Below are 220,490 nucleotides of genomic sequence, written 5' to 3'. Positions count from 1 at the left end.
GGCCGAACCACTGCTTGATTTGCATCTCAGCACGGGCTCTGGCCCATTTTCCCATAGCGCCCTGCGGCTTCCCCTCTTCGCACTGGCCTATTATGCGGCGTCCCTTGCGGCTGTTCTCTACGACCGTCCAAAGGAAGCCAATGCTCGCGTGCACCAGATGGGCGTGCTCCTCATTGTGGAGCGGTGAGGCCGGATCAAGGAATGTCGTCCGCACCCATTCTGGCAAGTCTTCGGCCGGGTCGAAGGCCGGCGAGTGGATGTCCTTGTGGAGCGAAATCGGCGGTTGCGGGCGTATGATCGATCCGGCTCCTTTTTGTGGGCTCCTGTCCACCTCTTGCCACCTCGCGCCAACTTTGATTTCTTTTGATTTGTTTCAACCGGGGAAGCCGAATGGCCGAAATCTATACAAGCCTCATTTCCAGCCAAGGCGGCCATGCTGCCGCGGGCAAACTCCTCGGGGTGGGACGGTGCCCCCATTGTTCTGTCGCAAGCCCAAACCTTAATAGACTGTGGAGCGATACGTTCAAGGCAATAGGCACACAGGGATGGGCTACCTATAGGTGCAACTCCTGTAACGCTGTCGTTTGCGGTGAGTTCATTTGGGAACAGGGCGGGCTGCTAAAGGCGATTAGCATTTGGCCTGACGCCAAGGCAGCGCATGAAGATGTACCCCAGCCGGCCCGCACGTTCCTGCAGCAAGCATTTGAAACCCTGCACGCGCCGGACGCTGCCGCCGTCATGGCAGGCAGCGCAGTAGACGCCATGCTAAAACATCATGGTTACACTGAAGGCTCACTCTACAAGCGGATAGATCAAGCGCTAGAAGACAACCTCCTGACGAAAGGTATGGCTGACTGGGCGCATGAAGTCCGCCTCGGCTCGAACAGACCCAGGCACGCGGATGCCGACAAACCCCACGTCTCCTCAGACGAAGCGAAGCAATCGGTCGAATTCGCAGAAGCCTTGGGTAATTTCCTCTTTGTGCTCACGGCAAAGATCGATCGTGGCATCGCGGCTGCGAAAGCGGCGGAAGCATAATCTAGGCGCATACCGCGCTTTTCAGAGGACGGAAGCTATGGCTACTGGCAAATGCCCCAAGTGCGAAAAGACTGTGACGAGACTAAAGCTGGAGGGCGTAGACGCCACTGAAGGGTTCTCCACCGGCGGATGGAAAGCCGTTACTCTTCTCTGCCCGAGCTGTTCGACCGTTCTGGGCGCTGCCATAGACCCCATCGCCATCAAGACAGACATCATCAACAGCCTAAAGCGGACGTGAGGCCGAGAACCGGGCATGGGGCCCGGCTCTCCATTTCAGGCAAGCGGGATTACGGTCGTATTCGACCGGCGGCGAGACTGAGACCGTGCGTCTCGTAGCTCTCGCGGTAGACTGGCTTGAGAGAGCCGACGAGGCGATAGGCCGCGAGGCTGAAGCCCTGTAGCGAATGCCAGGTGACACTGGCGCCGTAGCGGACGACGGCGAGCGCGAGGGAAGCGACGACGACCGCAACCGCGGCGACGAGGTCGGCGATCACGAACAGGCGGCTGTAATGGATTGCGAAGCTATGCATGCGCATGCTGGTTCCTTTCGGCTGATGGAAACGAGGAAGGCGATGAGCCCAGCAGCCAGTGTCACGCCGGGACTGCGAAGAACGGCAGGCGATAGAAATAGCCTGGTGCTCCGAGCTTGATCTTCTTCGCATTGAGGAGATCGATGAAGCGGGTCTGCTCTTCGTCGCTCAGATGCGAGGTGGAACGGATGGTGAATTGATCAGGATCAAGACCGTTGCGGAAACGTTCCGTCGCGTTTGATGAGAGCTTCTAAGCCCGGCATACCCTTAGGGCCGGAATCATATTCAACGACGCGGTACGGACTCATTTGTTCGCCCCTCTGCTATACTTGCGCGAGCAGTTGAACCGTCGAAAGGAAGCAAGCCATGTGGCTCGAACTGCACGACAATAATGGCCCGATCTTCGTCAACATGGACAATGTCATCCACTTCCAGCGGGTTGAAGGGCAGCGACGTACCACTCTCATCGCCTTCGCGGCCAACCACGGGGCCGGCGTGACGCTTCAGGTTCACGAAACGCCCAACGAGATCATGGAAATGCTATGGGAGGAGCAAACCGCGGACTAAGACGTGCTGCCTCCGCCTGAAGTAGCTATGAACATATCGGGAACGTTGTGGCGGCGGATTGCGCCGTACCACCTGTAGTCTCAGGCAATGTGCTCACCAGCATGGTATGATGCTAGTGTGTTGAAACTTCTCAACCTTTGTTACCCAGGTTCCACATCGGCGCAGGGTTTTCTGCATCGTTGGCACGTTCTCTCTGTGTCTAGAGAGTGGAGTACGTTCGAAATGAGCGGACGGCATTATCAAGAACCGGAACACCACGCCTCGGCGGCACTTCCGGTAAGCATTTTGCTACTCGTGGTCCTCGGAATATCAGCCTACCTGTTGATCGGAGGTTCACTGAATAATGGAGAGCGGGTCGGATCCAAGGTGTACCTGCCCGCCGAGCAAATACAGGATCGCTGAGAAAAACACCCGACCGACCCTGGGCGGAATGGAGGCGACCACCCGCCCGCATAGACGGCGGTCAGAGAGTGGTCGCGGCGACGCTTTGGTTGCAGGCCCGGGAATCGAACCCGGTCTTACAATAGGTACCGAGCGCACCATAATCGGCCCCGAAGGGTGGCAGCCTACCTGGGATTTCGTCTGCCGTTTAACCGACTAACCATGACCTGGCGTCGTCCTGCCATGGCTCGACCGACGCAGCCGCCGCCCGATCTCGCGAAAAAAGGCAGGCACCCTACCGCATAGACGGCGGTCATTGGGTGGCCGCACTTCAACCAAACTGCGTCAATAGTACGGGGAAATGCACTGCTCCCGCGGCCCATAGTAGGGCTGAAACGAATTGTCGTAGGCACTATACGAACGATATCGCGAGTAGCACCACTCAACGTGGGCCGAGTTTGAGTTCGAGTAGGCCGGACGCGGTGGCGAGGCAATCGCTCCGCCGATGACCAGTCCGGCTCCAAACGCCGCTAGGGGATACCACCAACCATCGCTGTGACGATGGTAGCCACGTCGACTATAGCGATATCCCCGGTAGCCATTGTAGTAGCCATAGCGCGGACCGGCGCTGTAACGCGGGCCGCTGTACCTTCCGTATCCACGCGCGTGCTTGGGGCCACGGTAGTGACCGGGCTTGTGGTGGACCAAGTCCACGCCCTGAGCGCTCAAATCCGGCACCGTAACCATCGAAACAGGCATCGCCTGCGTGGGGACCGCGCCACCAAATGCCGTAGCAACCGAGATTAGCAATGCACAAATTTTTTTCATCAGATCACCCAACTTTTGCGTCGGGCGATTTTCCGGTGTTTGCGATGAACCTAGGATGAACAGAGCCACTTATTGGCAGGCGCATTTCTCCTGTGCGCCGAGCGTGAACTTTCGGCAGCGGTCCGGCGAGTGTTCCCTACGAGAGGTCCGCAACTGTACAACCGCAAATCACTGCAGAAAATCTATACGGCCTCCTGGAGATTTTCAACATCAACATCGCTGGTGAGCGCGTTCAATTCACTGATTATATTCTGCACACGCTCTTTGATTTGCGGGCTCAGTGAATCTATAGCCCTCTCGGCCTGTTCGACCATCGAGGCGCGCGCTTTCCTGCCCTTCGGCAGTATTTTTCGGAGCTGGCCCCGGAGGTGCTCGACGCGCCCCCGACGCTCGTTCTCTTTCCGGCAATACTGCTCATAGAGGAAGGTCTGCCGACGCTCATGCTCGGCGAAGTACAGCGCCTCGATGATGCCGTTGGGGAATTCGAGAGGACCATGGCCGATGCTGCCCCTGAGGAAGCACACCACACCATCGACGCGGCGGAGCTCCTCGAAATTCAATCTCGGAAGGTCGACGAAGGCATAACCGACCAGGAAGGGAAAGCGCTTCTGGATGATCTTGTTCGTCCGATGGTGCTTAAGCTCGGCGTAGAACGACGGCATGAAGATGTCGAAGCCATCCTTGCGGCAGTTCCGCTCGATGATCGACTCCATGCGCCGGCTTTCCGGCAGCCGATCGTCTGCGGCGGCCATGCGCTGATAACCGGGGGCAACCCTGATTGCGTACCAACGTGATCTCTTCATGCTCATCCCTCGTTATGCTCTGGCCTGATGGTTGCTGCAGTAGCGTCCCGTCGTTTCCGCCGCACAGAACAGGTACGGGCCGCCAGCGTTTAGGGGCCAGCAGCATTGGCCGGCCGTCAGTTCGTAAAGGAGCTTTGCGGATGGGAGGCGCTCGGCGTCGTAGGCCGTCGCCGGGATGTCGACCTCTGGCGTTGGCGCCGGCGCCGAGAGAGATTTGCGCACGCGCGGCGCTGCCACCTTCTTTCCGGGTGTCTTGCGCTCCTCACGCTTGGGGAAGCGGTCACGGTTGCGGAAGGCTAGGCCAACGATGACGTGCCGGGTGACGCCGAAGCGCTTGGCAATCTGCGAAGCTGAGAAATCATCCTTCCATAGCTTCGAGGCGGCCTCGATGTCGACGGTGCGGTGCTGGATGGTCATGCCGCGCGCTCCTCTTCGACCGGCTCGGCGGCTTCGATGTCCTTTTCGACCTTGCGGCGGTAGGCCATCTGCTCGGAGCTGACTTCGCGAGCGTCTGGTAGCGCCAGCATCCGCACGAGCTCGTCGGCACGCTCCGGTGAGATTGACGTTTCTTGAACCTTCAGGCGCGTGTGCATGGCGCTCCGGTTCACACGGACCGCGATCGGCGACCAGACCTCATCGATGGCCCACAGGAGGATTGAGCCGGTCGGCAGTTCCCTCGACCTGGCGAGCGTGGCGAACTCCTGATGGTCGACGCCCTGGGCGACCAGATAGAACCCTTTAGCCGCCAGTTCGTTGGCGCGCTCGCGCTGGGTGACGCGCAAGTCCATCAGACCATGAGCGCTCGGCAACGTCCTGCTTACGCTGTCCTCGATCGCGCGAAGCGTCTCCTGCTTGCGGATCCGGTCCTCACGCAGGATGCGGCATTCGGCATTCGCCATCGCCGCCAGCTCCGCCGGCAAGGGGATGAAGGCCAGGTTGATGTTTTCGTATTCGCCTCGCTTGAGCTTCACGTAGGCTCTGCGCAGGCCGTAGACCGGGACGTTCCGCAGCGAGAGGCGGTATTCCTCGACGGGGTTCGCCGCGGTGATGCTCTCGGACACCCTCATGCCGCCGCTCATGAGGCCTTCGATGCACTGGCCGATCTCGTCGGCACTGGCCGGCCCGAGCTTCTCAGTGAGAGCGGAAATCTCCTGCTGCAAGGTCGACAGTCGTGCCGGCAAATTCGTCATCTGGTTCACCGTAGAGTTCTCGTTTCAGCCTTGAGTGGATTTCGTGGTGGCGCTGCATAGAGGGGCTTTGCGGGCGTGGTGGCGCTTGAGCCTGCGGTTGGTGGCGACCGCCGCCGCGGTCCTGGTCGCGAGACAGCCAGGAAACGACGAAGCGCTTCATGCCCTTCGGCGTCTTGCGGTTCTTGGGATTGGCGTTTAGCCACGAACGCATCGCCGCCAGCTGCTGGCGAACGTTCACGGCCGGGAAGGCATCCGACCACTCGGCTACATCCGCCTCGCTTATCGAGACCATCTCGCCATTGACGGCCGGAAGCTCGATCGCAGTCGGAGAGGCCGGAGCGGATTTTTCCGGCTCCGGGCAAACATCTGAACGTAGTGAAGATGTATTATCTCTGGTTATGGTATCTGGAGAATGCTGCGGCAAAACGCTAGCATTTGCTAGACGTGCTTCTTTATCTTTCAATGCCTTAGCACTTCCACCCTTTGCCCCCGCGTCGGCTCTCGATTGAGATTTTCTCTCGCTTTTTTGGATCTCTTTCGTCAGGCGATTATGGGTAATTTCACCGCCTTCGACGTCGAAGAATCCAAGCAGATCAGCTTCGATAGATTTCCATTTCTTCACGCTCATCCTGACGACGCGTGCCAACTTCGCGTCATCGTTCGGCAGCCGGCCGCCGGCATTCCACATCGCCATGAGCAGCAGCATGTAAGCCCCGATCTGCTCGGTGCTGAGATGCAAGGTGTCACCGATGAAATCGGAGACGTAGAGCTGCATGAAGGGGCGTTCGCTCACTCAGCCGCCCTTCCCTACATGGCGTGCAGCGTGCAGGGTCCGGCACACGGCGTCTTCGCCGCAGGAGAGGACCTGGGCGATGTCGTATGTGTCAAAATGCCCTGAATTCCAGAGGATGATAGCGGCGAGCGCCTGACGATCATCCAGCTTGCCGCTCATGGCGGCCGAGCGAGAGAGGCGCTTGTCAGCGTGGCCGAGCGGGATCATGCAGCCACCTCGCTATAACCGGCGTAGTCCTCGGCGCGTTCAAGCTGCTTCCGGCAGGGCGGTATCCAAACCAGCTTCGTGCTGGAGACACCCTTCAGCCACACGAGCCAGCAGTAGGAGGTGGCCGTCGAGCCTGTCGCGGTCAGTCGGCCTCTGACCATGGGAACGCGCTCGGAGAATTGCGCGACGATGTTCGGCGGCCTCTTGCTGTACAGGTTCTCGTAGCGTCCGACGCCTTCAAGGAATGAGGTGCGGACGATCATCGCGACGCCTTCGGTGGCTACTTCCAACGCGCGGGCGATGAACTGCTCTGCGAGCCGGAACGGCGGGTTCGCAACAATCCAGTCCGGACCATGGCCGCACCACTGAAAGACGCGCGGCACGAACGGCATCAGAAAGTCGTGCTGGAACGCGCCTTCTAAGCCATAGTCGTGGATGTCAGACGCCCAGACGGCGGAGAAGAATTCCCCTAGAGGATCGACCATGTGGCCGCGATTGCACGTCGGCTCCCAGACGGTCTTGCTTTTGAGGTGGCATCCGGCGAGGACATGGGTGCACAGCGCGCGTGTGCCCCATGGCTGCGTCGGGAAGTCATCTAGGCTGTCGTGTGGCTCGGCGCGTTGCTGCATGACGGCGGATGAGGTGTTCTGGCTCATGCCGCCCTCCCCCTTGCAAGCCGGATCACCTCGTCGAGCATGGCGATATCGCGCAGCTTGGTGTCGCTCTCATTTTCTGGACGAGGACGCTTAGAACTCGGGCCGTGGCATTCGAGCCAGGTGCGCTTTTGCGCTATCTGGCGTTCTGCCCATTCAACGATTTCGGGGGTGGAGATGCTCATGCAGCCACCTCCTGCACCGCCAGGTGCCCGCAATTGGCTGCGACGAGCGCGCAGGCGACCGGCGGCGAGACGGAATTGCCGACGCAGGAGACCTGCACCGATTTCGAGAATTCGCGCCAGACCGGTCCGGTGCCTTCGCCCTGGTAATCCCAAGCGCCATCAATCCTGTAATCCGACGGGAAGCCTTGCGCGTTGTAGAGCTCGCGCGGTGTCAGCATCCGCATGCCGATGTCGACGATGACGAAGGTATCCGCCCCGATCTCCACGGTGACGAACTCGCGATCGTCCCAGAAACCGTGCGCGCGCATGAAGTCGGCGACCTGCCGCGCGCGATCGGCCTGCGCATCGGTGAAGGGCGGCGCGCCGACGGTAGCCTCGACATGGCCGTGGCGATCCTTCGTCGTGACTGTCCGCATCGGCTCGGTCTCATGCTGGCCGTCGCCGGTTCCGTAGTAGGCCTGCAGGTACGGCACGACGAGCTGCGACTTGCCGCCGCCATCCGCCATAACCGTCGCGGCCGGTTCGTCGATCGCGTGCCCCGTCGAGGTGCCGAACTGGCGAGCAACGAAGGCACTGACGAGGTTCTGCTGGCTTCCTGATTGGGTGATGGTAGCCAAAGGCTCGTCAGCTGCGCGGCCGGGGTTGACGCCACCGATGCGTCGACTGTCGTTGTTGTGCTGCGCCATAAAAGCGACGGCTACGCAGCCGTCTGCCTTCGAAGTGATCGTTCCCGTCGGCTCATCGCCACCGCGCGGCCGGCTCTGCCCTGCCCTGCCGCCGCAACCGACAAGCGTCGGGACGATGACTGAGTTCTGATCCTTACTGCTGGCGGTAATTGTGTGATGCGGATCTTCGACAGACCGAACTGAGCCGCCCTGTTGCGCGGCAGTTAGAACGGGCGCGACAAGCGTCAGCCCTGCGCCGCCGGCAGTGATCGTGTGCGTCGGCTCATCCGCACCGTTGAACGGCTTGCCGGCGTTCCGCATCGTCATCAGATGCGGGGCGACGAGAGCGTGACGGTTTTCTGTAGGAATGACCGCTAGCGGGTCGTTTAGTTCTGAGGTGCGCTCCGAGCGACCGTCGGTGTGGCTGTAGTAAGAGGCGACGTAGGGAGAAACGACAGCCTTCTCCCCGCGATGGGCCCCGGTGATGACGTTGAAAGGCTGCTCCATTCCCTCGAGCCGGACGCCGTGCGTCAGGTTGACGAGGAACGGCTTCTGCGCATCCAGCACGTAGCGCTTCATGCCGCGCGCCACTCTTGCCATCGTCGCGTCTGCTAGCGGTCGCACAGCGCGCAGCGCATGCTTTTCCCAGATCTCTGCCGACGTGTCGAAGATCGACGGGCAAGGCAGAGACCAGTCGATGCACTCCGCGGCAGTCCGCCACGGAAGTTTCTTGCCGGAGATCACGTCGGGATCGGTCGGGCTGCCATGCGTCGGCTCTGGCCAGACGATCGGCAACCGGTCGAATCGGATGATGACGAACAGCCGCTTGCGGATCGTCGGGGCGCCATAGTCGCAGGCTCGCAGCTCGCGATGTTCGATCCGGCCGCCCAGCCGGCGCAACTGCTTGCACCACTTCTGAAAGCTTTCGCCCTTGCGCTCCGGATCGGGCATTAGGCCGCGATCGGTCTCGACGAGCGGCCCGTAATCCTTGAACTCCTCGACGTTCTCCATGATGACCACATCGACGCGCCCGCCGCTTTGCTGGATGCGTTTGATCCAGCCGGGAATGATCCAGCAGAGATCGCGGATGTTGCGCTCTACCGGCTTGCCCCCCTTGGCCTTGGAGAAGTGCTTACAGTCCGGTGAGAACCAGGCGAGGCCGACATGCTTGCCCTTGAGATGATCGAGCGGGTCGACGCGATAGACGTTCTCGGAAAGGTGATGCGTCTCCGGATGGTTCGCCGCATGCAGCGCCAGCGCCTCCGGATTGTGGTTGATGGCGATGTCGGGAGAGCGGCCGAGCGCCATCTCTATGCCCGTCGAGGCCCCGCCGCCGCCGGCGAAGCTGTCGATGATCAGAGGCGTTCCGACATAGGCGGAAGCCATCAAAGCATTGGCGCTGGTTTCTGCGAAAAGATCAGTTCGGAACATCTCTGTCGCCCTCCTCTTCCCGCAGCTCAGGCGCGATGGCGTATGCCAAGCGCCGCGCGAACCGCAGCAACGATCGAGCGAACGAGATGCGTATCCTCGCCACCAAGGAGGGCTGTGGCCCTTGCGATTGCATCGTCATTCTTTCGGAGCTCCTGTCGTGCCTGATAGAGAAGCCCGCTGACCGCTTCGACGCGGAACAGCTCTTCAGGCTTGATTGAAATGCGGGGATCCGCGTACCAAGCGTCTTTGGTGCGCGTGTAAGACCAGCCTAGCTGGCGAGCGGCGTGAGAAATGCGTTCCTTGACGCTGCCGATCGATGGAGGGGCAATCTCCCTCCTCAGAGCATCTTTGCAAAAAACTAAAGTAGACATTTCTGACTTCTCCGATGCGTTTTCGGACATTTCCGAAACTCCCTGTGCGATCGTTCTCGTGTCGAAGGAGAAGCGTGATGCGCACAGGCATTACTTCCGATGGAGAGGACCGGACCGCGCCAACGGCTTCCGGTCCCTCCCAAGTCTTTCCGTTTCGTAGGGGCTCCGCCGCAACGTCCGCCCCTACTGCCGGCGACGTGACCTCGTCGCCGGCTCCCATTCCCTTGGGTGTCGCTGTTCGAGCCGTGGTCATGAACCTGGCGAACAAGCGCATCAGGTTGAGAGTTGCTGGCCCCGATCGGGAGGAGGAGGACCGGGACCAGCGTTGAGCGCCTCGGGAGGAGGTGAAAGCGCTCAATCCTTTGCCGTGTATCCGCGGCGGCGGAATTCATGGGCGATGAACCGGGACAGAAAAGGCATCAGCAACAGCAGAAGCCAGATCGTCGCGCCGGTGGTGGCAATGGTGACCGAAAGAGAACTAGACATGGGAGACCCCCTTCTTGATCCGCTCGTCGTTGCCGAAATCGAGCGCATTCATTGCCTCGACGCCCGCATGTCTTCCCAAACCGCCAGCACGGCGACGAACGGGAACATTGGGAACACCGGTAACAGGAAGAACATCAGTGGCATTACGCGGCCCTCCTGAGCGGCTCGCGTCCTTCGGAGACGCGCAGCTGGTCGACGAAGTCGAGGACGCTGTCCCAATCCATGCTCTTCGCGCGGCCGCCCGTTCCGACCTTCTTCAGTTCGAACTTGTGGACGCGGCGGCGCAGCTCGTAGCCGCGGGACAGCAGGAAACTCTGCACGCCGTCGTAGGAGCCGGATTCGCCTTGATCGAACCGGCGCACGCCTTTCTTGGCGGTGAAGTCGGCGACCATCTGCGAAAGCTCCGTGCGAGACACCTGGGCGCGATCGAGACCGACGCCCTTTTCAATCGCGCGCTGCGCCATGGCGCCTTCAGCTTTGGAGAGGCGGACAAAGGCGTTGAACATTTAGGCGACTTCCTCTTGCTGGCGCTTCGCAACGGTGCAGGCATGGCAGTGACGGTCGCCATAGCCGGCGCATGCTTCAGGGTTCCGGCAGTTCGGCCGGAGTGCGCTTCTGGGCTTGGCGGTGAAAGCGGATGCCGGAGTGACGGTGGCATCCGCTTCGTTACGTGCGGCGGTGGCGCGCTCCGCGCTGCGGTCTACATCGGGTCCTCCTGCGTTGGCGCCGGCGTGAGTGTCCGCCGCCTCGCGGTCGGTTTCGCGCTCGTCGATGGGGATCTCGGAACTGGTGGGGAGGCCTTGTGCATTCGCGGCGGCCTCCCCTGCATGGTCGGCGCCCGCAGGCACTCCGTCTTGCCCTCCATGCCTGGCCCCATCAGTCTGCCGGGAATAGACGTGCTGATGGTCACGCGATCCATTGCCCCGCGATTGCTCGCGCTCGGGAACTTGATTGTCGTCGAGGATTTCGCCGGTCTCGGCGTCAAATTTCTCAATGTTTTCTCGTGTGCGCGCAGGCGCAGGCGCATGAGAGCCGTTGCCCTCGTAAGCAGCCAGGTACAGGTCGAAGATGGCGCCCTGCTCGGCGACGGTGTCATGGCCCTTCTTGGAGACTTTGCGGAGATGCGCCACGACGTTGCCCATGGCGGTCTTGTCGAAGCCCATTCCCTTTGCTTCCGCGTAGATGTCGCGGATGTCCTCGCCGATCGTGTCCTGCTCTTCCTTCAGTCGAAGGATGCGGTCGATGAACGCTCTGATCTGGGCGTCGGAGGTCATCGCGCCGCCCTCGCATTCATCTCGTCGATCGAAGCGCGCCGAGCACGCCAACCAATAGAGGGGGAACCAGCATGAAGCAGACGGTCGGCAAAACCCGGTTCAAGGGAGGGCCGGACGGGATCGCACCGATCTACGACCACGGCGCTCCGGCGCTCTTCAGCGACATCGTTACCGAGATCGAGGAAGTCGACGGCATCATCCGATTGACGTTCGCCACACTCTCCCGAAACGGCGATGGCGTGGAGAAGGCGGTTATCGCGGTTCGCCTGAGGATGCCGAAGGACGTTGCATGGCAGCTCTGCCGAGACATGCGGGCGCTTGAGGAGAAGTGACGTCATGCCGCATTCTCCTGTTCCGAAGCTTCCATCGCCTGCAGGATGCGCTCGCGCGTCTGCGTCCTCGGTTCGCGCCCGTCTCTCAGCTGGAAGACGAAAAGCGGATCGCCTGCGAACTGCTTGCCGAACTGCGTCGGCGTCATGTTCCGATCGGCGATGAAGGTTTCCACCGTGGTCTTGAAAGCTTCGAGTTCGGACACCGCCCAATTCCTAATAGGACTATCACTATAATGATAGGTACATTCCTATTCGCTTCCTGTCAATTCCTATGCCAGTGATTTTTTCATGGACCAGGTGAGACGAACGATTCTGAAGCGGATGCAGGAGCGAGGCCTGAATTACAAAGAGGTCTCGCTGGAGCTTGGGAAGAACGCGGCCTACATGCAGCAGTTCATGGAGAGGAACATTCCGGCCAAGCTCAAAGAGGATGTCCGCTCACGCCTCTCGGAAATCCTGGACTTGCCGGAAGGCGATTTGGGAGCTCCTGAACGGACCGACAGCCGGTCTGCCGATGACAAGAGCAAGGACATTCCCGAGATTGACCTGGTCGCAGGCCTCGGCGCCGGCGGTTTCAGTGCTCTCGAGCAAACCAGCCGGAACGGCATCACCTTCGCGAAAGAAGTTGTCCGCGATCACTGGCGCCTTCCCGAGTGGATGCTGGCGAGGATGGGCGTCAAAGCCCTGCACGTCGCGGCGTTCCCTGCCCAGGGGGACTCCATGTCGCCGACGATCGCAGACGGCGATGTCGTCTTCATCGATACGCGCCACCGAGTGCCGTCACCGGATGGCATCTACGCTCTTGCGGATGAATTCGGCGGCGTCGTCGTGAAGCGGCTCGAGGTGACATCGCGCCCGGGCGCCGAGACGGTGACCGTGAAGATAATCTCCGATAACCCGCGCCATTCGGAGCGCGAGTTCACTCTCGACGAAATCCACATCGTTGGCCGGTACATCGGGCGCTTCACCGTCTAGCCGGCGAGAAACCGCTCGTTTCGAACCTTGATGTCAGCCACGACGATCCCGACAACCCTTTCGTTGAAATCCTCCCTGCCGATCGTCTTCGATCCGTAGCGCGGGTTTTCCCTGGACAGACGAAGGGCGCCGCCTTTCTCCAGCGTGTTGGTCACGCGGTATAGGTCGAGCGAAAGGCCGTCGTCGATGAGATAAGTCCCCTCTCCCTGGTATGCAGTCACCGGTGCGAGAAGCGCATAATCGCGCCCTCCGCGGAGCGCCGGCTCCATCGCGTCGGATTTCACCGCATGGATGCGGAAGCGACCAGACAGGAGAGCTTCGGGCGGAAGGTTCGGATTAAATAGCTCATGCATTTTGCGCCTCGCTGCAACAGCTTACCGATTTTGGGTACGCCCTGCACGTTAACGCAGCAGTTGCATGTTCCGACAGAAGTATTTCTTTAAGTGAACATTTGTGGGTTGTCACAGAACTGTCATACTTTCCGCGACCGAGCGCCGAGCGCCTCAACCTTTAAGACAGTTTTCTAACAATCCACTGCTTATTCGCCGGCACTTTTCTGGGGTTCTCTGGATCGTAGTTTAGGGAATACTCAAGTTTCCGGCGATTTCGGCTCATCGCGGCACAGCTTTTGTGCCTGAATCGAACGGTCACTTTTTCCGTACTTGGATAACATTTCGTTATTTGGATAGTCCGCCTCGGAAACGTTCACGCCAGGCCTCTTCCAGAGAAAAACCTATCGCGTATAGGCTAATTCCTATTTTTCCTATTGACATACAAATAGGCTTTTTCCTATAGTCCTCCTATCGACACGGCAACTTCCTGCCGAAGGGGTTTGGACATGGGCACGATGGTTACCCGCTACCGCATTGAAGACGAGGTCGGCCGCGTCCTGACCGATGAGGGTTTCTTCTCCTACGAGCGCGATGACGCGGCGGAGTTCCGCTGCGAGCAGGACGCTATCGAAGAGTGCGCCTACCTGCCCGGCACGACCGTCGAGCAGTTCCAGCGCTACGCCGAATACCCCGACTTCGACGCGCTGGCCTCTTTCAAGGAAAGGGCTGCAGCGTGACGCTCACCTCCTCGAACATGCGCACCATCATTGCCGAGCTCTGCTGCATCGATCGGCACGAGATCGAGGTGGCCGGCCCGCTCTCTGAGAAGCGCTGGCGCGATTTCCAACAGGACCCGCACGGCACGTTCATGAAGCTCAACGACGAGCAGCAGGACGCTGTCACGGCCATCGTGAACCGGAGGCTCGCGTGATGGTCGGAAAGACCTCTTCCATCGCCTACGCATGCGACCCGCCCAATCGCTACTGCGAGTGCGGAACCTGCGCACTCCCGCCGGCCCGCAACATCGACCTGGACGCGCTGAAGCAATCCAACCGGGCCTATTACACCGCCGCCATGTTCCTGATCTTCCTCGCGGCCTTCTGCGGCGTGCTCGCGGCCGGCCTCTGGAATGCCAACCGGGTTCAGGAACTCGTCGCCCACGAAAGGAACGTCTGATGACCACTTCCGATATCGCATTCAACGTTGTCCGGCAGACAGAAGCGGCGAAGACGCTTCTGTCAAGCCTGCGCAATCAAGGCGTCGACGACGACGCCGAGCTGGTCGCCGACGCGATCGAGGGCGAAACCAACCTCGTCGAGGCTATCGAAGCCGCCATCGCGGAGCTCGACGAGTGCGACGTCCTCGTTACCGGCCTGAAGGCGAAGGAAGAGGAATTCGAGACCCGGCGCAAGATGATAGAGCGCCGCGCTGATCGCGTCCGGGCCCTCATCGAGCAGGCAATGCTCGCCACTGATCAGACCTCAATGAAGTTGCCGACGGCAACGCTGTCGCTGACGAAGCGCGCGCCGGCCCTGATCGTCGTTGATGAAGCCGACATCCCGGCCAAGTACTGGGTCGAGCAGCCGCGCCCCGCCCCGAAGCTCGACAAGAAAGCCCTCACCGCCGATCTGCGCGAAGCGAACGCCACCATTCCCGGCGCCACGCTCGACAACGGCTCGTTCTCTCTCACGGTCCGGAGGAAGTGACCATGAATGCTATCACCACGTTCGACCTGACGTCCAAGCAGATCGCTTTGGTCAAGCAGACCATTGCGAAGGACTGCAATGACGAAGAATTCAACCTCTACATGGAAGTCGCGAAGGCCAAGCGCCTCGACCCGTTCCTGAAACAGATCATCCCGATGGTCTTCTCGAAGAACAATGCCGAGAAGCGCAACATGACCATCATCATCAGCCGCGACGGCCAGCGCGTTATCGCGCAGCGCTGCGGCGATTACCGGCCGGCGAGCAAGCCCCCGTCCTATGAGTTCGATCCGGGGCTGAAAGGGCCGCTGAACCCGCACGGCATCGTTTCCGCGACTGTCTTCCTGTGGAAGCAGGATCCGAAGTCTGGCGAATGGTACGAAGTCGCCGGGCAGTCCTTCTGGGACGAGTTCGCTCCGATCAAGGAGGAGTGGGCGAAGAACGAGCAGACCGGCAAGAACTACAAGACCGGCAATCAGACACTCGACGACAGTGGCAACTGGGCACGTATGCCACGCCTGATGATCGCCAAGTGCGCCGAGATGCAAGCGCTGCGCGCCGGCTGGCCGGAGCAGTTCACCGGCCTCTATGACGAAGCCGAACTGGATCGCGCCAAGGTTATCGACCTCACCGCCTCCGAAGTCGTCGAAAAGGAGCGTGAGAACCACCGCATGCGCGCGATCGGCGCCGACAACTCGATCACGGTTACCTGGGGCGACAACTGGGCGCTCGAAAAAGATCCGGTCGGGAAGTTCGCCGACGAGGTGATGCGCTTCATCAAGGAATCGACGCCTGAGACCGTGGCGAAGTGGCAGGACGCGAACCGCGAACCGCTGAAACGCTTCTGGGCTTTGCAGCCGGGCGACGCGCTCGCACTCAAGAAGGAAATCGAGGCGGCAATCGCGCGTAAGCCGAGCAGGCCAGCCAATGACGAGCTCCGCAACCATCCCATGATGGCAGGCTGACTATGGGCGGCCCCGTGCTTCTGCAGTGGAACGGTGAGGCCTTCGAGCCGGCAAATCGGCACTGGGCCCGCGAATGCGACAAGCGTTTCGTGGTCGGCGAGTTCTATACGCTCGCCGAGCACAACGACCGGAGCATGAACAGCCACCGGCATTATTTCGCTGCCGTGAATGATGCCTGGCGCAATCTGCCAGAGCACTATTCCGGTCTGCCCTTCGCCGAATCCGCTGAGCACTTGCGCGCCTATGCGCTGATCAGGACCGGCTACTGCGACGCTCACACGATCGCCTGCAGTTCGAAAGCCGAGGCGGCGCGGATGGCGGCGTTCATCCGGCCGATCGACGCCTTCTCGGTCGTCGACGTCAAAGAGGCGACGGTCACCCGGTACGTGGCGAAAAGCCAGTCCATGAAGGCCATGGGCAAGCAGGAATTTCAGGAAAGCAAAACGGCCGTCCTCGACTTCCTCGACGATCTGATCGGCGTCGAGCGCGGCGCAACTCAACGAAATGCGGGAGCCGCAGCATGAAGAACCCGTTCCCTGTCAACCTTCAGATATCCGAAGATGTGCGCAAGGCTGGATGGCAGGCGGAAACCCGCGATGCTGACGGCCACCTTTGCCGAACCCATGCGCCGTTCGAGACCGACGAGGACATAGTCTGGATGGTTCGCGAAGCGCTTGAACACGGCGAGACCGTAACAATCTGGCCAGCAAAGACGAGCCCGGCCGCCTTCTTACCCGAAACCACCAACAAGCAGCTCGACGCCTTGCAGCGACGCGCAAATTGACGGGGAGAGCATGACGAATTCAGCTCTCTCAAGTCTGATCGGGCGCCTTTTCACCTTTTCGGTTGCTACCGACGTTCGCGCCCTCACCGGAAGATGTTTTCGACTTGTCGGTCTGCTTAATCGCCGACCGGTTACGGAGATACGGAGGATTTTCCGTTCCGCAAGGGCCGATCCGTGCATGGATGTGCATCATCATTTTGAAGTCCATCGTAGCGCTCCTTCGCGCCTGTTGAATGCTCAACGGCGATTGACCAACAAGGTTCCTGCGTCGATCGCAAGTTCGAGCATTCATTGCTGGGGGCGTGCGTGATGGCCCGCTCGGTGGAAGAATGGATCGGCAAGCACGACGATCAGAAGGTCCCGCCGCGCGTCCGGCTGCGCGTCTTCGAACGCGAGGGAGGCATCTGCTATTTGACAGGCCGGAAGATCGATCCGGTGCGCGACGAGTGGGAGCTCGAGCACAAGATTGCTCTGATCCTCGGCGGCGAGCACCGGGAGAGCAACCTCTTCCCGGCTTTGCGCGAGCCGCATCGCCGTAAGACGGCCGTCGAGATGAAGGTGAAATCCAAAATCGCCAAAGTGCGGAAGAAGCACTTGGGTATCAAGAAGCCGAAATCGAGCCTATCGAACCCGCGCTTCAAGCGCTGCATGGACGGAACGGTCGTTGACCGCCGCACGGGGGAGGTCGTCAGCCGATGAGCCTTCCCTACTCTAACAGCACGTCCGGCCGATCGGCGATGGACGATATCCGCAAGACCATTCAGGCGTTCGGCTGCTCGAAATTTGCCCCGATGGAAGACTTCGCCGAGGGCAAGGTCATCATCCAGTTCGAGTACCGCGGACGGATGGTGCAGGTCGAAGCCAGCGCGAAGGGGTATGCCTCCGCCTGGCTGAAGGAGAACCCGTATTCAAACCGGATGCGGATGACGCGTGTCGAGCACGAGCGGCGGGCGCTGGAGAAAGGTCAGATCGCCGTCTGGTCGATCCTTCGCGATTGGATCAAGGGGCAGTTGACAGCGATCGAGACCGGCATCCTATCATTCGACGCCGCCTTCCTCGGACAAATCCTGCTTCCGACCGGCGAGACCATTTACGAGCGCACCACGTCGCAAGGCCTTCTGCCCGCTCCTGAGAAGGATGCCAAGCCATGACCTACACCAAGGCTACCCTCCAATTTTACGAGCTGCCGGCGGACATCCGCGCGCGCGTAGAAGAACTCGTCGGCCCGACCATGACCCGCATGGAAACGATGGCGTTGGTCGGGAAACTGATCAACGCTCTGACGATCGCCAAGGACCATGCCGAGTTTGAAGACGAAGTTCTCGACTTGATCGACGATGCCATTGCCCCGCCAGATGGCACTATTGGAAATTGGGGATAAGATGACCAAGCACGCTGTCATTCCCCCAGGATGCTGGCCGGCCGTCTTACGCGACGAGCTCGCCGCCGCTTATGCTGGCGAGAAGACAGTTGACGCCTTCATGAGCCGGGTCGGGACCATTTGGCCCCTGCCCTTTATCGACGTTGGCACGGGCAAGGGCAAGTTCCGGGCATGGCGGAAGACCGATCTGGACAAGGTGATCAACCCAGAAGCAGCAGAGGCCGCCGTCGGAGACCTGGAGGTGTTCTGATGGTGCCGGTGTCGATGCCCCGCTATACCTCGTTCAAGAGGAAGCAGAACGGCTCCATTTCCTATTTCTGGACATGCCCGACTGCTTTCCGCAAGGCCGGCGCACCGTACACCTCCGCCACGCTCGGGCATGATCTCTCGCAGAAGGAACTGAACGAGGCGGCGGCGGTCTGGAATGACCGCCTCGACGGCTGGCGCAAAGAGCGAAGCCCTTTCGAAGAGCCAGACCTGACCAGGTACGGCACGATCGAGTGGCTCGTGAACGCCTATCTCAAGCACGACAGTTTTCTCGAGCGCGTCGCAGAATTCAGCCGGCCGGATTATCGGCGCGTCTTCGATCGCGTTTGCGAGACAGAGATCCAGCGCGAATCCACGAAGCAGAAGGTGCGCGTCGGCGATATGAAAGTCTCCAACATGGGCGTGAGCACTGCGGAGAAGGTTTATCATGCCTTCCATCGCGACGGAGCGGCCCGGACTTCGGAGAAGGTAGTCACCTACTGCAAGGCTATGTGGAAGCGCATGCAGCCGCACCATCCGACCCTGTTCAGACCGGACACGCCTAACCCCTGGGAAGGCGTCACGGTGAAGAAGCGGGAAAGGGCCGTGAAGGGCCATGTCGACCGTGAGACGGTCTACCAGTTTGCCAGAGGAGCAATCAAGGAAGGACGGGGAGAGTTGGCGGCCGCCGCGGTGCTCGCCTTCGAGTGGCTGATGCGCCCCTCGTCGATCGGCGCCGGCTATGCCGCCTGGAGCGGCTATCGTGGCCCCTCGGATCCGGACAAGATCCAGATCAAGCACAGGAAGAACGGTGTATCCGCCTCGCACCCGCTCGAATTCACGGAAGAGGACGGCACGAGGGTGCTGCTCTACCAAGACGCGGAAGAGGTCCTCTCGCAGACGCCACGCTACGGCACGTCGATCGTCTGCAAGAAGAACGGGCAGCTCTTCGGCGACGGCACGTACCTGGCGCACGAGGTCAGGGAGATGGGAGATAAACTCGGGATCGAAGGCTTCAGCCTGGACAAGTGCCGACATGGCGGCATGACCGAGTTGGAAGAGATGGGCCTGACCGAAGGCCAAGGCCGGGTGCTGTCGAAGCACAAGACGGCGAAGGCCTATCGAGGCTATGCCAAGGAGACGGAAAAGCGCGTTCTGGAAGCCACGAAAAAGCGCATGGGCGCGACTTCCGGCAAGGCTGTGGAAGAACAGTCGGAAAACGCAATTTCAGAAATGGCCAAGGACGTTTTTCAGAAATCGGCTATTGCAAAATCGGATCGGAAGGGCTAAACGCCCGCCATCGCTCGATTTTCCGAGCACGAGAGGCCTCGTGGCGGAGTGGTGACGCAGAGGACTGCAAATCCTTGTACCCCGGTTCAATTCCGGGCGAGGCCTCCATTACACATCTAATTGCCGATTCTACGTCACGAGATCAGGTGCTCGATCCGGTGCCACGCCCTTGGCTGGTAGCAATCTGCTCCAGGGTTTTCCCACAGCTCAGGTCGATGTTTATAGCCCGTCGATCGGCGACCCAAAGTTGTATCGAGGCATTTTTCGCCTGCCGAGCCATATAAGCTTGGCGCGAACCTGCCCCGGAGCTTTAGCTGTTGAGGCGATTAGACCGGTACGCTCGACAAGACCGCCGCCAAGAGCGCCGGATGCGGCGAGGCAGTTGACAAGCGCAGATAGCGGCCGGTCGGCTTTGAATGCCGCATCAGTGCGGCGTGGACAGATTGTTCTCCGTCTATCGCGGCTGGATGCTCCAATATTCTCGCCAGCTTCGTCAGCAGCTTCGAACGCATCCGTCTGAGCTTGATGTCGTTCGCACGGCGACAGAGAGCGAAAATGCGTAAGAAACTCTTCTCTCCCGTCCCATCGACGCAGATGAGTTCATCGTAACCGCGGCGATCGGTAACGACGAAATTGCCGGGATTTACATCCATCATGACGATGTGCAGGCGGCGAAACCGTTCGAAGATTTCGTCGATCATCGTGAGATGCCTGGCGGTGAGCTGCCCCGAAAACGCCAACTGAGCGAGGGTGGGCGCGAGCTTCCCATCGCGTCTGGTTATTTTTTCCACCACGAGCCCCAGGCCGTACTCGGTCTGGGCGAAGCCGAATATCTTCGGTATCGGCAGTTCGATGGCGTCCGCGAGGGAGAACTTTCTCGCCTGCTCAAGGAATTCGTCGACTTCACGCCGAAACGTTCGATAGGCCCCGAAACGTTTGAATTGGTTGAGGAATGCAAACGCCCTCTTTGACTGGCGTGTGCCGCTTGCTTCTCTGGATCCCAGCTTCAGAACCTTGATGAGAACACTCGGATGGAGACGATTCTCGAAAATGCTGCGCTGATGGCCGGCAGCGCATTCACGCCAGTCGGAAAGTTCGATCCTGTCGTCGAACATTTTCTGAACCCCGGATTGTGACAGTTTTGTAAAAAAACTGTGTCTGGGGGAAAAGTTCAAGAGCGGCGTGCTTGGCGGCGCTATCTCTACCGTACATAGTATGCGGTAGTTGCAGTCTTGCCACTGTGACAGGGAGCGACGGGTGAAAGCAACCTTCCGGCCGTCCTCCCCGTGGGAGGAACTGCAGGCCTGTGCCCGGCCTACTTCCCGGAGTTCTCAGTGCCGCGCCGACGCGCCCACCAGACGGCGAGCTTCCGGCGGGCGCGGCGCACTGCAGGGATGTCATGCGACAATACGAGCAGGCCGAGCGGGACCATCCAGAAACCGAGAACCGGCAGAAAACCGAGCAGGCCACAGACGACGAGCAGCGACCCGATCAAGATGCGCAGGGCCGGCGAGTCGGGCAGCCGAATTCGCCAGTTGCCGAGCACGATTTGACGTGTTTGCGGATCGATGCCGAAATATCTCTTCTTGCCGCCGTTCGCCATTATGCCTCTTTAATCCAACTCCCCAACAGTTGGTGCCTTCTCCACAGGGTGACAACCGCGGCCCAAGATTTTTTTTGAAAAATCGCTTGGCAAATCGGAAAAGCATTTGTATTAGCAGCCTCACTTCTGCGGCGCAGATGATCCCTGGTAGCTCAGCGGTAGAGCACTCGACTGTTAATCGATAGGTCGCCGGTTCGAATCCGGCCCGGGGAGCCAGTTTCGAAAGAGCCATTCGCGGCGTGCGCCCGAATGGCTCTTTTCATTTGTCGTCCTTACTCGACCTTACATGAAGGTGCTTCATGCGCTTGGCGTGGCTTTTCCTGGCGCTCGCGATTGCGACCGAAGTGGTCGGTCTCACCGTCATGAAGGCCTCCTCGGCCTCGTGCGCCTATATCGGCCACGCGGTCATGTATGCCTCGATCGCCCTCTCCTACGTGTTTCTCGCAAGGGCCGTGAAGACAGTACCGGTCGGCGTGGCCTATGCCATCTGGGAAGGCTCGGGCGTGGCGCTCATCACCCTCGTCTCTGTCTTCATCTTCGGCCATGTACTGAGCGGCCGCGAAGTGGTCGGGCTTTCCATGGCAGTGCTCGGCATCCTGCTTGTCAATGCGGGCAAGGCTCACGACGACGACATCGGCGAGGAAGCCGCGCCGTGACGGCCTCCGGTCTCTCCTTCGCCTTCGCGTTCATGGCCGGCCTGCTCGATGTCGCGGCAAATCTCGCTTCGTCGAAGTCGGATGGCTTCGTCAAACGCGGATGGGGCGTGCTTTCGATCCTGCTGGTGCTCGCCGCGTTCGCCTTGCTCGCCGAGGCGGTGAAAGGCATGGAGCTTGCGATCGCCTATGCCGTGCTGGGCGGCACCGGAATTTTCGGCACGGCGATCTCCGGCCGCCTCTTCTTCGGAGAGAAGCTCAAGCCGATCGGCTGGGTTGGCCTGATCCTCGTCTTCGGCGCAGTGCTCGTGCTTCACACCGCCTGACGCGGCCGCTTGTCGGATGCCGACTGCTTGTGCTTCGGAGCTGTACCATGCGGGCCGGGCCCGGACACGAGCCAGTCGACAAGCGCGAAATAGGCGCCGTAGGGCAGGAGCCGCAGCAACTTGACGGCATAGGTGAAGCGTTTCGGGAAGGTGATCTCGAAATGTCTCGACTTCAGACCCGTGCAAATCCATTCCGCCGCCTCGTCGGCGCTGACAAGGGCCGGGCGCGACAGGTTGTTCTTCACCGAGCCACGCGTCGCGATGAAGCCTGGACAGATCAGTTGCAGCCTGATGCCGATCCGGTCGAGGTCGAATTTCAGGCTCTCGGTCATGTTGATGAGGGCCGCCTTGGTGGCGCCATAGGCGGCGCTCATCGGCAGTCCGCCATAGCCGGCCACCGACGACATGATGGCGATCTGGCCATGGCCGTTCGCCTTCATGTGCTCGACCAGGGGCACGAGACAGTTGACGACGCCGTGCAGATTGACCGCGAAGCTCTTGTCGAATGCCTCGAGATGGAGGTCGTCTCCGCGCACGGGTATGGCTACGCCGGCATTGAGGATCGCCAATGCCACCCGGCCATGCTCATATTCGATCGCCGTCAGCAACCGCTCCATGTCGCGCGGGTCGGTGACGTCGCCGTCGAGAACGACGATCTTGCCCGGTCCGTCGACCTCATGCTGAAGAGCGACGAGCTTCTCGTGACTGCGCGCCGTGACGACGACCGAATAGCCTTCCCCCACCAGTCGAAGCGCAACGGCGCGCCCTATTCCGGAACTTGCCCCGGTTACCCATGCCCATCCATGCTCGGGGCGGGCGGTAAATGCAGTCATCATTTCGTCCTCGCACGTCGTTCGGGAAGCTTTCCTTCCCGGAAGGCTCGGAAGGTCCGAACCCTGTTGCCTCTCCGACGGCAGATCCTGTCCCCGTTCTCCGCTTCCCGCCCGTCAAATTGACTGCGGAGACGATTTTTGCCCGCGACAGGAAAGCGGCGAAACGCTTTTTCTTGCCTGTTGAACAGCCTGAGCCGAAAACACGCCAATATTTCGGCGATTCTGCTCCAAATGTTTGCTGCTTGCCGTTCGTCGAGGTTAATGCTTGGCTGAGGCCCGGCCATTGTTCCGTCCAGCGTGAGGTTTTCCAAGATGAGTGTCCATCCGTCCGTGCTCGAAGCCATCGGCAATACGCCGTTGATCCGGCTCAATGCCGTTTCCGAAGCTACCGGCTGCTCCATCCTCGGCAAGGCGGAGTTCCTCAATCCCGGTCAATCGGTGAAGGACCGGGCAGCGCTGTGGATCATCCGCGAGGCCGAGAAGGCGGGCCAGTTGCGCCCCGGCGGCGTGATCGTCGAGGGCACGGCAGGCAATACCGGCATAGGACTGGCGGTCGTCGGCAGCGCGCTCGGATATCGCACCGTCATCGTCATCCCGGAAACCCAGAGCCAGGAGAAGAAGGACGCGTTGCGGCTTCTCGGCGCCGAACTGGTCGAGGTTCCGGCGGTACCCTACAAGAACCCCAACAACTACGTGAAGGTCTCCGGGCGGCTGGCGGCCGAACTCGCCAAGACCGAACCGAACGGTGCCATCTGGGCGAACCAGTTCGACAACGTCGCGAACCGGGAGGCGCATGTCCAGACGACCGCACCGGAGATCTGGCGCGACACCGACGGCAAGGTCGACGGCTTCATCTGCGCCGTCGGCTCCGGCGGGACGCTCGCCGGCGTCGCACAGGGCTTGCGCGCCAAGAGCCCCGCCGTCAAGATCGGCATTGCCGACCCGGAAGGCGCGGCACTTTTCAACTACTATGCCCATGGCGAGCTGAAGGCGAGCGGGAGCTCGATCACCGAGGGCATCGGCCAGGGCCGTGTCACCGCCAATCTCGACGGCTTTACGCCGGATTTCGCCTATCAGATTCCCGATTCCGAAGCGGTGCCCTACGTCTTCGACCTCATCGAGAGGGAAGGCCTCTGCGTCGGCGGCTCCAGCGGCATCAATATTGCCGGTGCGGTTCGACTGGCCCGCGAGCTCGGCCCCGGACATACGATCGTGACGATCCTCTGCGACTATGGTAACCGCTATCAGTCGAAGCTCTTCAATCCGGACTTCCTTGCCTCAAAGGGCCTGCCGGTCCCGGCTTGGCTGAATAGAAGTTCGAACATTACCGTTCCATACGAACCCGTCGGATAGTCTCTCGATGACCAGGACCGTGACCGCCCTCTTCCGCGAGGATTTCTACCTCTCGACCTGCGAAGCAAGCGTCACGGCGGTCCTGGAAGACGGCGGGATCGAACTCGACCAGACCTGTTTCTATGCCACGTCCGGCGGCCAGCCTGGCGACACGGGCTTCTTCGAGCGCGAGGACGGCAGCCGGATCCCGATCGTCGAGACCCGGCATGGCGCAACCAAGGATGTCATCGTGCATGTTCCCGCCGAGGGACACCCCCGGCCGACAGTCGGCGAAAAGCTCGTACTCCATATCGACTGGCCGCGCCGCTACCGGCTGATGCGCATGCACACGGCATGCCACTTGCTTTCGGTCGTCTGTCCCTTCCCTGTCACCGGCGCCGCCGTCGGCGAGGAGGAGAGCCGTGTCGATTTCGACATGAGCGAATCGATCGACAAGGACGAAGTGACGGCGGCGCTGATGAAGCTCGTCGATGCGAACCATTCGGTCTATGTGCAATGGATCACCGACGACGAACTCGCCGCCAATCCGGACCTCGTCAAATCCAAGAATGTCCGGCCGCCCGTCGGCATGGGACGCGTCAGCCTCGTCTGCATCGGCGAAGAGTCCTGCGTCGACAGCCAGCCCTGCGGCGGCACGCATGTTTCGGAGACGCAGGAAGTCGGCGCCATTTACATCGCCAAGATCGAGAAGAAGGGTAAGGAAAACCGGCGGTTCCGGATCCGCTTCGGAACGCCCGAAGACCGTGCCGCCTCTTAAAGTCCACGGAGGAAACGACAATGAGCAACGAGAACAACAAAAGAAGCGCCTTCATCGTTTCCCCGGACTGGCTGGAGCAGCGGCTTGACGATCCCAGCGTCAAGATCGTCGATGCCGCCTGGTACCTGCCGGCCCAGAAGCGCGACCCCAAGGCTGAATACCAGGCAGCACATATCCCGGGGGCTGTCTTCTTCGACCAGGATGCGATCGCCGACCAGGCGAGCGGCCTGCCGCATACGCTGCCCTCGCCGGAAGCCTTTGCCGAAGCCGTCGGAGCCATGGGCATCGGCGAGACCGACACGATCGTCATTTATGACGGACCGGGCATCTTCACGGCGCCGCGGGTCTGGTGGATGTTCCGCATTATGGGCGCGAAGAACGTCTTTGTCCTTGATGGCGGCATGGACGGCTGGAAGGCCGAGGGACGCCCCACGACCGCCGAGATTTCGAGCCCCGCACCGCGTTCATTCCATGCAAGCTTCGACGCCAAGGCCATCACCTCCTTCGAGCGCATGAAGGACATCGTCGAAAACCGTCTCGCCCAGGTCGCCGATGCCCGTAGCGCCGGGCGCTTTAGCGGAGAGGAAGCGGAGCCTCGCGCCGGCATGCGGTCGGGCCACATGCCCGGCGCTCGAAGCCTTCCCTCCGGGACCTTCTCAGAAGCGGGCAAACTCAAGGATCTTGACGAATTGCGCCAGAGCTTCGCGGAGGCCGGCATCGACCTGACGAAGCCGGTCGTCACGACCTGCGGATCGGGTGTGACGGCGGCAATCATCACGCTTGCGCTTCAATCATTGGGACATACAGACAATACGCTCTATGATGGCTCCTGGTCGGAATGGGGTAGCCGCCCCGACACCCCGGTTGCCATCGGTAGAGAGTGAAAACCATGCAAGGATCGAAGCCTGCTGCGATCACGGCCCACGTGACTGAGCTCGAGATGACGGCGCCGCCGAAGCAAAGCCTGCCGGTGCCCGTCAACATCCACACCGCGATCCTGCGGGTGTCCGACATTCCGCTTCCCTATTACCGCTTCCTCTATCTGCGTGTCGGCAAGCGCTGGCACTGGGCGGAGCGGCTGCGGATGAGCGATGAAGACCTGGCGGCGGTACTCCACGACAAGAGGACGAACCTGACGGTCCTCTATGTCAACGGTGCGCCCGCCGGCTTCTTCGAACTGCAGCAGCGCGATGGCGACATCATGGAGCTTACCCATTTCGGGCTCATGGAACACGCGCTTGGCCTCGGCCTCGGGAAATGGTTCCTGCTGCAGACCCTGTTCGCCGCCTGGGCGATGGACCCGCGCAAAGTCAAGGTAACGACAAACAGCTTAGACCACCCTCGGGCATTGCAGCTCTACCAGCAGTTCGGCTTTTCCCCGGTCGCGACGCGGGATGCGATCGTTCGGCCCTTAAGCGACGACGAGCTGCTCAGCTTCGCGAAGAAGCTCTGACCGGACCTCTCCGGCAAGTTTCGGGTGTCGCAACCGGGCGCAATGGACCAATCTCCTCGTCGACAAGAACAGGAGAGATCGATGACACTGCGATATGTCGCGATGCCCGACAAAGATGCGCAACGGCTATGGCAGGGCGGCCGGGATGCCTATGGCAACCTGCCCGAACGGCACATCTCGGACGGCGACGGCGTTCCGTGCCGGCATTGCCTGCGAAACGTCGAAGAGGGTGAGCCTTACCTGATCCTTGCCTATCGGCCGTTTTCGTCAGCCCAGCCTTACGCTGAAACGGGACCGATCTTCATGCATGCCGATGCGTGTCCTGCGCCGGACGGAGCGTTGCGGCCGCCGATCCTGACCTCCAGCAAGGACTACCTGCTTCGCGGATACGGTAGCGACGAGCGCATCGTCTATGGGAGTGGCGGCGTGGTACCCGTGGAGATGCTCGAGCGGCGTGCAGAAGAACTGCTGGCACGGACGGACATCGCCTATGTGCATGTGCGCTCCGCCAAGTACAATTGCTATCAGTGCCGCATAGAGGCGGTCTGAGGACCGGTCCGGCAGTACAGCGCCGGACCGGTTTGAGCTTCACCGCTCAGGCGACGTTGAGGACGCTTTCCGGCGCGTAGGAATCATAGCCGAGTGCCTCGGCGACGGGCGCATTGGTCACCCGGCCCCGATGGACGTTGAGGCCCGCCCGCAAATGCCGGTCCTCGGCAATCGCCTTGAGCCCGCGATCGGCAAGCTGAAGGCCGTAATAGAGCGTCGCGTTGTTGAGCGCGTGAGCCGACGTGATCGGCACGGCGCCCGGCATGTTCGCGACGCAGTAATGCACGATGCCGTCCACCTCATAGGTCGGCTCGGAATGGGTCGTCGCATGCGAGGTCTCGAAGCAGCCGCCCTGGTCGATTGCGACGTCGACGATCACCGCGCCCTTCTTCATGCCTGACAGCATTTCGCGCGTGACGAGCCTGGGTGCGGCAGCGCCGGGGATCAGCACGGCGCCGATTACCAGGTCGGCGGAAAACACTTCTTCCTCCAGGGCGTCGATCGTCGAATAGCGCGTATGGACGCGGCCGTTGAAGATGTCGTCGAGCTGGCGCAGGCGCGGAATCGAGCGGTCAAGGATCGAAACGTCGGCGCCGAGGCCGACCGCCATTTTCGCGGCGTGCAGGCCGACGACGCCGCCGCCGATGATCGCCACCTTGGCGGGAAGCACGCCGGGAACGCCGCCGAGCAGGATGCCACGGCCGCCATTGGCCCTTTGAAGCGAGGTGGCGCCAGCCTGGATGGCGAGCCGCCCGGCCACTTCGGACATGGGAGCAAGCAGCGGAAGGCCGCCGCGCTCATCCGTCACCGTCTCATAGGCAACGGCGGTGACGCCCGAATTCAAGAGGCCCCTCGTCTGCTCCGGATCCGGCGCCAGATGAAGATAGGTATAGAGGATCTGGCCCTCGCGCAGTTGCGTCCATTCGGACGGCTGCGGCTCCTTGACCTTGACCACCATGTCCGCCTTTTCGAACACGTCCTTGGCCGTCGGAACGATCCGCGCGCCGGCGGCGCGATAGGCGTCGTCATCCGCCCCGATCCCTGCCCCGGCCTTGGTCTCGACGATCACCTCGTGGCCGTGGGCGACATATTCCCGCACCGATCCCGGCGTCAGGCCGACCCTGTATTCATGATTTTTGATTTCCTTCGGGCAACCGACACGCATCTTCGCGTTCCTCTCCTGTCTGTGCGCTTTCGCGGCATTGGCGATCAGACAAGGAAAACAGATGCTGGCGAGAATGTCCTTGCAAAGGCGCGCCCCTCAGCGCATTGCTTTCGACTTTTGTTGCGTACGAAACGTTTTTATTGAAGGAAAACTCGAATGAGTGAACTGGACGCCATCGATCGTTCGATTTTGAGGATCCTGCAGCAAGAGGGCAGAATCTCCAATGCCGATCTCGCCGCCAAGGTGGGCCTGTCGCCTTCCGCCTGTTCGCGGCGCGTCGATATCCTCGAGAAAACCGGCACGATCGCCGGCTACCACGCCCGTATCGCGCATAAGGCGCTCGACTACAAGATCATGGTGATCGTGCATATTTCGCTCTCCGGCCAGTTCGCCAAGACGCTCGCCGAATTCGAAGCAGCGGTCAAACTCTGCCCGAATGTTCTCGTCTGCTATCTGATGTCCGGGGAATACGACTACATCCTGCGTGTCGCGGCACGGGATCTCGAAGACTACGAGCGCATTCACCGCGACTGGCTGTCGGCGCTTCCGCATGTGGTGAAGATCAATTCGAGCTTCTCGCTTCGCGAAATCATTGACCGCCCGAATGTCGGGATCTGACACTCGCGCGGCTTAACGGCCGACCACCCGGTTGCGGCCTGTATTCTTGGCGGCATAGAGGCGAATATCGGCCTGCGCCAGCAATTCGTTGATCCCGGCGCCATCGGCAAGCGTCGACGACACGCCGATGCTGGTGGTCACCGGGTCCCCATTCGGCGTCTTTACTCCCGAGGAGACCGCCAGCCGTATGTCCTCGGCCCGCGAATGGACACCCGCATAGGGGAGCCCCGGGCAAAGCACGACGAATTCCTCGCCGCCATAGCGGAACAGGCGATCCTCGGGCTGAAGCTTTGCGTTGACCGCTTCTGCCAGTTTCTTCAGCACGCGATCGCCTTCCATGTGGCCGAACTGATCGTTGACGCTCTTGAAGCGGTCGACATCGATGAGCATCAGGCTGAGCGGAGCGCCGTCGGCTGCCGCCTCGCGTATCATCTGCTTCCCTTCCGCTTCGAAACGGCCACGGTCCAGGGCACCGGTCAGGGTATCGTGACCGGAACGCGACAAGAGATCCTCGTAGCGCTCGCGAAAGGTGAGGTCGTTGAACACGTCGCCGAGCGGCCGGTCCGAAATCGCGAGGAAGGCATGACGCGAAGATCTCAGATAGAATCCGATGGCGACGGCATAGAAGGGGGCGGCCAGCATCTTCGCCATCCACCCGCCCCAGAACACGTCCCAGGGCGCACCGTTCACGAAGCGGAGCGCCGCATAGAAGCCGAGCTGGTCGAATGTCAGCACGACGACGCCGCAGATCAGGAAGCGCATCGTGACGAAGCGGCGAAACCACCGGCCAAGCTTCTCGTAAATCAGGATGATGATCAGCGAATCGAAATATAGTAGCGTCGTGCCCCAGACCATCAGCCAGCCCATTTCGTCGATGAAGGCGATGTCGGCGACACGGCCGGCGACGACCGAGACGGTATCATGCCGCCGCAACAGCAGGCTGAGCGCCACAGTCAAAAAATTGCCGGCAAGCAAGCCGTAGATCGGCTGCCGGACTGTCGCGGCGTCCTCCTTCACGTAAAGGAGAAGGATCATCATGAGCTTGCCGGAAAAGAACACGGCAGAGCCCGGAGAGATCACCCCGAACGGCAGCTGAACGTAAAAGACGGCGGCAAGATAGGTCTCGATGAAATGCATGACGCCGAGGGCTGCCACGAAGACGCCGAGCCCCAGGCGGGCACGCAGGTGAAGAAGCCCGATCATCGACGCGACGTAAACCAAGGCCTCGGCAAGCAGGAGCATGAGATTGGCGTTTGGCATGCGCGCAGGAGACTTCCGTTTCACTCGCCCGTTCCTTAAAGCTAGAAATTGAACAAAGCTTTACCGGCCTACGAGGCGGCGAAAAACAGGCGAGATTCTGCCGCTTGCCGTTCCGCTCCAGTCGGTCATAGTCGCGCGGAAAGGTTGCGCTGCCGACGCGACATTGCCGGCGCCTTGCACGTTCTTGACGTGCCCGAACGGAGCTTGAATACGGAGACCGCCATGACTTCGAAGATCGCACTGCATCCCATTTCCCGCCGCGCCCTGCTCGGCGCGCTGGCCGCCTCCTCCGCCCTCGCCGTGCTGCATCCCTTCTCCGTCAGAGCTGCCGCTAACCAGGCCCACCTCCGAATCATGGAAACGACCGACCTGCACGTGCATGTGTTCCCCTACGACTATTACGCCGACAAGCCGAACGACACGCTCGGCCTGGCGCGCACCGCCTCGATCATCGACGCGATCCGCGCCGAGGCAACCAATGCCATCCTCGTCGACAACGGCGACTTCCTGCAGGGCAACCCGATGGGCGACTACATCGCCTACAAGCGCGGCATGAAGGCGGGCGACATTCACCCGATCATCGCCGCCATGAACGTCCTCGGCTATGACTGCGGCACGCTTGGCAACCACGAGTTCAACTACGGCCTGGACTTCATGTTCAATGTGTTGAACGGCGCGAATTTTCCGATCGTCTGCGCCAACCTGACCAAGGGCGCGCTCGCCGCCGGCCCCCGCCAGGACGAACTTTTCCTCAAGCCCTACGTCATCCTCGATCGGAAGGTGAAGGACGGCGCCGGGGAGGAACACCCGATTCGTATCGGCCTGATCGGATTCGTGCCGCCGCAGATCATGACCTGGGACGCCAAGAACCTCGAAGGCAAGGCGAATGCCCGCGACATCGTCAAGGCCGCGGAAGCCTGGGTGCCGCAGATCCGGGAGGAAGGCGCCGATATTGTCATCGCCCTCTCCCACTCCGGCATCGGACAGCAGGCGTATGCCGAAAATCTCGAAAACGCCTCCGTGCCCCTGGCGGCGATCGACGGCATCGACGCCATCGTCACCGGCCATAGCCATCTCGATTTCCCGGGGCCGAAGTTCGATGCCGTCGCAGGCGTCGACAACAAGACCGGACTCATCTCCGGCAAACCCGGCGTGATGGGTGGCTTCTGGGGCTCCCATCTCGGCCTGATCGATCTCCTCCTCGAGCGCGACGGCGGAGCCTGGCGGGTGATCGGTTCGACGAGCGAAGCGCGGCCGATCTACCGGCGGGAGGAGAAGAAGGTCATCGCCGAGGTCGGCGACAAGCCGGAAGTTCTGGCGGCGGCACAGAAGGACCACGAGGCGACGCTCGCCTATGTCCGCACCCCGGTCGGCAAGACCTCCGCGCCGCTCTATTCCTACTTCGCCCTCGTTGCCGACGATCCTTCGGTGCAGATCGTCAGCCAGGCGCAGACCTGGTACATCCGCGACATGCTGAAGGATACCGAGCACAAGAACCTGCCGGTGCTCTCGGCAGCGGCCCCCTTCAAGGCCGGCGGACGCGGCGGTGCCGACTATTATACCGACGTTCCGGCCGGCGACATCGCCATCAAGAACGTCGCCGACCTCTACCTCTATCCAAATACGGTCCAGGCTGTCGTCATCACCGGCGAACAGGTCCGAAACTGGCTCGAAATGTCTTCCGGGATCTTCAACCAGATCGCGCCGGGCTCGACCGACGCGAACCTCATCAACGGCGACTTCCCGTCCTATAATTTCGACGTGATCGACGGCGTCACCTACCAGATCGATCTTTCGCAACCGGCCAAATACGACAAGGACGGCAATCTCGTAAACGCCTCGGCAAGCCGCATCCGCGACCTGCAGTTTGACGGCAAGCCGATCGACCCGGACCAAAGATTCGTCGTGGCGACCAACAACTACCGCGCCGGCGGCGGCGGGCACTTCCCGGAAATCGCGGCCGACAAAGTCGTCTTCGTCGCCCCCGATACCAACCGCGACGTGATCGTGCGCTACATCGTGGAGCAAGGGACGATCAATCCGTCGGCCGACGCCAATTGGAAATTTGCACCGCTCAAGGACACCAGCGTCGTCTTCGACAGCGGCCCGAAGGCAAGACAATTTATTGCTCAGGTCAAGGCCGTCGACGTCGAAGACGCCGGCGACGGCGCCGACGGCTTTGCGCGCTTTCGCATCAGGTTATAGCGGGAGCAAGTGGCCTCTGGCGTGCCGGCCCCCGTCGGTAGGCCAGAGGGGCGAGCGCCCCCAAGAACTTGACTTACATGTTAAGAAAACACTGCAACCGATTGCTGCAGAACAAGATTGTCCTGCTTACACCGAGCGCGACTGTGCCTCGTCGGCAAAGAGCGCCGCGCGCTGCTCGTCGACGATCTGCCGCCCCTTGCGGAGCGCCGAATCGATGGCGTCCTGCTCGGAGGTGAAGAGATCGGCGCGGATGAAATTACGCACTTTCGTGCCGCCCTCGGGCATCGTCTTTTCGATGCTGCCGGCAAGCCGGAACTGCGCGCCCTCGCGCATCGGCGTCGCGCGGATCAGGCAATCCGCATAGGTCTCGGTCTTGCCCGAAGCGGGCTGAACCGGCTTTTCGGAGCCACCGGAGAGGCCGAACAATTTCGAGAAAAACGATGCCATGGCTCATGGTTAGCCGTGGCTGCGGCCCCTGTCAAAGCCAAAATTGGTTCGCTTGCGCTGCCCGGCGGCAAAGCGCGTCAGATGACCAGATTGGCGAGAATCTCGTTCTCGGTGATGTCCTGGTATCGCAGCCCGGCCGCGTCGAAACGCTGCTTCAGCAGCGGGAAGTTCTCCGCGTGCTTGGTCTCGATGCCGATCAGCACGGAGCCGAAATTGCGCGCCGACTTCTTCAGATATTCGAACCGGGCGATGTCATCCTCTTCGCCCAGCAGATTGAGGAAATCGCGCAAGGCGCCCGGTCGCTGCGCCATGCGCAAAATGAAGTATTTCTTCAAGCCCGCATGGCGCATGGCGCGCTCCTTGACGTCCGGCAGGCGCTCGAAGTCGAAATTGCCGCCGGAAACGACCGCGACCACCGTCTTGCCTACCAGCCGCTCGCGACCGAGTACTTCCAGCGCAGTAATCGACAGCGCGCCGGCCGGCTCGAGCACCACGCCTTCGACATTCAGCATCTCGATGATCGTCAGACAGATGGCGTTTTCGGCGAGAAGCATCACCTGCTCGGGCGCGAAATCGCGGAGCGCCGAGAAATTGAGATCGCCGATGCGCCCCACCGCCGCGCCGTCGACGAAATTATCCACCTGATCGAGCGTCACGACGCTGCCCGCCTCCAGGCTGCGCCGCAAGCTCGGCGCGCCCTCCGGCTCGCAGAACATGAACCGGTCGGGCATCAAGGCATCACGGAAATAGCCGGTCACGCCGGCCGCCAGTCCGCCGCCGCCGACGGGCAGCACGACGAGATCGGGAAGCAGCCCCTCCGGCAATTGCGCGACGATCTCCGCCGCGACCGTCGCCTGCCCTTCGATGATATCTGCATGATCGAAGGGCGGCACCATGACGCCCGCAATCGCCTCGACATGGTCGCGGGCGGCCTGGTAGCACTGGTCGAAGATATCGCCGACGAGGCGGATGGTGATGTATTCGCCGCCGAAGATGCGGGTCTTGTCGATCTTCTGCTGCGGCGTCGTCACCGGCATGAAGACGACACCCGGAACGCCGAAGTGCCGGCAAACGAAGGCGAAGCCCTGCGCATGGTTTCCGGCCGAGGCGCAGACGAAGGTCTTGCCGGAAGCACCGGCCGCAAGTGCCTTGCGGAAGAAGTTGAAGGCACCGCGGATTTTGTAGGAGCGTACCGGCGAAAGATCCTCGCGCTTCAGATAGACGGTGGCGCCGTAGCGCGCGCTCAGGTGATCGTTGGGCTGCAGCGGCGTCGCCGGAAAGATTTCGCGCATCGCCGCGGCCGCCTGTTCAACATCCTGCTTCATCTCGTGCCATCACCCGTTCCATCTTGATCGCTGTCGCTATCGCACATTGCTGCGACTGAAACCACCGATTTGACTTGCTGCGCGCTTGGCCTGGCAAAGACTCGCGAACCATCACTCTACGCCGATCGGCTGCGGTCACGGCAGTCTCCTTCGGCTTGACTTGCGCATGCCAAATGCCGACAGTTTTCAGCAATCGGGATGCTGGGAAACTGAGATGGCGAACTATCTCTCCATGCTAGCGATGCTGGCTCTGGCCGCCCCTGTCCTGGCCGTTTCCGGAGCCGAAGCGGGGCCGCTTTCCGATGCCGCGGTGAAAGCGGAGAAGCAGGCAAGCGACGGCGACGCGGCAGGAGCACGAGAAACGCTGCGCCAGGCCGTCAGCGCGTTCTCGCAGACCCTTCCCTTCGCGATCGGCAAGGCGCTTTTCGTCACGGCCGAACCGGCAGGCTACGCCATGTACGAGCCGAAGCAGGATTCGGTCTTCAAGCCCGGCGAGACGCTGCTCTCCTATGTCGAGCCGGTCGGCCTCACCTGGAAGGACGCAAGCGCCAAGGGCAAGCTCGAAACGCGCTTCACCGTCGATCTCGACATCGTCAGCCCCAAGGGCGAGGTGCTTGCGACCCGCAAGGCATTCGGCGACTTCACCTTCACCGGCTATCTTCGCAACCAGGAGATCTATGCGACGCTGACCGTCGACGTCAGCGGCGCGCCTGCCGGCGACTACGTCCTGCGCTTCCGCTTCAACGACATCAACAGCGGCAAGAGCGCAACCGTCGACCAGCCGTTCAAGATTGCGGCGGAGTGATTGAGAGGCAGCAGCATTTCGGTGGTGGTGCGGACGACGGGGATCGAACCCGTACAGCCTAAGGCCGAGGGATTTTAAGTCCCTTGCGTCTACCAGTTTCGCCACGTCCGCATACCGCGTTTGGAATACTTTGCGATTCAAGCGATGGGAAGGGCCGCCAGCGCATTTTTTGATGTGCGTCTCCGCGAACATGCTCAAGCCGCATCTTGCACCGAGAGTCGCGCAAAAAATTCGCATCAACCCCTGATTCGCCAGGGGTTCAAACCTTGCGTGTTGCTGGCAATATTCGATCCAAAGACTGTCCTGGCATCGATGGCAGAGGGGATCGGCGTGCGTCCGTTGCGAGCGTCTAGCAGCACACCTTTGTGGCCGGAAGACCTTGACGCGCTTCAGCGCGTGTTCGACCGGCTGTGTAACGAGTATCGGTGGCCGCGCAAGAGTGCCCAGGCGCAGCGATATGGGCGGATGCTGATCGAAGAGTATCAGGCCGGCACCAGGGACGAGCGCCTGCTGCTGGCGGCAGGCCGCTCGTTTATCGACCGCTCTCTCGCCCAAAAGAGGCCGGCATGACGCAGCAGGTTTCGATCGACAGCGAGGATCTCGCCGAAAAACGACGCGTCATCGACGCGATGAAGGACGACTTCGCCAGCGCCATCGAGGCGCGGCAGGCGGAACTGCGCGCCCGCGACCTGCCCGGACAGCGGACGGGCTGGATTGGCATGCTTGTGCAAAACCGCGCTGAGAGGCGTCCTGTGGCGTGAAACCGCGGCGCGTGGCTCGCGCCTGAAATTCCGTGCACGAAAACAACGCCTGCAGCGCCGTGCACCTTTCAGGACGCACGCTGCAAGTCTTTGAAACTAAGCATCGTTTCTTCCGACAATCGCGTCCGATTTTCGGGCCGATGCGCCAGACGCAGCTCAGTGATAAAAGAAACAGTCGCAATCGGCCTTCTGGGCGTCTTCGCCGCGCCAGACCCGGACTGCCAGTTTCGACGACTCGCCATTGTCCTCGAGCCGTAACCCGAGCAGCGATACTGCGGCTGCCTTCGGGTTGGGTGCATCGACTTCGATGACCGATCCGACCTGGTGAACGCCCTCCCGAGCGGTCCAGGTGAAGATCTGAACGCTGTAGTGCATAGATATCCTCCGTCGCGCTGTCGCTCGCGCCAGGGGCGGGCAGGATTTTAGGGGTCCGCAGGCAAAGCCCCTATCTCAGCCGTCCTCGACGGTTGCTTCAGGTCGATCTCCTCCATCAGCGTGTTCGAAATGCCAGTTTCCCTGCTCATCCTGGAAGCTGATTTCCTCGTCGTCGCCGCCAACTTGCTGTTCCGCGGCGGCAGCCTTTGCGGCCGCCAGCGCCATCTCGCGACTGGGAAAGGGCTCTGAATACGCTTCGGCGGCCTTGTAGGCCCAGCCTCCGTCGTGTTGAACGATCGAATAGGTGATCCGCGCCATTCTTCACTCCCATGGATGTCCAGGGACATTCCTGCCCACGGTTGGACCGTTGCCGCACGGCCGCACTGCTCCTCCTTGCCTGTGGCAGTCCACCTCGGACGGGGCGATGTTAACACAAATTGGCTAGCGTTGTGCCTTTTTTGAAGGAGGGTGCGCCCACCTCCTACCATTTTAGAATTAAACAGCGATATCAACGACAAGCGCGGCCACTTGATGCGGCAGCGCTCGCTCAGACGTGGCTAATTCTACTTTGATCAGTCCGCGCGCATGGCGAGCATGCTCGCCACATGAGCGCCCTGCTTGCCGACCAATTTACCCTCGTTGCGGGATAACCGAAGAAAAACGCCTTCGATGCCCGGCAATTCCGCTTGATCGCCGCCGCCGGCAAGTTTTATCAACGCGCATGCTGCCATCAGAACGGGCTAGCAGTAAGATCGTGTCGAACGATCCGAACCATTCCGGAGCGCAAATGACCAGTGCCAGTATTGTCACCGCTGCCATGCTCGCCATTGGCGACGAGCTTCTCTCCGGCCGGACCAAGGACAAGAACATCGGCCACCTGGCCGACATGCTGACGATGGTCGGGATCGATCTGCGCGAAGTTCGTATCGTCGCCGACGACGAGGAGGCGATCGTCGAGGCCGTCAATGCGCTGCGCGGACGCTACGACCATGTCTTTACCTCTGGCGGCATCGGCCCCACGCATGACGACATCACCGCCGACGCGATCTCGAAGGCGTTCGGGGTCGAATGCGTCCACGATCCGAAGGCGATGGAACTGCTCGGCGCGTTGTATGAGCGGCGCGGCATGGAATTCACGGAGGCGCGCAAGCGGATGGCGCGCATGCCGCTCGGCGCAGCCCACATCGCCAATCCGGTATCGACCGCTCCCGGCTTCAAGATAGGCAATGTCTACGTCATGGCCGGGGTGCCGCAGGTGTTTCAGGCGATGCTCGATAGCCTGCTTCCCAGCCTTCCGACCGGTACGCCGGTTCTGTCGCGTACGGTCCGGTCGCCCTTCGGTGAAGGAGATATCGGGACTCTTTTGACCGAGGTGCAGAAGCACCATCCCGAAACGAGCATCGGTTCCTATCCGAAATTCGACGGCAAGAGCTTCTCGACCGATATCGTCATCCGCGGCCGTGACGAGTCGGCCATTGCAGCAGCCGAAGCCGATGTGGCGGCGATGATCGAGGCGATCTCGCGCTCGCGCCAGGGCACCTAGGCTCGCCCCGCACCGCGGCCAAATCCTGCCCATACAAGCCCTTGCGCTGCGGGCTTCCTTGCCGGTATTGCATTCGCTAACGGGAAGCGCCGCAGGAGCGACTCCCAACCTATTCGATCAGATATCGGAGCGCCTCATATGTCTCTTCCCGAAAAAGCCTTTCCCGTATCCTGGGATCAGTTTCACCGCGACGCGCGCGCGCTCGCCTGGCGGCTGGCCGATAACGGGCAGGAATGGCGGGCCATGGTCTGCATCACCCGCGGCGGTCTCGTGCCGGCGGCGATCATCTCCCGGGAACTCAACATCCGCATGATCGAAACCGTCTGCATCGCCTCCTATCATGATTACGACATGCAGGGGCAGATGAAGGTGCTCAAGGGCATCTCGCCGGAAATCGCCAAGGGCGGCGGCGAAGGCGTTCTCATCGTCGACGACCTGACCGATACCGGCAAGACCGCCGCCGAAGTGCGCGCCATGCTGCCCAAGGCGCATTTTGCCGCGGTGTATGCCAAACCGAAGGGCCGGCCGCTGGTCGACACCTTCGTCACCGAGGTCAGCCAGGACACCTGGATCTACTTCCCCTGGGACATGGGCTTCACCTATCAGGAGCCGATCGCCAAGGGCAGCCGCGGCTGACCCCCTCGCTCCTTCAGGGGCGCGGCGGAATGTTTTCAACCAGCGTCTCGGCCGTCAAGGCGCGGCCGGCACGGATGCCCGCCACGCCGTGGCGCCAGACCGCGGCGGCGGCCGCTTCGAAAGCCGGAAAGCCCTGCGCCAGATGTGCGCCGATGATGCCGGCCAGTACATCGCCCGATCCGGCGGTGGCAAGCCAGGGCGGCGCATTCCCGTTCACCACCGCTAGGCCGGACGGCGCCGCCACGACGGTGTCCGACCCCTTGTAGACGATCACCGCATGGCTGAGCCTTGCCGCGGCTTGCGCCTTTTCGATCTTGGAGAGCGTGGTATCGGCCGCGACGTCCGGGAACAGGCGCGCGAACTCACCCTCGTGCGGCGTCATGACCACTTGGCCGCCGCATTCGGCGATCTTATCGAACAGCTTTTCCCTTTCCTGCTGAAAGGAACTCATGCCGTCGGCATCGAGGACCAGACCGCGGTCGCAGAGCATCAGGGCGAAGTCCCTCGCCTTCTTGCCGACGCCAAAACCCGGGCCGAGCACGAAGGTGTTGAGCCGCTTGTCGCGCAGCCATTCGGCCAGATCGGCGGCGCTGCCTATTTCCTTGAGCATGACGGCAGTCAGGTGCGAAGCGTTGGTGGCAAGTGCCTCCGGCGGCGAGCCGAGCGTCACCAGCCCCGCCCCCGCGACGAGGCCCGCTGCGGCGGAGAGCCGCGCCGCACCGGTAGAGATCGGCCCGCCGGAAAGGACGGCAAGGTGGCCGCGCTTGAATTTATGCGTGCCGGCGTCGAGACCGCCGGCATAGTGTCTCCAGACGGCCGGGCCATTGATCCGCAGGGCGCCCGCCCTTGCGGCGACGAGCCGAGCGGGAATGCCGATATCGAAAACCTCGAGCGTACCGCATAATTGACGCCCCGGCATCAGCACATGTCCCGGCTTCGCCGCCATGAAAGTGACCGTGTGGGTGGCGGTGAAGCTTGCGCCGCGCACTTCGCCGCTGCGTCCATCAATTCCGGAAGGCAGATCGACCGCCAGAACCGGTATCCTGTTCGCACTGACACGATTGATGACCGCTTCCGCAGCATCCGGCAGGTTGCGAGCGAGCCCCGCCCCGAACAGCGCGTCGACGACGATATCGCCCGCCTGCGGCTCGTAAGCCTCGAGGGGTAGTCCTGCGAGCCGACAGCCCTTGCGCGCCCTGGCTGCGTCGCCCCGCAATTTATCGGCGTCGCCGAGGATATATAACGCGACCTGCGCACCGCTCTCCGCCAAGACTTCTGCGGCGACATAGCCATCGCCGCCATTGTTGCCCGGGCCGCAGAGTACGACGAAGCGCAGGGCGGCCGGGAACAGCCGCAGCGCGGCAGCGCACACCGCTAGCCCTGCCGAGCGCATCAGCGAGAAACTGTCGATGCCGGAATCGGCTGCGTCCTTGTCGATCGCCGCCATTTCAACCGGCGTCACCAGCATATCTTCGAGCGCGTCATCCATGACGCGATCTAAGCGCGGCCGCGCGCACTAGACAAGAGCCCGCAGGACAACGCAGCCTGAGCATTTTTCATGCATTTGCCTATAATTGGTGCTCAAATATGAGGCTTATCGCATTAAACGGCAGCGAACGCCTTGCGATCACCCGTGGCGGGGAGTGAATCTTCATAAAAAATAGGCAGGTGCGAATGAGAGAGACAAGCCGGTGGCAGCCGACTCGACCTGAGCGGGTGAAAAGTCCCTCATCTCGCATCATGCCTCTATAAAATTGGCACGCTACATGCATACTGGAAGGCGAGCGGGTGAGACCCAGCTTTACAGGGAGAAGCGGAGAGACATTTTCTCATGAAAAAGATCGAAGCGATCATTAAGCCCTTCAAGCTCGACGAAGTGAAGGAAGCCCTTCAAGAAGTCGGCCTGCAAGGCATAACCGTCACGGAAGCCAAAGGCTTCGGGCGGCAGAAGGGACACACGGAGCTCTACCGGGGGGCCGAATACGTCGTCGATTTCCTGCCGAAGGTAAAGGTGGAAGTCGTGCTGGCGGACGAGAATGCGGAAGCCGTCATTGAGGCCATCCGCAACGCCGCCCAGACAGGCCGCATCGGCGACGGCAAGATTTTCGTGTCCAATGTGGAGGAAGTGATCCGAATCCGCACCGGTGAGACCGGCCTCGACGCCATCTGACTGACTGACCGTCCAAATACCCCCATCCGATCCTGGGGGCCGCCCGGCCCCGATTTTCCAACTGCGTCATCTCACACAGGGAATTGCAAACCATGACGACTGCCAGTGAAATTCTGAAGCAGATCAAGGACAACGACATCAAGTTCGTCGACCTGCGCTTTACCGACCCGAAGGGCAAGCTGCAGCATGTGACGATGGATGTTGCCGTGGTCGATGAGGATATGTTCGCCGACGGCGTGATGTTCGACGGCTCCTCGATTGCCGGCTGGAAGGCGATCAACGAGTCCGACATGGTGCTGATGCCCGACACGGAAACGGCCCATATGGACCCGTTCTTCGCCCAGTCCACCATGGTCATCGTCTGCGACATTCTCGACCCGGTTTCCGGTGAAGCCTATAACCGCGATCCGCGCGGCACGGCAAAGAAGGCCGAGGCCTATCTCAAGGCATCCGGCATCGGTGACACGGTGTTCGTCGGTCCCGAAGCCGAGTTCTTCGTCTTCGACGACGTCAAGTACAAGGCCGACCCGTACAATACCGGCTTCAAGCTCGACAGTTCCGAATTGCCCTCCAACGACGACACGGATTATGAGACCGGCAACCTCGGTCACCGTCCGCGCATCAAGGGCGGCTATTTCCCGGTGCCGCCGGTCGACAGCTGCCAGGACATGCGCTCCGAAATGCTGACGGTGCTTGCCGAAATGGGCGTCACTGTCGAAAAGCATCACCACGAAGTGGCCGCCGCCCAGCACGAACTCGGCGTCAAGTTCGACGCGCTCGTGCGCAACGCCGACAAGATGCAGATCTACAAATATGTGGTGCACCAGGTTGCCAACGCCTATGGCAAGACCGCGACCTTCATGCCGAAGCCTGTTTTCGGCGACAACGGCTCGGGCATGCACGTTCATCTTTCCATCTGGAAGGACGGCAAGCCGACCTTCGCCGGCGACGAATATGCCGGACTGTCCGAAACTTGCCTCTACTTCATCGGCGGCATCATCAAGCACGCCAAGGCACTGAACGCGTTCACCAACCCGTCAACGAACTCCTACAAGCGTCTCGTCCCGGGCTATGAGGCACCGGTTCTGCTTGCCTATTCGGCCCGCAACCGCTCGGCCTCCTGCCGCATTCCGTTCGGCAGCAACCCGAAGGCAAAGCGCGTCGAGGTCCGCTTCCCGGATCCGAGCGCCAACCCCTATCTCGCCTTCGCCGCCATGCTGATGGCCGGCCTCGACGGCATCAAGAACAAGCTGCATCCGGGCAAGGCGATGGACAAGGACCTCTACGACCTGCCGCCGAAGGAACTGAAGAAGATCCCGACGGTTTGCGGCAGTCTGCGCGAAGCGCTGGAAAGCCTCGACAAGGACCGCAAGTTCCTCACCGCCGGCGGCGTCTTCGACGACGACCAGATCGACTCGTTCATCGAGCTCAAGATGCAGGAAGTCATGCGCTTCGAAATGACCCCGCATCCGGTCGAATACGACATGTACTATTCCGTCTGATGACGGGATTGTCGGCGCATCAGATGCGGCTGGTCCAATCGACATGAAAGCGAAAGGCGGGTTTCGATCGAAGCCCGCCTTTTCTCAAATGCGACAGAAGCGATGCATTTCCGCGAGGTTCATGGGGCTATTGATGTTCCACATGCGACACCCCAAATAATCGTCTGAAAGGATGTGTTGCGTCATGAAACAAAGAAACGCGAAATTCGAAATCGGCCAGATCGTTCGCCACCGGTTCTTTCCGTTTCGGGGCGTCATCTTCGACGTCGATCCGGAATATGCAAACACCGAGGAATGGTGGAACTCCATTCCCCAGGAAATCCGCCCGAGCAAGGACCAGCCCTTCTATCATCTGTTCGCCGAAAACGACGAAAGCGAATATGTCGCCTATGTCTCCGAACAGAACCTCGTCTCCGACGAGAGTGACCAGCCGATCCGCCATGCTCAGGTAGACGCCTTGTTCGAGAAGGCGGATGTGGGGCATTATAGGCCGAAGTCCAACTATCGCCATTGAGCTTATGGTACGGCTCGTCCACGGCCAAGGTCAGACCGGCTCATGGATACGCAAGGTGCGACGGGAAACCGTTCGCACCTTTTTACTGCGGCTTCCAAATAGAAAAGCGCCCGGCGGATAGCCGGGCGCTTTTTCAATTTTAGAAGTGAAGCGATTACTGCTTCTTGGCAGCCTTCTGCGCCTCTTCCAGCTTCTTGCGCGCGTCTTCCGCCTTCTTCTGCATTTCTTCCTGCAGCAGGCGCTGACGCTCTTCGAGCTGCGACTGTTCGATCGGCTCGCCGTCGAAGACGCCGGTGAACCCTTCCAGCGTCATCTTGATCGGGTTGGGCGCGCGCTGGAAATTGACCGACGTGAAGACGACTTCATTGCCCTTCTTCAGGTTGGCGATCAGCGCGTCGGAGAGCGGCGCCTCGGCAACGCACTTGTCGGGCATGCAGATGGCGTAGTCGAGCTTGACGCCCTTGCCACCGTCGATCTGCATCTGAACGCCCGGCGGGATCATGCGCGCGGAGGGGACGGAAACCTGCACGACCTTGCGGTTCACCTTGCCGGAGACCGTGATAAGTCCGACCGCGGTGATAAGCTGACCATTGTTGGCGGTGAGCAGGTTCTGAACGATGCAAACGTCGTTGTCCTCCTGCTTCGTGCAAACCTTGAACCAACCCTGCGGCGGCTTGCCCTGCTGTGCAGAGGCGATGCCCGGCGCGCCGGCTGCTGCTACGGAGAGCGCCAGCGCTGCCATACCCGCGCGTTTGGTGAAGTTCGACTTGAAGATCATTGTGATTCCGTCTCCTGAAAACCGGCCACGGAACAATTGTTCCGCTGGTGAGTATCGTCAGCCCGCCGTCCTGTTGGCCAAATGAGGCTTTTGAATGGCCCCGATTCCGGAAACACCTGTTACATTGGCTCGTGCCGTTTATCCAGTGTTTCGTTGCATTTTTTGCAACTCGGCGACAGCGGACACCGTCTGCCAGGCGCACTATGACATCGTCGGTCCATGCGGACGGCGCGCGGACGTCTTGCCGCTGCCGTGTTGGAAATATCCCTGCGCATTGGTAACGTGCCGGGAATCGGACCGTCTGTTCCTACGGGAGGTGAAGTTGCGCGCAGTTCTATCCGGCCTGGTCATGCTTCTGGCGACCAGCCTATCGGCCAATGAAGCCGCCGCCGCACCGGTGCACGCCATCTCCATGCACGGCGAGCCGGCCCTCCCGGCTGATTTCAAGCATTTCCCCTACGTCAAGCCGGACGTCAAGAAGGGCGGAAAGGTCTCCTACGGCGTGGTCGGCACCTTCGACAGCCTCAACCCCTTCATCCTGAAGAGCATGCGCACCACCGCGCGGGGAATGTGGGATCCGGGCTTCGGAAACCTGGTCTACGAATCGCTGATGCAGCGCTCCCAGGACGAGCCTTTCACCATGTATGGGCTGCTTGCGGAATCGGTCGAGTGGGACGACGACCGAACCTTCATCCAGTTCAATCTCAATCCCAAGGCGCGCTGGGCCGACGGCGAGCCGGTGACCGTCGAGGACGTGATCTTCACCTTCGAACTGCTGCGCGACAAAGGACGCGCGCCCTTCAGCAACCGGCTGGCGAAAGTCGAGAAGATGGAGAAGGTCGGCGAGCGCAGCGTGCGCTTCGCCCTGAAGGAAGATGCCGACCGCGAGTTCCCGCTGTTGCTGGCGCTTTCGCCGGTGCTGCCGAAACATGCCATCAATGTCGAAGCCTTCGACAGGACGACGCTCGAGCCGCCGCTCGGTTCCGGCCCCTATCGCGTCGCCGAGGTGAGACCGGGCGAACGGATCGTCTATCGCCGCAATCCCGACTATTGGGGCAAGGATCTGCCCTCGAAGACCGGCGTCGACAATTATGATGAGATCTCGGTCGAATATTTCCTCCAGGACAACACGTTGTTCGAAGCCTTCAAGAAGGGCGAGATCGACCTCTATCCGGAAGGCAGCGCCACCAAATGGGCGCGCGCCTATGATTTCCCCGCCGTTCGCTCGGGCGACGTGATCAAGGAGAGCTTCAAGCCGAAAACGCCCTCCGGCATGCTCGGCTTCGTCTTCAACACCCGCAGGCCGATGTTCAACAACGTCAAGCTGCGGCAGGGCCTTGCCCTGGTGTTCGACTTCGAATGGGTTAACAAGAACCTGTTCGACGGCGCCTATACGCGGACACAGAGCTACTGGCAGAATTCGTCGCTCTCCTTCCTTGGTGTCGCGGCCGACGATCGTGAGCTCGGCCTGATGGGCGACGTCCGGGAGAAAATCAACCCGGCCATCCTCGACGGGACCTATCGGCTGCCGGTCACCGACGGCTCCGGTCGCGACCGCAACGTCTTGCGCGAGGCGGTGACGTTGCTTCGCGAGGCAGGCTACTCGATCAAGGACGGCAAGATGGTCGATGCCAAGGGCGCGCCCCTTGCCTTCGAGATCATGAGCCAGAATGCCGGCCAGGAGAAGATCGCGCTCGCCTACCAGCGCTTCCTTGCGCCGCTCGGGATTGCGGCAACGGTCCGAACGGTCGACGATTCCCAATACCAGCTGCGCAGCCAATCCTTCGACTATGACGTGATCATCAAGTCCTATCCTTCCTCGCTGTCGCCCGGCGTGGAACAGGTCGGCCGCTGGGGCTCGCAGGCGCGGGACAGGCAGGGCAGCGAAAACTTCGCAGGCGTTGCCGACAAGGATGTCGACAAGCTGATCAACAACATCCTTCAAGCGCGCACACCGGAGGATTTCACCGCCGCCGTCCGGGCGCATGACCGGCTGCTGGTCAACAACGCCTATGTCGTGCCGCTATACCATCTGGATGAACAATGGATTGCCCGCTGGAAACACATCGGCCGCCCCTCGGCGGTACCGCTCTACGGCTATCAACTGCCGACCTGGTGGGACGAGCGGGTGCAGTAGGTAGCCTGGTTCCCTTTTGGTAACGCATTGAAAGACGTGCCCGGCCGGCCTATGTCGCTGCTTCGGAGCATTTTGCGGTCAGTTGGCATCACCCGACGCCGCACGAATGCGGCAGAAAACAAGCAGAGGGCAGCGCGAACGGAGCGCATCCCGCTCTGTCGAACAGAAAGGCCGCCACCATGGAAACCGTCAATATCGATATCGTCTCGGACGTCGTCTGCCCGTGGTGCTATCTCGGCAAGAACCGCCTCGACCAGGCGATCGCCAATGTCGCAGGCGAAATCGATGTCGTGATCCAGTGGCGCCCTTATCAGCTCAACCCCGACCTGCCGCCGGAAGGTGTCGATCACAAGCGCCATCTTGCGGCAAAGCTCGGCGGTCAGGACGCGGTCGACCGGGCGCATCAGACGCTCGACGGCTTAGGGCGGGAAGCCGGAATCGCCTTTGACTTCGATGCCGTGAAGATCAGCCCCAACACGCTCGATGCCCATCGCCTCATTCGCTGGGCGTCCACCAGCGGCACCGCTGCCCAGGCCGAGACCGTGCGACTGCTTTTCAAGGCGAATTTCGAGGAAGGCAAGAATGTCGGCGATCACGCCGTTCTGCTCGACATCGCCGAACAGGCGGGCCTGGACCGGCCCGTCATCGCCGCGCTTTTCTCCTCCGATGCCGACAAGGATGCCGTCAAGCAGGAGATCGACATGGCCCGGGAGATCGGCGTGACGGGCGTTCCCTGCTTCATCATCGAACAGCAATATGCGGTGATGGGGGCGCAATCCGTCGAAGTGCTGACAAATGCGCTTCGCGAAATCGCCCAGATGAAGGCGGCCCGCCCGGCCAACTGATCGTCAATAGCGGCGCCGGCCTGCGGCGCCAATTTCCTTTCACGCTGGCTTGGCGAGCGTCGCGAGCTGGGTCATCACCATGGCCGCGCCCGAGAGGCGCTTGTCCGGCGTGACGAGTTCGCGCTGGAAGAAGATGCTCTGGTCCGGCCTGATCTTGGCGAGCGTTCCCTGCTTGGCGATATGCCCGACAAGGGCTGCCGGATTGGGAAACTCCTTGTTGCGGAACTGCACCACGACGCCCTTCGGCCCGGCGTCGAGCTTTTCGACATTCGCCGTGCGGCAGAGCGCCTTGATGTAGACGATCTTCAAGAGGTGCTGGACCTCGATGGGCAGCGGGCCAAAGCGGTCGATCAGTTCGGCGCCGAAGCCGTCGATCTCCTTGAGATCGGTCAGTTCACCGAGGCGGCGATAGAGGCCGAGCCTCAAATTGAGATCGGGAACATAGTCCTCCGGGATCATCACCGGCGTGCCGACGGAAATCTGCGGCGACCAGCCGGTGTCGTGGATTTCCTCTTCACCCTTGAGCTCGGCGACCGCCTCCTCCAGCATCTGCTGGTAGAGCTCGAAACCGACCTCCTTTATGTGTCCGGATTGCTCCTCGCCGAGCAGGTTGCCGGCGCCGCGAATGTCGAGGTCGTGGCTGGCAAGCTGGAAACCGGCGCCGAGCGTGTCGAGCGACTGCAGCACCTTGAGACGGCGTTCCGCCGGGCCGGTCAGCGTCTTGTTGACCGGAAGCGTGAAGAGCGCGAAGGCGCGCACCTTGGAGCGCCCGACCCGCCCGCGAAGCTGATAGAGCTGCGCCAGGCCGAACATGTCGGCGCGGTGCACGATCAGCGTGTTGGCCGTCGGCACGTCGAGCCCCGACTCGACGATCGTCGTCGACAGAAGCACGTCAAAGCGGCCTTCGTAGAAGGCGTTCATGATGTCTTCGAGCTCGGTTGCCGGCATCTGGCCGTGCGCCACCGCGACCTTCAGTTCCGGCACGTCGGATCTCAGGAAGTCGTGGATCTCGGAAAGGTCGCTCAGCCGGGGGCAGACATAGAAGCTCTGGCCGCCCCGATAGTGCTCGCGCATCAGCGTCTCGCGGATCACCAGCGCGTCGAAAGGCGAGATGAAGGTTCTGACTGCCATGCGGTCCACCGGCGGCGTGGTGATCAGCGACAATTCGCGGACGCCGGTCAGCGCAAGCTGCAGCGTGCGCGGAATGGGGGTCGCCGAGAGCGTCAGCACATGGACGTCGGTCTTCAGCTCCTTCAAGCGTTCTTTGTGCTTGACGCCGAAGTGCTGCTCCTCGTCGATGATCAGCAGGCCGAGATTGGCGAACTTGATCGAGGAGCCGAGCAGCGCGTGGGTGCCGACGACGATATCCGTCTTGCCGTCGGCGACTTCCTTCTTCGTCAGCGCCAGATCCTTCGAGCCGACGAGGCGCGAGGCCTGCTGAATGCGGATCGGCAGCCCGCGGAAGCGATCGGAAAAGGTCTTGAAATGCTGCCGCGCCAGCAAGGTCGTCGGCACGACGACGGCAACCTGCACGCCGTTCATCGCCGCTATGAAGGCGGCACGCAGCGCCACCTCGGTCTTGCCGAAGCCGACGTCGCCGCAGACGAGGCGATCCATCGGCCGGCCGCCGCCGAGATCGTCGCGGACCGCCTCGATCGAGTTCAGCTGATCCTCGGTCTCGTCATAGGGGAAGCGGGCTGCGAACTCGTCATAGACGCCGTCCTGCGCAACGAGGACCGGGGCGTGCCGCGTGTGCCGCTCGGCAGCGATGCGAATGAGCCCGCCGGCCATGTCAAGCAGCCGCTTCTTGAGCTTCGCCTTGCGCGCCTGCCAGGCGACACCGCCAAGCTTGTCGAGGATCGCATCGGTCCCCTCGGAGCCGTAGCGCGACAGAAGCTCGATGTTCTCCACCGGCAGAAACAGCTTCGCATCGTCGGCATAGACGAGCTCCAGGCAATCATGCGGTGCGCCGGCGGCCTCGATCGTGCGCAGGCCGACGAAGCGGCCGATGCCGTGTTCGGCATGCACGACGTAGCTGCCCTCGTCGAGCCCCGTCACTTCGGCGATGAAGTCGGCGCCGCGCTTGCGGCGCTTCGAGCGCCGCACCATCCGGTCGCCGAGAATGTCCTGCTCGCCAATGACGACGAGATCGCCGGTCTCGAATCCGGATTCGAGGCTCAAAACCGCTGATGCGGCCTCGCCCGCCTTCAGCGAGCGCAGATCGGCGAGCGCCTTCACCGGACGGATATTGGCGAGACCGTGCTCGGCGAGCACCTGAAGCAGGCGGTCGAGCGAACCTTCCGACCAGCCGGAAATGACGACCTTCGAGCCCTTCGCCCGCTTCTCGGCTATGTGTTTGACGGCCTGATCGAAGACATTGGCGCGAGCGCGGTCACTCTCCTCTGCTTCCCCTGCGGCCTTCGCCCAGCGCACCCCCTGCCGCGCCTCGATGGTGACGACCTGACGGGCTTCGCCCTCATGTTCGGAAAACGGCGACAGGCGCACGGCATTGCGCTCGGCTAGGCCGGCCCCGAAACCTTTCCCGCTGAGATAGAGCAGGTCCGGCGGCACCGGCTTGTAGGGCGTGCCCTGCGATATCTGCGACTTGCCGGGAGATGCGGAGGACTGGCGCGCCTCGTAATAGTCGAGAATGAGCTTCGACCGCTCCGCCGCCGCTTCGCGCGCCAGGTGGTCCGTGACAATGCGGAAGCCATCGAGATAGTCGAAGATCGTTTCCAGGCGATCGTAGAAGAGCGGCAGCCAATGCTCCATGCCGGCATAGCGGCGTCCTTCGGAGACCGCCTGATAAAGCGCATCGTCGCGCGTCGCGGCGCCGAAAAGCGACAGATACCGCGTGCGGAAATGGCTGATCGTCTCCGGCGTCAGCGACACTTCGCTCATCGGATTGAGAGTGAGCGACCGCACCTGCCCGGTGGTTCGCTGGCTCGCCGGATCGAAGGAGCGGATCGTTTCCAGAGTGTCGCCGAAGAAATCAAGCCTGAGCGGCTCGCCGCTGCCAGGCACATAGACGTCGAGGATACCACCGCGCACGGCAAACTCCCCGACCTCGCGCACGGTCGGCACGCGCTCGAAGCCGTTTCGCTCCAGCCGCGCGGCGAGATCGTCCATCTGTACTTGATTTCCGGGTCGCGCCGAAAAGGCGAGACTCTCGATCACGTTCTGCGGCGAGGTCTTTTGCAGGGCCGCATTGACCGTCACCAGCAGGATTGCCGGGTGCGGCTTGTGCCGATTTGCAATTAGGGCGCTGAGCGCCGCGAGCCTTCTCGCCGAAGTGTCGGCGCTCGGGGAAACGCGGTCATAGGGCAGACAGTCCCAACCCGGCAAAGTGAGAACCGGGATGTCGGGCGCCACGAAACCGAGCACCTGCTCGAGATCCCCGATCCGCTGGCCGTCGGACAGAAAATAGGCTACCGGCGCGCCGGAGCGTGCCAGATCGGCAAGGATCAGCGCTTCGGCGCCGGAGGGTACCGGCCCGATCGTCACTTCCCGCGCGGCAGAAAGAATTCTCTTCGCGTCAAGGCCAGGGATCATCGTCGAATTCATTCCGCCTCTTGCTGAACGGGGTCGAAGTCCGGCCGGTAGGCGGCTATGCGCGCAAACAGCGCCGTTGCGAAGCGCTCGGGCAGCGGCATTTCTCCGGTGATCCAGCGAACGAGATCGTTGTCTTCCTCGCGCATGATCGTTTCGAGCTCATCCAGTTCCTGTTCGGAAAGGGTGGCAAGCTCCACTTCCGCGAATTGCCCGAGTATCAGGTCCATCTCGCGAATGCCGCGATGCCAGGCGCGGAAGAGGATCCTGCGCCGACGCGGATCAAGATCGGCGCTCGTGCGCGAAATGCCGGTCATGGAACGTCCTTCCTGTCACCCGCCGCAGCAGCGGATCCTGTCACGGGCTCTATAAACGCTGGAAAGCGGCTTGTCAGCCTTGCCAAGGCCGGATTTCTTGTCGCAATTTCATGGTCATGCGCCCTGCCCTGCTTGATCCGCTGTTTTCTCCGCTCGATAGCCTGCCCGGCATCGGCCCCAGGACCGGCGAGCTCTACGCGCGCCTGCTCGGACGCGAGTCGATCGACGACTGCCGCGTCATCGATCTCCTCTTCCACGCGCCCCACTCGCTGATCGACCGGCGCCGGCAGCCCGGCATCGCGTATGCGCCACAGGGATCGATCGTCACCATAACCGGCCGCGTGGACCGGCACCAGCCATCCCCGCGCGGCCGGCCGAACGTCCCCTATCGCGTCTTCCTTCACGACGATACGGGCGAACTGGCTCTCACCTTCTTCCGGGTCAAGGGAAACTGGCTGGAAAAAGCCCTGCCGGTCGACGAGACTGTGATCGTCAGCGGCAAGGTGGACTGGTTCAATGGACGCGCTTCGATGGTGCACCCGGACTACATGGTCCGCGCGGCCGAAGCCGAAAGCCTGCCGCTCGTCGAACCGGTTTACGGATTGACCGCCGGCCTCACGCCGCGGCCGTTGCGAAAATCGATCGAAGCGGCGCTGGCGCGCGTTCCCGATCTTCCGGAATGGCTGGACGACACCTTGCTGCGCCAGCAAGGCTTTGCGAGCGCAAGGGATTGCTTCCATCGCCTGCACGAGCCGCGCGACGAAACCGACATCGCCCCGCAGGCACCGGCCCGCCGCCGGCTTGCCTATGACGAATTTCTCGCCGGACAGCTGTCGCTCTCCTTGGTGCGCCAACGCTTACGCAAGGTTGCCGGAACGCCGGTGCGTGCCACGGGCAAGCTGAGCGGACCGGTCATCGCCGCCCTGCCCTTCTCCTTGACGGCCAGCCAGTCGGCCGCCGTCGGCGACATCCTTGCCGACATGTCCGGAGCCGAGCGCATGCTGCGTCTGCTGCAGGGCGATGTCGGCTCCGGCAAGACGGCCGTCGCGCTGATGGCGATGCTTGCCGCTGTCGAATCCGGCGGCCAGGCGGTGCTGATGGCCCCGACGGAGATCCTCGCCCGCCAGCACCATGCAACGCTCCAGAAGATGGCGGCGCCGGCGGGCATCACGATCGACGTCCTGACCGGCAGGACGAAGGGCAAGGAGCGCGACGCGATCCTCGAGCGCATCGCTTCCGGCAAGACGCAGATGGTCATCGGCACGCATGCGCTGTTCCAGGATGCAGTGAACTATCGGCAGCTGGTGCTCGCCGTGGTAGACGAGCAGCATCGTTTCGGCGTCCACCAGCGGCTGCGGCTCACCGCCAAAGGCATCTCCCCGCATATGCTGGTGATGACGGCGACACCGATCCCGCGCACGCTGGTGCTGGCCGCCTTCGGCGACATGGACGTCTCGAAGCTGACGGAGAAGCCGGCGGGGCGAAAGCCGATCCAGACCGTCACCATTCCGGCCGAACGCACCGACGAAATCGTCGAGCGGCTCGATTCGGCGCTTCGCCAGGGCAAGAAGGCCTACTGGATCTGCCCGCTGGTCGAGGAATCCGAAGAGACCGACACGATGTCCGCCGACGAGCGCTATCAAGGCCTCGTGCAGCGTTTCGGCAAGGACGTTGGCCTCGTCCATGGCCGCATGGCCGGGCCGGACAAGGACGCCGTCATGCTCGCCTTCAAGAACGGCGAGATTCGCGTGCTGGTGGCGACGACGGTGGTCGAGGTCGGCGTCGATGTTCCGGATGCGACGATCATGGTGATCGAGCATGCGGAGCGCTTCGGGCTTGCGCAGCTGCATCAATTGCGCGGCCGCGTCGGGCGCGGCGACGAGGCTTCGACCTGCATCCTGCTCTACAAGGGACCGCTGAGCGAAGCCGGGCACGCCCGCCTGTCTATCCTGCGCGAGACTGAAGACGGTTTCGTGATTGCCGAAGAGGACCTGAAACTACGCGGCGAAGGTGAACTGCTCGGCACGCGGCAATCCGGCACGCCGGGATTTCGCATCGCCAGCCTCGAGGCGCATGCGGATCTTCTGGAAATTGCCCGGAAGGACGCCGGCTATATGATCGAGCGCGACCCGGAGCTGACGACGAAGCGCGGCGAGGCGTTGCGAACACTGCTCTACCTCCACCGGCGAGACGAAGCGATCCGCTTCCTGCGGGCCGGTTGAGGGCGCCGCTAGCGCTTGACCCGAGGCTGACGTTACGCCCTTTTCTGCTGGGTGATTGTCCGCGGCGGGGCGTTGGCGAGCGGCTTGTGATCCGGCGTGACCAGGCCGCCGGAAATCAACAGCTTGGCCGCATCCTCGGCGCTCATCTGCAGCGGCACAATCTTATCGCGAGGCACGAACAACAGGAAGCCGGCGGTCGGCAGCGGCGTCGGCGGCAGGAAAACGGCCACCATATCCATGCCGCGCTCGTCAAACTTGGAAGCGATCTCGCCCTTCACGTCGGTCGCGATGAACACCAGCGACCAAAGCCCGGGGCTTGGATATTCGATCAGCCCGGCCTTCTTGAAGGAGGAGGATTGGTCCTGCAGCACCGTCTGGAAAATCTGCTTCAGCGACTTGTAGATCGTCCGGACGAGCGGCGTGCGATTGAGCAGCGACTCGCCGAAATGGATGATCGAACGCCCTATGATGTTCGCCGTCAGGAAACCGACGAGGGTGATGACGACCATCGCGACGAGCAGGCCGAAGCCGGGGATGGCCACCGGAGAATAGGTGTCCGGATTGTAGAAGCTCGGCAAATAGGGTTTCACCCAACTGTCCGCCCATTCGATGAACGAGCGCACTAGCCAAACGGTGATGGCCACGGGCGCGCAGATGATAAGGCCCGTGAGAAAATAGTTGCGCAGCCGGGCTGCGATGATGCCGCTTTTGGAACCGTCCGTCATGCCGTTGCCATCGATCTCGTCAAACCGACCCGAAGGCCGGATGATAACTGACCGTGCCGGAAACGTGTGTTTCCGCCAAGGGTAGAACCATGAAATATTGCGGCGCACAACCGGGAAAGACAAGAGCCGGATCGTTGCGGAACCCGAACCTGCCATAAAAAGCCGGATTGCCCGCCAAGACACAGCCGGATGCGCCCAAAGTCCGCATTCTATCAAGCGCTTGCCGGACGAGCGCACTGCCCGTGCCGCGACCCTGCCGGTCCGGCCGCACGGACAGGGGACCGAGTCCATACCAATCCGCCGCAAAGGGCATGATCGTCACCGGCGAGAAAGCGATGTGGCCAATCACCTCACGATCGTCCTCGGCGACCAGCGACAGCGTCAGGGCACCCTCGGCGCGAAGACGTTCGATGATCCGCGCCTCGGTCTGATCGCTATAGGGCTGACCGGCAAAGGCAGCCTCCGTCACGCGCTGGATCGACTCGATGTCCCCTTGCGTCTCCGGCCGGATGATCATTCGACGGTGACCGATTTTGCGAGATTGCGCGGCTGGTCGACGTCGGTGCCCATGAAGACCGCCGTGTGGTAGGCGAGCAGTTGGACGGGTAGCGAGAAGATCATCGGCGCGATGATCTCGTCGACATTCGGAAGCACGATCGTATGCATCGTGTCGAGCTTCGAAGCGGCAGCACCCCGCTCGTCGGTGATCAGGATGATCCGTCCGCCGCGCGCGGCCACTTCCTGCATGTTGGAGACGGTCTTGTCGAAGAAGCGGTCATGCGGCGCAATCACGATCACCGGCATGTTCTCGTCAATCAGCGCGATCGGTCCGTGTTTCAGTTCGCCGGCGGCATAGCCTTCCGCGTGAATGTAGGAGATCTCCTTGAGCTTCAGGGCGCCTTCCATGGCAAGGGGGAAGCTCGTGCCGCGGCCGAGATAGAGCACGTCGCGACACTTCGACAATTCGCGGGACAGAAATTCGATCTTCGGCTGGATGCTGTTGAGCACCTGGCCCATGAGGCGCGGCATCTCGGCCAGGCTTCGCACCAGCGCCTGCTCCTCCAGCTCGCCGACAGTGCCGCGCGCTCGACCCGCAGCAATCGCGAGCGAAGCCAGAACCGCAAGCTGGCAGGTGAAGGCCTTGGTCGACGCCACGCCGATCTCCGGCCCGGCGAGGATCGGGAAGACGGCGTCGGACTCGCGCGCGATCGTCGATTCGCGCGTGTTGACGACCGCGCCGATCTTCAGGCCGTGTTCCTTGCAGTAGCGCAGCGAGGCAAGCGTGTCGGCAGTCTCGCCCGATTGCGAGATGAAGAGAGCGGCAGACTCTGGCGAAAGCGGAATTTCGCGGTAGCGGAATTCCGAAGCGACATCGATTTCGACCGGCAGGCGCGCATAGCGCTCGAACCAATATTTGCCGATCAGCCCGGCCAGATAGGCAGTGCCGCAGGCGGAGATCGCCAGGCTCGGCACCTTGGCGAAGTCGATCGCCTCCGAAACCGGCAGCACCCGATGGTCGATGAAGTTGACATAGTGGCTGAGCGCGTGGGAGATGACCTCCGGCTGCTCGTAGATTTCCTTCTCCATGAAATGGCGATGGTTGCCCTTGTCGACCATATAGGCGGCCGCCGAGGATACCTGGCGCGGGCGGGTGACGGGGTTGCCATCCATGTCGAAGATATGGACGCCGGTCTTGCCGATCACCGCCCAGTCGCCGTCGATCAGATAGGTGATTTCGTTGGTGAAGGGCGCTAGCGCGATGGCATCGGAGCCCAGGAACATCTCGCCGTTGCCATGGCCGATCGCCAGCGGCGGGCCGTTGCGGGCCGCCATGATCGTCGAGGGATCGTCCTGGAAAAGAACGGCAAGGGCATAGGCGCCCTTCACCCGTTTCAGCATCGCATGCATCGCCTCGCGCCGCCCAAGGCCGTCGCGGCAAAATCTTGCCAGCAGCTGCGCGACGACTTCGGTGTCGGTCTCGGTCTGGAATTCGGCACCCGCCTCGGACAGCTCGTCCTTCAGCTCGGCAAAATTCTCGATGATGCCGTTGTGCACGACAGCGACGCCGTCGGTGAAATGCGGATGGGCATTGCGCTCGGTCGGCGCCCCGTGGGTCGCCCAGCGCGTGTGCGCGATCCCGATGCTGCCGGCGAGCGGCTCTTCTTTCAGTCTCGCCTCGAGATTGGCGAGCTTGCCCTCGGCGCGCCGGCGATCCAGCGCTCCACCCTCGATCGTTGCAACGCCGGCTGAATCGTATCCCCGGTATTCAAGGCGTTTCAACGCATCGACCAGCCGCTCCGAGACCGGCTGGTGCCCGACGATACCCACAATCCCGCACATATTGCTCTCCGCGTTTCGTCGCACGCCGGTCAGCGTGTCAGCTCAAATGCGGCGACCCCCGTCGCCAATGTCGCAGCCTTGGTAGCGAAATTATCGCGGGAAACAATCCGCTGCGATTTCACTTTCAGTTTCAATGATTAACGAGACTATTCGGCAGCCTTGACCTTCTTCCTGGCTGCTTTTTCCGCCTCGTAGCGCTGACGCAACAGGGGAGCCCGACCGGGCTTGATTTCCTGCCGCGCCCGGCCGAAAGCAACCGCATCGGCCGGGACGTCCCCGGTTATCACGCTGCCGGAGGCGACAAGGGCGCCGTCGCCGATCGCCACCGGAGCGACGAGCGACGAGTTGGAGCCGATGAAGGTATTCTCTCCGATGCGCGTGAGGTGCTTGTTCACGCCGTCATAGTTGCACGTGATGGTGCCAGCGCCGATATTCGATCCGGCGCCGACGACGGCATCGCCGATGTAGGTGAGGTGATTCACCTTGGCGCCGGCGCCGATCTCCGCCTTCTTCACCTCGCAGAAGTTGCCGACTTTGGATTTGGGACCGAGATCGGCGCCAGGACGGAGACGGGCGAAGGGACCGACCGTCGCACCTGCGCGGACATGCGCACCTTCGACATGCGAGAAAGCGTGGATGACAGCGCCGCTATCGACCCGCACCCCGGGGCCGAAAACCACATTTGGCTCCACCAGGACGTCCTGGGCCAATTCGGTGTCCCAAGCGAGGAACACGGTCTCCGGGGCGATCATTGAAACCCCGGCAAGCATCAGCTCGTGGCGGCGGCGTTGCTGCCAAAGGCGTTCGATATAGGCGAGTTCGGCCCGCGTATTGCACCCGGTGAGTTCCTCCTCCGGTGCCTCGACGGCAATCGCCCGGCCGCCGATGGAACGGACGATCTCGACAAGGTCGGTCAGGTAGTATTCGCCCTTGACATTGGCATTGCCGATGCGTGCAAGCAGGTCGAGCGCTTTACCGCCGCTGATCGCCATCAGGCCGCCATTGCAATAGGTGATGCGCCGTTCCTCTTCGGTGGCGTCCTTGTGCTCCCGGATCGCCAGCAGTTCCCCATTCTCGACGATCAGGCGGCCATAGCCGGTCGGATCGGCGGTTTCGAAGCCGATGACGACCACATCATTGCCTTGCGCCAAGCGTTCGCGCGCTGCCTTGAGCGGTGCGGCGGTGATGAGCGGCGTATCGCCGAAGACGACCAGGACGTCGTCATAGCCCTTCTCGATCGTCTCACGCGCCGCAAGAACGGCGTGCGCCGTACCGAGCCGTTCCTTCTGCAGGAAGGAGGAAACCTGGACCGCACCGGTGCTTGCGGCAGCCGAAACGGCTTCCGCGTCGCGGCCGACGACCAGGGCAACGTCGGAAATGGAAGCGCTTGCCAGACCGTCGACCACATGGGCGATCATCGGCCGGCCGGCCACCGGATGCAGCACCTTCGACATGGCGGATTTCATCCGCGTGCTTTCCCCCGCCGCCAGGATGATCGCCAGGCAAGTGCGTTCCATTCTCTGATCTCCTTCGTATGCTTCGGGTATTCCGCGGCCTGCCCGTCGCCCGATTCTACGCGTGCTGTCAGCAAAATATTGCGAAATGCATATATCGCACAATCACATCGCATTAACCCCGGTCAAGGGGCGATGCTTCTCCGTCTCGGGAAAACTCCTCGGCGCAGTCCGCTTTGCGCCGGGCGGCGACATCATGCCTGCGGCCGCAGCCGGCTTTCCGTCAATAGCCCGCTCTCTTCGACGATCGGGTAGGCGACGGAGGCGATGTGCGCATTGACGCGCTTCAGGTCCCGCAGCATGTCGAGATGCAGCGAGCTCGTCTGCAGGCTTTCGAGCAGGCCGTCACGCAGGCGCTCCAGATGCCGTTCGGCCGAGCGTTTTTCCATATGGCGGACATCGACCTTGACCTCGATAAGGTGACGGGCGAGGTCCGCATTGCGCGAGACGAAGATCGTCTGGGCGATCCGCAAGTTGTCGAGCGTCAGGTCGAACAGGTTCTTCAGTTCCTGATAGCCGTCGTCGGAAAATTTCAGACCGTTGATGACCTTCTTGCGGATCTGCTCGCAAAGGCCCTTCTCGATGATGTCGCCCATGTGCTCGAGGTTGATCGCATAGTCGATGATCACGATCGAGCGACGCCCGTCTTCTTCATTGAGCCCGTGGCGGCCCAGCCGCGACAGGAAGATCTTCACCTCCTGCTGCAGCAGATCGACCTGCTTCTCCATCTTTCCGATATCGCCGAGTTCGCCGAGGTCGTTCTTGTTGAACGCGGCCGATGCGCGCAGCAGCATGCCCTCGATCACGTCTCCGACCCTGAGCACCTCCCGCGTCGCGCCGGAGAGCGCCATCACAGGCGTATCGAGCGCCGCGTCGTCAAGATAGCGTGGGCCCGTCTCGCTCACCTCTTCGTCCGGGACCAGACGGCTCATCATCCGCGACAGCAAGCCTGCGAAGGGCCAGGCGATCAGCGCGACGACCAGGTTGAAAAGCAGGTGGACATCGACCGGCAGGTTCTGTCGCGGCAAAGGCAGGCCCTGCAGAATGTCGGCGTTGAGACCAGCCAGCGGGAGTGCGATCAGACAGCCGATTCCGCGGACGATCAGGTTGCCGATCGCGACCCGGCGGGCACCGGGCGCCGAGCCAAGCGTGGCGATCACCGGTGGGATTGCGCCACCCAGATTGGCGCCGAGCACCAGCGCCACGGTCAGCCCCGGTGAAAGCACCCCTGCGGAGGACAGCGACAGGACCAGCATGACCATGGCGAGGCTCGAAGACGAGGCGAAGGCGAGCCCCGCCGAAATGAGCAGGGCGACCGGCCAGGCATTGTCCAGCATGCCCAGAAAGGCCGCCAAGGCGTGTGACTCCCGCATCGGCTCAGTAGCCGTGCCGAGCAGTTCGAGCGACAGAAGCATCAGGCCGATACCGACCAGCGCAAAGCCTGCACCCTGGCGTGCGCTCGATCGGCTCATCCGGTACATCATGACACCGGCGAGGATGAACAAGGGGGCCAGCCAGCCGATGCCGATCGCAACGATCCAGGCCGTCATGGCCGTGCCGATATTGGCGCCGAGCAGCACGATCTGCGCCATCCGCGACCGCACGAGGCCCTTCTCCACGAAGGATGCCGTCATCAGGGCCGTGGCCGTGGAGCTTTGCAAGGCAAGCGTGGCGATCAGCCCGGTCACGAATGCGCGCAGGGAACCATTCGTTCCTCGAGCCAGGCCGGCGCGCAGACGTGATCCGAAGGCGCGTGTCACACCCTCCTTCACCAGTGAAAGACCGAACAGGAGCAGTGCGACGGCACCGAAGAGATTGACCATTACGATGGTGGATTGCATGGCATGGAAATTCCGCAACGGCCGTCGGGCTTCAAGTTTCCAACAATATCGAAGACACGATTCCCTCTCGTTGACCATAGAGAGACCAGCCTGAAACCGACAATTTTGCATACTGATTTCAATTGCCGGCTAACGAATCCGACATCGGCTTTTCCGTTCGCGGCGATCCCCAATTTGTGTAGACAGCGATGCCCCTGCGAAGGTGCCGATTAGTGCCGCGGAATCTCCGGAGCAACGGGTCTGTCGGTCCACTCGCCAAAGCAACGCGATTTACGACGGATCGGCCTTCAATTCCCATTTGGATTGTTCTAAGGAACGAAATCATTCGGCGTAAGGCCGCTGCACTGAACGAGGTTTCTGCCCCCCATGCTCGACTCCCTGAGAAACGCCGCCCAGACGCGGATCGTCAAAGGCCTCCTGGCCATTCTCATCCTCTCATTCATGGTGTGGGGCGGACAGACCTTGATGGTTACCGGCACGCCCGATGCGGTGGTAACGGTCGGAGACGTGAAGGTCACCGCCAGCGACTATCGGCTTGCCTATGAGCGTCAATTGAGCCTGCTTTCGCGGCAGCTTGGAACGCCTCTCACACGCCAGCAGGCCCGCGCATTCGGCGTTGAGGCGCAGGTCTACTCGCAGCTCGTCGCGGGCGCCGCTCTCGACCAGCTCGCCGAAGACATGAATCTCGGCCTCTCCGAAGACCGGCTCGCGAGACTCATCGGCGAGGACCCCGCCTTTCATGGGGCGAACGGCCAATTCGACCGACTGACCTTCTCGAGCGTGCTACGCAACGCCGGCCTGACGGAGCAGGACTACATCAAGAATCGCAGCCAGGTGGCGGTCCGCTCGCAGATCGTCGATGCGCTCTCGGACGGGTTCGCGGCCCCCGCGGTCTTGGTGGACGCCGTCGGCAAATACAGGCATGAAACCCGCACGATCGACTATCTGCTGCTCTCGAACGCGAATATCGATCCGGTCAAGGCGCCGGGCGACGATGTGCTCGCTCCCTGGTTCGAGAGCCACAAGGCGAACTATCGCGCGCCAGAATATCGGAAGTTCAGCTACATCAAACTCGAGCCGGAGGATCTGGTCGCCGCCGACGCGGTCACCGAGGAAGAGGTGCGCGCCGACTACGAAAAGCGCAAGGAAAGCTTCCGCACACCGGCGACGCGAACGATCGAGCAGCTCGCCTTCCCGTCCCGCGAAGCCGCCGTGGCCGGTGCCGCCAAGCTCGCCGCCGGCACCTCCTTCGACGATCTCGTCAAGGCCGAAGGCAAGAGTGCGGCGGACGTCCTCCTCGGGGACTTCACCAAGGAGCAGATGCCCGACCAGAAAGTCGCCGAAGCAGCCTTCGCTGTCGCGGCGGACGGCGGCGTGACACCGGTCGTTGAAGGCGCTTTCGGCCCCGTCATCCTGCGGATTACCAATATTCGCCAGGAAGCCGTGCGCAGCTTCGATGAGGTCAAGGAGGAGTTGCGCAAGGAGATCGCTCTTTCGGTGGCACGCGATCAGCTTGTCGGACTGCACGACAAGGTCGAGGACGAAAGGGCCGCCGGTGCGACCGTCAAGGAAGTCGCCGACGGGCTGAAGCTCAAGCTCGCGACCGTCGACGCAATCGATGCCACCGGCAAGGACCAGAATGGCGACGACGTGACGGGGCTGCCGGAGCAACGCACGCTTCTCCAGGACGTGTTCAAGGCCGAAGTCGGCCTCGAGACGCTGGCCGTCCATATCGGCCGCGACGGCTATGCCTGGTTCGACCTCGAAGAGGTGATCCCTGCCCGCGACCGCACCCTCGACGAGGTTCGCGACGAGGTGGCTGCCGATTGGACGGCCGAACAGCAGCGAGTGGCGCTGGCCGCCAAGGCGACCGAATTGAAGGATCGGGTCAAGAAGGGCGCGAAGCTCGCGGACATTGCGAGCGAACTCGGCCTCGTCGTCGAAACGAAGACCGGGTTGAGCCGGTCCACCCAGGACGCCGCTCTGAGCCAGGCCGCCATTGCGGCGGCCTTTGCCGGGCCTAATGGACATGTCGCCAATGCAGCCGGCATGGGCGGCGAAGGCCAGATCCTCATGCAAGTGATGGCCGTCGACGACAGTGCTCCCGCCAACGCGCTCGACAATGACAGCCGCCAGATCGAAGCGATGGCCCGTGCCAGCGGCGACGACATACTCGATCAGATGGTCTCGACGCTGCAGTCGGTCTATGGCGTATCGATCAACCAGGCGCTTGCCGAGCAGGCATTGGCGCAGCGCTGACGGACGAGGAATCGAAGCATGACTGATTTGAAGCCGTTCGTCGCAAAAGTCGCAGCGCGCGAGGCCCTCAGCCGCGAAGACGCCCGCGCGGCCTTCGAGATCATCATGTCCGGAGCGGCCACCCCGTCGCAGATCGGCGGCTTCCTCATGGCGCTCAGGGTACGCGGCGAGACGGTCGACGAGATCGTCGGCGCCGTCGGCGCGATGCGGGCGCGCATGCTCCCGGTCGAGGCGCCCGAGGACGCGATCGACATCGTCGGAACGGGAGGCGACGGTGCCGGGACCTACAACATATCGACACTGGCGTCGCTGATCGTCGCCGGTGCCGGCGTGCCGGTCGCCAAGCACGGCAATCGGGCCTTGAGTTCGAAATCCGGAACAGCCGACGCGCTCTCCTGCCTCGGCGTCAAGCTCGACATCGGCCCCGAAGCGATTGCCCGCTGCATACGCGAAGCGGGCGTCGGCTTCATGTTCGCCCAGCAGCACCATTCGGCGATGCGCCATGTGGGACCGACCCGCGTCGAGCTCGGCACGAGAACGATCTTCAATCTCTTAGGCCCGCTCTCCAACCCGGCCGGGGTCAAACACCAACTCGTCGGCGTCTACGCGCCGCAATGGGTTGATCCGCTGGCGGAAGTGCTGCGCGACCTCGGATCCGAGAGCGTCTGGGTCGTGCACGGCGAAGGTCTGGACGAAGTCACCACGACCGGGGTCACCAAGGTTGCCGAGCTGAAGGACGGCAAGATTCGCAGCTTCGAGCTGACGCCGGACGACTTCGGCCTGGCGCGCACCACTCTCGATGCCCTGAAGGGCGGCGACGGAGCCCATAACGCGGCAGCATTGCAGGCGGTGCTCGATGGCGAAGAGAATGCTTATCGGGACATTTCCCTTGCGAACGCCGCCGCATCGTTGATGATAGCCGGGCGCGCCAAGAATCTCGCAGAAGGCATGGCGATCGCCCGCGATGCGCTTGCGAGCGGCGGCGCCAAGACTGCCCTGCAGCGGCTGATCACCGTCTCGAACGCCGCTTGAGGAGAGGACATGACGGATATTCTGCGCAGGATCGAGGCCTACAAGCGTGACGAGATCGCTGCCGCGAAGGCGCGGGTGCCGCTCGACGAGCTAAGGGCGCGGATCGCCGACCAGTCGCCGCCGCGCGGCTTTCACGCCGCGCTTGCGGCGCGCCGCCAGAAAGGCGAGTTTGGACTGATCGCCGAGATCAAGAAGGCCAGCCCGTCGAAGGGCCTGATTCGCCCGGACTTCGATCCGCCGGCGCTGGCGAAAGCCTATGCTGCGGGCGGTGCTGCCTGCCTCTCGGTCCTGACGGACACGCCGAGCTTTCAGGGCGCCCCGGAATTTCTGGAGGCGGCGCGGGCCGCCTGTTCGCTGCCGGCGCTGCGCAAGGACTTCATGTTCGACACCTACCAGGTCTTCGAGGCGCGCGCCTGGGGGGCGGACTGTATCCTCTTGATCATGGCATCGCTCACCGACGAGGATGCGCATCGTCTCGAGGACGCCGCAGCGGCGCTCGGGATGGACGTGCTCGTCGAAGTGCATGATGCGGAGGAAATGGAACGCGCGCTGCGTCTCTCGTCTCCCCTGATCGGGATCAACAATCGCAACTTGAGGACCTTCGAGGTCGATCTCGCCGTTTCGGAACAGCTCGCACCGATGGTGCCGGCCGATAGGCTGCTGGTCGGCGAAAGCGGCATCTTCACCCACGAGGACTGCAGGCGCCTCGAAAAGTGCGGTATCACCACCTTCCTCGTCGGGGAAAGCCTGATGCGGAAGGACGACGTGGGGGCGGCAACGCGCGCGCTGTTGACCGGTTCCCGAAGCGCTCTGGCAGCCGAGTGATGAGCGGCCCGCGCCTCACCCATATCGACAGCGCCGGCGAAGCCCATATGGTCGATGTCGGCGACAAGGCGGAGACCGTGCGTGTTGCCGTCGCCGAAGGCTTCGTCCGGATGCACCCGGAGACGCTGGCGTTGATCCTCGAAGGCAATGCCAAGAAGGGAGACGTCATCGGCACGGCCCGGCTCGCCGGGATCATGGCCGCCAAGCAGACGTCCAGCCTCATTCCGCTCTGCCACCCGCTGATGCTGACGAAGGTTTCGGTCGATATCCTTCCCGACGACGCCCTACCCGGCTTGCGCGTCGAGGCGATGGCGAAGCTCAAGGGGCGGACGGGCGTCGAGATGGAGGCGCTGACCGCGGTCGGCATTGCCTGCCTGACGATCTACGACATGGCAAAGGCTGCGGACCGCGAGATGGAGATCGGCGGCATTCGCCTCGTCAGCAAGTCGGGCGGGCGATCCGGCGACTATCGCCGGGACGGAGACCAGGGCTGATGTCGCTGCTCCCGGTCGAAGAGGCGCTGAGAAGGGTCCTCGCCCAGGCCCAACCCCGTTCGGAGACCGAGCGGCTTGCACTGCATTATTGCCTCGGCCGCGTGCTTGCCGAGGACACGAACGCGCTGCTCACCCACCCTCCCTTCGACAATTCCGCCATGGATGGCTACGCCGTCCGCCATGAGGACATCGCCGCTATCGGCGCCGAATTGTCCGTCATAGGGCAATCTGCGGCGGGCCGTGGATTTCAGGGCCGGGTTGGACCGGGCGAGGCAGTGCGCATTTTTACCGGCGCGCCGCTCGCGGCCGGTGCCGATACAGTCATTCTGCAGGAAGACACCGAGCGCCTCGAGGGCAATCGCATCCGCACCCTGTTCGCGCCGGCGAAGGGCCGACATATCCGTCTGGCAGGCCAGGACTTCGAGCGGGGCGAAATCACACTTTCTGCCGGAAGCGTGCTCGACGCCGGCCGGTTGACGCTTGCGGCGAGCATGAATCACCCGAGCCTGCCGGTCTTCCTGCGCCCGAAGGTCGCAATTCTTGCCACTGGCGACGAATTGCTGCCGCCCGGCAGTTCGCCAGGCGCAGACCAGATCATCGCCTCGAACAGCTTTGGCGTCGCGGCGATCGCTCGCGAAAATGGCGCGGATATACTGGATCTCGGCATCGCCCGCGACGACCGGCAGGCGATTGCCGCTGCCGTCGCGCAAGCGCAGGCGGCGCGAGCCGACGTACTCGTCACGCTCGGCGGAGCCTCGGTTGGAGACCATGATCTCGTCCAATCGACGCTCCTAGCCTGTGGCATGACGCTCGATTTCTGGCGCATCGCCATGCGGCCGGGAAAGCCGCTGATGGTCGGAGACCTCGCCGGCATGCCGGTGCTCGGCCTGCCCGGCAATCCGGTCTCGAGCCTCGTCTGCGCCTTGCTCTTCCTGGAACCGTTGACGCGCAAGCTCGCACATCTTCCCGACCGCTCACGACTGGCATCGGCGAAGCTCGGCGCACCGCTGCCCGCCAACGACCGCCGCCAGGACTATGTTCGCGCGCGCCTCTCCAGCGAGCCGGACGGCTCGCTCATGGCGCACCCCTTCCAACGCCAGGACTCGTCGATGACCAAGGTCTTCGCACAGTCGGACGGCCTCATCGTTCGCCCGCCGCAAACACCGGCCGCGGGAGCGGGTGACCCCTGCACCGTTCTCAAGCTCCGGGATCCCGCCTAAGCCCTTGCCGGACGTTTGGGCGTATAATCTCAGGCCGGGTGCTCCTCGGCGCGGCGGCTGACGAGGATCTTGTCGATGCGGCGGCCATCCATGTCGAGCACTTCGAAGCGGTAGCCGTGCGCCTCGGCGCAGTCGCCCTCCTCCGGCGTCTTGCGCAACTGCTGCACCAGAAAACCGGCAATGGTTTCGAAATCGCCGTCGCTGTCTATCCCCTCAATGCCGATCTGCAGGTGGATCTCGTCGATCGGCGTTCGGCCGTCGACAAGGTAGCTGCCGTCCTCGCGGGCTCGGATATGGGCGTGCTCGATATCGTCGTAGTTGGACGGGATGACGCCGACGATCGCCTCCAGGATATCGGCAGTCGTGATGATGCCTTCGGTGCTGCCGTACTCGTCGACGATCATCGCCATGTTGACGCTGGAGGCCTTGAAAGCTTCGAGGGCCTTCAGGCAGGAAGCCGTCTCCGGAAGGGTCAGGATCTCGCGGACATAATTGCGGATATCGAAGGGTGCCGCGACCGTGGCGTTCAGTATCTCCTTGGCCAGCACCGCTCCGATCACGTCGCCCGCCGGACCATCGATGACTGGATAACGGGAATGGCCGAACTGCCGAATCTTGCGGCCGATCGTCTCCATGCTGTCATTGACGTCGATGAAGCTGACCTCGGTGCGGTGCGTCATGATCGATTTGACGTTCCTATCGCCGAGACGGATAATGCGCCGTAGCATTTCGTGTTCGCTTTTCTCGATCGCGCCGCTCTCCACGCCTTCCGCCATGATCGCATGCACTTCCTCTTCGGTGACGTGATCTGGGTCCTCCGCCTTCATGCCCATCAGCCGCATCGCCAGGCGAGCGGCGGTCTCAAAAAGATACACGACCGGCGCGGCTATCCGCGACAGCAGGGTCATCGGCCGCGCGACGAAAATCGCCAGGCCTTCAGAATTCCTGAGCGCGAGCTGCTTCGGAATCAGTTCTCCGATCACCACCGACAGAAAGGTGATGAGCGTGACGACGAGGGCGACGGCAACGGTGTTGCCATAGGGGTGGATCCAGGCGATCTGGTCCAGGGTCGGTGCGAGCTTCGCTGCGATAGTCGCGCCGCCATAGGCGCCGGCCAGGATGCCGACGAGGGTTATGCCGACCTGAACGGTGGACAGGAATTTTCCAGGCTCCTCGGCAAGCCTCAGGGCGGCTTCCGCGCCATGGTTTCCCTGCTTCACCATCTGACGCAGCAAGGGTTTGCTTGCCGAAACGATTGCCATTTCCGAGAGCGCGAAGAAGGCGTTGATCAAAAGCAGAAGAAAAATGACAAAAAGCTCGGACATAGGCTCCGTTCACCGCTCTACTGCATCTCTCCTTAAATCGACCTCGATTTAAGGAGAGATGCAGCAATTCAAAGTGCTACAGCGACCTTTACGCGTCTGATAAGACGCGTGGCGCTGTAGGTAGGTCGCCAGATGAGACGACTGCCGTCTCAGATAGGCCAGGCCGACTGTGCGGGCAAGGCCAGTCCGGCGATCTGTATCGTCTGAGCACATAGCGACGGTTGCAGAGGCGCCGGGCTGTCTCAGATTTTGGCGCTCTGGTCCGGATTGAAGGCCTTCTGGATTCGATTGCGACCATATGTGATGACGTATTCCATCGCCTGCCGCGCCTTGAGCTCGTCCCTTCTGCCGATCTCCTCGACGATGCGGATGTGGTTGCGGGCCACCTCGTCTATGCCGCCCTTCTCGTCCGTCGGGGAACTCAACTTGAAGACGCCGACGAGAGCCGCCTCGATCAGGCCGCCGACCGTTCTGAGGAACGGATTGCCGGACGCTTCGAGGACTGCGAGGTGGAATTTCAGGTCGGCGACAGCGAGGGTTTCTGCCGTGTGACTGGCATCCCCCATGGCGACTGCCAGCCGCATCATCGTGGCGATTTCGGCGTCGCTCGCGTTGCGCGCAGCCAGAGCGGCGGCGTGCGTCTCGAAGGCGAGGCGAACCTCGCTCAGGTGATAGAGGAAATCCTCGTCCACCCCACAGGCAAAATGCCAGGTGAGGATATCCGCATCGAACAGATTCCAGTCTTTCCTGGGTGTCACGCGCGTCCCAATGCGGGCACGCGGAACGACCATCCCCTTCGCCGCAAGCGTCTTCATCGCCTCGCGCAAGACAGTGCGCGACACGCGGAAGCGGAGGGCAAGTTCAGGATCGCCGGGCAGAATGCTGCCCACCGGAAACTCCCCCGAAACGATCGCCTTGCCGAGTTGATCCACGACCTGTGCATGGCTCGTTCGTTTCGGCGTCTTGGATATCACCGTATCAAGCAGGCTCTTCAACCCCGTCCCCCTCCAGAGTGCCCTCCTGCTGCGGGCAGGCGCCATTCTTTTCATGTCGTCGCCGCTTCTCCTTCCGAGAGGAGAAGCTTTGTATAACAGTAGATCGAATATACGATTCCCGAAAGTGCGACGAAGAAACTGCGGGCGGCCGCCGGCGCGATCCGACGCCCCAATATTGGATATCCCCGCAAGAACAAACCCCGCGGCCTTGGCGCGGGGTTTGCAGATGGTTCGAATGCGGATGTCCTTCCCGCCCTATTGCGGCAGCTTGTCGTCGACGCCTTCGACGTAGAAGTTCATGCCGAGGAGCGTGGCGTCGTCGGAAGATTCGCCTTCCTTGAGCCACGGCGTGCCGTCCTGCTTGTTCAGCGGACCGGTAAACGGCTTCAGCTCGCCGGACTTGATCTTGGCTTCCGTCGCTTCCGCCATCGCCTTCACGTCATCGGGCATGTTCGTGTAGGGCGCCATCGTCAGGATTCCGTCCTTCAGACCGTCCCAGCTGGAAGTCGTTTCCCACTTGCCGTCGAGGAAGGCTTGGGTGCGCTTGACGTAATAGGCGCCCCAGGTGTCGACGATCGCCGTCAGCTGCGTCTGCGGCCCGGCGGCGATCATATCGGAGGCCTGGCCGAAGGCCTTGATGCCGCGTTCGGCCGCAACCTGCATCGGAGCGGTCGTATCGGTGTGCTGGGTCAGGATGTCGACGCCCTGGTCGATAAGCGCCTTGGCGGCGTCCGCCTCCTTACCCGGGTCGAACCAGGTGTTCGCCCAGACGACCTTGATCTTGAACTCGGGATTGACCGAGCGGGCGCCGATGACGAAGGAGTTGATGCCCATCACCACTTCCGGAATCGGGAAGGAGGCGATGTAGCCGGCAACGCCCTTCTGAGACATCTTGGCGGCGATCTGGCCCTGGATGTAGCGGCCTTCGTAGAAGCGGCTGTTATAGGTCGCGACGTTCGGCGCGGTCTTGTAGCCGGTTGCGTGCTCGAACTTCACATCCGGGAACTTCTGGGCGATCTTGATCGTCGCGTCCATGAAGCCGAAGGACGTGGTGAAGATCAGACCGCAGCCGGACCGTGCCAGGCGCTCGATGGCGCGTTCCGCATCCGGCCCTTCCGGAACGTTTTCCAGAAACTGTGTTTCGACCTTGTCTCCCAGTTCCTTTTCGACCTGCTGGCGGCCGATGTCATGCGCCTGCGTCCAGCCGCCATCGGTCTTCGAGCCCACGTAGACGAAGCAGATCTTGGCCTTTTCCTGGGCGCCCGCGGCTGAAGCGAAGCCGAGCACCGCAGTCGTGGTTGCGAGGGCGAGGAGTAGTTTTTTCATTTTTGACCTCTGTCGGTTTGAGAATTCCGTCTGGTTGTTGTTGTTCACCGGTCCGGCACAAACGGTTTGCCGAGCGATGCCGGCGTATTGATCAGGGTCATGCGCCGGTTGTGGGATATGAGAATGAGTACGACAATTGTCGCCACATAGGGAAGCGAGGAAAGGAACTGCGACGGGATACCGATCCCGAAGGCCTGGGCATGTAGCTGGCTGATCGACACGGCCCCGAACAGATAGCCGCCGGCAACCACCCGCCAAGGGCGCCATGACGCGAAGACCACCAGCGCAAGCGCGATCCAGCCACGGCCGGCCGACATGTTCTCGACCCATTGCGGCGTATAGACGAGCGACAGCTGCGCGCCGGCAAGCCCGGCGCAGGCACCGCCGAAAAGCACCGCCAGGTAACGGGTGCGGATGACGTCGACGCCAAGAGCGTGCGCCGAGCCGTGGCTGTCGCCCACCGCGCGCAGCTTCAGTCCCGAACGGGTCCTGAAGAGGAACCAGTGGATGCCCGCGACGATCGCGATCGAGAGATAGAAGATTGCGTCCTGGCGGAAGAGAAGCGGTCCGATAAACGGCACATCGGAAAGCAGCGGAACGGCGATCGGCTGCAGCTTGATGCCCTGCATGCCGAGGAAACTCTCGCCCAGCATGCCGGAGACGCCGAGACCCAGCAGCGTCAGCGCAAGACCGGTCGCCACCTGATTGGCGACGAGCGTCAGCGTCAGGACGCCGAAGAGCAGCGAGAACAACGCGCCGGCCGCTACACCGGCAAGCACCCCGACATAGGGCGAACCGCTGAGCTGCGTGGCGGCGAAGGCGCAGACGGCGCCCATGACCATCATCCCCTCGACGCCGAGATTGAGCACGCCCGACCGTTCGGCGACCAGTTCGCCGGCAGCGGCAAGGACGAGCGGCGTCGCCGCGGTAATGACGCTCAGGAGGATTGCTTCGACGATACCCATCAGTGCGCCTCATCCGTCTTGAGCGCCGCAAATCTCTCGCGGACGAGCCGGATGCGGTAGTGAATGAGCGTGTCGCAGGACAGCACGAAGAACAAGAGCAACCCCTGGAAGACGCGCGTCACCTTGTCGGAGACGCCGATCGAAAGCTGCGCCGCCTCGCCGCCGAGATAGGTAAGAGCGAGCACAAGACCGGCAGCGATGATGCCGAGCGGGTTGAGCCTTCCGAGGAATGCGACGATGATCGCCGTGAAGCCGTAACCGGGAGAGATGACCGGCCTCAGCTGCTGGATCGCGCCGCTGACCTCCGATATGCCGGCGAGGCCGGCAAGCGCGCCCGAAAAGAGCATCGAGAACCAGATCATCTTGCGTGACGAGAAGCCGGCGAAGCGCCCTGCCCGCTCCGACTGGCCGAGGACGGTGATCTCGAAGCCGCGCAGCGTGTAGCGCATCATGAACCAGACCGCGAGCGCCGCAAGGATCGCAAAGGCAAATCCCCAATGCGTACGACCGGAAGCGATCATTTCGGGAAGGATGGCCTCTACCCCGAAGCTGCGGGTTTCCGGAAAGTTCATGCCCTGCGGGTTGCGCCAGGGGCCGCGCACGAGCCAGTCGAGGAAGAGCTGGGCGACATAGACCAGCATCAGGCTCGTCAGGATCTCGTTGGTGTTCATATGGGCCTTGAGGAAGGCCGGGATCCCCGCGAAGAGCGCGCCACCGATCATGCCGAGCAGCAGCATCAGCGGAAGGACGAGTGGCGACTGCCAATCATAGAAGACCACCGGAAGAATGGAGCCGGCGATCGCCCCCATGATGAACTGACCTTCGGCACCGATATTCCAGTTGTTGGAGCGGAAGCAGACGGAAAGGCCGACGCCGATCAGGATCAGCGGCGCGGCCTTGATCGCCAGTTCGTGCAGCGACCAGACCTCGCTCAGCGGCTCGACAAAGAAGCTGTAGAGGGCCGCGACCGGGTTCTTGCCGAGCAGCGCGAACATGATGCCGCCGAAGACGATGGTCAGCGCAAAGGCGATGAAGGGAGACAGGATGGAAAACAGCGCCGAGACCTTGGGACGCCTTTCGAGCTCAATGCGCATGTGCCGCTCCCGCACCTTCCGTCTTGCCATGCATGCCGCCCATCAGGAGGCCGATCTTCTCGCGCGAGAGTTCCCGGGCCGGATAGGGCTCGGAGAGCCTTCCCTCGCTGATGACGGCGATTTCGGTAGCCACCTCGAAGATCTCGTCGAGATCCTGGCTGATCACCAGCACGGCGGAGCCCCCCTTGGCGAGGTCGACGAGCGCCTGGCGGATGCGGCTCGCCGCCCCAGCGTCGACGCCCCAGGTGGGCTGGTTGACGATGAGCACCGCCGGCTGCCGGTCGAGTTCGCGGCCGACGATGAACTTTTGCAGGTTGCCGCCCGAAAGCGAGCCCGCCGGCGGATCCTCGCCGCTCTTGCGCACGTCCATCGCCTCGGAAATGCGTTTGGCTGCGGCTTTCACCGCGCCCTGTCGGATGATCTTCAGGAAACCGCCGCCGAGAAAGGCGCGCTTGTCGGACTGGTTGCGCGCCAGCACGAGATTGTCGGAAAGCGAGAGCGAGGAGACCGCCGCATGCCCATGCCGCTCCTCCGGCACGAAGCCGGCGCCCATCAACCGTCGGGCATTGATATTCTTGGTCCCAACCGGCCTCTGGCGAATTTGCACGGCACTGTCGTCGGCCACCGGATACTCACCCGAAAGCGCGTCGAAAAGCTCGCTCTGGCCGTTGCCGGCAACGCCCGCGATCGCCAGCACCTCGCCGGCCCTCACCTTGAGCGAGACGTTCTTGAGCGAGACCGCGAAGGGCGTGCGCGCCGCGACGGAAAGGTCGCGGGCTTCGAGTTGGACGTCGCCCCTGGTGCTCGTGCCCTCCGGCGTCACCACGGCCACATCGTTGCCGACCATCATGCGCGCCAGCGAGGCCGGCGTCTCGGCGCGCGGGTCGCAGGCGCCGGTGACCTTGCCGTGCCGCAAGACGGTGGCGCGGTCGCAGATGCGCTGCACCTCCTCGAGACGGTGGGAGATATAGAGCACCGAGCGGCCTTCCGCCTTCAGCTTCAACAGTGTCTCGAACAGCCGGTCCGCCTCCTGCGGGGTCAGCACCGAGGTCGGCTCGTCGAGGATGATCAGCTGCGGGTTCTGAAGCAGCGCGCGCACGATCTCAATGCGCTGCCGTTCGCCGACCGAAAGATCGGCGACATGCGCGCTCGGATCGAGCGGCAGCCCGTAGAGGCGCGACAGCCGCGCCGCCTCTTCGGCAACCCGTGCAAGCGAGATGCTGCGATCCATCGAAAGCGCGATGTTTTCGGCGACCGTCAGCGCCTCGAAGAGTGAGAAATGCTGAAAGACCATGCCGATGCCGAGCTTGCGCGCGTCACCGGGGCTGGAGATCCGGACAGTGTCGCCCATCCACGAGATCTCGCCGGCGGTCGGCGCAAGGACGCCGAACAGCATCTTCACCAGGGTCGATTTCCCCGCCCCGTTCTCGCCGAGAAGCGCGTGAATTTCTCCGGGTTCTATGTGCAGATTGATCGCATTGCAGGCCGCGAAGGAGCCGAACAACTTCGTCAGGTTGCTCACGGCCAGCAGCGGGCCGCTCGCAATTTGTCCCGTAACAGGCACGCTGCCCTCTTTTCCCCTCTTTCGAATCCCCTGCTGCTTAAACAGGTCAGGGAATCAGCAATGTCGTTCCACTCGTTTTTCTTGTTTCAAGATCCGTATGCGCTCGGCCGGCCTCGGCGAGCGGATAGGTCTGATTGATATTGATACGCACTTTGTTGCTTTGCACAACATCAAACAAGGAGTTTGCACATGCCTCCAGCGCCGGCCGGGCCGCGACATAGGTGAAAAGCGTCGGACGGGTCGCGTAGAGCGCCCCTTTCTGCGCCAGAATGCCGATATTGAACGCATCCACCGGTCCGGAGGAATTGCCGAAACTGACCCACAGGCCGCGCGGCTTCAGGCAGTCGAGCGAGGCCGGATAGGTGTCGCGGCCGACCGAGTCGTAGACGACATCGACGCCCTTGCCGCCGGTCAGTTCCCTCACGCGTGAGACGAAATTCTCCGTTCGATAGTTGATGACATGATCGTAGCCATGTGCAAGCGCCAGATCGATCTTGTCCTGCGATCCGGCCGTGCCGATGACGGTCGCGCCAAGCGCCTTCGCCCACTGTCCGGCAATCAGCCCGACGCCGCCGGCAGCCGCGTGAAACAGCAAGGTCGTCTCGGGCCCAACCTTGAAGGTCTGGTTAAGCAGATATTGCGCTGTCATGCCCTTCAGCATCATCGCCGCTGCAGTCTCGAGGCTGATTCCGTCCGGGACCTTGACAAGCTGCGAAGCGTCGACATTGCGTTCGCTTGCATAGGCGCCATCGGCCGAAGCATAGGCGACGCGGTCACCGACGGAAAACATGCCGACACCGTCGCCGACGGCGGTCACGATGCCGGCGCCCTCCTTGCCCGGAATGAAGGGCAGGCCGGTTGCCGACTTGTAGAGACCGGTCCGGAAATAGACGTCGATGAAGTTGAGGCCGATGGCGACCTGCCGGATCTGCACTTCGCCTGGTCCGGGCGCGGCAAGCGTCACGCCCTCCATCTTCAGCACTTCCGGTCCGCCGAGTTCGCGAACGACGATCGCCTGTGGCATGAACAACTCCTATACGCGGCCGAGATTGGGAAAAATCTGCAGAACGAATCCGATGACGTAGAGATAGATCCCCGTCGCCACCACGCCAAGGACCACCCAGGGCGGCGTCTCGAAATGCAGCAGCAAGGCGTACATGCCGAGCACCGACCAGACGAGGAAGACGCCGAGATTGAGCGGTCGCAACCTTTTCACCCGCACCGGATGCAGGAAGTTGATGGGCAAAAAGGTCAGCACGACGGAAAGGAAAACAACAATCGATGCAGTGACTTCGCTCGCCTGGATGACAAACAGCGTGAAGACGACCATGTTCCAGACCACCGGGAACCCGGAGAAGAAATACTCATCCGTCTTCATGCCCATATCGGCATAGTAGATGGCGCTCGACACGACGATGGCGCCGGCTGCCGCGAAGGACCAGGGTTCGCCGATCATGCCGCTCTGGTAAAGCGCGAAGGCGGGAAGCAGCACATAGGTAACGTAGTCGATGACGTTGTCGAGGGTATCGCCCGACCAGTTCGGCAGAACTTCCTTGACCTGCACCTTGCGCGCGATCGGGCCGTCGATGCCGTCGACGAGCAGCGCCAGCCCCAGCCACCAGAACATGTCGATGAAACGATGCTCCGCAGCCGCCACGACGCCGAGAAAGGCCAGGAAGGAGCCGGACGCCGTGAGGATATGCACGGAAAAGGCGCGGATTTCAGCGTAGGGAACGCGTCTGTAGTTGAAGAATTTCATCTGCGACTGCCGCCCATTCCCTTCGGTTCGTCTTTTCGCGCCGTCGCCAGACCGCCGCTGACCCGCGATCGACGGCACTCGGCGGCTAATATGCACCCTTTGCGAGGCATCGCCAGCAAAATTCACCTTCGTCAACCCTCAAGCGGCATTGTCCTGTGGACACGCGGCAAACGCGTCTGCGCCGTTTCATCCCATTTATTTCAATGAGCTAAGGGGCTACAAGAGATTGCGGTATCGACATCAAGGCGGACAACCGCCCGGGAAAGCGACGGCCATGCAACATTATGACATCGCCATCATCGGCGCAGGACTTGCCGGCTCGCTCGCGGCGATCGCACTCGCCCGCGACGGCCACCGGGTGGCGCTTGTTGGGCCGAGACCGGTGATCGCCGACGGACGTACCACGGCCCTAATGGACCAATCGATCGAGTACCTCAAGGGACTTCGCCTGTGGGACGAGGTCGAACCGCTGACGACGCCGCTCGTCGCCATTCACATCATCGACGGAACCAGGCGGCTCCTGCGCGCACCGCCGGTCAATTTCCGTGCTGCCGAGGTCGGGCTCGACGCCTTCGGCTACAACACTCCAAATGCCCCTTTCCTCGAAATCCTGGAGAGGCACGAAGCGAGCCTGGCCACGCTCGAGCGGATAACCGCCTCAGCCATGACCTTCGACATCGGCGAAGTCGAAGCGCGGATCGGCCTCGAGGACGGGCGAACGATTGCCGCGGATCTTGTCGTCGGCGCCGATGGCCGGCGCTCTGCGGTTCGCGAGGCGGCGGGCATAGAGACCTTCACCTGGTCCTATCCGCAAACTGCGGTGGTGCTGAACTTCGGCCATGAGCTTTCGCACCAGGAGATATCGACGGAGTTCCACACCGAAAGCGGACCGTTCACACAGGTGCCGCTGCCGGGCAACCGCTCGAGCCTCGTCTGGGTCCAAAGGCCGCGCGACGCGGAGGAGACCCTGAAACTTCCGAGGGATGCCCTGTCGCGCACCATCGAGGACCGTATGCAGTCAATTCTCGGGAAAGTGACGGCCGAAGGGGCGCCGCAATCCTTTCCGCTCTCCGGCATGACCGCCCGCCGCTTCGGCAAGGGACGCACCGCACTTGTCGGCGAAGCCGCACATGCCTTCCCGCCGATCGGCGCCCAGGGGCTCAATCTCAGTCTCCGGGACGTGATGACGCTGGTCGAACTCGTCGGCCGCCCAGCCGGCGGGCAACTGACGGCAGATATCGGAGACCGATTCGACGGCCGCCGGCGCATGGACATCGTCAGCCGAACCGCAAGCGTCGACCTGCTCAACCGATCGCTGCTCTCGGATTTCCTGCCCATCCAGGCGCTCAGGGCGGTGGGCCTGCAATTCATCGCCTCGGCCGGTCCGCTCCGCGGCCTCTTGATGCGCGAAGGCATCCATCCGGGCAGCGCGCTGCGCTCGCTCAAGGAAAGCTTATGGGAAAAGGTCGGCCGGCAGCGCGCCTGATCGGATGAGGTAGAGCAATCCGGTCACGGTCGCGACGGAAAACAGTGTGGTGATCAGGATGGTCGCGGAGGCCCGCTCCTGCCAGATCCCGTATTGATGGCCGATCACGAAGACGTTGGTGGCGGTCGGCAGGGCGGCGAGCAGCACCGCCGTCTGCATCCACACGGGGTCGTAGCTGCCGGCAAGACTCAACGCCAGATACATGAGCACCGGGTGAAGCACGAGCTTCGCCGGAACGATGTAGCCGATCTCGACGGGAATGCGCTTCAGCGGCCGAAGCGCCAGCGTCACGCCCATCGCGAACAGCGCGCATGGAGCGGCCGCCTGAGCAAGGTAATCGATCAATCGCTGCAGCGGTGCCGGCGGCTCGATCGCCAGGAAGGCGGCCGCCACCCCGGCGAAGGTCGACAGGATGAACGGGTGAAGAACGATCCGGCGCGCGATGCCGAGGACGAGCGATACCGGCTTCTGCCTGCGTCCGCCGGCAAACGCCATCATCGCCGGAGCGACGGTGAAATGCGCCGCATTTTCGAAGCAGAAGATGAGCGCCACCGGCACAGCGGCCGCTTCCCCGAAGGCGAGCAGCGCCAGACCGGGCCCCATGTAGCCGATATTGCCATAGGCCCCGGCAAAGCCCTGGATGGTCGCCCCCGCGATCGTGCTTCGGCGCAGGAACACTCCGATGATAAAGATCAGCACGAAGACGACATAGGTCGTCCCGACGCTGGTGAGGATGAAGTCGGCGCGCGTCAGCTCTTCCACGGGCGTGCGCGACACAAGTTTGAAGAAGAGGGCCGGCAGCGCCAGATAGACGATAAAGGTGTTCAGCCAGCCCATCGCCTCGCCGGGGTGCTCGACGAAGCGCGCCGTCAGATAGCCGAGGAAGATGAGCCCGAAGAACGGCAGCACCAGGCCCGCAATGTCCGCCATTCTTCCCTCCGATCCGGCACCGGCTTTGCTTAGCCGATTTGCGACAGGATCGGGAAGGTCTGCTGGAACCAGATCGCAACCGAGCTGATGAAGCCGAAGAGGAAGGCAAGGCCGGCGAGGACGAGAAGCGCGCCCATCAGCTTCTCGACGAGGCCGAGGTGCCGGCGGAAACGCATGAGGAAGCGCATGAATGCGCCGGAAAAGCCGGCGGCGATCCAGAACGGTACGGCAAGGCCGAGCGAATAGATGGCGAGCAGCATCGCCCCGTCGCCGACCGTTTCGCGCGCCGCCGCGACGCCGAGGATGGTGCCGAGCACTGGGCCGATGCAGGGCGTCCAGCCGAAGGCGAAGGCGAGCCCCATGATATAGGCTCCCGACAGCGTCGCCGGCTTGCCGCCGCCGTGAAAGCGCGCCTCGCGGGCAAGCAGCCCGATGCGGAAAACACCCAGGAAGTGCAGCCCCATGACGATGATGATGATGCCGCCGATGCGTGAGAGGAGATCGATATATTGCCTGAGCAGGAGGCCGATCGAGGAGGCCCCTGCCCCGAGCGCCACGAAGACCGTCGCGAAGCCGAGCGTGAAGAACAGAGCCGCCGACAGCACGGCGCGCCGCGTGCTGCCGACCGTCGCGGCATCGCCGCCGCGGAACTGATCGACCGATACGCCGGCCATGTAGCAGAGATAGGGCGGGACGAGCGGCAGGACGCAGGGTGAAAGAAAGGACAGAGCGCCGGCAAGAACGGCGGTCCAGATGGAGACATCGGCAATCGACAAATTCGGAACTCCGGCACACGGTTGGTGGCCTTCTTACCCGCATGTATACTGCGACACCAATCACCTTTCGGCGATCATTTTGCCGCACCGCGTCTTCGGCAGCGCCGTCACCGGGAATGGGCCAGATTCCTGGTCCGGCGCAATTTTTCGGTTGACCGGCGCGAAGCTCGCGTGCATATGTCCGCCCACTTCCGCCGGGCTTGACAAGCCGGGCCTGGGAGCGCGTAGCTCAGCCGGTAGAGCAACTGACTTTTAATCAGTAGGTCCAGGGTTCGAATCCCTGCGCGCTCACCAAAAACTTCCAATAAAAACAACCAGATATAGTTTCGAACTCGAAACGTTTTTTGCCGATCCGGTCGGCGGGGGAAAATCTGGGGGAAAATCGGCTTTCTGTTTCCCCGGGCCCTGCGGCATTCTCCCCACGCCGGCCGCTATTGCGTCATTGCGGGGCTGTCCACCAGCTTCTCGACCAGTCGCCTAAGCTCCGCCGGAGTCGTGAGACCAGCCACGACCTCGTGATAGCCGATCCCAGCGCGTCGTAGTGCTTCCTTCTTCACGGCATCGCGCGCGGCTGCGTCACCCTGATAATGCGCCCCGCCCTGATATTCGATTGCGTGCCGAGGCTGGCAGTTACCGTCCACCAGCAGCAGGTCTACCCTCTTCGAGTTAATGCAACTGTGCGCGAGCGGATCCTCGCTACGGACGATTTCCCCTAACGAGACTTGCGCCATCACCTGCCATGTCGGATTGCGGCTAATCACGATACGGTCAAGCTCCTTGAACACGCGTGCTTCACTTTTGTTGAGTAGCGGTTGGATGACGTAGTTCGCCCCCATTACGATCCGCAATTGTTCGGGAGCATCGAGTTTTGTCGGCGCCTGCGGGACGGGCCTCGGAAGCCAGGGCCCGGCGACCAACTTCGGGCCGCTGCGTTTTCCCTGCCAGCGTAATCGGTTCCTTGGCCGCGCCTGGACATCGGCTATATCCGGGTGACGGATGACCGCCTCCTGGCTCCGCATGTTGGACAGGAGCTGCTCAATGGCCATGCCGACGATAACGCCGACGAACAGGGCGGAGATCAGCAGCTCAGGCGCCTCGAAATCACCCACCGTCATGCCGCCGGCAGCAGCTACCGCGACCACCCCGATAACGAGTCCAGGTGCAGCGAAAAGCACCGACTTCTGGCGATACTGCATGCCCATCTCCGCCAATCTCGCGCAGTGATGGTAAATGTGAACTCACATCCGCAAAAGCTGCCCGAAGGGGTTAGTCGAACCCCGCGCGGCAGGTCATTGACTCTCACCGAAGCTAGAACATAATAAGAACATCCATCGGCGCTGCGGCGCGCCAATCCGACAACATAGGGGACCGAGACTAGCGCCTTGCGCGGTCGAGAAAGGTGCGCCATGCGAACACTTGAGGAAGAGATCGAGAGCCTCATTGCAGTCGATCTCGCTGTTTTGAAGCCCCATCAAAAACGGGCTTTCGCCGGTTTGGATCAATATCGTCGTCCAGTCGAAATCCGTGGCGTGCCGGAGGTCGCCGCAACCATTGCCAACTCCTTTGGAGCCTTTGCAATTTTCGATATCGAGACGGTGCTGCGCCATCCGGCGATCACCCCCCTCGTGGCCCAGGCGCTCTACTCGATACCCGTTGAGTTGCGTCGGGCAGCATGTGACCGGGACCGGTTGAAAGCGGAACGCGCTCGCAACGAAATGGCCCGCATCATCTCAGCCGTGTTGCTGCAGAGGTACCACTTCGAACGACTGAAGCACGTAGGCACGTCCTGTCACGACAATTGGAACCTGGCGTTCGAAGAGCAATTCAGTAGTCGGCGAGGGAAACAGGGCCAATGAGCGATGAGACCGGTGCCGTCGGCAAGCCACGCCAGGACACGCTCCTTTACGTCCACGACTGTGAGCATCCGGGGTGCCAGAAATGGGGCTCATTCGGCTTCGCCATCGGCAGAGCCGAGCCGAACTGGTTCTGCTTCGAACATCGACCGGTTGACAGGGAGCTAGGCTCACCGAAGAAGGACCCGCCCGATTTCTCGTAAACCGACCGAGTCGATTCAATGACGTTTCTGCCTCTCGCCAATGCCGTGCTCGCCACCGCCCTCGCGATAATTCCGGTTAAGGCCGCTTCGGCTGCCGACGCGATCACCGGGCGTGCGACTGTCATCGACGGAGACACTATCGAGATCAGAGGCAAGCGCATTCGGCTGCAGGGCGTCGACGCGCCGGAGAGTTGGCAACACTGCGGGGATGGCGACGGCGGCACCTATCGCTGTGGCAAGGAGGCCGCTGCCGCACTCGACAGGTTCCTGTCCTCCTCTCGCCCTACCCGCTGCGAGATCCTTGAGCGGGACCGGTACGACCGTTCCGTTAGCGTATGCTTCCGTGCCGACGGCCGCGAGGTCAATCAATGGCTGGTCCAGGGCGGGCACGCCGTAGATTGGGGCAAATATAGCAAGGGTGCTTATGCGGATGTTCAAGAGCTTGCGCGATCACGCGGTGCTGGCATCTGGCGCGGCGATTTTGATTTGCCTTGCCAAGCGCGCGCTAAGCACACGAGACGTGAACCGTCCTGCTGAGGTCCAGTAGGTCACCCATTTGCGTCAAGCTCGAACACGTCTGCTTCATCCGCTTTTGCGCGTATCCCCTTGAAGGAAGGATGCCGAAGCTTCCCCTCATGCGTCCAGGCGCGATACTGGACCTCGGCGACGAGCACGGGTTCGGTGAAGATCACGCCCTTGCGTTTCAGAGCCACTGCCGGTGTGTCTGTGGCAATCTCGTTGAGAACCTTCCTCAGCGCGAAAGCTTCCTTGTCGCTGAAGCCGGTTCCGACGCCGCCGACATAGACCAGCTCGCCGCCTCTTCGCGCTGCCAGCAGCAATCGTGCGATGGCGCTTGGTAGGGCTTCTGAACGTTCAAAGCCTACGATCAAGAAGCTGTCCCGCTGGGTGCACGTAATCTTCAGCCAATCGCCCGAGCGGCTCCCCGACCTGTAGGGCTTATCCCGGTTTTTGCTGACAATACCTTCGAGACGGTGTTCGCAGGCAACACGGAGCAGCTCATCGCCATTCGCTTCTACTTCCTCGGAGAGCTGGATCCCGCCCGTCGCGCCCCTAAGGATGCTTTCGAGGATGCGCCGGCGTTCCCGTTGCGGAAGGCCGCGAACATCGCGGCCATCGTGGTAGAGGAGATCGAACGCATAGAGGATCGCGGCACCGGCCGTTCTGGTGCCGCCGATGCCGCCAAGCGTCTGCTGCAACAATCCGAAGTCCGGCCGCCCGTGCTCATCCAAAACCACCGCTTCTCCGTCGAGGATCATAGTTGTGGTCTGGAGGGTCTCTGCCGCCTTCGCGATTGCAGGGAAGCGGCCGGTCCAATCATAGCCTCTGCGGGTCAGAATGCGGACCCTGCTCGGCTCAATATGGACCGCGACGCGGTATCCATCCCATTTGATTTCGTGGACCCACTGAGATCCTTTTGGGGGCTGGGATGCCAGGATGGCGAGGCACGGCTCGACCCGCTCGGGCATGGGATCGGCGGGTGTTTCTGCTTTGCGTCGGTTCATGAGACAGAAACTCGTAGGCCGGCTGGTTTGATCCTTCCCCACTCTTTTCGTAGGGTTGGCAAGGTTTGATTGCCGTGGCATCGTATCCCACAGGTCGCAGTGCAGACCGAGTTCCGTCGTCGACCTAATCCCAGACGACGGGGCGTCGAGAGTGAAGGTGGTATACAATTACACCTCCCTCCGATTGTCGCGGAACGGCACGGCAAAGACGACTGGTAGGACGGCCCGACGAGCGTGATTAGGGGACGGCCACCTACCTCCAGCCCCCATCAAACGATGGGGAGAGAGGAGGTATGGAATGTCCAAAGACATCCCCCCAGAACTAGCAGAGCATCTCGGCAAATTCCTTCGCCATTGCGTTGTTGACGAAGGATTTGCCTGTCCACTCTATGTCACCGCAGCGGCCTGCAACGGGAGCGCCTATATCACGGCCTATTGGCCGGGAGAAGGCGGTCTCAAACCGCAGGTTGTCGCCTCACGCATTGAGGATAACGGCTTCAAGCTGCCGATAGCCCTCGTGGTCGTCGGCGCGAATGCGGAAGCCGCCTACATGCAGATCGAACAGAGTGAGCCCTTGATGATGCTTAACTGACGCAGAAGGCGGCGGTGGCCGCCGCCTTCCTTGAACTTACCCCATATCTAAGAGGAGTATGACGACATGAATATGGTCGTTGAACGCCTGCGGGCATCGAAGCAGAAGATCGACGAAGAGCAGCGCCCCGAATGGATCGAGGATGGGCGCAAATGGGCGGCGGAAACCGCCGAGTATGACGAGCTTAAAAGGGTTGCTGAATTGGCGGAACGACTTGATGCTGAGCAGCCGACGGCTCGTCCGGATGCTGGCGCACTTTTCCGCGCGCTTTGCGAAGCCATATATCAGGAGGATGCTGACAGCTATTCACAGGAAGAACTGGCTGAGCAGCTAACCGGCGACGCAAGACGCTGGCCATCTCACGACCAGCTGTGCTGGTATATCGAGGGTGCCCAGCAGGTGTGGGACGAAGTCTCTGACAAAATCTAAACAACGGCACCGTAATGCCCCCACCGTATTGCAGCCGGGCCGTTGACGCCCGGCTGCATGCCTAACCCCCTGCATTAGCGCGGTGGCGGCAAATACGGCGACCATCCGAAACGCGCGCGAAGCAAGAAGATGATCGCCTTGAGCGCCACGGCCCCCGTGCCGTTTGCAAGCAGGTAAAGGTGCATAACGAGCGCGGCTTCCAGTTTAGCGGCGCCTCGATCCAGCTCCGCCCGGTAGTGCTTGCGGAGTGTTTTTCCGTCGATACCGAGAACACGGCAGATTTGAAACTGCGGAACGGACTCGGCTGCAAGCACCGCAACGAGACGACGGTCCACATCCGTTGGGCTATGGGAAGGTCGGCCAGGGGGCCGTTTCGGGTGTTTCATAGGCGGGCGGGAAAAAATCATGGAAAGCCCCCTCGATATTCTGCCGGGCCATGAAGGCTGCCGCTGCCAGCAATATAACGCCGGATCGTGGCGATTATTCCTACGGTTGTAGCCTATCTGGCTTAGCCCACACGCTCTAATTGCTCTTGCGCTACCCGCTGTTTACCTTGCTCTTTCCTAAAAAGGAGAAGCAGGGGGATAAGCATGGTCGTTCTTAGAATGCGCTACACGATATGGGGTTATGTTGGCGTGCTGGCCTTCCTCGCGGCACCAGTGATTGGACAGTCGTTGCTAAAGTCCGATTGGGAAAAAGCCGTGAAACAAACGATCCTTGGCCGGATGCATGAGTTCGACACAGTTCCTTACACGTTATTAGGGCTCGCCTGGATGTTGGGGCTCTGCATGATGCTCGTTGGCCGGGAGACATTTAAAACAACTATCGAAAACGATGCTTGGCCGGATGCCGCCCCAGATAAATAGGAACGTCCCGAAGCTCCAGTCGAGAACTAGGCGAACAAGCATTTCCGTCGCATCTGCCCGCAAACGAGAACGGTTTGTCTTGGGGGGAATTGCAATAACGGTTTTTCGGGTTTCCCCTAAAGCGTGAGCACCTCTTCCTCGCGCCAAAAAAAATCTACGCATGAGGCCCGCGCGGGCTCCCACACCGCGGGGCATCGGTAGTTTAAAACCGCCCCCCGGCTCCGCCTAGGGCTGGACTACCGCTTCGGGTGAAAGGCGGTCGCCTGATGCGGTCAGACCGGCCTGTGCCGATACTGTTGAAAAACTCGTCGTTGCAGGCACTTGGGACGCGTGATTCAATCCTCTGAGTGATTTGGCAGGGGATCAGGCGATGATGGGAACGCAGGCGGCTCCGGCGCAGCTCTTTTACGATTTCAGTCTCGATGAGCACGTGCCAGCCGACCATCTTCTGCGCCGGATCGATCAACATCTGGACCTCGATGGCGTCCGCGCGCAGTTGAAGCCCTATTATAGCAGTACGGGTCGACCCTCGATCGATCCGGAGCTGATGATGCGCATGCTGATCATTGGCTACAGCATGGGCATCCGGTCGGAGCGCCGGCTGTGCGAGGAGGTTCATCTCAATCTCGCTTACCGTTTGTTTTGCCGGCTTGGACTGGATGGCAAGGTGCCGGACCATTCCAGCTTCTCGAAGAACCGCCATGGACGTTTCCGCCAGAGCGATATCCTGCGGCATCTCTTCGAGACGGTGGTTGAGCGCTGCCTGGCACAGGGTCTTGTCGGTGCTGAAGGCTTTGCCGTCGACGCCAGCTTGATTTCCGCGGATGCCAACAAGCAGCGCTCGGTATCTGGCGCAGAGTGGAGCGCGCAAGCGGCGAAGGAGAATGCAGGCCGCTCCGTTCAGGAATATCTGGCGGTGCTTGATGACGCTGCTTTTGGTGCGGCTTCGCCGGTAACGCCGAAGTTTGTTTCCCCGTCAGACCCGGCAGCCCAGTGGACGGGTGCCCATAAAGGCCATGCCTTCTTCGCTTACGCCACCAACTATCTGATCGACACCGATCATGGCGTCATTCTTGACGTGGAAGCGACCCGTGCCATTCGACAGGCGGAAGTTGGCGCTTCACGCACCATGATCGACAGAACAGAGAACCGCTTTGGCCTGAAGCCGGGTTATCTGGTCGCCGACAGTGCCTACGGCTCCGCTGACAATCTGGCCTGGCTTGTGAAGGAAAAGGAGATCGCTCCGCACATTCCTGTGTTCGACAAGTCCAATCGGACAGACGGGACTTTCCCGCGTGCCGACTTCCATTGGGATGGCGAGGGAGATCGCTACATCTGCCCGGCGGGCAAGGAATTGGTTCAGTTCCGCCGCACCTACGCGACGCCCCGATCGGGCATCACCAGTGAAGGCACCCGGCTTTATCGGGCCAGCAAGAAGGACTGTGATGTGTGCGATCTGAAGCAGCGCTGCTGCCCGAATGCAGTTGCTCGCAAAGTCCCTCGTGATCTCAATGAGGATGCCCGTGACGTCGCCAGAGCCATTGCCGGCACGCCCGATTACGAGCGTTCACGGCATCGTCGCAAGAAGGTCGAGATGCTCTTCGCTCACCTCAAGCGCATCCTGCGGATGGCCAGGTTGAGACTGCGCGGTCCCTGTGGTGCACGCGATGAATTCCTGCTCGCAGCAACGGCACAAAACCTCAGAAGGCTGGCAAAGCTTAGGCCTTCACGCCTCCCATCCGCCGCCATCGCCGCATAATGGTCGGTTGCCTGGCGCCATCCCACCGCATCAGAGCGGGAGACACCTTGCCGACCCTTTGAAAAACCGCGTGCAGAGCGTCGCGGTTGCTCAAACTGCGAGTTTTTCAACGATATCTGCCAACAGCGGTCATTCGATGTGCTAAGCGTCCGTGCCTGGAGTCCTTGAAGAACGTCTCGTCGCGCTTCGGCGCAAAGAGGGCGATTTTCCGCCAAACCCAGAGCCACTAACCCAGTAACAAATCTGCGCCTGCTATGCTGACACTATGCGCCAACGGCGTGGCCTAAGCGTGGGCAGTATCCCCTTCCCCTCCTAGAGTATACTGTGGAAAACGCACCGCCCGTCTGACGAGCCTTCCGAACTCAGGTATAGGTTGCAATGTCGGAGGGTAGTCGCTTGACGGGCACGGAGCAAAGAAACATCCCCTATCGCGTCCTCAGCTTAGATGGTGGCGGGGCCAAAGGTTTCTATACCCTTGGCGTGCTGGCCGAAATCGAAGGCATGATCGGTTGTCGCCTGCACGAGCGGTTCGACCTTGTATTTGGCACCAGTACCGGCTCCATCATAGGCTCCATGATTGCGCTCGGTATGTCGGTGGACGAAATTCACGACCTCTACAGGCAGTTCGTCCCCGCCATCATGAAGCTCAAGAGGCCGAACGAGAAGTCCGCAAAGCTGGCGGAGCTCGCCCAAGAGATTTTCAAGGACGCCAAGTTCGATGACGTGAAGACCGCCGTGGGGGTGGTGACAACGAAATGGGTGATTGAGCGCCCGATGATCTTCAAGGGTAGTATTGCGCAGGCCCATGGACGCAAAGGCACGTTCCAGCCCGGTTTCGGCGTATCCATCGGCGACGCGGTTCAGGCGTCCTGCTCCGCATTCCCATTTTTTGCGCCCAAGACTGTCACCACCGGAGCAGGCGATGAGGTGAAGCTGGTAGACGGCGGTTATTGTGCCAATAACCCAACTCTCTACGCAATCGCGGACGCCACCCGAGCGCTCAATATCGCACACAAGGACTTGCGCGTGGTCAGCGTTGGTGTCGGGGTTTACCCCAGCCCGAAGCCGTCGCTGTTCAGTAAGATGTATTGGGCGAAGCACCTCCTTAGTGTCCAACTTCTGCAAAAGACGCTGGAGATCAACACGCAGTCCATGGACCAACTCCGCGCCATCCTTTTCAAGGACGTGCCAACGGTTCGGATCAGTGACACTTTTGAGCAGCCGGAAATGGCCACCGATCTTTTCGAGCATGATCTGAAAAAGCTCAACATCTTGCGCCAGCGCGGACGGGAATCGTTCGCCAAAGTCGAAGCCACCCTGAAAGATTTTCTCCTGTAACGGATACGAGAATGGCTGTTGGTGAAGCACAACTGGAAACATGGTCAGCCCAAGGCAGCATCCAGCAGTCGGCGGCCACCTACAAGACTATCAGCGGCATTCTGAACGATTCCGGTTCCCCTTATTACCTGAAGGACTTTGACACCTTTCTTCAGGGCTCCTACGGCAACGATACGAACGTCTGGGCCGACAGCGACGTGGATATCGTCATCCGTCTCAGCTCAATCTTCTATTCTGATACCAGCGAACTCACGGCAGGCGACAAAGCGAATTTCGACAGCAAACGCTCGCTTTCCGAATATTCCCTTGCGAAGTTCAAGGAAGAAGTCACGGACTGGCTTACGAAGAACTACGGCAACCGAGTAGACGGAAGCGGTAAAGCCATTTATGTGCCCGGTAACGGAAACCGCCGCGATGCTGACGTTCTCGCGTGCGCAGAACATCACCATTACACGAGCTATCCGGTCTACGGCACGCCTACCTACCTTGAAGGTATTGTCTTCTGGACCAGAGACAATACGAAGATCGTCAACTATCCCAAACAGCATTCCGCCAACTGCACGACCAAGCACCAGAACACCAATGGCTACTTCAAGCCGACGGTGCGCATCTTCAAAAACATCCGGAACCGGATGATCGCTAATGGAAGCTTGCAGGAAGGCATTGCACCGTCATACTTTCTGGAAGGTATGCTCTGGAATGTGCCAAACCACCTCTTCGGCACCAGTTACCAGCAAACCGTCATCAATTGCTTCAACTACATCTACCGCATGCAGGATAAGTCGCAGCTCACTTGCGCGAACGGCATCCATTGGCTGCTCCGCCACGGGCATCCGGTGTGCTGGCCGCCTAATAATCACGACACCTTCATGGAGTCTTTCAAGAAATTTTGGAAAGAATTCTAGGGTGGCTTGGCGATGGCCACTCATCAATGTAACCGGCGCGCGCCAATGCGGGCACTAGTCTAAACTTAAAGTCCTTGTCGTCAACTGAACAGATTCTCGCATTGCTGACAATCCATGGATACTACTTTGTTTTTGGTCGCAGACGATGGCACGCAGCTCAATGCTAAGCTAGAGATGCACGATCTTGGCATAATCCTTCACAGTCGCAGTGGTACAAACCGAAATCGTGATTATCGGCAAGCGCTTGAATTGCTACTGGCCCGTTTAGACAGCGCTCAAATCGCCTACAAAATCTACCTTGATAGCCGGCCTGTTCAGGGAACTGATCTCGCTAAGCGCCAACTCTCCTTCAATCGACTCGCATCAGTCGCGACTCGGTTTGATGAACTGGTGCGTGCCATGAATGCGGGCAGTGCCAGCCACGGTGCCTGGCGAAGGCTACTGATCACGACGCCCGGCACAGGCCATGCGAAGTTGCGAGCTGCAATTCGCGCGGTTGAGGCCACAGGTGAGGTTGTCCGGTTGCCCGCCAGTGAATTACGGAAAGTAACAACGTTGCACATCGACCACGCCGTCCAGAAGCTTCTTACAGGCGGCGACGCTCCCAATTTTGCTCCGTCCCGCGACTATGACGCCTTAACCGACGACGGGATTTCCCTCGCGCCTAAAAAGGTGTTCGGTCTGGCCCTGGAGGAGGCGCTTGGAATAGAGGCCTATCCGGGCCACTTTAGCGCTGGCTGGGGGCAGGTCTGTTTCGAACTGCTCGAAAGGGCGGGCCTTTGGATCGTACCGAAAAACGGCGCCGCCGTCCGCCCAAAACCTAATCCATCGGAGGTCGAGTCAGAGCTGATCGGCTTCACACCGACCGAAGAGGAACGAAGCTGGATTGAGGGCAATCCGAAGATCGTCTCTCACCTGAAACGTGAACGGCAACCTGGTCTGGCAAAGCAGAAGCGAGACGAATTTATCGCAGAGCATGGGCGCCTTTTTTGTGAAGAATGTAAGCTCGATCCCGCCGAGCGCTATGGCGAGGAGGCCGGGTCCGCCTGCATTGAAGTTCATCACCATCGAACTCACGTTGCGAAGATGGAGCTCGGTCACAAATCGACAACGAGCGATTTGAAATGCTTGTGCGCCAATTGCCACCGTGTTCTGCATCGCAAGCTTGCCCTCGGGCTCGCGGTCCCTTTCTAATGTTCGATCTTGAAATAGCGCCGCAGGAGCAGGGCGGTACAACGAGGACTATGTTTCTCGGCAATGCAGAGCACTTTTCACGCGCATTTGGAGGGGGGAGGCGATGGGCGCTTTTGACATTATCGCCGTGGCTGCTGGTTGCATTATCGCCGTGGCGGCGCTGACAATGATATTTCGGCAACTCGAGGTTTCAAGCGGACACGGCATAGTGATGGGCGTCGCTGCGGTTCTCTTGGCACTCCCGTTAATATCGAATTTTGAGTGGACCGGCGACGGCTTCAAGGTCACCACCAAGGAGGTGGCTCTTGAGCTCACAGAACAAGTTAAGCAAGTTCGGGAGCAGCAGGCCTCCCTGAGCCAAGGTCTGCAGAGTCTGAATGCGGTCTTGCAAGAAGCGTCAGGCCAAATCGCTGCCATTCAACAGGTCCTGAAGAGGGATGCTCCCAATGCGGAGACTGATCTGTTGAAGCCTACGGTCGATCCGGAGAAATTCGAGAAACTACGGAACCAGTTCGAACACGCAATTCAAACCAACAACGCAGCCACTGAGCAGCTAGAAACACTCCAGCAGACCATCACCAAGGACTGGGATAGGCAGCTCGACGTCTTGAAGCAGCCGTGAAGCCTACGTTCGTGTCCACGCCGTAAGTTCTCGCTCGATCTCGGCATAGGCGTCCTTCTTCCACTGGACCATGCGCTCCTGCTGTTCAGCCATCAGCTCCTCGATCTCCTCGTCGGTGAGCGGACTAAAGTGCAAGCTCTCGCGCGACCGTTGCATCGCCGCATCAGCTTGGGCGTCGAGGGACGCTTTAGTTCGAATAAGGACCTCTTCGAGCGTCATCATGACTGTCCATCCTTCTGCTTGCGGACCCGAGAACTGCCTTTTTCAGCGAGCTGCCAAAAGGCACCGTTTGAGCCGGGCTGAACGCCTGCCGGCACCTCATCGAGCGCGATCCACATCGAGGAAGCGAAGGTAACGATGCTTCCCCGTCCATATGCCAGCGCTCTCTGATAGCAACCGGAATAGCGGATGCCGCGAGATTCGACTTCCTCAAGGCGGCTAGTGAGCGCCTTCAGCTTCGCGGATGTTGCGGCGGTTACGCCCGCGACGAGCGCGTGGACCATGCGCGTGCTCATCGGCCTTTGAAGCTGCTCTGCCGTATAAGGCGCGTCGAGACCGGCTCGAATCTCTGCGGTCTTCGCGCTAACAAAGGCGAATTCCTGGTCTTCTTGCTTATCAGTCATGGCCGCCGCACCTCCTGAAAATTTCCGCGAGCTCGGCGCCCGTCATGGCGCGGCGTCGATCAAGTACACCAGCGAGGTGTTCGATCTCGTCGCGATGCTTGAGCACGAAATGCTCAGCGAGGGTAGAAAAAGCGTGGCACATCTCGTCGGGCGGATCGGCCAGGGAGGCGAGAAACAATGCATGCTGCAACAGAAGTTGGTCTGCCTCCGACAAGCCGGTTTCCGGCGCAGCAGCTCGGCCGGCTAAAGCGACTATGGCATATCCTGCGGCCACGGCGCTGTAGTGGTGTCCTTGCTCCAGGCTATCTCCTGGCGGCTCGAGAATTACCTCGCCCACGTCAAGCGACACGTGAAGGACGCCGATACCATTTCTGATGGCGGCCAGGACATGCGCGGCCTCATGCAAGGCGATCTCGCTTGGGGTTGGTTTAGTCATTAGATTACGTTAGCAAATCTCACCGATGCACGTCGTTACACGTCATCATCGGCCAGCGCACGGCAGAGCACTCGGACCATCTCGTCGAAAGCCTGCTGGACTGCTTCGTCGTCGTCTGCCTTTAAGGGGTCGAGGAAATGTAACCTCTCCAGCGCAGCGGCGAGTTCGACCTCGTTGACCTCAACCTGGATCATCCGACGGCCGGCCTTGCGCCGTTCACGATAGCGGCGCTGACGCTCTCGGGAGGACGTGGCTGCGCTACCCCCGGCAACATCGGCAACATCGGTAACAATCGCCGTCCTATGGTTGTGCATAGTTATCTTGTCATCGATGTTCAAAAGGGTGGCTGGAGCTTCTTTGCTCACGCCTTCAGGTTGAGGTCGATTGTTACCGGTTTTCGTCATTGTTACCGTTCCCTTGCTTGAGCGTTAACAATCACGGTCCCACCAGAATCCCCGGTTTTGCTGGGTCTCCGATTGTTTTCCGGACCTATTGTTATCGATGTTATCGATGTTACCGGGGGGTGGGGAAATCGCGTAAACGCCGCGTTCCAGTTTGATGATCTCGTCGTTCTTGACCATTTTTCCCAGCAGGCCGCGAATGTTTCCGTCCTTGCGGTTGAGCGCGGCGGCGATCTCCTTCGGCGCCTGTGGCCCGGCTTCCTCCAGGAGCTTAATGATTGCCCGTCGCTGATCGCTGCGCTCCACCTCGGCGCGCTCACCGATGATGGCCCAGCGCGCGGTGTCCGAGTCGAACCTCAGCGCCTTGTCGATCTCATCGACATCGCGCCCGCGCCCATAGAGTGACGTGCCTTGCGCGGTCTTGTTGATGACGAGGATCGCGTCAGCGGCGGCGGTGAGTCCGAGCGTGCCGGATACCGTATCGAGAGGATCATCGTCGGCTTCCGATTTGCGCAGATGATGCACTACGACGATGGCCACGCCGTTCTCGGCGGCAAGGGTCTGCAATTCAGCGATTGAGGCGTAGTCGGAGTCGTAGTTCTGTTTCCCGGCGGGGACCAGCTTGCGGAAGCGCGCGAACACGTCGATGACGATGAGCTTGGGATTCTTGGCGCCGGCAATCCAATTCCGTAGTTGCTCGATCCCGCCTTGATCGGCGCGCGGCCATTTGTGCGCGACCTTGAAATGCGGCCACTCGCGCTTGTGCATGCCGAGCAGCTTCCTCAACCGCCGCTGGAGACGCCGTGGATTGTCCTCCAACGCAAGATAGAGCGCGTCCCCCTGCTCACACTGAATATCGCCGAGGCAATAGCCGCCTGCGCCGACGGCAATGGCGATGTCGAGCATCAACCACGTCTTGCCGACTTTCGGTCGCGCGGCGAGGACGGTCAGGCCCTCGACGATGATTTCTCCGACTATCTGTTGAAGCGGCGGGAAGGTCTGAAAGCGCAGGTCGGCGGCATCGTAGATTTCGGACGGCTCGCGAGCATGTCCATTCGCCTTGTCGCCGCCGTTGCCGCGATCTGACTGCGGCCGGCGGTTGGAGTCGCCGGTTGGGCTTAGTTCGATGCGCTCGGCATCGCGCTCAACGTCGTCAACTGTCTTCATGTCTGACCGCCTCCGCAAAACCACAAGTCCCAATCCTTGAAGGGCGGCGGGGGTGCGAGGATTCGCGCCTCACGTCCCGCCTCATGCCAGCGGGTGACGGCGGCCAGCGCCGCATTGCGGCCGGGATCGTCGCGATCACAGAAAACCGTGAGGAACTCCATCCAGGGCAACAGCGGGAAGGTCCGCATTGTGGAGGTGCCGCAGGTCACCCAGATTGGCCTCCAGCCGCTCGCGGCAAGCGCAAGCCCTTTCTCGACGCCCTCTGTAATCCCGACTCCGCCGAGGCTGATGTCCTCGTACAGCTTGATTACCTGTCTCCGCGACGGACCAAGCGCCAGCTTGCGCCTGTCCCCGGAATACCTATCGAGCCTGATGCGAAAAAGCGCGGTCGGCTCGGCCCTACGACCGGGGTCGTTTTCAATCGGAGAGAAGCGAGCGATTAGAGCCGGCACATGCTCGCCGTCGAAAGGGCATCGCGGATGATAGCGGAAGACCGGAATCTGATCGTCATCCAGCGGGGGTAGGCCCCGATGTCTGAGGTAGGTCATGACCGGCGCCACGCGCGGGTCCTCTGCTTGACCCCAGAGGCGGCGGACGACATCGATGCGGGCTACCTCGTCGCGATCAGCAGATCGCCGTCTTGCCGCGAGGGCAGGCGTCCGTTTCTGACCCTTTCCCGGCTCCCACGCGGGCAATCCGAGGCGTTCGCGCACAAAGTCCTTACACACCTGCCAGTCGTCGCCTGCAAAGCTGTAGACCCGAAGATCGTCGCCGTCGAACCAGACGCTCAGAGATCGGTCCTTCGCCGAATGTCCGGGGCCGGGACAGGTGACGATGCCGTTCCGGCCGAGTTCGCCGTCGAGTTGCTGAGCTAGATCGTGGAGGTTCATTTGGTGCCTCCCCTTCCTTGCCAGCGACGATAGGCGTCTATCTGGTCTAGATAGGACCGGCTGCTATCGAAGAGAGGCTCATCGGGAGGTGTGGCAGCTCGCGGCTCCGGCATTTCATCTGGGTCGAAGGCTGGGATGCGAGCTTCCAGCTCCTGGGCAATCTGCGGCCAAAGTTCCCGCGTCTCCTCTTCCAACGCCTCGGCCCCTACCTTGAAGGCATTCTTCAAATCGTCGTAGCGGCGCTGGATGTCGGCTATGTCGTATTCCTTCAGGACATCCTCTTCGACCCGTTTTACGTCCCGCCAATAGCGCCAGTTTGCTTCGCGAACGCGGGAGGAAAGAGTCGTGTCGATGTAACGACAGACCTCTTGTCCAATAATTTTCGCTAGCTCGCCCGGGTGCAGCGCCTCCAGGGCGTCCAACTCGGTTGCGCCTTGCCCGAACCGCTTCTCGAACTTCGCCGCCCGACGTTCGGTTTCCTTCAACGGCGTCCGGGGGAGCCGGTATCGTTCACATTGCTCAGGCGTCAACACGATGGGATCGAGCGTTACATCTAGATCGAGGTCCGCCTCCCTGATCCAGAACTCAATCTTGCGGGCCAGGGCGACCGGCATGGACCGTCCACCGGGATCGAAGTCCGACACGTAGAGAATCCGCATCGGCCTGCCATCCGACACAGCACGCCCCACAGCCTGCCGCGCCAATATCTCCGATGTCTCGCCGGTGCCGCAAACGAGGTTGAATTCAAGCTGCCGGGCCAACGGGACGAGGACATCGTTCTGGGTGGATTTCTCGACCCAGACCTCCACAAGGTAGGGCTGAGCGACAGAAAGATCATGGACAAGTACCCCCGGCGGCCAGACCTCATTGGTGGGTGTGTGGTGAGCCACCTCTGCCTGATATGCGCCAACGACGTGCATCCACAGCTCATGCGTTCCCGGATTGGACGCGTTCAAGATCGGCGGATCATTACGATGATCGGCGAGCGCTTCGTCCGGGATAAGCCGCAAGTAACGTGCGGAAAGTGAGGCCGACAACAGGGTCTTCCAATCGTTTTCCGTGTTGAGATACGGCTGGCCATTCGGTTTCAGGATAGGCGGGTCCTGGGAGACGATGGTGTAATGCAGACGCCGCGGATGGCTTCCGGCCTTGAAACCGAGAGAGTCCCACAGGTCTGCGAACCACTCCGCCTCCGCCTTACGGCTCGGCCGCTGCACATAGAACGGGTCGTTCTGTGAGCTGAGAGCGATCAGATCGTCGCGGCGGCAGCCTATTTCACCGGCTAGGGTGCTAATGGTTTCGTAGTCAATCTTCATGGCCGGAGACCTCCAACCCGCGCCGGCGGCACTCGGCTATGAGTGCCTCGGTCGTCGCTGTCGAGAGCATTCGCTCCACCATCGAGCCGCCCGTTGCTGCCGGTTCGGCTTGGCGGACTTTCATTTTGGCGACGGAGCCGTGCTTGGTGGTGTAAGTCCGCTCAGTGGGGATTTCCCCGGTCAACTCAGATCGCACCTTGGCGACGGTCTTGTGATCGACCGCGCATCGCTTGCCGATTTCCCGGTCGGACCATTTGGACCATTCCGGATCACGCAGCAGGGCGAGCACCGAGCGCCGCTTGTCCGCGCTGGTGCGTCGCAAACCGTGGCTCGCGTTGGCACCGACGGCCAAGAGCATTGCCTCGCGCTTGGCGCCCTCGCGAACGTCCGCTTTGATTGTCTCTCTGCCGAGCTTCCTGCTTGCCTCGATCCGGTGGAAGCCGTCACCGGGCCAGTAGCCCTCGCCGTCGAAGAAGAGGATCACAGGCGGTAACTCCGTCCCGGCGTCCATTGCCTCGGCATAGTCAGCGACCACGGCGGGATCGACCCCCGCCTCCCGCATCTGCAGATCGGGGTCGTGGCGTATCAGGGAGAGTGAGATGGCCTTGGTCATCGCCGCCTCCATCCGCCTGCCGAAGGCCGCACAGGCAACACGACCGGCGTGCGCCGAATCCAACTCGTCCTTCGATCTTTGGAGAAGTCAGCGATGCGCCAGCCCTTGCCGGATGGCCGGGTGACCTTCGTCCCCCAGCCGCCATCGTGATCTTCGAAGGGCTCGTCACGGGTCTCGATGACCTCGACGACTTCGGCGAAAAGCCGTAGCTGAACTACAACATCTTGCGCCCGGCGGCGGCGCTTTGACGATATGATGGGGATGCATTTCATGCGCGGTCTCCACTGGGAAACCGCCGCGATTTGGCGCTCAACGAAGCTCTCTGTCTATTTTATCGTTCTCTCGCCCCCGCGAGAGGTCCACCCTCACCGCGAGCCCTTGTTTGCGTCTGTGCGGCGGGGGCTCACTCTGTGCTCGCTTCCTCGGTGTTCTTGCTCTGCGGCGGCGTATGCTTCTGCGGCAGTGCCCGCGCCCGGTCATATGCAGCAGCCGCCTCACGGTCGGATGCATCAAGCCCGTCCTGGTCGAAATAGTCGCGATTGCCGTATCGCACCGGCTTCTTCAGGCGACCGCTAACAACCCAGCGCCGAACCGTGATCGCGGCAATGCCGCCGTAGCGCTCTTGAACCTGTCGCGTGGTGAGATATCGCTTGGCCATGCGCGCATCCTCCTATTCTTACCAAATCACCCCCTTGGCGAACAGTTTAAGGCATTTGCGCGCAGTAAAACAAAAAAAATCAGCTAACTATTTGATTTCTGGCAAGTAAAACTTGCCATTATGAATTGCTAATACATTCTATCTAACTGTAACTTTAAACGATATTATTCGCCGGCTCCCGGCAAGGTAAACTTGCTGAACGAAATTACATTCGAACCCGGTTTAGCGCCAATGATCGTCTTGATATGACGTTCCCACCGGATCAGGGCGCGCTTTTTCTCCTGATCGTAGTCGTAGCGATTGTAGACGGCGGCGACTCCCTTGATGGTTCCGCTCTTGTGGTTCAATACGGCCTCGATGACATGCGGCTGAACCCCGAGAGCGGCCATGCCGCTTGCCGCCGTCCGCCTGAAGTCATGAAGCACCCAGGGGGAAATCTGGACTTCATCAGGATCGTCGCCGCGCTCCTCAGCCTCCTTACGGGCGATCTTCAGCATCGCTGCATCCAGCCGCTCCTTGGCTTTCGAAAAGCCGCCGACCGTGGTCTTGCCGTTGGTCGTGAAGAGCAGTTCCGATTCATCGATAACCGGCAGCGCCTCGATGATGCTAATCACCAGCGGCGTCACAGGCACAAGATGCTCGCGACCGTTCTTTGCTCGTGCCGGCGGAATGATCCACGCGGGCTCCTTTCCCGTCAGTTCAAACTCCGGACGGGCGGCGCCGGCTACCTCCTCCTTCCGCTGGGCCGTCACCATCAACATCTTGAACAACGGGCCGAACGGCCATCCGATCTCCTCCGCCCCCAGCCATGCCCATCGAAGCTCCCTATCTGAAAGCACCCTATCGCGCGCGGTGACCGTCGCTGGTGCCTTAAGGCCGGCCATCGGCGAGACTTCGAGAATTCCGCGCTCGACGCACCAGTTAAAAGCCTTCTTGAGCAGCGCGTACGTCCTCACCGCCATGGTCGGCACGCCGCGATCCACCATGTCATCGAGCAGGTTGACGACATCGCGGCGACGGATCACCGTGATCAGCTTCCCCTTCCATTTCGGTTTGATCTCCCGCTTGATCGTATTCTCGACATCATAGGCCGTGCGACTCTTGTTCTTCGCCTTGACATGGCGCTTTAGGAATTCATCGAACACGTTCTCGGTGAGATTGTCATCGGAGAGCAACTCCTTCTTCTCGGCGCGCGGATCGCGACCCTCGTCGTAGGCGCGCATGACGCGGCCGGCCTCCTTGTGGGCATCCTTGAGCGTCCAGGCCAACACGCTGCCTATCGTATATTTTGGATTACCCTTGTATCGCACCGCCCAGCTCTTGGCGCCGCTAGGGAGCTTCTGAACGACGAGATAGAACCCCTTGAAGCCGGGATCGGGGTACTCTTTCCGTTCATCAGTTGCCTTTACGGCATCAACCCATTTCTGGGTGAATGCTGACTTTGCCTTCGCCATTATTGCCCCCTTTAAATTTTCCCCCAAACCGCCGGGGGAAAGCTGGGGGAAAATTATAAGGGGGATTGCAAGTGTTGGCGAGTGTTTATATTTGATAGGCTAATATATTGTATTTTACGGTTTTTTCGCCAACCTTGGAGATCATTATGTAGGCAACTGTTAGGGCTGGAATCTAGCTTGCAACTTACTTTTAATCAGTAGGTCCAGGGTTCGAATCCCTGCGCGCTCACCACCTACCCAATAAATTCAATGCTTTACTCTGTCGGGGTCACTGGGGCTCAATCCTACTCCGCTATGGCGTGCTCGAACCACCTGCACCAGGCGTTCCGAAGAGATCCGGAATGCTTTGGCCAATGCCGCCGATGTGATCGTGACGTCGAAGTTTGTGCCTGATGGCAAGGCGACATCTGGGCTGAATCCCCCGGGTCGGCCGGTCCGCGCATGGCTGCTTTGCGGCAAATCTCAGCGCCAACAATCTCCGCTCGACGTTTAGGGAAAGCTAAATTTCGAAGCATCCGCGTGAACAAGCGTCAACCTCGCCCACAGCTTTTTTGAAGAGGCGTACCGGAATCACGGAATCAGATCTTCCTCTCTGATCAAACCGTAGATAGCGTCTCTGCGTAGCTCGCATCTGTGGGCTACGTCTCCGCATCCGCTGAAGGCAACGGGGTGCGGACTTGCCCCGCCCTCGTGCGGGGCTTTTTCGTAGTGCTCGTCACTGCGTTCCTGTCAAACGCTGCCGCAGAAACGGCACGGCAAACATCTTCAGCAGCACGGGATCGCGAACGCCGAGGTCGTAGGTGAAGATCAGGCGTGCGAGGATGCCCTCTGCTGCAGCGCTGTCGCGAGACGTTTGATGGTCCTGCAACAACTCTTCGAACACCACGCTGAGCATGTCGACATCGTGAAGGGCGATGGGAGTTTCAATTTGCATGGCGCATCTCCCTGTGTAGGCGCGACAGCGCTATGACATCGTCGGCGCTCCAAATATTCCCGCCGATGACCACGGAATGCGTCCTCGACGAAGCGCTGGCTCGAGAATGTGCGTCGGAGTGTGAGCACGCGGACGTTTTTCTTCTCTGGATGCTGGCTCGCGGCTCCACGTTCTCTGACGAAGTCAAATTGCTAACCGCAATGTCCGACCTGCCAAACGAAGCCTACTTGATGTTGGCGATGAGCCGGGCACGAATGGGAAATCCGATCGCACCGGGCGATATCATGACGGAATTGCGCTCCAAGGACCCCGAATGGACGCCCGCGCATCTTGACCGAATGCCGTTCGTGAAAGCGGAGGATCAGGAGCACTGGATGAAGGGTCTGGAGATGATAGGAATCCCGAAAACCACCAAGTAAACCGTGCCTTCCCGTCAATCGGAGCCAACAGCAAAACGCCGCGCGCCGAGGCTTTCTGCTTCGAGCATCGGCGGCCGTGAGGCTCACCGGTCACTGAGAAGCGAGTCGAGCACGTCAAGCGTGTTCCCAAGGGGACTGACCGATCGGGGCTTATCTGCTTCCATCTTCACCTGTTCTTCGAATGCGGTTCAGCGAAATAAGATGGTGAACGATCGCGAAGGAAGGCGCACGCGGCGCTTGCAAGTGCTCAGGTTCTTCGGTGTGTTGGCTCTGCCGGTCATCATGCTCGGCTCGGCGATTGCGGTCGCGGAATGGGCGGCAAATGGAGCTCCGACGGCCGAATTCGCGCGAACGCCGGCAACTCCCCGTTAGAGTCCTTTGAGGATCGCCAACCTCCGTTAGTATTCACAAGATTTCATATATGTAACACTGCGTTACTACCAGGACATGCATCGTTTTCAAAGTCACGTTCAGGAACAAATCAAATTACGCGGCGTTGTACCCCACGTATAGCAAGGGAGTACGACAGATGAATGCCAAGATCATCATTGCTACCGCGATCGCGACGGGCATCTTTGCCGCGCCCGCTATTGCAAATGACAGCAACCAAGGGGCAGTAACCGGTGCCGCGGGTGGTGCTGTTACTGGCGCGATTGTTGGCGGCCCGGTGGGTGCAGCCGTGGGTGGCGCCGTCGGCTTGGTTGCCGGTGCGGTCATCGCCCCACCGCCGCGGCAGGTTACGACCTACGTGCAGCAGCAGCCCGTCCCCGCCGACACGGTCATGATCAAGGAACAGATCGCCGTCGGTAGACCGTTGCCGCGCACTGTTGTCCTGACGCCCGTTCCGGAAAACCCGGCTTATGCTTATGCTGTCGTCAACCAGCAGCGCGTCATTGTCGATCCGAAGACCTATACGGTCGTTCAGGTCGTACAATAACGACCCAGAGCCCTTCGCTTCAGCCAGCGAGGGGCTCTTCTTTCAGCGCGCCCGTGGCAGGATTGCTGCCCTCGAGCGCGACTGTGGCTTATACACATCGACCGCTCAACAAAAATCATCGACGCCAAAATTCCCCTTTCGTTCGGAGCAGATTCGCCCTCTACCAAGTGAGACCGAGGAAACGACCCGGCAGTTTCCTCGTCGACCCATCGGGAGGCCTGCCGCCATGTTCACAGCCCTGCTGATCGCCTCGCTCGTGGCACCTTCCGGTGGCGCCTCCGCCCCGGCCAGCGTCGATGACCTGCAGGCGGATTTCGAAACTGCGGTCGCCTGCCAGCAGATCGACGGTCGCAAGGTGTGGAAGGGAGAAATCGCCTACTACATCCAGTCCTTCGTCTACGAGGGCGAGGCGGCGGCGGCCGAGGAAGTTGCCGACGCGGTGCTGCCCGAGGACAATACGCCTGAAACGGTCAAGGAATTCGAGAAGGCGTGCGCGCTCACCGGATCCGGCGGCCCGCACGCCCGAAACTAAAGCGCGTCGCGTTCAAACACATTCCCGCGGCGCGCTTTAGGTCTTTGTTTTTGTGCATGTCGTCATCCCAAAACCGCTGCATTTTTGGGCCCGCTGCACATTTTTGGGCGACATGCATTAGCCGCCTTCTGATCGACCGCTCGCCGGACGATTGGCGCTGCGCATCTTCAATGGGCTCGCCCCATATTCCCGCCGGTAGGCGCGCGAGAAGGCCGATAGGCTGTCGAAGCCGCAGCGCAGCGCGATATCGCGCATCGGAATGCCGGAGTCGCGGACGAGCCGATGCGCGACCTGCAATCTCAGGCGCAGATAATAGGCGCCAGGGCTGATCGACAGCCCCCTTGCAAAAAGCAATTCGAGCTTGCGCTGCGAAATGGCGAGCCGCCGCGCCAGGGCCGCGACCGTCATCGGCCGTTCCAGCGTGCGCTCCATCAGCCTTATCGCGCCGGCAAGCTCGGGATCGCGCGCCTCGATGCGGCCGAGCGAGACGAAGGGCTGAATATCGGTCGGGCTGTGCATCTGGTCGTAGACGAAGATGCTCGCGACATCGAGGGCCAGGGCCGGGCCAAGCCGCTCGGTAATCAGGTGCAGCATCATGTCGAAGGTCGGCGATGCGCCGCCCGAGGTCCAGTATTTGCCATCCGTCACGAAACGGTCGCCGATCACCGTCAAGGCGGGAAACGCCTGGCTGAAGTCCTCGAGTTCTTCCCAATGGGCCGTCGCCTTGCGGTCGTTGAGCAGTCCCGATCGGCCAAGCAGCCAGCAGCCTGATTCGATACCGGCGACGATGTCGAAATGACGGGCGCATTCCTGCAGGGCGGCGAGAAATCGCTTGCCAACGTGCCGGTCGAGATTGAAGCCGCCGATGACCAGGAGAAGGTCGCCGGCAAGCGGCAGCGAAAACCGGCCGTCGACGGGGATCGGGATGTCGCAGGTCAGCTTCACAGCCTGTCCGTCGGCCGAGAGAAGGCGCCAGCGAAAGACGGGCCGGCCGGCGACGCGATTTGCTGCCCGCATCGGGTCGAGCACCGAGGCGAGCGACATGATCGAGGATTCGGGGAGAACCACCACGATCACCTCGATCGGAGCGCTCTTTTCGGCTGCCGCAGTCATGCGTATAATGTCAAATTTCATGCGCACGGTGTCAACTCGTAAAAGCCCGTTCAGGCATTATCAGGTGGCAATCGGTCTCTTCCGCGCGGCCTTGTCGCCAAACAAAGAGACGTTCCCCTTTTTCCGCGATCATTTCCGGGCGGGCCGGCTGGAGTTTAGTCCACCGGCCTGTTTTTTCCCCGCCAGCGCACGTGATTCCGAAAAGCGCCATTTTTCGCAGACTTGTTCCCGATTAGTTGCTACTCTCGTTCTCGGACAACAGGAGGCATCTGTGATGATCAGAAACGTGCTTGTTGCAATGTTCGGCGCCGCCCTGGCCGCCGCGCCAGCCTATGCAGCAGACATCACCGAAGCCCCGGAACCGGCCCCGGCCGCCATTGAAACGACCCCCACCTTCGTCTGGACCGGCGGCTATGTCGGTCTGCAGGGCGGAGGCGGCTGGCTGAACAGCGATCTCAGCGTTCCGGGCGCCAGCGCCTCGGAGGATTTCAACGGCGGCATTTTCGGCGCCTTCGCCGGATACAATTACCAGATGGGCGACTGGGTCGTCGGCGTCGAGGGGGACGTCAGCTACAACTGGAACGACAAGAGCTTCACGGTCTTCGGCGCCAGCACGGAGGTCGGAACGGATGTCTCCGGATCCGTGCGCGGCCGGGTCGGCTATACACTTGGTGAGAAGGCACTTCTTTACGGCACCGGCGGCTGGGCGGTTACCCGCGGCTTTGTCGACGTAGCCGGGGCGCCGAAGGAGAAGGAGACGTTCAACGGCTGGACGATCGGCGGCGGTATCGACTACGCCTTCACCAACAGCATGTTCGGCCGCGCCGAGTATCGCTACAATGATTTCAGCGACAAGGATGTCGGCGGCGTCAATGTCGATCTCGACCAACACCAGTTTACGGTTGGCGTCGGCGTAAAATTCTGAGTTTTCTTATTGCCACCCGTCTCACCCTCCCCGGCGCCCGGCCGGGTTTTTTCTGAGAAGCGTGCAACGGGTGGCGCGGCCAAGCCCCCTTAAATGAGTGCAGCGCGTCCAATCGGCGCGGAAACCCGGTGCCCTACAGCGCCGCGCGTTATCAGACGCGCAAAGGTCGCTGTAGCACTTTGAATTGCTGCATGTCTCCGAAATCGGGGTCGCTTTAAGGAGACATGCAGTATCACTTTGAATTGTCGTCCGATTGAGGAATCATGCAGCGGATGCGGCAGAAGGGTGCAGCGAGTCGGACTGGGCAACGAGATAGGGGAGCCACGGATGGGAAAGTTTCTCGAATTCCTCGGCGGCGCGATCGTCATCGGTACGCTTGTCGTGCTCGCCACGATGCTGCTGCCCTCGCCCGATGTCAGAACCCTGCTCGCCGTTCTTCCCTGGGCCTTTGCGGCGATTGCCGGCGGGCTGGTGCTGGTGGCCTTTGGCGGGATGCTCGATCACCTGGTTGCGATCCGCGCTGCGACCGAGCGGCAGGCGGAGATCTTTCAGCAACTCATCGAGCGGCGAGCCCCGGCGAAGAAGGAGCAAAACACTTGAAGATCCGGGATGGGTCACGATCGAGACAGGCCCTTCCCCCTAGTCTCGGCCTACGGCATGTCTTTGTCCTTAAATCGACCCTCGATTTAAGGACAAAGACATGCAGCAAATCAAAGTTCTACAGCGACCTTTGCGCGTCTGATAAGACGCGCGGCGCTGTAGGCAATCTTTGATTTCCTCCCATACTCCGATAGCTTGTCCTCCGCGCGAAAAGACATCTTCTCTGCGAACCGCCTTGGCGGAGCCAGGGTTATCCAGTGCTAAAATGCAGTTGGTGCGTCCAAACTCGTTCGAAATCAGGGGGAACAATGGGCTCGTGGTAAGGATTGGGCAGGAGCTCGGCCACGATTCCGCCCGATGTCATTGCCTCCACGGTTGAACCGGTGACGGACGCGGCGTGGCGGAATTCGACGGGATTTGCGCAAGGTTTCGTCAAGGGCGAGGTCGATTCGATACCGAGCATCTTCGGCGCGGTGGCAGCCGACTACTTCGTGTTCGGCGACGTCCGCGACACCTATACGGAGGGCGGCAAGCTTCTCGTCGGCACCGATTACGACCGCTTCACTCTCGGTGCCTCCCTGTTTGGAATGGCAATGCTCGCTCCAGGCACAGGCGCGTTCTATGCCGGAGCGTCAGTCCTGAAGAACGCCAACAAGGCGCGCAACTGAGCAGCAAGCTGGCGGCCCGCCTCGTCCGGTCGGCCTGCGACGCCATCGACGTCGGCGCCTTGAAGAAAGGCCTGACGACGATGCCGGCGCCGAAGGTCTCTTTCTCCGGCCTGCCGCGTCTGTCGAGCGCGGTGTCGGAGCTAACCGTCGACGACGTCAGGAAACTCGATTTCTGAAGCTTGAAGGGGCTGTGAAGGAAGCCTGGCCGATAGACGCAAATGCCAGAGACGTAGGTTGCTGGAGAGCGCTGTTTAAGGGCGGATCAGTTGGCCAAAGCGGCAGCGATTTGTTTCCGCATCCGGCGGATGTCGCGGGCGGGCGGCGCCCCGAATTGCCGGAGGTATTCGCGGCTGAATTGGGATGCACTTTCATACCCGACCGCGAAGGCGACGATCGATGCGTTATACTCGCCCCCCAGGAGCAGCCGGCGTGCCTCCTGGAGGCGAAGTTGCTTCTGGTATTGGAGCGGGCTGAGGCCCGTGATCGCCGAAAAGTGCCGGTGCAGGCTCGCTCGGCTCATGCCGCTTGCCTCGCACAGGGCATCAATCCGCAATTGCCGGTCGCGATTGTCCCTGATCCATGCGATGGCGCGGCGGATGCGAACCAGCGGCCCCTCCGGTTGCGCAATCTGGCGGAGAAGGCGCCCCTGCGGGCCTTGCAGGAGACGATAAAGCAATTCTCGCTCAACCATGGGCGCGAGAACAGGAATGTCGGTGGGCTTGTCCAGCAGCGAAAGCAGCCGAAGCAGCGCATCGCGAAGCTGGGCCGTCATCGGATTGATCGACAGACCGATCTGCTCGCCGTCGCTCTCCCGCTTGGGCGGCATGGCAGCCGCCAGTTCTGCCAGCAAGGCGGGATCGAGTGTCAGTGAGACGGCGACATAAGGGCGATGCTGGTCGGCATCTAACACTTGGCCCGTCAGCGGCAGATCGAGGGCGCTGACCAGATATTGCGAACTGTCGTAGTTCAGAACGCTGTCGTTGAAGGCGACCCGTTTGGAGCCCTGAAGAATGAAGCAGACCATCGACCGATAAAGGCAAGGCGTCTCACCGGTCGGGCGATGTCCGACCAGCAGCTCGACGCGCGGAATCGGCGTGAGCACTGTATTAGGCTTCGCGTGGCGCAAGGCGATTTCAAGATGCGGTTCGAAGACATCCGTCATTCCGGGACTATGTCAGTATCTCTGGCACGGGACAAGCCACTTGAGACAATTGGGCAAGATGTTGATCCGATCAGACGGGTTCGGGTGACGGCTTGCCGCTATCTTGCAGAGGCAGGCAGCGCTCGTCGTGAGCGATTTGCCGCTCGCCAAATAATCTCTCTCAAAGGCCCGAACATGACTGACAGAATCGCTCTCATCACCGGCGCCAGCCGCGGTCTAGGCCGCGCCATGGCGCTTCACCTCGCCGACCGTGGCGTCGGCATCATCGGCACCTACCGCACCGGCGCGGCCGAAGCCGATGCATTGAGGCGCGAAATCGAAGCAAAGGGCGGCAAGGCCGCTATGATCCCGCTCGACGTGACTAAAACGTCGAGCTTTCCGCTCTTTATCGAAGCAGTGGCCACGGCGCTAGGCGACACCTTCGGCCGCCCGCAGTTCGATTATCTCCTCAACAACGCTGGTATCGGTGTGTTCGCCAATTTCACGGAGACCACGGAAGAACAGTTTGACACGCTGGTGGCGACACATCTGCGTGGTCCGATCTTTCTCACTCAAAAGCTTTTGCCGCTGATGAAGGACGGTGGTCGTATCCTCAATGTCTCTTCCGGTTTCATACGGTTCACTCTGCCTGGCTATAGCGTTTACGCGGCAATGAAGGCGGCGACCGAGGTACTAACGCGCTTCATGGCCGTCGAACTGGGCGACCGCAGAATTCGGGTGAACGCTATTGCCCCCGGTGCAATCGCGACCGACTTTGGAGGAGGCGTGGTGCGCGATAACGAGGCTGTTAACACGTTCGTCGCACAGGGTATCGCGCTGGGTCGCGTCGGGCAGCCAGACGATATCGGTAGCGCGGTCGCCGCAATCCTCTCTGACGACATGGGTTGGGCGAACGGCACCTCCTTCGATATCTCGGGTGGACAAATGCTGTAACCGCTGCCATGGCTGCGCAAGGGAGGCGTGGAGCGTTCATCGCGTGCCAAGGCTTATTGCCTCGGCGTTGTTCCTGTACGAGAGGGCCCCCACGCCCGATCACTCAGCTTGGCAAACGGCGCCCATATTATGCAGTCCGGGGCGAGCACGTTGGCGGTAGAACAGTTGATATCGGATCCGTCGGCCCGGACGAGGGGGAGCGGCATAGGTGACGTGACAGCCGCTGGTCTCAGGGTCGCTTAGCTGGCCGCGAGCTTCTCTGCGGGCAAATGGCCGTTTACCGGAGTCTCTTTCGTCACAGACCGCAATTGTATCGGGTGTGCACTAGGATCTGCGAATAAGAAGGCTCCACGGTTACGCCCCCGACGTTGTCACGGATCCATTTGGCGGCCGCCGTCAGCTCGCCGCTGAAGTCGTGCGAAATAACATAGTCCATGACGCCGGATTCCAACAGGTTTCGTGAGTGGTTGGTCAATTCGTGGCCGACAAAGACCGTATCGCGGGCCTTTCCGGCGTGTTCCAGTGCCTTTGCGACGCCGCGGTTGGCACCGGCGACATTGTAGATCGCGGTGGGGTAACCATGTGCCTCGAAATAGCGGGTTAACTGCTCACAAGTGCTCTCCGGTCTGTCGTCCGAAATCACACGTTCCTCGATCTTCAAATATGGAAAATCGGAACGGAGCACCCTCCGAAACCCCATCTCACGCTCCTGCTGGCAGCGGAACGCCACGCTCATGACGATCAGAATATTGTTACGCTCCTTCGGAAGCGCATTGCCGATCAACAAAGCGGCCACGCTGCCAGCGGCGTACTGGTCATTGCCTATGTAGGCGCTGCGACGGGAGCTCGGCAGATCGGTCGTCAGGCAGAGGACGGGAATATCGATGGTCCGCAGCTTTCGTATCGCGCGGTTGATCGCCGGATGCTCGCGAGCGATGACCACGACGCCATCCGCAGCGCTGCCTTGCTGCTCAATCCGGCGCGCGAATGATGAGGGCTCGACTTCGCTCGTGGTTACGTAATCTCCCTCAATCTCGATGCCGGCAACGGTTCGGTTGACCTCCGTTACAGCGGCCGCCATTGCTGCATTGAAGGTTTCGCCAGAGTCACAAAATAGACGAACATGCAAAGGGATGTCGCGGCCCGCGCTTTCGTTCTTCAGCTTTTCGAGCGCCCCCAGGACGCGGGCTCTCGTTCGTTCTCGGACGCCGCTGCGGTTGTTGAGGACCCTGTCGACCGTCGCAGGACCGACTCCTGCGAGCTTGGCAATTTCCTGGACCTTGGGGCCTTTCCATGTTCGATTTTGCAGGTGATCGACCACAGCTTTCTCCAGTTTCCGGTTAAAGTTGATGGTAAAAACATCATCTTGGAAGTCGTCATTCATTGCAACGTCAATTTTTTGAGCGGCTTGCCGCTATGTTGGGCCCTATGGACTTTATGATGTCTTTTGCATCATGTAATGCGCTTCATCTTCCTTGTCTGATGTGATTCCAATCTGGATAATCACATCGTTAACGGAGGAGGAGCCCAATGAAATTCGGAAATTCGATTCTGCTTTCTGCCTTGATGGCCGCCACCGCACTCGGAGGCATAGCCAATGCGCAGGACGGCGAAAAGCAATATCGCTTCGTCATGGTCTCTCACATCGGCTCGAACGATCCGAACATGGGTTGGCTGACGAAGTCCATGGAGGAGTTCGAGAAGAAATATCCGAACGTCAAAACCGAATATATCTCCACCAACAATTATTCGGTCCAGGAGCACGTGCGTCTTCTCGAGCAGGCGATTTCAACGCAACCGGACGGTATTGCCGTGCCGATAGTCAGCTCCGATGCTTTCGAAGCGCCGCTGCGCAAGGCGATCGAGGCCGGAATCCCGGTCGTCGCCTTCAACATTCCCGATGGACGCCCCGACGCTGAGCGTATTCCCTACCTCACGTATGTCGGCGGCGACGAGTATCTCACCGGCAAGAAGCTCGGCGAGTACGCGCTTGAAAAGGCGGAAGCCGGAGAAATCCCGAAGCCGACCCGCGTCGTCTGCGCCAGCCATGACTCGGCCCATCAGGGCCTCAAGGCTCGGTGTGCCGGAATGAAGGATGCCATGGAGAAGGCCGGCGCCAAAGTCGATGAACTGTTCATCGGCGCCGAACCGGCGACTGCTCGCAACGCGCTTCAGGCCTTCCTGCAGGCCAATCCGGACACCAACTACATCTTCACGGTTGCCGGCTGGTCTTCGCCCTGGGCATGGGGTGTCGCCAACGACATGAAGCTTGACCCGGATGTCGACGACAAGGGCGTAACCGTCCTGACGGTCGACGAGGGACCGGTTTCGATCGAAGGCGTGCGCGCCGGCCACGTCTTGGCGACGAACAGCCAGGGTTTCTGGCTGCAGGGCTATGCTCCGATGGAGTGGCTCTACTGGAACAAAGAGTTCGGCTACGCACCGCAGTCAAACATCCTGACGGGCCCGGTCATCATCAACAAGGATAATGCCGATCAGTGGGCCGAACTGGTCCGGGGCGTCTTCGGCGACAAGGCCTACGACGAGCAGAACACCTGGTAAGGGTTCCTCCCAGAGGGCGGCCGGACACCACACGGGCCGGCTGCCCTCGATCGTTTGGATGTGCCTCCCGCCGCGTACTGAACCAGCGAGCATAATGTCATGAAACAGCTTGTGCGAAGCCAAGGCTTCGGCGCGATCATTGGCGTCGTCGTCATGCTTGTCGTCTTCACATCGATCGATTTTTCCGGCTGGTGGACCAATCAGACCGTCGCCAATGTCAGCCAGTTCACCGCCATTCTTGCCTTTGTGGCGATGGGCCAGGCACTGGTCATCATGACGAAGGAAATCGACCTGTCCGTGGGATCGGTCTATGGATTGGCGGGTGTCGCCTTCATCACGATGGAACCGGCGCTCGGCGTGCCAGGCTCCTTTGTTCTGGCGCTTGCCGTCGCGGCGCTCGTCGGATTTCTTCAGGCGATCGCGGTGGTCAAGGGCGAACTGCCGTCGATGATCGTCACGCTCGGCGGCCTCTTCGCCGCGCGCGGGATCATCTATGTGTGGACGGGCGGTTCCGTGCACAATTTCTCGCCGGCGGCACGCAGTCACCCAATGACACGCCTGTTTGGCGGCGAGCTTTTTGGCATCGACGCCGCCATTCTCTGGCTGATCACCGTCTCAGCAATCCTCGGTCTTCTGCTGTGGGCGACGCCGTTCGGCAATCGGCTCCTCGCCACCGGCGGCAGCCGCGAGAGCGCGGAATCGCGCGGCGTGCGCACCGATCGCATCAAGATCGCCGCTTTCATTCTCTGCTCATTGCTGGCTGGCTTCGCCGGCATCCTGACTCTCTGCAATCAGCCGCAGACCCATGTCACCCTCGGCGAAAACATGGAGCTTGAGGCGATTGCCGCGGCAGTCATCGGAGGCTGCCTGCTGACCGGCGGGCGCGGTTCGATCCTCGGCGCCATTCTCGGAGCGCTGATCGTCGTGAGCTTCCGCTACGAACTGATCGCACTTGGCGCGCCGTCGTCCTGGTACATCACCTTCATCGGCGCCGTGCTCATCGTCGCGGTCATCTTCAACCAGAAGCTGGCCCGTTTTCTCGGGCACAGCGCTTGACGCGGGAGGACGCTCAATGACGAACACCCACCCCCTCATTCAGGTCAAGAACCTCGACCTTCATTTTGGCGCCTTCCATGCCCTCAAAAACGTCTCGGTGGACTTCCATGCCGGCGAGCTGATCGGATTGGTCGGCGACAACGGTGCCGGAAAGACGACGCTGATCCGCGTACTCTGCGGCATCTACGCGCCCAGTTCAGGAGAGGTTTTTTTCGACGGCAAGAAGATCGAAAAGTTTCACCCGAAGCTCGCCATCGACCAGGGTATCGAGACGATCCAGCAGTCTGTCGGGCTTTGCGACAATCTGTCGATCGCGCGTAACTTCTATCTTGGACGTGAGCCGGTGAAGCGGATCCTCGGCATCCCCTTTCTCGACCTTGCCAAGATGCGGGAGAAATCGACACGGGTTATCCGGCAATTTGGCCTGCGCGACAACGTCTCGGCCGACGACGAGGTGGAACGCCTTTCCGGCGGCGAGCGTCAGTCGGTGAAGATCGGCCGCGCGGTCGAGTTCATGAACCGGGTCGTCATCATGGACGAGCCGACGAACCACCTGTCGGTGCGCGAGCGCGAGCATGTCAACGAGCTTGCGGTGCAGCTCAAGGAGCAAGGTCTGCTGGTCATCTACATCACACACGACATCTTCCAGGTGCACAAACTCGCCGATCGCATCGTCATTATGGAGAACGGCGAGAAGGTCGCCGATGCCTCGACCGACGCGATGACGGCGGAAGAACTCGAAGAGGTCATCCGGCAGGGCGGCCGCCTTGTTGAGAAGCGGGAGGCGGTCTGATGACACTTTCGGCCGCCAAACCCCTCATCAGGCGTCATGCGGACATAGGCATCTTTCTGATCGGGGCGATTCTGGTCGTGATATTCGCCGCTACCTCGGACGGAAAGTGGGCCAATCTCTACAACATCGGAACGATCCTGCAGGTGACCGCGACGCTCGGGCTGATGAGCCTCGGCGTGGCCTTGGTGATAGGCACGGGCGAGATCGACATTTCCGTCGGCTCGACCTTCGGCATGGGTGCGCTCGCCTATCTCTGGCTCGCCGCGCACGTTGACCCGTCGCTCGCCGCCGTGGCCGCGATCGCTGTCGGCGCCGCGATCGGCCTGGTCAACGGACTGCTCGTCACACGGACGGGGACGCCGTCCCTTATCATCACACTCGGCACGTTGATGATCTTCCGCGGCATTGCGATCGCATTGACCGAAGGATTCTCCTTTTCCATCCCCTATGCGGCCCGCAAAGGCTGGGCCTACTTCGGGCTCGGGGGCGGCGAGTTCCTCGGTTTCAACACCGCGCTCTACTGGCTGATTATCGTGCTCGTCATTCTGACGGTGATGCTGAAGGCGATGCCTTTCGGCAATCGGCTGCTTGCGGTCGGTGGTTCGGCCGAGAGCGCCCATTCCCGCGGCGTGCGGGTCAGTCGGGTCAAGCTATCGGCATTTGTCCTCTGCGGTGTCCTCGCCGCTTTCGCCGGAACGCTCGAGGCCGGCAAGCTCGGCTTCGCGGACGGTTCCATGGGCCGCCTGATGGAACTGCAGGCGATTGCCTCCTGCGTGCTGGGTGGCTGTCTGCTCGCTGGGGGGCGAGTGTCCTTGATCGGGGCACTGAAGGGCGCGTTCGTGCTGTCCTCGATCCAATCCTATCTCGTCGTCACGGGCGTTCGTCCGCAATGGTTCATATTGATCCTGGGCCTCATCGTGGTGATCGCCGCCTATGGCGACCGGTCGCTGCGTCAGTGGGCACTCCGGAAATAGAGGTCTTTAATGTCTGTCAGAATAGCGATCATCGGCGCGGGTATCATGGGCGCGGACCATGCCCGGATTGTCTCCGAAGACTTGCCGGGTGCAATCCTTCAGGTGGTGTGCGATGCCTCTTCGGAGCGCGCCCGAAAGGTGGCTGAGGAATGCGGTGCGGCCGATCTCTCTTCCGACCCCCTCGCAACGATCACGCGCGGGGACGTCGATGCCGTGCTGATCGCCAGCCCCGACGAAACCCATGCGTCGCTGTCGCTCGCCGCAATCGAGGCCGGCAAGCCGGTACTCTGTGAAAAGCCGTTGTCGCAGCGCGCGAAGGAGTGCCTCGGCGTGATCCACGCAGAAGTGTCGCGCGGTCGTCAGTTCGTCCAGCTCGGCTTTATGCGGCGCTTCGATCCGTCATACCGTGACATGAAGGCATTGCTCGACGACGGTTCCCTCGGCGGCGCAATCATGATGCACAACTTCCATCGCAACGTCGAAGCACCGGCGAATTTTACCGGTCAGATGGCAATCACCAATTCCGCACCGCATGAATTCGATGTCGCTCGCTTCGTGCTCGGCGCCGACTATACGGCCATCACCGTTTTCCAGCCAACGGGCGTCGACGCAACGAGGACCGGCGCTCCGGTGTTCATGGTTCTCGAAACCGACAAGGGACAGCTCGTCAACATCGAGATCAACAATAACGCCGCCTACGGCTACGACGTTCGCGGTGAACTGATCGGCGAGAAGGGATCGATTTCCCTGAACGCACCCGTCTACACGCGCCACAACGGCGACCTGATGGCCTACGAGCGCTATGCGCCCGATTGGCGCCCGCGCTTTGCCGAGGCGTACCGGCTGCAGAACAAGGCGTTCCTGAACTTCGTTCGAACCGGCGTTTTCCCGGCGAGCGCCTCCGACGCCTGGGACGGCTATTGCGCGGCCCTGGTCGCCGAGGCCGGCGTCGAGGCCCTGCGCAAGGGCGAGCGCGTTACGATCGCAAGGGCGGAAAAGCCGTCCCTGTACAACCGATAAAAGGACAGAGACATGAAACTTGGCTTCGTTTCCGACAGTCTTGGCGGCCTAGCCTTCGATGCGCTTCTCGACAATGCCGCTCGCCTGGGCGTCTCGGGTGTCGAGGTGAACACCGGGGGATGGTCGACAGCGCCGCATTTCGACCTCGAGGCGATGAAGGCGAGCGCCGATGCCCGCCGCAGCTTCATGAAATCCTTTGAGAGCCGCGGGCTTGAGATCATCGCGCTCAACGCCAACGGCAATCCCCTGCATCCGACCCAGCCGGAACAGGGCGAGTGCCTCAAGGATACGATCCGCGTTGCCGGCGGGATGGGCATCAAGACGGTCTGCGCGATGTCGGGCCTTCCGGCCGGCCGCGCCGGCGACCTGATGCCGAACTGGGTCGTCTCCTCCTGGCCGCCGGAGACCCAGGAGATCCTGCGATACCAATGGGAGGAGAAGCTGCTGCCGTTTTGGATGGAGATTGCTGCGCTTGCCAGGGTGAGCGGCGTCGAGCGCATCGCGCTGGAACTGCACGGCAATCAGTGCGTCTACAACGTTCCGTCCCTTCTGAAGCTTCGCGCCACCATTGGTCCGGTGATCGGCGCCAACCTCGATCCCTCGCATTTGTTCTGGATGGGCGCCGATCCGCTCGTCGCGACCGAGGCCCTTGGAGAAGCGGTCTATCACGTCCATGCCAAGGACACGTTGCTCAACGCTCCTATCCAGGCGACGACCTCGCTCCTGGAGAACGGCTCGCTGATGAACATCCCGGCGCGTAGCTGGTCCTACATCACGCTCGGCTTCGGCCACGGCGAGGAATGGTGGCGGCAATTCTGCTATCGGCTCAAGATGGCCGGCTATGACGGCTGGCTGTCGGTCGAGCATGAGGATGTGCTGCTCAATAGCCTCGAAGGGTTGGAGAAATCCGTCGCCCTGCTCAAGGGGGTGATGCCCGTCGCGCCAAGCGACTTCAAACCGCAGGCAATCTGACGCTCGAACGACGCACCGGCGCGATCCGAATCCACCTCGCCATCGCTAGTAAAGGAATGCGGTTATGAGCGCTGACATAGTCCCCCCAACCCTCCCGTTCACGTTCGTCGCCTGCGCCGAGATGGTGTCCGTTCGCTCCCATCCTCGGACGGGTGAAGCAGTTCCCCGAACTCGGTTTCCTGGCATGCTTCGCGGCGTGCGTTTGGACACGAGCGTCAAGCCCTTGGGAATTAGAGGGCGGCCGGTGCGCTCACATCTGGAGAACAGCGACAATGCGAGATTGGCACGACAGCGCACCACCAAGCAGCCTTTCGGAGCTGAAGTCGATGATTGCCTCGAGAGAGATCGTCTTCCCAGACCAGCTTGAACGGGTTATCCGCCACGCGCTTCTCACGCCGGAACTAATTGCTTTTGGTAGTTCCAACTCGGTGGCGCTTGCCTGTTCGGTGTCTCCGACAACCGTCGTTCGGCTCGCCGGCTTCCTCGGCTTCGAGAACTTTCGAGACCTTCGAACCTTATTTCGGGAGCATTTGCGGAGACGTGCCGCACGAGTGGCGCCCGGCAGAGCCGGTGGAATGTGAGGTAGCCGCTTGGCGGATGTAACCGGTGCCTATTAGCGCGATGGCCGCTGTTGGGCACATTCCGATCTCACCGGCCGAGACAGCCGAACTTCCGCCCACTGCGCCGCATCCTTGATGATCCAAGCGGGCGGCGCACTGACGGCAAGTCGGTCCATCGGAAACATGCGCAGTCTTATTAATTAGATCGCCCCGCTCAACGTCGGATCGGCTGCGCGCTACCGGGGTGAAGGAGTGGCCCTGGGGCGGAGCGTTCTGGTCGCAGAAGACCTTGTGGCAGGCCGCCTTGCGTCGATATTCCCGCAAGCCAGGCTGGAGGTCGAATGGGGATACGACCTTGTTTACCAGATGGGCAATCAAGACCACCCGAAGGTTCGCGCATTCAGAAATCGGATAGCGGACGAAGTACGGGAATTTCTAACCGCAAACTTTTAAACCGGAATGATCGACCCGTTGCGGAAGTTCAATATTTGACATCCAAACGCCCGCTCTCGCGCCAGAAACCGAATTTCAGCGCAGGATCAAGCAGCGTGCGATGCAGGATCAGCGGCAATGCCAGCTCCGCTGACGTGTGTTGCCATTCTTCTGCAATGGGCGTCAGTTCGAATGCGTTCAGAGCCTGAGCGCTCAGACCGACAAGGTATTAGCCGCGCTGCTCCCGTGCAACGATCTTCAATCGACTTAGATCTTGGAGGTGCCGAGCCATGTAGCGTGAGGCCTCTTCGTTCTTCCCGGCTAGAATGAGGTCGAGCAACTCGATGTGCTCCCGGCTGCGCTCCCGAGCGCTTTCCCGATCCAGCATCTGTCGATAGTCGATCAGTCTGCGAAGCCGATCCAGCCGCTTCAGCGCATCGATGAAGAAACTGTTGTGGCAGCATTCAATGATCGCCTCATGCATGCCGCTGTTCAGTTCGAAGAGCTTCGCGTCCGAAACCGTCCAGATGCCGCCGTTCACCAGCCACTCCTGCTCCTCCCGGCAACGCAATAGCACCGGCCGATTCAGCCTGAAGGTCGGTTCCAATAGTGCTGCAGGTTCGATCAGCAGGCGAAACCGGTAACTGTCTTCGTACGCCTGGAGCGAAGTCAGCACCGGCAGGAAAGCCCAGCCGTGGCCGGGAAGGCGCTCGATCCAGCCCTCGTTGGCCATCCGCAGCAGGATCTTTGATAGGCGACCCTTGGTGAGGTCGTAGCGCCGCAGGAATTCGCTCTCGGTGATCCTTTCCGGCAACCGGCCATGCAGCCGGTCATCCGCGATCGTCAGATAGATCTGCTCGTCATCCTCCGCCGAGGCGGACTCCAGCGACAGCTTCTCGGCGGCTTCGACGTCGGCGATCAGATAGCCGCCGCCTTCACCGTGCTTCAGCACGCCGACGTCGTGCAAGAGTTTCATTGCATTTCTGACCGGAGACCGCGAAACGCGAAACTGTTCGGCGAGCTTGCGCTCGACGAGGCGATCGCCCTCGGCAAGCTTGTCGGTGCGGATATGGGCAACGATCTGGTCGGCAAGGCTGGCGATCAAGGGTGTCATCTGCAAGGCTAAGCTCCCGATTTTTCTCATCTATGCCATATGCCCAAGCCGGCGCCAAGCGTTTTTGGTATTTTCCACTTGCAAAATACCATTCCCTCCCTTACTTGGTACTTTAGAGGAGAAAAAGACCACGATTGGTCTGGAGGACTCCATCTTGATCGCTGTTTCCGCAACGCCGGCAGATGTCGGCGAACGATCTCGTGCGTCTTCTCGACTCTCCATAAGAGGTGAGGAAAAAACATGACCTTGAAGCTTCTCGTGCTGCCGGGTGACGGGATCGGGCCGGACATCACTGCCGCGGCGCTCGAGGTTCTGAAGGCCGCCGATGCCGAAATCGGACTGGGCCTTGACTTTGAGCTGCAGGATATCGGCCTCAAGGCCCTTGCCGAGCAAGGCACCACGCTGCCGGATGCGGTCATGAAGCGCGTGCCGGAGGCGGATGGCGTCATCCTCGGACCGGTTTCGCATTATGAGTACCCATCGCGCGACAAGGGCGGCATCAATCCTTCCGCCGAGCTCAGGACCAAATTCGAGCTCTACGCCAACATCCGCCCCTGCCGTTCGCGCGAAGGGCTGACCATCCTACGCAAGCCCATGGACCTCGTCCTGGTGCGCGAGAACACCGAAGGGTTCTATTCCGACCGCAACATGTTCGCCGGCGCGGGAGAATTCATGCCCGATCCGGACATGGCATTTTCGATCCGCAAGGTGACCGCAAAGGCGTCTTCGCGTGTGGCGGAGGCGGCCTTCGAGTTGGCGCGTCACCGCCGCAAGAAGGTGACCGCGGTCCACAAGGCCAATGTCGTCAAGCTGTCGGACGGCCTCTTCTTGCGGGAGGTTCGCAAGGTGGCCGAAGCCTATCCGGACGTCGCCCTCGAAGAACTTATCGTCGATGCCGCCGCCGCGCATCTTATCCGGTCGCCTGATCGGTTCGACGTCATCGTTACCACCAACATGTTCGGCGACATTCTTTCCGACGAGGCTTCGGAACTCTCGGGCAGCCTCGGTCTCGGCGGCTCGATCAATGCCGGTGACGACATCTGCGTCGCCCAGGCCCAGCACGGCTCTGCCCCCGATATCGCTGGCAAGAACGTCGCGAACCCGACCTCGCTCATTCTTTCCGCCGCCATGCTGCTTGACTGGCTCGGCCGCAGGCGAAACGACCAGCGTCTGGTGCGCGCCGCCGCCCTCATCGAGGAGGCGATCGAGGCCGTGTTGCAGCAGCCGCAATCGCGTACACGCGACCTCGGCGGAATGCTCGATACCAACGCCTTCACCGCCAGGGTGGTCGAAGCTGTCCGCGCCGCAGGCGCATCGACCACGGCCGCCTGAAGCGGTCTCAGCAAATCCCGAAAGGGCAAGCCGGGAATGTGTTCCGGCGATCCTGGAGGAAGGGACCGAGTGGCGGTCACAGGGATCGAACAACACAACGCATGGATGGGAGGAATTTCCATGAAGAAAGTGACACGACGCGTTTTCTCAACACTGCTCGCCGCTGCAGCGACAGCAATGCTGATCCACCAGACGGCTGTCCCCGCGTTCGCGGAAGAACAGCTCGAGTCCCTGCACATCATGGCGCCCAGCAGTCCGGGCAGCGGTTACGACCAGTTGGCGCGAGCCGTCCAGACCATCCTGCAGGAGGACAAGATCACCGGACCCGTCGAGGTGCAGAATGTTGCCGGCGGCGGCGGAACGGTTGGCCTGTCGCAGTTCGTGACGACAAAGCCGCGACACCCGAGCGCCATGGTCATTGGCTTTGCCCTCGTCGGCGGCGTATTGACGACCAAGTCTCCGGTAAAGCTGGACCAGACCGTTCCGGTCGCCCGCCTGATGGGCGAGGCTGATGCCATCGTGGTTCCGGCGAACTCCGACATCAAGACGATGGATGATCTGGTGGCACGTCTGAAGGCCGATCCGTCGAAGGTTGCCTGGGCCGGCGGCTCGATCGGCGGCATCGACCACGTCGCGGCCGGCCTGATCGCCAAAGCCGTCGGCGTCGATCCGAAGAAGATCAACTACGTCGTGCATGCCGGTGGCGGCGAGGTTCTCGCCTCAACGCTCGGCGGCCACGCGACCGTCGGCATCAGCGGCTACGAGGAATTCCGCGCCCAGGTTGAGGCCGGACAACTGCGCGCCCTCGCCGTCACCGGCGATGCGCGCATTCCGGGCGTCGATGTGCCGACGCTCAAGGAAGCGGGCGTCGACCTCGCCGTGATGAACTGGCGCGGCATCATGGCCCATCCGAAGCTCGCCGACGAAGACCGCGAAGCGCTCGGAAAGGCGATCGCAACGCTCGTCAAGACGCCCGAATGGAGGGCGGCCCTCGAGAAGCGCGGCTGGATCGACACCTACCTTCCGGCCGAAGAATTCGGTGCCTTTCTGGCGGACGAACAGAAACGTGTCGAGAGCGCGCTGAAGGAAGTCGGGTTGCTCTGACGAGCGTCCCGCCCAATCGGGAGGCATCATCAATGTCGAAGTCGGCCAGTCTCCGTATCGGTGAGACAATCCTCGGACTTGCCACGCTCAGTCTTGGACTGTTCATCGCGATCGAAACATGGATGACCCCTCCCATCGCGGCGCAGGCGGTCATTGGACCGGGATTGTTTCCGGCCCTGATCGCCACCGGCCTCGTCCCCGTCGGCCTGCAATTGCTCTACGAGGCATTCCTCCACCGCTTCCAGGTGGAGGAGTTTCCGGAACTCGATTGGAAGGCGGTGATCATCGTCGCCGCCGCTTTTGCCTCGCAACTCGTATTGTTGGAGCGGCTGGGCTGGGTCATTTCGGGGACGCTTTTGTTCGCCGTCTCGGCAATCGCTTTCGGTAGCCGCGCGCATGTCCGGAATGTCCTGATCGGACTGGCACTGACGGCGATCACCTATCTCGTGTTCCACTATGGGCTCGATCTCGATCTGCCAACCGGCAGCTACGTCGAGGAGCTGATCATCATGTTCGGAGGATCGGTGTGATGCACCCGCGAACCCCAGCCAACCCAACGACGTCGACGATACCGAGCCCAGTTCTCCAAGGGGCGCACTGATCATGGATACCGTTGCAGCACTCTTCCACGGCTTCGCCGTTGCCGTCACGCCCTACAACCTGTTCTGGTCCCTGGTCGGCGTGACGCTTGGCACGGCAATCGGCGTCCTTCCCGGCATCGGCCCGGCGCTCACGGTCGCCCTGCTTTTGCCCGTCACTTACGGGCTCGAGCCGACCAGCGCCTTCATCATGTTCGCCGGCATCTACTACGGCGCCATGTATGGCGGCTCGACGACCTCGATCCTGCTCAACACGCCGGGCGAATCCGCATCGATCGTAACGGCGCTCGACGGGCATGCCATGGCCCGGAAGGGCCGCGGGGCGCAGGCGCTCGCGACGGCCGCGATCGGCTCCTTCGTCGCCGGTACCATTGCAACGGTCGCGCTCACTTTCGTCGCGCCGCTGATGGTCAAGATGGCGCTTCTCTTCGGCCCCACCGAGTATTTCGCACTCATGGTGCTTGCGCTGACGACCGTCACTGCGGTCCTGGGCGACTCGCTCTCGCGCGGCCTCGCAAGCCTGTTGTTCGGTCTGGCGCTCGGCCTTGTCGGCCTCGACCTGCAGACGGGCCAGGCACGCTTCACGCTCGGGATTGCCGAGCTTCTGGACGGCATTGACGTGGTGGTCGTCGCCGTGGGTCTCTTTGCCGTGGGCGAAACGCTGTTCACCGTCGCGCGCCACTGTTTCGAGACCGAGGAAATCTACCAGCTCAAGGGCTCGAAATGGCTGAGCCGCGAGGACTGGCGCCGCTCTTGGAAGCCGTGGCTGCGCGGAACTGCGCTCGGTTTTCCGATCGGCGCGCTGCCGGCGGGCGGCAGCGAGATTCCGACCTTTCTCTCCTACCTGACCGAAAAGCGTCTTTCGAAGAACCCGGAAGAGTTCGGTCATGGCGCAATCGAGGCGGTGGCGGGGCCGGAGTCAGCCAACAACGCCTCTGCGGCCGGCGTGCTCGCTCCGCTGTTGGCTCTCGGTCTGCCGACCTCCGCGACGGCGGCGATCATGCTGGCGGCGTTCCAGCAATACGGCATCCAGCCCGGGCCGCTGCTCTTCGACAGCAATCCCGAGCTCGTCTGGGGGCTTATTGCCAGCCTCTATATCGGCAATGTCATGCTGCTTCTGCTCAACCTGCCACTGGCCGGCGTCTGGGTGAAGCTGCTGGCCATCCCGCGCCCCTGGCTCTACTCGGGAATCCTGCTGTTTGCGACGATGGGTACTTATACCCTCAACAACAACATCGTCGACGTGGCGCTGCTGTGGATCATCGGTCTCATCGGCTTCGGTATGCGGGTCCTGAACGTCCCGGTCGCGCCCTGCATTGTTGGTCTCATCCTCGGGCCGCTCGCCGAACAGCAGTTCCGCCGTGCGCTGACAATCAGCCAGGGTGATGCGAGCGTTTTCTTCACCCATCCGATTTCGCTGGCGCTCATCGTCATCGCCTTAACGCTCGTCCTCGTTCCCACCGCTTTGCGCTGGCGTGCCGCGCGGCAGGCGAGAGAAGCCGCGAACCACGTCTGAGCCATGCCGTCTGTCATCGATCAACCAGGAACACCGCCATGTCGAACGTAAAATACCTCCCGGCCGACGAACTGATGGCCTTCGCGACGAAGATATTCGCGGCGACCAGAATGTCCGACGCCGATGCGGCGACGATTGCTGGCGATCTGGTCAAGGCCAACCTCCGCGGCATCGACTCTCATGGCGTGTCTCGGATCCCGATGTATGTCGAACGATTACAGCGGGGGCTGGTAAATCCGAGGCCTAATGTCACCGTGTCGAAAGTCGCTGGAGCAGTCTCCCTCGTTGATGGGGACAACGGCATGGGCTTCATCGCCTCGCACCGAGCGACCGAAGAAGCCATCGCACTCGCCAAGACCAACGGTATCGGCCTCGTCGGCGTCCACCGCAGCACGCATTTCGGAATGGGGGCGCTCTATGCGCTGCAAGCGATCGAAGCGGGCTACATCTCCATGATCTTCACCAATTCGTCGCCGGCGATCCCGATGTGGGGCGGCCGCACCACCTTCCTCGGCGCGAGCCCCATTGCGGCCGGCATTCCGGGCGGGGAATACGCTCCCTACGTCATGGACATGGCAATGACGGTGATTGCCCGAGGCAAGATCCGGCTGGCGGCGATGAAAGGCGAGAGCATCGCGGAAGGACTTGCCCTCGACGTCGACGGCAATCCGACAACGGACGCGGCCAAGGCCTTCGAAGGCGTTTGCCTGCCCTTCGGCGGCGTCAAGGGCTCGGTGCTCGCGACACTGATGGACCTGATGTCCGGCGTGCTCACCGGGGCGAATTTCGGCGGCGACGTGAAGAGTCTCTATTTCGATCACAGCGAGCCGCAGAATGTCGGCCACCTGTTTTTCGCCATCAAGCCCGACCTCTTCATGTCGATCGAGAATTTCGCCGCGCGCATGGACGAGTTCTACGAGCGCATTAAGGCGCTGCCCAAGGCAGCGGGCGTCGAGGAAATCATGATGCCCGGCGAGCCGGAGCAACGCCGGGAAGAAGAACGGCTCAGAACCGGCATCCCGATCACCGAGAATGTGATTGCCGACCTGACCAAGGAAGGCGAACGCATCGGCGTGATGTTCCCCATTGGGCGGTCGTCTGGCGAGGCTGCCTGATGGCTCTCAATCTGTTCTCCGCCCATATCGGCTATCTCTATACCGAGCTGCCCCTGCTGGAGAGGATAGCGGCTGCCGCAGGCTCGGGCTTCACCGCAGTCGAGCATCCGCAGCCCTTTGCAATCCCCGCAACCGAGATGCGGGCCGAACTTGCCCGCCATGGCTTGGTGCTGTCGCAAGTCGCCGCCGGCATGGAAGATTCCAGCAAAGGCGAGAAGGGTCTCGCGGCGCTTCCCGGGCGGGAACCGGATTTCCGCGAAGGATTCAACCGGGCGCTCGATTACGCGATCGCCGTCGATTGCCCTTTTGTGCATCCGATGGCAGGCGCTCCGACAAACGCCGAAGTCTCCGCCGTGGCGGAAACCTATCACCGCAATCTGGGCTATGCCGTCGAGCGGACGGCAGGAACGAGCGTCAAGATCCTGGTCGAGGCGATCAGCGAGGCGGCGGTGCCAGGCTATTTCATGTCGACGCTCGACCATGCCAGCCGCATCCAGGATATCTTCGGTCCCGGCAATCTCTCGCTGCTGCTGGACGCATTCCACGCCCGCGCCAACGGCGTCGCGCTGGAGAATTGGATTCCGGCCAATGCCCACAGGATCGGTCATGTCCATATCGCCGACCATCCGGGCAGGCATGAGCCGGGGACCGGATCGATCGATTTCGAAGAGCTGCTCGGCACTCTTGCAGAACAGGCCTACGGGGGCGCGATCGGCTTCGAATACACCCCTTCCACGACCACAGTCGACAGCGCCGCCTTCCTGCCTCGCTGGAAGCAACTCATGGCGGTCAAGCTCGAGCAAAAGAGGCAAGACAGGAGACCCGCATGATTACAGCAATCAATCCGGCGAACGGCGGCGAACTGGCACGGTTCGAAGCCCATGACGACGCCTATGTCGATGCCGCGCTGAGCGCCGCGGCGGATGCCCAGAAGGCTTGGCGAAAGGTGCCGGTCGAAGAGCGGGTCGGGCTGCTGCGCGGCATGGCAAGGGTACTGCGGGCAGGCAAGGCCAGATATGCCGAGATGATTACCCTCGAGATGGGCAAGCCGATCGTCGAATCGGAAGCCGAGATCGAGAAATGCGCCTATAACTGCGATTTCTATGCCGAACATGCGCCGCAGTATCTCGCCGATGAACCGGTGGCCTCGAATGCGTCGGAGAGCGTCGTCGCCTTCGACCCGCTGGGTGTGGTTCTGGCGATCATGCCGTGGAACTATCCGTTCTGGCAGTTCTTCCGCTTTGCCGCTCCGGCCCTTGCCGCCGGCAACGGCGCGATCCTCAAGCATGCCAACAACGTGCCGCAATGCGCGCTGGCGATCGAAGAAATCATGAAGGAGGCCGGCTGCCCCGAAGGGCTGTTCGCCACGCTGCTGATCGAGCCTGCAAAAGTGGCCGCCATCATCGCCGATGACCGGATCGCCGCAGTCACCCTGACCGGGTCGACCGAAGTCGGTGCGATCGTCGCGTCGCAAGCTGGCAAGGCGCTGAAGAAGCAGGTGCTCGAACTCGGCGGATCGGACCCGTTCATCGTGCTCGCCGATGCCGATCTCGAGGAGGCTGCCGCCGGCGCCGTCAAGGCGCGTTACATCAATGTCGGCCAGTCCTGCGTCAACGCCAAGCGATTCATCGTCGAGGAGGCGGTCGCTGATCATTTCGTCGAGCTTTTCTGCGCGGGTGTCGCAAAGCTGAAGATTGGCGATCCGATGAAGCGCGACACGAACATCGGTCCGATGGCGCGCGCCAATCTGATGGGCGGCCTGCATGCGCAGGTCGAAAAGACCGTCGCTGCCGGCGCAACGCTCAGGATGGGCGGCAGGCCGATCGACGGAGAAGGTTTCTACTATTCGCCGACGGTGCTCGACCATGTGACGCCGGAGATGACGGCGTTCCGAGAAGAGACCTTCGGACCCGTCGCCGCGATCATTCGGGTGAAGGACGCCGGCGAGGCGATCCGGCTCGCCAACCAGACCGAATTCGGCCTCGGCTCGGCGATCTGGAGCCGCGATGTAGACCGGGCCCGCACCCTCGCCCGCGAGATCGAGGCGGGTGCGGTCTTCATCAACGGCATGGTCGCCTCTGACCCGCGTTACCCCTTCGGCGGCATCAAGCGCTCCGGCTATGGCCGCGAGCTCGGCGTCTATGGCATTCGCGAGTTCGTCAACATCAAGACCGTCTGGATCGGCCCGCCGAAGGCACAAGCGGCAATTTTGCGGCCCAAGGAGTTGAAGACGAACGATCGCGGGGGCGGTGCTCGCACCACACCGCTTGTGACCCGCGGTTGCGGCTCCACCAGCATGATCAACGGCATCACAGCGTTCGATCCCGGAGCGGCCATCGGCCTGCACAAGCACAACTGCGAAGAAAGCGTAATGGTCATCGAGGGCAAGGCGATTGCCGAGATAGACGGCGTCCAGCATCACCTCGATACCAATGACACGACCTGGATTCCGGCAAACGTTCCGCATCGGTTCATCAACGCCACCGACAAGCCAATGCGCATCTTCTGGACCTATGCGTCCATTGACGCGACCCGGACGATGATTGCGACTGGAGAGACCCGCACGATCGATGCCGAGCACAGCCCCGCAAACCCATAAGGGGATCCGGAATGTTTGTTGAGGTCGCGGAAATTGCGGTTGTGGCAGGACAGGAAGGCGCCTTCGAGGCGGGCGTGGCAAAAGCCGCGTCGCTCTTCCTCCGCGCCAAGGGTTGCCATGGCGTGTCCCTCCACCGAGTCGTCGAAACGCCAATATCTAGCGGCTTCTGGTAAAATGGGAGACAGTCGAAAATCACATGATCGATTTCCGCAACTCTGCTGATTTCCAGGAATGGCGGCGGCTGGGTCATGTGGCATTTCCACATGCCCCTCGCCTGGCTGCTCGGAGCAATGATCGCTAATGCTTGGCAGCGCTGATGCGGCTCCCTATCGCCATGCCGCCAGTCGCGCGGCCGCAATGACGGCTGCTATCGGCGCGATGCTTGGCACATCCTTCTCTCCCGCAGTCTTTGCGCACGCACCGTCTTGGTTGATAGCACTGGCGGGCATGGCTGTCTTCATCGGTGCAGCGGGCGGGATTTCCTACCTCTACTTCAGATGGATTGCCGGATTTGACCAGCCGACAGCATTCTTTGCCGGCATGCCCGGTGGCCTCGTGGAGATGGTCACGCTAGGAGCCGAGCGCGGAGGGAGCGGATGATTTCGTTGATCCATGCCGCACGGATATTCCTCGTGGTCCTAGCACTTCCCTTCATGATCGGTGTTCTGACCGGCCAGCCTCTCTCCCGAAGCGGGCGCAGCTACGTGTCGGTCGAGGAAGTGAACGTGCAAGATCTGCTCTGGTTTTCTGCTGCGGTTCTCGGTGGCGCGGCTCTCGGCCGCAGCGACCAGCACAGGCTCGACAAAGACGGCCCTCTTCTTCTTCAGGTTCACCGCCGGCGAATCCGTCCGGATTGCCTCGAGCAATTCGCGCAGCTTGGCCGACTCCGCGCATGTCCAGCCGGTTGCGCAGCCGCCGACATAGACAAGCCCACCCCTCCTCCTTGCCGCCAGCAGCGGCCGCCCGATCGCGCCAGGTACGGTAGGCGGCTCGAACCCAACGATCACGAAGCTGTCGCTGCGCACGCCCGTGATCTTCTGCCAGTCGGGCCGACGGCCGGAGTGATAGGGCTTGTCACGGCGGTTGGGGACTATCCCCTCGAGGCCGCGCTCGCGTGCGAGCCGAGGACACGCTGCAGCATGCCGAATTCGGAGCGGCCGTGCTCGTCGAGCACGACCGCCTCGCCGTCGAGGATTGCGGTCTTCAGCCCAAGAAGCCGCGCCTCGGCTGCGATAGCCGGGAAGCGATCGGTCCAGTCATAGCCGCCCCGCGTCATGATCCGTACCTGGCCGGACTGAACGGCTAGCCTGTACCCGTCCCACTTCACCTCAAAGGTCCAGTCCGGCCCCGGAAGGTGGTCTGTCGACAAGCGTCGCCAGGTATGGATCGACGCGTCCCGGCACGGAGCCGGGCGTAGGTGGGTCAGGCGGTTTCCTCGAGAACGCTCTTGCCATTCGTGCATTCACACGCAAACGCCCCCAATCGGATCGCCCCCTCGAAATTTCGTGGAGAAAAGATGAGCCCGATCGCTTACGGGGGACCAGCGAGCTCATCAGTCGAGACGGGAAGTGATTTTTGCTGTGGGTTCATCTTAACAGGCGCGGCAGGCTTGTCGATTAAGCCTTAGATACATACTAGGCTTCGGGACTAATCCCTTCGTCGCTGTCGAGTAGCGCTTTCAGAAGCTGCCTTCTGTTCTTCATATCGAACTCTCGCATCAGGTACAGGACCCCCAAGCCCTCCATCACCGCCGTGTGGCTTTTCGGGTCGACCTGGTGCACTTCGCACCAGTCGGAGACGACCTGCTCAACAAGCTCGACCTCGGTCTCCATCGTCGGTGCAATCTGAATCTTTCTTGTTGAATGCGCCATCAAGGCTCCTCCCAAATGCACGCAAACTTACATCGAACATGGAAAGCCGGCGCGTACGACAAGCCCTAGCGGGGGTTCGGGACCTCTGCGGTCTGCGGTGTGTAGACGACCATTTCCGTTTTATTTTCCGACCAAGCCCCGCCGATCGCGAGGTAAGCCAGAATAACGCCAACCGAGAGCAACAGCAGGCTGATCGGGAACGCGGTTGAGGCCTTCTTTTCGGGCATATCTTGACGATGCAGGCGATACATTGAGCCCTCCCTTGTAGTTCAGGAGAACGAAGATGGCGTTCGCGGGTTCCCTGCCGGCGGGACATTAGAAACTTTCTGTCTCCCGAAAGCGGTATCAGTGACGGGGAAATAGTCATCGCCCTGCTCAATCGGCTAAATGAAGGCCGGCTTAAGATAATTCCGCAGGCGAAAACATGTCTAGAGTTCGAGTGGGCAGAGCCCGCTTGGCGATGGCTCTGCCGCAACATCGAAAACAACTGCTCTCGATAAAGAGCGCTGAACTGGACGACCTTTTCGAAAGGCGCTGCCGGAAGTCCGTAAGGGACAACGCCGCTCGAACCATGCCCCCGCCGATCGGCAGTTTACCAATTACTATTTGTGAGCACGTCTCGCAGGGCTTCCTCCCTCCTTATGCCCGACTGGAACAGGTCGATCAGCCTTTGCGCGAGTATTTCCGCTTCTTCGCTGTCGGCCCGGAGCTTTCGAAGCTCCAATTCGCAGTCGAAAACTCTCTGCAGCAGACAGAGGTCGTCCGGTCCGAGAGGAGATTCACAAGTTACTTGGCTGGCAGGATACATGACGCGACTCCCTCAACTGAGGCGAAAGCGCAACGTCCCTTCTTCAAGCTTTTAAGCGGCTGATTCAAGGCTATCGCGACACTTCGCCATCCACGCCAAGCTCGACGAAATCATCGTATCCATGCGTGAGACCCGAAACCACGTGGTCGGCCTCGAACATGAACAGCCGGAGCACATCGCGGCGGCAGTCGAGCGGGAAGCAAGAACTGATTCGCACTGCTCTTTTGCTATCATCGACCACGGAGCAACTGGAATGAGTTCTGACCAGCGGACCATGTTGTCAATCGCGCTTACTGCGGTGATCGCTATTTTCGCGGCGACGATGATCGGATTATTCTTGGCTTAATTAATCTGCAGGTGACCTGAAGCGACGGTAACCGCCAAGGCGAAGCCCACTCCGCCGCTGCGATGTCTACCACCAGAAGAATTACGGAAAAGCGAGAGCTGCGAGGAACCGCAGCCTCCGCCGTTGGCGCCGAATGGCGATCGTCAGGTTTCGTTTCTGCTCGGTCCTCGAGTATTCACACAAGCAAAGCGCCCGCCGATCAGCAGCACGGGCGGCTTCATCGTGCGCCCAGCCGCCCGAGATCGCGATCAGTCCAAGTACAGCCGCGCCAGTATCGACCGCAATTCTCGCCTCGCTCTCTGCTTCGTGTCGCGAGCACTCCTCCTGTTGGCGCCGGATGCAAGGCGCTTGTTGACCTGGATCTGCTCCACGTGCACTGCCGCCCTCGCCTGCCTGTCTTCAGTAGGGCGGACGACCAGTCCTTCCGTTGCAGCAGCCCCGACCGAGCAACTGCCACGCAGCATCGCACAACTCCCCCTGCCCTACCTGACCTCAAAGGGATTTTAGTCTGGTGCCGGCAGCATGCTGAGGCGGTCAAAGGTCTGACGCGCCACCAATTCTTTTGCTCTAAGAGAGACCGCCGTTGAGTGGCTACACTCCTAACTCCGTTTCCCGGCGAGCTGAAGCCAGCTTCGTTGAGGCGACGTGCGCAGCGCATCCAATTCACCTTGCAGGGAGAACTGATTGCTCAGCCGTCCACTGGAGAACAGAAAACCAGACCCGATTGATCTTCAAGTTGGCCGAAGAATCCGAGCGCGGCGTCTCTTGACGGGCATGACACAGAGCGCGCTCGCGATGGCCGTTAGCGTGACATATCAACAGATACAGAATACGAAAACGGCCTCAGCAAGGTCGGCGCAGGTCGACTTCAGGCAATTGCCCATGCTCTCGATGCCTACGAGCCACACTCCCTGGACCCCATGATCGATCGATGACGGACAATTATCCCAAGGAAGGAGCTAGCGTCATGTCTCCCACGGATTTCAATCCTCTGAAGCCACCGGCATCATAAGAGCTGGCGTGGCTGCAACGCGACGCGCTTCTTGGAGGCATGTCGATCGCGTACGAGTTGGCCGCTCGGGCCGACGGGTTGCGGTGGTCGATCAGCCGGATCGGCGGCGGCGTGACCGTCCGCACGACTGCACTCCTCGCGTCGGTGTGCCACGACTATTTTGCGGAATAGCGACCCGCCTCCGTGGGACTGCGATCGGGAGATGCAGGCAATTGGTCGACCGGCTCGGCGCCTTCCGTCTTGTCGAGGTACAGCATGAGCGCGGTGACGAGATGGTAGAAAATTGAGGCCGGCACCTCGGTCGCGAGTGCCCTGCCGTTTTCATCAATGCGATCAATCCACATGCCGAGGGGCGCCGGGTCGATGTGCCAGTGAAACAGGCGGGCCACCCGAGACTCGATTTCGGGCTTAAGACCCGGTCCACCGGTGCCTTCCAGCCCGAGCGCGGCCTTGATTGCCTCGGCCTGCGGCCAGCTGCGAGAGACGAGGTCGAGCGGAAGGCCCGAGCGCGACACCGCGCCATAGGCGAGCCCGGTCGAGCGATTGAGCCCGTTGGCGACCGCGGAGGCGTAGAGCTTGCGGGCAAAGGTAGTCAGATCGGCCTGCCCACTCTCCGCTGCGAAATCAACCAACAGCGAAGCCCACTCGAAGTGATGGCCGGGCTCGGTCCACTCGCCCTTCTCGCCGCGGGCAGGCCTCCAAGCTTCGTCGAAATATTCGCCGACCGTCCAGTTTTCCGCATCGAAAAAATGGCTGCGGAAAAGATCGATGATACCGGCAGCACGCCGCAAATAGCTCCGCTCTCCGGTTGCCGCGTACCAAGCCAGGAAGGCTTCAAGCAAATGCATGTGCGAGTTACTGCGCCGTCGCTGCCCGCTCCCCTGCGAGGTTTCCAAGAAGCCGGTCAGTCGTTCATCCTCCAGATGCGAGTCCAAGAATGCAAATGTCTCCTGGCCGAGCCGTAGCGCATCGGAATTGCCGGCCTGATGAGCGTAGGCGAGCATAAGCATCACGCACGCGTGATCAAAAGCGTCCTCACAAGCGTCGGCGACCGTGCCGTCTACGTGGAGCATCCGCGCCCAACCGCCGCGTTTCGTACGCCCCTTCTCCATGAAAGTGATACCGTGTGCGATCAACCGGTCGGCATCACCTTCCCACCCGCGCAGCTTCGCCATTGAAAAGGCACAGACCTGGCGGGCCATCGTACGCATGCGCTTCGGCTTCATAAGCGGCATAGCCTCGAAGCTCAGCGCTTCGTGGAAACCGCCGTGACGCTCGTCGACGCCTGCGGTCGACCACAGCGGCAGCGTTTCGTCGAACAACCAGTGGGCGACGCGCTTCCTCCAGGCGCCGGGCAGCAGCACGCGGCCGGCCGCGGGTGTGAACTTCCCCTCCAGGCGCCCGCTCCTCTCCAGTTGTTCGACGATTCGTCTGACGTCCTGGCTCTTGGCAACAGGGGCAACAAAGGTCGCGTCGGCCGTTGCCACGATCGCGATGTCCCTTAGCCCGACCACCGAGAGCAGCCGGCCCTGACTGCGCAGGTAGGAGTGCTTGCAGTCGATCGCGATAACGTCGCCTGCCACGACGTTGCCCTTCGCATCCGTACGACTGATGTCGAGCAGAGACTGCCAGGAACCGAGATCGCTCCACTGGAAGCTCGCCGGTACCATCGCGATGTCGCTAGCATGCTCCATGATGGCATAGTCGATCGAGATAGACGGTATCGTCGAATAGAGCCCAAGCGGCAAATAGGTGCCCGACAGATCCCTGAACGCTGCTGCGAGCGCGCGCTCCGTCTTTACCCACATCTCGACCTGGTGTTTGCGGAAAGCGGAGCGCATGGTGGTGGCGCGGAACAGGAAAATGCCGGCATTCCAGAGAAACTTTCCAGACGCGATATAGGCTTTGGCAGCCTTGAGACCGGGCTTCTCGACGAAGCGGGCGACATCTCGGACATCGCCATCGCCGACTACCTCGATATAGCCGTAGCCGGTCTCCGGGCGGTCCGGCCAGATGCGAAGACAACGAGCTTTCCCGCTTGAGCGGAAGTCACGCCCCTTTCCACGGTTTCCCAGAACTGCTCGTCGGTGGAAATCTCGTGGTCGGAGGGAACGGTCAGAACCAGCCCGTCACCGTGGACGGCAATCGTCTCGAGTGCGGCCACAGCTACGGCGGCGGCCGTGTTTCGCCCGATAGGCTCAAAGATCAGGTGCCCGCCCGCCAATTCGATGCCAGCAATGTCAGATCTCACCCGGTCGGCATGGCGCTCCGAGGCGATCACGTAGACAGGCGTATCGCCGGCTCCCCTGGCCCCCAACCGCACGACGGTGCTGGCGAGCATCGAGCCGTGGCCGACAAGGTCGTGGAACTGCTTGGGATAGTCCTCGCGCGACAGCGGCCAAAGCCGCGAGCCGACGCCTCCACACATCACGAAGCAGGAGATCCGCTCTGCCATGCACTCGCCCTTCCTTCCGGGGGATGGGATGCCGCGCGATCGTCTTCACCGCGCTAAAGGCTCTGGTTATAGGCGCCGACCTCCGCATGCTCCCGGAGTATCCGGTCGATAGCCTCGAACATCGCATGCCGGCGCGCTCCCGAAACGGGGCTTTCCACTACCACGACCAGTTCCGGCTTGTTGGAAGAGGCCCGAACCAGTCCCCAAGTCCCGTCCTCGACTGTGACCCGCACGCCGTTGACGGTGGTGAGATCGATGATCTTCTGGCCGGCGATCGGCAGTCCCTCCTGCCGCATCGTCCAGAAACGCTCTTTAGTGTGCTCGACGACGGCGTACTTGACCTCATCGTCGCAGTATGGAGACATCGTCGGCGAGGCCCAAGTCACCGGCAGTGCCCGGTAGAGATCGGCCAAGTTGCTGCCCGGATTGCGGTCAAGCATCTCGCAAACGGCGATCGCGGCGGCAAGCCCATCGTCGTAGCCGCGCCCTAGCGGGGGGGCGAAGAAGAAATGGCCCGACTTCTCGAATCCCGCAATGGCCCCCAATTCGGCGACCCTGCGCTTGATGTAGGAGTGGCCGGTCTTCCAATAATCGGTGTGAGCGCCGTTTGCCTGCAGCACCGGATCGGTCGCAAACAGGCCGGTCGATTTGACGTCGACCACGAAGGTCGAAGCCGGATGCAAGGCGGAAAGATCCCGCGCCAGCATCACTCCAACCTTGTCGGCGAAGATCTTCCTGCCTTCGTTGTCGACGACCCCGAGGCGGTCACCGTCGCCATCGAAGCCCAGTCCGACATCCGCGCCGCTTTCCAGCACCTTGTCGCGAATGGCGCGCAGCATCTTCAGGTCCTCGGGATTGGGATTATAGCGAGGAAAGGAATGGTCGAGCTCGCAGTCGAGCACGATCACCTCGCAGCCGATCCGCTCCAAAACCTCAGGCGCGAAAGCGCCGGCCGTGCCGTTGCCGCAGGCCGCGACGACCTTTAGTCTCCGACCGATGCGCCTGCAGCGGACCAGATCGTCGATATAGCGCCGGCGGAAGTCTGGAACGAACTCGTAGGCTCCGCCGCCGGTCAGGTCGAAGTCGGCTTCCAGCACGATTCTTCTCAACTGCGCCATCTCGTCCGGCCCAAAGGTCAACGGACGGGCCACGCCCATTTTGAAGCCGGTCCAGCCGTTTTCGTTGTGCGAAGCGGTCACCATCGCCACAGAGCGCGTGTCGAGCGCGAACTGCGCGAAGTACGCCATCGGAGACAGCGCCAGCCCGATGTCCTTGACGCGCGCGCCCGCGGCCATCAGCCCGCAAACCAACGCGAGCTTGATTGCCAGCGAATAGGAGCGAAAGTCGTGTCCCGTCACGATTTCCGGGCCGGCGCCCGAGCGTCGAATGAAGGTGCCGAGCCCCATTCCCAGCGCCTGCGCGCCCATCAAGTTCAGCTCCGGGGTCTTGCCAGCACCGGGTCGGCCGAACCACCAACGGCCATCATATTCCCGAAACCCGGTCGGCCTTATCAACGTCCTTGTCTCGTCGGTAAGCTTGTCGGGTCCGGCATGTTGGAGGGGCTCAGGCGCTTGTGACGAGCCGGCACGGACGATTTTCACCTGCACCGTCCCGCGCACCGCCAAAGTTCGGAGCGACTGCAGGATCGTGGTTGCGCCATTCCCGGCTCGGCCTCGAGGGAAAGCATATCTCTCAACTTGTAAGCAACACTGTTCCCCTTCGTAACCTTCGGCTCTTTCACGACAGTCCGGGTATGCACCTTGGTAGTGCTCTCACGCGGATTGAAATCTGTCTTTGCGCTCGGTGCATGCAGTTCGAGCGCGGTGCTGTCTCTGAGTCGAGCCACTGACATGTTGGAAACTCCGCTCTCGCGGCAGTATGAGACGGAAAGGACCGGCTGAACCGCACCCAACACCGCTCAAAAATGCCTATCAAAAGCACCTGCGAAGCCAAAGCAAATAGATATGAAAAATTGGCTTGGTTGGCGTTATCACTGCTCTCCAAAAGAGCTAGTACGAGGGTTAGAATTTAGCATAAATCCAAACCAGTTGGAAGTATGTATAGGTGAGCTGCATTTTGAACTTTTAGTCTAGAGATTTCAGTACATAGCCCGTTTGGGCTACCTTTATTGTCTTTTTAACATCAGCAGCCGCGCCTCCTTGCCCGGTTTGGGGAACCCGAGCGCGTACTGTCGGTTTCAATCAACGCATTAGGCGAGCCATCGAATAAAGTTACAGCGTGCTCGATGTCAACTCAGCAATAGTTCCGGAGTTTTACCCCTAATGGGTTAATTAGATCTACGCATACTGAACCAACCAAATGTACTATATGGAAAACTTGAACTTACGTCTCCTTTGGCTTTATTATGCCTTAGAGCGACAGGCATCCCCCGAACCGGGGGCGGAGTACCTCTCGAGCGAGAGCCGGCTCGAACTTCTGAGTATTTGCAGGCGTTCGAGTCGCAACGCACTGGTTTTCACGAGTGCTTCCTGCTGGCGTCGCGGCAGTGCGGTTTCCGCGATGCCAGGACCGGTGAGCCCCAGTAGGCCGAGACGAATTCCGGCGATCACCGGCGAAGCAACGGATGGCACATAGGAGTGGCAGTGATGTCGGTCCTGGTTACGGGCGGAGCGGGCTACATTGGTAGCCACATGGTCTGCCTGCTCATCGATGCCGGTGAAGAGGTTGTCGTGCTCGATCGGTTGTCGACCGGGTTCCGCTGGGCAGTCGGCCCGGCAGCCCGTTTTTACGAAGGTGACATTGCGGACCGTGGTCTTCTCCGGATGATCTTCTCCGAAAATGCAATCGATACAATCGTCCATTTCGCCGGCTCGATCACCGTTCCGGAATCGATCGCCGATCCGCTGTCCTATTACGAAAACAACACCGTCAGTTCGTGCGCTCTGATCGCCGCCGCTCTTGAAGGCAAGGTGCCGTATTTCGTATTTTCCTCCACGGCCGCGGTGTATGGCACGCCGGAGAATGCCGGACCAGTGGCCGAGACCGCAGCGCTGCACCCCGAGTCACCCTACGGCACATCGAAACTAATGACCGAAATGATGCTGCGCGACATCGCGGCCGCATACGACTTCACCTATACGGCGCTGCGCTATTTCAATGTTGCAGGCGCAGACCCACATGGCCGCACCGGTCAGTCGACAGCTGGTGCCACCCATCTCATCAAGGTCGCGATCGAAGCCGCGCTCGGCAAGCGCAACGGCATCGAAGTGTACGGCACCGACTATCCGACGCCAGACGGCACCTGCGTTCGCGATTACATTCACGTCACGGACCTTGCAAATGCCCACTTGAAAGCCGTGCAGCGCATGCGTGCCGGCGGCAGGTCGATCATTGCGAACTGCGGCTATGGCCGTGGCTTCTCGGTGCTGGAGGTATTGGATCAGGTCAAAGCGGTTTCCGGCGTCGATTTCCCGGTGCGCAAAGGGGCCCGCCGACCAGGGGATCCGGTATCGATCGTCGCCAACCCCACCGTCGCGATGCAGGAACTCGACTGGAAGCCGCAATATGATGATCTTTCTTTCATCATACGAACGGCGCTCATATGGGAAGATCGCCTTTCCAGAGCGCCGTGCGTTTCAGACGCACGAAGAGTGCTGTAGCACTTCAAACGGACGGCTTCTGGAGTGGATAGTAAAGCCGGTTGGCACCTTTCAAAAAGCGTAGGACACGATTTCGACAACCTCGGGATTTCTGGCGCCGCGGTTGCACCGACGGTTGGAAGCGGTGGCGCGACAGTATTTTACAACGGCTCTGATGAACGACCGGTTGAATCGCCCATCAATCCTTCCGATGCGAGCCCCCAGCTCTTTCAAACGGGCCTTCACGACGTAAGCGAACAGACCTGAATTGACTTTGGGCAAATCACGTACGATCTGCCTGCGTTCCGGCTGAGAAAGAGCCGACAGACGCTGGTTGAGATCGGCGAACGCCCTGGTTTTCGCTGTTGCCGCGGCAAAGAGAAATTGCTGAACGTTCCTTGCCGGCACAGGCAGCATCTCGATCGATGCCGTAAGCAGTGCCTTTGCCTTTCTCGGGGCCTTTCGCACAAGCCGCTCCTTGCCGTCCTGCTTGCCGTCCCGGTAAGCTGCTACTAAAGCGAGCAAAGCCTGGCGATCACCCTTGCTTCGCGCCGCTTCGAGAAGACTAAGAGCCCCGGACGGATCCCTTGCGGTGCCATAGCCGTAGAACATCGCGTCGGCGAGGGCGACGGCGGCTCCATCGACACCTTCATTTGCTGCCCGACGCAGGCGAGCGGTTCCGTTTGCGGCGATTCTTTTCCGGCCGGCGGAGGCCTCGAGGACACCCAGAGCGATGGCCGCACCGCGATTCCCCGCCTCCCAGGCCTTCCGGTAGGAGTCTGCGGCCTTCGCGAGGTTACGCGAGCCGAAAAGTCCTTTGCGGTAGCCGTCACCGAGGCGAAGAAGTGCAGTCGTGCTGCCTTTCCCGGCAGCCGATTCATAGTAGTTCCTCGCCAAACTCGCTTCGATCGGCACGACCTCGCCCGTTCCATAGTGATCGCCGAGAGCAAGCAAAGCCCGCGCTTCACCACTTCTGCCAAGGTCGTGAAGTTCTGCCAGCGCGCCGATAACGTCTTTCCGCGTGCCCTGGCCTCGCGCTTGCATCTCCGCAATTTTCACGGTCGCGTCGATGGAGCCTTTCGCCGCTGCCCGCCGGTAGTGTTCGATGGCGAGGAAGTAATCTGCTGGCACATCCTCCCCACGTGAATAGAGATCGCCCAGTCGCAAATAAGCCTCGGCGGAGCCGAATATAGCGGCGGCTCTCTCCAAGGCTGTCAATGCCAGATCCGACCGCACGGCTATACGTCCAGACAGGCATAGGCCAGCGAGCGCCTGTAGCACACGCGCATCATCGGCCCGCGTCAGCTCCTGCAGCGCTGTGAAGCCAGCCACGATGTCGCGTTCGGTTCCTTCGCCGCGAATTCGTAACTCGGCGACCCGGAGCTTGCCTTCCAGATTGCCTTGCGCTGCGGCTCTGGCGTACGCCTCGAATGCTCTTTCCGGTTCAGGAGCTCCCTCGAGGAATTGTCCCCGTAAATACAGATTACCCACTCCGATCAAAGCGCCCGAATCCCCGAGGGTAATAGCGCGCTCGTAGAGATTGAGCGCGAGGCGGCCGTCAGGTAGGTCCGCAACGGTGCCCGCAAGCGGAGAGGGTGCTGAAACCGCTAAGAGCGCATCAGCGCCCGCCTGGCGCAGCATCTGCTGGTACTCGCCAAGATGGCGCTCTACGGTCGTCCGGTCGATGCGCCGTGCAATGTAGAGGTCGGCTAGTTCCGACAGCGTGCGTCCGAGTGCAGGCTGCGCCTCGTCCGCCGGAAAGTTTGCTGTCAACGCACCGGTTGGCAACTCGTCGCCCGATACATCTCCCGACACCCCGGGAAGAATCGGCATGCTCAGTAGGAGGATCGCTCGAGCCAGGCCAATCCGCAGGGAGCGGCGCATCACGAGTCCCTTTCCTGTCCGCCGCTTCGAAAGGTCCGGGCCAGAGAACGGTGCAAAGCCCGGACCCGCCGTGCTGCTCGCCACCCCCGAGCGATCAAACGGTCTGCCGGCGGCGCGACTGGAAGCCTCGATGTGTCCATGAGGTCAATAAGGTCTGCGGGCGCGATGTCGCTTGTAACGGTAACACGCGACAGTTCGAATAGGCCCTCAGTATCAGCGCTTAGGGCATTGCCCACGCGGCACGCCGCAATATAGCCCGCCTCCTCCGCGAGCCTGCGGATCGTTCTGGTGGCATAGCCATGAGGATAGGCGAACGTCGCAACCGTGTCGCCGAGCCCGTCTTCCAGCGCGAATTTGCTGTCTTGGATCTCGCGTGTCGCCTGCTGGTGCGTAAGTATATCGAGCTCTGGATGGCTCACCGTGTGCGCGCCGATCTCTATGCCAAGCCCATGCAACTCGCGCAATTTCCGCCAATCCAGCATCGGACGGTTGCCTTCTCCAAGGCAAGTGAGCCAGCGGCTGGTCCTGCCGACGAATCCGGAGACTACGAAAAGCGTTGCCCGGAAGCCATGCGAAGTCAGTACCGGCATTGCCCCTTCGAAAAAATCCAGCAGCCCATCGTCGAACGTTATGAAGCAAGTCCTCCGGGACAATGGCTGGCCACTTCGCCGCAACAAAGCGAGCTCCTGAACTGTCATCGGTCGGTAGCCGCATTCTGCCAGCGCAGCCATCTGAGCTTTGAATTTGGCGGGCGGTATCGACCAGTGGCGATACGCCGGCGCGAAGTCTTCGCTGACGCTGTGGTAGAGCAGGATTGGAATCGCTTGCATCTTCAGGTTTCCTTGCTTGCGATCGCATTGCTGGAACTCGCAATGCTGCGTGCCCGGTCGTCGCGTCGCATCTTCGAAACACTGCGTAGATAGCCGGGCACGCCTGCAACGATGCCGAGACGCTCGATCCAGACCAGCCGCTTGGGATAATCGGATGGCAGCCGAAGCCTTTTGATTGAAAAGGGGCCGGCCATATGAAGGATGCCGGCTGGCAGGGCAGCTGCGAGCCGAAGGAATCGACGCGGATCATCCAGGAGGATCTTCGTCAGATACGCCCCGAGACCCACGCCATAGCAATAGGCCTGCCGACGCATTCCGTCCTCTCCCCGCCGATGATGATGCCAAACAATCCCCTGTGGCTGATAGACAAGTTGGAATCCGCCGCTGATGATCGAGAAAAAAGCTGCGAGATCGTCGCCGCCACACGCCAACGTTCCCGCTCCCAATGCGGAGTCGAAACCGCCAACTTGCTTCAAGGCACTGGCACGGAAGGCCATATTGGCCCCCGAGCCGAATTGCCCCGCAGTGAAGGGAAACAGAGCTCCCTTCGGCCGGTTCGCCCCAAGGTCGTAGGTCCGGGGTCGGAGACCCTTGCCGAAGCCGCCATGCCGCTCCGCCCAGACCTGTGCCCGCGTTTCGAGTTCGGCCGGCAGGATCAGACCGGTCACGCAGCCTACCGCCGCGTGCTCCTCCATCGGAGCAGACATCGCCGCGACCCAGTAGCGGTCGAGCACCACGTCATCGTCGGTGAAGAGCACGAGGTCGCTGGAAACATGTTGAAGACCCGTATTGTGGGCGCGACCGAGCCCCGGTATCGGTTCTAATACATGGCGAACACGTCCGGAATACTGCCTCGCGAGGAGATCCGCAGTCGCCGTCGACGCTGGCGCGTTGTCTACTACGATCACCTCATCCGGCAGGCGGGTTTGGTCGAAGAGCGAAAGGAGGCAGCGATTGAGGCTGTTGGCCCGGTCTCGCGTTGCGATGACTACGGCGACCCCATGACACGGCCGGTCTAAAGAGATGGAAGATAACGGACGAAGAGATCCGAGGGCGGACAGCACCTCTGCTGTCTCGACGACTGGGCCCGGATGCTCCAATTCAACGATCGACAGTGGTTGCACTCCAGAGCGGACCAGGCAAAAAATCCCCCCATAAGAGCCCTTCCCTTCGCTGACCAGCGAGATCGACGAAGGCGGATTGGCTATGTCAATCGTTACAACCTTTATGGGCTGGAAGGTTCTCACGCTCATGTGGTCCCACGGGCGCCGGGACAGTTTCGCGATTGCATACCCCGCCACGGTGAGCGTAAGACCAGCCAGGATCCCAACGGCACGTGGCAGGCCCCAGGGGTCTAGCCGCAGCACCGCATCGAGCAACGCCCGCGCCACACCTTTCGGTAGGGTGCGTGTCACGTACATGTGTTCGGCGGACAGCCCGGCACCCGCGCCGAGCGACTCGACCAGCGCATTTTTCGACCGTCCCTCCGCAAGACAGCGCTTACGGAAATAACCCCAAGTCGATCGTCCTGTCGGCACGCGATGATGAACCACGGCTTCGGGATCATAGAGGATGATGGCCTCGGGCATCCTTTGCCGAGTGCGAATGCACAAGTCAGTCTCCTCGCCACCGGCGGCGTCTTGGTCGGTGCGTCCGAATCCCTCGCGGAAAAACCCGATCGTCTCGAAAACCGTTCGGCGAAACGACATGTTGCAGCCTATTGGGTTGCGTACAGGGTGCAGGCTTTGCGGTAGGCCGCGATAGCTGCACCCCACTACCCACTGGAACTCCTCCGGAAACCACGGAGGCCGGCCACCTTGCCAGAGCGGCAAGACCTTACCACCGGCAGCGACCACTGCGGGATTGTTGTAATGCCTCGTGAGGCGCCCGAGCCAAGCAGGCTCGGCGATCGCGTCGTCGTCGAGAAAGGCGATCACAGTTGTCCAGGTTCGGCGGATGCCGGCATTGCGTGCGCCGGAAAGCCCCCGCATGCCATCGTTCGGGACGACCTCGAAGTGCGGGAAAAACTCGCGCGTATCGTGCAGCAGGCTTTCGTTGTTATCGATGACGACGACCACCTGGTCGGGACGATGTTCTTGTTCTTGGACGGAGCGTATCGCCTCGTGCAACTGCTCGCGTCGCTGGTTGGAATAGGCGCAGATGATAACAGCAATCGATAACACGACCGGAATCTCAACGTGGCTAAATCGGACGTTTCCTTATTACGGCTACAGCTTTGCCGCCGGAGGTGAACCCCAACCGGACGATGGTCTTCAGGACGCGCCAGCCGTCGGGGAAGGTTCGCAAGTTGCTTACGCCATGGATGCGCGCGTGCTCCCGACTTGGCAGCTCGACGATAGCCAGCTTTGTTTGGAGTGCACGAATGCTCATCTGCGTTTCGATCTCAAATCCCGGAGCGATTTCGACGCCGAGATAGGGCAGCACGTCGCGCCAGAAGGCATTGTAGCCGTAACAAAGGTCGCTGTAGCGGCCGCCGAAGCGCAAGCGAACAAGATGGACCAATCCCCAGTTCCCTAGCCGCCGGTACCATTCCATGTCGCTCGTCTCACCACCTTGGAGAAAGCGCGACCCTTTGACGAAATCGGCCCCGGCAAGGAGAGCGCCGACAAAGCTTGCCATCTCTCGAGGATCCGCTGAGCCATCGGCGTCCAGCGTGATCAAGATGTCGCCTCGCGCGGCGGCGAAGCCGGCTGCAAGTGCCGCGCCCTTGCCAAGCCGCGGTTGCTCGACGACGACGATGTCGGGCCTGAGCTGCCGCGCCACGGCAACCGTGTCGTCGTTGGAACTTCCGTCTACCAGAATCACCTCTTCCACCCACGCCGGGATGCGGGGTAAGACATGCGGCAAGTTATCGGCTTCGTTGACAGTCGGGATGATCACGCTCACGCTCGGCACAATCATCGTGTGCGCGGTGTCGTGCGATCTTCGTCTGCGTGACGCAGAATTGCCCATCTTTGCACACGCTTGAGTAATAGCAAGGTGCTTCAACTGGCAAACATCTTCTTAGCTGCCTGGAGGGCAAAGCCAACCCCACCAGCGGCAGATCATTTCCCACACTTCTTTTAAAACATCCAGAATACCGTGGCGGCTCACGAGAGTCGAATAGTCACATTGGATTACTACGTCTTAGCATCCTGGCTATTTACTTTCGCTGCATTCGTTACGAACGTGCGCGCCAGGCGCTCGCGGACGGCCACTGAGCTGCCTGCCCGCCTTAATCGCGGCGGGCGCTCGGAGTTTCGGCTAAACCTTGCTTCGGCTTCAGCAGCGTAAACACCTTCACATTCGGAGTAGCGTGGACGACGATGAAGCGCGGTGAGACCAGCAGTGCATTCTCGATGCGTTCGAAGTCCCCCCGGCGCATGTACCCGCCCGCTTCGAGATAGGCCTTCTGGCTGCGGGTCAGGATTACGTAAGCGTCCTTCCAGCGCGGGTCACGCATCCAGCGACCCAGCACCCCCTCAGGGTCACTTGCGATCCTTTCTTTCGTTCCCTCACTCTCTTCTGAGATGGGCAGATAGGAAAAGTTCTCGTAATTCATGAATTGAGAAGGATAGCTGCGGGCGCCTTCGATCAGCAGGGAGCCTGGCGGCGCAGTTGAGTAAAGCCACTCGGAAGCAGCCACTTCATCGGGTGTGAACCGATATTCGCGATCCTTCCCATCATTGGCGAACAGCAACCCGACTGCCGAAAGGATGCAGGCGGCGCCTAGAATCGGAAACACAAAAGCGGACCGGCCGCATTGAGGCGCCGGGAAGAAAGCAGCCGCCGTGAAAAAAGCCAGAAACGGGAGGGAGAACAGATAGACGCGGAATACAGACTCGCCACCATAGGCGGCAGCCAGCAATGGTGCCGGCGAAAGCACGAGGGCGGCAGCGGTGAGGTCCCAGTACCCCCGCTTCAGTCGGCGCAGCCCGCCGTATAGAGCAACAAGCACGATCATCGTCGAAAACACCCGTCCGACCCAGACGACCCAAGCGCGGTCGGGACTGACGAGAGCAAGATTGGCGAACTTCGACGTCGCCTCCGAAAGCTCCCAAAAAGAAGCAATCTGGCTCTGCAATTGCGAGTAAACGAACGGCGCCGCTCCCCACAGCAGCCAAAGCGTTTCAGCGACAAGCGCGAACACAAGGTAGGACGGCGCAATCCATCCGAGCATAACGAGCATGATGGCCGACAGAATGACAACCAATGGCGTCAGTTGATGAGTAACAGCAATCGCGAGAATGGTCACCATTGCGAGCGCGGCAAACAGCGCGCAGGGAAGCTGCCCGACCTCTTTCGATTTCAGTCCTACTGAGAAAGCAGCCGGCCCGAGGCTCTTCAACAGGCGCGGATGCCGCCTCGCGACCTTTGACCCGTTCTGACGCAGCGGCCCGAGAAAGAGACCGAGCAGAACCAGATAGAGCAAGAATGTTATGCCCTGGGGCGAGAAATAGTCCTGGCCGATCCAATTGGCGGCGACGAAGAACCAGCCCGCTGTCAGCAGCAGACGCTTGTCCTCGGTGAAGCTTTCCAGCAGCCACAGGAAAACTGCCAAAAGGGCGATATTCAGTGCGACCGGCGTAAACTGGAGGACGGAAGCAAGGTCGATGGGACGTGCATCGAACAGATCGGCGATCCAGGCAGTGACGACGAACAACCCCGGCCAGTTGTGATAGGCCGAAAGGAAAGAGGCTGCCGGATCGACGGTCCCATGCCGTTGTATGTAGTCAACAATGCCGAGATGTTTCCAGGCCCAGGAATAGCGCAGCGTCTGATATAGAATCGGGGGTGTCGCGTGCAGGATGAAGATCAGCGCGACGAGATAGAGATAGGGAAGAACGCTGTTCACGCAGCGGTAGGCCACCTGCCATGCAAACCCCGTGCAAAGCAGCACCAGCGACAGATAAAAGGCCGGCGGCAGTATCGACACGAGGCCGAGATCCGTCATGCGGTTCGGGTCTATTGTCGGCAGTGAGAGCTTCCAGAGCAGGATCGCCGCGGCAAGCAAGGCCAATGCTACCGCGACGTATGCTTTTTCGACCACATCGGCAGTGCGCGAGACTGCCTCGAGCGCTCTATGCTCCGTGGCGCCGCCGGCGACGGCTAACTCTACGGCGGGCGGGGTGCGCGCGAGCTCGGTGACTAGCTCATAGACTGAGGCGCGAATCTCATCCGTCCGGTCGGCAACGGCCGCGGCTGCCACGGCTCCTTCCGCCTTCCTCTCGCCGGGCCTGTCGGCGCTTGTCTTCTCTGCCACCGCAGCTGGCGTTTCGGTGATGACCGCGCGGGCTTGCCGGTGCGACGCCTCGAGACCTTCGACCGTCGCTCCTCGCCGGCGGCGGCCCCGAGGCGGCGGAGGCGCCTTGTCAGGGCCCTCATCTTGGACACCGGGGACGGTTAAGGCTAGGCCATTATCGATTTCCCGTAGCCGCTGCGCCGCATTGTCGAGCTGCTTCTGGGCTTTCTCTATACGTCTGGCAAGCGGACCCATCCCCTTGCGGGGCCGCTTTGCAGGCTTGGCCGCGGATCGGCCCGCACTCGGTTTCGTTGCCGCCGGCGCTACCCTGCGGTTCTGTTTTGCCTTGCCCGTGGTGGGTTCCGGGGTTAACGCGGGGGCTGGCGGCTCTTCAGGGATTGCTGGTGCTGGCTCGCGGGCAATGCGGTTGCGCTTGTCTGATGTGCCCTTCCGGCGCTCAGTTTTCGCTTTCCTGGGCATCGCTGCGACTCACTATGGCAGTGCCGACTTGGTCCTGGACCCGTGGATCTTCAGGCTTTTGAGACCGGTGGTAACGGCCGACAACAGCCCGCCAGCGGTCTCGGAGTCCTGAATATAGCAGGCAAGGACCAAATCGACGTTGATGGATACCCAGAGAGGCTTGTTGGCGAAGCTTGATGATTTAGACAGGTTCGCCGCAATGTGCCGCCACCATGCCAGCCCGCAGAGCGCTCGAATGACTGCGTGGTGGCGCAGAGAGCCATAGGATACTTCGATAGCTGTCCGCAGCGAAGCCATGCTTAGTTCTTCCTGGCGTGTCAGCTCTGGATTCTGCAGCATTTGCCTCACAACGAAACCCAGTTCTTCGCCGCTACCCAGCGCACGGGCCGTTAGAAGCATGAACATCGCGTCGATCCCGGGGGGAGCGTCGCAAGAGGCAGCTTCCCAATCGACGATCGCAACCAGCCGAGCGTCCGTGTCACCCGGCCCTACCGCAAAAAGGAGATTGCCCGGACAAAAGTCGCCATGGCCGAGCCCAAGCGGCAGCCGCCGTCCCGCCCAGAACTGACGCTGCTCCTTGAGGAAATGAGCGAGCCCCTTGGCGCGCGTCGCATCGTCCAACAAACAGCACTGCACCTTCCTTGCGGCTTCGACGCCGCCGTCGACCCAACGCTGCAACCATTGTCTGTCGATCGTTCGTGTCATTGCCGTGCGCGCGTGAATCTCGGCAATGCCAGCGATGGCGCATGTAACGGCAGGGAAATGCAGGCGGCCTGATGAAAGTACGGCGCGCCCGTCCTCTCCCGGCCATGCATGCTCCGCCAAGCTAACCTCCGACGTCGACACGTGGCAGGCAACGATCCTTGAAACCTCGAAGCCGAGATCGTCGAGCAAGGGCTCGGTCCTCAGGGCCTGCGCCCGCAATATGTGCCGCACAAGAGCCCCCCGCCCTCCGGCGGATGTAGAGGATTTGAAGATCAAACCCTCCCCATCGGTCTTCAATGCCTTAAACAGCCCCGTGCGCACGTCGCTCTCACGGCGGAATTCGCGAACGGTGCGGGGATCGGCGGCGCCAAGCCGTGTCACCGCGCAAAACTGCGCGATAGAGACTTCGAGCGACACCGAGGATCGCTCACGAGGAGCGATGCTACGCCAATGCCGCGCTAGCGACGACAGGATTCGAAGGCCTAGTTCGAATCGGCCCGTTGGGCCGAGACGAAGCGAGACATAGGCCAGCAGGGCGAGCGCAACACAGCAATGCGCGACCAGCCATGCGGCCGCCATGCCGACGGCACCGGCGGCGATCACGAGCGGCGTACCGAGGCCGAGCACGATTGCGAGCGTCACGACCTGCGCGGTTGCCACGACTTCTGTCCGGCCAGTTGCCCGCGCTACGGCAAGCATGAGGGTAACGAGGCTCCATGGCAGGCAAGACAGGGCGAGAAGCTGCAGCAACAGGGAGCTCGCTCCCGCATATTGCGCGCCTAGCAGCGACAAAAGCAGCGGCGCACCGAGAAGGAGAAGGGCGACGCCCGCCAGAAGGGGCACGGTCGCGTAGATCAGCGCGTCGACGGCCAGCTGGTGCAGCCTGCTGCGTTCGAAAGCGGCCTCGGCAAGCAGGGATACTCCCATGGACCGGCTGACGAGATAGAGACCGTAGGCGACTTCCCAGGAGATGTAGTAGACGGCCAGCTCACCCGGGCCGCCGTAATGAAGTATGATCAGCGGCGCGACGCCAATGGCCGTCATGGAAGTGAGAGTTCCCGCATAGTCCCAGCCGAAGTAGCGGATCAGCGCGCGCCGGTCGGGCGCGCAGGTTTCCGCATTGTGTTGCGGCAGAAAGCGAAAAAAGATCAGCCAGTTGGTTAGCGCAAGCAACAGGGGAAGTGGCAACACCCACGCGGCATAAAGGCCAGAGCCGAGCAGGGAGGAACCGGACAAGAGCGCGAGCAGCAGCAGCTTGGCGGCAGAAAAGACCGCGTTCTCGACTGGCACTACGGTTGAGCGTCGCAGTCCGGCGAGCACGCTGTCCTGCAGGGCGAAGAGCGTCCAGGCGACCGTTGCTACGACGAAAGCGGCCATTAAAAGCGGTTCGTCGCGGAGAAAACCCAGTTCCGAGACGAGATGCGAGATAAATAAGATGATCAATGTAGAGAAGATTGCCGCGCCGCCGCCGGCGAGGGCATAGGCCGCCAATATCAGCCGCAGGGCGTTCCGTCCGGCGGGGGGCAGGTAACGATTCAGGAAGTTACCGAGGTTGAGCTGGGAAATGTTACCAAGCGTCAGCATGGTGGAAATGAGCGCCGCCCCAATACCCACCTGCTCAGGCGAGTAGAGGCGGGCCGCCAGCCCCCAGAACGCAAGCCCGAGGGCCGATGTGAGTCCGGCGCTCGCGATCAGTGCATAGCCGTTCCAGATCAGTGGGGAGCGTACGGCCGCCGGTAGGGCATGCCGCACCTGCAACAGAAGTGACGGAAGCCTGGCGCGACTGTGGGGCTGGCTCAGTGACATCATCATCCATCCCGTTGCCAAATGCGCACGTAATCGATGAGATACTCGGCAGGGAAATTCGTATTCTCCGAGGGCGACCCAGCCCATTCTCCGCCGACGGCAAGGTTGAGCAGCAGGTACATGTCCTCGTTGGAGATTGAGCCAGCGTCCGAATATCGCCACACCTCCTTGCCATCGAGATACCAGATGATCCTGTCGGGATCCCAGGTCAGGCTATAGACGTGCCAGTCCTGCGTCAGATTTGGTGTCTTAACCTTCTCGCCGACGCTCTGTTTTTCGCCGGCCTCGTCGCGGTAATGATAATGCACCCGCAGGGTCGTCGGGGAGTCGCCGAGCGCCTCCATGACATCGATCTCCGGTCGCGACTCACGCGTCTCCGGCAACAACCAGATTGCCGCCCATAAGCCTTTGCCATCCGGGATCTTCGCCCGTACCTCGACATGCCCGTAGCGGAAGCGGACTCGTGAGGGCCGGGGCAGTTCCTCGTAGTCGCGGCCGGTGGTGACCATTCCCGACGTATATTCGAAAGTGCGCCCCTCGAAGCCAATGATGTTTTGCGGTCTCGCCTGCAGCCGCAGAAGCCCCTCGTTGAGGGAGACGTTCTCGGGCCGATACCACTGGAGTTCCCCATTCCCGAGATTGGTGCAGCCGTCCTTATTCCACCAGTAGCAGGTGGTCCATTTCTCCCGGTCGAGGCTCACCACGTCGAACTCGTCTGCGAAGATCAGCCGCCACGTACCGTCCTTGACGAGCGGAGTTGGCTCAGTAGCGAGCCTCGGCAGCAGTACGAAGACCACTAAACACGCAAGCCCCACGAGGACGGGCAACCACTTAGGGTGCATCGCGAAACCCCAGAATGCGTTTGACGGCCCCTCGAGCAAACCCGTCGAGCCGGGCCAGTGGAAACCGCTCGTAACGGTATTCCGCATAGGGAACGGCAACGGCTCCGAATCTGGATTTGTACTGTGCGAGCGACGTTGAATTTCCCGTTTCGCCCATATGGTATCGCGTGCAGCCCCGACGGCAGGCATCCTCGATCGCGATCGCCTGCAGCAAGTAGGCGGCGCCGGATTTTCCGGCGAGGGCTTCGCTCATCGCACCCCGCGTGTAATGTGCCTGCCCCCCTAAGAGGACCAGGATCGCCGCCGCTGGCTGCCCGTCGACGCGCGCGACATAAAGACGACACGCGTCGCCCATCCGCGCGGCCATTGCCGCGAATTTCGCACGCGGGTCCCTGCGTACGCCGCGCAACCACGCGAGCGCCGCCGGTTCGTGCTGCTTGCGCGCCCAGCGAACGAAGGAGAGTTGGAGCAGCTCATGAAATTCGTCGATCAACCCCTCACTGTTACCCACATCCACTTCAACGCCTAGCCTGCGTGCGCGGCGGATGTTTGTGTGGGCATTGCGGTGGAAGCGTCCGCGCACAGCGTCGAAACCTCCCGAAAGGTCGACCACATGCGCGCAGCGAGGGATTGAAGTCCACGCCGGTCTGGCCCCGGCTGCCCAGAGGTCGGCGGTAAGCGGGTTCGGCCGGATCTTGACGCCGAGACAGGGGAAGGTTTCGAGATGCGCGAAAATAGTCTCGAGATGCGCGGGCGTGACTGCGCCATCAGACAGGATGCCGCCGAACCCCCAGGCCGGCGGCGGCGACCAGGCGTAGCGTAACGAACCGACGCCCTTGGTAAACAGGGGAAGCACAGCGCGGGCCCCGTCGTCGAACTCATAGAACTGCGGGCTGCTGCGGAAGTTGCCAGCAGCTACGACCGCCTCGGCCCATTCAGGCGACAGGCTGGCGATCGCCTCGTCATTCCGCTGATAGAGTTCGCGCCAGATGGTCTCAGCGGCCGGATTATCGAAACGAGACAGACCGACGTTAGCCACGGACTCACCATCCATTTCGTGCGATAATGCGGTCGCCAAGGAGGTGCTAACCCAGTTATGCGGCAGACTGAAACCCGATGCAGTATTATAGACGCGTGACGCACAAAATGAAAAGTTGGGGCAACCTCGAAACTACCAAACCGCTTGAATATACACCGACACAGAACGCGCGTGAAGGTCGAGTTCTCATAAGAAGCTGTGGCCAATCTTTAAGCGTGATCCTCTGTTTCGGGTTAGTCTTGGCGTCGGTGGTGCCGGCCAAAGCCGCGTCGCCGGTAGAGCTTGACACGCGGAACGTAGCGCAGCCGGCCATCGCATCGGCACTTCGGGAAGCCTATCAGTTGCCACTCTTGATCGAGGGCATGCGAGCTGGAAATACGATCTCGGCCAATGATCTGGAAAGCCCTGTCGAGCATGAACGCACAAGGCTGAAACGGGTCATGGTCGAGCTCGGATATCTGGATGCGCAGGTCGCTCTGGATCGTTCCAGCACCGGATTGGTGCTCCGGCCGTCGCTGGGTAAGCTTTATACTGTGGCGGCTGTACTCCTGAAAGGAGTTAAGCAGCAGGAACTCGATCGACAGGTGATTGACGAACTTGCATCCATTATCGATGACTACATAGGTCAACCCGCCAGCGCACAGGCTGCGGACAACCTAGGCAGCCGCATCCTCTATCGGGTCGGTGAGATCGATTTTGCTCTGGCACAGCTCAGCAAGGTGGAGTGGATCCGCTCGGGGAACGGCGTTGTAACCGCCCTCGTGCACCTCGAAGCTGGTCCTAGATTGCGTTTTGGCACAGTGACGTTCGACGGCTTGCGCCGCCTGCGCGAGAGTGAGATCAAGCGCCTCATCCCCTTCCGGCCCGGAGAGCGCTACGAGCGCGGCAAGGTAGAGGAGATGCGGGAAAGGCTTAAAGCCCTTTCCAACGTCGATGCTGTCAACATCGGCACAGCAAGGGGGAACGATGCGACGCTCGACCTTGCGGTGCGTCTACAGGAAAGGCCGGCCAATCCGTCATTGCCGCAGCCACAGGGAACATTCGGTTTGGTAAGCGGGGTGGCCACCCTGACAGGGCTGGCGATCATTCAGATCGCAACGAGTGCGGGTATCTCCCCAAGCCGCTTGCGGCCAGTAATGTGGATGACGACCGCATGCGCCCTGACATTTGCGGGCCTCGCAATTCATAGACTGGCCCATTTCCTGTAGAAGGCGTTGGCCTCAGTTTTCTCCAGATGACGCTCCGGGACGAAGCGGATCTGCGACGAGAGAATAGCGGCATTCGAAGCGCATGTCCCGCTTTGGGGTCGAATCCCGACCCCGTATCTTTTCCCTTGAATGGATTCGTCGCCCGTGTTTGGTCTTTTCGAAAAGCCACGGCCTAGACTTGAGATCAGGGCCGAGCCGTACATCCTGCGTTGTCACGATCGTGCCCGCGCCGACATCCGCATTGTGGCGTTCAGCGGTCATTCAGTGCCATCCCAATAACTTTCGGCTATCCACCCGACTGCGACAATCGAAAGCCGGCAACATGCCCCCAAGCCGGGATGCCGACTCCTATCCCTCGCCTTGAAAGGAATTGAATCGTAGACTCCGCTATTCTAGCTACGCCGCATGATCTGCGCCGCGGCCAAAGCGCAGAGACTGTACCCCCTAGAGCGGAAAAAGGGAGGGCGACTGCCCTCCCAATATCCTATGCGACCTCAGTGGAAAATCGCTGAAACAGTGGTTTCAGCCGGGGATGCCGCACTGCCCGCGGCGGATGGACCTCGATGGCCCGGCCGGACCTCGCCTCGCGCCGTAACCATTCGCTGATGGTCTCTGCGCTGGTGTGATCCATGTAATGAAGGTCCTCACCGACGATCCTCACCTTACGGCCTTCGGGCAACTGCTCGAGCGTGTTGAGCAGTATAGGCACGTCCCTGCAGGTGGCGGCGCCGCCGAGTTGGACATGGATTTCCTCGTCTATCTCGGCATGCCTGATCGCAAGCTTTCGGCGAAGGTACGGCACGATCTCGATGATCGACAGCGCCAGGCCAAGCGCGACACCGACCAGCAGGTCCTGCAGGACGACCATTGCGACGGTCACCGCCCAGATGCCGACCGGGACCAATCCATGGTGCTCGAAAAGGTGGCGGACATGGCGCAGGCTGATCAACCGCCATCCCGTGACGAGCAAAACCGCGGCAAGCGCCGACAAGGGGACCAAGGTCAACAGGGCCGGCGCCAGCGCCACCAGGCTTAATATCCATATCCCGTGCAGGATGGCGGAGGCCCGCGTGCGTGCACCGGCCTGTATGTTCGCGGAGGAACGGACGATAACGCCGGTGATTGGCAATCCGCCGAGGAGGCCGCAGAGCCCGTTGCCGACGCCCTGGGCGAACAGCTCCTTGTTGAATTTGGTACGCACCCCGTCATGCATCCGGTCGACGGCCGCAGCCGAGAGAAGGGTTTCGGCACTGGCGATAACGGCGATCATCACCGCCATGAGGATGACGCCGGGCTCGACCATCCGGGCAAAGCTATCCACACTCGGCAGTGTTATGCTTTCGACGAGTGAGGCGGGCACCTCCACTCGTGCGATCGGCAATTCCAATGCGGCGGCGAGAACCGTCGCCGACGCGACCCCGACCAGCGCTCCCGGAACCAGCGCAAGGGATTTCGGCCGGCACTTCTCCCAGCACACCATTGCAAGGAGAGATATGAGGCCAACCTTCAACGCGGTTGCCTCGCTTGTCAGGCCAGTCCCCCAAAGACGGGCGAGACTGTCCTCGATCGCCGCGACGTTCTCCATCCCGCCGGCAGCGGGCTTGGCATCCATCAGCACATGAATTTGCCCCAAGATGATCAGAATACCGATACCGGCGAGCATGCCATGAACCACGGCCGGCGAGATCGCCCGGAACCAGGAGCCGACCCGCAGGAATCCCGCGGCGATCTGCAGGAATCCGACGACGAGCAGGACGGGAGCGAGCATGGCGACGCCGTAGTCCTCTACGAAGCCGAAGACGATGACGGCAAGTCCGGCGGCAGGTCCGGAGACCTGCAGCGGCGAGCCCGACAGGAAGCCGACGACGATGCCGCCGATGATCCCGGAGATCAGGCCCATGGAAGCCGGCACGCCGGAGGCGATTGCGATCCCGAGGCACAGCGGAATGGCAACGAGAAAAACGACCAGCGACGAGGCGAGGTCGCGCGAAAAGGACGAGCTATTGGCTGTCATGGCGCTACTCCGCGGCAAGTGTTGCTGCGATTTGCGGCATGACATGCGGGCGATCGCGGCCGGTGAACGCGACCGGCAGCGGCTCCCCGTCCTGCGGCACCGTGAAGGTCGCTGTCGCCCCGTCATAGACCTGGACTTCGCCGGTCTCGATGTCGAAGAACCAGCCATGAAGGGTGATCTCGCTGGTGGCGAGTTTTGCGGCCACGGAAGGATGCGTCTTCAGGTGATCGAGCTGAACGACGACGTTTTCCATCGCCACGGCGCGCACGCGGTCAGTTTCGGAAAGGTCGTCAGGATAGGCCCGGCAGACGATCGAATAGGCGGCGTGACTGTGGCGCAGCCAGGCCGCGACATTGGGCATCGGCTGGAGCAACTCCGGATGGCACAGGCCCTTCATCGCCCCGCAGTCCGAATGGCCGCACACGACGATATCACTTACGCCAAGCGCCAGAATGGCATATTCGATTGCCGAGGAGACCTCGCCGTTGAGGGTCGAGAACGGTGGAACGATATTGCCGGCATTGCGGCAGACGAAGAGATCTCCGGGACCTGCTTGCGTGATCGTCTCGGGCATCACCCGGCTATCGGCACAGGATATCATCAAAGCTTGTGGTTGCTGGCCTTCCCTCGCCAGCTTGCGGTAAAGCGCCGATTGGTTGGGAAACACCGCGCCGCGAAAATTGGAGATACCTTTGAGGAGATCACCCATGTTCGGATCCTCTTTCTGGCCGGACGTCGGACTGGGAGGAATGTCTCTCGTCCGGCGGGTTGCAGAAGCGATCTGTTCGCAGGCGCGAAAAAGACCAGCAAAAAGGGTGCAGCGCAACCAGCCGCTGCTAGATCACGATCAACAACACGTGAAGCGTGCGCATGCGTCCCCGCCGACTGGGGAGTTCCAAGTGCTTGCTTCTGTCCGCAGTCGGAGCTGGGCCGCTGCTCTATGGAGTCTGCTGAGGACCGGTTGGACAATCTTTAGAGGCACAGTTACCTCGTGCTGCTGATCGCATAGCGGCCCAACCCATCCATCGTCCCGGCGAAGGGACCTTGCTCCGGAGGGCGGATGGCTGTGCCCGTCCGAGAGCCTGTCTTGTCGTCTCCGCTCAGGGTCTATAGCGCAGACTCTTCCGTGCATCGGCAAACCGTCGCATTGACTGTTCGGATGATGAGAACATATTAAGAACGCGACCGGGCGAAGCGGCGCGCCATTCACGACATGCGGGATACCGACAAACTCGATTCGAGGAGGAAACCGCATGTCGGCGCCAGAATACGATCTCGAACGCGCAATCTTCACTCGCTTCGCTATGGTCGGCCGCCCTGTCCTGAATGGACTAGCGGCGAAGGGTCAGCGGCGGCGGCGTGATCCACAGTGCTCCACCCTCTTTGCCCGCGACATCGTAACGGCTTTGAGGGCACAGATCGGCTTTCGGCGCCATGGAGAGGCTGTTGACGATGCGATCGTGCAGGAATTCCTGCGCGCCGCCATATGGGAGATACCGGTCGGGGATTGCGCCGTGCTAGTCGGTATCGACGCCACGCCAAGGGACGCGGCGAAGCGGGAGATCTCGAAGCGGTTGGCCGAGCGGCTCAAAGCCGAATTCGAGATTGTTTACGACCCGGCTTTCTATCACGGCCGCAGCGGAACAGGGCCGCTCGGGCCGAGGAGATAATTTCAAGGTCGGCTGCGGGGAATCGGAACAATGACGCCCCCGCTGGATTATCTTGGTGCCGCATAATTGTCTCAGCGGCACAGGTCCCCCCACCTGTTAATGAGTGCCCGTCCTGTCCCCCGGTGCGGGCACTCGCACTATATGGCTTGCCATCGCCGTCACAGCGAGTACTTCGGAAAGCCAAATTGACAGGATGAGGCCTCTCAGGTCGATGATCGCGTGTGATACTCTGGCGGAGGCACCCATGGAAGACGATCGGAACACGACCACCACCGAGTATCAGGGCAACGACATAAGCGTGCACTCGACTGACCCGCTCATTGGAACGCTTGAGCTTATGTCAGACGGGGACGAGATTATCCTGCTCGAGCTCGATCGAGAGAGCGCCGAGAGTCTCGTGTCGGCACTAGTTCAGTTTCTTGATAGGGGCGAAGGCGACGATGCGCCGACCATCATAACGTCGACGCTTCAGTGATCCCCGCGCGTACATCACCACCCGCTGTTCGCATCTATGGAACAAATTCAGAGGTTTAGAATTAGATGACTGTCGCCTCCTCCGGCGATACCTGATGAATGGCCAAGAGACAGAAGCAGCGTTCGCGATCCGGGCGGACGCTGCTTTCTCAATAGTCCCAGGCAATATGGGTGCTCGCGCCCCGTCACCGTAAGCGTTGTTCTGACTCCACCTTGATCGGCGCGGATAGGGAAGACGATCCAATCTAACCGTCCGGCTTAGGAATGGTTTCGTATTTTGACCCTAGAGCTTGTAGACTGGAACCGAAAGGCGAGGTTCGGCGCTTCCGAAGGCATCGGTTGCGAACTGCTTTGGTCGACCGGTCACAAGATCGAGCGGCTGTATCAGAAGGCCGTTGGCAAGGCCGCGGTCCGCCGTTAATCGGTAACGCTTGGAGCGCTCGCAAACGTGCCCTACTATCATACCGTGGGGCTTTTCGAAGTTGAGCGTTAGGCCCTCGGCGCCGAGAAGGTCAAGCGACATGAAGCTCGTCCTCATCGCTCTCGCTGTCGCCCATAACTGGTATTCCGGCCACCATGATCCGGTCACCGGCTACGAATGCTGCGACAACAAGGACTGCCGGGTCATCAGCCCGCGCTATGTCGAGCCGCTGCCGGGCGGCAACTTCAACATCCGCACCGGGTCCAAGACAAGATACTTCATCCCCAAGAACCGGGTTTTAGAGAGCGAAGACAGCCAGTATCACATCTGCACGTCCGCCCCGCATATGACGATCCGCTGCTTCTTCGCGCCACACACTGAGGCAAAAGCGATGGGCAGCGTTGCGGGCTCATGAGTTGATGGCAATGTACGGCTGGACCCGACTCGCGATGGCCGAAGTCTATACGAAGGAAGCCGATAAGAAGCGCCTCGCGAAGGCCGCTTCGGAACGCCTTGCGAACAGAATGTAGGTCGCACCTATAACCCTGCCCGGTCGCACCTTAAATAGAATCGATTGGTTAGATAGTAGTTTGGCGACCCCTGCAGGACTCGAACCTGCGACAACCTGCTTAGAAGGCAGGTGCTCTATCCAGCTGAGCTAAGGGGCCGTCAGGCCGGTTCGCCCGGGCCTTCAATGGGTCCAGGGCTGCATCCGGTTGAAACGGAAATTGTCCGAATAGGACACACTCTTGCGCGTCGCGTCCTTCGGCGCGATGACGCGGTATTCGATGCCGTTGCGTTCGGCATAGGCGATCGCTTGCTCGGCGGTCTCGAAGGTCAGCCGCAACTGCTGCCGCATGTCGCCGGAGCTCGTGTAGCCCATGATCGGGTCGATGGTGCGCGGCTTTTCCTGATCGAACTCCAAGACCCACAGATGCGTCTTGGCCTTGCCGGACTGCATGGCTGTCTTCGCGGGACGATAGATCTTCGCGGACATTGCTTTCAAACGGCTCCCGTCTTTCATCTCGACGCCGGCCCATCATCCGGATGCGCGACGTCGCTGTCGTCTTTCGGCTTTGAGCACGGTTTCTTCCGGATCGCTGGCAAGCCGAAATCCTGCCTGCGAGCAGTTTTGCCCCATGCTCCGTCTTCCCTTAGCGCAGAATGATTTAAAACGGAATGACTTGCGTCAGGAAATTACAGCTTTTTCGAGCGCCTGCCGCCCTTGCCGCGATGGCCGAGCGCCACGATTTCCTGCCCTCACCGGCGGGGGCGTCGTCGACTGCCCGCTGGCCTCCAGCGGATTGAAAAATCAAGGGCTTAAATGGTCGGAGTGGAGAGATTCGAACTCCCGACCCTCTGGTCCCAAACCAGCGCCTCGGACGGCTACGCAACGGTTGTTGACGTTTGGGACACTCCCGTTGATGCCCGTTCGTTCCCGTTAGATTCCGTTGTTCCGTTGGCGGTTCGTTGGCGGTAAATCGCCACCGGAACAACTGCCGAATGGACCGACTCCGGATTGGAGTCAAGCCGCCTTGTTGCGCTCATGGCGGGTCGTCGAACCAACCTTCGGCTTTTTCGCGAATGTCTGGTGGACTGCGGAATACTCGCCTGGGATCACGTGCTTGTAGACCTTGCGGATCACGGCTGGCGTGGTCGAGACAAAGTCGGCAACATCCTCAACTGAAACTCCGTGCTGAAGCAGCAGCGTAACGCAGGTGTGTTTTAGCGTGTGACGATTGACTTGTGCCGCGCGCTCTTCACCGAGAACCTCGTTTTTGAGAGTGTAGAATCCTTTCCGGCAGTCGACCGGGCGGCCCTGATATTCGATAAGGTATCGGGTGCCTTTCATGGCGCCTCGTCCATGATGCCAGCGCTTCATCAACCTCAAGAGCGGATCTGGGATCAGGATTGGGTCAGCCCTTTTGTTATGGGGAACCATCTCCTTCTCCGCAGCTCGGTAGAAGATGCCGTTCTCCAGATCAATCCACGGCCGCCCAGCTTCCTTCACAAAAGAAGCAGACTGGATGCGTTCCGCACGCGTTCCGGTGAACACTGCGACCGCGATGAATTTTCCGATATGCTCCGCCACCTTATGAGTAGGCTCTCCGTTGAACGTGTGGCGCTTCCACATGGCCGCCTGATAAAGCTTCCGAACCTCCTTCTCGGTGAAGTAGTGCAAACGGCTGCCCTGGGGCTCGGGGATCTCATAGTTCAGCTCGCGGTCGTATATCTTGACCTTTCCCTCCTTGGCGCAGAAGTTCACGATGGCGCGCAGCGCGATCAGTTCGTTGCGAACGACGGACGGCTTCCGATCCTTCTGATATTCCTTCGATGTCTTGCGCTTGATCTCCGACACGAACCTGTCGCCCCAGAAAGCCGACAGCCGCTCGATCTGATCGAGATGCTCCTTCCGACGGGCCTTCGGCATCGCTGCGATGTCGTCCTCCTGTTCCTGGAGGTAATACAAGATCAGGTCGCCGACCTTGACCTCTGAAGCCAGCAATCCATCAGTGATCTCCACCTTTGAATAGCGCTCCACATTGTACTCGTGAAGCTTCAGCAGCGCCTCTTCCTTCGCTACCTTAGATTCTTCAGCCGTCGAGAAAGAGCAGCCTGTCGCAACTTGCTTGCTTCCGTGTTTGATGAACCAGGTGCCTTTGTGGGTGAGCTTGCCGGCTTTGTCGTAGCGGGGCTTTCTTTCGAGGATATGAGGTTCTTCGATTTCTCTCGGCATCCTTCCAGCCACTCCTTTATCATCGATCTGGTCGTGAACTTGTTCTTTCCGAGCATCAGGAATCCGAGGTCACCCCGATCCCAGGCGCCGCGAATGGTCTTTTCCTTGATGTTTCGGCTCGGCGTTCCCGGGGTATCCTCTCCAACATAGAGCTGACCTCCCAGCTCAGGCAGGCAGAGCACCTCCAATACGTTCAGGGGCGCGTCCGGCGACGGATCTCTGACCACTCGAGCGGGCACATCCACATTCGGATCCAGCGCCCGTCGGATGTCATCGAGCGCCGCGAGTGCGTCGTCCTGATCCCGCACCTGACGGTCGACCAGATCCTCGAACTCGGCCATCACCCGGTTCACCTCTCGGTCGACCTTGGTGATGAAGGCCCCGTCGGGATCCTCGGGGCCATCGTCGTACGTCAGGCCGCGCGATCCTAGATAGAGATCCCAGTTGTCGAGCTGCTCCTCCACCTCGCGGCGCTGCTCGTCGCGTTCGGCGAGGTATTCCTGCTCTATGCGCTCCGCAGCCTGCAGGCGGTCAATCCAGGGCTTGAGGCTGATGATGTTGTCGCTCACGGACACCTCCGTTGTATACGCTATTCGATTATTCAATCCGGCAACCTATCGGCGGCGGCTTAACGTCGAGCTGACGGTTGCGGTGAATCCTTCGTGAAATCCCCCATAGACGAACATCAGGTTCGTGTCCGGGGATTTCTCCGGTTACATCGCCAGCGCGAGTTGGATGGGCTTGCCGTGATCGCGGACGGCGGCCGTCACCGCTTCGCCTGAGATCTCCCCTTTGTCGGCGAGTTCCTCGGCGAGACGCTCGATGAGATCGCGGTAGCGTTCTACGATCTGGCTGGCGCGCAGGAGCTGTTCCTGCAGGATCCCGTCGACCTGCGGCTCAAGCCGATGACGGCGCAGCGACATGTCCGCACCAACGCCATCCGACATCAGAGTGTCACCGAAGCCTGCCACGGCAAGCATGTGCAGTGCCGCGTCGGTTGCCTGCTGCAGGTCGTGAGCCGAACCATCGCAGTGACCACCAAGGAACAGGGTCTCGGCCGCGACGGAACCGAGATAGACGCAGATCTCGTCCTCCCACCATCCTTTGCTCTTGCGCTCGGCCATCTTTCCTTCGAAGTGAGCGTAGCCGGCCGCCTGCGACGCTTCGGTCAAGAACACCGCCTTGTGAACCACGATCTTCTTGAGGCGACGGTGATCGAGAGCGATCCCGACAACCGCGTGGCCAAGTTCGTGGATCGCGGTCGACAGACGCTGCTCGCGTGGCAAGGAATGCATTTCCGGCATCGCCGTGGCGACGTGCTCCACGCTGACCGGAACCTGCTTGCGGCGGGCCATGCGGCGGGCATCGCGGGCGATGCGCTCCAGATCGGCGCCCGAGAAGCCTTCCGTGCGGCCGATGACCGAGGACACGTCGACCACGGACTGCAGATGGTACTGGAGGATCGCAGAGCGTGCGGCAGCGTCCGGCAGGTCGATCTGGACGTGGCGATCCAGACGGCCCGGGCGGAGCAACGCGGTGTCGATGCCGCCCGGGTGGTTAGTCGCTCCAATGACAATGACACCCGGGCGCTCGATAGCGCCATCGAGGCATTCCAGCAGCCCATTGACCACGCCGCGCATCCATTCGTCGCTGCTGGCGCGGCCTAAGCTGCCACGCTGGACGAAGTTGTCGATCTCGTCGATCAGGATGATGGCCGGCGCGTTCTCACGGGCATGATGGAACGCGGCGCGCATGGCCTTGAGCATCGTGCCCTGATGTCCTTCGCCAGTGCCGAGCCAGGTCGAATAGCTGCCGACGACGAGATGAGCGTCCAGCGAATTCGCCAGCGCCTGAGCGAACGTGGTCTTTCCGCAGCCGGGCGGGCCGGACAACAGCAGCCCCGAGTCGACATCCTCCCATCCGATCTTGCCCGCAGCATAGTCCTGCAGGTCGCGCTTCAATTCCATGCCCCATTCCTTCGCGGCGCCGTAGCCGTGCAGATCCTCCAGACGCGGGCCGTCCTCCGTTTTCTGCGGCACGACGGCCGCAGCTTCCTTCGATGGCGGCTGGATGGCGCGCATGCGCTGCAGGACGTTCTTCACGCCGCGGCCGGTCTTGCGGAGCACCAGACGGACTTCTGCGGAAAGTGACATGATCTCGGCGGCCTCGTCGGCCGTAACTTCGGCGCCGGTCACTTCCTGGATGGCGCGCTGCACGAGGATCATGTCCAACTCGGCGATGTCGATCACCGCATCTGCAATCGCTGACGTGCGCGAGCCGAGGACAGGATCGGCATCGCCGCGGCGGCAGATGAAGACCGAGCGGAAGTTGGCGAAGTTGACCGTCGTCCATGGATCTTCCTTCGGCGGGATCAGCTTATCCTTGACCTTGCGCGGGGTGATTTCGAACGTGTCGGCGCGGAAGTCGTTGCGGCGGGTGAAGTCGTATTCGTCCCCAGCTTCGCTTTCCTTGGCCATGGTCTTCATGATGTCGTAGGCCGCCTGCTGCCAGTGCCCCGCGCCATCATCGGCCGGAATGACGACAACCAGCACGAAGGCGCGGCCGGCGCGATACGGACGCAGGGCGCGCTGCAGATGGAGCTCGGCGATCCAGCGGTCGATGGATTTCGTTTCGTCGGACATGTGTCACCCACGTTGTTGATCGGTAAAAGCAGGTTCTGTGGGTTGACGGGATTCAGTCGCGGCACTCTTCGCAGATAGCGAAGACGTAGCCGGGGCGTTGTTCGGCGCGGTGGCTGCCGCACTCGGAGCAGATGTGCCATGACATAGAGGAATAGCCCTCGCAGAACTTCAGAGCGCGCCAGTTGTGCTCAACACCGACGGAATGCTTGTCGAAATCAACGGTGAGCCAGCCGCCCGGATTAGCGGAGATGTTCGTGAACACGATCCCGCCGAACTGCTTGCGCGCCTTTTCGAGCAGTTCCTGCGCCATCGCGCGCCAGCCTTTTGGGAGAAGGTCGAGGTCGGTGGTCATCACTTCATTCCTTCCGTAAGTTCCTTGAACGTCGACGGTGTGAACCGAACGTCCGGCATATCCACGCCAACATCCCGAGACCGGCCGATGCCAGGCAAGGCGCCATGGGCATGGCCGTAGAAGTGGTAGCCGCCCTTGCGTTCCCACTGCCACGAGCGCTGGGCGTAGTGCGCGAGGACGAGCTTCGCGCCTTCGTCTTCGGTGAAGATGAATCCTTCGGGGCGCGTGTCCCACGGCAAGCCGGCGATGGTCGGATGCAGCTCGCCATGGCGAAGGTCATGGTTGCCGATCACGAGACGCTTGCGGCCGTTCAGGCGGGAAAAGATCCAGCGGACCTTGCCGGCCTTGTCGGTCAGAGAGAAGGCGAAATCTCCAAGGTGGTAGACGATGTCATCCTGGCCGACGACGAGATTCCACTGCTGGATCAGGTGTTCGTCGTGCTCCTCGATCGACCGGAAAGGACGATTGGAGAACTGCAGGACGTTGTCGTGGAGGAAGTGCGTGTCGGAAATGTAAAACTTGCGGCAGAATGACATGTGGGAACTCCGAAAACAAAGACACAGAACAGCGACCGCCTTCTCGGGCGGTGTCAGGCTATTCGGGCTATGTGGAGTTCGGTGACCATTGAGGTTGCTTTCGCTTTCGTTATCCGGGCTAATGTCTAGCAGGACCCGGGAAGGTTGTGAGCCCTTCATTAGCGGATCCTGCGAAGATGGTAAAGCGTGTTATAACGGATATATCCGTTATCTGTAGCCACCGAGCAGCAATGTCCGGATCGATAGCTTCTCGTCATAATATTCGCTGAACTGGTCGCGAAGAGCGGCATGGAGTTCCGTCTTGGTTTTCCATGCACGTTCGAACTTCTCTCCCGTGACGAGTTCGAACGCGGAGATCAGGTTCTTCCCATAGTCTCTGAGCGAGCGCCTCTCGTCGTCTTCGCGTTCTCGAGCCTTTTCCTCCTCCGTCATGTTCATCCTGTATAGGATCATCGGAACGACACCGGGACTGGGACAGATCTCTCGGTCTCCGTAGGTGGCGAGCCTGGCTTCGTCGTTCATCTTCTTCCGGAGGCGCTCTCGAAGGACAGGATCAGCAATATCGGAGAGCTCTCGCACGGCACCGCGTGGTGCTCGGGTATCGTCGTCCTCCTCCATGTCGAACTGGCGCCCGCTCGTATCGAGCAACTGCTCCAGCTTGTCCTGATATTCGATCATGTAGTTCGCGGAGGCGACCATATGCTGCGGCCGGCCATCGGCAAGATCGTTCGCCCAGGTCTGCCGCCACATGAGCCATTCAGGAAGTCGCCTGCCGTCTACCATGACCTGCAGCGATGCCGTCAGGGTGCCCTTCATGACTTCATCGGCCTGAGCAATATTTGGGAAGCGGCCGCCTTTGATGCTTTCGATGATATGATGGAACTGACTGCTCGTGCGGCCGGGATCCTTTCGGTAGGAATAGGTCGAGAACAGGTTCGCCATCTTCTTACCTTCCTCCTTGGCCGCATTCGAAAGCAGGAAGCGAAGGCGCGGGCGAACTTCGTGGATATCAATTGTCTGGGTCATGCTGCGTACTCAATGGCGCCTTCGATGTGGTTTGAGAGGCGCTTGGCAAGCTCCATCGCATCGCCTTCTGAGATTCTCTTCCGGAGGATCATGTGGTTATCGACATCATCCAGGCGCCACTGCACCCTGATTGTCTTTTCCTGGCCACCGCTCCAATCCCTGTAGTACTCGATCGGATCGAGAACCATTTCCTCGATGGCATCAAGCGTCGTCAGCGAGTTGTTGACGGTCATCCTGATTTCACGGCAGCATTCGAAAAGGACAATCGGATCCTGTTGAACTGCCGATTTCGTGGCTGGGCTGGCGACCGGCTTCGCGTCATCCCTCCAGACGCGTTCACGGCGCGCAGCTTCGCCGACGTTGGCGATCTCGATCCTTTCCTGCTTGCTCCTGCTGAGCAGATCCGGATCCTCAGCCTCTTCCTGGATGAAGCCCCATGCGGCAGCGTCAGGACCGAGCCTGTCGATCTGATCGCGCAGGCTTTCGCCTCGGAAGATCCGGTTACGGTATCCCTCAGAGATCGGCGCGCCTGTCAGCATCTCGTTGATCGCAGCCGTCCAGAGCCGGAACAGCACCTGATGGCTCAGACTGACATGGGAGGTATCGGCGGCGACGAGCTGGTTGATGGCTTTCAACCAGATGTCCGACCGCACACGATACTCTTCGACATCCGTGCCGCCGAACTGCTTGATCCCGGCGCCATCGTAGATGGCACGGATGCGGCGGTGGTCGGGCGGAGCGAGCGTGAGCTCGAACTCGACTTCGATGATCGGATTGCCACGGGTCGCCCCTCTGACAGGATTGACCGCGATCTTGAAGGCCTGAATGCGCTCGAAGTCCCGCACGACGTTCTCAAGCATTCGGGTGCGCAGCTTGCCGCTGTGGATGCTGCCGTCCTTCTCACGAGGGAAGCCGACCCATGTTCCGATCTCGTCGACGCTGGCGGTCACGACGACGGTGTTGTTCTCGCCCGGGATCCATACGCGGCCGGACTCCCGCACCTTCGCCAGGAGCACACGATAGAGCGGTTGCGAGAACTTGCACTTCATCTTCGGCAGCGCCGCAAGTTCGAGATATGCGAACTCCCGCTTCTCGGTCATGATCCGTCGCATTGGATCCGCCAAGCCGAAGTGGATCGTCTCGACGTTGTCTTTGCGAGAGAGCCAGGAAACCAGCAACGGAACCTGCTCGTAGCGCTGGCCATCGTCCGTCCCGAACGACACGGTGTTCTTCAGCAGGCGCCCCAGCGATGCCTTCACTGCATCCCGGCGCGCTTCAGCACCGAAGTAGTGAAGCACATGCACCATCGGAATCGTGTGCACATCGGCGGTCAAACCTCGGTCGGCTTCATAAGCCGAGGACAGGAGTAGATCGTGCAGCGCGGCATCGTGCGATGTCAGGGTCGAGTTCCCGTCGACCGTCATACCCTTCAGCAGCTCGATCGGCCTCGGAGACTCCGGGGCGACGCGTTCCAAGTTGCTCGGCTTCGCCAGTGCGGTCGAGAGAGAGCCGCGCGGCTTCGGCCTAAAATTCTGGCGGTGTGGTCTCATGTGTCGTCCTCCTGCAACTATGATTGTCGCCGGCGGAGAACGGCGCAACGTCTTCGTCCAGCTTTTCTTTCCAAGTGGACGAAGACGGGAACAGCCCCGTAGTGATGTCTTCGTCCAGTTATGGAATTCCATAGGAGAAGAGGAATTCTGTCTTCGTCCACCCCTCGATGGCTTGCGCCGCGGGGGTTTCAGCCTCTTCGTCCAGTCTCTCACGAACGCAGGACGAAGACGCGGTAGTGACGGCGATAAACTCTTCGTCCTAGGGATTTTTGAGACGAAGACGAATTTAAGTGGATGCTAAAACCGGGATTTTTGAGACGAAAATAAAATGGACGAATCCTTGCGGCATCGGCGTTGTAAGCCTGTCCAAATTGTCAACTCTGGACAATCCTAAGAGAGGGTGCGTGCGTGGGCGTGCGCGCGCCCACGGGAGGGCATCCCCCCGCTGTGATGTTCGAGATGGGCTTACCACTCTCCAGGCTGGGAGAAACCTAACGGTTCTCGTGAGCGCTACGCTCCCGCTCCGCTCGACCAGCTCCGCAACTCCCTTACCATCGTAGTGCCGACCGTTTTTGTCCCTTGCATCGTCCCACCCGATATTACCCGTAGTGCAGGTTAGTGCGGATGGAGGTTGCCGTGCCGAGGATTGCTGATCCGAGAAATGAAGTGGGTCGCCGAAGGACCGAGGCGTATCGCAAGAAGCAGGCGGCTCGCGGCAAGAAAGGCACGAAGGGGCGCCCCGAAGCATCGGAGGTTGACCGCGCGTTGGCGGCTGCCGTGGCGGTGTTCTATGGCCTTGGCGACCCGTCTCCGGAGATGCAGAGCATCATCCGTCTCGCTAAGGATATCCTGAAGCAGCAGGGCTTCGACACGCGCGAGACGAAGCTGAAGATTCAGTCCAGGATCCTCCTGAGATCCGACCTCCATCAGCTCCGCGAGATTCCCCGTTCCGGGTCGTCGCAGGCGCCTGGAGAAGCGTCACTATGACCAAGCACGATTCATCACCGTCCCCACATTACTTCGCAATTGAGAATCAGGAATCTCCGGATTTCCGTAGTGACGATCCGACCGCCACACCCGTCACGATCCAGCCCGTTCCGAGGTTGAAGTTCCGCACCCCTGCGCACCATCCGCGACGCAAGGCGATCAAGGCTGCTCTGGAGGCGCTGAAGATCGTGGCGGACAGGGATGCCGACTACGCCAGAACGCAGAACGGCGAAGGATTCAGCAAGTCCGATTCCAGCCAAGGTCACATGCTGAGCGAGGCGACGATCGAGGATGCGATGCAGAACGACAAGCTCGCTGAACGAATCCTTTGGATGGCCGCCCGATACAGGCGCCAGGTGCTACGCCTTCAGCAGATGGATCTGATCTGACGGCCTTACGGCCGGCGACGGCGAAACACATCATCGTCTCGAACAGTTCATGTTCGTCCGGCCGGGCACTGCTCGGCCATTTTTCGTTGTGCGGTCCCGCCGGCCGGCCATCATCGTGATGGGAGGACGACGCATGAACATCGAAACATTTCCGGAATACGCGACATCAACTCGGCGGGAGTTGCCCTTCATCAGGATCGGTCAGGTCTGGGAGATGGACATCCTCGCCCGGGTGTGTTCGCCGCTCTCGGCTGCTCGAGCCTCATTATCAGCGACGGGCTTTCATTCCTCGCTGATCGCTTGATGTACGCTGACCGCCACGAAGGTTTCATCCGCATCACCGATCCTGACGATGATCACGGTGACGTTGCGATTGCCGACTATCTCCTCGACGACCTGCAGGAAGGCTGCGCGCAGCTCGCCGTTGCCCTTGCCAAGGACCAGTGTTCATCCGCTCCTCGGATCGTTGATGCGGCAGCCGACCATGCCTCCAGAGTCTGCCGCGAGATCTGCCGACTGGCCTGATTACGATTTTTACAGAGGATTCACTTGCGGTCCTGTATCACGGATGAAACCGTGAAGGATCCAAAGATGCGCTTTGTCGAACTTTTCGCCGGAATCGGCGGCCTCGGCCTCGGCCTGGAACGAGCAGGTCTCCAGATGGTGGTGGGCTACGAGAGATGGGACAAGGCCATCGATGTCTGGCAGTTCAACAACAAGTCCAAGGCGTTCAAGATCGACCTGGGCAACGTAGCGGAGGCTGCGCTGCACATCATGGGAGCCTCGCCGCAAATGATCGTCGGAGGGCCGCCGTGCCAGGACTTCTCCGAAGCAGGGAAAGGCATCCTCGGCGAGAACGCGGCGATGACGCAGGCTTTCGCGATGATCATCGCCATTGTCAGGCCGGAGTGGTTTATCTTTGAAAACACCCGCCGCGCTCCTCTGAGCCTCAATTACCGCCAAGCCAGAAGCATTTGGCGGCGCGCAGGGTATGGCCTGACTGAAAAGACCGTTGACGCGTCGCTCCTGGGAACACCCCAGACTCGTCAACGCTTTTTCTGTATCGGTCGGCTTGGAGAGGTCGATGATTTCCTGCTGTCTGCTCTGCTAGCAACAGAATCGAAGAATCCGGTAACGGTCAGATCGATACTCGATCCTGACCGGTTTCCCGATGATGCAGAACTCCTCCGGAGAGGCGGGTATTTCGTCAGACCATACCGAGGCGGCCGCGGCGTTCGCCGACTCGATGAACCTGCACCCACAATCATCCGCACCTCGACCGAAGGTCCGGGGCCGAAGTATCGCGCCAATCCACATCCGGACGACCACATCTCCTACAAGGCGGCCTTCAAGCTCACGGAGCATCAGGCGATGCGCATCCAAGGCTTTCCAGCAGACTTCGACACGGCTGGCTATCGTCTGCAGCGGGAGGGTAAGCCATGGAGCAAGAGGGATACGATGCAGATGATCTCAAACGCCGTGCCTCCGACCTTGGCGGAGAAAATCGGCGAAGTGATCCTTACTCGAGCCGAGGGCAGATCCATCCCGGACATTGACCCAGGATTCATCCCGTTCCTTTTCAGGAAGTTCCCGCCGAAAGACTTCGATCCTGACAAGCCGACGATCCCTGCGAATTTCGCGAACATCAAGTCCCGGGTGAACCGCGCCCGGCGCCTGCTGCACGGCCGGACATACCAGGACATCGCCCTCGAACTGGCGGAGCTGGAAGACACGGCGGATTTCGCCACGCTGGATGTCCGCCAGAAGTCCGACCTTCGGGCCGCGCTGCGGCTGTACCACGAATACATGTCCGCCCGGCCACCATCCAAATACGCCCGCAAGATCGAGAAGCTCAAGAAGGGCGAGAAGCCAAAGCCGGTCATCCCGGACTTCGGTCGCCGACCGCGTGCTGCCGATGTCTCGCCGACGGACGTTGCAACGATCGAATCCGCCGGAACCACTAAGCTGAAGAAACGCTATGTGCCGCAGTCACCGGAAGAGGAAGCGAGCGACTTCCATGTCGATGTCGGCCCGGATCTGGATCCTCGGCACGAGCCGAACATGGTCGTGACCGACCGCGACCGACTTGATCGCGACGAATAATCCGCTTGGTACTTTCAGCCGGCCGACTCACCATTCCTGTTTAGGGGACGGAGACCTAGGGATGGCAGCCAAGCACAAGCGTCAGAGGGCTAGAACGCCGCGGTGGCATCCGTCGCGGAGGACAACGACGGGCCATCGCTGACCCCAAGTACACTAAGGGCAGCATAATGGTGGAAGCGCAGATTACAACAGTGCGGTCTATACGAGAGTGACCGGACGCGCATTAAACCCGCGGTTCCGCAGTGGCTTGCTCAGCCTCGTCCCCAGCGTCGAGCAGATCGTCGTAAGGGCTCCTGAGTAGGTCAAAGTCAGCCGGCGTGATGACCAAATACTGATTGTTGTCCGGCCAGGTGACCCATTTCCCTCTGCTTAGGACCGTTTCGTAGGCCTTTAGCATTGCCAGCTTGGCTTCGATCAGCTTGTCCATAGGGTCCCTATTGGTGGGAGTTTTACAAACATTTTGTTGCGCAGGCACCACTTATCCATGTGTGCGCGATCCAGGATGTTTGCCACGCCGGGCAGGATCGGCGTGTATCATCGAATGCCATTGGTGCTGTCCGTCAGTGATCTACAAGCTCATCCCTATACGCGTGAAAGGCCTTCCTGCTTGCCGCCTCTACATCTACTTCGACATAGTCCTTACGGACTTTGTCAAGCAGTGCTTTGCGGGCCTTTGCAAGCATGAGCGCACCCTTCATGACCCTGTCCTCGGCCTTGCTCGCGCTAGGCTGGTTTCCCACCCACACGTAGTAATGCGGATTGCTTGACATCTGGTAATGCTCCCCTGCGGAGAGGGCCATCGTCCAGCCATCGAGCATCTTTTTGCACAACTTGGCTACGGCCGCATCGTTGATGTGGAACAGGCTGTTGGTGACGACACCTTTGAAGCACTCAAAGTACCATAATGCCTTGTCGCTCAACTTGTAGGGAAGGTCGGCGATGAGATCGTCGATGCTGGGTTGATGGACCTGCTCCAAGGCCCAGGTGATGTTGGTGACATCGCGCCGCTTGCGCACCTGCTCCTCGGATTGGCCGTCGATATCTTTCGGTCGAGGTGGATCGTGCTTAGCGATCAAGTCAATGGCGCCCTTCAAATCTTTCGCCAGGGCCTCTTTCTGCTCCGCCGTCGGCTTTTCATCGTGCTCATAGACCATCGCGCGGTGCCGATCAAAGTCGAAGGGAAGGTCGCTCAACTGTGAAACCTTGCCATTGATGACCAAGATAATCCGATCCCAACCCACATGGGCGACCGCGTACCCAAGCTCGAAGATCACATTAGGGTTGGCGCACGGCCGGCTTTCACCTGCCTTGCCAACGATCGTGGTGACATCCGCAACGAAGAGATCGCAGGTGCGAATCTTCTCCATAATCTTCGCGGGAATGTTCGGGCTTCCAGGCGTGTCTCGGGTTGCTTCATCGACTGAAAGATTCACACCCGGTTGCACCTTCTTTGCGACAGCCTTCAGGGCATCGCGGATACCGTTCCGGTTTGCCTTGCTGGGGAGGTCGCTTTGCCATGCGTAGAACAGCCTGAGCTTCTTCGGCGTGGGCTGGACCGCTGCTTCTCCTGATTTTTTCGCTGCGCTACTCACGACCGCCCCCAAGTCATTTAGATGTTGCCATGCACGCGGGCAGCGGCATGATGAGTCGATTTTACATACCAGTCCTTTACGCGCGCCGTGAAGCGCGATTCCAGCGAGTTGTATCCCGACTGGTCAGCGGTAGGGAACCTCGCCACGGTACGATAAGATGCGGCTGAGCCGGCGACAAACAATGGCGCGCTCAGCATCGTGGTGAGCGGTCGCGGGGTTGAGATTAAACTGGTGGAGCCGCAGTCGCGCGGACCCTCATGGAAACCGCAAAACCATAATAATCTCGGATCCCCATTACCGAGGCTAGCTTCCCGCCCCCGGGAGGTGGTCCCACTCAACGGGAGGGACAAGCCGATCGCTATAAGGGTCAGCAGATTCCCAGTTCAGAGGCTCGGAGAGCGCGGCGACCTGGCCCCATTCTCCAAAGTAAGCCTGTGCGATTTCAGGATCTTGGATGAATAACCCGTTCTCGAGGTGGTTCCCAGCCGAACCTGTAAAGTTCATCGAACCAGTCCACACTGATATGGGTCGTACAATGCTGATATCCATATAATCATACGGATCATCCGGCCTTGTGCGTGTCGTTTCCTTATAGTCGCAAAATACAACGAACTTGTTGTGCATGTACCACGGTGATTGAGACTCTGTTCTCAAGCGTCCGCAACAGCGGAATGCCCCAAACTCAATTCCGGTTTTTGAGATCGTTTCGAATACTCTGGGATAGGGGGCAGCCTCGGTCTCCTTGTCCGGTTTGAAAGGGTGAATCCCTTCGTAGAGCCTCCTCGCGTTTCGGATAGCATGCTCGTCTTTGAGGAAATTTTCCTTGTTAAGGATGAAGGAAGCGGCGACCGAATGCTGACCGACGGCCTTCAAAATCTCCAAGTCAGTGAACCAGGCAACGCAGCCAACCATGACGCAACCGTCATGTTCGCGGATCCTCTCCAGCAGAGCTTCCTTGAGGTTGCGAAAATACACAGAGACGTTTCCTGACGCACGCGAGAAGTCCTCGAGGGCGCCCGCGGTAGGGACGAGACGCTTGAAGTACACGTCGTCCACAACGACGGAATGATCATTAAGGCCCTTTGCAGTCATCGAACTTCGACTCCCCGGCTGCTTCTGCAGCGACAACGCATAACTCGCCGGGAATGCGTCACCAACCCTGCTTCATCATCCGACTAGGTGAGATTTCGCTTCGGATCAAGCGCGACATGAGATCGCAATGTCGCGCTCGATGTCGAAGATGGTATGGGCGGATCAATAATCTGACGTGCGTGTTTCCAGCCATCCGTGGCTCCATCAGGGCCTTCGGGAAAGCAGCGACCCGAGTTCTGTATTCAAGTGTTCGAAGGACGCGATCACTTGGTCGAATACGAGGTCGAGGGCATGTCCGTATCCGCTGGTCACCCCCGCGATGTCGAAGCCCAGGGCGGTGAGAGCTTGCAGGATCCCGCCCGCCTGATGGGCATCGGCGATGCGCAGGTCGTTGTTGATGAACAGGGCCGCTATCTTCTCGTTCCGGACCGAAAGATCTGCTGGATCCGCACCGGAGCTGAACGCATCGAGCTGTTCGTCATCCCTATTCAACCGTTCGACAATGTTCGTCAGCGCCTGCAGCAGTTTCAGGCTTCCAAAATTCGCCACGTCTTTGCGCGCATGTCCCGCTCGCTCGACAATCCCGCGAATGAAACCATCCGGGATCCGCTGGTAGAGTTCGTGGAGGCTCTTGCAGCGTGCCAGAAACGCCTGCTCGGTCATAGATAAAGGCGCGACCTGCGCCAGACGTTGTAGTTCCGGGAGATTCGTCCAGCCGTTGGCTCTGATCTCCTTTCTGGAAAGCTTCATTATTTGCTCGGAATCCTTCGGGGTTCCGACAGCCTCACCAAGGGCCGACAGGTTGTCCCCGAGGGTCAGAAGCTCGCGCACAAGCCGATCGACCTTGGCGACGATATGCTCTTCAGCGAGGTCGAACTGCGCAACCTGTTCCGGAGGGACGGCATACTGGAAGGCATGGACGATCTCGCGATCCGGCTTGGGCTTGTACAGCTCGCGAATGGGCACTTTGATTAGGTTGCGTCCTACCCGCACACAATCGCTGAAGCCCCACTGTCCGCCGTAAGAGGGGCTGCACAGCCAGAGTCCGTGGTAGTCGATCGGACAGGTGCTATAGAACCCGCTCTGTTCGTATTTCTCAAGAAACCGATCATCCAGATAGACAGTATTCCTCTCGACAATTCCTTCGGCGCGACGCTTGGTCATTTCGCCGTCGATACCAGGCCACAGCAGCCCATCTGCGCTGACGGCGGAACAGCGGTCTGGGGAGACGGCGAACACCTTTGCCCAGACTTGAACCAGCAATCCGCCATCGTCCTCCCGGATGTCGAGTTCGAACCAGGAGTCTTGTCCACCAACCGACTCGTGTGTCCTGCCATTCATGAGCTTGCGGATTTCTGGACGATCCGGAAGGAGGGTCTGATAGTAGAAGATTCGGACACCCCACGCGCCACGCGTCCAGAGATACTGTCGGAGATACTCGTTGGTCATACGCCAGCGAATGTTCCGGGATGCGATGTAGCGATAGCTTCCTGAGACCTCACCATCGGCGACCCCGAATTCGGGAGCGCCGAGGTCGTCGAACACCACGCGTTGCGCGTCCTGGCCAATAACGCGCATTGACAGTCCGAGGGTCATCCAGACCTTTTCGGCGAGCATGTAGGTGTAGAACGAACCCGATCCCCATGAGGCTACGATGTAGTCGAAGCCATCAATCGACGGAACGTATTCTTCCAGGCCGCCCTGTTCCTCGATGTGCGGTGTCGAGAAGGACACCACCCCATCGCCTGAAGCCCGCGGCTGCCCCATGGTCTCCATCTCTGCTTCGGGCATTACGGCCATGACCATATGAACGCATTCTCGTGCTGGACCGTACGGGTCGTGCTCGTATCGCTCGCTCACGTCAACGCGGCGCGCCGGGTCCAATCCTACTGGCTCTAGCAGCGAACGCAGACGTGATGGAAGCAAGGCTTCATCGATCGGGAATTGCTGAAGGTAGTCGATTGGCAAGGGCAACTCCGTGTAGTTTTCTCGGTTCGCGGGAGCGGAAACTTCAATCCTGGTGCACGCCACGCTGCAGAAATTAGACTGCAACCTTGGTCGCAAAGACACAGGGCTCCGCGTCGGTGGGCGCGGCGAACAGCGGCCACCAGAACTTGTGTGCTGTCCATCCAAGATCCCGGCCGCCTTCTTGTTGAAGCAAAACCAGGGCAGATTTCGAACGCGGCTCATCAAGAATTTTCTTGCGAAGCGCTGTACCGAGAATCGACCGACCGGACTTGTCGCCCGATCCGGACCGTGACAGCTTTCTACCCGTCTCGGCCCAGATCAAGATTTTGCCATCGCCTCCCTGCGCCACATCCGCGTAGTAGTCGATCAGCCCGCGCATGGCGTTCCATTCGAACTCAACTGTGTCGAATTCCATGCTCTGCTGAATCGCATCGACGATAGCCAACGCAGTCGTGCGGTCCACTGAAACGAAGTCGTCGATATTACGCCACTCAGGCTTGATCAGGCGATCCAGCTCCGCCTGAACTTTAGTCATCGCCGCCCCCCCTTTGGTTTGGAAGTCGCTCGGAAGGAGCATGTCATTGGGTGAGACGGCGACGACATCGCTAAGCAAGATCTTGTTCGGCGCGCAAGGACGAATGCGACGAGCAGCGTCAGATTGGATAAACACGACACCAGCATCGTGGGCGCCATTCTTGAAGGCGGTCCGCAACGACTCTTCGAGAGCGTTGATCGTGTAGAGCCGATCGTAAACGGCACGGGAGGTGTAAAACCGGGTGACCGCCAGATCGCGCCGGTCGCGATTGCCGTACATTCGCGAATGCTGGAGTACAGTATCCGCCTGCATCATCTTGGGGTTCCGCCCATAATAAAACGAAATCAGGTTCGGGATGGTAATGCCGCGATCGAGGATGTTGCCGCCGACCCAGATGTTATAAGGCGTGCGTAGCTTGAGCTCCGCGTTAGCATCGAGCAGAGCCATGACATCGGTGTCCGAGTTTACCTTCTCTACCACCACATCGTCGCTCTGCAGAGCATCGATGAAGGCATCGAAAGTGTCGTCACGGGGAGGCATGCGCCCCTGGTCTGCGAGGACTGATGCTTCCAGATCGTCGAAGGCATCGTTAAAGAGCGGACGCAACGCATCCGGATCATTTTCGGCAGCATTCACAATGGCGCTGAAGATCCAGTCGATCACCTGATCCTGCCAAGCATGTGCGGCGCGCTGGATGTCGTTGTGGATTACCATCGCGTACTTCAACGCCCGGTCTCCTGCCTCGCGCTGCTGCCACCGCCGAACGCCGACTGCTACGACGAAGGTGATGATAGCGCGGCGCAAGCCGGCGACGTTGTCGCTTTCAAGCACATTGTTGGAGCTGATGCGGCGCCGATCAGCGCGACGCAGTGCGTCCTGTTCTTGTTCCGCAACTTCCACGATCAATTTGGAGCGCGGGTCGTCCGTGTCGAAGGGGCCGAAGTAGTCGTCCCCGCCCACGTAGCCGGAATGAATCGGTAGCAACTTGGTGAAGGCGGGGCGCTTGGGTTTGAAGATATAATTCGAACCGTTTGCGTCGTCCTCATAGCCCTCGGGCTGAAGGTAGAGCGAGTAGGGTGTCGCCGTCACCTGTAGGAAGGCGATGCCCTTCGTCATACCGCGGAGTTGATCAATCTGGTCGGCGATCGTGCCTTGGTTGATGTTCGGATCGCCGTTCTTGCGGACGAACCGCACACTGGCCAGATCGGCTTCATCGTCTACCAGCAGTACCTTGCGACCTTGCAGGTCCTCATGATCGTTGATGAATTTGATCAGCCGCTCGAGGTTGCGCGCCTGTTTCTTAGCCACGATCACGACCTTTCGCCGTAGTTCGCTGCGGCGTGGTGTCCCCGGAAGGTTCATAATGTCGAGCACGAGGAACTCGTCATCATCAATGAACTCCTTGAAGTCCGCCTCGAGACGACGAACGGTCTGGGCAGAGAGCGTCTTGGTGCCTTTCGTCAGCACGATGGCGACATCGAAGCCACGATCGAATGCCTTGGCAATAATCCCGACGAAACCTCGCGTCTTTCCTGACTGGATTTTGCCGAGCAGCATGCCCGGTTTGTCGCCAGTGGTCGATTCCGTCTCAAGCTCGTTGACAATCTCTTCGATGCAGTTCGAGAGCGCGTCGTCGTCATTTCGGAAACTTTTGAGGCGGGGATAGTACGAAGAGGAGGCCTCAAGAGACCCCAGCTTCCGATTGTTGCGCTTCAGCCAGGCCCGAACCTGCGCCCGACGGAATACCGGGCCAGATGCCAGCTCTTGCAGAGGCTGGGGGAAGTCGGACGAGCGCACTCTCCAGTTGGCCACAGCCTGGGTGGTCACTCCCGCCATGGCCGCGATTTCGTTGATGCCTACCAAGTCACTATCCATGTTCGCCTCCTGCGAGTGATCGATTGTCTGTGAATATCACTCACAGCAATCTTGTCAAGATGTGTGACTACAATCCTCCTACGCTAGCTTTTTTATGTTTTGTTTTGTCACTTTGGGATGGCATTGGCATGTGGCGATCGAAGAAGAGAAGCATCGAATTCTGGTGAGGCTTCCGTGACCGCAGGGCTGCATCATCACCTCAGCGATGCCCATAGCATTCGCGCTAAGAACCAGCCGAACACAACCCTGCGAGCGACAGCCGCACTCGGGATGCGCAGTGCGTTCTTCTTCTCCTCGAGCAGATCGAACTCCCCTTGCCCGCAACCAAGGTTGTCGCCGGCGAGGCCCAACGCAAGGCCATCGGCCGTCTTGTCGCTTGCACCTTCGCTGGCGACCCTCTCGAGCAGGACGCGGGAGGACGACATGAGCAGGGACAATGAATTCCAGTGGTGGAACCCGCTCGGCTGGGCCGGCCTAATCCTGCAGATGCTGGGCGCTATGTTCCGGAGCATTCTGGAGGTTTTCGGCATGGTGTCGCCGCCGCCCACGGGTGGGCATGAGAACATTCAGGTCGCCGATGTCGAGACGGAGAAAAAGATCGCCAGAGAGCAGCAGGTCGCCATCGACCATCTGCGGAGCGAGATGACACCCGCGCAGATCGTTCACGCTTACTGCAGGGCGACCGAGGATGAGCGGCGGCTTGTGAATCTGTCGAGTCTGTCCGTGGAGCAGCAGGACTGGCTGCTACGGCTGTCCGATGCCGAGCTCGTCATGCTCGGTGAGTCTGGAGAAGGCGCCTGTAGCCGAAGCATAGAGGCGCTAAAGCTCATGGTCAGCAGGTCGAAGCTGAGAGCTCCTGAGATCGAAACGCCGCCGCTGGTTCTGCCGATCCCTAAGAACATGCCGATGACGAGAGAGCAGAAGCAGCAGTTCGTCGAGGATCGCTTTGACGAACTATTCCCGGGGATCCGGATGGCCCGCATGGATCCGAAGTGCAGACCCGCTGGCAGCGCCGCAATCCATTGAGACACCAGCATCCCCACGAACCGTGAAGCCACCTTTCGTCGGGCGGTTTTGAATTTCGAACATGCGCAGCGCATCCCACAGTTCGGGAATCTCAAACAGGATGTCGCCGTAGCGTTCGGCCATCGCCTTATCCGACATGTCCATGAGATCAGCCCGCGTTCCGCATGCGATCGATGTGAGCCTGGCGCTGATGAAGAGCAGCCTCAATGCGGCGGACGTGGGCCTCCAGACTGGCGACGTGTCGGACAGCACGGATAGCAACACGCCCGAGAGCATCGGCGCGTCCGCGGGCTTCGTTCAGCTCGGCGGCGTACTTGTAGGCTGCGCGACGCTCCTTGCGCTCGTCCGCAGCCTGGCGCCCAGCGGCAGCGGCCTCCGCCATCGAGGTGACGAGGGATGTCGTTAGGAGGCCCAGTTCAAGCCCTGCGCGCATCGCCGGATCGCGGGAATCGAAGATCGTCATGCCCATTACCCCAAACTCCTGTGTCAAAAATCTTGAACGCAATCGATCGCACTCCGGAGTCTCCGTCAACAGGAGGTCCGCAAGAGAGTTAACGGAGGGCTCCGTTATTCTGTCAGATGCTCGACAGCGCGCTTGCACGGCAGACAGATCCGATTACCGATGTGTTCGGAGCCGAACGTCTGCTGACGGGATAAGCATTTACGCAGCGCGTATCCCTTTTCCTTACCGGTCAATAAGGAGGGCCTGATATCGAGCCTGTGCAGCCTCGTCTGGATGGAGCGTAGCGAATGCCGCGGGATCTCGATATGCCTCGCGGCCGGACCGCTGGCGACAGCCTCGATCCACGCCTTATTCTCTTCACCCGTCCACAAACCCGTTCCATGCCATTCTCCTCGCATTTCGAAGAAAAATGGTTTTCGGCTGGCGCAAGTCAGCCACCGCTTGAGTGGAGTCCCGATCGCGCATTCGGCCTGAGGATGGTAGTTAGGATTCAAGTGGTGATTCTGCAGATCTGGGGGAACGGCGTTCATGGGTGGCAAGAAACGAGAGCCATCAGGCGACGTTAACGTAACTGCAACGCGGAGGCCGCCGCTGGAAACTGATGAACTTCGCAAAGGGATTCAGAGATTTTTCCGTGAGACAATTCACGAAAGTGAAACGGGCGCCAAGCGTCCAGTGGGCGGCTTCAGGTGGGGTGTCTACGCATTCTACGACTATGATGGCGAGCCGATTTATGTCGGGCAGACCAAGGAAAAGCTGTCCGGGCGTGTGAGCCGTCATCTGACAAACCAAAGGACAGATGCAGTTGCCATGTCCGTTCTGGATCCTTTCGAGGTCGCGGATATCGAGGTCTGGCCACTCCCGGAATTCGAGGGCGTTGGATCGAAGCATCCTGAATTCAAGAATGCGAAGGCGCATCTGGACGGGCTTGAGCATATGATCTTCACTCGGCTCCGAGAGCAGAGTCACTTCAAGGTCATCCTCAACGAAAAGGATCCGCCGGCTCCGACGGTGGAAATCACCGAGCCGCCATCTTTCAGGGGCACGATCCTCAACGATCAGATCCGGGAGCTGCGCGGTCATCCGGACAGCAGACTGGCGCGACGCGCTCTGACCGTCTCAAAGCTCGCCCAGGTCATCTCGGAAAGGGAGCTTAAAGGCTTGGGATTGAGGCGCGTCCTACTGGCTCAGGCAAGCCGAATGCGCTGGCTGGCAGAGCAGCGGTTTCTTGCCCTGGGTGGCGAAGCGGGTGTCGAGGTCGGGTCGGAAGATGAAGATGAAGCGGAGGGCGGTGAGTGAGAGCCGCCACGGCTGGACGCTCTATGTCCTCTTGATCGCCGAAGGCTGAGACTGCTTCACCACGTTGCCGTCGCGCGTGATCGTTGTCGTCCGGACGGTCTCTACGCCTTGGTACTCTACTGCGAATCCAACCTGATGCAGGTGATGGTCGCTTCCGCCGAAGCACTCATGGAACGCCTTGAGGATCCCGACCTGCTGCAACGTCTGCGGCGCCGGGGTCGGATTGTTCCTTGGCGCGGGGATCGTCCCGGGAAATAAGTAGATGCACGGCGGCGGCAGCTCAAAGGGGCCGATCGTCGTCACGGGAGCGCCACCTGCAGAAACCTTCGGACATGGCCGACCGATGGTTCCGCACGCCCAGTCCCAAATGAGCAGACCATCGACGCGCTGGCTGCGGGAGATGATCTCGGCCGACAAGCGCGTATGGATCCCCGACCAAGCATTGTGCGGCGGCGATGCCCCCGGGTTCGAACAGACGGACCAGATGATGAATTCCTGGACGTGCGGCGGCCGTTCGAAAATATTCGTGTTATTGCCGTCGAGGCAGCCTTTCAGTTCGATGGCTGCCTTCTTGCCATCCAGCAGCTCCACAACGTAGTCGTGCCGATTGGCTTCGCCGGCCGACTGCCATTCGGCGATCGCCCCCTGATCCTGCATATAGTTGAGAACGTGCCGGACGAACTCTCGCTTTTCGGACATCGTGGCGGAGTACTGGCCGCGAACGCGCTCGACGGCGCCGCGGAAGAGACCGGAATTATAAAATTCCTTCTCGTCCAGGCCGTGATCTCCGAGCTTGTGGGCTTCCGTCTTCAGGACTTCCGCGAACTTCTCGATCTGTTTCCTCAGGTCGGCGTTCGCAATGCAGGGTATCGGCGACTCTGCCGTCATGCCACGTGTATCTCGTCGGTTGATTCGTCCGACGAGACTACACCCGTGAGGGGCTCGAGCAAATGATGGGCTAGGAAGCGAACCACAGGCACGGCAACACCGTCGCCTGTTAAGTGGTACGCTTCATTGTAGGCCTTCGGCAGCTTGTAGGAGTCGGGCAGGCCCATCAGGCGCGCGGTCTCGCGCGAAGAGATCAGACGGCTGCGCACGACATTCCCGTCGACCACAATGATGGTCTGGCGGGACGAGCCACCTGCAGGCGTGCGAAGGCAGCCGGCCACGTCATCGAATCGCACTTCGGCGCGCACGCCACGGCCTTCAGAATCCTCGCGGGTGCGCTTGTAGATGCCACCCACCATTCGACGACCAGCGCGCTTGGCAGCCTCGACCTTGGCGCGGTTGATGGACGACATGGAATCGAGCAGCTTCGCCGTCTCCGCCTGTGTGTGCCATTCGACCGAGGTCGGCTTCTCTTCGATGATGTCGGCGAACGTGGTCGTCCGCATCTGCGGCATGGACAGATTCCACCACACCCAGTTCTTCATCGCGGACGCAGGGACACGCTCGACGGCGTTGCGCAGACCACGGGTATGGAACGGCATCGTGGGCCCCGGAGCGACCAGAGCGGAATCGATCTCGATGTCGTCGCGGATACCGATCACGAACAGGCGCGGACGGGATTGTGGAACGAAGACGGCAGCGTCGATGACGAGCGCGCCATAGCGGTAGCCGTGCTTCGTGAAGGTCTCGCAGATCGCGGCGAAGTCCTTGCCGCCATGCGATGTCAGGGTTCCGTTGACGTTCTCGAGCGCGATCACGCGCGGGGCGCGGTTGTCCTTCTTGAGATCGGCGATGATATCCCAAAACGGGTAAAAGGTGCCCGAACGTTCGCCCCTGAGGCCTGCGCCGCCGCCAGCGAGGGAGAGATCCTGACAGGGAAAGGATCCCCAGACGAGGTCGGCGATGCCCGGCAGCTTGTCGATCTTTACGCGGCGGATATCTTCGACCAGCAGTTCGCCACCGAGGCCCCAGTTGAGCTGGTAGGTCAGGCCTTTTTTCTTGTCGAAATCGTTGGCGAACGCACAGTGCCAGCCCTTTCCGAGACCAGCGCGCGCCATCCCGGCGCCGGCGAAGAACTCGTAAAAGGTCAGCTTAGACATGGCACTCCCCGATTCTTATCCACAGCTTATCAACAGGCGGTTGAGGATAAAACTCTAATAGTTTACGTTTTGTTCTCTTTCCAGAACTTTATTCATGAACTCCTGCCGGACGAGGCAGGCCGCGGCAACCCGAAACTTGATGGACCCCCAAGAAACTGCGTCAGCTTCTCTGACAGCGCGACTCGGTCTTTCAGTTCGCATTCCCACACCGTCAGGACACTCCACCCGGCTTGTTCGAGGCTGGACACGTTCCGGGCATCGCGATCCTTGTTCCTGCCGACCTTGGCCAGCCAGTAGTCCTGCCGGGTCGATGGGATCCGCGCGCCGCGCTTGCAGTCGTGGCCATGCCAGAAGCAGCCGTGGATGAAGATCACCTTCTTCCGTCCTGCGAACACTAGGTCGGGCTTTCCTGGGAGTGTCTTGCTATGCAGGCGATATCGGTAGCCTAGGGAGTGCAGCAGGCGCCGGACGACCATCTCAGGGGCCGTGTCGGTGGACTTGACCTGGGCCATGGTCCAACTGCGATGGCGCTCGGTTTCCGGAATCCTCATCCTGCCACTGTTTCAACGAGCCGCTTGTTCCGGAGGATCTGTTTGGGCAGCTCCGAGTCACCGCTCAAGACGGACAGCAACTGATCAAGGTCTGGTCGAAACAGGTCGAAGGCGTAGACCGACGACGAGCCGATCTGATAGCCGTCCTCAAGCGCAATCTCTGCACGGACCTCGCGTAGTTCCTCGATGACGGCCTCTAGGGAGGAACTGAACCCCGTTGTTACGCTGGTGCCCGGCTCGACTTCATATGCATACACCGTGACGCTCACTACCCCTCCTGCATTCCGTTCAAGACCCGGGCATTTGCCGGGCTGCGAGCGTCTGTGTCCATTGTAGGATTCTACAAGGTCCGCAAACGTCAGCCTCCTGAAACTATCATGTCGATGCGGAATACCACGCCCGCCACCGTCGCGCACATCACGAGTAGAGGCCGAGCAGCAGGTATTCGCCGAAAGTTCTCTTCATGCCGGGATTCGTAGCCGGTCAGGAAAGCGACGTCGAGGCCCTTGCTTCCCGCGCTACCGACCCAGCACGACGGGAATCCTGCGAAATGAGCTTGGATTTGGCTATTCCTGGAGCGTGGCGTTGAGTTCGCGATACGCCTTTGCCGACGCTAGCAGATTCAACTGCGCCCCCCGCTCGCCAGAAAGTATGGGATATGTAGAGTACACCAGCTTTATGAAGCCGTCCCAGTTTAGGGTTTTCGTATTGCTGATGACGTGATCGAGAATGCGCTTTTCCCAATCATTCAACGTGACGCTCGTCGCCTGCGGGACAACCAATTCGATCCGCTCTTTCCGTTTGCCGTACATATTGATCTCAGACCGCACTTTAAAGGCCGGATCATCAAGAGCCATTTGGTGAACGTCATCAACATAGGGTCCGAAATGATGGAACCGCCAATTGATCGGCGTGAGTTGATGACCGTGATCTAAGGCAGCTTTCCAATCCGCCAGATAAACCATCTTTGTGACGCGCGCCTTCGATAATTCGTCCTTATGAGGGTAGTTCGCTATGAGGTATGCGACAGCATCGCGTGTTGTTGCCATGTCAGAATCCTCGCGTAGCGGCGAAATCAAGAGACGGCTCTCTTTCACCCATAACCTTGAGCAAGTGCGCAATATCTTTCCCGGTCGTCCCATAGATGTGGTGCTCGAGGAGTTCGATCGAGAACCGATCGGCCTCGTTGCTTTCAAACACTACGATTGCGTCCCGGACACTATCAGCATGTCCGTTCAGCGCAAAAGCAGCGATCGAACGCGCCTTCATTCCAAGCTTCTTGACCACCCCTGCAGGCAACTTCCACTCATCTCGGCTCCGCGCACAGTATCCATCGAGATCATGAACGGGGTCGGGGAGATCCTGGACTACGCACTTACCGTCACCGCGTGACCAAGCCGCACCGATAACCCCTTGGTCAACCGGATAAACACCACGACCAGGACGATCCAACTCCGGCAACATTGCGAATCGTCCAACCATTGTGAACGAATTTCCTGTATGGCGATAAACGCTCACGCGGTCCCGGGCATCGAGATTGAGGACCTCGGCGAGGACTTTCAGCCGATTGTCCCATATCGCAAAATAGTCGCTGCCGAAGGTGCGAACGAGTTCATTGGCATCATCGAGCTGCTGCTCGAGTTCACGGTTCCTGCCAGCCAGTTTCGCTTGTGAGACACCGCCGTACCACGCGCTCGCAACGGTCCCAATGACAGCAACCGCACTGGCAATGCGCGCCCAGGCATTCTGGTCTCCGTCCAGCGCAACCACGCCAAGATCTTTTATAACAGAGAGCCCAATCCCTGACACTAGAAGCGCGATGGTAGTCTTGTGATCGTCTAACCATCTTCCAGCCTGTTCGAAAGCGCCACGATCCACCAAACTCTCCTTCGCTCGCCGCGAGATTGCCACGAGTCGTGATCTGCTACTAGAGACCGCCGAGCAGCTCGAGGTGCAGCATTGGGAATCAAGCGCGTGCAGCTTCAACTGCCACTGATTCCGCGTTGGCGGTGATCGTATCGTTGGCGGTGCCGTTGGCGGTAATCTTGTCGAGAAAATTTAGGGATTTCTTGTAAGCCTTGCCCCGTAGGGGAAGGCGGTGGTCGGAGTGGAGAGATTCGAACTCCCGACCCTCTGGTCCCAAACCAGATGCGCTACCAGACTGCGCTACACTCCGAGCCGACGAAGGCGGAGATACACGCTTCGCCTCCCACCTGCAACAGCAAATTTGGAAGCGGCGGCAGTGCGGATCTCCTGCATGGCGCGCCCCAAAATGCGCAGCGGTTTTGGAATAACGACAGTACCCGCGAAGGCGACGCGCTTAGCGCGCGGCGGCCGGGATGCGTGCGCCCGTGATCCGGTCGCCGGGCCTTATTCCGAGGCGTTTCACCGTTCCGGCGTTGAGCTCCAGCACGAAGGCGACCGGTTCTTGCGAATCGATGATCGCTTCGGACAGCGGGACCGCGTTCTCATGAATGGTTGCTACGGTGCCGTCCGCGCCGATGAAGAGCATGTCGAGCGGCAGATAGGTATTCCGCATCCACATCATCACCCGCCGCGTCTCGCCGAAATCGAACAGCATGCCGTGGTCCGGCGCCAGCTGGCGGCGGTGCATTAGGCCCTGTTCGCGCTGCTCCGGGTCGATCGCCAGTTCGACGGTCAGGTCATGGGCCCTCCCGCCAGTGGTGAGAAGCCGGATTCTGTCCTTCTCGAAGGTGAGATCCGCGGCGTGCGACGCGACGAACAGCGACAACAAAAAAAGCGCCGCAATGGCGCTTCTCGCAAGAAAGTCGCGAAGCATGCGCATCAATGCGACCGATTGCTCGGCGTGGGACCGTCAGGATGGATCTCCGCAGCCATCAGGCCCTTCTCGCCGTCACCGAAGCGGCACAGCACCACCTGGCCGGGGCGCAGTTCCGTCAATCCGAACCGGCGCAGCGTTTCCATATGCACGAAGATATCCTCGGTGCCCTCGCCGCGCGTCAGGAAGCCGAAACCCTTGGTGCGGTTGAACCACTTCACCAGAACCCGTTCGAGCCCGCTCGTCGGCGTGACCTGGACATGGGTGCGCACCGGCGGAAGCTGCGAAGGGTGAACCGCGGTCGACTGATCCATGGAGAGAATACGGAAGGCCTGGTAACCGCGCTCGCGCTTTTGCACGAGCGCCACGACCCGAGCGCCCTCGAGCACCGTCTGGTAGCCGTCGCGCCTTAGGCAGGTAACGTGCAGCAAAACATCCTGCATGCCGTTGTCGGGAACGATGAAGCCGAAACCCTTGGCGACGTCGAACCACTTGATGACGCCGGTGATCTCGATGAGATCAAGAGCGTCATTGCCAAGGTCGTCATTCTCGATGACGCCTTTTGAAGATGTTCTGTCCGCCATTCTCCCAGCCCCTCGTTACGCGCAACTCTCGATACGGTTAACTGATTCTTATGGACCAGAATAACATCGTCCCGCTGCGCATGCGCAAGTCCCTCGACATAAATTGGCCGAGGTCATTTATGGGGCCGCAGGCTTGCCTCTGGCTTGCTCTCCCTTAAGTATACGCCATCTTCTGCAAAACAGGGACAATCCAATGCGCTATCTGCACACGATGGTTCGCGTAAGGGACCTCGACAAGGCTCTCCATTTCTACTGCACATTGTTCGGACTCCAGGAAATTCGCCGATACGAGAACGAGAAAGGCCGCTTCACCCTCGTCTTCCTCGCCGCACCCGGCGACCTCGACCGCGCCAAGGCAGAGGCGTCGCCCTGCCTGGAACTAACCTACAACTGGGACACCGAAGACTATACCGGCGGACGCAACTTTGGTCACCTCGCCTATGAGGTCGATGACATCTACGCCTTTTGCAAGCACCTGATGGACAATGGCGTGACGATCAACCGACCGCCCCGCGACGGTCACATGGCCTTCGTCCGCTCGCCCGACGGCATTTCGATCGAGATTTTGCAGAAGGGAGAACGCCTCTCCGCCGAGGAACCCTGGGCCTCCATGGCCAATACCGGAACCTGGTAAGCCTCGCACAATACTCAGCGCCCAAGGTCTTGACGCAAGACCGAATGCGAAGATCAACAGCGTCGACTGACGATCGAGGCCCGGCCAACGCGCCGGGCTTTTGCATAGGTTCGTTAAGGCGGAAGGTTAGCGCCAGTTTACAAATTGCGCGGTATCCACTAATTTCCGCGTCATAGTTGAAACGGGGTTATGCCCGCAATCATTTGCGGCACCCTTACTTGGCCTGACCTTCCCGTGGCGGGATCGCTTCTCGCCGCGAGAGAAAAGTTATCTGTTCCGGGCAAGTTCTCGGAACCGAGACTTGCGCATGATCGCGGGCAACCGGAGACGTGCACGGAGAGCGGGGATAAGACGTTGCAACAGCTGAATTCGAAACGCACGCTCCTGTCGATCGGGCGCGCCGCGGCGTTTTCCGTGTCAATCCTGACGCTCGCCGGCTGCGTCTCGGCGGTTGCCGAGAGCGAGGGCGCAAATCCGGTCGAATCGCTGCAGGCTGCAACTCCAGCGGGCGCGGCGACGCCGAACGTGGAAGACGGGGTTTCAGATGGCCAGGCCGCCGCATCCGGTGCCGGCGCTCAAGAGCAATCAGATGATCCGGCCGCCCAGGCGGATGCAGCCCTGCAGCCAGGCCTGACGATGCAAAGCACCGGCCTCAATGCCACCGCGTCGAGCATTTACGGGCAACCGCCCGTCACCGCGACCGTGCCTGCAAGCGCCACCGAACCGTCCGGATCGTCAGCCGGCGCCGCAGCCCAACCAGGCGTGAACGCCACGAGCAACAGCCTTTTCAGCGGCGCTCAGCCGGCGACGCCGCCTGTCTTGCCGGACCAGGAAGGCGCGAGCAACGCAGTTCCGGCCAAGGCGCAGACATTCGCAGAAAGCACTGCCGGCGCGGCAGATCTTCGTGCCGCGATCCCCTTGCCCACGAGTGCGCAGGCGGCGCGTGGCGGGCAAGCATCCGCCCCCCTGCAGACGGTTGAAGTCGCATCCACCGGACAGGTGACGCCGCCCGTGGCGGCCGCCACTCAGCCCACCTCCCCCGAGGACGACGGGAAGGACCAGCAGCGCACGGGCAAGAGCTGGACGCTCGCAAGTCTCTTTGCCGCCAAACGCAAGCCGAAGCTGCGGATGGCCGCTGAGGGCAACGCCGGCGGCGCCGAGAAGCGGACGATCACTGCCGCGAACGCGGCTGAACCTCAGGTCGCATCGCTCGCCTATACCGCGCTTCCCGGCGTCAAGCTCAATCCGCTGTTCAACAGGGACCATGCCGACCATGCGGGTGAAGAGGACGACGCGCCGATCGAGGTTGCCAATCTCTCCGGTCTCGCCCGTCTGGCGCCAAGCGGCCTCATCCTGCAGACGGAGAGCGTTGAAACCGGCTGCTTCAAGCCGGCGCTTCTCCAGATGCTGAAGAGCGTCGAGCGGCATTACGGTCAAAAGGTGATGGTCACGTCGGGGCTTCGGCCAATCAAGGTCAACCGGAAACGCCAATCGCTTCACACGCGTTGCGAAGCGGCTGACATCCAGGTCAAAGGCGTCAGCAAGTGGGATCTCGCCGAATATCTCAGAAGCCTGCCCGGCCGCGGCGGCGTCGGCACCTATTGCCACACCGAATCCGTGCATATCGACATCGGCCGGCAGCGCGATTGGAATTGGCGCTGCCGCCGTCGTAACGGCTGAGGAATGGCTGCGACCGCGATGTAAATTTTCTGAGAAAAAGTGAGATTTGCCGCTTGCGGGAATCCGAAGTGCTCTCTATAAGCCACTTCGTCTTGGGCGCCCATCGTCTAGCGGTCTAGGACGCCGCCCTTTCACGGCGGAAACACGGGTTCGATTCCCGTTGGGCGTGCCATTCTTCTTCTCCAATACTTGCGGATACTTTGACATTTTCATTTGTCACGCATCTGTGTTTGTGTGTGACAATCCTCTGCACCGATGCTTTTCAATCTCGGCAGAGAATAAAAAATATTGTTTCAGACGACTTGCAGGAATCCCAAGCGCCTTTTATAAGCCGCCCTGTCTTGGGCGCCCATCGTCTAGCGGTCTAGGACGCCGCCCTTTCACGGCGGAAACACGGGTTCGAGTCCCGTTGGGCGTGCCATTTTCTAAATATTTCAGTTTAGATGCAGAAACTCCCGCAGCCTCTCCTCAAAGAGCGGGGAAGCTATCGGCCACTGCGCCGCCTCTGAACCTACGCCGACGGCAGGCGAGCCGCAGACGCACGTCGCCTCGGCTTTCTTTCGCCTATCCCTGTTTGACGACAGCGACGCTGACCTCTCCGTCCGACGCCACCGTGCAGGCGATGGTCGCCGAGCGCGGCTCGATGGCGCCCTCGCGCTCGTAGTCGATCTTGACGTCGAGCGTGGCTATCCGCTCGCCGGCAGCGCCTGCGCGCACAGGCTCGGTCAGACTTGTGTCGATGGCAGCCGGATTGTACGGCGCGGCCCACTGGGCGATTGCCTCGTTGCAGCGGTCGACGGTCGGCTGATCGGCCGGCGAAACGCCGTGGCTGACCGGCGACACCGGTTCTGGCAGCAAGTCGGCCGCGAAGGCTGGACCGGCGAGAAAAAGCACGGCGGCGCCGAGCATTCTGATCATGTGCATGGCTGTGGTCCTTTTCCTGGTACGTCGACCAGGCATTCTAGCCTGTCTGGCTGTCAAAACCGCAGTACGCCTTTTGATGGTGGAGGGAGGCCCAACGCCATTCACGGCCTCGACACGCAATGCGCAGCTAAGCACGACGGCGCCCACCTGGCTCCGCTACGCTTAGGTCACGGCAACGACCAAGCCGTTCGAGTCGAGATGGCATCTGACGCGCGCCTGACGGACCTCGACGAGGCCCCCTGCCGCATATTCAATCCGCACAGTAATTGGAGCCATGAGCGCGCCGTCGCGTTGGCGGACGAGAGGGCCGGCGCTGGCCGCGCGTATACGCACGGCGCCAAGCGGCAGCGCAGCCGAGGTGATCGCCTGGAGGCAGGCACGAACCACGCCGCCCGCCCCATCCGAAATCGCTCCCGTTATCATTGGGTCCGTCACGGGATTGCCAAAAATACCTTGCTCGTATTCGCCGCGCTCGTCGAGCCGAATCTTTACGGGCCAAAGGGCAGAAGGCAGTCCGACGGATGGCGACGCGCCCGTCGCGGGAGCAATGCCAGCAATCGCTCGTGCACGGACACTGTTTGGCGTGCTGCTCTTCTTTGGAGTTCCAGCGCCTACGACCGGACCAGCCAAAGCACCGCTCGAAGCAGGAGGCGCTCCCTTGCCTTTCGGCACCGCGGCTCGTCTGCCGGCACCCGTCAGTTTGCCGCCACTCTTATGGCCGACATTGCCGCTGGTCCCACTGTTTTTCCCAGCCTTTACGCCGGCCGAGGCTCCGGCCTTCGTTCCGCCTCCGGCACTCGTCCCTGGCGAGCCGCCACTCCCGCCACTCGCCACACCACTTCCCACCGATGTCCCTTGATTGCTTGCAGCGCCACTGCTTTTTCCCGCTTTTGCGCCGGCCGACGCTCCGGCGTTTGTCCCGCCAGCAGTGCTGGTTTTTGACGAGCTGCCACCCGTGCCACCCGGGGCGGCGATGACCCCGACACTGCGGAATTTTCCAACCTCGCCAAACTCAAGAGCCGGCGCCAGCGCCAGCGCAAAGGCAACAAGGAATGTGGCAGACGTATGAGTGCGCATCGCCAACGTCCTCATCTTCGCATATCAATCCTCGCTCCTTACCAAAGGCCGGGCACCAGACGTCTGGGGAGGAGCGCATCGGGCAGCGCCTCCGGCATAGGCTGGATCACCACCTCGCGGCGCGAATTACGGTTCTTGCGGGCGCCATTTTCCATCGGCTCCGCCGCACGCTCGCGGCCGGTGCCCCGATCGCGCGCTTCCTCCGACCCACGCCGTTGTGCCGCCAAGATCCGGTTCAATTGCTTCTTTGTCGCGTCGCGTTCCTCGCGGACGGAGTCGAGCTCGCGAGCGAGCGACCGTGCCTTCTTGCGCTCCAATGCGAGCTGGTTGGCAGCCCGACTTGCCGCGGTCTCCGCCACTTGGCGCGCCAGCACGATGGCCGCCTTCTCCGCCGCTGCCGAGTTGGCGTCCAATTCCGGGGCAGCGGACGATTGGCTGGCTTTGGTGAGTTCGCGCTCATCCTCCTCCGCCCGCTGTTTCGCTGCGAGTATTGCGGCGTCGCGATCCTGGCGAACAGCCTCGAGCTCCCGAGCGAGCGCACGTGCCTTCTCACGTTCCGATGCGAGCTGTTCGCTAATCCGCCTCGTCGCAGCCTCGGCAACCTGGCGGGCCTGCACGGCGGCCGCCCTTTCTGCCGCTGCAAGACTGGCGCCAGCCTCCTCGCTCGCGGCCGACTGACTGGCCTGCGCAAGATCGCGCTCATTCTCCGTCGACCGCTGTTTCGCTGCGAGTATCGCGACGTCGCGTTCCTGGCGAAGGCTGTCGAGCTGCCGAGCGAGCGCACGTGCCCTCTCATGTTCCGATGCGAGCTCTTCGCTAATCCGCCTCGTCGCAGCCTCGGCAATCTGGCGGGCCTGCACGGCGGCAGCCCTTTCTGCCGCTGCAAGACTGGCGCCAGCCTCCTCGCTCGCGGCTGACTGACGGGCCTGCGCAAGATCGCGCTCATTCTCCGTCGCCCGCTGTTTCGCTGCAAGTATCGCGGCGTCGCGTTCCCGGCGAAGGCTGTCGAGCTGCCGAGCGAGTGACCGTGCCTTCTCACGTTCCAATGCAAGCTCTTCGCCAGTCTGCCTTGCCGCATTTTCGGCAATCTGGCGGGCCCGCACGGCGGCAGCCTTCTCCGCCGCTACCAACCTGACGCCAGCCTCCTGGGTCGCAGCCGACTGGCGGGCCTGCGCAAGATCGCGCTCACCCTCCTCCGCCCGCTGTTTCGCTGCGAGTGTTGCGGCGTCGAGTTCCTGGCGAAGGCCGTCGAGCTCCCGAGCGAGCGACCGTGCCTTCTCGCGTTGCAACGTCAGCTCTTCAACCGCCCGCCTTGCCGCGTCTTCAGCGACCTGGCGGGCCTGCACGGCGGCAGCCTTCTCCGCCGCTGCCAAACTGACGCCAGCTTCCTGGGCCGCGGCGGACTGACGGGCCTGCGCAAGATCGCGCTCATTCTCCTTCGCCCGCTGTTTCGCTGCGAGTATCGCGGCGTCGCGTTCCTGGCGAACAGCGTCGAGCTCCCGAGCGAGCGACCGTGCCTTCTCACGTTCCGATGCGAGCTCTTTACCCGCCCGCCTCGCCGCAGCCTCGGCATTCTGGCGGGCCTGCGCGGCGGCAGCCTTCTCTGCGGCTGCCAAACTGCCGCCAGCCTCCGGGACGGCGGCCGACGGACGGGCCTGCGTAAGATCGCGCTCGTAGGCTTCCTGTTTTCGCTGCGCCTCAGCGAGTGCCCGTCTCGCATCAACCAGCAACGCTTCCGCTGCGTCCCGCGCCCTGAGTGCGGCAGCTTTTGACCGCGTTGCTCCAGCGGCCTTGGCCTCCAACTCTTCGGCGACTTCAAGCATCATCGTCAGATCACGCTCGAGTGTGTCGGCTCTCTGGCGCTGCTTCTCGGCGACACGGCGCATCGCCTCGAGGTCCCTTTTCGCCGCCGCCAAAGCGCGGCGGAGAATTTCCTCCAGCTTGCCACCAGCCAGTTGCGTGCCGTTTTTGGGCGTATCGACTGCCTCCTCCTCCGCGAGGAGTATTTTCTCCGGTGCGGCGTTCCTTGCGCGTTCACCCGCGGTCAACGGGGGTATCTGGTTGATCGGCGCATCCGCAGGGCCAGACGCACGCAGTTCGACCATGTCCTGGGCAGGTCCATCGGCCGTTGCTGATTGCGCTCCTGTGGGAAATCCAAGGAGTAGAACGAGACAGAAAGGTTTGAAGCTGAGCGTTGCCATAGCTGTGTCCCCGCCGGGCGACTTGCCATGATACTGCCTTGCTTCGCTCCTCGCCAGTGAAGAGTGTCCCATGCCCCCGGGCGAGCCTTCACGAGATGGCGAACAGGGGCAGCCGCTCACCAAGAAAGCTCCTCAAAGCAAGGCGAGCGGCAATATCGTTCGCGCGCTCTTCCTCCTCTTCCCCATTTCGTCCTTTTCATAGTATGTTGCTGACGCTTCGTCTCAGGCGCCCATCGTCTAGCGGTCAGGACGCCGCCCTCTCACGGCGGTAACACGGGTTCGAGTCCCGTTGGGCGTACCAAATATTCTTTTCATTGAAGAGTTTTCCCGACATCCGTGGGGCTTGCGCTATAGGTCGAAGACGGCCCAGCCCAATTGAATGTTCAATTTTCAGAAGAAAAATCGAACTTTGCGGCTCCTGCTCACTTGCGAGAATCCGGCGCGCTCTCTATAAGCCGCCTTGTCTTACGGCACCGCGCGTCTTTCGCAGGCACAAGGTCGCTGCAGCAGGCGCCCATCGTCTAGCGGTCTAGGACGCCGCCCTTTCACGGCGGAAACACGGGTTCGAGTCCCGTTGGGCGTGCCATTACGATCCTCAGAAATCTCCTTAAACAAATTGCACAACCGGTTGGTCGGGCTTGGCAATCCTATCGAGGATGAACGTTATCAGCTTGCCTTAGCCGCGTCCGTCACACGCAGTTGCACGCGCCGCGTTCCCTGCCAGAGATCCGACGAAACGCAACCAACGACGTGCACTGTCGAGCCCCGATTGCCGAGCAGGAAATCGCCGAGCGGCGTTTCCGTTGCCCGGAAGGCGATCCCGTCGATGCGGCTGCCGTCGTGGCCCTCGAGCGTGACCTTGACGTGGTTGGCGCCGACTTGGCGGCTGTCGCGCAGACGGTGCTGGGGAAAGGCGAAGACCGGTTGCGGATGGGCCGAGCCGTAAGGGCCCGCCTGGTCGAGAAGGTCGACGAGATCGAGCGTCGCTCCGGCCGCTGCCAGTGCACCATCGAGCTTGAGGGTCTCGACGGCCACCAGTTCCCGTACCGGGTTCTCGGCGCGCTCCTCGAAAAACTGGCGCAGCCGCCCGAGATTGGCGCGCTCGACCGTCAAGCCGGCGGCCATGGCATGCCCACCCCCTTTGACGAGGAGGCCATTGTCGACGGCCGCGCGAACGAGTCTGCCCATATCGAACCCGGTGATCGATCGGCCGGAACCCGTGCCGCGGCCGCTCGGGTCAAAGGCGATGGCAAAGGCCGGGCGGCGGAACTTCTCCTTGATGCGCGCCGCTATCAGGCCCACGATGCCGGGGTGCCAGCTTTCCCTGGCGGTGACGATGACCGAGGCCCCCTCGCCCGTACCGTACTCTGCCAGCACTTCGGCCTCGGCCTCTGCAAGCATTGCCGCCTCCATCGCCTGCCGCTCGCGGTTGAGCTCGTCGAGCCGGCTGGCGATCACTTCGGCCGCCGCCGCGTCGTCCAGCGTCAAGAGCCGGCTGCCGAGGGCCGCATCGCCGATCCGCCCGCCCGCATTGATGCGGGGCCCGATGAGGAAGCCCAGATGATAAGGCGTCACTGGGCCACCGATCGCAGCCTTGCGCAGAAGGGCTGCCAGGCCGCTATTGACCATATGCCGCGCCGCGATCAATCCCTTGACGACATAGGCGCGGTTCAGCCCCTTGAGCGGAACCACGTCGCAGACCGTGGCGAGCGCAACGAGGTCGAGGAGTGACAGCAGATCAAAGCTGCCGGCACGCGCATTCCCCTCAAGCCGCAGCACCCGCAACGTATTGACGAGCACCAGATAGACCACGCCGGCGGCACAGAGATGCCCCTGCCCGGACAAATCGTCCTCGCGATTCGGATTGACGAGCGCGTGGCACGGCGGCAGCACCGCGCCTACCTGATGATGATCGATAACGACCACGTCGATGCCGCGTTCGGCAGCGACGGCGAGCGAATCATGGCTTGTAGAACCGCAGTCGACAGCAACGATCAGACCGGCCCCGTTACCGATCAGTTGCTCGATCGCCTGCGGGTTCGGCCCGTATCCCTCGAAGAGGCGATCGGGAATATAGATTTCGGCCGGAACGTCGAAATGGCGCAGGAACCGCAGCATCAGTGCGGAGGATGCCGCACCGTCGACATCGTAATCGCCGAAGATCGCGACCTTCTCGCCCCGGCGGATGGCGCCGGCGAGCCGCTCCGCGGCCTTGCGGCAATCGGTCAGTGCGTCCGGATCGGGCATCAGCGCGCGCAGCGTCGGATCGAGAAATTGTGCCGCATCATCCAAGCCGACGCCACGGCCGGCCAGCACCCGTGCGATGAGCTCCGAATAGCCGTGCACCTGGCTGATTGCCAGCGCCCGGTTCTGCCCGGCCTGATCGAGGCGCGAGACCCAGCGCTGACCGCTGATCGAGCGTTCGACGCCGAGAAATGCCCGCTCTATCGGATCCGCCAATACGTCCATGCTGCCTGTCCGTCCGAAGTTCATTCGTTCTAACGAAGATTTCGAGGCGGAAAAACCGGCAGGCTGGGCGCTCCGGCCCGCAACAGGCATGCCGGAGCGGTTTCTCAACAGATTTAATGCAAGAGCGGGATCACCAGTCCTTGGGACGCTCGATGCGGATCACCTGGGGTTCCCCAACGAGATAGCCCTCGCCCTTGATCGAGACGATAGCCTTGCGCACGGAAGCTTCGTGCGTCGCATGCGTCACCAGGATGATCGTCTTCGGTTCCGCAGGATCCGCGTAGTGCTTTGAATGCTGCATGATCGATTCGAGCGAGATGTCGTTCTCCGCCATATGGCCGGCAATGTTGGCGAAGACGCCGGTGCGATCGACCACTTTCAGGCGGATGAAGTAGCCGCCCTCGTGGCTCTGCATCCGGGCGCGCTTGTAGGGCAGCAGCGCCGTGGTAGGTCTCCCGAAGGCCGGCACGTGTTGGGCGCCCGGGCGGCTCTTGGCGATGTCGGCAATGTCGCCAAGCACGGCCGAGGCCGTCGCGTTGCCGCCGGCGCCTGGGCCGACCATCAGCAGTTCGCCGAGAATGTCGGACTCGACTGCGACCGCGTTCGTCACCCCGTCGACCTGGGCGATGACGGAATCGTAGGGCACCATCGTCGGATGGACGCGCTGCTCGATACCGCTCTCGGTGCGCTGCGCCACGCCCAGCAGCTTGATGCGGTAGCCAAGGTCGGCGGCCGCCTGGATATCCTCGATCGAAATATTGGTGATGCCTTCCAGGTAGATGTCGTCGGCGGCGATTGCTGTGCCGAAGGCGAGGCTGGTCAGGATAGAGAGCTTATGGGCGGTGTCGTTGCCCTCGATGTCGAAGGATGAATCCGTCTCGGCGTAGCCAAGACGCTGCGCTTCCTTCAGGCAGGCGTCGAAAGTCAGCCCCTCCTTCTCCATCTTGGTCAGGATGTAGTTGCAGGTCCCGTTCATGATCCCGTAGACGCGCGAGACGGTATTACCGGTGAGCGATTCACGAAGCGCCTTGATGACCGGAATGCCGCCGGCGACCGCTGCCTCGTAGTTGAGCAGCGCGCCCTTTTCCTCGGCAATGCCGGCGAGTTCGATCCCATGTTTGGCAAGCAGCGCCTTGTTGGCGGTAACCACATGGATACCGCGCTCGAGCGCCGCCTTGACCGAGGAATAGGCCGGATCCCCGGCCCCGCCCATCAACTCAACGAAGACATCGATGTCCGCCTCGGAAGCGAGCGCCACGGCATTCTCGAACCAGGCGGTCTTCGAAAGATCAACGCCGCGGTCCTTCGTGCGATCCCTTGCCGCCACGGCGACAAGCTCGATCGGCCTTCCGCACGTCGTTGCCAGCATCTCGTGACGTTCCTGGAGAATCCGCACGAGCGAGGCACCGACCGTCCCCAAGCCCGCAATGCCGATTTTAAGGGCATCTGCCATAGCAAGTTCCTAACATGTAGAAGGCGCCCCGCCGGGCTGGCGGGGCCGTTTTGCGCGAAAGCCGGCTTCTCCGTTACCGGTGTGCATTCAGCGAGACGACATTGTGCATCGTCTCATCCGCCGTCGACAGGAAGCGCTTGATGTTGCGCGCCGCCTGGCGGATGCGGTGCTCGTTTTCGACGAGCGCCAGCCGCACATAGTCGTCGCCCTGCTCGCCGAAGCCGATGCCCGGAGCGACCGCGACATCCGCCTTTTCGACAAGCAGTTTGGAAAACTCAAGCGAGCCGAGATGACGAAATTTTTCGGGGATCTTCGCCCAGGCAAACATCGTCGCCGGCGGCGGCGGCACTTCGAAGCCGGCCTTGCCGAAGCTGTCGACCATCACGTCACGGCGGCGCTTGTAGATGTTGCGGACCTCGGCGATGTCGCTGCCGTCGCCGTTCAGCGCCTGCGTCGCGGCCACCTGGATCGGCGTGAAGGCGCCGTAATCGAGATAGGACTTGACCCGCGTCAGCGCCGCGATCAGCCGCTCGTTGCCGACGGCGAAGCCCATGCGCCAGCCGGGCATCGAAAAGGTCTTCGACATCGAGGTGAATTCGACCGTCACGTCGATCGCGCCCGGCACTTCCAGAACTGAGGGCGGCGGCACGTCGTCGAAATAGATTTCCGAATAGGCGAGGTCCGACAGCACGATGATGTCGTGCTTCTTCGCAAATGCGATGACGTCCTTGTAGAAATCGAGCGTCGCGACCTGGGCCGTCGGGTTGGACGGATAATTGAGGATCAGCGCCAGAGGCTTCGGGATCGAGTGCTTCACGGCCCGCTCGAGCGGCGGGAAGAAGCTCTCGTCCGGCTCCACCGAGATCGAGCGGATGACGCCGCCGGCCATCAGGAAGCCGAAAGCGTGGATCGGATAGGTGGGGTTAGGACACAGGACCACGTCGCCCGGCGCGGTGATCGCCTGCGCCATGTTGGCAAAGCCTTCCTTCGAGCCGAGTGTCGCGACGACCTGGGTCTCGGGATTGAGCTTGACACCGAAACGGCGGGCATAATAGGCCGCCTGGGCGCGACGCAGCCCCGGAATACCCTTGGACGAGGAATAGCGATGGGTGCGCGGGTCCTGCACCACCTCGCAAAGCTTGTCGACGATCGACTGCGGGGTTGGAAGGTCGGGATTGCCCATGCCGAGGTCGATGATGTCAGCACCGGCGGCTCGCGCGCTTGCTTTCAAACGGTTGACCTGTTCGAAAACATAGGGCGGCAAACGCCGGACTTTATGAAACTCTTCCATCTCCAGACCTCATTTGGCGCGCGTTTTTGGGCCTCGTCGGCAATCGCTCAACATGCGCGGGGTGAATGGCCGTCATTGCGGCCATTCAACGCTTTGCGGCCAAATCACCAGAAAGGCAAGTGCTAATTCTCGATCTGTTTCAGCGCTTGGGGCCCGTGCTGTTCGGCCAGCAACTGCAATTCCTTCAGACGGCGCTGATACTCCGCTTCGGAGATGGCGCCGGATCTGCGCTGGGCGGCAAGCGCCGTCAGCCGCCCCTGCATGTTGACCGCCTCGTCGTCGGTCATCTGCTGCATGGCGGCAGGCTTCTGCCCATAAACCGAAGGATAGGTGGCGAGATCCGCCGTCGAATTGCATCCGGCAAGCATGCCTGCAAGAATCAACCCGGAAATCCGGGAAAGCGAACGCTGGTTTGCGACGACGAGCATGCTGGCGATGACCTCTGCTTTTTAGGGTGCGACGATGCGCTAGCCCTTGTAATCATTTTCGGGCAGAATGTAAAAATACAAAACAAACAACGTGCTGTGGAGGACGCCGGGTGACATCAGACAAGGCCGAGGACACCACGGGCAAGGGCGGCTATGTGGGCTTCGACCCAAAATCGGTCGAGCCCTATATCGTCAAGGACCCCCAGAACCTGGCCATCAACCTGGCCCGCGCCGTCGAACAGATGGGAAAGGCGGCGTCCGCATGGCTGGCGCCGCGGGAGACCGGCGAGAAAAAAGACACCTATGCCGAGCCCGTCTCCGACATGGTCAAGACGCTCTCCAAAGTCTCCGAATACTGGCTCTCCGATCCGCGACGGACGCTGGAGGCGCAGACGCATCTGATGGGGAGCTTCTTCGACATCTGGTCGCGGACATTGCACCGGATGGCCGGTGAAGATGTCGCCGAATCGGAGAAGCTGCAACGCAACGACAAGCGTTTTGCCGACGAGGACTGGGTGAAGAACCCGTTTTTCGACTTCATTCGCCAGGCCTATTTCGTGACATCCGACTGGGCGGAGAACATGGTCAAGGAGGCCGAGGGGCTCGACGACCACACCCGGCACAAGGCCGCCTTCTATGTCCGCCAGATCTCCAGCGCGCTTTCTCCAAGCAATTTCATCACCACCAATCCGCAACTCTATAGAGAGACGGTGGCGTCCAGCGGGGCGAATCTCGTCAAGGGCATGCAGATGCTCGCCGAGGACATTGCCGCCGGGCGCGGCGAGCTCCGGCTCAGGCAAACGGATACCAGCAAATTCGCCATCGGCGAGAACATTGCGATCACCCCCGGCAAGGTGATTGCGCAATCCGATATCTGCCAGGTCATCCAGTACGAAGCGAGTACCGAAACGGTGCTGAAGCGGCCGCTGCTGATCTGCCCGCCCTGGATCAACAAATACTACGTGCTCGATCTCAACCCTCAGAAGTCCTTCATCAAATGGGCGGTGGACCAGGGTCATACGGTCTTCGTCATCTCCTGGGTCAATCCGGACGAGCGCCACGCCCGCAAGGACTGGGGAGCCTATGCGCGCGAAGGCGTCGGCTTTGCGCTCGATACGATCGAACAGGCAACCGGCGAGCGCGAGGTGAATGCGATCGGCTATTGCGTCGGCGGCACGCTGCTCGCCGCCACGCTGGCGCTCCATGCCGCCGAAGGCGACGACCGGATCCGCTCGGCGACGCTTTTCACCACTCAGGTGGATTTCACCTATGCGGGCGACCTCAAGGTCTTCGTCGACGACGAACAGATAGAGCAGCTCGAAGCCAATATGAGCAAGACCGGCTATCTGGAAGGCTCGAAAATGGCGACCGCATTCAACATGCTTCGCGCTTCCGAGCTGATCTGGCCCTATTTCGTAAACAATTATCTCAAGGGCCAGGATCCCCTGCCCTTCGACCTGCTCTACTGGAACTCCGATTCGACGCGGATGCCCGCCGCCAACCACTCCTTCTATCTGCGCAATTGCTATCTCGAGAATAGGCTCGCCAAGGGCGAGATGGAGCTTGCCGGACGCAAGGTATCGCTCGGCGACGTGAAGATCCCGATCTACAACCTGGCGACCAAGGAGGATCACATCGCGCCGGCGAAGTCGGTCTTCCTCGGCAGCGCGTCCTTCGGCGGCAAGGTCACCTTCGTTCTGTCCGGCTCGGGCCACATCGCCGGCGTCGTCAACCCGCCGGACAAGAGCAAATACCAGTTCTGGACCGGCGGCCCCCCAAAAGGCGATCTCGAAGAGTGGATGGACAAGGCCAAGGAAACGCCAGGCTCCTGGTGGCCGCACTGGCAGGACTGGGTCGAACGGCTCGACAAGCGGCGCGTTCCGGCCCGCAAGCCCGGAGGGCCCCTCAACTCCATCGAAGAGGCGCCGGGATCCTTCGTGCGCGTACGTGCCTGAGACGCGGAAAGCATCGTGAAGTTTTCCCGTCCGCTCGTTCAGGCAACGCTCTTGCAGCGCTACAAGCGCTTTCTCTTCGATGCAGATCTTGCCGACGGCACGCGGATCACAGGCTCTTGCCCGAATACAGGCTCGATGCGCGGGCTGACGGCGCCGGGATCGGCGATCTGGCTGTCTGAGCACGACTCTCCGACGCGCAAATATCGCCACATGCTGGAGATCGTCGAGGCGGACGGCACGCTGGTGGGCATCAATACCGGCCTGCCAAACCGGCTCGCCGAGGAGGCGATCGCTGCCGGATTGGTCAGCGACCTTCACACCTATGAAACGCTCCGCCGCGAGCAGAGATATGGGCGCAATTCAAGAATCGACATTCTGCTCAGCGATCCGGTGAAAGGTCTTGCCTATGTCGAGGTGAAGAATGTCCACTTCAGCCGCGCCGCGGCCCTGGCGGAGTTTCCGGACAGCCCGACCGAGCGCGGCGCCAAACACCTCGAAGAGCTGGGCGACATGGTCGAGGCGGGACACCGGGCGATCATGCTCTATCTTGTTCAAAGAAACGACTGCGGCGTCTTGCGGATATGCCGCGACCTCGATCCGGTTTATGCTCGCGCATTCGAACGGGCGGCTCAACGCGGCGTCGAAGCCTATGCGATCCGATGCTCCGTGTCGCCCTTCGAGATCGTGCCGGCCGGAGCGATGATAGTGGACGAACCGGTCCATGCTGATTTAAGAAAACCGCCTGAAACATCGAAAGTCTTGGAATGGTAACTTACATCGAGGCCGGCGCTGCCCCCTACAAGAATACGGGCGTCATTCGTCTCTACGGCCCGGACGGATTCGAAGGCATGCGCAAGGCCTGTCAGGTGACGGCACGCTGTCTGGATGAATTAGCGTCAAGGGTGCGGCCGGGCGTGACGACGGAAGAGATCGACCGTTTCGTCTACGAGTTCGGCTTGGACCACGGCGCCCTGCCCGCGACCTTGAACTATCGCGGCTATACCAAGTCGTCCTGTACGTCGATCAACCACGTCGTCTGCCATGGGATACCGAACGACAAGCCGCTGCGCGAAGGCGATATCGTCAACATCGATGTCACCTATGTCGTCGATGGCTGGCACGGCGACTCCAGTCGAATGTACCCGGTCGGAGAGATCAAGCGCGCCGCCGAACGGCTGCTCGAAGTCACGCATGAATGCCTGATGCGCGGCATAGCGGCGGTGCGGCCCGGCGCCCGCACCGGAGCGATCGGCGAGGCCATCCAGACCTATGCGGAATCGGAGCGCTGCTCTGTCGTCAGGGACTTCTGCGGCCACGGCGTCGGCCGGCTGTTCCACGATGCTCCGAACATCCTCCACTACGGCAATGCCAGCGAAGGGCCGGAACTTAGGGAGGGCATGATTTTCACCATCGAGCCGATGATCAATCTCGGCCGGCCGCATGTGAAGGTGCTCTCCGACGGCTGGACCGCCGTGACGCGCGATCGGTCGCTTTCGGCGCAGTACGAGCACACCGTCGGTGTTACGGCGAATGGCTGCGAAGTGTTCACGCTTTCGCCGGCCGGCCTTTTCATGCCAGGCGTCCGCGCACTGGGGACCGCGTGACGAAGCCGCCTCCTTTTCCCGAACCGGACGAAGAAGAGACCGCCGACGAGCGGCAGTTTTTCGCGCCGCAGAAGGCGCGGAAATTGGACAAGATTTCGACGCTTGGCGGCACTGCCGAGGCGCATTATCACGGCCACCGCGATCGTCTGAGGGCACGCTACCGCGAACAGGGCAATTCGGCACTCGCCGACTACGAGATCCTCGAACTCATTCTGTTCCGCCTTATTCCCCGCCGCGACACGAAACCGATCGCCAAGGACCTCCTCGCCCGCTTCGGCACGCTCGCCGGCGTGTTCGGCGCACCTCAGCACCTGTTGCAGGAGGTCAAGGGCGTCGGCGAATCCGTTGCTCTCGACCTCAAGCTCATCGCCACCGCGGCGCAACGGACGCTGAAGAGCGAGTTGCGCAACAAGCAGGTCCTGTCTTCCTGGAGCGGGGTGATCGACTATTGTCATGCCGCGATGGCGCACGAGACGAAGGAACAGTTCCGCATCCTCTTTCTCGACAAGCGCAACACGCTGATTGCCGACGAGGTGCAGCAGCAGGGGACGATCGACCATACCCCCGTCTATCCGCGCGAGGTCGTCAAGCGCGCGCTGGAGCTTTCCGCGACCGCCTTGATTCTGGTGCACAACCACCCGTCCGGCGATCCGACGCCGTCGCGCGCCGATATCGAGATGACGAAGCTGATCGCCGAGGCGGCAAAGCCGCTCGGCATCACCGTCCACGACCACGTGATCATCGGCAAGGACGGACATGTCAGCATGAAAGGGCTGCGGCTGTTTTAGGCCAAGGGGCTGCTTAAAGCCAGCGCGCCCGCCGGAAGAACCGATAGAGCGTCGCGCAGAGTCCGAAGATCACCGCCAGTACGATGAAGTAGCCATAGCGGAACCGGAGTTCAGGCATGTCCTCGAAGTTCATGCCGTAGATCCCAGCGATTGCGGTCGGAACCGCCAGGATCGCCGCCCAGGAGGCAAGCTTGCGGGAGATTTCCGTCTGCTCGGACTGGCCGATCATCAGGCTTGCTTCGAAGGTGAAGGCCAGCACCTCGCGAAGCGCGTCTATGTCCTCCTGGACGCGGCGAACATGATCGGTGACGTCTCGGAAGAGCGGCTGCATCGCCGCGTCCATGCCCGGCAGTTCGAGATGCTCGTGCCGGCGGCAGACGTCGACCAGCGGAACGACGGCATTGCGCAGCTTGAGCAGATTGCGCCGCATCAGATAGAGCCGTTCGATATGTGTCTTGTCCAACCGCGAGCGCAGCAGGCGGTCCTCCAGTTCCTCCACCTCGCCGTGAATCGTCTCGACGACCGGCATGTAGTTGTCGACGATGAAGTCGAGGATCGAATAGAGGATGTAGTTCTCGCCATGGGCCAGCGCTGCCGGGGAAGACTCGCAGCGCTGCCGCACCGCCATATAGGACGTCGAGGCGCCGTGACGAACGGAAACGACGTAGCCCCGCCCGACGAACAGATGCGTCTCCCCGAAGGCGATCTCGTCCTCGACCATATGGGCCGTGCGCGCCACGACGAAGATCGCATCGCCGTAGATTTCCAGCTTCGGCCGCTGGTGCGCCTTGCCGGCGTCCTCGATCGCCAGATCATGCAGATCAAATTGTTTCTGCACCTGCCGCAGCAATTGCTTGTCCGGTTCGTGCAGGCCGATCCAAACGACGACGTTCTCGCGATTTCGCCACTCTCCGGCCTCTTCGATTTCGATGTCTCGAACGCGTCGGCCGTTCTGATAGACGGCGGCGGCCACGACCCCCGGCCGATTGCACGGCGGTGCTTCGAGCGCCGGCGCATCGCCATTGCCTTGCGCTGTCTGTGAAGCTGGACCATTCATCCACTCGAGCGCCATGCCTGTCCGTCCTCCCTCTCCGCCGAATGTGCGAAGCATAGCGATATTTGCGATCGGACGCATCCAGGACAGATCGTTGCGGCATTGCCACTTCATCAAAGCGTGCCATTGACGATATAGATGTTCACGCGCGAGTTTGCCGCGTTGCAAAAACGATTCTCGCTTGGCTCAGGGGAAGCGCTCATGAACCAGTTCGATCTTATCGTCGTCGGCAGCGGTCCGGCCGGACGCAGAGGCGCAATTCAGGCGGCCAAGCTCGGCAGGAAAGTGCTCGTCATCGAGCAGGGCAAGCGGGTCGGGGGCGTCTCGGTGCACACCGGAACAATTCCGTCCAAGACGCTGCGCGAGACGGCGCTCAACCTCTCCGGCTGGCGCGAGCGCGGCTTCTACGGCCGCTCCTATCGGGTGAAGCAGGAGATCAGCGCCGAGGATCTGCGCCAGCGCCTGATCATCACGCTCAACCACGAAGTCGAGGTGCTGGAGCATCAATTCGCGCGCAACCGCGTCCATCACATCCGCGGAAAGGCGAGCTTCGTCGATCCGACGACGCTCGAAATCGTCAAGGACGACGGCGAGAGCATGCATGTTGCCGGTACCAGCATCCTGCTTGCCGTCGGCACGAAGCCCTTTCGGCCGGACTATATTCCCTTTGACGGCAAGACCGTCGTCGACAGCGACGAGTTGCTCGAGATCCAGGACCTGCCGCGTTCTCTCGTCGTCATCGGCGCCGGCGTCGTCGGCATCGAATATGCCACGATCTTCAGTGCGCTCGACACGCAGGTGACGGTGATCGACCCCAAGTCGACCATGCTCGACTTCATCGACAAGGAGATCGTCGAAGATTTCACCTACCAGCTTCGGGACCGCAACATGAAACTCAATCTCGGCCAGAAAGCTGAGAAGGTGGAGCGTCTCGACGATGGTAAGGTCATGCTTACCCTCGACAATGGCCGCAAGATCACAACGGAAATGGTACTGTTTGCCGCCGGCCGCATGGGAGCGACCGATGCGCTCAATCTCCCGGCCGCCGGTCTCGAGGCGGACAGCCGCGGGCGCCTGAAGGTCAATCCGGAAACATTCCAGACCGCGGTTCCGAACATCTATGCGGCAGGCGACGTGGTCGGCTTTCCAAGTCTCGCCTCGACCTCCATGGAACAGGGCCGTGTCGCAGCGCGCGTTGCCGTCGGCGCGATCGCCAAAGAGCCGCAGAAATACTTCCCCTACGGCATCTATGCAGTGCCGGAAATCTCCACCTGCGGCCTTTCCGAAGAGGAAGTGAAGGAACGCGGCATCCCCTACGAATGCGGCATTGCACGGTTCCGTGAGACCTCGCGCGGCCACATCATGGGGCTCGATGCGGGCCTCTTGAAAATGATCTTCTCGCTGAAGACCCGGCGCCTGCTCGGCGTGCATATCATCGGCGAAGGCGCCACCGAACTCGTGCATATCGGCCAGGCGGTTCTGAACCTGAAGGGCACGGTCGAATATTTCGTCGAAAACACCTTCAACTATCCGACCCTTGCGGAGGCCTACAAGATTGCCGGGCTCGACGCCTGGAACCGCATGGGCGAGATCAAAGCAGTGTAGGTCCCCCCGCCTCTGCAATTCATGTCGCCGGTTTCGGCGGCTTTCTCGGCGCAAACGAAAAGGCCGCCCGAAGGCGGCCTTTAACTATTCTGGACGATGCTAATTACTCGGCGCCTTCGTCGGCGGCCTTCTTCTTGGCCGGAGCCTTTTTCTTCGGAGCCGCGGCTTCTTCGCCTTCGGCAGCTTCGGCCTTGGCAGCGGCCTTCTTCTTGGCGGGCGCCTTCTTTGCCGGCTTGTCTTCGGATTCGTCCTCGGCCATCAGGGCTTCCTTGGAAACCGTCTTGTCGGTTACCGAGACTTCCGAAAGCAGGTGATCGACGACCTTCTCTTCGAAGAGCGGCGCGCGCAGCGAAGCGGCGGCACCGGGGGTGTTCTTGAAGTAGTCGAGGATCTGCTTCTCCTGGCCGGGGAACTGACGGAGCTGCTCAAACAGCGAGCGCTGCATTTCGTCGTCGCTCACCTGGACGCCGGCCTTCTCGCCGATTTCGGAAAGAACGAGGCCGAGACGAACGCGGCGCTCGGCGAGCTTGCGGTATTCGGCGCGCGCCTCCTCTTCCGTCGTGTCCTCATCGGCGAAGGTCTTGCCGGCCTGCTCGAGGTCGGTGTTGATCTGGCGCCAGATGTTGTCGAATTCGGCGTTGACGAGGCGTTCGGGGGTCTCGAACTGGTAGAGCTCGTCCAGCTGGTCGAGCAGCTGACGCTTGACCTTCTGGCGGGTAACCGAGCCGTATTGGCCTTCGATCTGGCCGCGCACGATTTCCTTCAGCTTGTCGACCGATTCGAGGCCGAGCTTCGTTGCCAGTTCGTCATTGATCTCGATCGGCGCGGCACCGGCGACATCCTTGACGGTGATGTCGAAGGTTGCTTCCTTGCCCGCAAGATTGGCAGCCGGATAGTCTGCCGGGAAGGTGACGGTGATCGTCTTCTCGTCGCCCGCCTTGACGCCGACGAGCTGTTCTTCGAAGCCGGGGATGAAGCGGTTGGAGCCGAGAACCAGTTCGGCGTCCTCGTCCTTGCCGCCATCAAAGGCGACGCCGTCGACCTTGCCGAGATAATCGATGGTGACGCGGTCGCCGTTGGCGGCCTTGCCCTTCTTCGATTCATAGCTGCGGGCGCTTTCGGCAATGCGCAGGATCTGCTCGTTGACCTCGTCGTCGCCGATCTCGACGACTTCGCGGGTCACCTTGATGCCGCTCGAATCCTTGAGTTCGATCGCCGGGATGATCTCGTAAGCGAGCGTGAATTCAAAATCGGCCTCGGCCTTGAGGATCTTGTCGGCTTCGGCCTCGTCCTCGGTCATGGCGACTTCCGGCTGCGTGGCCGACTTTTCACCGCGGCTCGTCAGGATTTCGGTCGGCTTCTCGCGGACGATCTCGTTGACGAGATCGGCCATGATCGACTTGCCGTAGACCTTCTTCAGATGCGCAACCGGCACCTTGCCGGGGCGGAAGCCGTTGATGCGGACCCGGTCCTTCACCTCGGCCAGACGCTCGTTCATCCGAGTTTCCATTTCATCGGCCGGAATAACGACCTTGAGTTCGCGCTTCAGCCCTTGAGCGAGCGTTTCGATAACCTGCATGTTCAAACCTTCACTTCACGTTGACCGTGCTGTTGCCTAGATAAGTTCCGGCGAGCACGTGAGCCGATCCATTTGCCGGGAGTGGCTTTACGCAATTCCGCAACCGTTTTGCAAGCAAAATGGCACTTTGCCACCTTCGCTACCGTCGAATACCGACATGTGGCCGCGACATTGTCCCTGTGCAGTTGGTAAGACTAGACTCAGTCTCGACCTGCTGCGCCGGATCAAACCACGCCACGGAGATGTCGGTCGACCAGACGCCAGTGAACCATTCAGTTAGCCGCAACGACCCGTCGCTTTCGACAGGCGCGTCACCAAGTCATGGCACATTGCGCTGTGTGTCACGGGCGCCAAATACACCCGATGGCAGACGAATGGCAAGCATTTCCGGTGCCGTGCCGACCGCGCGACATGAGGGGCCAAGTCAGCACCGGCGCCTGCTCGCCTCCACGCAAGGCTTGCCAAAATGCCCGTCATTGTTCTACAGGCTTCGCAAGCACCTCCGTTGCCCGGTTGGTGGAATTGGTAGACACACTTGGTTTAGGTCCAAGCGCGAGAGCATGGGGGTTCGAGTCCCTCACCGGGCACCAACGTGACATCCCCACCAGCACAACGACCGTAGCACCCCCGCCACCGGCCCGATCAATTCGACCGCAATGGACGATTTGCGCAGGATGCACATCTTCCATACCGATATTGCACTGCACAAAATGCTCCCAGCTGCGCTATGTTGAAGACATGAAAAGGCCGGTGGTGACGAACCAAAGCCGCCCGCGGTTGGTCTCCCGCCCGGACTTCCGGAACGACCCGAGCCGAAGCTCGACGGAATTCGAAGCAGCGTACTCCTCCTCCCAACGCTGTTTCGATAGGATTGGCAACACTCCTCCTCCTCCCGGTTGCCAATCGACTTTAGAACGCCCGCCGGATCTCCTCCCCCAGCGGGCGTTTTTTGTTCTTCGCACCTGCGAGAAGATCCATCACGCTTGTGAAGTTAATCTGAGCGTGTTTGCACGAAATTGAAGCATTTCCGCCAAGCGGCTGTCGCAGCCATGCATCGCGCGCATATGTGCCATTCCGCAGTGTCCCTATACAAATTAGGGGTTCACGCCTATCTTCAGATCATCGATCGGGCAGCGCACTCCTCCTCCCAGCGCTCCCGATACGGATTGGCAACCTCCTCCTCCCAGTTGCCAATCAGAACAGGCAACGCCCGCTGGATCTCCTCCCCCAGCGGGCGTTGTTTTTGCATGGTTCGAGCAGCCTTTCGAGCTTCGCCTCCCCACCTGAGGCGATTCCAGGCACACTCGACAGCACCATAAATTAAGACTGGATTAACGGCCGACAGAGGATTGCAAAAGCTGCATGGGTGCGATGCAGCATCGTCTCTGTTTTCCGAGCACAAATCGATTATATTCCTGCCCATAAGATGATGGCCAGCAAGAGAGATAGAGCGCTGGCGAACGACCCTGAAAGGAATAGGATCATGAACCTCGCACGTTCTTTCAACAATTGGCGCAAGTATCGTCAGACCTGCAACGAGCTCGGCCGCATGAGCGACCGTGAGCTGAACGACCTCGGCATCGGCCGCGCCGACATCCCCTACGTTGCTCGCAAGGCTGTCAAGTAAGTCACAGACTGCTGCTGTTTTCGTAACGCCCTCCGGCCCTGCCGGAGGGCGTTTTTCGTTGCCTGATCGGTGCATGACACCGGGCTTTCGGTAGAGGCGGTTTAGTCCGTCCGTTCGGTGCACCATTTCGCGTCGCATAATTGCTGCCATGGGAGCCTTGGTGAGCCAGCCCGCGCGTCGACACTGTCCGCGAAAACCGCGGCAAAACAACGCGCTACCGCTGGCGCGATGGGAGTAGCCGCGTGCTGCATTTTCGGGCTCCGCCCTTTCCATGCACAGCAAATCATCGACGCAGTGCACAAATGCATAGCAGATGCATTTTCTTTGCACTCCACCTGCCAATTGGACAAGCGTATAAGAACCTCAACGACGCAGACAAATCACTGTCGCGCCCAATCGATCTGAGGAAACGACCATGAACCCCATTCGTCTTGCAAAGAGCTGGATCAACTACCGCCGCACTGTCGCCGAACTCGGCGGCCTGTCGAACCACGCCCTGAGCGATATCGGCATCACCCGCTACGACATCCGCAACATTGCGGCCCGCTCCTTCCGTTAATCGGAACGAAGCCTGAAACTTGAAAGACGGCGCCCGCGGGCGCCGTTTTTGTTGGAAGCGCGGAAGGGCTATGCTAGGAAGCCGCGCATGAACAGGACCACCTCTCCTTATTCGCCCATTCATGTCATCGGCGGAGGGCTTGCCGGCTCGGAAGCCGCCTGGCAGATCGCCGAGGCCGGCGTGCCGGTCATTCTGCACGAGATGCGCGGCGTGCGCGGCACGGAGGCTCACAAGACCGACGGCCTCGCCGAACTCGTCTGCTCCAATTCCTTCCGTTCCGACGATGCGACGAGCAATGCGGTTGGCGTGCTGCACGCGGAGATGCGCCTCGCCGGCTCGCTGATCATGCAGGCTGCCGATCGCAACCAGGTGCCGGCCGGCGGCGCACTTGCTGTCGACCGGGAGGGCTTCTCTCGGGCCGTCAGTGACCATATCCACAGCCACCCGCTGATCTCGGTGGTTCGCGAGGAAATCAGCGATCTGCCGCCGAGGGAATGGGACCTTGCGATCGTCGCCACCGGTCCGCTCACCGCTCCCGGCCTCGCCGAGGCGATCCGCCGCGAAACCGGCGCCGACGCGCTTGCCTTCTTCGATGCCATAGCGCCGATCGTCTACACCGAGACCATCGACATGGATATTTGCTGGCACCAGTCGCGCTACGACAAAGTCGGCCCCGGCGGCACGGGCAAGGACTATATCAACTGCCCGATGACCGAGGCTGAGTACAACGCCTTCGTCGATGCGCTGATCGCCAGCGACAAGACCGGCTTCAAGGAATGGGAAGGCACGCCCTATTTCGACGGCTGCCTGCCGATCGAGGTGATGGCGGAACGCGGCCGTGAGACCCTTCGCCACGGCCCGATGAAGCCCATGGGGCTCACCAATACCCACAATCCCTCGGTCAAGCCCTACGCCGTCGTGCAGCTGCGCCAGGACAATGCGCTGGGCACGCTCTACAACATGGTGGGCTTCCAGACCAAACTGAAATACGGCGCCCAGACGGAGGTGTTCCGGATGATTCCGGGCCTGGAGAACGCCGAATTCGCAAGGCTCGGCGGCTTGCACCGCAACACCTACATCAACTCGCCGGTCCTGCTCGACCGTTCGCTGACGCTGAAATCCCGTCCCGGCCTGCGCTTTGCCGGCCAGATCACCGGCTGTGAGGGCTATGTAGAAAGCGCCAGCATCGGGCTTCTCGCCGGACGGTTCGCCGCTACCGAGCGCAAGGACGAAGCGCTGTCGCTGCCGCCGGACACGACGGCCTTTGGCGCGCTCCTCAATCACATTACCGGCGGGCACATCGTTTCCGAAGACGAGCCGGGCAAGCGCTCGTTCCAGCCGATGAACATCAATTTCGGCCTGTTTCCGCCGCTGGAGCCGGGTGCGCTTTTGCGGCCCGAAGGTGCCAAACGCTTCCGCGGCAAGGAAAAGGCACTGGCCAAGAAGCACGCGACTGCGGCACGAGCGCTGAAGGACTGCGCCGAGTGGCTTCATCACGAAGCCGCATAAGCGTTCAGTCGATCGTCTGCGCCGCCGCCTTGCTTTCGGCCGGTGGCTCCGCGAATTCGGATTTCGGATTGAAGCTACCGAGCAGCCAGAGGGAGACCTCGGCCGCCTCTGCAGCGGTCCGAAACTCGAAGCTGTTATCCAGATAAGCGAAATCCGGGAAATGGACGATGAGCCCCTGCCCGCTTTCCGAGCTGTTTACCCGCAGCTTACCGGGATGAATCACATGGCATACATAGTGCGTGCCGTGCGACTGGATGAATCCCGCCTTGCCGTCGTGCAGACGAAGAAAAATAGCCTTGCCGTCGATGGTCGCATGCAGCGCGCGGATTGCCTCGTCCGGAAAGGCACGACCAAACTCGACCATGGCCGAGCCGGTATCGGGATTGCTGGCGTCGCGCTCGGCGCGCGCGTTCATCCAGGCATAAAAGGCGGCAACGAACGCAACCACAGCGATGAGTATGAACCAGAGCATCATCCGTCCCCTTCGGACGACAGGAATAGGTAAGGCCCGTTCTTATCGCTCGAGGCTTGCGCCAGCTTGAACGGGGACATTCGTCAAAAACGCCGGCGTCGGCTCGCGCGCCACATCCGCCATTGCCGTTGCCACTGGGGCGGCTGGATCGAATACCGCAGGATCCGGGCTCCGGCGGCCTCGGCGCGCTCGAACACCGGCTCGGCAAGAGCAACGGGAACGAAGGCCGAGAAATTCTGCGGAGAGATCGAACCCAAACTCTTGCGCGCCTTGGCGAGATGATCGCGGCCGAGCCCGCAGAATGCGCGAACGGCCCTGCCGATCGCGACCTCGTCGCGCCCGTCCAGCAGCATCTCCCGGTCGAGACCGGTCGCCCGCAGGAGGTCGGCGGGAAAATAGACCTGGCCGCGCCGGCAATGGACCGGCAGGAGCAACAAAAGGCCGGCGATCGTCTGCGCAACGCCGGCGTGCCCGGCAGCCTCTGCGGACATTCCGGCGTTCGCCGGGTCGAGAGTGAGCGAAGCCAGTTGAATGAGTGCGGACGCCGTTTCGCCCGCATAGCCCTCCAGCGCCGTCGTGTCCTCCATCGGGTCGTCGTAGAGGTCGAAAATGCGCGCATCGATCATGTTCTGCAGAACGGCAACGGGCAGACGATGCTCGGCAATTGAGGCAAGCAGCGCCTCGGCTAGCGGGTGGCCCTCGCCCCCCGAATGGTTCTCCAGCAGGTCACGCCACCATTGCAGCCGAATTTCGCCGGGAAGCGGCTCGTGTACCAGGTCGCGGATGCGGGCGATCTCGGCGTTGAAGGCGTAGAGGCAGGCAAGCGAGTGCCGCTTTTCCGGCGAGGCGAGCAGGCATGCGAGATAGCGGTCGCGATCGGTGTCCCGCAGTGTCGCGAGTATCTGGGGATCTGGCATTTGCACGCTGCGATTCCTTCGGCTCGATCACACCGCAATCAGGGCTGCAGCGACGGCGCGCGATTCTGCCAGCATGACATTGTAGGTGCGAACCGCCGCGCCGGTATTCATCGGATCGGACGAAATATCGGCGGCCTTCAATGTTGCCTTCAGATCCGCCGGCAAGGGTCTGATGTCGCGGCCGGTCCCGACGAGCAGGACTTCGATCGCGTGAGCCTCGCCAAGAACGCGCCGGAATTTCTCGATCGCCAGCGGATCCCCCTCGGCGACGTCCCAGGCATAGACGCCGGAGGGCAGCAGCAGCACCGAGCCGCGGTGCGACATGTCGGCGAAGCGGAAGCCGCCATTGCCGTAGGCGTCGATAGGCGCGCGTCCCGGAAAGTGCGCTTCGCGCATTTCGATACCTTTTGCCATCAGGCCGCCCCCGTTGCCGTACCCGGCGTCGTCCCGCGTCCTCCCAACTCGCCGCCGAGACGATTGTTTCGACGGTTGAAGAGAATGAGCACCGGCCCGGCGATATAGATCGACGAAACCGTCCCGATAACCACCCCGAAGAGGAGCGTCGCGCTGAAGGATTGCACGAGGCGGCTCCCGCCGAACAGGTAAAGCGCAACGAGGGCAAGCGCCGTCGTCGTCGCCGTGAGGATGGTACGCGACAGGGTCTGGTTGATCGATGCGTCGATCAAGACGGAAAGCGGCATCCGCCGATAGCGCGCCAGGTTCTCCCGGACGCGGTCGTAGATCACCATCGTGTCGTTCAGCGAGTAGCAGACGATGGTCAGAAGCGCTGCGAGGCTCGCGAGATTGAATTCGATGCCGGTCAAGACCAGGAAGCCCACGGTCAACAGCACGTCGTGAAGCGTGGTGATGACGGCACCGGCAGCAAACTTCCAATCGAAGCGCAACCAGACATAGAGGATGATGGCGAGTATCGCCGCCGCGACTGCGAGCGTACCGGCGCGCGTCAGTTCTCCGGACACCGCCGGGCCGACGACCTCGACACGGCGGAAGCTGTAGTCACCTTCGAGCTCGGCGCGGACCAATCCCATTGCGGTCTGATCGGCGTTGTCGCCTGCCTCCTGCGATGGGATGCGCAGCAGGATATCCCGCGCCGAGCCAAGCCCCTGAATCTGGACCTCGCCGAGGTTCAATTCGTCGAGGCGGGCGCGGACGTCGGCGACGTCGGCTGTGCCTTGCTTTGACCGGAGCTCCAGAAGAGAACCACCCTTGAAGTCGGCCCCCATGTTGAGCCCGAGGCTCACCAGCAGGACGAGCGAAGCAAGCGAGAGCGACGCCATCAGGATGAACACCGGATTGCGGAGGGCCATGAAGCGGATATCGGCCTCGGCAAAGAAGCCTGTGCGGATACCCCTTGGCAGATGTTTCGGCCGGCGGCGGCGATACCATCCGCGGATGAGCCGGCGGGTCAGGCTATGCGCCGTCAGGATGGTCGTGACGCTGCCTATGGCGAGCGTCGTCGCAAACCCGCTGATCGCCCCGGTGCCAAGCAGGAAAAGGATGACGCCCGCAATCAGCATCGTCAGGTTCGCATCGATTATGCTCCTCAACACGCGCGAAAAGCCGTTGTCGAGGGCCTTGCGCAACGGCTCACTGCTGTTGCGCACCTCCTCTCGCAGCCGCTCGTAGATGAGAACATTCGAATCGACCGCCACCCCGATCGTGAGAACGATCCCGGCGATCCCCGGCAGGGTCAGCGTAATTCCGAGAAGGGAGATTACCGCGATGATGAGCACGACGTTGACGATCACAGCGACCACGGCGACAAGGCCGAAGAAACCGTAGAACCCGATCATGCAGGCGGCGACCGCGGCTGCCGCGACCAACCCGGCCGTTAAGCCGTTGGCGATCGCGTCCGTGCCAACTTCCGGACCGACCGTGCGCTCTTCGATGACCGTCAGTGAGGCGGGAAGCGGCCCGGCTCGCAGCAGAGCGGCGAAATTCTCCGCGCCCTCCTCCGACAAGTCGCCGGAGAGCCGGACCATATCGCCTTCGATGACGTCCCCAAGCGCCGGTGTCGAGACCACCTGTCCGTCGAGCACGATGGCGAATTGCCGGTTCGACGCAGCTTGCGACAGCGTTGCGAGCCGCGTGGACGCTTCAGCCGTCAGCTTGATATCAACCACGGGTTCGCCGGTCTGAGGATCAGTCCCGGGCTGCGCATCGTCAAAGTCCTCAGCGGAGGCGAAGGCCTGCCTTTCGACCAGATAGGGCACCGGCGGGTCATCCAGCGAATAGAGCACCTCCGACGCGGCAGGCGGCCGTGTGTCGAGGGCCTGCTGCGCCGGTATCGATGGGTCGAGCCACCGGAAAGCAACGCTGCCCCGCTGGCTGAGGAGATCCTTGAGCCGTTGCGGATCCTCCAAGCCGGGTATCTGGATGCTCAAGCGATCGCTGCCGCGGCGCTGGATCACCGGTTCCGCAGCCACCACTTGTCCGACGCGGCGACGCACCGCCTCGATCGACTGGGCGAGCGCCGCGGAGAGCCGGAAATCGATGCCCTCGTTGGTCAGGCGAAGCCGAACCGGCTCCTGCGCCGTCGTCTCGTCGACGACCAATTCCCGGATCGGATTGCCAGCCCGGTCCGGTGCCTCAACCGGCGCGGTGAGTGTATTGAGGGCCTCTCGGGCTGCCGCTAACTGCGACGTATCGCGCAGCCGAAACTGAATTTCCTGACCGCTGCCGGAAAGGCCGGTATAGCCGATTTCGGCGCCTCTCAGCGCTTGGGCGATGGCCTGGATCGTGGCTTGCAGGCGGTCCGCGACGATGCTGTCGCGATCAACCTTCAGAACGATATCGGAGCCGCCCTTGAGGTCGAGGCCGAGCGGCACCTGCCGATGCGGCAGCCATGCCGGCCATCCGGCAAGCTGCTCCCTCGGAACGATGTTCGGCAGAGCAAAGGCAAAACCGGCCAGGACGACCAGCCAGATCAAGGTGTTCTTCAGCGGCGAGAAGTTGGGCATGCCTTGAAATGCTCCATCGCCAGACCCGGCCGGCCGTGGCAGGTGAGGTTATTCCTTGACGGGCTCACCCTTCACGCGGACTTCGGACACGCCGCTGCGGGCGACGCGGACCTTGATTCCCTCGGCGATTTCGACCTCGAGTTCCGCATCGTCGATAACCTTCGTCACCTTGCCGATGATACCGCCGCCGGTAACGATCTGATCGCCGCGGCGGATGTTCTTCAACAGCTCTTCGCGACGCTTCATCTGCGCACGTTGCGGGCGAATGATCAGGAAGTACATGACGACGAAGATCAGGATGAACGGCAGGATGGACATCAAAATGTCGGCCCCGCCGGCGGCGGGCGCGGCAGTCTGCGCAAAAGCTTCGGTAATGAACATCGATCACTCCTTGAGTTCAACCCACGCGGTTACTTTGCCCGCGCGAAATCCGACGGGAATATAGGGAAGCAATCCCACGACACAAATGTCGGCACCCTTCTCCGTTGCTCCTGCCTCTGACATAATTTCCGCAACAGGAGAACCCCTTGAGGGCGGAGAGCCGGGCTTTTCCAGCGCAAACCGCCGTGCTACCGACAAAATCATACCGCCGGCGGAGAAACGGCCGGATAGATCAAGCAACTGCACCGGACCCCGCATCTTTCGCCAGGAGCGTGAGCCAAGCCCGCAGACCAGTATGCCCGGAGATATAATGATGCGCGAAAGCAAGCTCGACATTCTGATCAATGAAGTGCAGAGGCTTTCGGCAGCGCTCGACCGGATCGCCGGGCCGGCGCCGGCGGAGAACGACTGGAACGAAGCAGAATGCTTCGTCTGGGTCCCCGTTACCCGCCATTTGCAACCGGTCACCAAACCGAATCGCATCGATCTCTCGTTGATCACCGGTGTCGATCATGTCCGCGACATCCTCTTCGACAACACGCTTCGCTTCGCAGAGGGTTTTCCCGCGAACAACGTGCTCCTCTGGGGCGCACGCGGCATGGGCAAGTCATCGCTGGTCAAGGCGGTACATGCGAAGGTGGCGCGCGACAGCGGCGGCGGCCTCAAGCTCGTTGAGGTGCATCGTGAGGACATCGCGTCCCTCCCCGCGCTGATGGACATCCTGCGGCAAGCCCCGATGCCGGTGATCGTTTTCTGCGACGACCTTTCCTTCGATCACGACGATACGTCCTACAAGTCGCTGAAGGCCGTTCTTGACGGCGGAGTGGAGGGCCGCCCGGCAAACGTCGTACTCTATGCGACCTCGAACCGCCGACACCTTCTGCCGCGCGACATGATGGAAAACGAACAGTCGACTGCCATCAATCCTTCGGAGGCGGTCGAGGAAAAGGTCTCGCTCTCGGATCGCTTCGGGCTATGGCTCGGCTTCTACAAGTGCAGCCAGGACGACTATCTGGCCATGGTCGACGGCTATGCGCGCTATTTCCATCTGCCCGTCGAACCGGCATCGCTGCATGCCGGCGCCCTCGAATGGGCGACGACGCGGGGATCGAGATCCGGCCGCGTCGCCTGGCAATTCATTCAGGATCTGGCTGGCCGTCTGCGCCGTCAACTGGACGAGACGGCATGATCGGGCGCGCAGGGCGCCCGATGAAGACTATTCGAGGAAAGTCGCCGGGTTAACCGGGGTCGCATTCTTGCGAACCTCGAAGTGCACCTGCGGCTGGCTCGCCTTGCCGGTCATGCCGGAGGCGGCAAGCGTCTGGCCGCGCTGGACCTTCTCGCCGCGCTGAACCTTGAGCTGCGAGGCGTTGCCATAGACCGTGACGGTGCCGTCATCGTGGCGGACCAGGACGGCATTGCCCAGTTCCTTGAGGCTGCTGCCGGAATAGATGACCACGCCGTTCTCTGCCGCCTTGATCGGCGTGCCTTCGGGCACCGAAATATTGATACCGTCATTGCGGTTGCCGTCGACATTGGCGCCATAGGCGGCAACCACCGCGCCGCGGACCGGCCAGCGATATTTGCTGATGCCCGTCGACTTCGGAGACTCCTGGTCGATATCGGTCTTGATAGCGACGTCCGAAACGCTCTCCTTGGCGACCGGAGCCTTGTATTCCGCCGGCTTGCCCTGATCGAGCGAAGCCACTTTCGTTTCCGTTTTGGCCGGTACGGAGGCCGTGACGACGGCATCGGTCGCCGCTGCTCCGGCTGCAGGCATCTTCAACTTCTGGCCGACGCGAATAGCTTCCGCCGTCAGACCGTTTGCCTGCTTCAGCGCCGCGACGGACACGCCGTTGGCCTTGGCGATCTTGTTCAGCGAATCCCCCGGCTTGACGGTGTAACCGCCATCCGAGCCGTCGCCTGCACCGGCATTGTTGAGCTTGCCGGCGGCCACATCGTTGCGGCCTTCGCTCTTTTCGCGGGACTGAGACTGGCCGGGAAGGATCGCCATCTCGCGCTGGCCGGTGGGAAGCGGCGAAGGCTGCCTCTTTCCGCCTTCGAAGTCGGCAATGGAACCAGAGGCTGCGGCCTTTGCTGCACTGCTCGAAGCGCCAAAGGTCGGGACGATAAGGCGTTGACCTGGCTCGACCTGGCTTGCCGACTTCAAGCCGTTCGCCTTGAGGATTTCCTTCTCGGGAACTCCGAAGCGGCGGGCCAACACGGCAACCGTATCGCCTGGGCGCACCATGATCGTGGGCGCATTCGCCGTCGTCCAGCCACCTTTGTTCGGAGTCGTCTTGAGATCCGACGGCAGCGGCTCAGCCTTTGCGAGTACGGGCTGCGGTTGGCGGGCGGCGGGAAGCGCCTGTGGCTGACGCGTTGCGACCGGCGCCGGCTCCGCCAAGGCAGTACGCTGAACGCTGACCGGCGTCGAAGCGGCCCGGGCGCTGGAGACCGGCGTACTCGCCGTGCTCATCGGATCGTAGGACGCGGCCTGCGCGGAACTCGGAAAAGCCTGGCCGTAAGAGCCGCCGGAACCTGCGGATGAGGCCAATTGGCCGCCGGAGATATCGCCACGTGGAACATTCCCCGGGATGGAACTGGTGGTGATGTCATCCGAACTCGAAAAGAGCCCGTTGAAACGGCTGACGTCGGAGCTGCAACCGGTCGCGACGCTTGCCAGCAAAACCGCCCCGCACAGGCGGATCAAAGACTTCCCTGCACCGGGAGATGAAAATTGACGCATGACGCTTACCCACTCCGAACGCAACTCGCTGTGGAATGATTAAAGCGCATTAGAGTTACCGCCCGGTTAAGGGCGGGACTCATTTGACGAAATGCTAACCATAGGATGTCCGCGCATCCGTGACGCAGAAGCCTTTCCGCTCGAAATGCCGCAGAGGCAACAGCTCAAAGGAGCTCGGAATAGAGGCGCTCGATTTCCGACAGCGACCGCGATTCAGGCGGCTGCTCCTCATAGCTGATGCTGCCGACGTCCCAACCGACGAAGGGTGTTTCGCGGACCGGCGTATCGGTGGAACCGACTGAAGAGACAGCCTTGTCCTCGTCCAGGAAGACGCTGACGAGTCTTTCGAAATTTCCGCCCGTGTCCAATCCGCTTCCGGCATCGTATTCGAGCGACCGCAAGCCGGCCAGAGCCGCCTCCCTCGTGCCGAAATAACGCAGGCTGTTCTGGTCCTCCGTGCGGAGGCTGTCATAGTAGTCGATGAAAGAACTATAATAAGCCTTGTAGTCGCCGGTCTCGGCATGCTTCCCAAAGGCCTGATATTCGCGCGCAGCCAGCTGTGGGGAAAGCGTGTTGTTCCACTCGTCCCGGGTTAAGGGCGGCAGTTTCTCCGGCGCCTTTCTTGTCCGGCTGAGATAGAGCAACGCATCGACCGACAGCGAAATGCGTGGCGTCGGATCGAAAAAGCTTGTCGGAGTTGCATGGACGCCGCCATCGTCCTTGCTTCCGGAGACGACCTGCCCGGCGGGACGGCCGGCGAGATTGCCCAAACCGTCGCCCGTCGTCGCTGCCGTCAGCCTGTTCGCAATCTCCATCCACCGTCTCCGTCACTGGCACGAGGGAGCGGGTCGCCGTCGAGGCAAGCGCGCCTTCAGCCATCGTGCCCGTCCGGGCTAAGGGCTGAAGCTTGCGCGAAGCTGGATTTGGTTAAGAATGGGTTAACAGGCTGATCCGCAAGGGGTTTGCTGCGTCGAGGGAACGGCGCAGCGGTGCCTCAGCCACCTCCGGCAGCCGAGAATCAGATCACCCGTCCATCAAAGAAACGATGCGAGCTGCGGTACGATCGGAAGATAGGGCGCATCGAACAGGTCTTCACGATCGAAACGGCTGCCCGTGCGGCTGACCCGCACGATGCGGCACTGTGTTTCGCTCATCATGATCGGCACGAGCAGAGTACCGCCGGAGACGAGATGGTCGGAAAACATTCGAGGCAGGCTGCCGAAGGCGGCGGTGATAAGAATTCGGTCGAAGGTCCCCTCGCCCGGCACTCCGGAACTGCCATCCGCCTGCCTGACCACGACATTGCGGATGCCAGCTTTTTCGAGGTTCTTCTGCGCCGAACTCACCAATGTCTGGTAGCGGTCGATCGTCAGGATGCGTTCGGCGATGCGCCCCATCACTGCGGCGGTGAAGCCGCTGCCTGTCCCGACCTCGAGAATCCGCTGGCCCGGTTTGATGTTCAGGCAATGCAGCAGGCGGACTGCAAAGTCACAACCTTCCATGAACGAACCGCAGTCGAGCGGTATCAATCGTTTGGAATAGACCTCGTCCTGGTACTGCGGCGGACAGAAAATGCTGCGCGGCGTCTGCTCGACGGCCTTGAGCAAATCGTGATTGACCACGCCGGCGGAACGAAGGCGCAGCGCCATCGCTGCAAAGCCTTCCTGCTGCGAAACGCGTCCGTTCAAGCGCCTGTCCCTTCCCGCAGTGCGCGCGCAATGCGCTCCTGGACGGTATAGTCGGTCATATCCAGTTTAAGCGGGGTTACCGAAATCCGGTTTTCGCGCACAGCGTGAATGTCGGTGCCGGAGCGGAAGTCGCCGGAGCGCTCGCCGAAGCGGAGCCAGAAATAGGGAAATCCGCGGCCATCGATGCGTTCGTCGATGCTGAGGCCGAATTCGAGCTTGCCTTGTGAGGTCACTTCGACGCCCGCCACCGCATCGGCCGCGCAATCGGGGAAGTTCACATTGAGGAGCGTGCCATCCGGAAGCGCGACATCCATCAAGGTACGGATCAGGGCGGGCGCATGGGTCTCGGCCACGTCCCATGAGACTGCGCCGCCGACGGCATGCCGGTAAGCCTGGCTGACGGCGATCGACCGGATTCCCTGCAGTGTGCCCTCGATTGCGCCGGCGACCGTGCCTGAATAGGTGACGTCGTCGGCGAGATTGGCGCCGATATTGACGCCCGAAAGGACGAGATCCGGCCTACGGTCGAGGATCTTTCGCGCTGCCATGATGACGCAGTCGGTCGGCGTTCCCCTGAGGGCGAAACGCCTCTCCGCCACCTGCCGCAATCGCAGCGGCTCCGACAGCGTCAGCGAATGGGCAAGGCCGCTCTGGTCCACTTCCGGAGCGACGACCCAGACATCGTCCGAGATCGTCAGGGCGATCCGCTCGAGGACAGAAAGCCCTTCGGCATGAATGCCATCGTCATTGGTCAGCAGGATGCGCATGCCGGTCTCTTTCGCTTGCCCGCGCTTCAGGCCGCCTTCTCGATGCGTCTAAGACCGCCCATATAGGGGACGAGAACCTCCGGAACGGAGACCGAGCCGTCGTCATTCAGATAATTCTCGATGACGGCGATCAGCGCGCGGCCGACAGCGACGCCGGAACCGTTCAGCGTATGGACGAACTTCGTGCCCTTTTCCTCCTTGGTGCGGTAGCGTGCATTCATGCGCCGCGCCTGGAAGTCGCCGCAGACCGAGCAGGACGAGATTTCGCGGTAAGTATCCTGCCCCGGCAGCCAGACCTCGATATCGTAGGTCTTGCGTGCGCCGAAGCCCATGTCGCCGGTGCAGAGCGTCATGACCCGGTAGTGGAGCCCGAGCCCTTTCAGCACCTCCTCGGCGCAGGCCGTCATCCGCTCATGCTCGTCGATCGAGGTCTCGGCGTCGGTGATCGACACCAGTTCGACCTTGTTGAACTGATGCTGGCGTAGCATGCCGCGTGTGTCGCGGCCGGCAGACCCCGCCTCCGAGCGGAAGCATGGCGTCAGGGCCGTGAAGCGCAGCGGCAGCTTTTCGCCCTCGAGGATCTGCTCGCGCACCATGTTCGTCAGCGGAACCTCCGCCGTCGGGATCAGCCAGCGATCGTCCGTCGTGCGGAAGAGATCTTCCGCGAATTTCGGCAGCTGGCCGGTTCCATACATCGCATCGTCGCGGACGAGCAGTGGCGGCTGCACCTCGATATAGCCGTGCTCCTGCGTATGCAGGTCCAGCATGAATTGGCCGAGGGCGCGCTCCAGGCGGGCAAGCTGACCCTTCAGAATGGTGAAGCGCGAGCCGGCAATGCGTGCGGCCCCTTCGAAGTCCATGAACCCCAAGGCTTCGCCGATTTCGAAATGCTCGAGCGGCTTGTGATTCCACGTGGGCTTGGCGCCGACGGTGCGCTTCACGACATTGCCGCTCTCGTCCGGACCGACCGGGACGTCCTCAAGCGGAACGTTCGGGATGCGCGAGAGCGTATCGTTGAGCTCGGCTTCGATCCGGCGGCTTTCCTCTTCGGCAGCCGGCAGGGCGTCCTTGAGTTCGGCGACCTCGGCCTTGAGCTTTTCCGCGAGTTCGCCGTTCTTCTGCGCCATGGCGGCGCCGATTTCCTTCGAGGCGGCGTTGCGGCGCGACTGCATCTCCTGCAGCGATTGCAAGACCGTGCGGCGGCGCTCGTCAAGCGCGATCAGCGATGCCGACAACGGCTCCGCGCCCCGCTTCGCCAGCGCATTGTCGAGCAGGCCAGCATTCTCACGAATCCATTTGATGTCGAGCATAGTCGTCCCACGCGTTGGTCTGCTGCATGTCTCCTCAGATCGACCTCGATTTGAGGAGACATGCAGCAATTCGAAGTGCTACAGCGACCTTTGCGCGTCTGATAAAACGCGCGGCGCTGCAGGTCACGGCGCGATTAGATCAGCCCTGGGCGGGCCCGACCGTACCCGAAGAACCTTCCTGCGAAGACGCAGACTCGCCTGCAAGTGATTCAGCTTCCCGCTGCCTTTCAACGAGTCGCGCCGTATAGATTGAAATCTCGTAGAGAAGGATGGCTGGCAGCGCAAGACCGATCTGGGAAACCGGATCCGGCGGCGTCAGCACGGCCGCGACGATGAAAGCGATGACGATCGCATATTTGCGCTTCTCGGCGAGCCCCTGCGAGGTGACGAAACCGACGCGCGCCAGTAGCGTGGTGACGACCGGCAACTGGAAGACCAGACCGAAGGCGAACACCAGCGACATGATCAGGCTCAGATATTCCGAGACCTTCGGCAGCAGCTGGATCGCAACCTGCCCCTCTCCACCGCCCTGCTCCATGGCCAGGAAGAACCACATGACCATCGGGGTGAAGAAGAAGTAAACCAGCGCCCCGCCGAGCAGGAAAAGGAGTGGAGACGCAACCAGGAACGGCAGGAAGGCGGCGCGCTCGTTCTTGTAGAGCCCGGGCGCGACGAACTTATAGACCTGCGAGGCGATTACCGGAAAGGCGATCACCAGCGCGCCGAACATCGCCACCTTGATCTGGGTGAAGAAAAACTCCTGCGGCGCGGTGTAGATGAGTTCCACGTTACGATGGCTGAGACCGGCCCAGCTCACCGCCCACTTGAACGGCAGGACGAGGAGATTGAACAGCTGCTTGGCGAAATAGAAGCAGACCAGGAAAGCGACGAAGAACGCGCCGACCGCCCACATCAACCGCGCCCTAAGCTCGATCAGGTGCTCGATCAACGGCTGCGGCTTGTCCTCGATATCGCCGCTCATGCGTCACCTTTTTTCTTGCGCGCAGATGCGCTTGTCTTCTCGGTTCCGACGGGGGCCACGCGGTCGCCGGCTGTGGTCTTCCTAGTCGCCGCTTTCTTCGGCGCGGCCGTAGCGGCGGCTTTCTTGGTGGCTGCCTTGATTGCCGGTCCCTTGGCGCTCGCCGCCTTCTGCGAAGCTGCTCTCGGGTTAGCGGCACGCTTCGGCGTCGCCTCGGGCGCCTTCGATTCCGCCACCTTTACCTCGTCCGCCGCTGCGCGTTGCATCTGCCGGGAGGCAGACCCGACGGCCGCGGCTGCCACCGTCTCGACCGGCTTCGCCGGCATTCCAGCGGGCGCAGTCGCCGGCTCGATTTGTGGTGCAGGCGTGACAGGAGCCTCGGGCGCGACCGGTTGGGCCGGAGCGTCGGGCGTCGTCGCCCTTTGCAGATCGGATTTGATCTCGTTTCCGAGCTGCCGCAGCGGGTTCATGGCATCGCGCAATGCGGTGGTCGGATTGAGGCTTTGCGCATCGCTGATCGTCTTGCGAACCTCGTCGAGATCGGCCTCCCGCAGCGCTTCATCGAACTGGCGGCGGAAGTCGGAGGCCATGCCCCGCATCCGCCCCGTCATTCGTCCGAAGGCCCGCAGCATGGGCGGCAGGTCCTTCGGTCCGACGACGACGATCAAGACGATTGCAATAACAACAAGCTCGGTCCAGCCGATATCAAGCATCCGACGCGCCCTACAAACCCGTAATGCGGCTCACCGGACGCTAGGCGCGCCGGTTGGCCATTTCCGATCGTCAGCGGACTTCGTCGGACTTGTGCTCGACGGTCTTGCCGTCGATCGTCTTGTCGGCCGAGGCAGCGTCCTCGTCGGTCATGCCCTTCTTGAAGTTCTTGATGCCCTTGGCAACGTCGCCCATCAATTCCGGGATCTTGCCACGACCAAACAACAGCAGCACGACCACCAGGACGATCAGCCAATGCCAGATGCTAAACGAACCCATCCACTTACTCCCTCAGGCTTTATCGATTCAAAGCCATCACGTTGTCATTTTTCAGGCGCCGCTTGAAGGCGCGCCGTCATTGTGACCGAACCTAAGATGTCGAGGCGTCTTTTTCAAACACCAATATGTCGCGCTCGTTAACGGAAAGCGTGACGTCACGCAATCCTGTCGGCAACAGATCGGCCCGAATGCGGGCCCGTACCGTCCGCTCCGACTGCGGCACGGCGAGTTCCAGCAACTCGACGACGCCCAGGAAGCGTCGAGACAGGATGCGCGCCGGGATGTCGCCGCCCTCCGGCTTCAACTGAACACCGGAGAGCCGCACCGCCACGCTCAAGGGCTGCCCCTCCTTGTATTCCCCGGCAGGCACGTCACCGAGCGGCGTTTCGACGCGGCCGCCGCGCACACGCGCATCGAACACGTTGATCTCGGAGAAGAACCCGGCGGCAAACAGATTGCAGGGCTTGCGATAGAGCTCGTCGGCGGTGCCGACCTGAACGAGGCAGCCATCCTTCAGGAGCGCTATACGGTCGGCCATGCGCATGGCCTCTTCCGCGTCATGGGTGACGACGATCGCCGTCGCCCGCGTTTCGCGGAGGATCGCCAGCGTATCGGCACGAATGGAATCCTTCAGGCGGGAATCGAGACCGGAGAAAGGCTCGTCCATCAACAGCACCGCCGGCCGCGGGGCGAGCGCCCGCGCGAGCGCCACCCGTTGCTGCTCGCCGCCTGAAAGCACATGCGGGTAACGATCTGCGTAATGAAACAGCCCCACGCGATCGAGCGCCGCATCGGCCTGGATCAAAGCCTCCTTCTTCGGCAGGTCGTTCAAGCCGAAGCAGACATTGTCGCGAATGGTCATGTGCGGGAAGAGCGCGAAATCCTGGAACATCAGCCCGACGCCACGCCTTTCCGGCGGCAGGAAGACGGAGGGACCGGATATTTCCTGCCCGTTCAGCAGAAGCCGGCCGCCGGTCTGCATCTCGATGCCGGCCGCGATCCGCAGCAAGGTTGTCTTGCCGGACCCGGAGGGGCCGAGCAGGCACAGCACTTCGCCGGCCTCGGCAGTCAGCGAGACGTTCTTGATCGTGTCCTTCGAGTGATAGCGGTGGCTGATGTTTTCGAATGCGAGGCTCGCCGCAAAGGACACACCCTGGCGTCTCGTCGTCGCAACGGCGCCGTTGAGCGTGTCTGAACCCATGCCCGCATTCCTTGACCGAAGGCCTTCCGGAGGGATAGCGGCCCTAAAGCCGATAGCCCCACTCAGGATTCCTAATCGTCCCCTTCAGCCTTCGGAGTCAAGAGGCCCAGTTCCTCGAGGTCCATCTGGGTGATGGGATCCTCATTGTCTGAAAGTTCGTCCTCACCGACAGGGACCGGGATATGCAGGTTGGAGGGAACCCGACCGGACAGGAGACCGGCGCCCTTCAATTCCTCGATGCCCGGGAGATCGCGGATTTCTTCCAGCCCGAAGTGATCGAGGAAATCCCGCGTCGTTCCGAATGTGACCGGCCGCCCCGGCGTGCGTCTTCGGCCGCGAAACCGCACCCAGCCCGCCTCCATCAGTACATCGAGCGTGCCTTTGGAGGTCTGAACGCCGCGGATGTCCTCGATCTCCGCACGCGTCACCGGCTGGTGATAGGCGATAATGGCCAGGACTTCGAGCGCGGCGCGCGAGAGCTTCTTGATCTCCTGCTCGTCAGTTTGCACGACGAAGGAGAGATCGGCCGCGGTGCGGAACGCCCAGTGGTCGGCGACCTGAACGAGATTGACGCCGCGGCTCGCATAGGACGCTTTCAGCCGTGCCATGACACGGCCGACATCGACACCACGGGGTATCCGGCTGGCGATATAGCTCTCGGAGATTGGCTGCGCCGATGCGAAGACGAGCGCTTCGGCGATCCGCTCCGCCTCCTCCGCCAGCCCTGGATCGATGAACACCTCGAGCTCATCCTCGTCGTCGGGTAGTCCGGGCAGGAATTTTTGCGCCTCAGCCACGCGCTGCCTCCATTTCCGCAAGGGTCGCGGCATCGATCGGCTTCGGCCCTCGCCTTAGATAGATTGGTGCGAAAGCGGCCTCCTGCCGGATTTCCAACCGTCCCTCCCGCACCAGCTCGAGCGACGCGGCAAAAGAACTTGCGATCGCCGTTGCACGCTCCTTCGGGCCCGTCATGTAGCGGATGAGGAAATGATCGAGCGCGGTCCAGTCTTCGAGGCTGCCGACCATCCGGGCGAGGATGAGGCGCGCATCGGCAAGCGACCAGACATGGCGCTTCTCGATCGTCACCTGGGTTATCGCCTGCCGTTGGCGGAGCGTAGCGTAGGCCGTCAGCAAGTCGTAGAGCGAAGCGTCGTAGCCGGACTTTCGTTCCGATACGAGGTGCTCAGGCGCACCGCGTCCGAAGACGTCTCGGCCCAGCCTGTTGCGGTTGACCAGCCGCGTCGCGGCATCGCGCATCGCCTCGAGACGCTTCAGCCGAAAAGCCAGGGCGGACGCCATTTCCTCGCCCGAGGGCCCCTCGTCCTTCGACTGCTGGGGAATCAGCAGGCGCGACTTCAGATAGGCAAGCCATGCCGCCATCACCAGGTAATCGGCGGCAAGTTCGATGCGGATCGAGCGCGCCCGCTCGATGAAGGCGATATACTGCTCGGCAAGCGCAAGAACGGAGATTCGCGAAAGATCGACGCGCTGGCTGCGCGCAAGATGCAGAAGCAGGTCAAGCGGGCCCTCGAAGCCGCCAATGTCGACGACGAGTTCTTCCTCGTGCAAGCCGCGATCGGCGGACTCGTCCTGCCACAAAGGCTCCATCGGCGCCTTTGCCACCGGTTGCCCCTGCCTTTCGTCAGACCCCATCGACCCCATGCCCTTTCAACGCGGCGTAGCCGCGTTTACCAACTAGAGCGCCCCCACCTTCATGCGAAGGCACAAAAGAACTCTCTACCGCTTTGAATCCAACGCATCTTTTCTGCCTTCGACATATCCGCTCGCAAGCAGAATGCCCTAGGCGAGCGAGAACATCGCATTGAACTCCGCTCGCAATATGTCTTCGTCCGAACCGTCAGGCTGCCGGAAGGCGGCCTCGGCCGCCTTCGCGCGGCGCAGCCGGTCGCCCGACAGAAACGGGACGACATCGGCGACCGCCTTCATTTCTTCCATAATGCCGTGGCAATGCAAGACGAGATCGAGCCCTGCGTCGACAATCCCCCGGGCGCGGGTGGTCATATCGCCAGCAAGTGCGTTCATGGAAACGTCGTCGGACATCAACAGGCCGTCGAAGCCGATATAGCCGCGGATGATCTCCCGCACGACCTTGGAAGAGGTGGTTGCCGGATTGTCGGGGTCGATCGCCGTGAACACCATATGCGCCGACATCGCCATCACCTCGTCCTTCATGGCGGCGAATGGCTGGAAATCGACACGCTTCAGTTCGTCCAGCGAGGCGTCGACCACCGGCAGGTTGTGGTGCGAATCCACGAAGGTGCGGCCATGGCCGGGCATGTGCTTCATCACCGGCAGCATGCCGCCCGCTTTCAGGCCCTCGCCGACGGCACGGCCGATCGCCGTCACGGTCGCCGCATCGTGGCCATAGGCCCGGTTGCCGATGACGTCATGGCTGCCGGGCACCGGCACATCGAGAACCGGCAGGCAGTCGACCGTGATGCCGAGCCGCATGAGATCGAAGGCATGCAGGCGGCCGAGCAGCCACGCGGCACGCAGCCCCATTTCAACGTCGCGCCGGTAGATCTCGCCGATGGCTGCACCGCTCGGATATTGCTGCGCGAGCGGCGGGCGAATGCGCTGGACGCGGCCGCCCTCCTGGTCGATGAGGACCGGTGCTTTCGGATTGCCGACGCTGTCGCGCAGGGCCGCGACGAGATCGCAGATCTGATCTTTCTCGCCGATGTTGCGACCGAAGAGAATGAAGCCCCAAGGGCGCTCGCCGGCGAAGAAGCTGCGCTCTTCTGCCGTGAGGGAAAGGCCTTTGCAGCCCGAGATGAATGCCTTTGATTCGCTCATATGCCGATCATAATGGCCCGCGACCGAACCGCGAAGCCGCAAAGCGTCTGCCGGCGCCTCCATGCACAGGCAAGCGCATCGCGCGTAACGAAACGGGCGCGGCATTACTGCCGCGCCCGCCTAATTTCTTTCAAGCCTTCGCGGCTACTTCGTCACGAGGCAGCTTCCGCCGGCGCTCTTGTAGCGCGAGCAAAGGGCATTGGCCTCTTCCCGCGAACCAGCCGGTATCCTGACGCGGTAATAGGTACCCTTGCCGGCAATCTCCGCCTTGCGAATATCCACTCCGCGGCCGCCGATGACGCTCGCGAACTTGGCCGAGAGATTGTTGTAGCTCTTCTGCGCCTCGGCCTCGGAGGGCAGCGAGGCAATCTGGACGACGTAGCTGCCGGCCGGAACGGACGCGGTCGCGAGCGGCGCGGCGGGCTGTGCAGCCGCCGTTTCCGTGGCCGGCTTAGCTTCCGGCGCTGCAGCCGCAGGGGCTTCTGCGGCGGGTTTCGCCGATGGGGTCGGCTCGCTGCCGACGGCCGTCGTCTTGACGCTGCGGAC

The 220,490-nt window shown here is 61.2% G+C and carries 230 protein-coding genes, 11 tRNA genes and 4 pseudogenes (2 of these 245 running past the window's edge); 112 read left to right on the top strand and 133 right to left on the bottom strand.

The annotated features are described in order from the left end of the window. Positions 1-295, bottom strand: the start of a protein-coding gene (locus tag NXT3_RS09330) for a putative metallopeptidase (protein WP_104839971.1). The gene continues 326 nt to the left of window position 1, outside the view; the window shows 295 of its 621 coding nt (coding positions 1-295); it begins with the start codon at positions 293-295; the stop codon falls past the left edge of the window. Positions 296-390: 95 nt separating this feature from the next. On the opposite strand from NXT3_RS09330, the gene NXT3_RS09325 reads away from it, so the two are divergent. Both NXT3_RS09325 and NXT3_RS09320 read left to right on the top strand, forming a co-directional pair. Further along, entirely contained in the window at positions 391-1,038 is a 648-nt protein-coding gene (locus NXT3_RS09325) for a DUF4145 domain-containing protein (RefSeq protein WP_104839206.1), read from the top strand. Between the two features lie 37 nt (positions 1,039-1,075). Next, entirely contained in the window at positions 1,076-1,276 is a 201-nt protein-coding gene (locus NXT3_RS09320) for a hypothetical protein (RefSeq protein ID WP_104839205.1), read from the top strand. Between the two features lie 49 nt (positions 1,277-1,325). Here NXT3_RS09320 and NXT3_RS09315 read toward each other — a convergent pair whose 3' ends face one another. Then, complete coding sequence (locus NXT3_RS09315) at positions 1,326-1,574, bottom strand: hypothetical protein (RefSeq protein WP_104839204.1); 249 nt, start codon at positions 1,572-1,574, stop codon at positions 1,326-1,328. Positions 1,575-1,934: 360 nt separating this feature from the next. On the opposite strand from NXT3_RS09315, the gene NXT3_RS09310 reads away from it, so the two are divergent. Next, positions 1,935-2,135 (top strand): hypothetical protein, encoded by a 201-nt coding sequence (locus tag NXT3_RS09310; RefSeq protein ID WP_104839203.1) that lies wholly within the window; start codon positions 1,935-1,937, stop codon positions 2,133-2,135. A 726-nt stretch (positions 2,136-2,861) separates the two neighbouring features. On the opposite strand, the gene NXT3_RS09300 is transcribed toward NXT3_RS09310, so the two are convergent. From NXT3_RS09300 to NXT3_RS09255, 10 genes are all read right to left on the bottom strand, one after another. Then, positions 2,862-3,344, bottom strand: a complete 483-nt coding sequence (locus tag NXT3_RS09300; RefSeq protein ID WP_104839201.1) for a BA14K family protein — start codon at positions 3,342-3,344, stop codon at positions 2,862-2,864. A gap of 182 nt (positions 3,345-3,526) precedes the next feature. Beyond that, positions 3,527-4,147: a transcription termination/antitermination protein NusG gene (nusG, locus tag NXT3_RS09295; RefSeq protein ID WP_104839200.1), complete on the bottom strand. Its 621-nt coding sequence runs from the start codon at positions 4,145-4,147 to the stop codon at positions 3,527-3,529. A gap of 12 nt (positions 4,148-4,159) precedes the next feature. After that, positions 4,160-4,564 (bottom strand): GcrA family cell cycle regulator, encoded by a 405-nt coding sequence (locus tag NXT3_RS09290; protein ID WP_104839199.1) that lies wholly within the window; start codon positions 4,562-4,564, stop codon positions 4,160-4,162. Then, positions 4,561-5,337 (bottom strand): hypothetical protein, encoded by a 777-nt coding sequence (locus tag NXT3_RS09285; RefSeq protein ID WP_104839198.1) that lies wholly within the window; start codon positions 5,335-5,337, stop codon positions 4,561-4,563. The genes NXT3_RS09290 and NXT3_RS09285 overlap by 4 nt, the downstream gene beginning before the upstream one ends. Continuing rightward, positions 5,279-6,130 carry a YdaU family protein gene (locus tag NXT3_RS09280; protein WP_104839197.1) on the bottom strand — a complete coding sequence of 284 codons (852 nt, stop codon included), beginning with the start codon at positions 6,128-6,130 and terminating at the stop codon, positions 5,279-5,281. The genes NXT3_RS09285 and NXT3_RS09280 overlap by 59 nt, the downstream gene beginning before the upstream one ends. Next, a complete protein-coding gene (locus NXT3_RS09275; protein WP_104839196.1) occupies positions 6,131-6,337 on the bottom strand; it encodes a hypothetical protein in 207 nt (68 codons plus the stop codon). Continuing rightward, positions 6,334-6,993: a class I SAM-dependent methyltransferase gene (locus NXT3_RS09270; protein WP_104839195.1), complete on the bottom strand. Its 660-nt coding sequence runs from the start codon at positions 6,991-6,993 to the stop codon at positions 6,334-6,336. The genes NXT3_RS09275 and NXT3_RS09270 overlap by 4 nt, the downstream gene beginning before the upstream one ends. Next, entirely contained in the window at positions 6,990-7,175 is a 186-nt protein-coding gene (locus NXT3_RS09265) for a hypothetical protein (protein ID WP_234828099.1), read from the bottom strand. The genes NXT3_RS09270 and NXT3_RS09265 overlap by 4 nt, the downstream gene beginning before the upstream one ends. Further along, a complete protein-coding gene (locus NXT3_RS09260; protein ID WP_104839194.1) occupies positions 7,172-9,271 on the bottom strand; it encodes a DNA cytosine methyltransferase in 2,100 nt (699 codons plus the stop codon). The genes NXT3_RS09265 and NXT3_RS09260 overlap by 4 nt, the downstream gene beginning before the upstream one ends. 26 nt (positions 9,272-9,297) lie before the next feature. Continuing rightward, positions 9,298-9,672, bottom strand: a complete 375-nt coding sequence (locus NXT3_RS09255; protein ID WP_104839193.1) for a hypothetical protein — start codon at positions 9,670-9,672, stop codon at positions 9,298-9,300. Between the two features lie 47 nt (positions 9,673-9,719). On the opposite strand from NXT3_RS09255, the gene NXT3_RS32330 reads away from it, so the two are divergent. Next, positions 9,720-9,971 (top strand): hypothetical protein, encoded by a 252-nt coding sequence (locus tag NXT3_RS32330; RefSeq protein WP_104839192.1) that lies wholly within the window; start codon positions 9,720-9,722, stop codon positions 9,969-9,971. A gap of 25 nt (positions 9,972-9,996) precedes the next feature. Here the strand turns inward: NXT3_RS32330 and NXT3_RS32910 are convergent, their stop codons facing one another. The 3 genes from NXT3_RS32910 to NXT3_RS09240 all read right to left on the bottom strand — a co-directional run bounded on the left by NXT3_RS32910 (position 9,997) and on the right by NXT3_RS09240 (position 11,402). Further along, entirely contained in the window at positions 9,997-10,128 is a 132-nt protein-coding gene (locus NXT3_RS32910; RefSeq protein WP_268801733.1) for a hypothetical protein, read from the bottom strand. Positions 10,129-10,271: 143 nt separating this feature from the next. Further along, complete coding sequence (locus NXT3_RS09245; RefSeq protein ID WP_104839191.1) at positions 10,272-10,634, bottom strand: hypothetical protein; 363 nt, start codon at positions 10,632-10,634, stop codon at positions 10,272-10,274. Beyond that, positions 10,635-11,402: a DUF2312 domain-containing protein gene (locus NXT3_RS09240; RefSeq protein ID WP_104839190.1), complete on the bottom strand. Its 768-nt coding sequence runs from the start codon at positions 11,400-11,402 to the stop codon at positions 10,635-10,637. A 71-nt stretch (positions 11,403-11,473) separates the two neighbouring features. Here NXT3_RS09240 and NXT3_RS09235 point away from each other — a divergent pair, with 71 nt between their 5' ends. Then, entirely contained in the window at positions 11,474-11,734 is a 261-nt protein-coding gene (locus NXT3_RS09235) for a hypothetical protein (protein WP_104839189.1), read from the top strand. Between the two features lie 2 nt (positions 11,735-11,736). Here the strand turns inward: NXT3_RS09235 and NXT3_RS09230 are convergent, their stop codons facing one another. After that, a complete protein-coding gene (locus NXT3_RS09230; RefSeq protein WP_064253665.1) occupies positions 11,737-11,937 on the bottom strand; it encodes a hypothetical protein in 201 nt (66 codons plus the stop codon). Between the two features lie 85 nt (positions 11,938-12,022). Between NXT3_RS09230 and NXT3_RS09225 the strand changes: the two genes are divergently transcribed. Continuing rightward, a complete protein-coding gene (locus NXT3_RS09225; protein WP_104839188.1) occupies positions 12,023-12,709 on the top strand; it encodes a S24 family peptidase in 687 nt (228 codons plus the stop codon). Here the strand turns inward: NXT3_RS09225 and NXT3_RS09220 are convergent. Next, the gene (locus NXT3_RS09220) at positions 12,706-13,062 is read right to left on the bottom strand and encodes a S24/S26 family peptidase (protein ID WP_104839187.1); all 357 of its coding nucleotides are present in this window, start codon (positions 13,060-13,062) and stop codon (positions 12,706-12,708) included. The genes NXT3_RS09225 and NXT3_RS09220 overlap by 4 nt on opposite strands. A 485-nt stretch (positions 13,063-13,547) precedes the next feature. Here NXT3_RS09220 and NXT3_RS09215 point away from each other — a divergent pair, with 485 nt between their 5' ends. The 7 genes from NXT3_RS09215 to NXT3_RS09185 are packed head-to-tail and all read left to right on the top strand — an operon-like array spanning position 13,548 to position 16,493. After that, positions 13,548-13,778, top strand: coding sequence for a hypothetical protein (locus NXT3_RS09215; RefSeq protein ID WP_104839186.1), 231 nt, complete (start codon positions 13,548-13,550; stop codon positions 13,776-13,778). Beyond that, positions 13,775-13,972 (top strand): hypothetical protein, encoded by a 198-nt coding sequence (locus NXT3_RS09210; protein ID WP_104839185.1) that lies wholly within the window; start codon positions 13,775-13,777, stop codon positions 13,970-13,972. Before NXT3_RS09215 ends, NXT3_RS09210 begins: the two co-directional genes overlap by 4 nt. Then, positions 13,972-14,217: a hypothetical protein gene (locus NXT3_RS09205; protein WP_234828098.1), complete on the top strand. Its 246-nt coding sequence runs from the start codon at positions 13,972-13,974 to the stop codon at positions 14,215-14,217. Before NXT3_RS09210 ends, NXT3_RS09205 begins: the two co-directional genes overlap by 1 nt. After that, positions 14,217-14,747: a siphovirus Gp157 family protein gene (locus NXT3_RS09200; protein WP_104839184.1), complete on the top strand. Its 531-nt coding sequence runs from the start codon at positions 14,217-14,219 to the stop codon at positions 14,745-14,747. The genes NXT3_RS09205 and NXT3_RS09200 overlap by 1 nt, the downstream gene beginning before the upstream one ends. A gap of 2 nt (positions 14,748-14,749) precedes the next feature. Then, complete coding sequence (bet, locus tag NXT3_RS09195) at positions 14,750-15,709, top strand: phage recombination protein Bet (RefSeq protein ID WP_104839183.1); 960 nt, start codon at positions 14,750-14,752, stop codon at positions 15,707-15,709. A 2-nt stretch (positions 15,710-15,711) separates the two neighbouring features. After that, positions 15,712-16,233: a hypothetical protein gene (locus NXT3_RS09190; RefSeq protein WP_104839182.1), complete on the top strand. Its 522-nt coding sequence runs from the start codon at positions 15,712-15,714 to the stop codon at positions 16,231-16,233. Then, a complete protein-coding gene (locus NXT3_RS09185) occupies positions 16,230-16,493 on the top strand; it encodes a hypothetical protein (protein WP_104839181.1) in 264 nt (87 codons plus the stop codon). The genes NXT3_RS09190 and NXT3_RS09185 overlap by 4 nt, the downstream gene beginning before the upstream one ends. Before the next feature lie 28 nt (positions 16,494-16,521). On the opposite strand, the gene NXT3_RS31615 is transcribed toward NXT3_RS09185, so the two are convergent. Further along, positions 16,522-16,701, bottom strand: a complete 180-nt coding sequence (locus tag NXT3_RS31615) for a hypothetical protein (RefSeq protein ID WP_158665332.1) — start codon at positions 16,699-16,701, stop codon at positions 16,522-16,524. 101 nt (positions 16,702-16,802) lie between these two features. On the opposite strand from NXT3_RS31615, the gene NXT3_RS09180 reads away from it, so the two are divergent. The 6 genes from NXT3_RS09180 to NXT3_RS09155 all read left to right on the top strand — a co-directional run bounded on the left by NXT3_RS09180 (position 16,803) and on the right by NXT3_RS09155 (position 19,518). After that, positions 16,803-17,192 (top strand): HNH endonuclease, encoded by a 390-nt coding sequence (locus NXT3_RS09180; RefSeq protein WP_104839180.1) that lies wholly within the window; start codon positions 16,803-16,805, stop codon positions 17,190-17,192. Beyond that, positions 17,189-17,644 carry a hypothetical protein gene (locus NXT3_RS32325; RefSeq protein WP_158665331.1) on the top strand — a complete coding sequence of 152 codons (456 nt, stop codon included), beginning with the start codon at positions 17,189-17,191 and terminating at the stop codon, positions 17,642-17,644. Before NXT3_RS09180 ends, NXT3_RS32325 begins: the two co-directional genes overlap by 4 nt. Further along, positions 17,641-17,874: a hypothetical protein gene (locus NXT3_RS09170; protein WP_104839178.1), complete on the top strand. Its 234-nt coding sequence runs from the start codon at positions 17,641-17,643 to the stop codon at positions 17,872-17,874. The genes NXT3_RS32325 and NXT3_RS09170 overlap by 4 nt, the downstream gene beginning before the upstream one ends. 1 nt (position 17,875) lies before the next feature. Continuing rightward, positions 17,876-18,124, top strand: a complete 249-nt coding sequence (locus NXT3_RS09165; RefSeq protein WP_104839177.1) for a hypothetical protein — start codon at positions 17,876-17,878, stop codon at positions 18,122-18,124. Then, positions 18,124-19,410, top strand: coding sequence for a hypothetical protein (locus NXT3_RS09160; RefSeq protein WP_104839176.1), 1,287 nt, complete (start codon positions 18,124-18,126; stop codon positions 19,408-19,410). Before NXT3_RS09165 ends, NXT3_RS09160 begins: the two co-directional genes overlap by 1 nt. A gap of 34 nt (positions 19,411-19,444) precedes the next feature. Further along, positions 19,445-19,518 (top strand) — tRNA-Cys (locus tag NXT3_RS09155). A gap of 218 nt (positions 19,519-19,736) precedes the next feature. Here the strand turns inward: NXT3_RS09155 and NXT3_RS09150 are convergent. Together NXT3_RS09150 and NXT3_RS09145 are read right to left on the bottom strand one after the other, a co-directional pair. Then, complete coding sequence (locus NXT3_RS09150; RefSeq protein WP_037422025.1) at positions 19,737-20,525, bottom strand: YrbL family protein; 789 nt, start codon at positions 20,523-20,525, stop codon at positions 19,737-19,739. Between the two features lie 200 nt (positions 20,526-20,725). Beyond that, positions 20,726-21,013 (bottom strand): hypothetical protein, encoded by a 288-nt coding sequence (locus NXT3_RS09145; RefSeq protein ID WP_037422022.1) that lies wholly within the window; start codon positions 21,011-21,013, stop codon positions 20,726-20,728. Between the two features lie 141 nt (positions 21,014-21,154). Here NXT3_RS09145 and NXT3_RS09140 point away from each other — a divergent pair. The 3 genes from NXT3_RS09140 to NXT3_RS09130 all read left to right on the top strand — a co-directional run bounded on the left by NXT3_RS09140 (position 21,155) and on the right by NXT3_RS09130 (position 21,992). Then, positions 21,155-21,229: transfer RNA gene (locus NXT3_RS09140), tRNA-Asn, on the top strand. Between the two features lie 83 nt (positions 21,230-21,312). Continuing rightward, on the top strand, positions 21,313-21,669 hold the full coding sequence (locus tag NXT3_RS09135) for an SMR family transporter (protein ID WP_037421890.1): 357 nt from the start codon (positions 21,313-21,315) through the stop codon (positions 21,667-21,669). Continuing rightward, positions 21,666-21,992, top strand: a complete 327-nt coding sequence (locus NXT3_RS09130; RefSeq protein WP_104839175.1) for an SMR family transporter — start codon at positions 21,666-21,668, stop codon at positions 21,990-21,992. The genes NXT3_RS09135 and NXT3_RS09130 overlap by 4 nt, the downstream gene beginning before the upstream one ends. Here NXT3_RS09130 and NXT3_RS09125 read toward each other — a convergent pair. Next, positions 21,980-22,825, bottom strand: coding sequence for an SDR family NAD(P)-dependent oxidoreductase (locus NXT3_RS09125; protein WP_234828097.1), 846 nt, complete (start codon positions 22,823-22,825; stop codon positions 21,980-21,982). The two genes, NXT3_RS09130 and NXT3_RS09125, sit on opposite strands and share 13 nt — an antisense overlap. 312 nt (positions 22,826-23,137) lie before the next feature. On the opposite strand from NXT3_RS09125, the gene NXT3_RS09115 reads away from it, so the two are divergent. The 5 genes from NXT3_RS09115 (at position 23,138) to NXT3_RS09095 (ending at position 26,937) form a co-directional block, all read left to right on the top strand. Beyond that, the gene (locus NXT3_RS09115; protein WP_097524780.1) at positions 23,138-24,178 is read left to right on the top strand and encodes a cysteine synthase A; all 1,041 of its coding nucleotides are present in this window, start codon (positions 23,138-23,140) and stop codon (positions 24,176-24,178) included. Positions 24,179-24,185: 7 nt separating this feature from the next. Then, positions 24,186-24,935 (top strand): alanyl-tRNA editing protein, encoded by a 750-nt coding sequence (locus NXT3_RS09110; RefSeq protein WP_104839173.1) that lies wholly within the window; start codon positions 24,186-24,188, stop codon positions 24,933-24,935. 20 nt (positions 24,936-24,955) lie between these two features. Further along, a complete protein-coding gene (sseA, locus tag NXT3_RS09105) occupies positions 24,956-25,819 on the top strand; it encodes a 3-mercaptopyruvate sulfurtransferase (RefSeq protein ID WP_104839172.1) in 864 nt (287 codons plus the stop codon). Positions 25,820-25,824: 5 nt separating this feature from the next. Then, the gene (locus NXT3_RS09100; RefSeq protein ID WP_097524777.1) at positions 25,825-26,388 is read left to right on the top strand and encodes a GNAT family N-acetyltransferase; all 564 of its coding nucleotides are present in this window, start codon (positions 25,825-25,827) and stop codon (positions 26,386-26,388) included. An 81-nt stretch (positions 26,389-26,469) separates the two neighbouring features. After that, positions 26,470-26,937, top strand: a complete 468-nt coding sequence (locus tag NXT3_RS09095; protein ID WP_037421872.1) for a DUF1203 domain-containing protein — start codon at positions 26,470-26,472, stop codon at positions 26,935-26,937. Positions 26,938-26,983: 46 nt separating this feature from the next. Here NXT3_RS09095 and ald read toward each other — a convergent pair whose 3' ends face one another. Next, on the bottom strand, positions 26,984-28,102 hold the full coding sequence (ald, locus tag NXT3_RS09090) for an alanine dehydrogenase (RefSeq protein ID WP_104839171.1): 1,119 nt from the start codon (positions 28,100-28,102) through the stop codon (positions 26,984-26,986). 156 nt (positions 28,103-28,258) lie between these two features. On the opposite strand from ald, the gene NXT3_RS09085 reads away from it, so the two are divergent. After that, positions 28,259-28,720, top strand: a complete 462-nt coding sequence (locus tag NXT3_RS09085; protein WP_037421867.1) for an Lrp/AsnC family transcriptional regulator — start codon at positions 28,259-28,261, stop codon at positions 28,718-28,720. 12 nt (positions 28,721-28,732) lie between these two features. Here NXT3_RS09085 and NXT3_RS09080 read toward each other — a convergent pair whose 3' ends face one another. Beyond that, positions 28,733-29,980 (bottom strand): GGDEF domain-containing protein, encoded by a 1,248-nt coding sequence (locus NXT3_RS09080; protein WP_199773348.1) that lies wholly within the window; start codon positions 29,978-29,980, stop codon positions 28,733-28,735. 222 nt (positions 29,981-30,202) lie between these two features. Here NXT3_RS09080 and NXT3_RS09075 point away from each other — a divergent pair, with 222 nt between their 5' ends. Further along, the gene (locus NXT3_RS09075; protein WP_097525043.1) at positions 30,203-32,185 is read left to right on the top strand and encodes a bifunctional 2',3'-cyclic-nucleotide 2'-phosphodiesterase/3'-nucleotidase; all 1,983 of its coding nucleotides are present in this window, start codon (positions 30,203-30,205) and stop codon (positions 32,183-32,185) included. Between the two features lie 126 nt (positions 32,186-32,311). Here NXT3_RS09075 and NXT3_RS09070 read toward each other — a convergent pair whose 3' ends face one another. Then, entirely contained in the window at positions 32,312-32,632 is a 321-nt protein-coding gene (locus NXT3_RS09070) for an HlyU family transcriptional regulator (protein WP_104839170.1), read from the bottom strand. 77 nt (positions 32,633-32,709) lie between these two features. Next, complete coding sequence (ilvA, locus tag NXT3_RS09065) at positions 32,710-33,957, bottom strand: threonine ammonia-lyase (protein WP_097524776.1); 1,248 nt, start codon at positions 33,955-33,957, stop codon at positions 32,710-32,712. Positions 33,958-34,171: 214 nt separating this feature from the next. Here ilvA and NXT3_RS09060 point away from each other — a divergent pair, with 214 nt between their 5' ends. Next, entirely contained in the window at positions 34,172-34,762 is a 591-nt protein-coding gene (locus NXT3_RS09060; protein ID WP_037421856.1) for a hypothetical protein, read from the top strand. Positions 34,763-34,787: 25 nt separating this feature from the next. On the opposite strand, the gene NXT3_RS09055 is transcribed toward NXT3_RS09060, so the two are convergent. Then, a tRNA-Leu gene (locus NXT3_RS09055) sits at positions 34,788-34,873 on the bottom strand. Between the two features lie 219 nt (positions 34,874-35,092). On the opposite strand from NXT3_RS09055, the gene NXT3_RS33065 reads away from it, so the two are divergent. Beyond that, positions 35,093-35,332: a hypothetical protein gene (locus tag NXT3_RS33065; RefSeq protein ID WP_037422210.1), complete on the top strand. Its 240-nt coding sequence runs from the start codon at positions 35,093-35,095 to the stop codon at positions 35,330-35,332. Then, a complete protein-coding gene (locus NXT3_RS09045; RefSeq protein WP_104839168.1) occupies positions 35,329-35,523 on the top strand; it encodes a hypothetical protein in 195 nt (64 codons plus the stop codon). The genes NXT3_RS33065 and NXT3_RS09045 overlap by 4 nt, the downstream gene beginning before the upstream one ends. A gap of 156 nt (positions 35,524-35,679) precedes the next feature. On the opposite strand, the gene NXT3_RS09040 is transcribed toward NXT3_RS09045, so the two are convergent. The 3 genes from NXT3_RS09040 to NXT3_RS31610 form a co-directional block, all read right to left on the bottom strand. Next, positions 35,680-35,898: a hypothetical protein gene (locus tag NXT3_RS09040; protein WP_037383614.1), complete on the bottom strand. Its 219-nt coding sequence runs from the start codon at positions 35,896-35,898 to the stop codon at positions 35,680-35,682. Positions 35,899-35,973: 75 nt separating this feature from the next. Further along, positions 35,974-36,216 (bottom strand): DUF2188 domain-containing protein, encoded by a 243-nt coding sequence (locus NXT3_RS09035; protein WP_037421853.1) that lies wholly within the window; start codon positions 36,214-36,216, stop codon positions 35,974-35,976. A gap of 254 nt (positions 36,217-36,470) precedes the next feature. Continuing rightward, positions 36,471-36,614, bottom strand: a complete 144-nt coding sequence (locus tag NXT3_RS31610; protein ID WP_158255705.1) for a hypothetical protein — start codon at positions 36,612-36,614, stop codon at positions 36,471-36,473. 71 nt (positions 36,615-36,685) lie between these two features. Here NXT3_RS31610 and NXT3_RS09030 point away from each other — a divergent pair, with 71 nt between their 5' ends. Together NXT3_RS09030 and gpt are read left to right on the top strand one after the other, a co-directional pair. Continuing rightward, complete coding sequence (locus tag NXT3_RS09030; protein ID WP_097524775.1) at positions 36,686-37,441, top strand: competence/damage-inducible protein A; 756 nt, start codon at positions 36,686-36,688, stop codon at positions 37,439-37,441. Between the two features lie 138 nt (positions 37,442-37,579). Further along, positions 37,580-38,077 carry a xanthine phosphoribosyltransferase gene (gene gpt / locus NXT3_RS09025; RefSeq protein WP_037421847.1) on the top strand — a complete coding sequence of 166 codons (498 nt, stop codon included), beginning with the start codon at positions 37,580-37,582 and terminating at the stop codon, positions 38,075-38,077. Positions 38,078-38,090: 13 nt separating this feature from the next. Here the strand turns inward: gpt and NXT3_RS09020 are convergent, their stop codons facing one another. After that, complete coding sequence (locus NXT3_RS09020; protein WP_097524774.1) at positions 38,091-39,566, bottom strand: NAD(P)H-hydrate dehydratase; 1,476 nt, start codon at positions 39,564-39,566, stop codon at positions 38,091-38,093. Between the two features lie 342 nt (positions 39,567-39,908). Here NXT3_RS09020 and NXT3_RS09015 point away from each other — a divergent pair, with 342 nt between their 5' ends. From NXT3_RS09015 to hspQ, 3 genes are all read left to right on the top strand, one after another. Beyond that, a complete protein-coding gene (locus tag NXT3_RS09015) occupies positions 39,909-40,247 on the top strand; it encodes a P-II family nitrogen regulator (protein ID WP_003528058.1) in 339 nt (112 codons plus the stop codon). Positions 40,248-40,339: 92 nt separating this feature from the next. Beyond that, positions 40,340-41,749 carry a type I glutamate--ammonia ligase gene (gene glnA, locus NXT3_RS09010; protein WP_037421841.1) on the top strand — a complete coding sequence of 470 codons (1,410 nt, stop codon included), beginning with the start codon at positions 40,340-40,342 and terminating at the stop codon, positions 41,747-41,749. Positions 41,750-41,933: 184 nt separating this feature from the next. Next, positions 41,934-42,263, top strand: a complete 330-nt coding sequence (gene hspQ, locus NXT3_RS09005) for a heat shock protein HspQ (protein WP_037421838.1) — start codon at positions 41,934-41,936, stop codon at positions 42,261-42,263. A gap of 154 nt (positions 42,264-42,417) precedes the next feature. Here hspQ and NXT3_RS09000 read toward each other — a convergent pair whose 3' ends face one another. After that, positions 42,418-43,041 carry an invasion associated locus B family protein gene (locus NXT3_RS09000; RefSeq protein ID WP_037421835.1) on the bottom strand — a complete coding sequence of 208 codons (624 nt, stop codon included), beginning with the start codon at positions 43,039-43,041 and terminating at the stop codon, positions 42,418-42,420. A gap of 349 nt (positions 43,042-43,390) precedes the next feature. On the opposite strand from NXT3_RS09000, the gene NXT3_RS08995 reads away from it, so the two are divergent. Continuing rightward, on the top strand, positions 43,391-45,178 hold the full coding sequence (locus NXT3_RS08995) for an extracellular solute-binding protein (protein ID WP_037421832.1): 1,788 nt from the start codon (positions 43,391-43,393) through the stop codon (positions 45,176-45,178). A gap of 179 nt (positions 45,179-45,357) precedes the next feature. After that, complete coding sequence (locus NXT3_RS08990) at positions 45,358-46,023, top strand: DsbA family oxidoreductase (protein WP_037421829.1); 666 nt, start codon at positions 45,358-45,360, stop codon at positions 46,021-46,023. A gap of 39 nt (positions 46,024-46,062) precedes the next feature. Here the strand turns inward: NXT3_RS08990 and mfd are convergent, their stop codons facing one another. Together mfd and NXT3_RS08980 are read right to left on the bottom strand one after the other, a co-directional pair. Further along, the gene (gene mfd, locus NXT3_RS08985) at positions 46,063-49,587 is read right to left on the bottom strand and encodes a transcription-repair coupling factor (protein WP_234828095.1); all 3,525 of its coding nucleotides are present in this window, start codon (positions 49,585-49,587) and stop codon (positions 46,063-46,065) included. After that, on the bottom strand, positions 49,584-49,889 hold the full coding sequence (locus NXT3_RS08980) for an FAD assembly factor SdhE (RefSeq protein WP_037421826.1): 306 nt from the start codon (positions 49,887-49,889) through the stop codon (positions 49,584-49,586). Before NXT3_RS08980 ends, mfd begins: the two co-directional genes overlap by 4 nt. Before the next feature lie 116 nt (positions 49,890-50,005). Between NXT3_RS08980 and recG the strand changes: the two genes are divergently transcribed. After that, a complete protein-coding gene (gene recG, locus NXT3_RS08975) occupies positions 50,006-52,111 on the top strand; it encodes an ATP-dependent DNA helicase RecG (RefSeq protein ID WP_104839965.1) in 2,106 nt (701 codons plus the stop codon). A gap of 32 nt (positions 52,112-52,143) precedes the next feature. Here recG and NXT3_RS08970 read toward each other — a convergent pair whose 3' ends face one another. From NXT3_RS08970 to NXT3_RS08950, 5 genes are all read right to left on the bottom strand, one after another. Next, complete coding sequence (locus NXT3_RS08970) at positions 52,144-52,836, bottom strand: DUF502 domain-containing protein (protein WP_037421823.1); 693 nt, start codon at positions 52,834-52,836, stop codon at positions 52,144-52,146. 19 nt (positions 52,837-52,855) lie between these two features. Continuing rightward, complete coding sequence (locus tag NXT3_RS08965) at positions 52,856-53,353, bottom strand: GNAT family N-acetyltransferase (RefSeq protein WP_097524772.1); 498 nt, start codon at positions 53,351-53,353, stop codon at positions 52,856-52,858. Then, positions 53,350-55,176 (bottom strand): glutamine--fructose-6-phosphate transaminase (isomerizing), encoded by a 1,827-nt coding sequence (gene glmS / locus NXT3_RS08960; protein ID WP_104839167.1) that lies wholly within the window; start codon positions 55,174-55,176, stop codon positions 53,350-53,352. The genes NXT3_RS08965 and glmS overlap by 4 nt, the downstream gene beginning before the upstream one ends. A gap of 146 nt (positions 55,177-55,322) precedes the next feature. After that, on the bottom strand, positions 55,323-56,693 hold the full coding sequence (gene glmU / locus NXT3_RS08955) for a bifunctional UDP-N-acetylglucosamine diphosphorylase/glucosamine-1-phosphate N-acetyltransferase GlmU (RefSeq protein WP_104839166.1): 1,371 nt from the start codon (positions 56,691-56,693) through the stop codon (positions 55,323-55,325). 191 nt (positions 56,694-56,884) lie between these two features. Next, a complete protein-coding gene (locus NXT3_RS08950; RefSeq protein WP_104839165.1) occupies positions 56,885-58,531 on the bottom strand; it encodes a Na/Pi cotransporter family protein in 1,647 nt (548 codons plus the stop codon). Positions 58,532-58,897: 366 nt separating this feature from the next. On the opposite strand from NXT3_RS08950, the gene NXT3_RS08940 reads away from it, so the two are divergent. From NXT3_RS08940 to glp, 5 genes are read left to right on the top strand one after another with little or no spacing between them, the layout of a single operon-like run. Further along, positions 58,898-60,790 carry a peptidylprolyl isomerase gene (locus NXT3_RS08940; RefSeq protein ID WP_104839164.1) on the top strand — a complete coding sequence of 631 codons (1,893 nt, stop codon included), beginning with the start codon at positions 58,898-58,900 and terminating at the stop codon, positions 60,788-60,790. A gap of 18 nt (positions 60,791-60,808) precedes the next feature. Further along, positions 60,809-61,822, top strand: coding sequence for an anthranilate phosphoribosyltransferase (trpD, locus tag NXT3_RS08935; RefSeq protein ID WP_097524767.1), 1,014 nt, complete (start codon positions 60,809-60,811; stop codon positions 61,820-61,822). Positions 61,823-61,831: 9 nt separating this feature from the next. Beyond that, complete coding sequence (gene trpC / locus NXT3_RS08930; protein ID WP_097524766.1) at positions 61,832-62,647, top strand: indole-3-glycerol phosphate synthase TrpC; 816 nt, start codon at positions 61,832-61,834, stop codon at positions 62,645-62,647. Beyond that, complete coding sequence (gene moaC, locus NXT3_RS08925) at positions 62,647-63,141, top strand: cyclic pyranopterin monophosphate synthase MoaC (RefSeq protein ID WP_104839163.1); 495 nt, start codon at positions 62,647-62,649, stop codon at positions 63,139-63,141. The genes trpC and moaC overlap by 1 nt, the downstream gene beginning before the upstream one ends. Beyond that, complete coding sequence (gene glp / locus NXT3_RS08920) at positions 63,141-64,361, top strand: molybdopterin molybdotransferase MoeA (RefSeq protein WP_097524764.1); 1,221 nt, start codon at positions 63,141-63,143, stop codon at positions 64,359-64,361. Before moaC ends, glp begins: the two co-directional genes overlap by 1 nt. Positions 64,362-64,390: 29 nt before the next feature. On the opposite strand, the gene NXT3_RS08915 is transcribed toward glp, so the two are convergent. The 8 genes from NXT3_RS08915 to pcsA form a co-directional block, all read right to left on the bottom strand. Next, on the bottom strand, positions 64,391-65,686 hold the full coding sequence (locus NXT3_RS08915; protein ID WP_097524763.1) for a hemolysin family protein: 1,296 nt from the start codon (positions 65,684-65,686) through the stop codon (positions 64,391-64,393). Positions 65,687-65,928: 242 nt separating this feature from the next. Further along, complete coding sequence (locus NXT3_RS08910; protein WP_037421797.1) at positions 65,929-66,681, bottom strand: FadR/GntR family transcriptional regulator; 753 nt, start codon at positions 66,679-66,681, stop codon at positions 65,929-65,931. 255 nt (positions 66,682-66,936) lie between these two features. Continuing rightward, the gene (locus tag NXT3_RS08905) at positions 66,937-68,007 is read right to left on the bottom strand and encodes a BMP family ABC transporter substrate-binding protein (protein WP_037422198.1); all 1,071 of its coding nucleotides are present in this window, start codon (positions 68,005-68,007) and stop codon (positions 66,937-66,939) included. A gap of 44 nt (positions 68,008-68,051) precedes the next feature. Further along, a complete protein-coding gene (locus tag NXT3_RS08900; RefSeq protein WP_037421794.1) occupies positions 68,052-68,972 on the bottom strand; it encodes an ABC transporter permease in 921 nt (306 codons plus the stop codon). Further along, entirely contained in the window at positions 68,972-70,066 is a 1,095-nt protein-coding gene (locus NXT3_RS08895) for an ABC transporter permease (protein WP_097538438.1), read from the bottom strand. Before NXT3_RS08895 ends, NXT3_RS08900 begins: the two co-directional genes overlap by 1 nt. After that, on the bottom strand, positions 70,056-71,630 hold the full coding sequence (locus NXT3_RS08890; protein ID WP_097524760.1) for an ABC transporter ATP-binding protein: 1,575 nt from the start codon (positions 71,628-71,630) through the stop codon (positions 70,056-70,058). The genes NXT3_RS08895 and NXT3_RS08890 overlap by 11 nt, the downstream gene beginning before the upstream one ends. Before the next feature lie 46 nt (positions 71,631-71,676). Continuing rightward, positions 71,677-72,654: a quinone oxidoreductase family protein gene (locus tag NXT3_RS08885; RefSeq protein ID WP_037422196.1), complete on the bottom strand. Its 978-nt coding sequence runs from the start codon at positions 72,652-72,654 to the stop codon at positions 71,677-71,679. 9 nt (positions 72,655-72,663) lie between these two features. Further along, positions 72,664-73,389 (bottom strand): phosphatidylcholine synthase, encoded by a 726-nt coding sequence (gene pcsA, locus NXT3_RS08880; RefSeq protein ID WP_104839162.1) that lies wholly within the window; start codon positions 73,387-73,389, stop codon positions 72,664-72,666. A 274-nt stretch (positions 73,390-73,663) separates the two neighbouring features. Here pcsA and NXT3_RS08875 point away from each other — a divergent pair, with 274 nt between their 5' ends. Further along, positions 73,664-74,875: a UbiH/UbiF family hydroxylase gene (locus NXT3_RS08875; protein WP_104839161.1), complete on the top strand. Its 1,212-nt coding sequence runs from the start codon at positions 73,664-73,666 to the stop codon at positions 74,873-74,875. Here NXT3_RS08875 and NXT3_RS08870 read toward each other — a convergent pair. Both NXT3_RS08870 and NXT3_RS08865 read right to left on the bottom strand, forming a co-directional pair. After that, a complete protein-coding gene (locus NXT3_RS08870; protein WP_104839160.1) occupies positions 74,843-75,805 on the bottom strand; it encodes an AEC family transporter in 963 nt (320 codons plus the stop codon). The genes NXT3_RS08875 and NXT3_RS08870 overlap by 33 nt on opposite strands. A gap of 29 nt (positions 75,806-75,834) precedes the next feature. Next, positions 75,835-76,581, bottom strand: coding sequence for a cytochrome c biogenesis CcdA family protein (locus NXT3_RS08865; RefSeq protein WP_037421778.1), 747 nt, complete (start codon positions 76,579-76,581; stop codon positions 75,835-75,837). Positions 76,582-76,799: 218 nt separating this feature from the next. Here NXT3_RS08865 and NXT3_RS08860 point away from each other — a divergent pair. Then, positions 76,800-76,875, top strand: a tRNA-Lys gene (locus tag NXT3_RS08860). A gap of 137 nt (positions 76,876-77,012) precedes the next feature. Here NXT3_RS08860 and NXT3_RS08855 read toward each other — a convergent pair. After that, a complete protein-coding gene (locus NXT3_RS08855; protein ID WP_104839159.1) occupies positions 77,013-77,777 on the bottom strand; it encodes a DUF2726 domain-containing protein in 765 nt (254 codons plus the stop codon). Between the two features lie 210 nt (positions 77,778-77,987). On the opposite strand from NXT3_RS08855, the gene NXT3_RS08850 reads away from it, so the two are divergent. From NXT3_RS08850 to NXT3_RS08840, 3 genes are read left to right on the top strand one after another with little or no spacing between them, the layout of a single operon-like run. Beyond that, complete coding sequence (locus tag NXT3_RS08850) at positions 77,988-78,437, top strand: hypothetical protein (RefSeq protein ID WP_104839158.1); 450 nt, start codon at positions 77,988-77,990, stop codon at positions 78,435-78,437. Then, positions 78,434-78,637, top strand: coding sequence for an EsV-1-7 cysteine-rich motif-containing protein (locus NXT3_RS08845; protein WP_104839157.1), 204 nt, complete (start codon positions 78,434-78,436; stop codon positions 78,635-78,637). Before NXT3_RS08850 ends, NXT3_RS08845 begins: the two co-directional genes overlap by 4 nt. Before the next feature lie 18 nt (positions 78,638-78,655). Continuing rightward, positions 78,656-79,174, top strand: coding sequence for a thermonuclease family protein (locus tag NXT3_RS08840; protein ID WP_104839156.1), 519 nt, complete (start codon positions 78,656-78,658; stop codon positions 79,172-79,174). Positions 79,175-79,185: 11 nt separating this feature from the next. Here NXT3_RS08840 and ligD read toward each other — a convergent pair whose 3' ends face one another. Continuing rightward, on the bottom strand, positions 79,186-80,160 hold the full coding sequence (ligD, locus tag NXT3_RS08835) for a non-homologous end-joining DNA ligase (RefSeq protein WP_234828114.1): 975 nt from the start codon (positions 80,158-80,160) through the stop codon (positions 79,186-79,188). Between the two features lie 298 nt (positions 80,161-80,458). On the opposite strand from ligD, the gene NXT3_RS08830 reads away from it, so the two are divergent. Continuing rightward, the gene (locus tag NXT3_RS08830; RefSeq protein WP_104839155.1) at positions 80,459-80,752 is read left to right on the top strand and encodes a hypothetical protein; all 294 of its coding nucleotides are present in this window, start codon (positions 80,459-80,461) and stop codon (positions 80,750-80,752) included. Positions 80,753-80,818: 66 nt separating this feature from the next. After that, positions 80,819-81,181, top strand: a complete 363-nt coding sequence (locus NXT3_RS08825) for a hypothetical protein (protein WP_104839154.1) — start codon at positions 80,819-80,821, stop codon at positions 81,179-81,181. A 74-nt stretch (positions 81,182-81,255) separates the two neighbouring features. Here the strand turns inward: NXT3_RS08825 and NXT3_RS08820 are convergent, their stop codons facing one another. After that, on the bottom strand, positions 81,256-81,588 hold the full coding sequence (locus NXT3_RS08820; protein ID WP_337442169.1) for an RNA polymerase subunit sigma-70: 333 nt from the start codon (positions 81,586-81,588) through the stop codon (positions 81,256-81,258). Between the two features lie 183 nt (positions 81,589-81,771). Between NXT3_RS08820 and NXT3_RS08815 the strand changes: the two genes are divergently transcribed. From NXT3_RS08815 to NXT3_RS08790, 6 genes are all read left to right on the top strand, one after another. Further along, positions 81,772-82,047: a hypothetical protein gene (locus tag NXT3_RS08815; RefSeq protein ID WP_104839152.1), complete on the top strand. Its 276-nt coding sequence runs from the start codon at positions 81,772-81,774 to the stop codon at positions 82,045-82,047. 370 nt (positions 82,048-82,417) lie between these two features. Further along, entirely contained in the window at positions 82,418-83,806 is a 1,389-nt protein-coding gene (locus NXT3_RS08810) for a transposase (RefSeq protein ID WP_104839151.1), read from the top strand. Between the two features lie 396 nt (positions 83,807-84,202). Further along, complete coding sequence (locus tag NXT3_RS08805; RefSeq protein ID WP_234828094.1) at positions 84,203-85,144, top strand: anti-phage phospholipase; 942 nt, start codon at positions 84,203-84,205, stop codon at positions 85,142-85,144. A gap of 11 nt (positions 85,145-85,155) precedes the next feature. Then, positions 85,156-86,049: an anti-phage nucleotidyltransferase gene (locus tag NXT3_RS08800; RefSeq protein WP_104839149.1), complete on the top strand. Its 894-nt coding sequence runs from the start codon at positions 85,156-85,158 to the stop codon at positions 86,047-86,049. Between the two features lie 114 nt (positions 86,050-86,163). Further along, a complete protein-coding gene (locus tag NXT3_RS08795) occupies positions 86,164-87,243 on the top strand; it encodes an HNH endonuclease (RefSeq protein WP_104839148.1) in 1,080 nt (359 codons plus the stop codon). A gap of 103 nt (positions 87,244-87,346) precedes the next feature. Beyond that, positions 87,347-87,865, top strand: a complete 519-nt coding sequence (locus tag NXT3_RS08790) for a hypothetical protein (RefSeq protein ID WP_104839147.1) — start codon at positions 87,347-87,349, stop codon at positions 87,863-87,865. Positions 87,866-87,868: 3 nt separating this feature from the next. Here NXT3_RS08790 and NXT3_RS08785 read toward each other — a convergent pair whose 3' ends face one another. From NXT3_RS08785 to NXT3_RS08725, 11 genes are all read right to left on the bottom strand, one after another. Beyond that, positions 87,869-88,087 carry a hypothetical protein gene (locus NXT3_RS08785; RefSeq protein ID WP_104839146.1) on the bottom strand — a complete coding sequence of 73 codons (219 nt, stop codon included), beginning with the start codon at positions 88,085-88,087 and terminating at the stop codon, positions 87,869-87,871. Further along, complete coding sequence (locus NXT3_RS08780) at positions 88,084-88,488, bottom strand: transposase (RefSeq protein WP_104839145.1); 405 nt, start codon at positions 88,486-88,488, stop codon at positions 88,084-88,086. The genes NXT3_RS08785 and NXT3_RS08780 overlap by 4 nt, the downstream gene beginning before the upstream one ends. Next, positions 88,481-88,924: a hypothetical protein gene (locus NXT3_RS08775; protein ID WP_104839144.1), complete on the bottom strand. Its 444-nt coding sequence runs from the start codon at positions 88,922-88,924 to the stop codon at positions 88,481-88,483. Before NXT3_RS08775 ends, NXT3_RS08780 begins: the two co-directional genes overlap by 8 nt. 35 nt (positions 88,925-88,959) lie before the next feature. After that, a complete protein-coding gene (locus NXT3_RS08770; protein ID WP_158665330.1) occupies positions 88,960-89,328 on the bottom strand; it encodes a hypothetical protein in 369 nt (122 codons plus the stop codon). Positions 89,329-89,352: 24 nt separating this feature from the next. Next, positions 89,353-90,492, bottom strand: a complete 1,140-nt coding sequence (locus NXT3_RS08765; protein WP_104839142.1) for an AAA family ATPase — start codon at positions 90,490-90,492, stop codon at positions 89,353-89,355. Beyond that, entirely contained in the window at positions 90,489-91,382 is an 894-nt protein-coding gene (locus NXT3_RS08760; protein WP_104839141.1) for a DUF7146 domain-containing protein, read from the bottom strand. Before NXT3_RS08760 ends, NXT3_RS08765 begins: the two co-directional genes overlap by 4 nt. Beyond that, a complete protein-coding gene (locus tag NXT3_RS08755; RefSeq protein WP_104839140.1) occupies positions 91,379-92,698 on the bottom strand; it encodes a hypothetical protein in 1,320 nt (439 codons plus the stop codon). Before NXT3_RS08755 ends, NXT3_RS08760 begins: the two co-directional genes overlap by 4 nt. Then, positions 92,688-93,311 carry a ParB N-terminal domain-containing protein gene (locus NXT3_RS08750; RefSeq protein WP_158665329.1) on the bottom strand — a complete coding sequence of 208 codons (624 nt, stop codon included), beginning with the start codon at positions 93,309-93,311 and terminating at the stop codon, positions 92,688-92,690. The genes NXT3_RS08755 and NXT3_RS08750 overlap by 11 nt, the downstream gene beginning before the upstream one ends. A 403-nt stretch (positions 93,312-93,714) precedes the next feature. Further along, entirely contained in the window at positions 93,715-93,969 is a 255-nt protein-coding gene (locus NXT3_RS08740; RefSeq protein ID WP_104839137.1) for a helix-turn-helix transcriptional regulator, read from the bottom strand. A 164-nt stretch (positions 93,970-94,133) separates the two neighbouring features. Continuing rightward, positions 94,134-95,423, bottom strand: coding sequence for a tyrosine-type recombinase/integrase (locus tag NXT3_RS08735; RefSeq protein WP_104839136.1), 1,290 nt, complete (start codon positions 95,421-95,423; stop codon positions 94,134-94,136). Positions 95,424-96,138: 715 nt separating this feature from the next. Next, positions 96,139-96,357: a hypothetical protein gene (locus tag NXT3_RS08725; protein ID WP_037421717.1), complete on the bottom strand. Its 219-nt coding sequence runs from the start codon at positions 96,355-96,357 to the stop codon at positions 96,139-96,141. A 32-nt stretch (positions 96,358-96,389) separates the two neighbouring features. Here NXT3_RS08725 and NXT3_RS32315 point away from each other — a divergent pair, with 32 nt between their 5' ends. From NXT3_RS32315 to NXT3_RS08710, 3 genes are all read left to right on the top strand, one after another. Further along, on the top strand, positions 96,390-96,776 hold the full coding sequence (locus NXT3_RS32315; RefSeq protein WP_234828093.1) for a hypothetical protein: 387 nt from the start codon (positions 96,390-96,392) through the stop codon (positions 96,774-96,776). A gap of 529 nt (positions 96,777-97,305) precedes the next feature. Then, on the top strand, positions 97,306-97,713 hold the full coding sequence (locus NXT3_RS08715) for a DUF1236 domain-containing protein (protein WP_037421708.1): 408 nt from the start codon (positions 97,306-97,308) through the stop codon (positions 97,711-97,713). Positions 97,714-97,939: 226 nt separating this feature from the next. Then, entirely contained in the window at positions 97,940-98,245 is a 306-nt protein-coding gene (locus NXT3_RS08710) for a hypothetical protein (RefSeq protein WP_037421705.1), read from the top strand. A gap of 117 nt (positions 98,246-98,362) precedes the next feature. On the opposite strand, the gene NXT3_RS08705 is transcribed toward NXT3_RS08710, so the two are convergent. Then, on the bottom strand, positions 98,363-99,379 hold the full coding sequence (locus NXT3_RS08705; RefSeq protein ID WP_104839135.1) for a GlxA family transcriptional regulator: 1,017 nt from the start codon (positions 99,377-99,379) through the stop codon (positions 98,363-98,365). A gap of 253 nt (positions 99,380-99,632) precedes the next feature. Between NXT3_RS08705 and NXT3_RS08700 the strand changes: the two genes are divergently transcribed. From NXT3_RS08700 to NXT3_RS32310, 3 genes are all read left to right on the top strand, one after another. Continuing rightward, complete coding sequence (locus NXT3_RS08700; protein WP_097538446.1) at positions 99,633-100,283, top strand: outer membrane protein; 651 nt, start codon at positions 99,633-99,635, stop codon at positions 100,281-100,283. 327 nt (positions 100,284-100,610) lie between these two features. Further along, positions 100,611-100,883 carry a hypothetical protein gene (locus NXT3_RS08695; protein ID WP_104839963.1) on the top strand — a complete coding sequence of 91 codons (273 nt, stop codon included), beginning with the start codon at positions 100,611-100,613 and terminating at the stop codon, positions 100,881-100,883. A gap of 383 nt (positions 100,884-101,266) precedes the next feature. Continuing rightward, a complete protein-coding gene (locus NXT3_RS32310) occupies positions 101,267-101,551 on the top strand; it encodes a hypothetical protein (protein ID WP_234828092.1) in 285 nt (94 codons plus the stop codon). Between the two features lie 262 nt (positions 101,552-101,813). On the opposite strand, the gene NXT3_RS08680 is transcribed toward NXT3_RS32310, so the two are convergent. Then, positions 101,814-102,713 carry an AraC family transcriptional regulator gene (locus NXT3_RS08680; protein WP_104839962.1) on the bottom strand — a complete coding sequence of 300 codons (900 nt, stop codon included), beginning with the start codon at positions 102,711-102,713 and terminating at the stop codon, positions 101,814-101,816. A 174-nt stretch (positions 102,714-102,887) separates the two neighbouring features. On the opposite strand from NXT3_RS08680, the gene NXT3_RS08675 reads away from it, so the two are divergent. After that, positions 102,888-103,646 carry an SDR family NAD(P)-dependent oxidoreductase gene (locus NXT3_RS08675; protein ID WP_104839961.1) on the top strand — a complete coding sequence of 253 codons (759 nt, stop codon included), beginning with the start codon at positions 102,888-102,890 and terminating at the stop codon, positions 103,644-103,646. Positions 103,647-103,941: 295 nt separating this feature from the next. Here the strand turns inward: NXT3_RS08675 and NXT3_RS08670 are convergent, their stop codons facing one another. Beyond that, the gene (locus NXT3_RS08670; RefSeq protein ID WP_234828091.1) at positions 103,942-105,030 is read right to left on the bottom strand and encodes a LacI family DNA-binding transcriptional regulator; all 1,089 of its coding nucleotides are present in this window, start codon (positions 105,028-105,030) and stop codon (positions 103,942-103,944) included. A gap of 146 nt (positions 105,031-105,176) precedes the next feature. Between NXT3_RS08670 and NXT3_RS08665 the strand changes: the two genes are divergently transcribed. From NXT3_RS08665 to NXT3_RS08635, 7 genes are all read left to right on the top strand, one after another. Further along, positions 105,177-106,208: a sugar ABC transporter substrate-binding protein gene (locus NXT3_RS08665; RefSeq protein ID WP_104839133.1), complete on the top strand. Its 1,032-nt coding sequence runs from the start codon at positions 105,177-105,179 to the stop codon at positions 106,206-106,208. A gap of 99 nt (positions 106,209-106,307) precedes the next feature. Then, positions 106,308-107,264, top strand: coding sequence for an ABC transporter permease (locus NXT3_RS08660; RefSeq protein ID WP_104839132.1), 957 nt, complete (start codon positions 106,308-106,310; stop codon positions 107,262-107,264). Between the two features lie 16 nt (positions 107,265-107,280). After that, positions 107,281-108,057, top strand: coding sequence for an ATP-binding cassette domain-containing protein (locus NXT3_RS08655; protein WP_097524750.1), 777 nt, complete (start codon positions 107,281-107,283; stop codon positions 108,055-108,057). Beyond that, positions 108,057-109,031, top strand: a complete 975-nt coding sequence (locus tag NXT3_RS08650) for an ABC transporter permease (protein ID WP_104839131.1) — start codon at positions 108,057-108,059, stop codon at positions 109,029-109,031. The genes NXT3_RS08655 and NXT3_RS08650 overlap by 1 nt, the downstream gene beginning before the upstream one ends. Positions 109,032-109,040: 9 nt before the next feature. Beyond that, on the top strand, positions 109,041-110,051 hold the full coding sequence (locus tag NXT3_RS08645; RefSeq protein WP_097524748.1) for a Gfo/Idh/MocA family oxidoreductase: 1,011 nt from the start codon (positions 109,041-109,043) through the stop codon (positions 110,049-110,051). A gap of 12 nt (positions 110,052-110,063) precedes the next feature. After that, positions 110,064-111,023, top strand: coding sequence for a sugar phosphate isomerase/epimerase family protein (locus tag NXT3_RS08640; RefSeq protein ID WP_104839130.1), 960 nt, complete (start codon positions 110,064-110,066; stop codon positions 111,021-111,023). A 272-nt stretch (positions 111,024-111,295) separates the two neighbouring features. After that, the gene (locus tag NXT3_RS08635) at positions 111,296-111,604 is read left to right on the top strand and encodes a MurR/RpiR family transcriptional regulator (RefSeq protein ID WP_337441774.1); all 309 of its coding nucleotides are present in this window, start codon (positions 111,296-111,298) and stop codon (positions 111,602-111,604) included. Between the two features lie 640 nt (positions 111,605-112,244). Here the strand turns inward: NXT3_RS08635 and NXT3_RS08625 are convergent. Next, a complete protein-coding gene (locus NXT3_RS08625) occupies positions 112,245-113,129 on the bottom strand; it encodes a GntR family transcriptional regulator (RefSeq protein ID WP_234828113.1) in 885 nt (294 codons plus the stop codon). A gap of 240 nt (positions 113,130-113,369) precedes the next feature. Here NXT3_RS08625 and NXT3_RS08620 point away from each other — a divergent pair, with 240 nt between their 5' ends. The 10 genes and pseudogenes from NXT3_RS08620 to NXT3_RS08580 all read left to right on the top strand — a co-directional run bounded on the left by NXT3_RS08620 (position 113,370) and on the right by NXT3_RS08580 (position 121,994). Continuing rightward, positions 113,370-114,461, top strand: coding sequence for an isocitrate/isopropylmalate dehydrogenase family protein (locus NXT3_RS08620; RefSeq protein WP_097524745.1), 1,092 nt, complete (start codon positions 113,370-113,372; stop codon positions 114,459-114,461). Positions 114,462-114,581: 120 nt separating this feature from the next. Beyond that, positions 114,582-115,565, top strand: coding sequence for a Bug family tripartite tricarboxylate transporter substrate binding protein (locus tag NXT3_RS08615; RefSeq protein WP_097524744.1), 984 nt, complete (start codon positions 114,582-114,584; stop codon positions 115,563-115,565). Between the two features lie 32 nt (positions 115,566-115,597). After that, positions 115,598-116,095 (top strand): tripartite tricarboxylate transporter TctB family protein, encoded by a 498-nt coding sequence (locus NXT3_RS08610; RefSeq protein WP_104839128.1) that lies wholly within the window; start codon positions 115,598-115,600, stop codon positions 116,093-116,095. A gap of 73 nt (positions 116,096-116,168) precedes the next feature. Beyond that, positions 116,169-117,680: a tripartite tricarboxylate transporter permease gene (locus tag NXT3_RS08605; RefSeq protein WP_104839127.1), complete on the top strand. Its 1,512-nt coding sequence runs from the start codon at positions 116,169-116,171 to the stop codon at positions 117,678-117,680. A gap of 38 nt (positions 117,681-117,718) precedes the next feature. Further along, on the top strand, positions 117,719-118,795 hold the full coding sequence (locus NXT3_RS08600) for an Ldh family oxidoreductase (protein ID WP_097524741.1): 1,077 nt from the start codon (positions 117,719-117,721) through the stop codon (positions 118,793-118,795). After that, positions 118,795-119,625, top strand: a complete 831-nt coding sequence (locus tag NXT3_RS08595) for a hydroxypyruvate isomerase family protein (RefSeq protein WP_097524740.1) — start codon at positions 118,795-118,797, stop codon at positions 119,623-119,625. The genes NXT3_RS08600 and NXT3_RS08595 overlap by 1 nt, the downstream gene beginning before the upstream one ends. Next, positions 119,622-120,998: pseudogene (locus NXT3_RS08590) on the top strand (NAD-dependent succinate-semialdehyde dehydrogenase); the annotation flags it as partial. The gene NXT3_RS08595 and the pseudogene NXT3_RS08590, both read left to right, overlap by 4 nt. A 93-nt stretch (positions 120,999-121,091) precedes the next feature. Continuing rightward, the gene (locus NXT3_RS32305) at positions 121,092-121,394 is read left to right on the top strand and encodes a cupin domain-containing protein (RefSeq protein ID WP_272938886.1); all 303 of its coding nucleotides are present in this window, start codon (positions 121,092-121,094) and stop codon (positions 121,392-121,394) included. Positions 121,395-121,405: 11 nt separating this feature from the next. Further along, complete coding sequence (locus tag NXT3_RS32300) at positions 121,406-121,567, top strand: antibiotic biosynthesis monooxygenase family protein (RefSeq protein WP_234819673.1); 162 nt, start codon at positions 121,406-121,408, stop codon at positions 121,565-121,567. Between the two features lie 184 nt (positions 121,568-121,751). Beyond that, on the top strand, positions 121,752-121,994 hold the full coding sequence (locus tag NXT3_RS08580) for an AbrB family transcriptional regulator (RefSeq protein ID WP_210207160.1): 243 nt from the start codon (positions 121,752-121,754) through the stop codon (positions 121,992-121,994). Positions 121,995-122,032: 38 nt separating this feature from the next. On the opposite strand, the pseudogene NXT3_RS08575 reads toward NXT3_RS08580, so the two are convergent. The 3 genes and pseudogenes from NXT3_RS08575 to NXT3_RS08565 form a co-directional block, all read right to left on the bottom strand. Then, positions 122,033-122,848: pseudogene (locus NXT3_RS08575) on the bottom strand (non-homologous end-joining DNA ligase). 180 nt (positions 122,849-123,028) lie between these two features. Next, positions 123,029-123,265 carry a hypothetical protein gene (locus tag NXT3_RS08570; RefSeq protein WP_097524738.1) on the bottom strand — a complete coding sequence of 79 codons (237 nt, stop codon included), beginning with the start codon at positions 123,263-123,265 and terminating at the stop codon, positions 123,029-123,031. A gap of 65 nt (positions 123,266-123,330) precedes the next feature. Continuing rightward, the gene (locus tag NXT3_RS08565) at positions 123,331-123,516 is read right to left on the bottom strand and encodes a hypothetical protein (protein ID WP_103451176.1); all 186 of its coding nucleotides are present in this window, start codon (positions 123,514-123,516) and stop codon (positions 123,331-123,333) included. 616 nt (positions 123,517-124,132) lie between these two features. On the opposite strand from NXT3_RS08565, the pseudogene NXT3_RS33060 reads away from it, so the two are divergent. After that, positions 124,133-124,269: pseudogene (locus NXT3_RS33060) on the top strand (low affinity iron permease family protein); the annotation flags it as partial. A 1,317-nt stretch (positions 124,270-125,586) separates the two neighbouring features. Here the strand turns inward: NXT3_RS33060 and NXT3_RS08545 are convergent. Together NXT3_RS08545 and NXT3_RS08540 are read right to left on the bottom strand one after the other, a co-directional pair. Continuing rightward, a pseudogene (locus NXT3_RS08545) lies at positions 125,587-127,886 on the bottom strand (AGE family epimerase/isomerase). Positions 127,887-127,939: 53 nt separating this feature from the next. Then, a complete protein-coding gene (locus NXT3_RS08540; RefSeq protein WP_104839958.1) occupies positions 127,940-129,487 on the bottom strand; it encodes a phosphomannomutase/phosphoglucomutase in 1,548 nt (515 codons plus the stop codon). Between the two features lie 1,005 nt (positions 129,488-130,492). Between NXT3_RS08540 and galE the strand changes: the two genes are divergently transcribed. Next, positions 130,493-131,506 (top strand): UDP-glucose 4-epimerase GalE, encoded by a 1,014-nt coding sequence (gene galE / locus NXT3_RS08535; RefSeq protein WP_097526723.1) that lies wholly within the window; start codon positions 130,493-130,495, stop codon positions 131,504-131,506. Positions 131,507-131,557: 51 nt separating this feature from the next. Here the strand turns inward: galE and NXT3_RS08530 are convergent, their stop codons facing one another. The 8 genes from NXT3_RS08530 to NXT3_RS08495 all read right to left on the bottom strand — a co-directional run bounded on the left by NXT3_RS08530 (position 131,558) and on the right by NXT3_RS08495 (position 144,313). Next, entirely contained in the window at positions 131,558-133,369 is a 1,812-nt protein-coding gene (locus tag NXT3_RS08530) for a tetratricopeptide repeat protein (protein WP_104839122.1), read from the bottom strand. Beyond that, a complete protein-coding gene (locus NXT3_RS08525) occupies positions 133,369-134,199 on the bottom strand; it encodes a polysaccharide deacetylase family protein (RefSeq protein WP_104839121.1) in 831 nt (276 codons plus the stop codon). Before NXT3_RS08525 ends, NXT3_RS08530 begins: the two co-directional genes overlap by 1 nt. 2 nt (positions 134,200-134,201) lie before the next feature. Further along, entirely contained in the window at positions 134,202-136,382 is a 2,181-nt protein-coding gene (locus tag NXT3_RS08520; protein ID WP_104839120.1) for a glycosyltransferase family 2 protein, read from the bottom strand. Positions 136,383-136,401: 19 nt separating this feature from the next. Continuing rightward, positions 136,402-137,106, bottom strand: a complete 705-nt coding sequence (locus NXT3_RS08515) for a glycosyltransferase family 2 protein (RefSeq protein ID WP_234819522.1) — start codon at positions 137,104-137,106, stop codon at positions 136,402-136,404. A 328-nt stretch (positions 137,107-137,434) separates the two neighbouring features. Then, complete coding sequence (locus NXT3_RS08510) at positions 137,435-139,921, bottom strand: hypothetical protein (protein ID WP_158665328.1); 2,487 nt, start codon at positions 139,919-139,921, stop codon at positions 137,435-137,437. Between the two features lie 12 nt (positions 139,922-139,933). Next, the gene (locus tag NXT3_RS08505) at positions 139,934-142,435 is read right to left on the bottom strand and encodes a phosphotransferase (protein ID WP_144353224.1); all 2,502 of its coding nucleotides are present in this window, start codon (positions 142,433-142,435) and stop codon (positions 139,934-139,936) included. Further along, positions 142,435-143,274 carry a glycoside hydrolase family 16 protein gene (locus NXT3_RS08500; protein WP_037426837.1) on the bottom strand — a complete coding sequence of 280 codons (840 nt, stop codon included), beginning with the start codon at positions 143,272-143,274 and terminating at the stop codon, positions 142,435-142,437. Before NXT3_RS08500 ends, NXT3_RS08505 begins: the two co-directional genes overlap by 1 nt. After that, positions 143,264-144,313 carry a lipid II:glycine glycyltransferase FemX gene (locus NXT3_RS08495; RefSeq protein WP_158665327.1) on the bottom strand — a complete coding sequence of 350 codons (1,050 nt, stop codon included), beginning with the start codon at positions 144,311-144,313 and terminating at the stop codon, positions 143,264-143,266. Before NXT3_RS08495 ends, NXT3_RS08500 begins: the two co-directional genes overlap by 11 nt. Positions 144,314-144,420: 107 nt before the next feature. On the opposite strand from NXT3_RS08495, the gene NXT3_RS08490 reads away from it, so the two are divergent. Further along, entirely contained in the window at positions 144,421-145,521 is a 1,101-nt protein-coding gene (locus NXT3_RS08490; RefSeq protein WP_158665326.1) for a POTRA domain-containing protein, read from the top strand. Between the two features lie 484 nt (positions 145,522-146,005). Here NXT3_RS08490 and NXT3_RS08485 read toward each other — a convergent pair whose 3' ends face one another. Next, the gene (locus NXT3_RS08485) at positions 146,006-147,535 is read right to left on the bottom strand and encodes a SulP family inorganic anion transporter (protein ID WP_104839114.1); all 1,530 of its coding nucleotides are present in this window, start codon (positions 147,533-147,535) and stop codon (positions 146,006-146,008) included. Positions 147,536-147,539: 4 nt separating this feature from the next. Next, a complete protein-coding gene (locus tag NXT3_RS08480; RefSeq protein WP_104839113.1) occupies positions 147,540-148,244 on the bottom strand; it encodes a carbonic anhydrase in 705 nt (234 codons plus the stop codon). A gap of 544 nt (positions 148,245-148,788) precedes the next feature. Between NXT3_RS08480 and NXT3_RS08470 the strand changes: the two genes are divergently transcribed. Further along, positions 148,789-149,205, top strand: coding sequence for a hypothetical protein (locus NXT3_RS08470; RefSeq protein WP_104839112.1), 417 nt, complete (start codon positions 148,789-148,791; stop codon positions 149,203-149,205). A 244-nt stretch (positions 149,206-149,449) separates the two neighbouring features. After that, a complete protein-coding gene (locus NXT3_RS08465; RefSeq protein WP_037422902.1) occupies positions 149,450-149,680 on the top strand; it encodes a hypothetical protein in 231 nt (76 codons plus the stop codon). Between the two features lie 282 nt (positions 149,681-149,962). On the opposite strand, the gene NXT3_RS08460 is transcribed toward NXT3_RS08465, so the two are convergent. Then, positions 149,963-150,202 carry a hypothetical protein gene (locus NXT3_RS08460; RefSeq protein WP_097526734.1) on the bottom strand — a complete coding sequence of 80 codons (240 nt, stop codon included), beginning with the start codon at positions 150,200-150,202 and terminating at the stop codon, positions 149,963-149,965. On the opposite strand from NXT3_RS08460, the gene NXT3_RS08455 reads away from it, so the two are divergent. Next, positions 150,201-150,515, top strand: coding sequence for a hypothetical protein (locus NXT3_RS08455; protein WP_037422807.1), 315 nt, complete (start codon positions 150,201-150,203; stop codon positions 150,513-150,515). The genes NXT3_RS08460 and NXT3_RS08455 overlap by 2 nt on opposite strands. Before the next feature lie 176 nt (positions 150,516-150,691). On the opposite strand, the gene NXT3_RS08450 is transcribed toward NXT3_RS08455, so the two are convergent. From NXT3_RS08450 to NXT3_RS08405, 8 genes are all read right to left on the bottom strand, one after another. After that, positions 150,692-150,768, bottom strand: a tRNA-Arg gene (locus NXT3_RS08450). A 23-nt stretch (positions 150,769-150,791) separates the two neighbouring features. After that, positions 150,792-151,097, bottom strand: a complete 306-nt coding sequence (locus NXT3_RS08445; RefSeq protein ID WP_097526735.1) for an ETC complex I subunit — start codon at positions 151,095-151,097, stop codon at positions 150,792-150,794. Positions 151,098-151,625: 528 nt separating this feature from the next. Beyond that, positions 151,626-152,837, bottom strand: coding sequence for a site-specific integrase (locus NXT3_RS08435; RefSeq protein WP_158665325.1), 1,212 nt, complete (start codon positions 152,835-152,837; stop codon positions 151,626-151,628). Between the two features lie 713 nt (positions 152,838-153,550). Further along, positions 153,551-155,479: an AAA family ATPase gene (locus NXT3_RS08425; RefSeq protein WP_104839109.1), complete on the bottom strand. Its 1,929-nt coding sequence runs from the start codon at positions 155,477-155,479 to the stop codon at positions 153,551-153,553. Between the two features lie 52 nt (positions 155,480-155,531). Then, positions 155,532-155,831 carry a hypothetical protein gene (locus NXT3_RS08420; RefSeq protein ID WP_104839108.1) on the bottom strand — a complete coding sequence of 100 codons (300 nt, stop codon included), beginning with the start codon at positions 155,829-155,831 and terminating at the stop codon, positions 155,532-155,534. Continuing rightward, the gene (locus NXT3_RS08415; RefSeq protein WP_234828090.1) at positions 155,831-156,526 is read right to left on the bottom strand and encodes a hypothetical protein; all 696 of its coding nucleotides are present in this window, start codon (positions 156,524-156,526) and stop codon (positions 155,831-155,833) included. Before NXT3_RS08415 ends, NXT3_RS08420 begins: the two co-directional genes overlap by 1 nt. 48 nt (positions 156,527-156,574) lie before the next feature. Beyond that, positions 156,575-157,393: a hypothetical protein gene (locus NXT3_RS08410; RefSeq protein ID WP_104839106.1), complete on the bottom strand. Its 819-nt coding sequence runs from the start codon at positions 157,391-157,393 to the stop codon at positions 156,575-156,577. Beyond that, positions 157,390-158,943, bottom strand: a complete 1,554-nt coding sequence (locus NXT3_RS08405; protein ID WP_158665324.1) for a replication initiation protein — start codon at positions 158,941-158,943, stop codon at positions 157,390-157,392. The genes NXT3_RS08410 and NXT3_RS08405 overlap by 4 nt, the downstream gene beginning before the upstream one ends. 636 nt (positions 158,944-159,579) lie before the next feature. Between NXT3_RS08405 and NXT3_RS08400 the strand changes: the two genes are divergently transcribed. The 5 genes from NXT3_RS08400 to NXT3_RS08385 all read left to right on the top strand — a co-directional run bounded on the left by NXT3_RS08400 (position 159,580) and on the right by NXT3_RS08385 (position 162,422). Beyond that, positions 159,580-159,930: a hypothetical protein gene (locus tag NXT3_RS08400; RefSeq protein WP_158665323.1), complete on the top strand. Its 351-nt coding sequence runs from the start codon at positions 159,580-159,582 to the stop codon at positions 159,928-159,930. Further along, positions 159,927-160,319 carry a hypothetical protein gene (locus NXT3_RS08395; protein WP_104839103.1) on the top strand — a complete coding sequence of 131 codons (393 nt, stop codon included), beginning with the start codon at positions 159,927-159,929 and terminating at the stop codon, positions 160,317-160,319. The genes NXT3_RS08400 and NXT3_RS08395 overlap by 4 nt, the downstream gene beginning before the upstream one ends. 133 nt (positions 160,320-160,452) lie before the next feature. Further along, positions 160,453-160,623, top strand: a complete 171-nt coding sequence (locus tag NXT3_RS31605) for a hypothetical protein (protein ID WP_158665322.1) — start codon at positions 160,453-160,455, stop codon at positions 160,621-160,623. Continuing rightward, positions 160,623-160,844 (top strand): hypothetical protein, encoded by a 222-nt coding sequence (locus tag NXT3_RS08390; RefSeq protein ID WP_158665321.1) that lies wholly within the window; start codon positions 160,623-160,625, stop codon positions 160,842-160,844. The genes NXT3_RS31605 and NXT3_RS08390 overlap by 1 nt, the downstream gene beginning before the upstream one ends. A 66-nt stretch (positions 160,845-160,910) precedes the next feature. Continuing rightward, the gene (locus tag NXT3_RS08385; RefSeq protein ID WP_104839101.1) at positions 160,911-162,422 is read left to right on the top strand and encodes a DNA cytosine methyltransferase; all 1,512 of its coding nucleotides are present in this window, start codon (positions 160,911-160,913) and stop codon (positions 162,420-162,422) included. 223 nt (positions 162,423-162,645) lie between these two features. Here the strand turns inward: NXT3_RS08385 and NXT3_RS08380 are convergent, their stop codons facing one another. The 5 genes from NXT3_RS08380 to NXT3_RS08360 all read right to left on the bottom strand — a co-directional run bounded on the left by NXT3_RS08380 (position 162,646) and on the right by NXT3_RS08360 (position 169,484). Beyond that, entirely contained in the window at positions 162,646-162,849 is a 204-nt protein-coding gene (locus NXT3_RS08380) for a hypothetical protein (RefSeq protein WP_104839100.1), read from the bottom strand. Between the two features lie 133 nt (positions 162,850-162,982). After that, positions 162,983-164,014, bottom strand: coding sequence for a TIR domain-containing protein (locus tag NXT3_RS08375; RefSeq protein WP_158665320.1), 1,032 nt, complete (start codon positions 164,012-164,014; stop codon positions 162,983-162,985). Between the two features lie 303 nt (positions 164,015-164,317). Further along, positions 164,318-165,106 carry a phospholipase D-like domain-containing protein gene (locus NXT3_RS08370; protein WP_104839098.1) on the bottom strand — a complete coding sequence of 263 codons (789 nt, stop codon included), beginning with the start codon at positions 165,104-165,106 and terminating at the stop codon, positions 164,318-164,320. Positions 165,107-165,310: 204 nt separating this feature from the next. Continuing rightward, positions 165,311-167,074, bottom strand: a complete 1,764-nt coding sequence (locus tag NXT3_RS08365; protein ID WP_234828089.1) for a hypothetical protein — start codon at positions 167,072-167,074, stop codon at positions 165,311-165,313. Positions 167,075-167,147: 73 nt separating this feature from the next. Further along, a complete protein-coding gene (locus NXT3_RS08360) occupies positions 167,148-169,484 on the bottom strand; it encodes a Z1 domain-containing protein (protein ID WP_104839097.1) in 2,337 nt (778 codons plus the stop codon). A gap of 423 nt (positions 169,485-169,907) precedes the next feature. On the opposite strand from NXT3_RS08360, the gene NXT3_RS08350 reads away from it, so the two are divergent. Continuing rightward, positions 169,908-170,510: a hypothetical protein gene (locus NXT3_RS08350; protein WP_104839095.1), complete on the top strand. Its 603-nt coding sequence runs from the start codon at positions 169,908-169,910 to the stop codon at positions 170,508-170,510. A gap of 148 nt (positions 170,511-170,658) precedes the next feature. Here the strand turns inward: NXT3_RS08350 and NXT3_RS08345 are convergent, their stop codons facing one another. Beyond that, the gene (locus NXT3_RS08345; RefSeq protein WP_104839094.1) at positions 170,659-170,979 is read right to left on the bottom strand and encodes a hypothetical protein; all 321 of its coding nucleotides are present in this window, start codon (positions 170,977-170,979) and stop codon (positions 170,659-170,661) included. A 522-nt stretch (positions 170,980-171,501) separates the two neighbouring features. Here NXT3_RS08345 and NXT3_RS08335 point away from each other — a divergent pair. Continuing rightward, the gene (locus tag NXT3_RS08335; protein ID WP_104839092.1) at positions 171,502-172,272 is read left to right on the top strand and encodes a GIY-YIG nuclease family protein; all 771 of its coding nucleotides are present in this window, start codon (positions 171,502-171,504) and stop codon (positions 172,270-172,272) included. Between the two features lie 21 nt (positions 172,273-172,293). Here NXT3_RS08335 and NXT3_RS08330 read toward each other — a convergent pair whose 3' ends face one another. The 9 genes from NXT3_RS08330 to NXT3_RS08290 form a co-directional block, all read right to left on the bottom strand. Next, positions 172,294-173,160: a hypothetical protein gene (locus tag NXT3_RS08330; protein WP_104839091.1), complete on the bottom strand. Its 867-nt coding sequence runs from the start codon at positions 173,158-173,160 to the stop codon at positions 172,294-172,296. Further along, positions 173,157-174,320 (bottom strand): DNA cytosine methyltransferase, encoded by a 1,164-nt coding sequence (locus tag NXT3_RS08325; RefSeq protein ID WP_104839090.1) that lies wholly within the window; start codon positions 174,318-174,320, stop codon positions 173,157-173,159. Before NXT3_RS08325 ends, NXT3_RS08330 begins: the two co-directional genes overlap by 4 nt. A 92-nt stretch (positions 174,321-174,412) precedes the next feature. Next, a complete protein-coding gene (locus tag NXT3_RS08320) occupies positions 174,413-174,832 on the bottom strand; it encodes a very short patch repair endonuclease (protein ID WP_234828088.1) in 420 nt (139 codons plus the stop codon). Positions 174,833-174,867: 35 nt separating this feature from the next. Continuing rightward, positions 174,868-175,140, bottom strand: coding sequence for a hypothetical protein (locus tag NXT3_RS08315; protein ID WP_104839088.1), 273 nt, complete (start codon positions 175,138-175,140; stop codon positions 174,868-174,870). A gap of 297 nt (positions 175,141-175,437) precedes the next feature. Next, the gene (locus NXT3_RS08310; RefSeq protein WP_104839087.1) at positions 175,438-175,920 is read right to left on the bottom strand and encodes a Panacea domain-containing protein; all 483 of its coding nucleotides are present in this window, start codon (positions 175,918-175,920) and stop codon (positions 175,438-175,440) included. Between the two features lies 1 nt (position 175,921). Then, on the bottom strand, positions 175,922-176,749 hold the full coding sequence (locus NXT3_RS08305) for a hypothetical protein (protein WP_104839086.1): 828 nt from the start codon (positions 176,747-176,749) through the stop codon (positions 175,922-175,924). A gap of 221 nt (positions 176,750-176,970) precedes the next feature. Then, positions 176,971-177,047: transfer RNA gene (locus NXT3_RS08300), tRNA-Pro, on the bottom strand. Between the two features lie 144 nt (positions 177,048-177,191). Further along, the gene (locus NXT3_RS08295; protein WP_037422812.1) at positions 177,192-177,677 is read right to left on the bottom strand and encodes a DUF192 domain-containing protein; all 486 of its coding nucleotides are present in this window, start codon (positions 177,675-177,677) and stop codon (positions 177,192-177,194) included. Next, the gene (locus tag NXT3_RS08290) at positions 177,677-178,255 is read right to left on the bottom strand and encodes a cold-shock protein (RefSeq protein WP_037422815.1); all 579 of its coding nucleotides are present in this window, start codon (positions 178,253-178,255) and stop codon (positions 177,677-177,679) included. Before NXT3_RS08290 ends, NXT3_RS08295 begins: the two co-directional genes overlap by 1 nt. A 193-nt stretch (positions 178,256-178,448) precedes the next feature. Here NXT3_RS08290 and NXT3_RS08285 point away from each other — a divergent pair, with 193 nt between their 5' ends. From NXT3_RS08285 to NXT3_RS08270, 4 genes are all read left to right on the top strand, one after another. Then, complete coding sequence (locus NXT3_RS08285; protein WP_097526737.1) at positions 178,449-178,889, top strand: VOC family protein; 441 nt, start codon at positions 178,449-178,451, stop codon at positions 178,887-178,889. Between the two features lie 354 nt (positions 178,890-179,243). Next, positions 179,244-180,569, top strand: a complete 1,326-nt coding sequence (locus tag NXT3_RS08280; protein ID WP_234828087.1) for a YcbK family protein — start codon at positions 179,244-179,246, stop codon at positions 180,567-180,569. Between the two features lie 96 nt (positions 180,570-180,665). Beyond that, a tRNA-Glu gene (locus NXT3_RS08275) sits at positions 180,666-180,741 on the top strand. Positions 180,742-180,914: 173 nt separating this feature from the next. Next, positions 180,915-180,990, top strand: a tRNA-Glu gene (locus NXT3_RS08270). A gap of 143 nt (positions 180,991-181,133) precedes the next feature. On the opposite strand, the gene NXT3_RS08265 is transcribed toward NXT3_RS08270, so the two are convergent. From NXT3_RS08265 to NXT3_RS08255, 3 genes are all read right to left on the bottom strand, one after another. Beyond that, positions 181,134-181,493, bottom strand: coding sequence for a hypothetical protein (locus NXT3_RS08265; protein ID WP_037422823.1), 360 nt, complete (start codon positions 181,491-181,493; stop codon positions 181,134-181,136). Positions 181,494-181,655: 162 nt separating this feature from the next. Next, positions 181,656-181,928: a hypothetical protein gene (locus NXT3_RS32290; protein WP_234804692.1), complete on the bottom strand. Its 273-nt coding sequence runs from the start codon at positions 181,926-181,928 to the stop codon at positions 181,656-181,658. 680 nt (positions 181,929-182,608) lie between these two features. Further along, on the bottom strand, positions 182,609-184,675 hold the full coding sequence (locus NXT3_RS08255) for a coiled-coil domain-containing protein (protein ID WP_234828086.1): 2,067 nt from the start codon (positions 184,673-184,675) through the stop codon (positions 182,609-182,611). 322 nt (positions 184,676-184,997) lie between these two features. Between NXT3_RS08255 and NXT3_RS08250 the strand changes: the two genes are divergently transcribed. Next, positions 184,998-185,072: transfer RNA gene (locus tag NXT3_RS08250), tRNA-Glu, on the top strand. Between the two features lie 209 nt (positions 185,073-185,281). Continuing rightward, positions 185,282-185,357, top strand: a tRNA-Glu gene (locus NXT3_RS08245). An 80-nt stretch (positions 185,358-185,437) separates the two neighbouring features. Here the strand turns inward: NXT3_RS08245 and recJ are convergent. The 4 genes from recJ to NXT3_RS08225 all read right to left on the bottom strand — a co-directional run bounded on the left by recJ (position 185,438) and on the right by NXT3_RS08225 (position 190,412). Continuing rightward, on the bottom strand, positions 185,438-187,240 hold the full coding sequence (gene recJ / locus NXT3_RS08240; protein ID WP_104839956.1) for a single-stranded-DNA-specific exonuclease RecJ: 1,803 nt from the start codon (positions 187,238-187,240) through the stop codon (positions 185,438-185,440). Between the two features lie 130 nt (positions 187,241-187,370). Continuing rightward, positions 187,371-188,693: a homoserine dehydrogenase gene (locus tag NXT3_RS08235; protein ID WP_104839082.1), complete on the bottom strand. Its 1,323-nt coding sequence runs from the start codon at positions 188,691-188,693 to the stop codon at positions 187,371-187,373. 73 nt (positions 188,694-188,766) lie between these two features. Beyond that, positions 188,767-189,984 (bottom strand): LL-diaminopimelate aminotransferase, encoded by a 1,218-nt coding sequence (locus NXT3_RS08230; RefSeq protein ID WP_012707954.1) that lies wholly within the window; start codon positions 189,982-189,984, stop codon positions 188,767-188,769. A gap of 122 nt (positions 189,985-190,106) precedes the next feature. After that, a complete protein-coding gene (locus NXT3_RS08225; RefSeq protein WP_097526741.1) occupies positions 190,107-190,412 on the bottom strand; it encodes an SHOCT domain-containing protein in 306 nt (101 codons plus the stop codon). Between the two features lie 110 nt (positions 190,413-190,522). Here NXT3_RS08225 and phaC point away from each other — a divergent pair, with 110 nt between their 5' ends. Genes phaC through radC form a run of 4 tightly spaced genes read left to right on the top strand, consistent with a single transcriptional unit; the run spans position 190,523 to position 194,759 of the window. After that, entirely contained in the window at positions 190,523-192,367 is a 1,845-nt protein-coding gene (phaC, locus tag NXT3_RS08220; protein ID WP_037422837.1) for a poly(3-hydroxyalkanoate) polymerase subunit PhaC, read from the top strand. A 15-nt stretch (positions 192,368-192,382) separates the two neighbouring features. After that, positions 192,383-193,138 carry a DNA/RNA nuclease SfsA gene (sfsA, locus tag NXT3_RS08215; RefSeq protein ID WP_037422841.1) on the top strand — a complete coding sequence of 252 codons (756 nt, stop codon included), beginning with the start codon at positions 192,383-192,385 and terminating at the stop codon, positions 193,136-193,138. Next, a complete protein-coding gene (map, locus tag NXT3_RS08210) occupies positions 193,132-193,971 on the top strand; it encodes a type I methionyl aminopeptidase (protein WP_037422843.1) in 840 nt (279 codons plus the stop codon). The genes sfsA and map overlap by 7 nt, the downstream gene beginning before the upstream one ends. Beyond that, entirely contained in the window at positions 193,968-194,759 is a 792-nt protein-coding gene (gene radC, locus NXT3_RS08205; protein WP_097526742.1) for a RadC family protein, read from the top strand. The genes map and radC overlap by 4 nt, the downstream gene beginning before the upstream one ends. Positions 194,760-194,772: 13 nt before the next feature. On the opposite strand, the gene NXT3_RS08200 is transcribed toward radC, so the two are convergent. Next, positions 194,773-195,816, bottom strand: a complete 1,044-nt coding sequence (locus NXT3_RS08200) for a magnesium and cobalt transport protein CorA (RefSeq protein WP_179864801.1) — start codon at positions 195,814-195,816, stop codon at positions 194,773-194,775. Positions 195,817-196,014: 198 nt separating this feature from the next. On the opposite strand from NXT3_RS08200, the gene sthA reads away from it, so the two are divergent. Next, positions 196,015-197,418: a Si-specific NAD(P)(+) transhydrogenase gene (gene sthA, locus NXT3_RS08195; RefSeq protein WP_037422849.1), complete on the top strand. Its 1,404-nt coding sequence runs from the start codon at positions 196,015-196,017 to the stop codon at positions 197,416-197,418. 103 nt (positions 197,419-197,521) lie between these two features. On the opposite strand, the gene tig is transcribed toward sthA, so the two are convergent. Then, entirely contained in the window at positions 197,522-198,997 is a 1,476-nt protein-coding gene (tig, locus tag NXT3_RS08190) for a trigger factor (RefSeq protein WP_037422852.1), read from the bottom strand. A gap of 507 nt (positions 198,998-199,504) precedes the next feature. Between tig and NXT3_RS08185 the strand changes: the two genes are divergently transcribed. Then, positions 199,505-199,587 (top strand) — tRNA-Leu (locus NXT3_RS08185). 524 nt (positions 199,588-200,111) lie between these two features. Here NXT3_RS08185 and NXT3_RS32905 read toward each other — a convergent pair. Continuing rightward, positions 200,112-200,246 (bottom strand): hypothetical protein, encoded by a 135-nt coding sequence (locus tag NXT3_RS32905; protein WP_272938868.1) that lies wholly within the window; start codon positions 200,244-200,246, stop codon positions 200,112-200,114. A 234-nt stretch (positions 200,247-200,480) separates the two neighbouring features. Between NXT3_RS32905 and NXT3_RS08175 the strand changes: the two genes are divergently transcribed. From NXT3_RS08175 to trmFO, 3 genes are all read left to right on the top strand, one after another. Beyond that, complete coding sequence (locus NXT3_RS08175; RefSeq protein WP_064506658.1) at positions 200,481-200,624, top strand: DUF1127 domain-containing protein; 144 nt, start codon at positions 200,481-200,483, stop codon at positions 200,622-200,624. A 415-nt stretch (positions 200,625-201,039) separates the two neighbouring features. Next, entirely contained in the window at positions 201,040-201,183 is a 144-nt protein-coding gene (locus NXT3_RS08170; protein WP_014328242.1) for a DUF1127 domain-containing protein, read from the top strand. A gap of 87 nt (positions 201,184-201,270) precedes the next feature. Continuing rightward, positions 201,271-202,692 (top strand): methylenetetrahydrofolate--tRNA-(uracil(54)-C(5))-methyltransferase (FADH(2)-oxidizing) TrmFO, encoded by a 1,422-nt coding sequence (trmFO, locus tag NXT3_RS08165; protein WP_104839081.1) that lies wholly within the window; start codon positions 201,271-201,273, stop codon positions 202,690-202,692. A 4-nt stretch (positions 202,693-202,696) separates the two neighbouring features. On the opposite strand, the gene NXT3_RS08160 is transcribed toward trmFO, so the two are convergent. The 5 genes from NXT3_RS08160 to yajC form a co-directional block, all read right to left on the bottom strand. Then, positions 202,697-203,164 (bottom strand): hypothetical protein, encoded by a 468-nt coding sequence (locus NXT3_RS08160; RefSeq protein ID WP_037422913.1) that lies wholly within the window; start codon positions 203,162-203,164, stop codon positions 202,697-202,699. 83 nt (positions 203,165-203,247) lie between these two features. After that, positions 203,248-204,087: a phytoene/squalene synthase family protein gene (locus NXT3_RS08155; protein WP_097526806.1), complete on the bottom strand. Its 840-nt coding sequence runs from the start codon at positions 204,085-204,087 to the stop codon at positions 203,248-203,250. A 21-nt stretch (positions 204,088-204,108) separates the two neighbouring features. After that, positions 204,109-204,495 (bottom strand): Mth938-like domain-containing protein, encoded by a 387-nt coding sequence (locus tag NXT3_RS08150; protein WP_037422862.1) that lies wholly within the window; start codon positions 204,493-204,495, stop codon positions 204,109-204,111. Then, a complete protein-coding gene (gene secDF / locus NXT3_RS08145; RefSeq protein ID WP_104839080.1) occupies positions 204,495-207,062 on the bottom strand; it encodes a protein translocase subunit SecDF in 2,568 nt (855 codons plus the stop codon). Before secDF ends, NXT3_RS08150 begins: the two co-directional genes overlap by 1 nt. Before the next feature lie 48 nt (positions 207,063-207,110). After that, positions 207,111-207,443: a preprotein translocase subunit YajC gene (yajC, locus tag NXT3_RS08140; protein WP_037422867.1), complete on the bottom strand. Its 333-nt coding sequence runs from the start codon at positions 207,441-207,443 to the stop codon at positions 207,111-207,113. 313 nt (positions 207,444-207,756) lie between these two features. On the opposite strand from yajC, the gene NXT3_RS08135 reads away from it, so the two are divergent. Next, on the top strand, positions 207,757-208,632 hold the full coding sequence (locus tag NXT3_RS08135) for an ATP-binding protein (RefSeq protein ID WP_037422916.1): 876 nt from the start codon (positions 207,757-207,759) through the stop codon (positions 208,630-208,632). A 27-nt stretch (positions 208,633-208,659) separates the two neighbouring features. Here the strand turns inward: NXT3_RS08135 and NXT3_RS08130 are convergent, their stop codons facing one another. Then, on the bottom strand, positions 208,660-210,000 hold the full coding sequence (locus NXT3_RS08130) for a LysM peptidoglycan-binding domain-containing protein (RefSeq protein WP_234828085.1): 1,341 nt from the start codon (positions 209,998-210,000) through the stop codon (positions 208,660-208,662). A 40-nt stretch (positions 210,001-210,040) separates the two neighbouring features. Between NXT3_RS08130 and NXT3_RS32285 the strand changes: the two genes are divergently transcribed. Further along, on the top strand, positions 210,041-210,187 hold the full coding sequence (locus NXT3_RS32285) for a hypothetical protein (protein WP_234819527.1): 147 nt from the start codon (positions 210,041-210,043) through the stop codon (positions 210,185-210,187). 169 nt (positions 210,188-210,356) lie between these two features. Here the strand turns inward: NXT3_RS32285 and NXT3_RS08125 are convergent, their stop codons facing one another. From NXT3_RS08125 to NXT3_RS08070, 12 genes are all read right to left on the bottom strand, one after another. Continuing rightward, on the bottom strand, positions 210,357-211,007 hold the full coding sequence (locus NXT3_RS08125; RefSeq protein ID WP_104839078.1) for a biotin biosynthesis protein BioC: 651 nt from the start codon (positions 211,005-211,007) through the stop codon (positions 210,357-210,359). Between the two features lie 219 nt (positions 211,008-211,226). Next, positions 211,227-211,880 (bottom strand): protein-L-isoaspartate(D-aspartate) O-methyltransferase, encoded by a 654-nt coding sequence (locus NXT3_RS08120; RefSeq protein ID WP_104839077.1) that lies wholly within the window; start codon positions 211,878-211,880, stop codon positions 211,227-211,229. Next, positions 211,877-212,647, bottom strand: coding sequence for a 5'/3'-nucleotidase SurE (surE, locus tag NXT3_RS08115; RefSeq protein WP_097526810.1), 771 nt, complete (start codon positions 212,645-212,647; stop codon positions 211,877-211,879). Before surE ends, NXT3_RS08120 begins: the two co-directional genes overlap by 4 nt. A gap of 26 nt (positions 212,648-212,673) precedes the next feature. After that, positions 212,674-213,957, bottom strand: coding sequence for a serine--tRNA ligase (gene serS / locus NXT3_RS08110; protein WP_097526811.1), 1,284 nt, complete (start codon positions 213,955-213,957; stop codon positions 212,674-212,676). Between the two features lie 139 nt (positions 213,958-214,096). Continuing rightward, on the bottom strand, positions 214,097-214,939 hold the full coding sequence (gene tatC, locus NXT3_RS08105; RefSeq protein ID WP_037422884.1) for a twin-arginine translocase subunit TatC: 843 nt from the start codon (positions 214,937-214,939) through the stop codon (positions 214,097-214,099). After that, positions 214,936-215,649 carry a Sec-independent protein translocase protein TatB gene (tatB, locus tag NXT3_RS08100; RefSeq protein ID WP_104839076.1) on the bottom strand — a complete coding sequence of 238 codons (714 nt, stop codon included), beginning with the start codon at positions 215,647-215,649 and terminating at the stop codon, positions 214,936-214,938. The genes tatC and tatB overlap by 4 nt, the downstream gene beginning before the upstream one ends. Before the next feature lie 70 nt (positions 215,650-215,719). Further along, the gene (locus tag NXT3_RS08095) at positions 215,720-215,926 is read right to left on the bottom strand and encodes a twin-arginine translocase TatA/TatE family subunit (RefSeq protein WP_018239649.1); all 207 of its coding nucleotides are present in this window, start codon (positions 215,924-215,926) and stop codon (positions 215,720-215,722) included. Between the two features lie 91 nt (positions 215,927-216,017). Continuing rightward, the gene (locus NXT3_RS08090; RefSeq protein WP_037422892.1) at positions 216,018-217,127 is read right to left on the bottom strand and encodes an ABC transporter ATP-binding protein; all 1,110 of its coding nucleotides are present in this window, start codon (positions 217,125-217,127) and stop codon (positions 216,018-216,020) included. 71 nt (positions 217,128-217,198) lie between these two features. Further along, positions 217,199-217,924, bottom strand: a complete 726-nt coding sequence (scpB, locus tag NXT3_RS08085) for an SMC-Scp complex subunit ScpB (RefSeq protein WP_104839075.1) — start codon at positions 217,922-217,924, stop codon at positions 217,199-217,201. After that, the gene (locus tag NXT3_RS08080) at positions 217,917-218,780 is read right to left on the bottom strand and encodes a segregation and condensation protein A (protein ID WP_179864798.1); all 864 of its coding nucleotides are present in this window, start codon (positions 218,778-218,780) and stop codon (positions 217,917-217,919) included. The genes scpB and NXT3_RS08080 overlap by 8 nt, the downstream gene beginning before the upstream one ends. Before the next feature lie 147 nt (positions 218,781-218,927). Next, positions 218,928-219,944 carry a beta-N-acetylhexosaminidase gene (gene nagZ / locus NXT3_RS08075; protein WP_104839955.1) on the bottom strand — a complete coding sequence of 339 codons (1,017 nt, stop codon included), beginning with the start codon at positions 219,942-219,944 and terminating at the stop codon, positions 218,928-218,930. Positions 219,945-220,088: 144 nt separating this feature from the next. Then, positions 220,089-220,490: the 3' portion of an SPOR domain-containing protein gene (locus NXT3_RS08070; protein ID WP_104839074.1), read on the bottom strand. The gene runs 2,607 nt beyond the window's last position; the window shows 402 of its 3,009 coding nt (coding positions 2,608-3,009); its start codon lies beyond the right edge, outside the window; it ends in the stop codon at positions 220,089-220,091.

This window comes from Sinorhizobium fredii, assembly GCF_002944405.1.
GTDB lineage: Bacteria > Pseudomonadota > Alphaproteobacteria > Rhizobiales > Rhizobiaceae > Sinorhizobium > Sinorhizobium fredii_C.
This window is presented reverse-complemented; position numbering and strand designations above follow the sequence as displayed.

Excerpts from the sequence above, each read along its gene's own strand:
- hspQ (WP_037421838.1), top strand. The coding sequence starts at position 41,934 with ATGAAACAAAGAAACGCGAAATTCGAAATCGGCCAGATCGTTCGCCAC.
- NXT3_RS08885 (WP_037422196.1), bottom strand. The coding sequence starts at position 72,654 with ATGCCACAGGCGATCGTCGTTCGCGAACTCGGCGGACCGGAAGTGCTG.
- gpt (WP_037421847.1), top strand. The coding sequence starts at position 37,580 with ATGTCTCTTCCCGAAAAAGCCTTTCCCGTATCCTGGGATCAGTTTCAC.
- NXT3_RS08090 (WP_037422892.1), bottom strand. The coding sequence starts at position 217,127 with ATGGGTTCAGACACGCTCAACGGCGCCGTTGCGACGACGAGACGCCAG.
- NXT3_RS08840 (WP_104839156.1), top strand. The coding sequence starts at position 78,656 with ATGACGTTTCTGCCTCTCGCCAATGCCGTGCTCGCCACCGCCCTCGCG.
- bet (WP_104839183.1), top strand. The coding sequence starts at position 14,750 with ATGAATGCTATCACCACGTTCGACCTGACGTCCAAGCAGATCGCTTTG.
- NXT3_RS08650 (WP_104839131.1), top strand. The coding sequence starts at position 108,057 with ATGACACTTTCGGCCGCCAAACCCCTCATCAGGCGTCATGCGGACATA.
- NXT3_RS08160 (WP_037422913.1), bottom strand. The coding sequence starts at position 203,164 with ATGCTCTGGTTCATACTCATCGCTGTGGTTGCGTTCGTTGCCGCCTTT.
- NXT3_RS08675 (WP_104839961.1), top strand. The coding sequence starts at position 102,888 with ATGACTGACAGAATCGCTCTCATCACCGGCGCCAGCCGCGGTCTAGGC.
- NXT3_RS08870 (WP_104839160.1), bottom strand. The coding sequence starts at position 75,805 with ATGGCGGACATTGCGGGCCTGGTGCTGCCGTTCTTCGGGCTCATCTTC.
- tatB (WP_104839076.1), bottom strand. The coding sequence starts at position 215,649 with ATGCTTGATATCGGCTGGACCGAGCTTGTTGTTATTGCAATCGTCTTG.
- NXT3_RS08380 (WP_104839100.1), bottom strand. The coding sequence starts at position 162,849 with ATGGACAAGCTGATCGAAGCCAAGCTGGCAATGCTAAAGGCCTACGAA.
- NXT3_RS32325 (WP_158665331.1), top strand. The coding sequence starts at position 17,189 with ATGAGCCTTCCCTACTCTAACAGCACGTCCGGCCGATCGGCGATGGAC.
- NXT3_RS08080 (WP_179864798.1), bottom strand. The coding sequence starts at position 218,780 with ATGGGGTCTGACGAAAGGCAGGGGCAACCGGTGGCAAAGGCGCCGATG.
- sseA (WP_104839172.1), top strand. The coding sequence starts at position 24,956 with ATGAGCAACGAGAACAACAAAAGAAGCGCCTTCATCGTTTCCCCGGAC.
- yajC (WP_037422867.1), bottom strand. The coding sequence starts at position 207,443 with ATGTTCATTACCGAAGCTTTTGCGCAGACTGCCGCGCCCGCCGCCGGC.
- trmFO (WP_104839081.1), top strand. The coding sequence starts at position 201,271 with ATGAACAGGACCACCTCTCCTTATTCGCCCATTCATGTCATCGGCGGA.
- NXT3_RS08855 (WP_104839159.1), bottom strand. The coding sequence starts at position 77,777 with ATGCAGTATCGCCAGAAGTCGGTGCTTTTCGCTGCACCTGGACTCGTT.
- NXT3_RS08615 (WP_097524744.1), top strand. The coding sequence starts at position 114,582 with ATGAAGAAAGTGACACGACGCGTTTTCTCAACACTGCTCGCCGCTGCA.
- NXT3_RS09225 (WP_104839188.1), top strand. The coding sequence starts at position 12,023 with ATGGACCAGGTGAGACGAACGATTCTGAAGCGGATGCAGGAGCGAGGC.
- NXT3_RS08570 (WP_097524738.1), bottom strand. The coding sequence starts at position 123,265 with ATGGCGCATTCAACAAGAAAGATTCAGATTGCACCGACGATGGAGACC.
- NXT3_RS08705 (WP_104839135.1), bottom strand. The coding sequence starts at position 99,379 with ATGAAATTTGACATTATACGCATGACTGCGGCAGCCGAAAAGAGCGCT.
- NXT3_RS08625 (WP_234828113.1), bottom strand. The coding sequence starts at position 113,129 with ATGACACCCTTGATCGCCAGCCTTGCCGACCAGATCGTTGCCCATATC.
- NXT3_RS08565 (WP_103451176.1), bottom strand. The coding sequence starts at position 123,516 with ATGTATCGCCTGCATCGTCAAGATATGCCCGAAAAGAAGGCCTCAACC.
- galE (WP_097526723.1), top strand. The coding sequence starts at position 130,493 with ATGTCGGTCCTGGTTACGGGCGGAGCGGGCTACATTGGTAGCCACATG.
- NXT3_RS08395 (WP_104839103.1), top strand. The coding sequence starts at position 159,927 with ATGACCAAGCACGATTCATCACCGTCCCCACATTACTTCGCAATTGAG.
- NXT3_RS09040 (WP_037383614.1), bottom strand. The coding sequence starts at position 35,898 with ATGCACTACAGCGTTCAGATCTTCACCTGGACCGCTCGGGAGGGCGTT.
- NXT3_RS09205 (WP_234828098.1), top strand. The coding sequence starts at position 13,972 with ATGGTCGGAAAGACCTCTTCCATCGCCTACGCATGCGACCCGCCCAAT.
- NXT3_RS08680 (WP_104839962.1), bottom strand. The coding sequence starts at position 102,713 with ATGACGGATGTCTTCGAACCGCATCTTGAAATCGCCTTGCGCCACGCG.
- NXT3_RS08710 (WP_037421705.1), top strand. The coding sequence starts at position 97,940 with ATGTTCACAGCCCTGCTGATCGCCTCGCTCGTGGCACCTTCCGGTGGC.
- NXT3_RS09150 (WP_037422025.1), bottom strand. The coding sequence starts at position 20,525 with ATGTTCGACGACAGGATCGAACTTTCCGACTGGCGTGAATGCGCTGCC.
- NXT3_RS08645 (WP_097524748.1), top strand. The coding sequence starts at position 109,041 with ATGTCTGTCAGAATAGCGATCATCGGCGCGGGTATCATGGGCGCGGAC.
- NXT3_RS09315 (WP_104839204.1), bottom strand. The coding sequence starts at position 1,574 with ATGCGCATGCATAGCTTCGCAATCCATTACAGCCGCCTGTTCGTGATC.
- NXT3_RS08580 (WP_210207160.1), top strand. The coding sequence starts at position 121,752 with ATGACGGCTGCTATCGGCGCGATGCTTGGCACATCCTTCTCTCCCGCA.
- recG (WP_104839965.1), top strand. The coding sequence starts at position 50,006 with ATGCGCCCTGCCCTGCTTGATCCGCTGTTTTCTCCGCTCGATAGCCTG.
- NXT3_RS08265 (WP_037422823.1), bottom strand. The coding sequence starts at position 181,493 with ATGCACATGATCAGAATGCTCGGCGCCGCCGTGCTTTTTCTCGCCGGT.
- NXT3_RS08500 (WP_037426837.1), bottom strand. The coding sequence starts at position 143,274 with ATGCACCCTAAGTGGTTGCCCGTCCTCGTGGGGCTTGCGTGTTTAGTG.
- NXT3_RS09080 (WP_199773348.1), bottom strand. The coding sequence starts at position 29,980 with ATGCCAAACGCCAATCTCATGCTCCTGCTTGCCGAGGCCTTGGTTTAC.
- NXT3_RS09125 (WP_234828097.1), bottom strand. The coding sequence starts at position 22,825 with ATGACTGCATTTACCGCCCGCCCCGAGCATGGATGGGCATGGGTAACC.
- NXT3_RS08135 (WP_037422916.1), top strand. The coding sequence starts at position 207,757 with ATGCGCGAAAGCAAGCTCGACATTCTGATCAATGAAGTGCAGAGGCTT.
- NXT3_RS08770 (WP_158665330.1), bottom strand. The coding sequence starts at position 89,328 with ATGACGAAAACCGGTAACAATCGACCTCAACCTGAAGGCGTGAGCAAA.
- NXT3_RS08390 (WP_158665321.1), top strand. The coding sequence starts at position 160,623 with ATGTACGCTGACCGCCACGAAGGTTTCATCCGCATCACCGATCCTGAC.
- NXT3_RS09095 (WP_037421872.1), top strand. The coding sequence starts at position 26,470 with ATGACACTGCGATATGTCGCGATGCCCGACAAAGATGCGCAACGGCTA.
- NXT3_RS08255 (WP_234828086.1), bottom strand. The coding sequence starts at position 184,675 with ATGGTCGAACTGCGTGCGTCTGGCCCTGCGGATGCGCCGATCAACCAG.
- NXT3_RS09075 (WP_097525043.1), top strand. The coding sequence starts at position 30,203 with ATGACTTCGAAGATCGCACTGCATCCCATTTCCCGCCGCGCCCTGCTC.
- NXT3_RS09240 (WP_104839190.1), bottom strand. The coding sequence starts at position 11,402 with ATGACCTCCGACGCCCAGATCAGAGCGTTCATCGACCGCATCCTTCGA.
- glnA (WP_037421841.1), top strand. The coding sequence starts at position 40,340 with ATGACGACTGCCAGTGAAATTCTGAAGCAGATCAAGGACAACGACATC.
- NXT3_RS09260 (WP_104839194.1), bottom strand. The coding sequence starts at position 9,271 with ATGTTCCGAACTGATCTTTTCGCAGAAACCAGCGCCAATGCTTTGATG.
- NXT3_RS08150 (WP_037422862.1), bottom strand. The coding sequence starts at position 204,495 with ATGGCAAAAGGTATCGAAATGCGCGAAGCGCACTTTCCGGGACGCGCG.
- NXT3_RS08950 (WP_104839165.1), bottom strand. The coding sequence starts at position 58,531 with ATGCAATCCACCATCGTAATGGTCAATCTCTTCGGTGCCGTCGCACTG.
- NXT3_RS08605 (WP_104839127.1), top strand. The coding sequence starts at position 116,169 with ATGGATACCGTTGCAGCACTCTTCCACGGCTTCGCCGTTGCCGTCACG.
- NXT3_RS09285 (WP_104839198.1), bottom strand. The coding sequence starts at position 5,337 with ATGACGAATTTGCCGGCACGACTGTCGACCTTGCAGCAGGAGATTTCC.
- serS (WP_097526811.1), bottom strand. The coding sequence starts at position 213,957 with ATGCTCGACATCAAATGGATTCGTGAGAATGCTGGCCTGCTCGACAAT.
- NXT3_RS32905 (WP_272938868.1), bottom strand. The coding sequence starts at position 200,246 with ATGCAAAAACAACGCCCGCTGGGGGAGGAGATCCAGCGGGCGTTGCCT.
- NXT3_RS08620 (WP_097524745.1), top strand. The coding sequence starts at position 113,370 with ATGACCTTGAAGCTTCTCGTGCTGCCGGGTGACGGGATCGGGCCGGAC.
- NXT3_RS08200 (WP_179864801.1), bottom strand. The coding sequence starts at position 195,816 with ATGAATGGTCCAGCTTCACAGACAGCGCAAGGCAATGGCGATGCGCCG.
- NXT3_RS08850 (WP_104839158.1), top strand. The coding sequence starts at position 77,988 with ATGCGAACACTTGAGGAAGAGATCGAGAGCCTCATTGCAGTCGATCTC.
- NXT3_RS09045 (WP_104839168.1), top strand. The coding sequence starts at position 35,329 with ATGACGCAGCAGGTTTCGATCGACAGCGAGGATCTCGCCGAAAAACGA.
- NXT3_RS32300 (WP_234819673.1), top strand. The coding sequence starts at position 121,406 with ATGTTTGTTGAGGTCGCGGAAATTGCGGTTGTGGCAGGACAGGAAGGC.
- NXT3_RS08640 (WP_104839130.1), top strand. The coding sequence starts at position 110,064 with ATGAAACTTGGCTTCGTTTCCGACAGTCTTGGCGGCCTAGCCTTCGAT.
- NXT3_RS08600 (WP_097524741.1), top strand. The coding sequence starts at position 117,719 with ATGTCGAACGTAAAATACCTCCCGGCCGACGAACTGATGGCCTTCGCG.
- NXT3_RS08320 (WP_234828088.1), bottom strand. The coding sequence starts at position 174,832 with ATGGCCCAGGTCAAGTCCACCGACACGGCCCCTGAGATGGTCGTCCGG.
- NXT3_RS08225 (WP_097526741.1), bottom strand. The coding sequence starts at position 190,412 with ATGCTCGTCGTCGCAAACCAGCGTTCGCTTTCCCGGATTTCCGGGTTG.
- NXT3_RS08405 (WP_158665324.1), bottom strand. The coding sequence starts at position 158,943 with ATGAGACCACACCGCCAGAATTTTAGGCCGAAGCCGCGCGGCTCTCTC.
- NXT3_RS08635 (WP_337441774.1), top strand. The coding sequence starts at position 111,296 with ATGCGAGATTGGCACGACAGCGCACCACCAAGCAGCCTTTCGGAGCTG.
- NXT3_RS08415 (WP_234828090.1), bottom strand. The coding sequence starts at position 156,526 with ATGAAGGGCTCACAACCTTCCCGGGTCCTGCTAGACATTAGCCCGGAT.
- NXT3_RS08940 (WP_104839164.1), top strand. The coding sequence starts at position 58,898 with ATGCTCGACTCCCTGAGAAACGCCGCCCAGACGCGGATCGTCAAAGGC.
- NXT3_RS08345 (WP_104839094.1), bottom strand. The coding sequence starts at position 170,979 with ATGGGCATGACGATCTTCGATTCCCGCGATCCGGCGATGCGCGCAGGG.
- NXT3_RS09275 (WP_104839196.1), bottom strand. The coding sequence starts at position 6,337 with ATGATCCCGCTCGGCCACGCTGACAAGCGCCTCTCTCGCTCGGCCGCC.
- NXT3_RS09200 (WP_104839184.1), top strand. The coding sequence starts at position 14,217 with ATGACCACTTCCGATATCGCATTCAACGTTGTCCGGCAGACAGAAGCG.
- NXT3_RS08170 (WP_014328242.1), top strand. The coding sequence starts at position 201,040 with ATGAACCCCATTCGTCTTGCAAAGAGCTGGATCAACTACCGCCGCACT.
- NXT3_RS08370 (WP_104839098.1), bottom strand. The coding sequence starts at position 165,106 with ATGACTGCAAAGGGCCTTAATGATCATTCCGTCGTTGTGGACGACGTG.
- NXT3_RS08815 (WP_104839152.1), top strand. The coding sequence starts at position 81,772 with ATGGTCGTTCTTAGAATGCGCTACACGATATGGGGTTATGTTGGCGTG.
- NXT3_RS08695 (WP_104839963.1), top strand. The coding sequence starts at position 100,611 with ATGGGAAAGTTTCTCGAATTCCTCGGCGGCGCGATCGTCATCGGTACG.
- NXT3_RS08990 (WP_037421829.1), top strand. The coding sequence starts at position 45,358 with ATGGAAACCGTCAATATCGATATCGTCTCGGACGTCGTCTGCCCGTGG.
- NXT3_RS08915 (WP_097524763.1), bottom strand. The coding sequence starts at position 65,686 with ATGTCCGAGCTTTTTGTCATTTTTCTTCTGCTTTTGATCAACGCCTTC.
- NXT3_RS08310 (WP_104839087.1), bottom strand. The coding sequence starts at position 175,920 with ATGGCAACAACACGCGATGCTGTCGCATACCTCATAGCGAACTACCCT.
- NXT3_RS08715 (WP_037421708.1), top strand. The coding sequence starts at position 97,306 with ATGAATGCCAAGATCATCATTGCTACCGCGATCGCGACGGGCATCTTT.
- NXT3_RS09165 (WP_104839177.1), top strand. The coding sequence starts at position 17,876 with ATGACCAAGCACGCTGTCATTCCCCCAGGATGCTGGCCGGCCGTCTTA.
- NXT3_RS08785 (WP_104839146.1), bottom strand. The coding sequence starts at position 88,087 with ATGATGACGCTCGAAGAGGTCCTTATTCGAACTAAAGCGTCCCTCGAC.
- ilvA (WP_097524776.1), bottom strand. The coding sequence starts at position 33,957 with ATGAAGCAGGATGTTGAACAGGCGGCCGCGGCGATGCGCGAAATCTTT.
- NXT3_RS09035 (WP_037421853.1), bottom strand. The coding sequence starts at position 36,216 with ATGGCGCGGATCACCTATTCGATCGTTCAACACGACGGAGGCTGGGCC.
- ald (WP_104839171.1), bottom strand. The coding sequence starts at position 28,102 with ATGCGTGTCGGTTGCCCGAAGGAAATCAAAAATCATGAATACAGGGTC.
- NXT3_RS08330 (WP_104839091.1), bottom strand. The coding sequence starts at position 173,160 with ATGACGGCAGAGTCGCCGATACCCTGCATTGCGAACGCCGACCTGAGG.
- NXT3_RS08295 (WP_037422812.1), bottom strand. The coding sequence starts at position 177,677 with ATGCGCATGCTTCGCGACTTTCTTGCGAGAAGCGCCATTGCGGCGCTT.
- NXT3_RS08360 (WP_104839097.1), bottom strand. The coding sequence starts at position 169,484 with ATGGATAGTGACTTGGTAGGCATCAACGAAATCGCGGCCATGGCGGGA.
- NXT3_RS08460 (WP_097526734.1), bottom strand. The coding sequence starts at position 150,202 with ATGTCGCTTGACCTTCTCGGCGCCGAGGGCCTAACGCTCAACTTCGAA.
- NXT3_RS08970 (WP_037421823.1), bottom strand. The coding sequence starts at position 52,836 with ATGACGGACGGTTCCAAAAGCGGCATCATCGCAGCCCGGCTGCGCAAC.
- NXT3_RS09235 (WP_104839189.1), top strand. The coding sequence starts at position 11,474 with ATGAAGCAGACGGTCGGCAAAACCCGGTTCAAGGGAGGGCCGGACGGG.
- moaC (WP_104839163.1), top strand. The coding sequence starts at position 62,647 with ATGAGCGGCCCGCGCCTCACCCATATCGACAGCGCCGGCGAAGCCCAT.
- NXT3_RS08875 (WP_104839161.1), top strand. The coding sequence starts at position 73,664 with ATGCAACATTATGACATCGCCATCATCGGCGCAGGACTTGCCGGCTCG.
- NXT3_RS09000 (WP_037421835.1), bottom strand. The coding sequence starts at position 43,041 with ATGATCTTCAAGTCGAACTTCACCAAACGCGCGGGTATGGCAGCGCTG.
- NXT3_RS08980 (WP_037421826.1), bottom strand. The coding sequence starts at position 49,889 with ATGACCGGCATTTCGCGCACGAGCGCCGATCTTGATCCGCGTCGGCGC.
- nusG (WP_104839200.1), bottom strand. The coding sequence starts at position 4,147 with ATGAAGAGATCACGTTGGTACGCAATCAGGGTTGCCCCCGGTTATCAG.
- NXT3_RS08445 (WP_097526735.1), bottom strand. The coding sequence starts at position 151,097 with ATGTCCGCGAAGATCTATCGTCCCGCGAAGACAGCCATGCAGTCCGGC.
- trpC (WP_097524766.1), top strand. The coding sequence starts at position 61,832 with ATGACGGATATTCTGCGCAGGATCGAGGCCTACAAGCGTGACGAGATC.
- tig (WP_037422852.1), bottom strand. The coding sequence starts at position 198,997 with ATGCAGGTTATCGAAACGCTCGCTCAAGGGCTGAAGCGCGAACTCAAG.
- NXT3_RS32330 (WP_104839192.1), top strand. The coding sequence starts at position 9,720 with ATGCGCACAGGCATTACTTCCGATGGAGAGGACCGGACCGCGCCAACG.
- secDF (WP_104839080.1), bottom strand. The coding sequence starts at position 207,062 with ATGCCCAACTTCTCGCCGCTGAAGAACACCTTGATCTGGCTGGTCGTC.
- tatC (WP_037422884.1), bottom strand. The coding sequence starts at position 214,939 with ATGAGCGGCGATATCGAGGACAAGCCGCAGCCGTTGATCGAGCACCTG.
- surE (WP_097526810.1), bottom strand. The coding sequence starts at position 212,647 with ATGCGCATCCTGCTGACCAATGACGATGGCATTCATGCCGAAGGGCTT.
- NXT3_RS08795 (WP_104839148.1), top strand. The coding sequence starts at position 86,164 with ATGGATACTACTTTGTTTTTGGTCGCAGACGATGGCACGCAGCTCAAT.
- NXT3_RS32305 (WP_272938886.1), top strand. The coding sequence starts at position 121,092 with ATGATCAACGGCATCACAGCGTTCGATCCCGGAGCGGCCATCGGCCTG.
- NXT3_RS08235 (WP_104839082.1), bottom strand. The coding sequence starts at position 188,693 with ATGGCAGATGCCCTTAAAATCGGCATTGCGGGCTTGGGGACGGTCGGT.
- NXT3_RS08480 (WP_104839113.1), bottom strand. The coding sequence starts at position 148,244 with ATGGGTGATCTCCTCAAAGGTATCTCCAATTTTCGCGGCGCGGTGTTT.
- NXT3_RS09170 (WP_104839178.1), top strand. The coding sequence starts at position 17,641 with ATGACCTACACCAAGGCTACCCTCCAATTTTACGAGCTGCCGGCGGAC.
- map (WP_037422843.1), top strand. The coding sequence starts at position 193,132 with ATGGTAACTTACATCGAGGCCGGCGCTGCCCCCTACAAGAATACGGGC.
- NXT3_RS08290 (WP_037422815.1), bottom strand. The coding sequence starts at position 178,255 with ATGGCGGACAGAACATCTTCAAAAGGCGTCATCGAGAATGACGACCTT.
- NXT3_RS08830 (WP_104839155.1), top strand. The coding sequence starts at position 80,459 with ATGTCCAAAGACATCCCCCCAGAACTAGCAGAGCATCTCGGCAAATTC.
- NXT3_RS08725 (WP_037421717.1), bottom strand. The coding sequence starts at position 96,357 with ATGCAAATTGAAACTCCCATCGCCCTTCACGATGTCGACATGCTCAGC.
- NXT3_RS08470 (WP_104839112.1), top strand. The coding sequence starts at position 148,789 with ATGTCGGCGCCAGAATACGATCTCGAACGCGCAATCTTCACTCGCTTC.
- NXT3_RS08905 (WP_037422198.1), bottom strand. The coding sequence starts at position 68,007 with ATGAAAAAACTACTCCTCGCCCTCGCAACCACGACTGCGGTGCTCGGC.
- NXT3_RS08655 (WP_097524750.1), top strand. The coding sequence starts at position 107,281 with ATGACGAACACCCACCCCCTCATTCAGGTCAAGAACCTCGACCTTCAT.
- NXT3_RS09180 (WP_104839180.1), top strand. The coding sequence starts at position 16,803 with ATGGCCCGCTCGGTGGAAGAATGGATCGGCAAGCACGACGATCAGAAG.
- NXT3_RS09185 (WP_104839181.1), top strand. The coding sequence starts at position 16,230 with ATGAAGAACCCGTTCCCTGTCAACCTTCAGATATCCGAAGATGTGCGC.
- NXT3_RS09220 (WP_104839187.1), bottom strand. The coding sequence starts at position 13,062 with ATGCATGAGCTATTTAATCCGAACCTTCCGCCCGAAGCTCTCCTGTCT.
- NXT3_RS08900 (WP_037421794.1), bottom strand. The coding sequence starts at position 68,972 with ATGGGTATCGTCGAAGCAATCCTCCTGAGCGTCATTACCGCGGCGACG.
- glmS (WP_104839167.1), bottom strand. The coding sequence starts at position 55,176 with ATGTGCGGGATTGTGGGTATCGTCGGGCACCAGCCGGTCTCGGAGCGG.
- NXT3_RS08285 (WP_097526737.1), top strand. The coding sequence starts at position 178,449 with ATGCGCTATCTGCACACGATGGTTCGCGTAAGGGACCTCGACAAGGCT.
- NXT3_RS09265 (WP_234828099.1), bottom strand. The coding sequence starts at position 7,175 with ATGAGCATCTCCACCCCCGAAATCGTTGAATGGGCAGAACGCCAGATA.
- NXT3_RS08125 (WP_104839078.1), bottom strand. The coding sequence starts at position 211,007 with ATGGAGATTGCGAACAGGCTGACGGCAGCGACGACGGGCGACGGTTTG.
- NXT3_RS09015 (WP_003528058.1), top strand. The coding sequence starts at position 39,909 with ATGAAAAAGATCGAAGCGATCATTAAGCCCTTCAAGCTCGACGAAGTG.
- NXT3_RS08995 (WP_037421832.1), top strand. The coding sequence starts at position 43,391 with ATGCTTCTGGCGACCAGCCTATCGGCCAATGAAGCCGCCGCCGCACCG.
- NXT3_RS08485 (WP_104839114.1), bottom strand. The coding sequence starts at position 147,535 with ATGACAGCCAATAGCTCGTCCTTTTCGCGCGACCTCGCCTCGTCGCTG.
- glmU (WP_104839166.1), bottom strand. The coding sequence starts at position 56,693 with ATGGAACGCACTTGCCTGGCGATCATCCTGGCGGCGGGGGAAAGCACG.
- NXT3_RS08325 (WP_104839090.1), bottom strand. The coding sequence starts at position 174,320 with ATGTCTAAGCTGACCTTTTACGAGTTCTTCGCCGGCGCCGGGATGGCG.
- NXT3_RS09030 (WP_097524775.1), top strand. The coding sequence starts at position 36,686 with ATGACCAGTGCCAGTATTGTCACCGCTGCCATGCTCGCCATTGGCGAC.
- NXT3_RS08670 (WP_234828091.1), bottom strand. The coding sequence starts at position 105,030 with ATGAATGACGACTTCCAAGATGATGTTTTTACCATCAACTTTAACCGG.
- NXT3_RS08410 (WP_104839106.1), bottom strand. The coding sequence starts at position 157,393 with ATGACCCAGACAATTGATATCCACGAAGTTCGCCCGCGCCTTCGCTTC.
- pcsA (WP_104839162.1), bottom strand. The coding sequence starts at position 73,389 with ATGAAATTCTTCAACTACAGACGCGTTCCCTACGCTGAAATCCGCGCC.
- NXT3_RS08755 (WP_104839140.1), bottom strand. The coding sequence starts at position 92,698 with ATGAAGATTGACTACGAAACCATTAGCACCCTAGCCGGTGAAATAGGC.
- NXT3_RS08760 (WP_104839141.1), bottom strand. The coding sequence starts at position 91,382 with ATGAACCTCCACGATCTAGCTCAGCAACTCGACGGCGAACTCGGCCGG.
- NXT3_RS08425 (WP_104839109.1), bottom strand. The coding sequence starts at position 155,479 with ATGTCCGACGAAACGAAATCCATCGACCGCTGGATCGCCGAGCTCCAT.
- NXT3_RS31615 (WP_158665332.1), bottom strand. The coding sequence starts at position 16,701 with ATGGACTTCAAAATGATGATGCACATCCATGCACGGATCGGCCCTTGC.
- NXT3_RS08895 (WP_097538438.1), bottom strand. The coding sequence starts at position 70,066 with ATGCGCATTGAGCTCGAAAGGCGTCCCAAGGTCTCGGCGCTGTTTTCC.
- NXT3_RS08530 (WP_104839122.1), bottom strand. The coding sequence starts at position 133,369 with ATGCGCCGCTCCCTGCGGATTGGCCTGGCTCGAGCGATCCTCCTACTG.
- NXT3_RS08845 (WP_104839157.1), top strand. The coding sequence starts at position 78,434 with ATGAGCGATGAGACCGGTGCCGTCGGCAAGCCACGCCAGGACACGCTC.
- NXT3_RS09300 (WP_104839201.1), bottom strand. The coding sequence starts at position 3,344 with ATGAAAAAAATTTGTGCATTGCTAATCTCGGTTGCTACGGCATTTGGT.
- NXT3_RS08765 (WP_104839142.1), bottom strand. The coding sequence starts at position 90,492 with ATGAAGACAGTTGACGACGTTGAGCGCGATGCCGAGCGCATCGAACTA.
- NXT3_RS08505 (WP_144353224.1), bottom strand. The coding sequence starts at position 142,435 with ATGATGTCACTGAGCCAGCCCCACAGTCGCGCCAGGCTTCCGTCACTT.
- NXT3_RS09020 (WP_097524774.1), bottom strand. The coding sequence starts at position 39,566 with ATGGATGACGCGCTCGAAGATATGCTGGTGACGCCGGTTGAAATGGCG.
- NXT3_RS08335 (WP_104839092.1), top strand. The coding sequence starts at position 171,502 with ATGGGTGGCAAGAAACGAGAGCCATCAGGCGACGTTAACGTAACTGCA.
- NXT3_RS08230 (WP_012707954.1), bottom strand. The coding sequence starts at position 189,984 with ATGGAAGAGTTTCATAAAGTCCGGCGTTTGCCGCCCTATGTTTTCGAA.
- NXT3_RS08780 (WP_104839145.1), bottom strand. The coding sequence starts at position 88,488 with ATGACTGATAAGCAAGAAGACCAGGAATTCGCCTTTGTTAGCGCGAAG.
- NXT3_RS09310 (WP_104839203.1), top strand. The coding sequence starts at position 1,935 with ATGTGGCTCGAACTGCACGACAATAATGGCCCGATCTTCGTCAACATG.
- NXT3_RS09145 (WP_037422022.1), bottom strand. The coding sequence starts at position 21,013 with ATGGCGAACGGCGGCAAGAAGAGATATTTCGGCATCGATCCGCAAACA.
- NXT3_RS08455 (WP_037422807.1), top strand. The coding sequence starts at position 150,201 with ATGAAGCTCGTCCTCATCGCTCTCGCTGTCGCCCATAACTGGTATTCC.
- NXT3_RS09290 (WP_104839199.1), bottom strand. The coding sequence starts at position 4,564 with ATGACCATCCAGCACCGCACCGTCGACATCGAGGCCGCCTCGAAGCTA.
- NXT3_RS08665 (WP_104839133.1), top strand. The coding sequence starts at position 105,177 with ATGAAATTCGGAAATTCGATTCTGCTTTCTGCCTTGATGGCCGCCACC.
- NXT3_RS08420 (WP_104839108.1), bottom strand. The coding sequence starts at position 155,831 with ATGACCACCGACCTCGACCTTCTCCCAAAAGGCTGGCGCGCGATGGCG.
- NXT3_RS08490 (WP_158665326.1), top strand. The coding sequence starts at position 144,421 with ATGAAAAGTTGGGGCAACCTCGAAACTACCAAACCGCTTGAATATACA.
- NXT3_RS08510 (WP_158665328.1), bottom strand. The coding sequence starts at position 139,921 with ATGCCCAGGAAAGCGAAAACTGAGCGCCGGAAGGGCACATCAGACAAG.
- NXT3_RS09085 (WP_037421867.1), top strand. The coding sequence starts at position 28,259 with ATGAGTGAACTGGACGCCATCGATCGTTCGATTTTGAGGATCCTGCAG.
- NXT3_RS08790 (WP_104839147.1), top strand. The coding sequence starts at position 87,347 with ATGGGCGCTTTTGACATTATCGCCGTGGCTGCTGGTTGCATTATCGCC.
- NXT3_RS08610 (WP_104839128.1), top strand. The coding sequence starts at position 115,598 with ATGTCGAAGTCGGCCAGTCTCCGTATCGGTGAGACAATCCTCGGACTT.
- ligD (WP_234828114.1), bottom strand. The coding sequence starts at position 80,160 with ATGAACCGACGCAAAGCAGAAACACCCGCCGATCCCATGCCCGAGCGG.
- trpD (WP_097524767.1), top strand. The coding sequence starts at position 60,809 with ATGACTGATTTGAAGCCGTTCGTCGCAAAAGTCGCAGCGCGCGAGGCC.
- NXT3_RS32285 (WP_234819527.1), top strand. The coding sequence starts at position 210,041 with ATGGAACTGGTGGTGATGTCATCCGAACTCGAAAAGAGCCCGTTGAAA.
- NXT3_RS09215 (WP_104839186.1), top strand. The coding sequence starts at position 13,548 with ATGGGCACGATGGTTACCCGCTACCGCATTGAAGACGAGGTCGGCCGC.
- NXT3_RS08750 (WP_158665329.1), bottom strand. The coding sequence starts at position 93,311 with ATGACCAAGGCCATCTCACTCTCCCTGATACGCCACGACCCCGATCTG.
- NXT3_RS09110 (WP_104839173.1), top strand. The coding sequence starts at position 24,186 with ATGACCAGGACCGTGACCGCCCTCTTCCGCGAGGATTTCTACCTCTCG.
- NXT3_RS08095 (WP_018239649.1), bottom strand. The coding sequence starts at position 215,926 with ATGGGTTCGTTTAGCATCTGGCATTGGCTGATCGTCCTGGTGGTCGTG.
- mfd (WP_234828095.1), bottom strand. The coding sequence starts at position 49,587 with ATGAATTCGACGATGATCCCTGGCCTTGACGCGAAGAGAATTCTTTCT.
- NXT3_RS09135 (WP_037421890.1), top strand. The coding sequence starts at position 21,313 with ATGCGCTTGGCGTGGCTTTTCCTGGCGCTCGCGATTGCGACCGAAGTG.
- NXT3_RS09320 (WP_104839205.1), top strand. The coding sequence starts at position 1,076 with ATGGCTACTGGCAAATGCCCCAAGTGCGAAAAGACTGTGACGAGACTA.
- NXT3_RS09100 (WP_097524777.1), top strand. The coding sequence starts at position 25,825 with ATGCAAGGATCGAAGCCTGCTGCGATCACGGCCCACGTGACTGAGCTC.
- NXT3_RS08350 (WP_104839095.1), top strand. The coding sequence starts at position 169,908 with ATGAGCAGGGACAATGAATTCCAGTGGTGGAACCCGCTCGGCTGGGCC.
- NXT3_RS32315 (WP_234828093.1), top strand. The coding sequence starts at position 96,390 with ATGACATCGTCGGCGCTCCAAATATTCCCGCCGATGACCACGGAATGC.
- NXT3_RS09245 (WP_104839191.1), bottom strand. The coding sequence starts at position 10,634 with ATGTTCAACGCCTTTGTCCGCCTCTCCAAAGCTGAAGGCGCCATGGCG.
- NXT3_RS09160 (WP_104839176.1), top strand. The coding sequence starts at position 18,124 with ATGGTGCCGGTGTCGATGCCCCGCTATACCTCGTTCAAGAGGAAGCAG.
- NXT3_RS08525 (WP_104839121.1), bottom strand. The coding sequence starts at position 134,199 with ATGCAAGCGATTCCAATCCTGCTCTACCACAGCGTCAGCGAAGACTTC.
- recJ (WP_104839956.1), bottom strand. The coding sequence starts at position 187,240 with ATGGACGTATTGGCGGATCCGATAGAGCGGGCATTTCTCGGCGTCGAA.
- NXT3_RS08965 (WP_097524772.1), bottom strand. The coding sequence starts at position 53,353 with ATGATCATCCGGCCGGAGACGCAAGGGGACATCGAGTCGATCCAGCGC.
- NXT3_RS32910 (WP_268801733.1), bottom strand. The coding sequence starts at position 10,128 with ATGTCTAGTTCTCTTTCGGTCACCATTGCCACCACCGGCGCGACGATC.
- NXT3_RS08800 (WP_104839149.1), top strand. The coding sequence starts at position 85,156 with ATGGCTGTTGGTGAAGCACAACTGGAAACATGGTCAGCCCAAGGCAGC.
- NXT3_RS08735 (WP_104839136.1), bottom strand. The coding sequence starts at position 95,423 with ATGGCGAAGGCAAAGTCAGCATTCACCCAGAAATGGGTTGATGCCGTA.
- NXT3_RS31605 (WP_158665322.1), top strand. The coding sequence starts at position 160,453 with ATGAACATCGAAACATTTCCGGAATACGCGACATCAACTCGGCGGGAG.
- nagZ (WP_104839955.1), bottom strand. The coding sequence starts at position 219,944 with ATGAGCGAATCAAAGGCATTCATCTCGGGCTGCAAAGGCCTTTCCCTC.
- glp (WP_097524764.1), top strand. The coding sequence starts at position 63,141 with ATGTCGCTGCTCCCGGTCGAAGAGGCGCTGAGAAGGGTCCTCGCCCAG.
- NXT3_RS08740 (WP_104839137.1), bottom strand. The coding sequence starts at position 93,969 with ATGGCCAAGCGATATCTCACCACGCGACAGGTTCAAGAGCGCTACGGC.
- NXT3_RS08775 (WP_104839144.1), bottom strand. The coding sequence starts at position 88,924 with ATGACTAAACCAACCCCAAGCGAGATCGCCTTGCATGAGGCCGCGCAT.
- NXT3_RS08810 (WP_104839151.1), top strand. The coding sequence starts at position 82,418 with ATGATGGGAACGCAGGCGGCTCCGGCGCAGCTCTTTTACGATTTCAGT.
- NXT3_RS09060 (WP_037421856.1), top strand. The coding sequence starts at position 34,172 with ATGGCGAACTATCTCTCCATGCTAGCGATGCTGGCTCTGGCCGCCCCT.
- sthA (WP_037422849.1), top strand. The coding sequence starts at position 196,015 with ATGAACCAGTTCGATCTTATCGTCGTCGGCAGCGGTCCGGCCGGACGC.
- NXT3_RS08820 (WP_337442169.1), bottom strand. The coding sequence starts at position 81,588 with ATGATTTTTTCCCGCCCGCCTATGAAACACCCGAAACGGCCCCCTGGC.
- NXT3_RS08385 (WP_104839101.1), top strand. The coding sequence starts at position 160,911 with ATGCGCTTTGTCGAACTTTTCGCCGGAATCGGCGGCCTCGGCCTCGGC.
- NXT3_RS08660 (WP_104839132.1), top strand. The coding sequence starts at position 106,308 with ATGAAACAGCTTGTGCGAAGCCAAGGCTTCGGCGCGATCATTGGCGTC.
- NXT3_RS09115 (WP_097524780.1), top strand. The coding sequence starts at position 23,138 with ATGAGTGTCCATCCGTCCGTGCTCGAAGCCATCGGCAATACGCCGTTG.
- NXT3_RS09255 (WP_104839193.1), bottom strand. The coding sequence starts at position 9,672 with ATGTCCGAAAACGCATCGGAGAAGTCAGAAATGTCTACTTTAGTTTTT.
- NXT3_RS08700 (WP_097538446.1), top strand. The coding sequence starts at position 99,633 with ATGATCAGAAACGTGCTTGTTGCAATGTTCGGCGCCGCCCTGGCCGCC.
- NXT3_RS09070 (WP_104839170.1), bottom strand. The coding sequence starts at position 32,632 with ATGGCATCGTTTTTCTCGAAATTGTTCGGCCTCTCCGGTGGCTCCGAA.
- NXT3_RS08435 (WP_158665325.1), bottom strand. The coding sequence starts at position 152,837 with ATGCCGAGAGAAATCGAAGAACCTCATATCCTCGAAAGAAAGCCCCGC.
- NXT3_RS09270 (WP_104839195.1), bottom strand. The coding sequence starts at position 6,993 with ATGAGCCAGAACACCTCATCCGCCGTCATGCAGCAACGCGCCGAGCCA.
- NXT3_RS09190 (WP_104839182.1), top strand. The coding sequence starts at position 15,712 with ATGGGCGGCCCCGTGCTTCTGCAGTGGAACGGTGAGGCCTTCGAGCCG.
- NXT3_RS09325 (WP_104839206.1), top strand. The coding sequence starts at position 391 with ATGGCCGAAATCTATACAAGCCTCATTTCCAGCCAAGGCGGCCATGCT.
- NXT3_RS08825 (WP_104839154.1), top strand. The coding sequence starts at position 80,819 with ATGAATATGGTCGTTGAACGCCTGCGGGCATCGAAGCAGAAGATCGAC.
- NXT3_RS08465 (WP_037422902.1), top strand. The coding sequence starts at position 149,450 with ATGGAAGACGATCGGAACACGACCACCACCGAGTATCAGGGCAACGAC.
- NXT3_RS08595 (WP_097524740.1), top strand. The coding sequence starts at position 118,795 with ATGGCTCTCAATCTGTTCTCCGCCCATATCGGCTATCTCTATACCGAG.
- NXT3_RS08175 (WP_064506658.1), top strand. The coding sequence starts at position 200,481 with ATGAACCTCGCACGTTCTTTCAACAATTGGCGCAAGTATCGTCAGACC.